Annotated in this window: 204 protein-coding genes, 2 tRNA genes and 2 pseudogenes (1 of these 208 running past the window's edge); 104 read left to right on the forward strand and 104 right to left on the reverse strand. The window is 63.5% G+C overall.

Annotation, left to right across the window (positions count from 1 at the left end):
* Positions 1–20: 20 nt before the first annotated feature.
* Together EP237_RS04185 and EP237_RS04190 are read right to left on the reverse strand one after the other, a co-directional pair.
* A protein-coding gene (locus tag EP237_RS04185; RefSeq protein WP_420812503.1) for an IS5 family transposase occupies positions 21–745 on the reverse strand; the annotation gives its coding sequence in 2 pieces (ribosomal slippage) (positions 21–451 and positions 451–745; 726 coding nt in all).
* A 133-nt stretch (positions 746–878) separates the two neighbouring features.
* The gene (locus EP237_RS04190) at positions 879–1,781 is read right to left on the reverse strand and encodes a LysR family transcriptional regulator (protein ID WP_164744614.1); all 903 of its coding nucleotides are present in this window, start codon (positions 1,779–1,781) and stop codon (positions 879–881) included.
* Positions 1,782–1,878: 97 nt separating this feature from the next.
* Here EP237_RS04190 and EP237_RS04195 point away from each other — a divergent pair, with 97 nt between their 5' ends.
* The 3 genes from EP237_RS04195 (at position 1,879) to EP237_RS04205 (ending at position 3,883) form a co-directional block, all read left to right on the forward strand.
* Positions 1,879–2,433, forward strand: coding sequence for a carboxymuconolactone decarboxylase family protein (locus EP237_RS04195; protein ID WP_127558442.1), 555 nt, complete (start codon positions 1,879–1,881; stop codon positions 2,431–2,433).
* Positions 2,434–2,515: 82 nt separating this feature from the next.
* Positions 2,516–2,980: a nuclear transport factor 2 family protein gene (locus EP237_RS04200; protein WP_127558444.1), complete on the forward strand. Its 465-nt coding sequence runs from the start codon at positions 2,516–2,518 to the stop codon at positions 2,978–2,980.
* A gap of 18 nt (positions 2,981–2,998) precedes the next feature.
* A complete protein-coding gene (locus EP237_RS04205; protein WP_127558446.1) occupies positions 2,999–3,883 on the forward strand; it encodes a pyridoxamine 5'-phosphate oxidase family protein in 885 nt (294 codons plus the stop codon).
* Between the two features lie 902 nt (positions 3,884–4,785).
* On the opposite strand, the gene EP237_RS04210 is transcribed toward EP237_RS04205, so the two are convergent.
* A tRNA-Ser gene (locus EP237_RS04210) sits at positions 4,786–4,875 on the reverse strand.
* Between the two features lie 179 nt (positions 4,876–5,054).
* Between EP237_RS04210 and EP237_RS04215 the strand changes: the two genes are divergently transcribed.
* The 10 genes and pseudogenes from EP237_RS04215 (at position 5,055) to EP237_RS04260 (ending at position 14,616) form a co-directional block, all read left to right on the forward strand.
* Entirely contained in the window at positions 5,055–5,894 is an 840-nt protein-coding gene (locus EP237_RS04215) for a DUF2059 domain-containing protein (RefSeq protein ID WP_127558448.1), read from the forward strand.
* Positions 5,895–5,969: 75 nt separating this feature from the next.
* Entirely contained in the window at positions 5,970–6,824 is an 855-nt protein-coding gene (locus EP237_RS04220) for a DUF2059 domain-containing protein (protein WP_127558450.1), read from the forward strand.
* Between the two features lie 203 nt (positions 6,825–7,027).
* Positions 7,028–7,663: a 50S ribosomal protein L21 gene (locus tag EP237_RS04225; RefSeq protein ID WP_127558889.1), complete on the forward strand. Its 636-nt coding sequence runs from the start codon at positions 7,028–7,030 to the stop codon at positions 7,661–7,663.
* 12 nt (positions 7,664–7,675) lie between these two features.
* Positions 7,676–7,945 carry a 50S ribosomal protein L27 gene (gene rpmA / locus EP237_RS04230; RefSeq protein ID WP_127558452.1) on the forward strand — a complete coding sequence of 90 codons (270 nt, stop codon included), beginning with the start codon at positions 7,676–7,678 and terminating at the stop codon, positions 7,943–7,945.
* Between the two features lie 162 nt (positions 7,946–8,107).
* The gene (locus EP237_RS04235; protein WP_127558454.1) at positions 8,108–8,647 is read left to right on the forward strand and encodes a GNAT family N-acetyltransferase; all 540 of its coding nucleotides are present in this window, start codon (positions 8,108–8,110) and stop codon (positions 8,645–8,647) included.
* Positions 8,648–8,733: 86 nt separating this feature from the next.
* Positions 8,734–9,771, forward strand: a complete 1,038-nt coding sequence (gene obgE, locus EP237_RS04240; protein ID WP_127558456.1) for a GTPase ObgE — start codon at positions 8,734–8,736, stop codon at positions 9,769–9,771.
* Positions 9,759–10,871, forward strand: a complete 1,113-nt coding sequence (gene proB / locus EP237_RS04245; protein ID WP_127558458.1) for a glutamate 5-kinase — start codon at positions 9,759–9,761, stop codon at positions 10,869–10,871. Before obgE ends, proB begins: the two co-directional genes overlap by 13 nt.
* Before the next feature lie 43 nt (positions 10,872–10,914).
* Positions 10,915–12,189 (forward strand): annotated as a pseudogene (locus tag EP237_RS04250) (glutamate-5-semialdehyde dehydrogenase); the annotation flags it as partial.
* Between the two features lie 116 nt (positions 12,190–12,305).
* Positions 12,306–13,502 carry a trans-sulfuration enzyme family protein gene (locus tag EP237_RS04255; RefSeq protein ID WP_127558462.1) on the forward strand — a complete coding sequence of 399 codons (1,197 nt, stop codon included), beginning with the start codon at positions 12,306–12,308 and terminating at the stop codon, positions 13,500–13,502.
* 70 nt (positions 13,503–13,572) lie between these two features.
* Positions 13,573–14,616, forward strand: a complete 1,044-nt coding sequence (locus tag EP237_RS04260; protein WP_127558464.1) for an ATP-binding protein — start codon at positions 13,573–13,575, stop codon at positions 14,614–14,616.
* Here the strand turns inward: EP237_RS04260 and arsB are convergent, their stop codons facing one another.
* Positions 14,617–15,624, reverse strand: coding sequence for an ACR3 family arsenite efflux transporter (gene arsB / locus EP237_RS04265; RefSeq protein WP_127558891.1), 1,008 nt, complete (start codon positions 15,622–15,624; stop codon positions 14,617–14,619).
* 353 nt (positions 15,625–15,977) lie between these two features.
* Between arsB and EP237_RS04270 the strand changes: the two genes are divergently transcribed.
* The 7 genes from EP237_RS04270 to EP237_RS04300 all read left to right on the forward strand — a co-directional run bounded on the left by EP237_RS04270 (position 15,978) and on the right by EP237_RS04300 (position 23,320).
* Positions 15,978–17,021, forward strand: a complete 1,044-nt coding sequence (locus EP237_RS04270; RefSeq protein WP_127558466.1) for a substrate-binding domain-containing protein — start codon at positions 15,978–15,980, stop codon at positions 17,019–17,021.
* 78 nt (positions 17,022–17,099) lie between these two features.
* Complete coding sequence (gene pstC, locus EP237_RS04275) at positions 17,100–18,560, forward strand: phosphate ABC transporter permease subunit PstC (protein WP_127558468.1); 1,461 nt, start codon at positions 17,100–17,102, stop codon at positions 18,558–18,560.
* Entirely contained in the window at positions 18,557–19,897 is a 1,341-nt protein-coding gene (pstA, locus tag EP237_RS04280; protein WP_127558470.1) for a phosphate ABC transporter permease PstA, read from the forward strand. Before pstC ends, pstA begins: the two co-directional genes overlap by 4 nt.
* Before the next feature lie 16 nt (positions 19,898–19,913).
* Positions 19,914–20,711 carry a phosphate ABC transporter ATP-binding protein PstB gene (gene pstB, locus EP237_RS04285; protein WP_127558472.1) on the forward strand — a complete coding sequence of 266 codons (798 nt, stop codon included), beginning with the start codon at positions 19,914–19,916 and terminating at the stop codon, positions 20,709–20,711.
* 17 nt (positions 20,712–20,728) lie between these two features.
* Complete coding sequence (gene phoU / locus EP237_RS04290; RefSeq protein ID WP_127558474.1) at positions 20,729–21,448, forward strand: phosphate signaling complex protein PhoU; 720 nt, start codon at positions 20,729–20,731, stop codon at positions 21,446–21,448.
* 3 nt (positions 21,449–21,451) lie between these two features.
* Positions 21,452–22,141 (forward strand): phosphate regulon transcriptional regulator PhoB, encoded by a 690-nt coding sequence (phoB, locus tag EP237_RS04295; protein WP_127558476.1) that lies wholly within the window; start codon positions 21,452–21,454, stop codon positions 22,139–22,141.
* 417 nt (positions 22,142–22,558) lie between these two features.
* The gene (locus tag EP237_RS04300) at positions 22,559–23,320 is read left to right on the forward strand and encodes a LuxR family transcriptional regulator (protein WP_127558478.1); all 762 of its coding nucleotides are present in this window, start codon (positions 22,559–22,561) and stop codon (positions 23,318–23,320) included.
* Positions 23,321–23,643: 323 nt separating this feature from the next.
* On the opposite strand, the gene tsf is transcribed toward EP237_RS04300, so the two are convergent.
* The 6 genes from tsf to EP237_RS04330 all read right to left on the reverse strand — a co-directional run bounded on the left by tsf (position 23,644) and on the right by EP237_RS04330 (position 30,129).
* The gene (gene tsf, locus EP237_RS04305; protein WP_127558480.1) at positions 23,644–24,519 is read right to left on the reverse strand and encodes a translation elongation factor Ts; all 876 of its coding nucleotides are present in this window, start codon (positions 24,517–24,519) and stop codon (positions 23,644–23,646) included.
* Between the two features lie 75 nt (positions 24,520–24,594).
* The gene (rpsB, locus tag EP237_RS04310) at positions 24,595–25,380 is read right to left on the reverse strand and encodes a 30S ribosomal protein S2 (protein ID WP_127558482.1); all 786 of its coding nucleotides are present in this window, start codon (positions 25,378–25,380) and stop codon (positions 24,595–24,597) included.
* Between the two features lie 190 nt (positions 25,381–25,570).
* A complete protein-coding gene (locus EP237_RS04315) occupies positions 25,571–26,359 on the reverse strand; it encodes a DUF502 domain-containing protein (RefSeq protein ID WP_127558484.1) in 789 nt (262 codons plus the stop codon).
* A gap of 74 nt (positions 26,360–26,433) precedes the next feature.
* Positions 26,434–27,351, reverse strand: a complete 918-nt coding sequence (locus EP237_RS04320) for a pseudouridine-5'-phosphate glycosidase (protein WP_127558486.1) — start codon at positions 27,349–27,351, stop codon at positions 26,434–26,436.
* Between the two features lie 4 nt (positions 27,352–27,355).
* Positions 27,356–28,237: a PfkB family carbohydrate kinase gene (locus tag EP237_RS04325; protein WP_127558488.1), complete on the reverse strand. Its 882-nt coding sequence runs from the start codon at positions 28,235–28,237 to the stop codon at positions 27,356–27,358.
* A gap of 125 nt (positions 28,238–28,362) precedes the next feature.
* Entirely contained in the window at positions 28,363–30,129 is a 1,767-nt protein-coding gene (locus tag EP237_RS04330; protein ID WP_240661490.1) for an extracellular solute-binding protein, read from the reverse strand.
* Positions 30,130–30,449: 320 nt separating this feature from the next.
* Between EP237_RS04330 and EP237_RS04335 the strand changes: the two genes are divergently transcribed.
* The gene (locus EP237_RS04335; RefSeq protein WP_127558492.1) at positions 30,450–31,235 is read left to right on the forward strand and encodes a 3-hydroxybutyrate dehydrogenase; all 786 of its coding nucleotides are present in this window, start codon (positions 30,450–30,452) and stop codon (positions 31,233–31,235) included.
* Positions 31,236–31,346: 111 nt separating this feature from the next.
* A complete protein-coding gene (locus tag EP237_RS04340; RefSeq protein ID WP_127558494.1) occupies positions 31,347–32,378 on the forward strand; it encodes a patatin-like phospholipase family protein in 1,032 nt (343 codons plus the stop codon).
* A gap of 123 nt (positions 32,379–32,501) precedes the next feature.
* On the opposite strand, the gene EP237_RS04345 is transcribed toward EP237_RS04340, so the two are convergent.
* Complete coding sequence (locus tag EP237_RS04345; protein ID WP_127558497.1) at positions 32,502–33,125, reverse strand: helix-turn-helix domain-containing protein; 624 nt, start codon at positions 33,123–33,125, stop codon at positions 32,502–32,504.
* Between the two features lie 64 nt (positions 33,126–33,189).
* Here EP237_RS04345 and EP237_RS04350 point away from each other — a divergent pair, with 64 nt between their 5' ends.
* From EP237_RS04350 to EP237_RS04365, 4 genes are read left to right on the forward strand one after another with little or no spacing between them, the layout of a single operon-like run.
* Positions 33,190–34,671, forward strand: coding sequence for a class I adenylate-forming enzyme family protein (locus tag EP237_RS04350; RefSeq protein ID WP_127558499.1), 1,482 nt, complete (start codon positions 33,190–33,192; stop codon positions 34,669–34,671).
* A complete protein-coding gene (locus tag EP237_RS04355; RefSeq protein ID WP_127558501.1) occupies positions 34,668–35,312 on the forward strand; it encodes a DsbA family oxidoreductase in 645 nt (214 codons plus the stop codon). Before EP237_RS04350 ends, EP237_RS04355 begins: the two co-directional genes overlap by 4 nt.
* Positions 35,309–35,866 carry a methyltransferase family protein gene (locus EP237_RS04360; protein ID WP_127558503.1) on the forward strand — a complete coding sequence of 186 codons (558 nt, stop codon included), beginning with the start codon at positions 35,309–35,311 and terminating at the stop codon, positions 35,864–35,866. Before EP237_RS04355 ends, EP237_RS04360 begins: the two co-directional genes overlap by 4 nt.
* On the forward strand, positions 35,863–37,074 hold the full coding sequence (locus EP237_RS04365; protein ID WP_127558505.1) for a multidrug effflux MFS transporter: 1,212 nt from the start codon (positions 35,863–35,865) through the stop codon (positions 37,072–37,074). Before EP237_RS04360 ends, EP237_RS04365 begins: the two co-directional genes overlap by 4 nt.
* Here the strand turns inward: EP237_RS04365 and mfd are convergent.
* Together mfd and EP237_RS04375 are read right to left on the reverse strand one after the other, a co-directional pair.
* Positions 37,071–40,520 (reverse strand): transcription-repair coupling factor, encoded by a 3,450-nt coding sequence (gene mfd, locus EP237_RS04370; RefSeq protein ID WP_127558507.1) that lies wholly within the window; start codon positions 40,518–40,520, stop codon positions 37,071–37,073. The genes EP237_RS04365 and mfd overlap by 4 nt on opposite strands.
* A gap of 20 nt (positions 40,521–40,540) precedes the next feature.
* Positions 40,541–41,062: a component of SufBCD complex gene (locus EP237_RS04375; protein WP_127558509.1), complete on the reverse strand. Its 522-nt coding sequence runs from the start codon at positions 41,060–41,062 to the stop codon at positions 40,541–40,543.
* Positions 41,063–41,190: 128 nt separating this feature from the next.
* Here EP237_RS04375 and hemB point away from each other — a divergent pair, with 128 nt between their 5' ends.
* A complete protein-coding gene (hemB, locus tag EP237_RS04380) occupies positions 41,191–42,189 on the forward strand; it encodes a porphobilinogen synthase (RefSeq protein WP_127558511.1) in 999 nt (332 codons plus the stop codon).
* Between the two features lie 83 nt (positions 42,190–42,272).
* Here the strand turns inward: hemB and EP237_RS23050 are convergent, their stop codons facing one another.
* The gene (locus tag EP237_RS23050) at positions 42,273–42,431 is read right to left on the reverse strand and encodes a hypothetical protein (protein WP_164744615.1); all 159 of its coding nucleotides are present in this window, start codon (positions 42,429–42,431) and stop codon (positions 42,273–42,275) included.
* A 117-nt stretch (positions 42,432–42,548) separates the two neighbouring features.
* On the reverse strand, positions 42,549–42,866 hold the full coding sequence (locus tag EP237_RS04385; RefSeq protein ID WP_127558513.1) for a TraR/DksA family transcriptional regulator: 318 nt from the start codon (positions 42,864–42,866) through the stop codon (positions 42,549–42,551).
* A gap of 193 nt (positions 42,867–43,059) precedes the next feature.
* Here EP237_RS04385 and EP237_RS04390 point away from each other — a divergent pair, with 193 nt between their 5' ends.
* The 4 genes from EP237_RS04390 to EP237_RS04405 all read left to right on the forward strand — a co-directional run bounded on the left by EP237_RS04390 (position 43,060) and on the right by EP237_RS04405 (position 47,756).
* Positions 43,060–43,491 (forward strand): protein tyrosine phosphatase family protein, encoded by a 432-nt coding sequence (locus EP237_RS04390; protein WP_127558515.1) that lies wholly within the window; start codon positions 43,060–43,062, stop codon positions 43,489–43,491.
* A gap of 94 nt (positions 43,492–43,585) precedes the next feature.
* Positions 43,586–44,497 carry a lysophospholipid acyltransferase family protein gene (locus EP237_RS04395; RefSeq protein WP_127558517.1) on the forward strand — a complete coding sequence of 304 codons (912 nt, stop codon included), beginning with the start codon at positions 43,586–43,588 and terminating at the stop codon, positions 44,495–44,497.
* Positions 44,498–44,617: 120 nt separating this feature from the next.
* Complete coding sequence (locus EP237_RS04400; RefSeq protein ID WP_127558520.1) at positions 44,618–45,175, forward strand: lipid-binding SYLF domain-containing protein; 558 nt, start codon at positions 44,618–44,620, stop codon at positions 45,173–45,175.
* A gap of 118 nt (positions 45,176–45,293) precedes the next feature.
* Positions 45,294–47,756, forward strand: a complete 2,463-nt coding sequence (locus EP237_RS04405) for a penicillin acylase family protein (protein ID WP_127558522.1) — start codon at positions 45,294–45,296, stop codon at positions 47,754–47,756.
* A gap of 46 nt (positions 47,757–47,802) precedes the next feature.
* On the opposite strand, the gene EP237_RS04410 is transcribed toward EP237_RS04405, so the two are convergent.
* A complete protein-coding gene (locus tag EP237_RS04410) occupies positions 47,803–49,023 on the reverse strand; it encodes a DVUA0089 family protein (protein WP_127558524.1) in 1,221 nt (406 codons plus the stop codon).
* Positions 49,024–49,176: 153 nt separating this feature from the next.
* Between EP237_RS04410 and EP237_RS04415 the strand changes: the two genes are divergently transcribed.
* Entirely contained in the window at positions 49,177–50,346 is a 1,170-nt protein-coding gene (locus EP237_RS04415; RefSeq protein ID WP_127558526.1) for a cytochrome P450, read from the forward strand.
* 304 nt (positions 50,347–50,650) lie between these two features.
* Here EP237_RS04415 and uvrA read toward each other — a convergent pair whose 3' ends face one another.
* Entirely contained in the window at positions 50,651–53,509 is a 2,859-nt protein-coding gene (gene uvrA, locus EP237_RS04420) for an excinuclease ABC subunit UvrA (RefSeq protein ID WP_127558528.1), read from the reverse strand.
* A 254-nt stretch (positions 53,510–53,763) separates the two neighbouring features.
* Between uvrA and EP237_RS04425 the strand changes: the two genes are divergently transcribed.
* The 3 genes and pseudogenes from EP237_RS04425 to EP237_RS23900 all read left to right on the forward strand — a co-directional run bounded on the left by EP237_RS04425 (position 53,764) and on the right by EP237_RS23900 (position 57,877).
* On the forward strand, positions 53,764–54,126 hold the full coding sequence (locus EP237_RS04425) for a rhodanese-like domain-containing protein (RefSeq protein WP_127558531.1): 363 nt from the start codon (positions 53,764–53,766) through the stop codon (positions 54,124–54,126).
* 84 nt (positions 54,127–54,210) lie between these two features.
* A pseudogene (locus EP237_RS23895) lies at positions 54,211–54,615 on the forward strand (vWA domain-containing protein); the annotation flags it as partial.
* Positions 54,616–56,482: 1,867 nt separating this feature from the next.
* Positions 56,483–57,877, forward strand: coding sequence for a hypothetical protein (locus EP237_RS23900; protein ID WP_476703632.1), 1,395 nt, complete (start codon positions 56,483–56,485; stop codon positions 57,875–57,877).
* A 75-nt stretch (positions 57,878–57,952) separates the two neighbouring features.
* Here EP237_RS23900 and lpdA read toward each other — a convergent pair whose 3' ends face one another.
* The 5 genes from lpdA to EP237_RS04455 all read right to left on the reverse strand — a co-directional run bounded on the left by lpdA (position 57,953) and on the right by EP237_RS04455 (position 65,827).
* Positions 57,953–59,347, reverse strand: coding sequence for a dihydrolipoyl dehydrogenase (lpdA, locus tag EP237_RS04435; protein WP_127558535.1), 1,395 nt, complete (start codon positions 59,345–59,347; stop codon positions 57,953–57,955).
* Positions 59,348–59,482: 135 nt separating this feature from the next.
* Positions 59,483–60,073, reverse strand: a complete 591-nt coding sequence (locus EP237_RS04440) for a DUF924 family protein (RefSeq protein WP_127558537.1) — start codon at positions 60,071–60,073, stop codon at positions 59,483–59,485.
* 38 nt (positions 60,074–60,111) lie between these two features.
* Positions 60,112–61,413, reverse strand: a complete 1,302-nt coding sequence (locus EP237_RS04445) for an MFS transporter (protein ID WP_127558539.1) — start codon at positions 61,411–61,413, stop codon at positions 60,112–60,114.
* Positions 61,414–61,502: 89 nt separating this feature from the next.
* Positions 61,503–62,567 carry a tRNA preQ1(34) S-adenosylmethionine ribosyltransferase-isomerase QueA gene (gene queA / locus EP237_RS04450; RefSeq protein WP_127558541.1) on the reverse strand — a complete coding sequence of 355 codons (1,065 nt, stop codon included), beginning with the start codon at positions 62,565–62,567 and terminating at the stop codon, positions 61,503–61,505.
* Positions 62,564–65,827 carry an AsmA-like C-terminal region-containing protein gene (locus EP237_RS04455; protein WP_127558543.1) on the reverse strand — a complete coding sequence of 1,088 codons (3,264 nt, stop codon included), beginning with the start codon at positions 65,825–65,827 and terminating at the stop codon, positions 62,564–62,566. The genes queA and EP237_RS04455 overlap by 4 nt, the downstream gene beginning before the upstream one ends.
* A gap of 120 nt (positions 65,828–65,947) precedes the next feature.
* Between EP237_RS04455 and EP237_RS04460 the strand changes: the two genes are divergently transcribed.
* The 4 genes from EP237_RS04460 (at position 65,948) to EP237_RS04475 (ending at position 69,291) form a co-directional block, all read left to right on the forward strand.
* A complete protein-coding gene (locus EP237_RS04460) occupies positions 65,948–66,409 on the forward strand; it encodes a peroxiredoxin (protein WP_127558545.1) in 462 nt (153 codons plus the stop codon).
* Positions 66,410–66,429: 20 nt separating this feature from the next.
* The gene (locus tag EP237_RS04465) at positions 66,430–67,245 is read left to right on the forward strand and encodes a ferritin-like domain-containing protein (RefSeq protein WP_127558893.1); all 816 of its coding nucleotides are present in this window, start codon (positions 66,430–66,432) and stop codon (positions 67,243–67,245) included.
* A 179-nt stretch (positions 67,246–67,424) separates the two neighbouring features.
* The gene (locus EP237_RS04470) at positions 67,425–68,765 is read left to right on the forward strand and encodes a M23 family metallopeptidase (RefSeq protein WP_127558895.1); all 1,341 of its coding nucleotides are present in this window, start codon (positions 67,425–67,427) and stop codon (positions 68,763–68,765) included.
* Positions 68,755–69,291 carry a bactofilin family protein gene (locus tag EP237_RS04475; RefSeq protein ID WP_127558547.1) on the forward strand — a complete coding sequence of 179 codons (537 nt, stop codon included), beginning with the start codon at positions 68,755–68,757 and terminating at the stop codon, positions 69,289–69,291. The genes EP237_RS04470 and EP237_RS04475 overlap by 11 nt, the downstream gene beginning before the upstream one ends.
* A gap of 65 nt (positions 69,292–69,356) precedes the next feature.
* Here the strand turns inward: EP237_RS04475 and EP237_RS04480 are convergent, their stop codons facing one another.
* The 4 genes from EP237_RS04480 to EP237_RS04495 form a co-directional block, all read right to left on the reverse strand.
* Complete coding sequence (locus EP237_RS04480) at positions 69,357–70,148, reverse strand: DUF2189 domain-containing protein (RefSeq protein ID WP_127558548.1); 792 nt, start codon at positions 70,146–70,148, stop codon at positions 69,357–69,359.
* Positions 70,149–70,222: 74 nt separating this feature from the next.
* Positions 70,223–70,882 carry a hypothetical protein gene (locus tag EP237_RS04485; protein ID WP_127558550.1) on the reverse strand — a complete coding sequence of 220 codons (660 nt, stop codon included), beginning with the start codon at positions 70,880–70,882 and terminating at the stop codon, positions 70,223–70,225.
* Between the two features lie 158 nt (positions 70,883–71,040).
* Positions 71,041–72,168 (reverse strand): peptide chain release factor 2, encoded by a 1,128-nt coding sequence (prfB, locus tag EP237_RS04490; RefSeq protein WP_127558552.1) that lies wholly within the window; start codon positions 72,166–72,168, stop codon positions 71,041–71,043.
* Positions 72,169–72,254: 86 nt separating this feature from the next.
* Entirely contained in the window at positions 72,255–74,870 is a 2,616-nt protein-coding gene (locus EP237_RS04495) for a penicillin-binding protein 1A (protein ID WP_127558554.1), read from the reverse strand.
* Between the two features lie 131 nt (positions 74,871–75,001).
* Between EP237_RS04495 and EP237_RS04500 the strand changes: the two genes are divergently transcribed.
* Positions 75,002–75,607, forward strand: a complete 606-nt coding sequence (locus tag EP237_RS04500) for a class I SAM-dependent methyltransferase (RefSeq protein WP_127558556.1) — start codon at positions 75,002–75,004, stop codon at positions 75,605–75,607.
* Here the strand turns inward: EP237_RS04500 and EP237_RS04505 are convergent.
* Positions 75,583–76,005 (reverse strand): PaaI family thioesterase, encoded by a 423-nt coding sequence (locus EP237_RS04505; protein ID WP_127558558.1) that lies wholly within the window; start codon positions 76,003–76,005, stop codon positions 75,583–75,585. The genes EP237_RS04500 and EP237_RS04505 overlap by 25 nt on opposite strands.
* A 65-nt stretch (positions 76,006–76,070) precedes the next feature.
* Between EP237_RS04505 and EP237_RS04510 the strand changes: the two genes are divergently transcribed.
* The gene (locus EP237_RS04510) at positions 76,071–76,880 is read left to right on the forward strand and encodes an enoyl-CoA hydratase (protein WP_127558560.1); all 810 of its coding nucleotides are present in this window, start codon (positions 76,071–76,073) and stop codon (positions 76,878–76,880) included.
* A gap of 1 nt (position 76,881) precedes the next feature.
* Here the strand turns inward: EP237_RS04510 and EP237_RS04515 are convergent, their stop codons facing one another.
* From EP237_RS04515 to EP237_RS04530, 4 genes are all read right to left on the reverse strand, one after another.
* A complete protein-coding gene (locus EP237_RS04515; protein WP_164744617.1) occupies positions 76,882–78,072 on the reverse strand; it encodes an MFS transporter in 1,191 nt (396 codons plus the stop codon).
* 1 nt (position 78,073) lies between these two features.
* A complete protein-coding gene (locus EP237_RS04520) occupies positions 78,074–79,546 on the reverse strand; it encodes a carboxypeptidase M32 (protein WP_127558564.1) in 1,473 nt (490 codons plus the stop codon).
* Position 79,547: 1 nt separating this feature from the next.
* Complete coding sequence (gene ctaA / locus EP237_RS04525; protein ID WP_127558566.1) at positions 79,548–80,681, reverse strand: heme A synthase; 1,134 nt, start codon at positions 80,679–80,681, stop codon at positions 79,548–79,550.
* Positions 80,682–80,762: 81 nt separating this feature from the next.
* Positions 80,763–81,506 carry an RNA methyltransferase gene (locus EP237_RS04530; protein ID WP_127558568.1) on the reverse strand — a complete coding sequence of 248 codons (744 nt, stop codon included), beginning with the start codon at positions 81,504–81,506 and terminating at the stop codon, positions 80,763–80,765.
* Between the two features lie 101 nt (positions 81,507–81,607).
* Between EP237_RS04530 and EP237_RS04535 the strand changes: the two genes are divergently transcribed.
* The gene (locus tag EP237_RS04535) at positions 81,608–82,234 is read left to right on the forward strand and encodes a thiamine phosphate synthase (RefSeq protein WP_127558570.1); all 627 of its coding nucleotides are present in this window, start codon (positions 81,608–81,610) and stop codon (positions 82,232–82,234) included.
* Here the strand turns inward: EP237_RS04535 and olsA are convergent.
* From olsA to EP237_RS04550, 3 genes are all read right to left on the reverse strand, one after another.
* On the reverse strand, positions 82,215–83,039 hold the full coding sequence (gene olsA / locus EP237_RS04540) for a lyso-ornithine lipid O-acyltransferase (protein WP_420812504.1): 825 nt from the start codon (positions 83,037–83,039) through the stop codon (positions 82,215–82,217). The two genes, EP237_RS04535 and olsA, sit on opposite strands and share 20 nt — an antisense overlap.
* Complete coding sequence (gene olsB, locus EP237_RS04545) at positions 83,036–83,806, reverse strand: L-ornithine N(alpha)-acyltransferase (RefSeq protein ID WP_127558572.1); 771 nt, start codon at positions 83,804–83,806, stop codon at positions 83,036–83,038. Before olsB ends, olsA begins: the two co-directional genes overlap by 4 nt.
* 140 nt (positions 83,807–83,946) lie before the next feature.
* Positions 83,947–84,126: a DUF3553 domain-containing protein gene (locus tag EP237_RS04550; protein ID WP_071689985.1), complete on the reverse strand. Its 180-nt coding sequence runs from the start codon at positions 84,124–84,126 to the stop codon at positions 83,947–83,949.
* A gap of 120 nt (positions 84,127–84,246) precedes the next feature.
* Between EP237_RS04550 and EP237_RS04555 the strand changes: the two genes are divergently transcribed.
* A complete protein-coding gene (locus EP237_RS04555) occupies positions 84,247–84,774 on the forward strand; it encodes a histidine phosphotransferase family protein (protein WP_164744618.1) in 528 nt (175 codons plus the stop codon).
* On the opposite strand, the gene EP237_RS04560 is transcribed toward EP237_RS04555, so the two are convergent.
* From EP237_RS04560 to EP237_RS04570, 3 genes are read right to left on the reverse strand one after another with little or no spacing between them, the layout of a single operon-like run.
* On the reverse strand, positions 84,771–85,292 hold the full coding sequence (locus EP237_RS04560; protein ID WP_127558576.1) for a gamma carbonic anhydrase family protein: 522 nt from the start codon (positions 85,290–85,292) through the stop codon (positions 84,771–84,773). The two genes, EP237_RS04555 and EP237_RS04560, sit on opposite strands and share 4 nt — an antisense overlap.
* Complete coding sequence (gmk, locus tag EP237_RS04565; protein WP_127558578.1) at positions 85,289–85,942, reverse strand: guanylate kinase; 654 nt, start codon at positions 85,940–85,942, stop codon at positions 85,289–85,291. The genes EP237_RS04560 and gmk overlap by 4 nt, the downstream gene beginning before the upstream one ends.
* A gap of 2 nt (positions 85,943–85,944) precedes the next feature.
* Entirely contained in the window at positions 85,945–86,823 is an 879-nt protein-coding gene (locus EP237_RS04570) for a YicC/YloC family endoribonuclease (RefSeq protein WP_127558580.1), read from the reverse strand.
* A gap of 156 nt (positions 86,824–86,979) precedes the next feature.
* On the opposite strand from EP237_RS04570, the gene EP237_RS04575 reads away from it, so the two are divergent.
* Complete coding sequence (locus EP237_RS04575; RefSeq protein WP_127558582.1) at positions 86,980–87,633, forward strand: PAS domain-containing protein; 654 nt, start codon at positions 86,980–86,982, stop codon at positions 87,631–87,633.
* Positions 87,634–87,748: 115 nt separating this feature from the next.
* On the opposite strand, the gene EP237_RS04580 is transcribed toward EP237_RS04575, so the two are convergent.
* The gene (locus tag EP237_RS04580) at positions 87,749–89,119 is read right to left on the reverse strand and encodes a class II 3-deoxy-7-phosphoheptulonate synthase (RefSeq protein WP_127558584.1); all 1,371 of its coding nucleotides are present in this window, start codon (positions 89,117–89,119) and stop codon (positions 87,749–87,751) included.
* A gap of 158 nt (positions 89,120–89,277) precedes the next feature.
* Between EP237_RS04580 and EP237_RS04585 the strand changes: the two genes are divergently transcribed.
* Complete coding sequence (locus EP237_RS04585) at positions 89,278–90,267, forward strand: GlxA family transcriptional regulator (RefSeq protein ID WP_240661492.1); 990 nt, start codon at positions 89,278–89,280, stop codon at positions 90,265–90,267.
* 4 nt (positions 90,268–90,271) lie between these two features.
* Here EP237_RS04585 and EP237_RS04590 read toward each other — a convergent pair whose 3' ends face one another.
* A complete protein-coding gene (locus tag EP237_RS04590) occupies positions 90,272–90,538 on the reverse strand; it encodes a hypothetical protein (protein WP_127558588.1) in 267 nt (88 codons plus the stop codon).
* Positions 90,535–93,333 (reverse strand): bifunctional [glutamine synthetase] adenylyltransferase/[glutamine synthetase]-adenylyl-L-tyrosine phosphorylase, encoded by a 2,799-nt coding sequence (locus tag EP237_RS04595; protein ID WP_127558590.1) that lies wholly within the window; start codon positions 93,331–93,333, stop codon positions 90,535–90,537. Before EP237_RS04595 ends, EP237_RS04590 begins: the two co-directional genes overlap by 4 nt.
* 92 nt (positions 93,334–93,425) lie before the next feature.
* Between EP237_RS04595 and EP237_RS04600 the strand changes: the two genes are divergently transcribed.
* Positions 93,426–93,896 (forward strand): YbaK/EbsC family protein, encoded by a 471-nt coding sequence (locus EP237_RS04600; RefSeq protein ID WP_127558592.1) that lies wholly within the window; start codon positions 93,426–93,428, stop codon positions 93,894–93,896.
* On the opposite strand, the gene lpxB is transcribed toward EP237_RS04600, so the two are convergent.
* From lpxB to pyrH, 13 genes are all read right to left on the reverse strand, one after another.
* Positions 93,893–95,056 (reverse strand): lipid-A-disaccharide synthase, encoded by a 1,164-nt coding sequence (gene lpxB, locus EP237_RS04605; protein WP_127558899.1) that lies wholly within the window; start codon positions 95,054–95,056, stop codon positions 93,893–93,895. The genes EP237_RS04600 and lpxB overlap by 4 nt on opposite strands.
* 2 nt (positions 95,057–95,058) lie before the next feature.
* Positions 95,059–95,841, reverse strand: a complete 783-nt coding sequence (locus EP237_RS04610; RefSeq protein ID WP_127558594.1) for an LpxI family protein — start codon at positions 95,839–95,841, stop codon at positions 95,059–95,061.
* Positions 95,842–95,846: 5 nt separating this feature from the next.
* On the reverse strand, positions 95,847–96,647 hold the full coding sequence (lpxA, locus tag EP237_RS04615; protein WP_127558596.1) for an acyl-ACP--UDP-N-acetylglucosamine O-acyltransferase: 801 nt from the start codon (positions 96,645–96,647) through the stop codon (positions 95,847–95,849).
* 11 nt (positions 96,648–96,658) lie between these two features.
* Positions 96,659–97,123: a 3-hydroxyacyl-ACP dehydratase FabZ gene (fabZ, locus tag EP237_RS04620; RefSeq protein ID WP_127558598.1), complete on the reverse strand. Its 465-nt coding sequence runs from the start codon at positions 97,121–97,123 to the stop codon at positions 96,659–96,661.
* Between the two features lie 68 nt (positions 97,124–97,191).
* Complete coding sequence (locus EP237_RS04625; RefSeq protein WP_127558600.1) at positions 97,192–97,767, reverse strand: OmpH/Skp family outer membrane protein; 576 nt, start codon at positions 97,765–97,767, stop codon at positions 97,192–97,194.
* A 9-nt stretch (positions 97,768–97,776) separates the two neighbouring features.
* Positions 97,777–100,026 carry an outer membrane protein assembly factor BamA gene (gene bamA, locus EP237_RS04630; RefSeq protein ID WP_240661494.1) on the reverse strand — a complete coding sequence of 750 codons (2,250 nt, stop codon included), beginning with the start codon at positions 100,024–100,026 and terminating at the stop codon, positions 97,777–97,779.
* Positions 100,027–100,297: 271 nt separating this feature from the next.
* Positions 100,298–100,423, reverse strand: coding sequence for a hypothetical protein (locus tag EP237_RS23685; protein WP_276316983.1), 126 nt, complete (start codon positions 100,421–100,423; stop codon positions 100,298–100,300).
* Between the two features lie 157 nt (positions 100,424–100,580).
* Positions 100,581–101,912, reverse strand: a complete 1,332-nt coding sequence (gene rseP / locus EP237_RS04635; RefSeq protein ID WP_127558604.1) for an RIP metalloprotease RseP — start codon at positions 101,910–101,912, stop codon at positions 100,581–100,583.
* Positions 101,909–103,093 carry a 1-deoxy-D-xylulose-5-phosphate reductoisomerase gene (dxr, locus tag EP237_RS04640; protein ID WP_127558606.1) on the reverse strand — a complete coding sequence of 395 codons (1,185 nt, stop codon included), beginning with the start codon at positions 103,091–103,093 and terminating at the stop codon, positions 101,909–101,911. Before dxr ends, rseP begins: the two co-directional genes overlap by 4 nt.
* A complete protein-coding gene (locus tag EP237_RS04645) occupies positions 103,090–103,911 on the reverse strand; it encodes a phosphatidate cytidylyltransferase (protein WP_127558608.1) in 822 nt (273 codons plus the stop codon). Before EP237_RS04645 ends, dxr begins: the two co-directional genes overlap by 4 nt.
* Positions 103,908–104,633, reverse strand: coding sequence for an isoprenyl transferase (locus EP237_RS04650; RefSeq protein ID WP_127558610.1), 726 nt, complete (start codon positions 104,631–104,633; stop codon positions 103,908–103,910). The genes EP237_RS04645 and EP237_RS04650 overlap by 4 nt, the downstream gene beginning before the upstream one ends.
* A gap of 32 nt (positions 104,634–104,665) precedes the next feature.
* Positions 104,666–105,232 carry a ribosome recycling factor gene (gene frr / locus EP237_RS04655; RefSeq protein ID WP_127558612.1) on the reverse strand — a complete coding sequence of 189 codons (567 nt, stop codon included), beginning with the start codon at positions 105,230–105,232 and terminating at the stop codon, positions 104,666–104,668.
* Between the two features lie 48 nt (positions 105,233–105,280).
* Positions 105,281–106,009, reverse strand: a complete 729-nt coding sequence (gene pyrH, locus EP237_RS04660) for a UMP kinase (protein ID WP_127558614.1) — start codon at positions 106,007–106,009, stop codon at positions 105,281–105,283.
* Positions 106,010–106,201: 192 nt separating this feature from the next.
* Here pyrH and miaA point away from each other — a divergent pair, with 192 nt between their 5' ends.
* The 6 genes from miaA (at position 106,202) to EP237_RS04690 (ending at position 114,632) form a co-directional block, all read left to right on the forward strand.
* Complete coding sequence (gene miaA, locus EP237_RS04665; protein ID WP_420812505.1) at positions 106,202–107,044, forward strand: tRNA (adenosine(37)-N6)-dimethylallyltransferase MiaA; 843 nt, start codon at positions 106,202–106,204, stop codon at positions 107,042–107,044.
* A 69-nt stretch (positions 107,045–107,113) separates the two neighbouring features.
* Entirely contained in the window at positions 107,114–107,920 is an 807-nt protein-coding gene (locus EP237_RS04670; protein WP_127558618.1) for an AraC family transcriptional regulator, read from the forward strand.
* Positions 107,921–108,146: 226 nt separating this feature from the next.
* Positions 108,147–109,787 (forward strand): ABC transporter substrate-binding protein, encoded by a 1,641-nt coding sequence (locus EP237_RS04675; protein WP_127558620.1) that lies wholly within the window; start codon positions 108,147–108,149, stop codon positions 109,785–109,787.
* A gap of 142 nt (positions 109,788–109,929) precedes the next feature.
* Positions 109,930–111,015: an ABC transporter permease gene (locus tag EP237_RS04680; RefSeq protein WP_127558622.1), complete on the forward strand. Its 1,086-nt coding sequence runs from the start codon at positions 109,930–109,932 to the stop codon at positions 111,013–111,015.
* 13 nt (positions 111,016–111,028) lie between these two features.
* Positions 111,029–112,546 carry an ABC transporter permease gene (locus tag EP237_RS04685; RefSeq protein WP_127558624.1) on the forward strand — a complete coding sequence of 506 codons (1,518 nt, stop codon included), beginning with the start codon at positions 111,029–111,031 and terminating at the stop codon, positions 112,544–112,546.
* A 4-nt stretch (positions 112,547–112,550) separates the two neighbouring features.
* A complete protein-coding gene (locus EP237_RS04690; RefSeq protein ID WP_127558626.1) occupies positions 112,551–114,632 on the forward strand; it encodes a dipeptide ABC transporter ATP-binding protein in 2,082 nt (693 codons plus the stop codon).
* 320 nt (positions 114,633–114,952) lie between these two features.
* On the opposite strand, the gene EP237_RS04695 is transcribed toward EP237_RS04690, so the two are convergent.
* The 6 genes from EP237_RS04695 to pdxH all read right to left on the reverse strand — a co-directional run bounded on the left by EP237_RS04695 (position 114,953) and on the right by pdxH (position 122,138).
* Positions 114,953–118,654, reverse strand: a complete 3,702-nt coding sequence (locus tag EP237_RS04695; protein WP_127558628.1) for a vitamin B12-dependent ribonucleotide reductase — start codon at positions 118,652–118,654, stop codon at positions 114,953–114,955.
* Positions 118,655–119,174: 520 nt separating this feature from the next.
* Positions 119,175–120,152: a glycosyltransferase gene (locus tag EP237_RS04700; protein ID WP_127558630.1), complete on the reverse strand. Its 978-nt coding sequence runs from the start codon at positions 120,150–120,152 to the stop codon at positions 119,175–119,177.
* A gap of 86 nt (positions 120,153–120,238) precedes the next feature.
* Positions 120,239–120,315: transfer RNA gene (locus tag EP237_RS04705), tRNA-Pro, on the reverse strand.
* 45 nt (positions 120,316–120,360) lie between these two features.
* A complete protein-coding gene (locus EP237_RS04710; protein ID WP_127558632.1) occupies positions 120,361–120,825 on the reverse strand; it encodes a DUF192 domain-containing protein in 465 nt (154 codons plus the stop codon).
* A gap of 1 nt (position 120,826) precedes the next feature.
* Positions 120,827–121,345 carry a cold-shock protein gene (locus EP237_RS04715; RefSeq protein ID WP_127558901.1) on the reverse strand — a complete coding sequence of 173 codons (519 nt, stop codon included), beginning with the start codon at positions 121,343–121,345 and terminating at the stop codon, positions 120,827–120,829.
* 187 nt (positions 121,346–121,532) lie between these two features.
* Complete coding sequence (gene pdxH / locus EP237_RS04720) at positions 121,533–122,138, reverse strand: pyridoxamine 5'-phosphate oxidase (protein ID WP_127558634.1); 606 nt, start codon at positions 122,136–122,138, stop codon at positions 121,533–121,535.
* A 145-nt stretch (positions 122,139–122,283) separates the two neighbouring features.
* On the opposite strand from pdxH, the gene fabI reads away from it, so the two are divergent.
* Together fabI and gpt are read left to right on the forward strand one after the other, a co-directional pair.
* A complete protein-coding gene (gene fabI / locus EP237_RS04725; protein ID WP_071689963.1) occupies positions 122,284–123,096 on the forward strand; it encodes an enoyl-ACP reductase FabI in 813 nt (270 codons plus the stop codon).
* Positions 123,097–123,099: 3 nt separating this feature from the next.
* Positions 123,100–123,609, forward strand: coding sequence for a xanthine phosphoribosyltransferase (gene gpt / locus EP237_RS04730; protein ID WP_127558636.1), 510 nt, complete (start codon positions 123,100–123,102; stop codon positions 123,607–123,609).
* Between the two features lie 87 nt (positions 123,610–123,696).
* Here gpt and aroB read toward each other — a convergent pair whose 3' ends face one another.
* Positions 123,697–124,815 carry a 3-dehydroquinate synthase gene (gene aroB, locus EP237_RS04735; protein ID WP_127558639.1) on the reverse strand — a complete coding sequence of 373 codons (1,119 nt, stop codon included), beginning with the start codon at positions 124,813–124,815 and terminating at the stop codon, positions 123,697–123,699.
* Entirely contained in the window at positions 124,812–125,378 is a 567-nt protein-coding gene (locus tag EP237_RS04740) for a shikimate kinase (RefSeq protein WP_127558641.1), read from the reverse strand. Before EP237_RS04740 ends, aroB begins: the two co-directional genes overlap by 4 nt.
* 103 nt (positions 125,379–125,481) lie before the next feature.
* Here EP237_RS04740 and EP237_RS23055 point away from each other — a divergent pair, with 103 nt between their 5' ends.
* From EP237_RS23055 to EP237_RS04760, 5 genes are all read left to right on the forward strand, one after another.
* Entirely contained in the window at positions 125,482–125,619 is a 138-nt protein-coding gene (locus EP237_RS23055) for a hypothetical protein (RefSeq protein WP_158514318.1), read from the forward strand.
* The gene (locus EP237_RS04745; protein WP_127558643.1) at positions 125,609–127,114 is read left to right on the forward strand and encodes a hypothetical protein; all 1,506 of its coding nucleotides are present in this window, start codon (positions 125,609–125,611) and stop codon (positions 127,112–127,114) included. Before EP237_RS23055 ends, EP237_RS04745 begins: the two co-directional genes overlap by 11 nt.
* The gene (locus EP237_RS04750; RefSeq protein WP_127558645.1) at positions 127,111–128,037 is read left to right on the forward strand and encodes a site-specific tyrosine recombinase XerD; all 927 of its coding nucleotides are present in this window, start codon (positions 127,111–127,113) and stop codon (positions 128,035–128,037) included. Before EP237_RS04745 ends, EP237_RS04750 begins: the two co-directional genes overlap by 4 nt.
* Before the next feature lie 71 nt (positions 128,038–128,108).
* On the forward strand, positions 128,109–129,683 hold the full coding sequence (locus tag EP237_RS04755; protein WP_127558647.1) for a GMC oxidoreductase: 1,575 nt from the start codon (positions 128,109–128,111) through the stop codon (positions 129,681–129,683).
* Entirely contained in the window at positions 129,680–130,441 is a 762-nt protein-coding gene (locus EP237_RS04760; RefSeq protein ID WP_127558649.1) for an SDR family NAD(P)-dependent oxidoreductase, read from the forward strand. Before EP237_RS04755 ends, EP237_RS04760 begins: the two co-directional genes overlap by 4 nt.
* Here EP237_RS04760 and EP237_RS04765 read toward each other — a convergent pair.
* Entirely contained in the window at positions 130,438–131,184 is a 747-nt protein-coding gene (locus tag EP237_RS04765; protein ID WP_127558651.1) for a WecB/TagA/CpsF family glycosyltransferase, read from the reverse strand. The genes EP237_RS04760 and EP237_RS04765 overlap by 4 nt on opposite strands.
* 126 nt (positions 131,185–131,310) lie before the next feature.
* Here EP237_RS04765 and EP237_RS04770 point away from each other — a divergent pair, with 126 nt between their 5' ends.
* The 6 genes from EP237_RS04770 (at position 131,311) to EP237_RS04795 (ending at position 138,694) form a co-directional block, all read left to right on the forward strand.
* The gene (locus tag EP237_RS04770; protein WP_127558653.1) at positions 131,311–132,459 is read left to right on the forward strand and encodes a Gfo/Idh/MocA family protein; all 1,149 of its coding nucleotides are present in this window, start codon (positions 131,311–131,313) and stop codon (positions 132,457–132,459) included.
* Entirely contained in the window at positions 132,447–133,394 is a 948-nt protein-coding gene (locus EP237_RS04775) for an NAD-dependent epimerase/dehydratase family protein (protein ID WP_127558655.1), read from the forward strand. The genes EP237_RS04770 and EP237_RS04775 overlap by 13 nt, the downstream gene beginning before the upstream one ends.
* Entirely contained in the window at positions 133,391–134,623 is a 1,233-nt protein-coding gene (locus tag EP237_RS04780) for a glycosyltransferase family 4 protein (RefSeq protein WP_127558657.1), read from the forward strand. The genes EP237_RS04775 and EP237_RS04780 overlap by 4 nt, the downstream gene beginning before the upstream one ends.
* Positions 134,620–135,591 carry a glycosyltransferase family 2 protein gene (locus EP237_RS04785; protein WP_127558659.1) on the forward strand — a complete coding sequence of 324 codons (972 nt, stop codon included), beginning with the start codon at positions 134,620–134,622 and terminating at the stop codon, positions 135,589–135,591. Before EP237_RS04780 ends, EP237_RS04785 begins: the two co-directional genes overlap by 4 nt.
* Before the next feature lie 12 nt (positions 135,592–135,603).
* The gene (locus EP237_RS04790) at positions 135,604–137,685 is read left to right on the forward strand and encodes an NAD-dependent epimerase/dehydratase family protein (RefSeq protein ID WP_127558661.1); all 2,082 of its coding nucleotides are present in this window, start codon (positions 135,604–135,606) and stop codon (positions 137,683–137,685) included.
* Between the two features lie 91 nt (positions 137,686–137,776).
* Complete coding sequence (locus EP237_RS04795) at positions 137,777–138,694, forward strand: CpsD/CapB family tyrosine-protein kinase (protein WP_127558663.1); 918 nt, start codon at positions 137,777–137,779, stop codon at positions 138,692–138,694.
* Here the strand turns inward: EP237_RS04795 and EP237_RS04800 are convergent, their stop codons facing one another.
* The 5 genes from EP237_RS04800 to EP237_RS04820 form a co-directional block, all read right to left on the reverse strand.
* The gene (locus EP237_RS04800) at positions 138,695–140,044 is read right to left on the reverse strand and encodes a Wzz/FepE/Etk N-terminal domain-containing protein (RefSeq protein WP_127558665.1); all 1,350 of its coding nucleotides are present in this window, start codon (positions 140,042–140,044) and stop codon (positions 138,695–138,697) included.
* 154 nt (positions 140,045–140,198) lie between these two features.
* Positions 140,199–140,930, reverse strand: a complete 732-nt coding sequence (locus EP237_RS04805; protein ID WP_127558667.1) for a 4'-phosphopantetheinyl transferase family protein — start codon at positions 140,928–140,930, stop codon at positions 140,199–140,201.
* A gap of 3 nt (positions 140,931–140,933) precedes the next feature.
* A complete protein-coding gene (locus EP237_RS04810; RefSeq protein WP_127558669.1) occupies positions 140,934–145,493 on the reverse strand; it encodes a MupA/Atu3671 family FMN-dependent luciferase-like monooxygenase in 4,560 nt (1,519 codons plus the stop codon).
* Positions 145,494–145,496: 3 nt separating this feature from the next.
* A complete protein-coding gene (locus tag EP237_RS04815) occupies positions 145,497–146,495 on the reverse strand; it encodes a glycosyltransferase family 2 protein (protein ID WP_127558671.1) in 999 nt (332 codons plus the stop codon).
* Complete coding sequence (locus EP237_RS04820; RefSeq protein ID WP_127558673.1) at positions 146,482–152,835, reverse strand: type I polyketide synthase; 6,354 nt, start codon at positions 152,833–152,835, stop codon at positions 146,482–146,484. The genes EP237_RS04815 and EP237_RS04820 overlap by 14 nt, the downstream gene beginning before the upstream one ends.
* 222 nt (positions 152,836–153,057) lie before the next feature.
* On the opposite strand from EP237_RS04820, the gene EP237_RS04825 reads away from it, so the two are divergent.
* The 7 genes from EP237_RS04825 (at position 153,058) to EP237_RS04855 (ending at position 157,950) form a co-directional block, all read left to right on the forward strand.
* Entirely contained in the window at positions 153,058–153,540 is a 483-nt protein-coding gene (locus EP237_RS04825) for an SspB family protein (protein WP_127558675.1), read from the forward strand.
* Positions 153,541–153,635: 95 nt separating this feature from the next.
* Positions 153,636–154,196 (forward strand): class I SAM-dependent methyltransferase, encoded by a 561-nt coding sequence (locus EP237_RS04830; RefSeq protein ID WP_127558677.1) that lies wholly within the window; start codon positions 153,636–153,638, stop codon positions 154,194–154,196.
* Positions 154,197–154,329: 133 nt separating this feature from the next.
* Positions 154,330–155,025 carry an SDR family NAD(P)-dependent oxidoreductase gene (locus EP237_RS04835; RefSeq protein ID WP_127558679.1) on the forward strand — a complete coding sequence of 232 codons (696 nt, stop codon included), beginning with the start codon at positions 154,330–154,332 and terminating at the stop codon, positions 155,023–155,025.
* 107 nt (positions 155,026–155,132) lie between these two features.
* The gene (gene fumC / locus EP237_RS04840; protein WP_127558681.1) at positions 155,133–156,527 is read left to right on the forward strand and encodes a class II fumarate hydratase; all 1,395 of its coding nucleotides are present in this window, start codon (positions 155,133–155,135) and stop codon (positions 156,525–156,527) included.
* Positions 156,527–156,715 (forward strand): DUF4169 family protein, encoded by a 189-nt coding sequence (locus tag EP237_RS04845; RefSeq protein ID WP_127558683.1) that lies wholly within the window; start codon positions 156,527–156,529, stop codon positions 156,713–156,715. The genes fumC and EP237_RS04845 overlap by 1 nt, the downstream gene beginning before the upstream one ends.
* A gap of 59 nt (positions 156,716–156,774) precedes the next feature.
* Positions 156,775–157,701, forward strand: a complete 927-nt coding sequence (locus EP237_RS04850; RefSeq protein ID WP_127558685.1) for a Hint domain-containing protein — start codon at positions 156,775–156,777, stop codon at positions 157,699–157,701.
* Between the two features lie 27 nt (positions 157,702–157,728).
* Complete coding sequence (locus EP237_RS04855; protein ID WP_127558687.1) at positions 157,729–157,950, forward strand: ribbon-helix-helix domain-containing protein; 222 nt, start codon at positions 157,729–157,731, stop codon at positions 157,948–157,950.
* Between the two features lie 3 nt (positions 157,951–157,953).
* On the opposite strand, the gene EP237_RS04860 is transcribed toward EP237_RS04855, so the two are convergent.
* The 5 genes from EP237_RS04860 to trkA form a co-directional block, all read right to left on the reverse strand.
* Positions 157,954–158,682: a class I SAM-dependent methyltransferase gene (locus EP237_RS04860; RefSeq protein WP_127558689.1), complete on the reverse strand. Its 729-nt coding sequence runs from the start codon at positions 158,680–158,682 to the stop codon at positions 157,954–157,956.
* Between the two features lie 56 nt (positions 158,683–158,738).
* A complete protein-coding gene (gene hflX / locus EP237_RS04865) occupies positions 158,739–160,040 on the reverse strand; it encodes a GTPase HflX (RefSeq protein WP_127558691.1) in 1,302 nt (433 codons plus the stop codon).
* The gene (hfq, locus tag EP237_RS04870) at positions 160,037–160,270 is read right to left on the reverse strand and encodes an RNA chaperone Hfq (RefSeq protein ID WP_071689997.1); all 234 of its coding nucleotides are present in this window, start codon (positions 160,268–160,270) and stop codon (positions 160,037–160,039) included. Before hfq ends, hflX begins: the two co-directional genes overlap by 4 nt.
* 145 nt (positions 160,271–160,415) lie before the next feature.
* A complete protein-coding gene (locus tag EP237_RS04875; RefSeq protein WP_240661496.1) occupies positions 160,416–161,909 on the reverse strand; it encodes a TrkH family potassium uptake protein in 1,494 nt (497 codons plus the stop codon).
* Between the two features lie 24 nt (positions 161,910–161,933).
* Positions 161,934–163,310, reverse strand: coding sequence for a Trk system potassium transporter TrkA (trkA, locus tag EP237_RS04880; protein WP_127558903.1), 1,377 nt, complete (start codon positions 163,308–163,310; stop codon positions 161,934–161,936).
* 122 nt (positions 163,311–163,432) lie between these two features.
* On the opposite strand from trkA, the gene EP237_RS04885 reads away from it, so the two are divergent.
* On the forward strand, positions 163,433–163,918 hold the full coding sequence (locus EP237_RS04885) for a hypothetical protein (protein ID WP_127558695.1): 486 nt from the start codon (positions 163,433–163,435) through the stop codon (positions 163,916–163,918).
* A gap of 4 nt (positions 163,919–163,922) precedes the next feature.
* On the opposite strand, the gene ntrX is transcribed toward EP237_RS04885, so the two are convergent.
* The 5 genes from ntrX to dusB all read right to left on the reverse strand — a co-directional run bounded on the left by ntrX (position 163,923) and on the right by dusB (position 171,128).
* Positions 163,923–165,326 (reverse strand): nitrogen assimilation response regulator NtrX, encoded by a 1,404-nt coding sequence (ntrX, locus tag EP237_RS04890; RefSeq protein ID WP_127558697.1) that lies wholly within the window; start codon positions 165,324–165,326, stop codon positions 163,923–163,925.
* Positions 165,323–167,539, reverse strand: coding sequence for a sensor histidine kinase NtrY-like (locus EP237_RS04895; RefSeq protein ID WP_127558699.1), 2,217 nt, complete (start codon positions 167,537–167,539; stop codon positions 165,323–165,325). The genes ntrX and EP237_RS04895 overlap by 4 nt, the downstream gene beginning before the upstream one ends.
* 138 nt (positions 167,540–167,677) lie before the next feature.
* Positions 167,678–169,054, reverse strand: coding sequence for a response regulator (locus EP237_RS04900; protein ID WP_127558701.1), 1,377 nt, complete (start codon positions 169,052–169,054; stop codon positions 167,678–167,680).
* An 11-nt stretch (positions 169,055–169,065) separates the two neighbouring features.
* Positions 169,066–170,148: a two-component system sensor histidine kinase NtrB gene (locus EP237_RS04905; protein ID WP_127558703.1), complete on the reverse strand. Its 1,083-nt coding sequence runs from the start codon at positions 170,146–170,148 to the stop codon at positions 169,066–169,068.
* The gene (dusB, locus tag EP237_RS04910) at positions 170,145–171,128 is read right to left on the reverse strand and encodes a tRNA dihydrouridine synthase DusB (RefSeq protein WP_240661499.1); all 984 of its coding nucleotides are present in this window, start codon (positions 171,126–171,128) and stop codon (positions 170,145–170,147) included. The genes EP237_RS04905 and dusB overlap by 4 nt, the downstream gene beginning before the upstream one ends.
* Before the next feature lie 169 nt (positions 171,129–171,297).
* On the opposite strand from dusB, the gene EP237_RS04915 reads away from it, so the two are divergent.
* The 4 genes from EP237_RS04915 (at position 171,298) to EP237_RS04930 (ending at position 174,796) form a co-directional block, all read left to right on the forward strand.
* Positions 171,298–172,473 (forward strand): bifunctional 2-C-methyl-D-erythritol 4-phosphate cytidylyltransferase/2-C-methyl-D-erythritol 2,4-cyclodiphosphate synthase, encoded by a 1,176-nt coding sequence (locus EP237_RS04915; protein ID WP_127558707.1) that lies wholly within the window; start codon positions 171,298–171,300, stop codon positions 172,471–172,473.
* Positions 172,470–172,961 carry a phosphatidylglycerophosphatase A family protein gene (locus EP237_RS04920; RefSeq protein ID WP_127558709.1) on the forward strand — a complete coding sequence of 164 codons (492 nt, stop codon included), beginning with the start codon at positions 172,470–172,472 and terminating at the stop codon, positions 172,959–172,961. Before EP237_RS04915 ends, EP237_RS04920 begins: the two co-directional genes overlap by 4 nt.
* Positions 172,961–173,485, forward strand: coding sequence for a CinA family protein (locus EP237_RS04925; RefSeq protein WP_127558711.1), 525 nt, complete (start codon positions 172,961–172,963; stop codon positions 173,483–173,485). The genes EP237_RS04920 and EP237_RS04925 overlap by 1 nt, the downstream gene beginning before the upstream one ends.
* A 114-nt stretch (positions 173,486–173,599) precedes the next feature.
* Positions 173,600–174,796: an ammonium transporter gene (locus EP237_RS04930; protein WP_127558713.1), complete on the forward strand. Its 1,197-nt coding sequence runs from the start codon at positions 173,600–173,602 to the stop codon at positions 174,794–174,796.
* On the opposite strand, the gene EP237_RS04935 is transcribed toward EP237_RS04930, so the two are convergent.
* From EP237_RS04935 to EP237_RS04950, 4 genes are read right to left on the reverse strand one after another with little or no spacing between them, the layout of a single operon-like run.
* Complete coding sequence (locus EP237_RS04935; RefSeq protein WP_127558715.1) at positions 174,778–176,109, reverse strand: MmgE/PrpD family protein; 1,332 nt, start codon at positions 176,107–176,109, stop codon at positions 174,778–174,780. The two genes, EP237_RS04930 and EP237_RS04935, sit on opposite strands and share 19 nt — an antisense overlap.
* A 60-nt stretch (positions 176,110–176,169) precedes the next feature.
* Positions 176,170–177,237 carry an NAD(P)H-dependent flavin oxidoreductase gene (locus EP237_RS04940; RefSeq protein ID WP_127558717.1) on the reverse strand — a complete coding sequence of 356 codons (1,068 nt, stop codon included), beginning with the start codon at positions 177,235–177,237 and terminating at the stop codon, positions 176,170–176,172.
* Positions 177,238–177,270: 33 nt separating this feature from the next.
* Positions 177,271–177,765: an NYN domain-containing protein gene (locus EP237_RS04945; RefSeq protein ID WP_240661501.1), complete on the reverse strand. Its 495-nt coding sequence runs from the start codon at positions 177,763–177,765 to the stop codon at positions 177,271–177,273.
* A 30-nt stretch (positions 177,766–177,795) separates the two neighbouring features.
* The gene (locus EP237_RS04950) at positions 177,796–178,248 is read right to left on the reverse strand and encodes a type II toxin-antitoxin system RatA family toxin (protein ID WP_127558719.1); all 453 of its coding nucleotides are present in this window, start codon (positions 178,246–178,248) and stop codon (positions 177,796–177,798) included.
* 95 nt (positions 178,249–178,343) lie between these two features.
* Here EP237_RS04950 and hpt point away from each other — a divergent pair, with 95 nt between their 5' ends.
* The 3 genes from hpt (at position 178,344) to EP237_RS04965 (ending at position 180,499) form a co-directional block, all read left to right on the forward strand.
* On the forward strand, positions 178,344–178,886 hold the full coding sequence (gene hpt / locus EP237_RS04955) for a hypoxanthine phosphoribosyltransferase (protein WP_127558721.1): 543 nt from the start codon (positions 178,344–178,346) through the stop codon (positions 178,884–178,886).
* A gap of 176 nt (positions 178,887–179,062) precedes the next feature.
* On the forward strand, positions 179,063–179,548 hold the full coding sequence (locus tag EP237_RS04960; protein WP_127558723.1) for a c-type cytochrome: 486 nt from the start codon (positions 179,063–179,065) through the stop codon (positions 179,546–179,548).
* A 60-nt stretch (positions 179,549–179,608) separates the two neighbouring features.
* Positions 179,609–180,499, forward strand: coding sequence for a c-type cytochrome (locus tag EP237_RS04965; protein ID WP_127558725.1), 891 nt, complete (start codon positions 179,609–179,611; stop codon positions 180,497–180,499).
* Here the strand turns inward: EP237_RS04965 and EP237_RS04970 are convergent.
* From EP237_RS04970 to EP237_RS04980, 3 genes are all read right to left on the reverse strand, one after another.
* The gene (locus tag EP237_RS04970) at positions 180,491–181,834 is read right to left on the reverse strand and encodes an SEL1-like repeat protein (protein WP_127558727.1); all 1,344 of its coding nucleotides are present in this window, start codon (positions 181,832–181,834) and stop codon (positions 180,491–180,493) included. The two genes, EP237_RS04965 and EP237_RS04970, sit on opposite strands and share 9 nt — an antisense overlap.
* 41 nt (positions 181,835–181,875) lie before the next feature.
* Positions 181,876–183,243 carry a tetratricopeptide repeat protein gene (locus EP237_RS04975; protein WP_127558729.1) on the reverse strand — a complete coding sequence of 456 codons (1,368 nt, stop codon included), beginning with the start codon at positions 183,241–183,243 and terminating at the stop codon, positions 181,876–181,878.
* Between the two features lie 66 nt (positions 183,244–183,309).
* The gene (locus EP237_RS04980; RefSeq protein ID WP_127558731.1) at positions 183,310–184,578 is read right to left on the reverse strand and encodes a tetratricopeptide repeat protein; all 1,269 of its coding nucleotides are present in this window, start codon (positions 184,576–184,578) and stop codon (positions 183,310–183,312) included.
* A gap of 145 nt (positions 184,579–184,723) precedes the next feature.
* Here EP237_RS04980 and EP237_RS04985 point away from each other — a divergent pair, with 145 nt between their 5' ends.
* Positions 184,724–185,224 (forward strand): hypothetical protein, encoded by a 501-nt coding sequence (locus tag EP237_RS04985; RefSeq protein WP_127558733.1) that lies wholly within the window; start codon positions 184,724–184,726, stop codon positions 185,222–185,224.
* Positions 185,225–185,279: 55 nt separating this feature from the next.
* Here the strand turns inward: EP237_RS04985 and lipA are convergent, their stop codons facing one another.
* Positions 185,280–186,233 (reverse strand): lipoyl synthase, encoded by a 954-nt coding sequence (lipA, locus tag EP237_RS04990; RefSeq protein WP_127558735.1) that lies wholly within the window; start codon positions 186,231–186,233, stop codon positions 185,280–185,282.
* Positions 186,234–186,401: 168 nt separating this feature from the next.
* On the opposite strand from lipA, the gene EP237_RS04995 reads away from it, so the two are divergent.
* Positions 186,402–187,133, forward strand: a complete 732-nt coding sequence (locus tag EP237_RS04995) for a VIT1/CCC1 transporter family protein (protein ID WP_127558737.1) — start codon at positions 186,402–186,404, stop codon at positions 187,131–187,133.
* Between the two features lie 59 nt (positions 187,134–187,192).
* Positions 187,193–188,560, forward strand: coding sequence for a M20/M25/M40 family metallo-hydrolase (locus EP237_RS05000; protein ID WP_240661503.1), 1,368 nt, complete (start codon positions 187,193–187,195; stop codon positions 188,558–188,560).
* Between the two features lie 3 nt (positions 188,561–188,563).
* Here EP237_RS05000 and EP237_RS05005 read toward each other — a convergent pair whose 3' ends face one another.
* Positions 188,564–188,959 carry a hypothetical protein gene (locus EP237_RS05005; protein ID WP_127558739.1) on the reverse strand — a complete coding sequence of 132 codons (396 nt, stop codon included), beginning with the start codon at positions 188,957–188,959 and terminating at the stop codon, positions 188,564–188,566.
* 202 nt (positions 188,960–189,161) lie between these two features.
* Here EP237_RS05005 and EP237_RS05010 point away from each other — a divergent pair, with 202 nt between their 5' ends.
* Positions 189,162–189,857, forward strand: a complete 696-nt coding sequence (locus EP237_RS05010) for a hypothetical protein (protein ID WP_127558741.1) — start codon at positions 189,162–189,164, stop codon at positions 189,855–189,857.
* 132 nt (positions 189,858–189,989) lie between these two features.
* Positions 189,990–192,416 carry a GcvT family protein gene (locus tag EP237_RS05015; RefSeq protein WP_127558742.1) on the forward strand — a complete coding sequence of 809 codons (2,427 nt, stop codon included), beginning with the start codon at positions 189,990–189,992 and terminating at the stop codon, positions 192,414–192,416.
* A 16-nt stretch (positions 192,417–192,432) separates the two neighbouring features.
* Here EP237_RS05015 and EP237_RS05020 read toward each other — a convergent pair whose 3' ends face one another.
* The 6 genes from EP237_RS05020 to speB form a co-directional block, all read right to left on the reverse strand.
* On the reverse strand, positions 192,433–192,960 hold the full coding sequence (locus tag EP237_RS05020; RefSeq protein WP_127558744.1) for a holin family protein: 528 nt from the start codon (positions 192,958–192,960) through the stop codon (positions 192,433–192,435).
* Positions 192,951–193,562, reverse strand: coding sequence for a holin-associated N-acetylmuramidase (locus EP237_RS05025; RefSeq protein WP_127558746.1), 612 nt, complete (start codon positions 193,560–193,562; stop codon positions 192,951–192,953). The genes EP237_RS05020 and EP237_RS05025 overlap by 10 nt, the downstream gene beginning before the upstream one ends.
* Positions 193,563–193,801: 239 nt before the next feature.
* Entirely contained in the window at positions 193,802–194,272 is a 471-nt protein-coding gene (gene ccmE / locus EP237_RS05030) for a cytochrome c maturation protein CcmE (protein WP_127558748.1), read from the reverse strand.
* 80 nt (positions 194,273–194,352) lie between these two features.
* Positions 194,353–195,165 (reverse strand): glutamate racemase, encoded by an 813-nt coding sequence (locus EP237_RS05035; protein ID WP_127558750.1) that lies wholly within the window; start codon positions 195,163–195,165, stop codon positions 194,353–194,355.
* Complete coding sequence (locus tag EP237_RS05040; protein ID WP_127558752.1) at positions 195,146–196,060, reverse strand: lysophospholipid acyltransferase family protein; 915 nt, start codon at positions 196,058–196,060, stop codon at positions 195,146–195,148. The genes EP237_RS05035 and EP237_RS05040 overlap by 20 nt, the downstream gene beginning before the upstream one ends.
* 78 nt (positions 196,061–196,138) lie before the next feature.
* Positions 196,139–197,110, reverse strand: coding sequence for an agmatinase (gene speB / locus EP237_RS05045; RefSeq protein WP_127558754.1), 972 nt, complete (start codon positions 197,108–197,110; stop codon positions 196,139–196,141).
* A gap of 128 nt (positions 197,111–197,238) precedes the next feature.
* Here speB and EP237_RS05050 point away from each other — a divergent pair, with 128 nt between their 5' ends.
* A complete protein-coding gene (locus tag EP237_RS05050; RefSeq protein WP_164744619.1) occupies positions 197,239–197,742 on the forward strand; it encodes a flavin reductase family protein in 504 nt (167 codons plus the stop codon).
* Positions 197,743–197,748: 6 nt separating this feature from the next.
* Here EP237_RS05050 and EP237_RS05055 read toward each other — a convergent pair whose 3' ends face one another.
* The gene (locus EP237_RS05055) at positions 197,749–198,912 is read right to left on the reverse strand and encodes a M20 aminoacylase family protein (RefSeq protein ID WP_127558758.1); all 1,164 of its coding nucleotides are present in this window, start codon (positions 198,910–198,912) and stop codon (positions 197,749–197,751) included.
* Positions 198,913–198,979: 67 nt separating this feature from the next.
* Here EP237_RS05055 and mazG point away from each other — a divergent pair, with 67 nt between their 5' ends.
* Positions 198,980–199,789, forward strand: a complete 810-nt coding sequence (gene mazG, locus EP237_RS05060; protein WP_127558760.1) for a nucleoside triphosphate pyrophosphohydrolase — start codon at positions 198,980–198,982, stop codon at positions 199,787–199,789.
* A 249-nt stretch (positions 199,790–200,038) separates the two neighbouring features.
* Here mazG and EP237_RS05065 read toward each other — a convergent pair whose 3' ends face one another.
* On the reverse strand, positions 200,039–200,485 hold the full coding sequence (locus tag EP237_RS05065) for a YaiI/YqxD family protein (protein ID WP_127558762.1): 447 nt from the start codon (positions 200,483–200,485) through the stop codon (positions 200,039–200,041).
* Positions 200,482–201,240: an HpcH/HpaI aldolase family protein gene (locus EP237_RS05070; protein ID WP_127558764.1), complete on the reverse strand. Its 759-nt coding sequence runs from the start codon at positions 201,238–201,240 to the stop codon at positions 200,482–200,484. Before EP237_RS05070 ends, EP237_RS05065 begins: the two co-directional genes overlap by 4 nt.
* Positions 201,241–201,447: 207 nt before the next feature.
* On the opposite strand from EP237_RS05070, the gene EP237_RS05075 reads away from it, so the two are divergent.
* The 9 genes from EP237_RS05075 to EP237_RS05115 all read left to right on the forward strand — a co-directional run bounded on the left by EP237_RS05075 (position 201,448) and on the right by EP237_RS05115 (position 208,217).
* Positions 201,448–202,632: an ABC transporter substrate-binding protein gene (locus EP237_RS05075; protein ID WP_127558766.1), complete on the forward strand. Its 1,185-nt coding sequence runs from the start codon at positions 201,448–201,450 to the stop codon at positions 202,630–202,632.
* 84 nt (positions 202,633–202,716) lie between these two features.
* Entirely contained in the window at positions 202,717–203,499 is a 783-nt protein-coding gene (locus EP237_RS05080) for an ABC transporter ATP-binding protein (RefSeq protein WP_127558768.1), read from the forward strand.
* A complete protein-coding gene (locus EP237_RS05085) occupies positions 203,496–204,326 on the forward strand; it encodes an ABC transporter ATP-binding protein (RefSeq protein WP_127558770.1) in 831 nt (276 codons plus the stop codon). Before EP237_RS05080 ends, EP237_RS05085 begins: the two co-directional genes overlap by 4 nt.
* Before the next feature lie 2 nt (positions 204,327–204,328).
* Positions 204,329–204,730, forward strand: coding sequence for a hypothetical protein (locus tag EP237_RS05090; RefSeq protein ID WP_127558772.1), 402 nt, complete (start codon positions 204,329–204,331; stop codon positions 204,728–204,730).
* A complete protein-coding gene (locus tag EP237_RS05095) occupies positions 204,727–205,110 on the forward strand; it encodes a hypothetical protein (protein WP_127558774.1) in 384 nt (127 codons plus the stop codon). Before EP237_RS05090 ends, EP237_RS05095 begins: the two co-directional genes overlap by 4 nt.
* Entirely contained in the window at positions 205,111–205,539 is a 429-nt protein-coding gene (locus EP237_RS05100; protein ID WP_127558776.1) for a hypothetical protein, read from the forward strand. It begins immediately after the preceding gene.
* On the forward strand, positions 205,536–205,901 hold the full coding sequence (locus EP237_RS05105) for a hypothetical protein (protein ID WP_127558778.1): 366 nt from the start codon (positions 205,536–205,538) through the stop codon (positions 205,899–205,901). The genes EP237_RS05100 and EP237_RS05105 overlap by 4 nt, the downstream gene beginning before the upstream one ends.
* Before the next feature lies 1 nt (position 205,902).
* Entirely contained in the window at positions 205,903–206,913 is a 1,011-nt protein-coding gene (locus EP237_RS05110; RefSeq protein WP_127558780.1) for a branched-chain amino acid ABC transporter permease, read from the forward strand.
* A complete protein-coding gene (locus tag EP237_RS05115; RefSeq protein ID WP_127558782.1) occupies positions 206,910–208,217 on the forward strand; it encodes a branched-chain amino acid ABC transporter permease in 1,308 nt (435 codons plus the stop codon). Before EP237_RS05110 ends, EP237_RS05115 begins: the two co-directional genes overlap by 4 nt.
* A 69-nt stretch (positions 208,218–208,286) precedes the next feature.
* On the opposite strand, the gene EP237_RS05120 is transcribed toward EP237_RS05115, so the two are convergent.
* The 5 genes from EP237_RS05120 to EP237_RS05140 all read right to left on the reverse strand — a co-directional run bounded on the left by EP237_RS05120 (position 208,287) and on the right by EP237_RS05140 (position 213,303).
* Positions 208,287–209,069: a hypothetical protein gene (locus EP237_RS05120; protein ID WP_127558784.1), complete on the reverse strand. Its 783-nt coding sequence runs from the start codon at positions 209,067–209,069 to the stop codon at positions 208,287–208,289.
* On the reverse strand, positions 209,066–209,890 hold the full coding sequence (locus tag EP237_RS05125; protein ID WP_127558786.1) for a sulfite exporter TauE/SafE family protein: 825 nt from the start codon (positions 209,888–209,890) through the stop codon (positions 209,066–209,068). Before EP237_RS05125 ends, EP237_RS05120 begins: the two co-directional genes overlap by 4 nt.
* 61 nt (positions 209,891–209,951) lie before the next feature.
* Positions 209,952–210,950, reverse strand: coding sequence for a tRNA dihydrouridine(20/20a) synthase DusA (gene dusA, locus EP237_RS05130; protein WP_127558788.1), 999 nt, complete (start codon positions 210,948–210,950; stop codon positions 209,952–209,954).
* A 503-nt stretch (positions 210,951–211,453) separates the two neighbouring features.
* The gene (locus EP237_RS05135) at positions 211,454–211,918 is read right to left on the reverse strand and encodes a glyoxalase superfamily protein (protein ID WP_127558790.1); all 465 of its coding nucleotides are present in this window, start codon (positions 211,916–211,918) and stop codon (positions 211,454–211,456) included.
* Positions 211,915–213,303, reverse strand: a complete 1,389-nt coding sequence (locus tag EP237_RS05140; RefSeq protein WP_127558792.1) for an MATE family efflux transporter — start codon at positions 213,301–213,303, stop codon at positions 211,915–211,917. The genes EP237_RS05135 and EP237_RS05140 overlap by 4 nt, the downstream gene beginning before the upstream one ends.
* A 416-nt stretch (positions 213,304–213,719) precedes the next feature.
* On the opposite strand from EP237_RS05140, the gene EP237_RS05145 reads away from it, so the two are divergent.
* The 5 genes from EP237_RS05145 to EP237_RS05165 all read left to right on the forward strand — a co-directional run bounded on the left by EP237_RS05145 (position 213,720) and on the right by EP237_RS05165 (position 222,861).
* Positions 213,720–214,229, forward strand: coding sequence for a GNAT family N-acetyltransferase (locus EP237_RS05145; protein WP_127558794.1), 510 nt, complete (start codon positions 213,720–213,722; stop codon positions 214,227–214,229).
* Between the two features lie 948 nt (positions 214,230–215,177).
* Positions 215,178–217,433 carry a hypothetical protein gene (locus EP237_RS05150; protein ID WP_127558796.1) on the forward strand — a complete coding sequence of 752 codons (2,256 nt, stop codon included), beginning with the start codon at positions 215,178–215,180 and terminating at the stop codon, positions 217,431–217,433.
* 28 nt (positions 217,434–217,461) lie between these two features.
* Entirely contained in the window at positions 217,462–218,424 is a 963-nt protein-coding gene (locus EP237_RS05155) for a hypothetical protein (protein ID WP_127558798.1), read from the forward strand.
* Positions 218,421–219,296 (forward strand): prenyltransferase/squalene oxidase repeat-containing protein, encoded by an 876-nt coding sequence (locus tag EP237_RS05160; RefSeq protein WP_127558800.1) that lies wholly within the window; start codon positions 218,421–218,423, stop codon positions 219,294–219,296. The genes EP237_RS05155 and EP237_RS05160 overlap by 4 nt, the downstream gene beginning before the upstream one ends.
* Complete coding sequence (locus tag EP237_RS05165) at positions 219,268–222,861, forward strand: PLL family lectin (protein WP_127558802.1); 3,594 nt, start codon at positions 219,268–219,270, stop codon at positions 222,859–222,861. Before EP237_RS05160 ends, EP237_RS05165 begins: the two co-directional genes overlap by 29 nt.
* Positions 222,862–223,027: 166 nt before the next feature.
* On the opposite strand, the gene EP237_RS05170 is transcribed toward EP237_RS05165, so the two are convergent.
* Both EP237_RS05170 and EP237_RS05175 read right to left on the reverse strand, forming a co-directional pair.
* Positions 223,028–224,143 (reverse strand): DUF418 domain-containing protein, encoded by a 1,116-nt coding sequence (locus EP237_RS05170; protein ID WP_127558804.1) that lies wholly within the window; start codon positions 224,141–224,143, stop codon positions 223,028–223,030.
* Positions 224,140–224,685: a TetR/AcrR family transcriptional regulator gene (locus EP237_RS05175; protein ID WP_164744620.1), complete on the reverse strand. Its 546-nt coding sequence runs from the start codon at positions 224,683–224,685 to the stop codon at positions 224,140–224,142. Before EP237_RS05175 ends, EP237_RS05170 begins: the two co-directional genes overlap by 4 nt.
* A 150-nt stretch (positions 224,686–224,835) precedes the next feature.
* Here EP237_RS05175 and EP237_RS05180 point away from each other — a divergent pair, with 150 nt between their 5' ends.
* The 3 genes from EP237_RS05180 (at position 224,836) to EP237_RS05190 (ending at position 226,253) form a co-directional block, all read left to right on the forward strand.
* On the forward strand, positions 224,836–225,135 hold the full coding sequence (locus EP237_RS05180; RefSeq protein WP_127558808.1) for a hypothetical protein: 300 nt from the start codon (positions 224,836–224,838) through the stop codon (positions 225,133–225,135).
* A gap of 34 nt (positions 225,136–225,169) precedes the next feature.
* The gene (locus EP237_RS05185; RefSeq protein ID WP_164744621.1) at positions 225,170–225,643 is read left to right on the forward strand and encodes an ester cyclase; all 474 of its coding nucleotides are present in this window, start codon (positions 225,170–225,172) and stop codon (positions 225,641–225,643) included.
* A 76-nt stretch (positions 225,644–225,719) separates the two neighbouring features.
* Positions 225,720–226,253: a hypothetical protein gene (locus EP237_RS05190; RefSeq protein WP_127558812.1), complete on the forward strand. Its 534-nt coding sequence runs from the start codon at positions 225,720–225,722 to the stop codon at positions 226,251–226,253.
* A 305-nt stretch (positions 226,254–226,558) separates the two neighbouring features.
* On the opposite strand, the gene EP237_RS05195 is transcribed toward EP237_RS05190, so the two are convergent.
* A complete protein-coding gene (locus EP237_RS05195) occupies positions 226,559–227,989 on the reverse strand; it encodes a C69 family dipeptidase (protein ID WP_127558814.1) in 1,431 nt (476 codons plus the stop codon).
* On the reverse strand, positions 227,986–228,653 hold the 3' portion of the coding sequence (locus EP237_RS23445) for an amidohydrolase (RefSeq protein ID WP_240661505.1). 73 nt of this gene lie beyond the right edge of the window; the window shows 668 of its 741 coding nt (coding positions 74–741); its start codon lies off the right edge, out of view; the stop codon is at positions 227,986–227,988. The genes EP237_RS05195 and EP237_RS23445 overlap by 4 nt, the downstream gene beginning before the upstream one ends.

The following is a 228,653-nucleotide window of genomic DNA, read 5'->3' on the forward strand; positions in this document are numbered from 1 at the left end:
GCAGGCCCCGTTACAGCATCTCATACCCAATAGATGACGGTTGCAGCGAGTGCGATGGCTGAGAGGAAGACCTTCGGGCATCTGTCGTAGCGGGTTGCCATACGCCGCCAATCCTTGAGCCTTCCGAACATGATCTCGATCCGGTTGCGCCGCTTGTATCGGCGCTTGTCGTACTTGACGGTTTTCTTGCGCTGTTTTCGGCCGGGGATACATGCGCGTATCCCTTTGTCTTTCAACGCTTCTCTGAACCAATCGGCATCATATCGGCGGTCCCCCAACAGCCATTCCACCTTTGGCAAACTGCTCACCAAAGCGCGGGCGCCGATGTAATCGCTGACCTGTCCTGCAGTGACGAACAGATTGAGACGACGTCCCTGGCTGTCACAGATCGCGTGGAGCTTGGTGTTCATTCCTCCCTTGGTGCGTCCAATCAGGCGTCCACGCCCCCCATTTTCACGCCTATGCTGGTCGCTGTTCGGTGGGCCTTGAGATAGGTTGCATCGATCATCACGGTTTTCTGTTCGCCGTGCTCGGCTGCCAGTCCGGCCATCATCCGGGCGAAGATGCCCTTGTCGCTCCACCGCTTCCAACGGTTATAGAGAGTCTTGTGTGGGCCATAGGCCGCAGGTGCGTCGCGCCACCTCAACCCATTGCGATTAATGAAGATAATCCCACTCAAAACGCGCCTGTCATCAACGCGTGGCTTGCCGTGAGACTTGGGGAAGAAGGGCTCAAGACGCGCCATCTGCGCATCCGTAAGCTAGAAAAGATCAGACATGGTCACCGCTCGTTTTCGAACCGTGAATTACGACCCCCCACGGAAATCAATAGGTCCTGACCCTAATCGTTCAACACGGTTTCATCTTATGAATCGAGGATCAGGCCATACTGGTTACAATCCTCGGCGCTGCAAAGTCGAGGAATGCGCGGAGCTTCTGGGGGATCAAGACGCGCGGTTCATAGAGAAGGTGAACCGGCCAGGGAATTGGTTCGAATTCCTTTAAAATTGGAACGAGCCTCCCGGCCTTGATTGCTTCGGTGGCCTGGTATGACAGAACGCGCGTGAACCCTAAGCCGTCGACCGCGGCATCAATCGCCGCTTCGGCGGTATTCACGATCAGGCGCGATCGGATTGGCATGACTTTCTGCGGCCACTCCGATCCGAACTGCCAGTTCGATGGCGACATTAGGCTCTCGAAGGTGATTGCGTCCATCTGCGCGAGGTCGTCGGGGCCCTCGGGTGTTTTGTGGTTCGCGAGGTATGAGGGGCTGGCGCAGATGATCTGGCGCACCTCGCCCACTTTGCTTGCGATGAACATACTGTCTGAAAGCGGGCCGATGCGCACAGCTAGATCAAGATGTTCTTCGTTCAGGTTGACCGGGCGGTCCGTGAGCTCCAGCCGTATGTCGACTTCTGGGAAGGCCCTGAGGAAGGCAGTCACCACGGGCAGCACGTGCAACCGGCCAAAGACGATGGGTGCGGTCATCGTCAGCGTTCCACGCGGCGTGGTAAATTCACCGCGGGCGTTGAGTTCTGCTTCTGCAACCTCCTCGATAATCCTGCGGCAGGCCGCGATATAGGCCTGACCGGTATCAGTAAGCGTCAGCCCTCGAGGGGAGCGTAGCAAAAGCTCGGCCCCAATGTTGTTCTCAAGTTCGGATATTCGGCGGCTGACCGTGGCGATCGGCATCGACAGCGCTCGAGCTCCGGCGGTCAGGCTGCCTTCGTCTACGACGCGCACGAATATGGACATGGTCTCTAAGCGGTCGGTCACGTTCATTCCATTTTTTGAGAACTTCTATCTCAATAATACAATCTACTCCCGCTTAGTAGAAGGCTCTAAATCTGCCTCACACAGCAAGCAGAGGAGCTTTCAAATGTCTCGCATCACCTATCCCACCAGCATCGAAACCGCGCCCGAGGCTTCGCAGCCGCTATTGCAAGCCGTCGAGAAACAATTGGGCACCGTCCCCAATCTGTTCCGTCTCGTCAGTGTCAGTCCTGCTGCGCTGGAGGGGTATCTTGGTCTCTCCGGTGCTCTCAGCAAAGGTCGGCTGCCCGCAGCGACTCGCGAACGAGTGGCCCTGGCCGTAGCGCAGGCGAATGGCTGCAACTATTGCCTTTCGGCCCATACCTATCTCGGTAAGAACCTCGCCAAGCTCAATGACGCCGAAATCGCAGCCAACCGGGCTGGTCGTTCGAACGACGTCAAGGCGGATTCCGCTGTGCGCTTCGCAGTCAAGATCGTCAACGCGCGTGGCCGAGTCGCCAACGAGGAGCTTAAGGCGATCCGCGATGCCGGATATGACGACGGTCAGGTCATCGAGATTGTGCAGCATGTCGCCCTGAACATCTGGACCAACTACCTCAACGAACTCGCACAGACCGAGGTCGACTTCCCCATGGTCGATGCCGGCGCACACGCCGCATGACCCCGGCGCGGCGGTCGGGCCTTGTCCCCCTTGCCCGGCCGCCCGCCTCGTATTCTTTCCACTTGCCGAATAGGATGCAGCGATGAGCCGTCCCCCACTTCCCCCGTTCACCGAAGACAGCGCCAAGAAGAAGGTCCGTCTGGCCGAGGACGGCTGGAACTCCCGTGATCCAGCCAAAGTGGCGCTGGCCTATACGTCCGACAGCCGCTGGCGGAACCGCGTCGAGTTCCCGGTTGGGCGCGCAGAGATTGAGGCTTTCCTGGCCCGCAAGTGGGCGCGTGAGATGGAGTATCGGCTGATTAAAGAACTCTGGGCTTTCGCGGGTAATCGGATCGCAGTGAGGTATGCCTATGAATATCGTGATGATAGCGGGCAATGGTTCCGGGCCTATGGCAACGAGAACTGGGAATTTGCTGAAGACGGTCTGATGGCGCACCGTCACGCCAGCATAAACGAGCGTCCGATCTGCGAGGAGGATCGCAGGTTTCACTGGCCACTGGGCCGACGGCCTGACGATCACCCGAGCCTCTCCGATCTGGGATTTTGATCCGTGAACAAAAGTCGAGTGACCGAACCCAACCACACATTTCACGCCGGTGAACGCGCCGTGCAGGAGCGTGCTGGTGTACCGGCAGAGTGGCGGCAACGCGCTGCCCGTGCCATCCGGGCGGAGCTGTCCGCACGCCACCAGGACTTTTTTGAGAACCTGCCGGTGTTCTTTGTTGGCCTGCAGGATATGCTGGGCCGACCGTGGGCCACGATCTGTCCGCTACCAACGGGGGCACAGGCGACGCGCACCCGGCTTACGGCCAACACCCGACCAGTGCTCGCCAAGCCGCTCGACCTGGATCTGCGGCCGGGCAGCAAGGCGGCAGTGCTCGGACTGGACTTCGCGACTCGGCGGCGCAACCGTATGAATGGCGAAGTCGCTGCAGCCTCAGAGGATTTACTGTCAATCGCCGTCGAGCAGAGCTTTGGCAACTGCCCGAAATACATTCGGACGCGCGATGTCCGCCCGCCCGCCAAACCATCGACGCCCACCGAAGGCTCGCGTGTAGCAATCAGTGATGTAGCAGTGCGGCGGATCATCTCTTCAGCGGATACGTTCTTCATCGCGACCCTTACGAAGGACGGGGCGGACGTTTCCCATCGAGGAGGGATGCCCGGCGCTCTGCACCAGAATGTGGACGGCTCACTTTCCTTTCCGGATTATGCCGGAAATCAGTATTTCAACACGCTTGGCAACATTGAGGTTTCTAGCCGCGCCGGGCTGTTCATTCCGGACTTTGCCAGTGGTGAGGCAATCCTGCTCACGGGCAAGGCCGGAATCGATTGGTCTCCAGCCCGAGCTGCAGAGTTCGAAGGGGCCGAGCGCGTCGTGGACATCCACCCAGAAGATGTCTGGTACGCCCGGCATGCGTTGCCGCGCGGCGTCTTCACGGAGGAATGAGAGGAAGGGTGGCGATCTGCCTCAGTTGCTCCGCCGCTCAAAACCTGGGGCTGCAGGATCTCGATGTGTGACCCAACGCGTTTCTCGCTACTGTCTGAGGTGACAGACACAAACGGCCGGTCCGGTGGTCCGCATCGTGGCATGTTGCGGGCGGACGATCAGCGGCGAGGGGCCGCCCACGTCGCCGCGATCCGGGCTCGGCAACAAGATGCTGAAGTCGCTCCGATGTCGGCAGTGAACCCAAACCGTACATTGGATTCCATCAGTGGAGCACAGCAGTTCTTTGAGAGCGCCAGTTGCACCTGAATTGACAAAAATCAATGCTCGCCCATGCCTTATTGCGAGTTCCTTGTGATGAAACAGCAGACATTCAGTAACTCATTCACAACGATATTGCCGCAGAGCAGAGACAAGCTCACGGGGGCTGGAAACCGATCCTGTTCCCTTACCCAGCGCCAAACTGTTTGTCGCGATACGCAATACCTTTGCGCTACGACAAGTCAGAAAAAAAATCTCTCCGCTTGAGGATCAGCGTGGAGCTGGTTTGCGGCAGATGCCCTAGGCGGCTCTAAGGAAGCCTGCACACGCCCTTCGGACTTGGCTGAAGTGGGAGCGTCAGAGGCGAAGCTGAAGAAATCGGGTGTATCTTTGGAGCGTTTAGACGACATTCGAAAGCCCACTGGTTGGGCAAATCGAAGGCCTCTTGCACTTCACGATTTGCAGATCAGCTCTTAACGGCGAGCCAGCAGATGACAGCCTGAGGCGCGACGTGACAAAGATTTTCATGACGCGAAAAGATGCTCAACCCAGTTTCAAGCACCTGAACTTTGTGGGGCCACATGTGGGGCTGCAATCTAGTGAAGAAAAATATCTTCACATTATCAATATTTTATGTGGATTTATGGCGGAGAGACAGGGATTCGAACCCTGGGTGGACTTGCGCCCACAACGGTTTTCGAGACCGCCCCGTTCGACCACTCCGGCACCTCTCCGCGCTTTATCAGGGGTCGTGAAGCGGGCATTTAGACGGTCCTTTCCGGGCGTGCAAGGGGGGAAGTGTCGGTTTCCCGCCGATCAAGCGGATTTGTCCGGGGCATGGCTGGAAATCCCGCGCGGCGCGCCCCATTGTTCTGAACAGGACCATTACGGGTTTCCAGCGAAAGGACCGTTCATGCTGCGTGCGATTTGCCTCTCTGTCTCTCTTGTCGTCGGTGCCGGGCCGGCTCTTGCCCAAAGCCCTGTTGCCCTGCGGGAGACGACGCTGGCCATGCTGGATGCGATCGGGATGGAGCAGAGCATCAACATCATGGTGCAGGCAGGGGTGCGCGACGGGCGCGGGCTGGAGGATGACCTGTTCCCCGGGCGCGGTGGCGCGGCATGGGGCAACGTCGTGGACCGGCTCTATGCCCATGACACGCTGCGCGGATTTTTCTACGAGGGTTTTCCCGAAGATCGGCTGTCCGAAGATCGGGCGGCAGAGATTACCGCGTTTTTCTCCTCCGACCTTGGTGAACGGATTGTCGAAGGCGAACTGACCGCGTGGGAAGCCATTACCGATCAGGCCGTGGAAGACGCGGCGAACGAGGTCTATTTCCAGCAGCTTGCAGAGGCCAATCCCCGGCTTGAGCTGTTGGAACGGTTCACCGAGGTCAACGGGTTCGTCGATTTCAACGTCATGGGGGCGCTGAACGCCAATTTTGCCTTCCTGCGCGGTATGTCCGATGGCGGCGCCTATGAACGTCCGATCCCCGAGGACATGATCTTGACGCAGGTCTGGCAGGGCGAGCCGGAGATCCGCGAAGACACGATCCTGTGGCTCTATTCCTTCCAGTTGATGGCCTATGCCGATCTGAGTGATGAAGAGCTTGAAGCCTATATCGCGTTCTCGGAATCCGATGCCGGGCAGCTTTACAACTCGACCGTGTTCGCAGGCTATGACGCGGTGTTTTCCGAGATGAGCTATCGTCTGGGGAACGCGGCTGCGGTGTTCATGACGGGCGAGCCGACCTGACAGGTGGCCTCCGGGCCCGCTTTGCTTTAGACTTTGAGTCATTCCAGACGGATCAGATTTCTAAAGGAGGTGGGTATGTTTGCCCGGATTGCAATCTGCGCTTTGCTGTGCCTGTCCGTGCCTGTCCACGCGCAGGATCAAGACCCTGAGGCCGAACAGGTCGATGCGTTGTTCGACGCGGCCGGGTTCGATGCGAACCTTGCCAATCTTCGAGGGGCCGCATTGGCAGAGTGGCAGGGGACCCAGGACGATTTCTATCCAGAGGCGGTCCCCGCGGCCTGGACAGACGCCATGGAGGCAGCCACTGATCCGGCGCAGATCGCCGCCGATTTCCGGCGCGGCTTCCTGACCGTGGCGTTTTCCCCGGCGGAGATGGAGACCGCGATTGCGGCGCTCGAAACACCTTTCGGGCAACGGTTGACCGAGATTGGCCAGACGATCTCGACCCGCCTGGCCGAAGCCGAGAACCTGCAAGGGGCGTTTGCCGGGGCAGAGCTGACCAATGATCCGCGGGTCATTGCTGCGGACAGGGTTCTGGAGCTGCGGGGCTCCGTCGCGACGCATTTCGCCTTTCTGCGGGCTTCGGAACAGGCCTATTATCTTGGCCTCAACGGTGACCCCCTGGATCAGGTCGATCGTCCGGCGTCGGTTGCGGAAGACCTGAGCGCCTATATGGCCGACTGGGAAAGCTATTTCGAGGACATCCACGATGATGTGACCCTGTCCTATCGGCAGATGTTCTTTCTGGTGACAGATGGCTTCACAAGCGATGAAGTGGATGAATGGGTGACGCGGGCCGAACAGCCCTGGGCACAGGCTTTCGAGGACGCATTTCAGGCCGGATATCGTGAAGCCTACAGGCAGAGCATGTACCGTCTGGGGCAGGCGGTTGCCGCCGGTCATGCCCCGGCAGAGGATGACGGCGGATAAGCCTTAAACTCGGCCTTTGTCGCTTGACTTCGCGACGCACCTCAGGCATCAGCAGGCCTCATTCGCCGCCCATGACGACTCGGGCGGCGCTTGCTATTTACAACCGATGTCCCCAAGCGGGGCACGCTGTCCGAGGCGCGACACCGGTCGCACCAACACCCGAGTAGGGGGCCACAGGGCGCGGGAGAAAAAGGAAGATGCCTATGTTTGCGGTCCTCAAGACCGGTGGCAAGCAGTACAAGGTTCAGTCCGGTGACGTTCTGCGCGTCGAAAAACTGGCTGCCGATGCTGGCGAAACCATCCAATTCAACGACGTTCTCATGCTCGGTGGCGACAGCACCGTTCTGGGCGCGCCGACCGTTGCCGGTGCTGCCGTTCAGGCCACCGTCATCGACCAGATCAAGGGCGAAAAGCTCATCCACTTCGTCAAGCGTCGCCGTAAGCACGGCTCGAAGCGGACCAAGGGTCACCGCCAGCAGCTGACGCTCGTGCGGATCACCGACATTCTCGCCTCCGGCGCGGATGCAACCGGTGTGAAAGCCGCTGTGGGCGCAGGCTCGGTCTCGACCGCAGCAGACGCCGCCCCCGCCGCCAAGCCCGCCAAGAAGGCCGAAGCCGCCCCCGCAGCAGCAGCTGCCGGCGCTGACGACCTCAAGCAGCTGTCCGGTGTCGGCCCCGCGCTGGAAAAGAAACTGCACGAAGCAGGCGTGACCACCTTCGCACAGATCGCCGCGTGGAACGCTGACGACATCGCCGCCATGGACGAAAAGCTTTCGTTCAAGGGCCGTATCGAACGCGAAGGCTGGGTCGAACAGGCTCAAGCCAAACTCGCAGAATAAGGAGAGACACCCATGGCACATAAAAAAGCAGGCGGTAGCTCCCGTAACGGCCGCGACTCCGCTGGTCGCCGTCTCGGCATCAAGAAGTTCGGTGGCGAAGCCGTCATCCCCGGCAACATCATTGCGCGCCAGCGCGGCACCAAATGGTGGCCGGGCGCGGGTGTCGGCATGGGCAAGGATCACACCATCTTTGCAACCGTCGACGGCGCCGTGAAGTTTCACAAGGGGCTGAAGGGCCGCACCTTCATTTCCGTACTGCCGGAGGCGGAAGCCGCCGAGTAACGCCGGACCTTTTGCAAGATTAAAAGGGGGATCGGCATCAAGGCCGGTCCCCCTTTCACTTTTCGGGGCTATGGCCTTGAGGTGCCCGACCGAAGGCCCCAACTGAAAGGGGCAGGTGGCGGGCCCGACCCCGAAAAGACCACTGTTCTGAGGAGGAGCAGAATGAAACAGGAGACGATCGTTCAACAGACCGCCGTCGAGACACCCCGCTTTGTGCTGCGGCCCTTGCGCACCTCGGACGCGGGTTTGCTGGAATTCTACGCATCCGATCGGCGCGTGGCAGAGATGACCACGACCATACCGCATCCGCTGCCCCCCGGCGCGGCTGAGGCCTTCGTGGCCAAGGCGCAGCGCGATGACCGGCGTGAACATGTCTGGGCCATGGATTCCTCGGAACAGGGCGGGGCGGAACTGATGGGGGTGATCTCTCTGGAACAGATGGATCGCAATCAGTCCGAGATCGGATACTGGGTCGCGCCAACCATGTGGGGAACCGGGCTTGCCTCCGAGGCGGTCAAAGCGCTTGTCGCGGCGAACCCGCTGATGAACGACACGATCTTTGCCAGCGTGTTTCAGGACAACCCCGGATCGGCCCGCGTGCTGACCAACGCCAAATTCGCCTATCTGGGCGATGCCGAGGCGTTTTCGGTCGCACGTAACGCCAAGGTGCCAACCTGGACGTATTTGCGCAAACTGAGCTGAGGGCGCGTGTGCCGGGGCTTGAGCCCCGGCCCGGTTCCCTCTAATCCCTCTGACCATGCGGGACGACCCCGCGGGGAACCGAACACATGAAATTCCTCGATCTAGCCAAGGTTTACATCCGCTCGGGCGCGGGCGGAAACGGCTGCGTCTCCTTTCGGCGTGAAAAATTCATCGAATATGGTGGCCCGGATGGCGGCGATGGCGGCCGGGGCGGCAACGTGGTGGTGGAAACCGTCGACGGGCTGAACACGCTGATCGACTTCCGCTATCAGCAGCATTTCTTCGCCAAGAACGGCCAGCCGGGCATGGGCAACCAGCGCACCGGCAAGGACGGCGATGACATCATCCTGCGGGTTCCCGTCGGCACCGAGGTGCTGGAAGAGGATGAGGACACCGTCATAGCGGACCTCACCGAACTCGGTCAGCGCGTGGTGCTGGCCAAGGGCGGCAATGGCGGCTTCGGCAACCTGCATTTCAAAAGCTCCACCAACCAGGCGCCGCGTCGGGCAAATTCCGGCCAGCCGGCGATCGAACGCACCATCTGGCTGCGGCTGAAGCTGATCGCGGATGTGGGCCTGTTGGGTTTGCCCAATGCGGGCAAGTCGACCTTCCTCGCCGCGACCTCCAACGCGCGGCCCAAGATTGCCGACTATCCCTTCACCACGCTGCATCCCAATCTGGGCGTTGTTGGCGTGGACGGGGTGGAGTTTGTCGTCGCAGACATTCCCGGCCTCATCGAAGGTGCGCATGAGGGCAGGGGGCTGGGTGACCTCTTCCTGGGTCACGTGGAACGCTGCGCGGTGCTGCTGCATCTGGTCGATGGCACCTCTGAGGACGTGATCGAGGATTACCAGACCATCATCCACGAGGTCGAACAATACGGGGCCGGTCTGGCCGACAAGCCGCGCATCACGGTGCTGAACAAGATCGACGCGCTGGATGAAGAAGAGCTTGCCGAGAAGAAAGCCGCGCTGGAGGCTGTCGCAGGCCCGGTCATGACCATGTCGGGCGTGGCACAGATGGGTGTGACCGATGTACTGCGCGCGCTGCGTGGCAAGATCGACGCCAAGCGCCTGCGCGAGAAGAAGGGTGCGGAGGAGGCACCCGACGCATGGCAGCCGTAAACCTGTCGGACGCCCGGCGTCTGGTGGTCAAGATCGGCTCGGCGCTGTTGGTGGACAAGGATAGCGGCGCGCTGCGTACCGATTGGCTGCATTCGCTGGCCGCGGACGTTGCTCGGATCAAGGCGCGAGGCGTCGATGTGGTGCTGGTCTCATCCGGCTCTATTGCGCTTGGACGCTCCGTTCTGGGTCTGGGGCAGGGGGTTCTGGCGCTGGAACAGGCGCAGGCAGCCGCTGCCGTGGGCCAGATCCGACTCGCGCGCGCCTATGAAGAGGCGATGGCCCCGCACGGCATCGCCACCGCCCAGATCCTCGTCACGCTGGAAGACAGTGCCGACCGCAGACGGTATCTCAATACCCGCAACACCATGGCCACGCTGCTTGGCCTCGGCGTGCTGCCGATTGTGAATGAAAACGACACCATCGCCACCGACGAGATCCGCTACGGAGACAATGACCGGCTGGCTGCCAATATGGCCGCCATGGTCGCCGCCGATCAGCTGGTGCTTCTGTCCGACGTCGATGGCTTCTATTCCGGCAATCCCAAGGATGACGCCTCTGCCACGCGCTATGACGTGATCGCTGCAATCACGCCCGAGATCGAGGCGATGGCCGGGGACGCCGGATCGGGCCTGTCCAAGGGCGGCATGAAGACCAAACTGATGGCTGCGCGCACCGCGACCGCTGCAGGCTGCGCCATGGCGATCACAGAAGGTTCGGTCCTCAACCCTTTGACCGCGTTGGAAAATGGTGCCAATGCAACCTGGTTCACCGCGACCCAGGACCCGCAGACCGCCCGCAAGCACTGGATTGCCGCGATGAAGCCCAAGGGGGCTGTCCGGCTCGACGCGGGCGCGGTTGCAGCGCTTGGCCGGGGCAAGTCCCTGCTGCCCGCCGGGGTGACGAAGGTCTCGGGCCAGTTCCTGCGTGGCGATCCCGTGGCTGTGGAAGGCCCCGATGGGGCGCGGCTCGGCCTCGGCCTGATCCGCTATACATCCGAAGAAGCCACCGCCATCGCCGGGCACCGGTCGGATGAGATCGAGCCAATTCTGGGCTATCCGGGTCGCGCGGCGCTGATCCATCGCGATGACATGGCGCTATAACTTTTGTTCTTGATAAGAATACTCGAAATCCAACCCCTCAACGGAGGCTGACATGACAGACCAGTCCAACATCCCCGCCCTCATGGCCGAGATGGGCACGCGCGCGAAAGCGGCTGCTGCGGAGCTGGCCTTCGCCCCAGCCGAGCAGAAGGCAGAGGCGCTGAATGCTGCCGCCGATGCCGTGTGGGCGCGCCGGGCCGAGATCATCGCGGCCAACGAAAAGGACATGGCATTCGGGCGCGACAAGGGGCTGTCATCAGCCATGCTCGACCGGCTGATGCTGGACGAGGCGCGGATCGAGGGGATCGTGGCGGGCCTGCGCGCCGTTGCAGCGCAGAACGACCCCGTGGGCGCGGTGATTTCCGAATGGGACAGGCCCTCTGGCCTGCATATCCAACGAGTGCGCACGCCGCTTGGCGTCATCGGCGTGATCTATGAAAGCCGCCCCAATGTGACAGCGGATGCAGGCGCGCTCTGCCTCAAGTCGGGCAATGCGGTGATCCTGCGTGGGGGCTCGGAAAGTTTCCACAGCTCCGGCCTTCTGACGGAGTGCCTGAAGGACGGGCTGCGCGTGGCAGGGCTCCCTGAAGACGCGGTGCAACTGGTCCCGACGCGCGACCGGGCCGCCGTCAAGGAACTGCTGACTATGACCGACACGGTGGATGTAATCGTGCCGCGCGGCGGCAAGGGGCTGGTGGGACTGGTGCAACGAGAGGCGCGGGTGCCGGTCTTTGCCCATCTCGAAGGCATCTGCCACGTCTATATCGACAAATCCGCGGATCCGGTGAAGGCGCTGAACGTCGTGCTGAACGCCAAGACCCGCCGCACCGGGATCTGCGGTGCGGCGGAATGCCTGCTGATCCACCGCGAGGTGCTGGACACGATCGGACAGGGCGTTGTGCGCGCGCTTCTGGATGCGGGTGTCGAGGTGCGTGGGGACGAAGCCCTGCAAGCCATTGATGGGGTGACGCCAGCACGCGACGATGATTACGGCAGGGAATTCCTCGACATGATCATTGCGGCGAAGGTGGTGGATGACATCGACGCGGCCATTGCCCATATCCGGCGCTACGGGTCGAGCCACACGGAAAGCATCCTGACTGAGGATGACGAGGCCGCCGCGCGCTTCTTCCAGCGGCTCGACAGTGCGATCCTGATGCGCAATGCCTCGACCCAGTTCGCCGATGGCGGTGAATTCGGCATGGGCGGTGAGATCGGGATTGCCACCGGCAAGATGCATGCACGCGGGCCGGTGGGGGCGGAACAGCTGACCTCGTTCAAATACCTTGTCACGGGCGACGGCACGACTCGTGCGTAAGGTATGCTGACCTATTTGCACACGGACTTGTCGGGCCCGACCACAGTGCCGGGCTTGACCTTTCCTATGGAGTGAATTTAGGTCAGCCTTGCTTCCAGACCATGAAAGGCCACCCCATGACCGACGGATCCAACCTGCCCAAGACGCTCGTGCGCCGCATGCCGCTGGAGCCCGGCGTCAGCCGCCCGGTGGTGACGCCGATCCAGCCCTCGGTGGTCTATTCCTCGGAAAGCCCCGACCAGTTGGAAGGGCAATATGAGGGCAAGGAACACGGCTACACCTACAGCCGCGAGGGCCATCCAAACGCCGATCTGCTGGCCGCCAAGATCGACATGCTGGAAGGCGGGCAGGGGGGCATCATCTGTGCCTCGGGCATGGCGGCTGTCGGCACCGCGCTAATGGGGCTGCTCAGCCAGGGCGATCACGTGATCGGGGGCGATCAGCTTTATGGCCGGTCGCTGCGCATGATGACACAGGACCTGCCGCGTTTCGGGATTGCCACGACGCTGGTCGATACCGGAGATGTCGCGGCCGTCGCCGCCGCGATCCGGCCGGAAACGAAGATGATCCTGGTCGAGGTCATGGCCAACCCCACACTTGTCATCGCGGATATGGAGGGCATCGCCGCGCTCTGCCGCGACAAGGGCATCCTGCTGGCGGTCGACAACACCTTCACCACGCCGACGGCCTACCGGCCCTATGACCACGGCGCCGATATCGTTATCCACTCCGTCACCAAACTGCTTGCCGGACATGCTGATGTGACGCTTGGCTATGTGTCCGCGAACGACCCGGAACTGACGGAAAAGATGAAGGTTTTCTGGATCACCATGGGCGCGACGCCCTCGCCGCATGATTGCTGGCTTGCTGAACGGGGCATTTACACCTTCGATTTGCGCTACGAGAAATCGCAGGACAATGCCGCGCTGCTGGCCGACTACCTTACCACCCTGCCGGGTGTGAAACGCGTTGTCTATCCGGGCCGAAACGACCACCCAGACCACGCCCGCGCCGCGCATCTGCTGAACCGCCAGTTCGGCAATATGGTCAGCTTCGAGATCGAGGGCGGCCGCGCCGCCGCCAATGCCATGATCCGCGCCATGCCCGACATGGCCTTTGCCCCCACGCTTGGCGATGTGGGCACGACTGTCAGCCACTCGGCGACGTCATCCCACCGGCTGGTGCCTGTTGCGGACCGCGAAGCCATCGGTATCACGGAGGGCTTCTTCCGGGTGTCCGTCGGGATCGAGGATATCGAGATTCTGAAAGCCGATTTCGCGGCGGGCTGCGCGGCGGCGGCTGCGGCGGGCTGACACCGCGCCTGTTGTCGAATCGGGTCGGCAAGCGCTAGGCGGGCCTTGATTCCTTCGGAAGGTTTTGAACATGGCCCGCAACACGCTGTCCGCAGCCCTGAACGCCGTGCCCGACCCGATGCTGTTCATCGGCACCGGCGGCATGATCGAGCTGAGCAATCCGGCTGGCGAAGCTCTGTTCGGCGTCTGGATCAAGGGGCGCAGCTATGTCACCGCCCTGCGCCAACCCGCCTTGCTGGGGGAAATCGACCTCGTTCTTCGCGGCAATCGCCCGTCAGAGACCCGCTACATCAAGTCCGACCAGACCGGGGAAACCCAGTTTCGGGTGATGATCTCTCCGATTGCGGAAACGGATGCCGGACAGGCCGGGGTGATTTTGCATTTCACCGATATCACCCATCTGCGTGAGGCCGAGGAGATGCGCCGCGACTTCGTGGCCAATGTAAGCCACGAACTGCGCTCGCCATTGACGGCTGTCCTGGGATTCGTCGAAACCCTGCGTGGCCCGGCCCGAAACGACGCCGAGGCCCGCGACAGGTTTCTGGCCATCATGGAGCAGCAGGCCCTGCGGATGAACCGGCTGGTGGGGGATCTGCTGTCGCTGTCTCGGGTAGAGGCGGAGGAACGGGTGCGCCCCTCGGATGACGTGGATCTGCGCGACGTCGTGTCGGGCGTGTTGACCACGCTGCGCCCGCAGGCCGAGGATCAGGGCAGCGCGTTGGACCTTGTCTCGGCGCCGGGTGACTACCGGATTCGCGGCGACCGGGACCAGCTGACGCAGGTTTTCACCAACCTTGCCGAGAACGCCCTGAAATACGGGGGCAAGGGGCGACCCGTCACCGTACGGATGGAAACCGGCGAGGGCAGGGGGTCCATGCGCGGGCCAGTGGTGCGCGCCGAGGTGATCGACCGAGGCGATGGCATCGACCCGCTGCACCTGCCGCGCCTGACGGAACGGTTCTACCGCATCGATTCACACCGCAGTCGCGAGATGGGCGGCACCGGACTGGGTCTGGCCATTGTCAAACATATCGTCAACCGCCATCGCGGCCGGCTGCGGATTGTCAGCGAGAAGGGCAAAGGCAGCACGTTTACGGTCGTGCTGCCCCGGTAATCAGCCGAACCGGTTGCGCGTGCGGTTTGCGAAGGCGACCAGCGACAACATCACCGGAACCTCCACCAGCACGCCCACCACCGTGGCCAGCGCCGCACCCGATTGTAGGCCGAACAGGCTGATCGCCACCGCCACGGCCAGTTCGAAGAAATTCGACGTGCCGATCATGGCGCAAGGGGCGGCGACCCGGTGCGGGACTTTCATGATATACGCCGCGCCATATGCCAGCGCGAAGATGCCATAGCTTTGCAACAGGATCGGCACCGCAATCAGCGCAATGATCAGCGGCCGGTCGAGGATCGTCTGGCCCTGAAGGGCAAACAGGATCACCACGGTCACGATCAACCCCACGACCGACCATGGTTTGGCTTGCTCCTTGAACAGCTCGATTGCAGCTGGAGATCCGAGCCGTGCGCGAGTGATCAGTCCTGCGGCCAAAGGCAGTACGACATAAAGCACCACGGACAGCAGCAGCGTCTGCCACGGCACGACGATATCGGTGACGCCGAGCAGGAAGGCGACGATGGGGGCGAAGGCGAAGACCATGATCACGTCATTCACGCTGACCTGCACCAGCGTGTAGGTCTCGTCGCCCTTGGTCAGTTGCGACCAGACGAAGACCATGGCCGTACAGGGCGCCGCGCCAAGCAGGATCAGCCCGGCGATATATTGGCTGGCGTCCTCGGGGTCGATCCAGGGGGCGAAGATGGTTTCGAAAAACAGCACGGCGAGGGCGGCCATGGTGAAGGGCTTGATCAGCCAGTTGACGGCGAGGGTGATCAGCAGCCCCGTGGGCTGGCGCGCGACATCCTTCAACGAGGCAGGGTCAACGCCCACCATCATCGGATAGACCATTGCCCAGATCAGCACCGCAACCACGAGGTTGACCGAAGCGATTTCGGCAATCGACACCGCGAAGATCAGCGAGGGCGCGACGATCCCCAACAGAATGCCGCCCACCATGGCCAGGGCCACCCAGACCGTCAGATAGCGTTCGAAATTGCCCATGCTGCTGCCCGCCCCTGTTTCAGCCTCGCCGGTGGTTCTGACCGTGATGAAACGGGATTGCAAGGGAATCGATTCTCGCGCCCCGTCGAATCGATCAAGGCCCCGACATCTCGGTTCGGATTCGCCCGATAGAAATGCATCGTGACAGGGAAGATTATGGAAAGGGCTGTCCGGGTACTTTGGCTAAACATCTGTAATCATTTGCTATCAGGAGTCATCCCGGTCTGGACGGACCGGCACTGTCATAAAACCGTTACGTAACTGTCACAAAAGCATAGCGCCCCACCGATAGACGGCCCCTGAGAGCGCGACAGACCGCGTTCCGACAGGAAAACCAAACGGAGAAATCCACCATGTCTTTCGCAAAGCTGACCGTGTCCGCAATCGCGCTGGCCGCCGTGTCCGCCACCGCCGCCGCTGCCCAGGGCCGCGACAACGTCCAGATCGCCGGGTCCTCGACCGTTCTGCCTTACGCTACCATCGTCGCCGAAGCCTTCGGCGAAAACTTCGACTTCCCGACCCCGGTCGTTGAATCCGGCGGCTCCTCCACCGGACTGCGCCGTTTCTGTGAAGGCGTCGGCGAAAACACCACCGACATCGCGAACGCCTCGCGCTCGATCCGCCCCTCCGAGATCGAAACCTGTGCCGCCAACGGCGTGACCGACATCATCGAAGTCCGCATCGGCTATGACGGCATCGTCTTCGCCTCCGACATCAACGGCAACTCCTTCGAGTTCACCCCCGCCGACTGGTATCTGGCGCTGGCCGCCGAACTGCCCGTCGATGGCGCCATGGTTGCCAACCCGAACACCAACTGGAGCCAGGTGCGCGACGGTCTCGCCGATCAGGAAATCGCCGCGTTCATCCCCGGCACCCGTCACGGCACCCGCGAAGTCTTTGACGAGCGCGTGATCCTGCAGGGCTGTGAAGACACCGGCGCCATGGAAGCCATCATGGAAATCAACGGCGGCGACGAAGACGCAGCCGAAGAGGCCTGCATGGCGATCCGCGGCGACGGCGTGTCTGTCGACATCGACGGCGACTACACCGAAACCCTGGCCCGTATCTCCGCCAACCCCGAAGGGATCGGCGTATTCGGTCTGAGCTTCTACCAGAACAACACCTCTGTTCTGCAGGTTGCCACCATGAACGGCATCGTTCCCTCGACCGAGACCATCGCATCGGGCGAATACCCGGTGTCGCGCCCGCTGTATTTCTACATCAAGGCCGCCCATCTGGACGTGATCCCGGGCCTGCAGGAATACGCGGATTTCTTCGTCTCTGACGACATTGCCGGCCCCTGGGGTCCGCTTGCGGCCTATGGCCTCGTGTCCGACCCGGAACTGGCCGAGACACAGCGCATCGTGGCCGAGCGCGTGACCATGGGCGACATGTAATCGCCTGACCCATCGGCGGGGCGGCCCTGGTCATCGGGCCGCCCCGTTTTCTGACTGAACGGATCTGAAAGACCCGATATGCCCCTGATCTGGATCATCCTGGCCGTTCTGGCGCTTGGCGCCGCTGGCTACGTTCTGGGCCGCAAGCGCGCGGTCAGCAGTGCAGGCGGCGATATCCGCATCTTGCATTCCCTGCCAAATTACTACGGCATGAACGTCTTCCTGTCCGCTGTTGTGCCCGCGCTGCTGGTGCTGGTGGTCTGGCTTCTGGTACAACCAGCGGTCATCCAGCGGCAAGTGACGCAGTTGATCCCGGACAATGAAGTGATGAATTCAGGCGAACTCAGCCTGATCATGTCTGATGTCCGGCGCGTAGCCGACGGTCTGGATAGCGCGGTTGAGCAGGGGGCGTTGACCCGCGAAGAAGCGCGGATGATCCGCACCGAATTCACCAATATCCGCGACACGCTTGCCAGCATCGGCGTGGCCCTCGGGGACGATGTGAATGCCGATGTTCTGAATGCTGCGCAGCGCTACCGCTCGCTACAGAACACCGGAAACACCGTCATGGCGGCGGCTGTTCTGATCCTTGCCGCGCTCGGCCTTGGCTATGCCTATAGCCGCACCCACAAGGATTTTCGCGCCCGCAACACGGTGGAACGCGCGGTTCTGGCGATCCTGATCCTGGCCTCGACCATCGCCATCCTGACCACGGTCGGCATCGTGCTGTCGATGGTGCTGGAGACGCGGGATTTCTTCCACCTCTATCCGGCGCGCGAGTTCTTCTTCGGGACCGAGTGGATCCCGTCCTTTGAAGGCGGCTCTCACCTTGGCCTGTTGCCGCTGCTCTGGGGCACGCTTTACATTACCTTCATCGCGCTTTTGGTGGCGGTGCCCGTGGGGCTGTTCTCGGCCATCTACCTGGCAGAATATGCGGGCCGCAGGATGCGCGGCATGGCCAAGCCGATGATCGAGGTGCTCGCAGGCATCCCCACCATCGTCTACGGTCTCTTCGCGCTGATCACCGTGGGCCCGATGCTGCGCGACTATTTCGCCGAGCCGCTCGGGTTTGGCACCTCGTCGTCCTCGGTGATGACGGCGGGGATCGTCATGGGCATCATGCTGATCCCGTTCGTGTCGTCGCTGTCTGACGATATCATTAACGCGGTGCCGCAATCCTTGCGCGATGGCAGCTACGGCCTTGGCGCGACCCAATCGGAAACCGTCAAACAGGTGATCCTGCCTGCCGCACTGCCCGGTATCGTGGGCGCCATCCTGCTGGCTGCCAGCCGCGCCATCGGCGAGACCATGATCGTGGTGATGGGGGCAGGGGCGGCGGCGACGCTCAGCCTTAACCCGTTCGAGGCGATGACCACCGTGACCGTGAAAATCGTGGGCCAGCTGACGGGTGACACCGACTTTTCCAGCCCCGAGGCCCTTGTGGCCTTTGCCCTTGGCCTGACGCTCTTCGCCATCACGCTCGGGCTTAATATTCTCGCCCTCTATATCGTGCGCAAATACCGGGAACAGTACGAATGACCGACGCCTCCGCACCCGTGCCGCCGAAAAGCTCGCTCTACGCGACGTCGGATCATGTCAAGCGCCGCAACAGAACCGAAGCCCGCTTTCGGGCCTATGGGTTCGCGGCCATTGCCATTGGCATTCTGGCGCTGATCCTGCTGGTGATCTCGATTGTCAGCAATGGCGCCAGCGCCTTTCGCCAGACCTACATCACCATCCCCGTGGAACTGACCGAAGCGCGGCTTGACCCGGCGGGCAACCGCGATCCGGCTGAAATGGCACGCGTGACAACCTTCGGCTACGCGCCGCTGCTGGCGCAGGCGCTGCAACAGCATCTGCAAGGGCAGGGGATCTCGATGGAGGGCGTCACGCCCCGCGACCTGATGGCGATGATCAGCCAGGAAGCGCCCGCACAGGTGCGTGCCCTCGTGCTCGCCAACCCCGAGATCGTGGGCCAGACCGTGACGATGGAAATGCTGGCCGGGGGCCGGATCGACGGCTATTTCAAGGGCCGCGTGACGCTGGAAACCGCCGAACGCGACAGCAATGTCAGCCCCGCGCAACTGTTGCTCGCGGATCGTATGGTCGAGGCGGGGATGATCGAAACCCGCTTCAACTGGGCCTTCATCACCGGCCCTGATGCCTCCGACCAACGACCAGAGGCTGCCGGGCTTGGCATCGCGATCCTTGGCTCTTTCTACATGATGATCGTTGTGCTGGTGCTGGCGCTGCCGATTGGCGTGGCCGCCTCGATCTACCTGGAGGAATTCGCGCCGCAAAACCGGTTCACCGACGCGATCGAGGTCAATATCTCGAACCTTGCCGCGGTGCCGTCGATCGTCTTCGGCATCCTTGGTCTGGCGATCTTCATCAACTTCGCCGGTCTGCCCCAATCGGCCCCTATCGTGGGCGGTCTGGTGCTGACGCTGATGACCCTGCCCACGATCATCATAGCAACGCGGGCGAGCCTTCGCGCCGTGCCGCCGTCGATCCGTGATGCGGCGCTTGGCCTTGGGGCGTCAAAGATGCAATCTGTGTTCCATCACGTCTTGCCGCTGGCTGCGCCCGGCATTCTGACGGGCACCATCATCGGGCTTGCGCAGGCGCTTGGCGAAACCGCGCCGCTCCTCTTGATCGGTATGGTGGCCTTCGTCCGCGAATTCCCGGATGCGCCGCCGGAAGGCTTCTTCGACCCGACATCGGCGCTGCCGGTGCAGGTCTATAACTGGACACAGCGTTCGGACCCGGCTTTTGTGGAACGGGCCTCGGGGGCGACAATCGTGCTGCTGGTGTTCCTGCTTTTCATGAATGCGATGGCCGTGATCCTGCGCCGCCGCTTTGAACGCCGCTGGTAGGCCGGGGATGGATGACATGAACGATATGAGAATGGTGGAGCGCGCCGTGGATGACAAAGACCTGAAAATCACGGCAAAGGGCGTGGACGTGTTCTACGGCGACACCCATGCCATCAAGGGCGTGGATGTGGAAATCCTCGACAAGACCGTGACAGCCTTCATCGGGCCCTCGGGCTGCGGGAAATCGACCTTCCTGCGTTGCCTGAACCGGATGAACGACACGATCGACATCTGCCGGGTCACCGGCCAGATCCTGCTGGACAGCGAGGATATCTATCATCAGAAGGTCGATCCGGTGCAGTTGCGCGCCAAGGTGGGCATGGTGTTCCAGAAGCCCAACCCCTTCCCGAAGTCGATCTATGACAACGTAGCCTATGGGCCGCGCATTCACGGGTTGGCTCGCAACAAGGCGGAACTGGATGAGATCGTCGAGACCTCCTTGCGCCGTGCGGCGCTTTGGGAGGAAGCCAAGGACAGGCTCGACCAGCCCGGCACTGGCCTGTCCGGCGGCCAGCAGCAGCGGCTGTGCATCGCGCGGGCCGTGGCCACCAGCCCCGAGGTACTGCTGATGGACGAACCTTGTTCGGCGCTCGATCCGATTGCAACCGCACAGGTCGAGGAGCTGATCGACGAGCTGCGCGCACGGTTTTCCGTGGTGATCGTGACCCATTCGATGCAGCAGGCGGCGCGCGTCAGCCAGAAGACCGCCTTCTTCCATCTCGGGGAGCTGGTCGAGTTCGGCGAAACGAGCCAGATATTCACCAACCCCAAAGACCCGCGCACCGAATCCTATATCACCGGACGTATCGGTTGAGGAAAGAGCTGTAAGTCATGGAAAATAAATCACATATCGTTGCGTCCTTTGATCGGGACCTGGAGGCGATCCAGGCGCTGATCATGAAAATGGGCGGGTTGGTCGAAGAGGCCATCGTCGATGCCACCACGGCTCTGGAAACCCGCGATGAAGACTTGGCCCTGAAGGTGCGCAAGGGCGACCGGGCCATCGACGAGATGGAAGAGCGACTGAACGAAGAGGCCGCACTGGTGCTTGCCCTGCGTCAGCCAACGGCGGGCGATCTGCGCACGGTTCTGACCGTGTTCCGTCTGGCCGCCAGCCTTGAACGGATTGGCGACTACGCCAAGAACATGGCCAAGCGGGCAGGGGTCATCATGCAAATGCAGCAGATCGACGGCTCCGGTGCCGGTCTTCGCCGCATGGCGCGTCAGGTCGAACTGATGCTGAAGGACGCGCTCGACGCCTATATCCAGCGCGACCCGGACCTGGCCGCCGATGTGCGCGAGCGGGATCTGGAAGTGGACCAGATGTATTCGGCGCTGTTCCGCGAATACCTGACCTTCATGATGGAAGATCCACGCAACATCACCGCCTGCATGCACCTGCATTTCATGGCCAAGAACATCGAACGGATGGGCGACCACGTGACCACCATCGCTGAGCAGGTGATCTACCTTGTGACCGGCGAATACCCGGATGATGAACGGGAAAAGGGCGACCGATCCTCGCATGATCTGGGTGTTGAGGAGGACTGAGCGATGGCTGGCGAGCCCCTGGTTCTGATTGTCGAGGACGAGCCCGCGCAACGCGAAGTGCTCGCCTATAACATCCGCGCCGAGGGCTATGCCGTCATGGCCGCGGGGGCAGGGGACGAGGCGCTGGTCATGGCGCGTGAAACCCCGCCTGACGTGATCGTGCTGGATTGGATGCTGCCCAATGTCTCTGGCATCGAGGTGTGTCGGCAACTCAAGGCCTCTGATGAGACGCGCAAGATTCCGGTGATCATGCTATCCGCGCGCTCGGAAGAGGTGGACCGGGTGCGCGGTCTGGAAACCGGGGCGGATGACTACGTGGTCAAACCTTATTCCGTGGCTGAATTGCTGGCCCGGCTGCGCACGCAGCTGCGCCGCACGCGACCGGCCTCTGTAGGCGAGCATCTGACCTTCGAGGATATCCTGCTGGATATGGAAGAACATCGCGTTTACCGCGCGGGTCAGCAGGTGACGCTTGGCCCGACGGAGTTCCGACTGTTGACAGCCTTCATGGAACGTCCAGGCCGTGTCTGGAGCCGCGAACAGTTGCTCGACCGGGTCTGGGGCAGAGACATCTATGTCGATAGTCGGACGGTTGATGTGCATGTGGGCCGTTTGCGCAAGGCGCTGAAAGCCGCAAACGGCGAGGGTGACCCGATACGGACGGTTCGCGGTGCAGGCTATGCGCTTGGCTAAGCAATTGGTGATGGGGTTCCAGTCGACATTTCAAGCCAATTCATTTGGCCAGTAATCATGATTATGTTAACTTTATACGCTGATACACAACCAACCCTGAGCCACCAAAGATAGAAGAAACTAAATTTAAACAATGCCTTGCGCTGAACTGTTCAACAAGCAGTTCAGCCATGATCAAGCCTCTGCGTGATCAAAATCCCCTGCCTGCCGCAGGAACCCGTGATGACTTCAGTCGCAAGATCTCCGCAACATCCTGATTTTGCGTAAAATTGTGCCTCGACAGCTTGGAAGCGCCGCGCTTATCTTGATAGAGATTTCGGGGATTATGATGAAACGCGACTCTTTACGCTGTCCATTGCTGGACATGTCGAAGCAAGACCAAAGACGAAACCACCATTTCAGATGTGGTGATCCGGCATGAAGCGCCTTCAGCCCTATCTGAAGGCGCGCTCTGTCGAGGAATTGTGGGAATACCACACCGAACAGATGGGCGCCTATGGCTTCGATCGTCTCATCTATGCCTATACATGTTTTCAGTCTGCAAAGTCGCTCAGCAATCCCGAGGATGCGCTGATCCTGACAAACTACCCTTCTGACTATATCGAAGCCTATATCGGCCACGGCCTGTATCGGGCTGCTCCGATGATGAAATGGGCGTCTCGCAATGTCGGGTCCATTAGCTGGCGGCATATGTGGGATGATTTCGACGACAGCTCGAACGGACCTGAACGACGGGAACTGATGGCGTTGAACAAGCGGTTCGGAATAACCGCAGGTTATACGATGTCATTCCCCATGGCGATCAAGCGTTCAGCTGCCGGTATTGGGTTGGTGGCCCGCAGCGGCCTGAGCCAGCAAGACGTGGATGAGCTGTGGCGGGACAAGGGTGAAGAGCTGGAGATCATCAACCAGGTGGCTCATCTGGCGATCACCCAGCTTCCCGCAACGGGTCAGAGCCGTGTTCTGACACCGCGCCAATCCGAGGTGCTGGAGCTGGTGGCCGATGGCAAATCGGTGCGTGACATTGCGCTGCTGCTCGGCCGCAAGGCCGCGACGGTGGACAAGCATCTGCGTGGCGCGCGGGAATCGCTTGGCGTTGAAACGACAGCGCAGGCGGTGCGCAAAGCCTCGGTCCTGAACCAGATTTTCATTGTCGATCCGAGCGCTCAAACATCGTGATCGGCAGTATTTGGCCAAAAGGTAAAGGATTCCCTACTTTTCCGGGGCCTGACTTTGCGTCAAGTTAATCCTGTTCCGTGAGTGATGGCTGAGATTTCTTCGGTCAGGAGCATCGGACCGTCAGGAACATTTCCGGCCTGACGGTCCAATATCTGGGATAAGGGGGTCTAGTTCCGAATTCCCGGCCTGCTGCTGTCCATCCCCAAATCGGCAGCGTGGTGCAAAAGAAAAGCGGTGCTGCCAATGTCCCCGGCAGCACCGCTTTTTTTGTAGAGCAGGTGGCAGGGGCGCCTCCCAACACCCCTGCCCCTCTTCCAAGGGCCTTAGCCCTGGGCAGCCTTCGCAACCTCGGCTGCGAAGTCTTCTTCCTTCTTCTCGATGCCTTCGCCCACTTCGATACGGACGAATCCGGTCACGGTTGCACCGGCCTCGGCCGCTGCGGCACCGACAGTCAGATCGGGGTTGATGACGAACGCCTGGTTCAGCAGGGTCGACTCGGCCACGAATTTCTTCATGCGGCCTTCGATCATCTTCTCGATCACCTGCTCCGGCTTGCCGGATTCACGGGCGATTTCGATCTGGATCTGACGTTCCTTTTCGACAACGGCCGGGTCCATGTCGGCTTCGTTCAGGGCAGCGGGATTGACAGCCGCGATATGCATCGCGATCTGCTTGCCAAGCGCTTCGTCCCCGCCGGTCATCGCGACCAGAACGCCGATCTTGCCCATGCCGGGGGCAGCTGCGTTGTGGACATAGGTCACAACAGTGTCGCCTTCCAGGCGCGCCATGCGGCGCAGGGTCATGTTTTCGCCGATGGTGGCGATCTTGTCGGTCAGCGTCTCGCCGACGGTCTTGCCACCCAGATCGGCCGCAGTCAGCCCTTCGATATCGGCCACACCAGTTGCGGCACTGGCGATATCACCAACCATTTTCTGGAACTCGGCGTTCTTGCCGACGAAATCGGTTTCCGAGTTCACTTCGACCGCGACGCCAACGCCACCGTCAACAGCGACGGCCACCAGGCCCTCGGCGGCGATACGGCCGGATTTCTTGGCGGCTTTCGCCAGGCCCTTGGTGCGCAGCCAGTCAACGGCGGCGTCGAAATCGCCATTGGTTTCGACAAGTGCCTTCTTGGCGTCCATCATGCCTGCGGCGGTGGCTTCGCGCAGCTCTTTGACCATTGCAGCGGTAATTGCCATCGGTCTGCTCCTTTTTTCGGGATATGGGGTGGACCGGCCCATAGCCGGTCCATGTATCAGATGCGTGACGGCCGATCAGCCTTCAGCGGCTTCCTCGGCGGGGGCATCGGCAGCGATGGCCTCTTCGATGTTGCCCTCTTCCAGTGCGCCCAGGTCAACGCCTGCGCCTTCCATCTGGGCGGTCATGCCGTCCAGGGCCGCGCGGGAGACCAGATCGCAATAGAGCGAGATGGCGCGGGCCGCGTCGTCATTGCCGGGGATGATGTAGTCCACACCATCGGGCGAGCAGTTGGTATCGACCACGGCCACAACCGGGATGCCCAGCTTCTTGGCTTCGAGGATTGCCAGATCTTCTTTCTTGACGTCGATGACGAAGATCAGGTCGGGCAGGCCGCCCATTTCACGGATGCCGCCAAGCGACGCCTGCAGCTTCGCCTGATCGCGTTCCATGCCAAGACGTTCTTTCTTGGTCAGGCCTTCCAGACCGTTTTCCATCGCCTCGTCGATCTGCTTCAGACGAGAGATCGAGTTCGACACGGTTTTCCAGTTGGTCAGCGTGCCGCCGAGCCAGCGGTGGTTCATGTAGTACTGCGCGCAACGCTCTGCCGCTTCTGCGACGGGCTTTTGTGCCTGACGCTTGGTGCCGACGAACAGGATGCTGCCGCCCTTGGCGACGGTTTCGCGCACGACCTGCAGCGCCTGGTCCAGCATCGGGACGGTCTGGGTCAGGTCGAGAATGTGGATGCCATTGCGCTCGCCATAGATGAACTCGCCCATGCGGGGGTTCCAGCGTTGCGTCTGGTGGCCAAAGTGAACGCCAGCTTCAAGCAGCTGACGCATGGAGAAATCAGGAAGCGCCATGTCCTAGTATCCTTTTCCGGTTTGCGCCTTGGCAGAGGTTTAGGGACTGAACCCAACCGGTGGACCGTTCAGGGATGTCTCCCCCGAGGGCCCGCCTCTGCCTGTGAAGTAAGCGCGCCAGTAAGGCAGTGTTGAAGGGAATGCAACCCCCCTGCCCCATCTGACCGCGAAATCGGGGCAAGAAGGTGCGTCAGGCGTCTTCGGTGCGGCGATCGGGGTCCGCTTCGGGTGCAGTCGGCCGGTCCAGCAGGGTGGCAGCCGTGCCTTCGATCTCCACACCCTCGGCCTCGTCTGGCACCCGGTCACCATCCTTGTCGCCGGTGCTCGGGTAAACCAGCCCCGCCGAGATCACCAGTTTCGCCGCATCCTCAACCGACATCTTCAGGATCTGCACATCTTCCTTCGGAACGAACAGCAGAAAACCCGAGGTCGGGTTTGGCGTGGTCGGCAGGAAGACCGAGATCATGTGCTTGTCATGGCTGTCCGCAATCTCGCCCTTCGCATCGGTCGAGATGAAGGCGATCGCCCAGATCCCCTTGCGCGGATATTCCACCAGACAGGCCTTGTCGAAAGATCCCTTGGACTGCGCCAGTACGGTTTCGGTGATCTGCTTCAGGCCCGAATAGAGCGACCGAACACCGGGAATCGACAGCACAACGCTTTCCGAAGTGCGGATCAGCGACCGCCCGATCAGCCCCTTGGCGATCCAGCCCACGATGATCGTGAACAGCAGGAACATGCCGACGCCGATACCGCGAATATCGACGTCGATGTTGAAATAGTTGCGGATCCAGAGCGCCGGATTATAGGCGTCCGGCAGGAACGGCAGCACCCAAGAATCGATCCAGCCGATGATCGACCAGATCAGCCATGCTGTCAGTCCAATGGGAGCAATCACCACGAGGCCGGTCAGAAAACTGGCCTGGAGCGAGGATATCCAGCCGCGTCGTGGCGGCGGTGGCGGTTCGGGCAATTCCATTCTTGCCGGTCGTCCCTGTTAAACTCTCTACCCTGTTACTAAGGGCGCGTTTCACGCCAAACAAGAGAGTGTCTTCAATCCTGCGCGACCATGGCGCAGGCAATTGCCGCTGCAAGGCGGGCATTGTTCAGAACAAGGGCGATATTGGCCGTGAGCGACCGTCCTTCGGTCAGTTCGAAAATCCGCTGCAACAGGAACGGAGTCACCGATTTCCCCGCAATTCCACGTTCATCGGCCTCGGCCTGGGCCTGCGCGATGATCGGGGCGAGGGTTTCGGCAGCGATCTCGGCCTCTGGCGGGATCGGGTTGGCCACCAGCTGCCCGCCGGGAAGGCCAAGCCGCGCGCGCATGGCAGCGCTCGCCGCGATGGTCTCTGCGCTGTCCAGCCGCAGCGGCGCGGCAAGGCCCGAGGCGCGCGACCAGAAGGCCGGGAAATCGTCCTGCCCGTAAGCAATGACCGGCACGCCTTGGGTTTCCAAAACCTCAAGCGTCTTGGGGATATCGAGGATGGCCTTGGCCCCGGCGGCCACAACCGTCACCGGGGTTTGCGCCAGTTCCATCAGGTCGGCGGAGATGTCGAAACTGTCTTCCGCTCCCTTGTGAACGCCGCCGATCCCGCCCGTGGCAAAGACCCCGATCCCAGCCAGATGCGCCGCGATCATCGTTGCGGCCACGGTGGTCGCCCCGGTCCGGCCCGTCGCCAGAGCCACCGCCAGATCGGCGCGGCTGAGCTTCATCACGTTTTCAGCCTGCGCCAGCGCCTCCAGCTGCGCATCCGTCAGCCCCACATGCAGACGCCCCGCAAGGATCGCGATGGTCGCAGGCACGGCCCCGGCGGCACGTACCTCGTCCTCGACCTGGCGGGCGGTCTCCAGGTTCTGCGGGTAGGGCATGCCATGGGTGATGATGGTGCTTTCCAGCGCTACGACAGGGGCATTGGAGGCCAGAGCCTCGGCAACGTCAGGCGACAGGGTCAGGAAGTCAGGGGTCATGGTATTATCCGGCGACATAGGTGGCGGCGGTCTCTAGCGCGTGGGCGAGGGCAGCCTCGGGCGCGTCACCGCGAATTTCAGCGGCGATATGGGCCGCCATGAACGTGTCCCCTGCCCCGGTGATCCGGCGCGGGGTGATTTGCGGTGGCGCTAGCGAGAGGGTTCTATCAGGCGTCGCATCCACGGCCAGCCTGCCGCCATCGGTGACCAAAACCCGGCGTGCGCCAGCGGCCAGCAGGGCCTCGGCCCCGGTTTCAGCGCATTGAGTGTCGGCCTCTGCGATCAGCCCGGCCTCTTCCGCATTCACATAGATCGTGGCGCCGGGATGGGACAGGAACGGCCTCAGCCGCTCGGCCTTGCCGGGCGAAGCCGGAGCGAGCCGCAGATCGGCATGGGCAAAAAGCGGGCTCTGCGCAATCCGGGTCAAAAGCTCCAGCGTCAGGTTCCCGTCAATCGCCATCGGCCCCACCCACGGCGCATCGGCAGAGGCCAGCCTTCCGTTTTCCAGCGGCTCCAGAATCCGTGCGCCTGCGGTTTCCAGCGAATGCGCATCGGCGAGCGCCGCCAACAGCGTCCCCTGCGCCTCGATCGCCATGTATTGATCGGTCGGCAGATCGTGATCGACCAGCACATGGTCTACCTCGATCCCCATCCGCGCGCATTCCACCAGCAGCGCGGTGCCCGCCGCATCATCGCCCACGACACTCAGCAGCGAGGGCCGCAGCCCCTGCCCCACACAGGTCATGGCGATATTCAGCGCCACCCCGCCGGGCAGACGGGTGATGCGACCGGGCTTGTCGTTTCCGGCCGCCATGGGCAGATCGGTGCGTCCGATGATGTCCCACAGGACGGACCCGATGCACAGAATGTCAGGGCGTTCTCTCATCCCCGCTCCTTAGGCAAGCCAGCCCGCGCCGTCCATGCCTTTCATCTTGGTTAAAATACCTCGGGGGGTCCGGGGGGCAGCGCCCCCCGGCCGGTCGACGCGGGCCACAGCCGCGGCGAAACCGCTCACTCCGCTTCGTACCACCAGACATCGGGCTGGAACCCAAGCCAGTCGCCATAGATCGGCAGGGTCTCGGGGAAATGCAGCTCCCGCACATGGGCGATGCGGCTGACCGGCGAGTACCAGATCGGGATCACATAGCGGCCCGATGTCAGCACCCGGTCGAGCGCCCGCACGGCGGCGCGATAATTGTCCTGACTTTCGGCTGTCAGCATCTCATCCACCATCGCCTCGATGGCCGGGTTGCAGACCCCCATCAGGTTGCGGCTGCCCTCCACATCGACCATGTCGCAGCCCCAATAGAGGTACTGCTCGTTGCCGGGCGACAGCGACACGCCGCGCGCGAACCAGGTCATGTCGAAATCATAGGCGTCCGTCCGCTCGCGATATTGCGCGCTGTCGATGGTCGTTACCGTCGGCGTGATCCCGAGACGAGAGAGCGATTCCACATAGATATTGATGATCGCCTGATTCTCAGCCGATCCCTGGCTCAGCACGATCTCGAAGGTGAAGGGCGTTCCGTCGGGGCCGGTCATGACACCTTCCTGCACCGAATAGCCTGCCTCCTCCATCAGCCCCATGGCGGCGCGGATGCCCGCCCGGTTGGCCTCGCGCCCGTCGGATACGGGGAAGTCGTAGCCCTCCAGCGCGCCGGGAAGCAGGTCATCCGCGAAGGGTTCCAGCAGCTCCAGCACCCGGCCCTCTGCCGCGCCGGGTTCCATCCCGAGGATCGAATTGGAGAAGTAAGAGGTGATGCGCGGTGCCAGCCCGCCATTCTGGGTCTGGTTGATGAATTCGTAGTTAAAGGCCTGAATCATTGCCTCGCGCACCCGCCAATCCTCGAATTGCGGGGACCGGGTGTTCATCACGAAGCCCCACATCCCCGTGGGCCGTTCATGCGGCACCTCGGACAGCACCACCTCGCCCGACTGCACACGCGGGAAATCGTAGTTGGTTTCCCAATCGGCGGCGTTGGTTTCGCGGATCGTGGTGATCTCGCCAGCGACGAAGGCCTCCCACATGGCGGTGCCGTCCCCGAAGAATTCCAGCCGGATCTCATCAATCACATTGGTGCCCCGTCGGAACGGCAGGTCAGCGCCCCAGTAATCGGGGTTGCGGCGCAGGGACACGAACCGCCCGGCCTCGAAATCGTCGATGACATATGGCGCGCTGGAGATCGGGATCGCGTCGATCCCGCTTTCGGTGAAATCACGCCCCTCCCATTGTGCCGCCTGCAAGATGGGTCGCATCCCCATGATCAGCGCCAGCTCCCGGTCGGGTTCGCTAAAGGTGATGCGCACGCCACGCTCGCCCACGGCCTCGATGCTGCTCACCCGGTTCCACGCGTTCAGGTAGCGCGGATGGCCCTCGGTGCCTAGCGTCTCATAGGACCAGATCACATCGGCCACGGTCACCGGGCTGCCGTCAGAGAATCGGGCCTCGGGACGCAGCTGAAACTCGACCCAGGTCCCGCCCTCGCCAACCTCGACCGATTCGGCCAAGAGGCCGTAAAGCGTGAAGGGTTCATCCCAGCTTCGCCCCATGAGGCTTTCATAGGCCAGAAAGCGCAGCTGCCACGGCGTCGATCCGGCGCGGATATGCGGGTTGAGACTGTCGAAGCTGCCGACCTCACCGGTGACGATCCGGCCACCGGTTGGCGCATCGGGGTTGGCATAGGGAAGATGCGCAAAATCTGGGGGCAGCGCAGGCTCACCATACATAGCGATGCCATAGGACGGCTCCGCCGCAGCCCCGCCCGAAAGAATCGCCATGACGCCAAAAACGCCTGCAATCTGTCTGAAACAATTCCTGCTCATCTGTAAACAATCCCCTTGATGCCTTGTTTGCTTGTTCAGGACGCTACTCTCCCCTGAATTTGGTTTCAAACTTTTCGGTTGGACTCTGAGCAAGTGATTGCTTATAAAGGATGCACTGCTCGATAGGTTTCTTGCCTGTATGAAACCTGCCTCAATAACTTAACGCCGGCTTCGTGCCGGCGTTTTTTTTGGTCAGGCTGCGCGGCTTTTGCCTCTGTCCATACTGCACGTGCAGCATTACGGTGCTGGCAAATCGTATAGGACAGGAGCCTCCGATGGCCATCACCACTTCGCTTGCCGGAAAAACCGCTGTCATCACCGGTTCCAACTCAGGGATAGGTTTGGGAATCGCCCGTGAACTGGCCCGCGCCGGGGCGGATGTCGTTCTCAACTCCTTCACCGATCGGGACGAGGATCACGCATTGGCGGCAGAGATCGCCGCGGAACGCGGCGTCACGGTCCGCTACATCAAGGCGGACATGTCCAAGGGGGATGAGTGCCGCGCGCTGATCGAACAGGCCGGGGCCTGCGATATCCTGATCAACAATGCGGGCATCCAGCATGTCGAAGCCATCGACAAGTTCCCGGTCGAAAAATGGGATGCGATCATCGCGATCAATCTCAGCTCTGCCTTCCACACCACCGCCGCCGCCCTGCCGATGATGCGCGCCGCCGGATGGGGACGGGTGATCAATATCGCCTCGGCCCATGGCCTGACCGCGAGCCCCTACAAATCCGCCTATATCGCGGCGAAGCACGGCATTGTCGGGCTGACCAAGACCACCGCGCTGGAAACGGCGGAAGAGCCGATCACGGCCAACGCGATCTGCCCCGGCTATGTGCTGACCCCGCTCGTTGAGGCGCAGATCCCAGACCAGATGAAGGCCCATAACATGGACCGCGACACAGTGGTGCGAGAGGTTATGCTGCTGCGCCAGCCCTCGCGTGAATTCGCCACCGTCGAACAGATGGGCGGCACAGCTGCCTTCCTCTGCTCCGACGCGGCGGCCCAGATCACCGGCACGACGATTAGCGTCGATGGCGGCTGGACGGCGCTATGATCCACCCGCGTTAGCCCCACATTAAGGTTAACGCAGCGCCCTGCCCCTTCTTCTTGGCTCAAATACTCCCGCCGGAGGCGTCCCGCCCATGCCACAAGAACAGCCCTGCGAATGACAGCAAAACGCATCAACCTCGCCCTTCAGGGCGGTGGCGCGCATGGGGCGTTCACCTGGGGCGTGCTCGACCGGTTGTTGCAGGAGCCCTCGATCGAGATCGCGGCCATGTCCGGCACCTCTGCCGGGGCGCTCAATGGCGCGGCGGTCAAGGCGGGGCTCAGTCAGGGCAGCCGCGATCTGGCGCGCGAGAACCTCGTCTGGCTGTGGGAGCAGATGGGGGCGATCACGGATGAGCGGTTCAATGCCTGGCTCGGGGCCATTTCCCCGCTGGCAATCAGCCACTGGATCGAGACCTCGCTGCCCTTCGCCATCGGTGACGCGGTCAGCCGCATGGTCAGCCCCTATAGCTATGGGCCGTTTTTCGGCAATCCGCTGACACCGATTGTCGACAAGTTTCACTACGAACATATCTGCTGCGCCGAGGGGCCCGATTTCTTCGTCTGCGCCACCAATGTCCGGACCGGCAAGATCCGTGTTTTCGGTGGGGATGAGATCGGGACATCCCCGCTTCTGGCCTCCGCCTGTTTGCCAACCCTGTTCAAGGCCGTGGAAATCGACGATCCGAAAACCGGCGCGCGAGAGGCCTATTGGGACGGCGGCTATACCGGCAACCCGGCGCTGTTTCCCCTGTTTGAACCGCATCTGCCCGACGACATCCTCATCGTGAATATCAACCCGCTGATCCGCCATGATGTCCCGACCAGTGCGCGGGCAATCCAGAACCGGGTGAACGAGGTCAGCTTCAATGCGTCTCTGCTCAGCGAATTGCGCGCCATCCGCTTCGTTCAGCGCCTGCTGACAGAGGGCGCGCTGAATCCCGGCAGCATGAAAAACGTTCTGGTCCACATGATCTCGGATGACGCGCTGATGCGGCAGCTTTCGGTTGCCACCAAGGTCGTGCCGGTTCCGCAGGTGCTGCACCAACTGTTCGAGGCCGGGGTTGCGGCCTGCGATGCCTTTCTCGCCAAGCATGGGGACCGCATCGGGCAGGAGAGCAGTGCCGATCTTGCGGCGATGTTCGACTGACACCCAACCCGATGCGCGGATGATCAGCGTTGGAGCGAGGGGCCAGCCCCTCGCGCTCCCCGAGGTATTTTTGCCAAGCTGAAAGGGGCGCCGACAATTTTAGCTAAATGCCAGGGGAAACGGTTATCCCAGGCAGGTCACCCAGAGGATCGTCGCGTCCTCGGCACTGACCGAGATCACGTTATGCCCCATGGTGGCGTCGTAATAGGCGCTGTCGCCCCTACGCATGTTCACCGGGGCGTAGAATTCCGTGATCAGCTGGATCTCTCCGGTCAGGACATAGAGGAATTCCTCGCCCTCGTGGCGCACCCACCCGTCAAACTCCTCGAAGCTGCGGGCACGGATGCGGGCGCGGTAGGGCAGCATGGCCTTCTGGGTCAGCTGCGGGGCCAGCATCTCGTGTTCATAGGTGGCGGTCGGGTGCGGCTCGCCCGCGCCGGTCTGGGTCACGGCGAGGCGGCCGTTGACCTTCGGGTTGACCGTGGGGGTGAAGAGCTGCGGCACCGAGATATCCAGCCCGTCGGCCAGCTTTTTCAGCGCGTCATAGGTGGGCGACATCTGGCCGTTTTCGATCTTGGACAGTGTCGAGCGCGCCAGCCCGGCCTTCTGGGCGGCCTGTTCCAACGTCCATTCCCGCTGCTTGCGCAGCTCGCGCACCCGAATGGCGAGGTCCACCGGTTGCGAGCGATCCTGCGTGCCGCTTTCGCGGGCGAGGCGTATGAGGCTCGGTTCGTCAGAAAAATCCATGTCCGCGATGTAGCCCGCCGCTCGGGGTCTTGCAACTGTCCCGCACCTTGCCTACGCCGGTTTCATGCCTCTGCCCGATCCCTGCCCTGCCTCGTTCAACCTTGCAGCCCATGTGCTGGCCCAGGCCCCGCGCCTGCCGGACAAGATCGCGTTGGCGGTGCTGTCGCCCACCCGGTCGGACCGCTGGAGTTATGCACGACTGGAGGACCGGGTGTTGCGCACCGCCAGCGGTTTGCTGGCGCAGGGGCTGGTTCCCGGTGACCGGGTGCTGCTGCGCCTCGGGAACCGGCCTGATTTCCCGGTGGCGTATCTCGCGGCGATTGCTGTGGGGCTGGTGCCGGTGCCGACCTCCGCCCAACTGACCGGGCCGGAAATCAGCCGCCTCGCGCCCGAGATCGCCCCGAAGCTGATCCTCGCCCATGACGGCATCGCCCTGCCCGATCCGCTGCCCTGCCCGGTGGTGACGGATCTGGAGGCTCTGGCCGCGCATGACCGCGCCACTTATCAGATGGGTGACCCCGAGCGTCTGGCCTATCTGGTCTATACCTCCGGCACATCCGGCCGCCCCCGCGCCGTCGCCCATGCGCATCGGGCCATCTGGGCGCGGCGGATGATGCATCAGGGCTGGTACGGGCTGCGCGAAAGTGATCGGCTGCTGCATGCGGGCGCCTTCAACTGGACCTTCACGCTCGGCACCGGGCTGCTGGATCCGTGGTCCGTGGGGGCGACCGCGTTGATCCCGGCTGAAGGCACCGATCCCGGCGCGCTGCCCCTGCTGCTGAAACGCCATGACGCGACGATCTTCGCCGCCGCCCCCGGTGTCTATCGCCGGATGCTGCGCGGACCCGTGCCGCCAATGCCGAAACTGCGCCATGGGCTGAGCGCCGGGGAAAAGCTGCCCGAACCGATCCGCGAGGCCTGGGCCGGGGCGACGGGCACCACGATCCATGAGGCGCTCGGCATGTCGGAATGCTCCACATTCATTTCCGGCTGTCCCGAGAGGCCTGCGCCGTCCCACACACTCGGCTTTGCGCAGGCAGGACGGCAAATCGCGATCCTGGATCCTGACGGGCACCCGCTGCCTCAGGGTGAGACCGGCCAGCTTGCCATCCATCGCAGCGATCCCGGCCTGATGCTGGGATATCTTGGCGATGACTGCTTCGACCTGCCCCTGAGAGGCGATTGGTTTGTCACCGGCGATTTGGTGCATGAGGACGCGGATGGGTCGCTCGTCTATCACGGCCGTTCTGACGACATGCTGAATGCCGGTGGCTTCCGCGTCTCCCCGCAGGAGATCGAGCGCGCCTTTGCGCCCCTTGTCGAGGATTGCGCGGCCGTTTCGGTGGAAATCCGCGAGGAGACGCATATCGTCTGTCTGGCGCATGTAAGCGATCGCGAAGAGCCCAACCTGCGTCAGCACGCGGAAACCTGCCTTGCACGCTACAAGCAACCACGGCTCTATGCCCGCTTCGACGCGCTGCCGCGTGGCGCAAACGGAAAACTCAACCGCAAGGCGCTGGCCGCCGCCATCAGGGACATGCAATGATCAAGCTCGACATCCTTTCCGATCCGATCTGCCCTTGGTGCTACATCGGAAAGGCCTATCTGGATCGCGCGCTGGAGGCGGCTGGCGACCATCCCTTCGCCATCGAATGGCACCCGTTCCAGCTGAACCCCGAGATGCCGACGGAAGGCATGGATCGGCGCGCCTATCTGGAGGCCAAGTTCGGCGGCAAGGAGGGTGCGGTGCGCGCCTATGCGCCGGTGGTGGAACATGCGGAAACAGCGGGTCTGAAGCTCAATTTTGAAGGCATCGCGCGCACGCCCAATACGCTCAACGCGCATCGCCTGATCCACTGGGCGGGGATTGAGCAGCGCCAGACGCCGGTCGTCTCGGCGCTGTTTAAGGCCTATTTCGTCGATGGTCGCGATATCGGTGACAGCGACACGTTGGCCGAGATCGCAGGCGCATCCGGGCTCGACGCTGCGATGGTCGCGACCCTGCTGGCGGGCGAGTCAGACGCTGACGATATCCGCGCCCGCGACGCCCATGCCCGTGAACGGGGCGTGACGGGTGTGCCCACTTTCGTTGTCGCCAACCAGCACGTGCTGACCGGCGCGCAACCGCCCGAGCTGTGGGGCAAGGTAATCGAGGATATCCGGGGCCTCATGAAAGAGGCTGAATGAGCGCGGGGCTGATCCTCGGGCTTTCTGCAAGCGTGATCTGGGCGGCGATCCTGGTCCTTTCGGATCGCAGGCCGGGCCACGGCCCTTGGCCCCCCCGCAAGGGCAACCTCTTGACGGCGATCTGGGCCTGGGGGCTGACCACGCTGATCTATGTGGGTCTGGTGCAGACCTTGGGTCAGACCCCGGTGCTGCCCGATCTCCTCAGATGGGGTCTCGGCCTGCCCATGGCCGTCGCTGGCAGTCTGCTTCATACCTGGGCCACGGCGGCGCTCGGGTTGAAGGGCACCAGCGGATGGGATGTGGGCCTGGCCACCAAGGGCCCCTATGCGCTCTGCCGGCATCCGCAATATCTGGGGCAGATCGTCAGCATCGCGGGGCTGTCGCTGATCATCGGCTCGCCCGAGGCGCTGATCCTCGGGGTTGCCGCATCGCTCATGCTGGGATACGGATCAGGGGTCGAGGACCGCGCCATTCAATCGCGCGACCCAGACCTCTTCGCGGCTCATTCCGCCAATACCCCGTTCCTTTTGCCGAAATTTTCGAGCCGCACATGACCGATTCCAGCTTCCGCCGCCTGTCTCAGGGCGAGTTCATTGCCCTGATGGGCATGATGTTCGCGACCATTGCCTTTTCCATCGACTCGATGCTGCCCGCCCTGCCCGAGATCGCGGAAGAGCTGACGCCGGACGCCACTAACCTCGCACAGCTTGTTCTGACCTCCTTCGTTTTCGGGATGGGGGCGGGAACGCTGGTCACCGGGCCGCTCTCGGACGCGTTTGGCCGCAAGGCGATCATCTATTGGGGCGCGGGGCTCTATGTGATTGGCGCTGTCATGGCCTATTTCGCCCCGACGCTGGAGCTGGTGCTGGCCGCCCGCGCGATCCAGGGGCTTGGGGCGGCTGGCCCGCGCATCGCCTCGATGGCGCTTGTCCGCGACCTCTACTCGGGCCGCCAGATGGCGCGGATCATGTCCTTCGCCATGCTCGTCTTCATGATCTTCCCTGCCGTGGCCCCGATGATCGGCGCGGGCATCATCGCGCTGGCGGGTTGGCGGTCGATCTTCCTGGCCTTTGTGCTGTTCTCGGCGGTTTCCACCGCCTGGATCGGCATTCGTCAGCCGGAAACCCTGCCGGTCGAGAAGCGTCGGCCTCTTCAGGCCGCCATGCTATGGGCCGGGATGAAAGAGGTTCTGAGCCACCATCAGGTGATGCTCTCGACCCTGATCCAGATCATGATCTTCGGCATCCTTTTCGCCACGATCAGTTCCGTGCAGCAGGTCTTTGACATCACCTATGACAGGGGCGGCAATTTCCATTTCTGGTTCGCTGGCATCGCGGTTTTCGCGGCCCTGCCACCGCTGGTGAATGCGTCCCTTGTGGTCAAGCTTGGCATGCGGCCGCTGATCCGGCGGGCGCTGATGGGGCAGATCGCGGTCTCGGCTGTGGCCGGGCTGGTGTTCCTTGCCATGGGCACAGACGCGCCCTGGACCTTCTGGGTCTTCCTCGTCTGGACGGCAGGACAATTCGCCGCCACCGGCTTTACCATCGGCAACCTGAACGCCCTGGCGCTGGAGCCCATGGGCCATATCGCGGGCATGACATCTTCGGTCATGGGGGCCGTGGCGACCGTGGGGGGCGCGGTGATCGGGGCCGTCATCGGCCAGCTGTTCAACGGCACGCCCACACCCCTGGTCCTGTCGGTTCTTCTGGTCGCAGGGGCAAGCCTTGTCATCGCGACCAGATTGCCGCGTGAGGGGCGTTAACCCTTCTTCGCCGCAATGACCTTCTCGGCCAGATCGCGGGCAATGGCGAAGGCCCCCTTGATCTTGTCGCTGTCCTTCGTCCAGTCGCGCCGCACCACGATCTTGGTATCGCGCACCTTGGCCAGCCCGTTCTGCGCCTGAACGAATTCCACCAGCCCGGCGGGGTTGGCGAATTTGTCATTGTGGAACTGGATCGTCGCGCCCTTCGGCCCGCCATCGAGCTTGGCAATCCCCGCCCGCTTGCACATCGCCTTGATGCGCACCACCAGCAGCAGCGTGTTGACCTCCTTGGGCAGCTTGCCGAACCGGTCGATCAGCTCCGCCGCAAAGCCCTCCAGCTCCACCTTCGTGTGCAGTTGGCTCAGCCGCCGGTAAAGCCCGAGCCGCACGTCCAGATCGGGCACATAGTCAGCCGGGATCAGAACGGGCACGCCCAGATTGATCTGCGGTGCCCAGGTGCCATCGTCATCGGTCAGCGCCTTCATATTGCCCGACCGGATCTTGGCAATCGCCTCTTCCAGCATGGACTGGTAGAGCTCAAACCCCACCTCCTTCACATGGCCCGACTGCTCCTCGCCCACGATGTTGCCCGCGCCGCGAATGTCGAGGTCCTGGCTGGCGATGGTGAAGCCCGCGCCAAGACTGTCGAGGCTGCCCAGAACCCGCAGCCGTTTCTCCGCCGCGGGGGTCAGCTTGGCACGCGGTTTCGTGGTCAGATAGGCATAGGCGCGGGTCTTGGCGCGGCCCACCCGGCCCCGGATCTGGTAGAGCTGCGCGAGTCCATACATATCGGCCCGGTGAATCACCATCGTGTTGGCGGTCGGGATGTCGATGCCGCTTTCGATGATGGTGGTGGCAAGCAACACGTCATATTTACCATCGTAAAACGCCACCATTCGGTCATCGAGCTCGCCCGCCGCCATCTGGCCATGGGCCACGACGAAGGTCACCTCTGGCACCTGTGTGCGCAGGAACTCCTCGATCTCGGGCAAGTCCTCGATGCGCGGCACCACGTAGAAGCTCTGCCCGCCCCGGTAATGTTCGCGCAAGAGCGCCTCGCGGATGGTGACCGCGTCGAATTCGGAAACGTAAGTGCGGATCGCCAGCCGGTCGACCGGGGGTGTGCCGATGAGGCTGAGGTCGCGCACGCCAGAAAGCGACATCTGCAATGTGCGCGGGATGGGTGTGGCGGACAGTGTCAGGACGTGCACTTCCGAGCGCATCTCCTTCAGCCGTTCCTTGTGGCCGACGCCAAAGCGCTGTTCCTCGTCGATGATCAGAAGGCCGAGGTTCTGGAACCGGATATTCTTGGCCAAGAGCGCATGGGTGCCGATGCAGATATCGACGCTGCCATCCGCCAGTCCCTTGCGGGTGTCCGTCGCCTGCTTTGCGGGAACAAAGCGCGACAACTGCCTGACATTGATGGGAAATCCACGGAATCGGTCGGCAAAGGTCTTGGCGTGCTGGCGGGCCAGCAGGGTAGTCGGCGCGATCAGGGCCACCTGCATACCGCTGGCCGCCGCGACGAAGGCCGCGCGCATGGCAACCTCGGTCTTGCCGAAGCCCACATCGCCCACGACCAAACGGTCCATGGGCCGGCCGCGTTCCAGATCCTCGATCACATCACCGATGGCCGACAGCTGATCATCGGTTTCCTCATAGGGGAAGCGCGCGCAAAAGGCCTCCCACATGTCGCCCGGCGGTTCCATCACCGGGGCGTGGCGCAATTCACGTTCTGCGGCGATGCGGATCAGCTTGTCGGCGATCTGGCGGATGCGTTCCTTGAGCTTGGCCTTCTTGGCCTGCCACGCCCCGCCGCCGAGCTTGTCGAGCAGCCCTTCCTCATGGCCATAGCGGCTGAGAAGTTCAATGTTTTCAACAGGAAGGAACAGCCTGTCACCACCTGCATATTCCAGCGCGATGCATTCATGGGGGGCACCCATGGCGGTGACGGTCTCCAGCCCTTTGTAGCGCCCGACGCCATGATCGACATGCACGACCAGATCGCCGGGGCTGAGGCTCTGCGCCTCGGTCAGGTAGTTTTCCGCCCGCTTGGTCTTGCGCTTGGGTCGGATCAACCGGTCTCCCAACACGTCCTGTTCGGAAATCACCGTCAGCCCGTCGCCGGTGAAGCCCTGTTCCAGCGGCCAGACCGCAAGGTTGACGGCCCCCTTCTTCAACCCGGCCAACCCGTTGGAGATCTCGGTCAGGTCGGTGATGTCCTGATCTTCCAGCAACCCGCGCAGCCGTTCCCGCGCGCCCTCGGACCAGGAGGCCATGACAATCGCATTCCGCTTGGATTCCGCGCGAATGTGATCGGCCAAAGCACCGAATAGACTGATATTTTCTTGCTGTCGTTCCGGCGCGAAACTGCGCCCGATGCGCCCGCCCGCATCAACCACCCCGGGCCCCGAGGCTTGTGGCAGCGGCGAAAACTGAATCACGCGATGACCTGCGACGGCCTTCTCCCAGGCCGCGTCATCGAGATACAGCAGCTCCGGTGGGCAGGGTTTGTAGACCGTGTCCAAACGGCCCTTCTGGGTCATGGCAGTCTTGCGGGTATCGTATTGATCTTCAATCGTTTCCCAACGGGCCAACCGTTGCGGCGTTGTCTGATCGTCCAGCGAGATCGTGGCATCCGGCAGGTAGTCGAACAAGGTCTCCAACCGCTCGTGGAAGAAGGGCAGCCAATGTTCCACGCCCTGATGCTTGCGGCCCGCGCTGATGGCTTCATACAAAGGGTCTTCGCCGCCACCCGCGCCAAACTCCACCCGGTAATTCTGTCGGAACCGGGCAATCGCGGCCTCATCGAGGATGACCTCGGACACCGGCGCAAACTCGATCCGCGTCAGTTTTTCCGTGGTGCGTTGCGTGGCCGGATCGAACCGCCGCGCGCCATCCAGCACGTCGCCAAAGAGATCAAGCCGCACGGGCATATCTTCTCCCGGTGGCCAGACGTCGATGATCCCGCCCCGGATCGCGTAATCTCCGGGTTCCATCACCGTTGGAGATTGCGAAAACCCCATACGAACCAGAAAGTTACGAAGGTCATCTTCATTCAGGCGATAGTCAACTTCCGCCACGAAGGCAGAGCTTTTCAGCAAGGCGCGCGGCGGCACGTATTGGGTCGCGGAACTGAGCGTTGTCAGGACGATGAAGCGGCCGTCCAGCCCCGCTGCCAATGTTGCCAAAGTCGCCATCCGTGTGGCCGAGATGTCGGCATTGGGTGACACCCGGTCGAAAGGCAGGCAATCCCAGCCCGGAAAGCGCAGGACCGGCACGGAGGGATCGAAGAAGTCCAGCGCCGTGGCCATTGCCGCCAGGCGCTTGTCATCGCGCGCCACATGCAGGACAGGACCCTCCCCGGCGGACAATTCCCGTAGCAGCCGGGTTGCATCGAACCCCTCGGGAACGCCGCCCATGAGGACATGGTTTTTCTTATCCATGAGGGGTTTATCCCGCGAAGTTAAAGTCCAAGTGCGCCGTAGTGCAGATTGGTCCACATGCCCCAGAAGGCCGTGATGAAGATCGACACCATGCCGATCATCTGCACCATCATCCGGTGCGTGCGCAAGCGTCGGCCCAGATCCTCGAACCCGGTGTCGCGCAGCTTGTGGGCCGTGCGCACGTTCAGGGCGGCAACGCCCGTCATCGGCGCCAGCAGCAGGAAGACAGCCTGGCAGAACTCCACCCCATAGCCCCACCCCAGAACCGCAAGCCCGGTGATCAGGAAGGCAAGAAATCCGATGGCGAACACGCCCGACAGCTCCACCATCGCGAGGATGCGGTTCACATTGACCTCAGCCAGAACCCGCATGTCGTGGATCGAGCGTTCATGGCCCCGGCGCGCGCGGGTCACCATGTCGAAGGGCACGCCGACGATCCAGTGGCTGGCCGTGGACCACAGGGCCGCCAGAGCGATCCAATACCACAGGTTCGAGAACGACCTGAGGTCGATCACTTCCGTTGCAAGTTCGAGAAAGTCCAAGGCCGCTCTGCCAATCACATCACAATTTCGGGGCACATTAGTCGCGCGTCGCGCGGGTTTCCAGCCCTTGAGAAAACTGCGCGAACATGCCACCCCATTTTGCAACACATGATGGCGAGGATGACCCCATGCGCAACAATCAGGCCCCTTTTCCCAAGACCCGGTTCCGCCGCACCCGTGCCAGCGCCTCTGTCCGCGCGCTTGTGCGGGAAAACAGCCTGTCGGTCGATGACCTGATCTGGCCGGTTTTCGTGCGCGAGGGCGAGAGCATCGAGGAACCGGTGTCGTCGATGCCCGGCGTGCATCGCTTTTCCATCAACTGCCTCGTCAAAGCGGCGCAGGAGGCCTACGACCTGGGCATTCCCGCGATCTGCATCTTTCCCTACACGGATCCGTCGCTGAAGACCGAGCTGTGCGAGATTGCCTGGGACCCGGACAATATCTCGAACCGGGCGATCCGCGCGATCAAGGACGCGGTGCCGGATCTGGCGATCATGACCGATATCGCGCTCGATCCCTACAACGCCAATGGCCATGACGGGATCGTGCGGGATGGGATCATCGTCAATGACGAAACCGTTGAGGCGCTTGTGAAAATGGCGCTCGCGCAGGCGCGCGCCGGGGCCGATATTCTGGGACCGTCCGACATGATGGACGGGCGCATCGGGGCGATGCGCGATGCGCTGGAATCCGAGGGATTCGGCAATGTCTCGATCATGTCCTATGCCGCCAAATTTGCCAGCGCCTTCTATGGTCCGTTCCGCGACGCCGTGGGGGCCTCTGGCGCATTGAAGGGCGACAAGAACACCTATCAGATCGACCCTGCGAACCGGAACGAAGCCCTTCGCTGCGTCGAACGCGACCTGTCCGAAGGCGCGGATATGGTCATGGTCAAACCGGGCCTGCCCTATCTGGATCTCTGCCGCGATGTGAAGGACGCCTTCGGCGCGCCCACCTTCGCCTATCAGGTGTCCGGCGAATACGCGATGGTCGAGGCCGCGGCGGCGAATGGCTGGATCGACGGTGACCGGGTCATGATGGAAAGCCTGATGAGCTTCCGCCGCGCCGGGTGCGACGGGGTGCTGACCTATTTCGCACCGCGGGTGGCGCGCATCTTGAACGGCTGACACAAAAAACCGCCCTGCCGGATCATCGGCAGGGCGGTTTCTTCCGAGGCGCGCGTGGTCGAGGGAACGCCCACGCCGCCGGATCAGACCGGCATGTCGTTGAACAGGTCGTCGTCTTCCTCGTCCACGGCCTGATCGGGTTTCCAGCGCGGTGCGGGACGGGGCGTGTCGGTCTGGACAGCGGCGGGATCGACCTTGTCCTGGCCCTTCGTCTGCTCTGCCTTGGGGCTGTCTTTGGTCATTCTGCGGTCCTCCATGAAAAATCACATTCCGGGTGGGTGATTTGCGGGCCGGACCCGAAGGCCCGACCCCGCCGGACCGGCCAGTTGTCCCCACCCTTGGCCGATCCCTGCGTCATGTCAGGTGGCGCATTTGCGGCAGAAGGGCGTGCAAGGCAGCACCTCCAGCCGATCCTCCGAGATCGCATCACCACATTTGACGCAGTATCCGTATTCGCCCGCATCCATCCGTTCGAGCGCAGCCTTGATCATGCGAATCTCCTGCTGGCCGGACACACCCATGCCTTCCAGCACCTCGTCGCCTTCACGTTCAACCGCCGCCTCTTCCCAATCACGGGTGTTGTGGCTTTCCAGCTCGTCCTCGATTTCATGGAGCTTCACGTCCAGGGCATCGAGGCGCTTCATCATGCTTTCGCGGCGTTTTGCGAGGTCGATCATCTCCCAGTCCTCCTCGGAGCTGTTCTGTCATTTCGCCATGTTCCGGCGTCTGGACAGGAGCTTATCGCGCGGTGGCCCCCCTCACTTTGACCGAGATCAACGGACCGGCGAATTCGCGGCGCTTTCGGCTTTTCATTCATCCCGCCGCACGGCAGGTTGGGCTGCATCATGGACCAGATGGAAGAGACCGAAGATGGACCTGCGCCCGCTTTCTGATGATCACTCTGTTGCCGGTCAGCTCGATCCGGCGGACATGGCCGCACTTGCGGCGCAAGGCGTGACCACGGTGATCTGCAATCGCCCCGACATGGAAGTGCCCCCAAGCCATCAGGCCGCCACCATGCAGGAGGCCGCAGAGGCCGCGGGGCTCGACTTCATCTTCAACCCGGTAAACGGGGCGGCGATGACGATGGACAATGTCGAAGAACAGGCCGAGGCCATCGACAGCGCGCAAGGTCCGGTCGTGGCCTATTGCGCCTCGGGCATGCGATCGGCGGTCATGTGGGCCTTTGCACAGGCGGGACGGATGCCAACCGATGACATTATCGCCGCGGGCGAGGCCGCGGGCTATCAACTGGCGGGCATGCGCGGCCAGATCGACGCGCTGGCCGCCCGCGCGGGCTGAGACCCCTGCCCGCTTGAGATCATCCCGCGCCCTGTCTATGTGTGGTCGCCGGTGGCCCGTGAATGGGTCGTCCTGCTAGGAATTGCTGCCCTCCATGGCTGTAGAAGACAAGCAAAGCCGCACCTTGGGTGACTGGATCGTGGACCGCATCGCGCGGGCCGTGATTGCCGTGCTGTTGCTGCTGCCGCACCGGGTGCGTGTTGCCACCATGGGCTGGATCGCCCGCAATCTCGTCGGGCCGCTGACCGGCTATACCCGGCGCGCCCGGAAGAACCTTGCCTATATATGGCCCGACATGTCCGAGTCCGAGCGTCGCCGGATCGCCCGTTCCGTTCTGGACAATGCGGGCCGGGTGATCATCGAGAACTATGCCACCGCAGATCAACTGGCCCGCGCCGCCACCTGGACCACGCATGGGCCGGGGCTGGACCCGGCGCAAAAGGCCCTGGCAGAAGGCCGGCCCATCCTGTTCGTGTCCGGGCATTTCGGAAACTACCAGGCCGCCCGCGCCGCGATGAATGTGCGGGGCTACAATCTTGGCGGGCTCTACAGGCCGCTCAACAACGGCTATTTCAACGATCACTATGTCCGCACGGTCGAGGCGGTCGGTGGACCCGCCTTTGCCCGCGGGCGCCGGGGGCTGGCCAATTTCATGCGCCATGTGAAAGAGGGCGGACATGGGGCGCTGCTGATCGACCAGTATTTTGCCGATGGCGTTGTGGTGGATTTCCTTGGAAAACCTGCCCCGACGGCGCAGTCGGTCGGTGATATTGCGTTGAAGTTCAATGCTCTGGTCATCCCGATCTATGCACGTCGCCTTGAGAACGGCATTGATTTCGACGTGCTGCTGGAAGCACCCGTGCCGCATAGCGATGCCAAAACCATGACGCAGGCCCTGATGGACAGCCTCGGCGCCCAGGTCCGCGAACGGCCCGGTCAGTGGTTCTGGGTGCATCGCCGCTGGAAACCGGACCGTCAGGCCGCCCGCGCCGCTGCGGGGCTGTGATCGGCGAAAACCTGCGCTTTCCGGCGCTATTGGCGTGACACAAGGCGAAAACATGCGTATTTTGCGCATCAAGGGCGAAAAAGCCCAATATCCTGAGGACAGACACAGGCGGTAGAGACTATGAGCACCCTTAACAGACGCAGTTTGATCATGGGGGCGGCCAGCGTTCCGCTTCTTTCGGCGTGCGGCAACGGGCTTGGCAGTGATGCCAGCGCCCGGATCGACGCCCGCGTCGACAGCGCCATCGACTTCATGTACGCCAATATCCCCGGCACCCGGAACCTGATGAGCGACGCCGAAGGCGTGCTGATCATTCCGCTGATCACGGAAGCCGGGTTCGGCATCGGTGGCGGGTACGGTCGCGGGGCGCTGCGGATCAACGGCGCGACGGTCGATTACTTCTCGTCCGCTTCCGCAACTTTCGGCCTGCAGATCGGCGCGCAGCAATATGCCCATGCCCTGTTCTTCATGACCGAGGAAGCGTTGCGCGATTTCCGCTATTCCTCCGGTTGGGCCGTGGGCGGCGATGTGCGCTACGCGGTCAGCACATCGGGCGGCAATATCGGCACCGATACCAATGCGCTGCTCAGCCCGGTCGTGGCCATCATCTTCGGTCAGGCGGGCCTGATTGCAGGCGCGACGCTGGAAGGTCAGCGCTACACGCGTATCATTCCCTGATGGAAACAGAGTTTTGATCGGTTGGGGCGGTCCTTGCGGCCGCCTCTTTTGTTGCAATCGCCGCGCAGGTCGCTAGGGTGCGGACGCTTGACGACCTGCCCCAAGAGACGAGACCTGAATGGCCCCCTTCCTGCGCTGGATGATCCGGATCGTAACCGCGGCCCTTGTGCTGACGGTTGTGACCCTGTTCGTAAGCTGGTGGATCTTCTCGCGCTCGATCCCGGACTATGACGCGAACTGGCGGGTTTCGGGGCTGAACGCTCCGGTCTCGATCGTGCGCACCAACGCGAATGTGCCCCATATCTTTGGCGAGACCGATCACGATGTCTTCTACGGGCTCGGCTTCGCCCATGCGCAGGATCGGCTGTGGCAGATGCTGATGATGCGCCGCACCGCGCAGGGCCGCCTGTCGGAGCTGTTTGGTGAGCGGACTCTCAGGCTGGATGAACTGATGCGCCGGCTCGACCTCTACGGCCATGCCAGTCGGTCGGTCGATGCGCAGGATGCCGAAACGCTGGCGATGCTTCAGGCCTATGCGGACGGGGTGAACGCCTGGCTTGGGCAGGTCGCGGATCAGGCGCTTGGCCGGGGCGCGCCGGAACTGCTGTTGTTCTCGCCAGAGATTGCGCCCTGGAGGCCCGCCGATTCCATCGCGGTCGTAAACATGATGGCGCTGCAACTGGCGGGCCACCATGAAACCGAGGTGCTGCGCGCGCGCACCTCGCTGATGCTGAACGATCCTGCGCGACTGGCCGATATCCTGCCCGACCCGCCCGGCGCGCCGGTGGCGGAACTGCCGGAATATGCGGCGCTGTTCCCAGACATGCCGCGCTATGTGGCCAGCGACACGGCGCCCCGCGACCCGCTCTTTCCCAATATGGGGCCGGGTCTGGCGGGCGCCTCAAATGCCTGGGCCGCCGCGCCCTCCCGCTCTGCCACCGGGGCGGCACTGCTGGCCAATGACCCGCATCTGGGACTGACCGCTCCAACGATCTGGTATCTGGCCCGGCTGGAGCTGACCACCGGCGGCGTGATCGGCGGCACCGTGCCCGGCATGCCCATTGTGCTGGCCGGTCGTGGAGAGGAGATCGGCTGGGGCCTGACATCGTCCTACATGGATGACATCGACCTCTTTATAGAAGAACTGAACCCCGACAACCGCGAGGAATACCGCACGCCCGATGGGTGGGCAGAATTTGAAACCCGCCGCACGATCATCGAAGTGGCCGACAGCACGCCGGTGACCATCACCCTGCGCTGGACGGAGAATGGCCCGGTCATCCCCGGCCATCACTGGAACTTCGACACGATCACCCCGCCTGGTCACGTGCTGTCCATGGCCTGGACCGCCTTCACGGATGAAAACACCTCGCTGCGCACCGGGCTGGAACTGATGCGCGCACGGACCATCGAAGAGGCGCAGGCCGCGGGGCAGTATTTCGTGGCACCCTCGCAGAACCTGACCATCGCCACGCGCGACCGGATCGCGATGCAGGTCATCGGCCATATGCCCTGGCGGCTGGTCGAAAGCGAAACGCAGGGCCGCATCCCCTCGCGCGGATGGGTGGCGGAGGAACGCTGGCAGGGCGTCACGCAGTATTTCGCCAACCCCCATTTCGAGGACCCCGAAGGCGGCATCCTTGGCAACACCAACAACCGGATGATCGACCGGGAATACCCGCTGCATGTCAGCCATTCCTGGGGCGACACGCAGCGCATCCGCCGGTGGGAACACCTGATGCAATCGCGGCAGGTCCACACGCGCGACAGCTTCATCGAGGCGCAGCTCGACACCGTGTCCCAGACCGCGCGCACCCTGCTGCCGCTGGTGGGACGTGAGCTGTGGTTCACCGGACAGGCTGCCCCCGCAGGCACACCGGAGGCAAGGCGCGGCGAAGCGCTCGATCTGCTGGCTGCCTGGAACGGTGAGATGAACGAACATCTGCCGGAACCGCTGATCTACGCCGCCTGGATGCGTGCCCTGCAACAGCGGCTGGTGCAGGATGAGCTGGGGCTGCTGGCGTCCGAATTCCAGCGGCTGGAGCCGATTTTCATCGAGCGGGTCTATCGCGATATCGACGGCGCGTCGGACTGGTGTGACGTGCAGCCCTCCACCATCGAGGAAACCTGCACCGATATCGCCCGCCTGGCGCTGGACGACGCGCTGCAATACCTGACCGAGCAATATGGCGGCAATATCTCGTCCTGGAGATGGGGCGACGCCCATGAGGCGGTGCATGAACATCAGGTGCTTGGGGGCACATCGCTCTTTGGATGGGCGGTGAATATTCGCCAGTCCACCTCTGGCGGCGATAACACGCTCAATCGGGGTCGCACCACGGCAGAGCTGCCCACGCCCTTCCGCAACGTCCATGCGGCGGGCTATCGCGGGGTCTATGATTTCGCCGATCCCGACAGCTCGGTCTTCATCACCGCGACAGGTCAGTCGGGCCATCCGCTCAGCCGGTATTACGACAACCTGGGAGAGCTGTGGCGGCGCGGCGAGTACATCCCCATGTCGCTGGACCCGGAGCTTGCCGCCGCAGGCAATATCGGAATTACCACCCTGAGCCCGAGATAAGAAAACCGCCCCGAAGGGCGGCTTTCCTCTTAGCTTGAGACCGGGGTCAGCGCGCCGGCACGTAGCGCTCGATCGCCACCCGGATCGCCCCGTTCTGCCGGTGATACTGCATCACCGCCAGCATATAGGTCCCTGGCGCCACCCGCGCGGCAATCTGGGAATCGAGGGAGTTGTTGGCGTCATCGTTGAAGGCCAGTTCGCGCCCCACCCCGTCGAAGAGCGCGATCATCGGGTCCGACATGCCGATGCCAACCGCGTCGATCAGCACCAGCCCGCCCTCGGGCACGTTGAAGCTGAGCCAGCGGGCATCGGCCCCGACCGTGCCGTCATTGATCAGCATCGTCGACAGATCGCCAAGCTGCACCACCGGGAAGGCGCTGCCATCGGGCGGCGGGCTGGCTTCGCCGTTGACGTAAAGGTCATGCATCATGTTGGCCTCTGAATAGACCTGAACAGACACCTCGACCGGCAGATCGGGATTGTTCAGCGCCCGCATGCCGATGCAATAGCTGCCGGCGGGCAGCGGCTCGGGGAAATCCACGCGGGCGTTAAGGCTGTTGTAATCGTCATTCTCATCCAGCAGCAGGCCCTGCGCGTCGTAGATATAGATATAGGGATCAGCGCTCTGGTTCTCGGCGCGGATCGACACGGGCGTGGGGGAGGACAGGGTGAAGCGGTAATAGGGCGCGCCGTTCACGGTGTTGGTGGCCCGTGCCTCCTGCCCCGCGATCTGGTCGATCGGACCATTGCCAAGTGGGGTGGCAGGCGTTCCTGCTGTGCAGGCCTGGATGTTCGACCCGCCCGACCCCATGGTCAGGGCAGCGTGGTCGACCAACCCCACCCGAATATCGGCCTGGATCGGCCCGCCGCCATAGCTACGCGTGGCCAGGCAATAGGTGCCGGGGGAAAGCGTCAGTTCCCCTCGCGAGGCGAAATTGCCGCCGCTGTCATCATCCGTCAGCACCATGGTGCCCGCCTGATCGTATAGCTCGATCACCGGATCGCCGCCAAACTGGCCCCGTGCTTCGACCCGGACGGGCATGGGCTGCGAGACGGTGAAGTTCGACACATGGTAGCTGCCGGGCGGCACCGCGCCCACCAGATCGAACGGGGCTGCGGCGGTGGCGATATCGGATGTGGCCGCAGTGCTGCCCACCCATTGACCCGCGGGAACGGCCGCGCCGCAGGCGGCCTCTTGCGCGGCGGCGGGCATGGTCATCAGGGTTATCAACGCGCCCGCCAGGGCCGTGCCAGTCTTGTACGTCATGGAAAATCCTCCTCAAACCGGGTCCGGGTCAGGACCCCTTGTCGCTCAGCTTATCCCAGAGCCGCCCTCATGCCAGCCCCGATTTCGCGCGGCTTGCAGCGGGTCGGGATTGGGGACAGAGTGGCGCTTCGAGACAGACAAGGACAAGACCCCGTGCAGCGCCTCAGCCAATCCCCCACAGATCCAAGCTTCGTGCAGAACCCATATCCGTTCTATGCCCGCACCCGCGCGGCCGGGCCGCTGATCTGGTGGGAGGAGTATGGGATGCCCTGCGCCACGACCCATGAGGCGGTGAACGCGGTGCTGCGGGATCGTCGGTTCGGGCGCGAACAGCCCGAGGAGTTTCGCAGGCCCATCCCGGAACACCTGAAACCCTTCTACGCGGTCGAGGCGCATTCCATGCTGGAACTGGAGCCGCCGCGCCATTCGCGCCTGCGGTCGCTGGTTCTGCGCGCCTTCACCTCGCGCCGGATTGCCGGGTTGAAGGACGGGATCGAGAGCCTGTGCCACGAGCTGATCGACACCTTTCCGGACGGCGAATTCGACCTGCTCGACGCCTTCGCCCGCCCGCTTCCGGTCACCGTGATTGCCCGGCTTCTGGGGGTTCCCGAGGAGATGGGGCCGAAATTATTGAATTGGTCCAATGACATGGTGAAAATGTACATGGCGGGGCGGAGCCGCGAAGATGAAGACGCCGCCGTAGCCGCGACGGAAGGCTTCGTGGATTTCATGCGCGGCTATGTGGATCAGCGGCGCAAGGACCCGCGCGATGACCTGATCACCAGTCTGATCGCGGCGGAGGAGGATGGCGAGCGGCTGAGCACGGACGAGCTGATCACCACCTGCATCCTGCTGCTGAACGCGGGCCATGAGGCGACGGTGCATACGCTTGGCAATGGCGTGAAAGCGATGCTGGAAAACGGCGTAGTGACGGAGGGGAATGCCGAGGCGCTGGTCGAGGAGATCATGCGCTATGATCCGCCGCTGCATATGTTCACCCGCTATGCCTATGAAGAGATTGAATTTTGCGGCCATGTCTTTCAGCGCGGCGATGAGATCGGGCTGCTGCTTGGATCGGTCGGACATGATGAGCATGTGAATGACACGCCCGAGCTTTTCGATCCCTCACGCGCCGCGGCCACCCATCTGGCCTTTGGCGCCGGGCTGCATTTTTGCGTCGGCGCGCCGCTGGCCCGGATGGAGTTGCAGATTGCGCTGCCGATCCTCTTTGAGCGGTGTCCGGGGATGCGGCTGGCGGGGGTGCCGCGCTATGCGGATATCTATCATTTCCACGGGCTGGAGCGGTTGATGGTGACGCGCTGAGAGCGATGTCGCCGCGCCTGCGGCGCGTCGATCCGGGCGCCCTGACGGGCGCAAATCGGGGCGGTGCCGGGCGTGCACCCCCCGTACACCCCCTGTACACCCCCCGTGCATACGAAAGGGCGGTTTCGCCGCCTGCCGGCGTCGACCGGGGAGCGGCCCTCCTCAACCCCCGGCTGACGCCGGAGGCCTCGTCAGGCCGCGTTGCCACGAGATTGTGGAGACGGATGGTGTGCCAGATCGGATGGCCGGTCTGGTGGTGACGTCAGGATGCCTCCGGCGGGAGTATTTGGGCAAAGAAGAAGGGCTATTCGGCAGCGAGAGTCCGGCCCTGGAGCATCGGCTTGAGATAGTGGCCCGTATGGCTGGCAGCGACCTCGGCCACCTCTTCGGGCGTGCCTTCGGCAACCACGGTGCCACCGCCATCGCCGCCCTCGGGGCCGATGTCGATGATCCAGTCCGCCGTTTTCACCACGTCGAGATTGTGCTCGATCACAACTACCGTATTGCCTTGGTCCACGAGTTCATGGAGCACTTCGAGGAGTTTCTTGACGTCTTCGAAATGCAGGCCCGTGGTGGGCTCATCAAGGATGTAGAGCGTACGGCCGGTGGAACGTTTGCTAAGCTCTTTCGAGAGTTTCACTCGCTGCGCCTCGCCGCCCGAGAGGGTCGTCGCCTGCTGGCCGACCTTGATGTAGTCGAGCCCGACGCGGGAGAGCGCCTGCATCCGGTCGCGGATCGCGGGGACGGCCTTGAACGTGTCGCGCGCGTCCTCGACCGTCATGTCGAGCACGTCGGCAATCGACTTGCCCTTCCACTTGATTTCCAGCGTTTCGCGGTTGTAGCGCGCGCCCTTGCAGGTTTCGCAGGTGACATAGACATCGGGCAGGAAATGCATTTCGATCTTGATGACGCCATCGCCCTGGCAGGCCTCGCAACGCCCGCCCTTGACGTTGAAGCTGAAGCGGCCCGGCTTGTAGCCGCGCGCCTGTGCCTCGGGGAGCCCCGCGAACCAGTCACGAATGGGCGTGAAGGCCCCGGTATAGGTGGCGGGGTTACTGCGCGGGGTGCGGCCGATCGGGCGCTGGTCGATGTCGATCACCTTGTCGAGATGTTCGAGGCCCTTGACGGTTTCGCAGGGCGCGGGTGTCTGGCGGGCGCCGTTCAGTTTCATCGAGGCGGTCTTGAAGAGCGTCTCGATGGTGAGCGTCGACTTGCCGCCGCCCGAAACGCCGGTCACGCAGACGAATTTGCCAAGCGGGAAGTCAACGGTGACGTCTTGCAGGTTGTTGCCCGAGGCCTTGACCACACGGACGGATTTGCCATTGCCTTTGCGGCGTTCCGCAGGGATGCCGATTTCGCGGGCACCGGAGAGATACTGGCCGGTCAGCGAGGCGGGATCGGCGGCAATCTCTGCCGGGGTGCCTTTCGACACCACCCTGCCCCCGTGCACACCCGCGCCGGGGCCGATGTCGAAGACGTAATCGGCCTCTCGGATCGCTTCCTCGTCATGTTCCACGACGATCACCGTATTGCCCTGATCGCGCAGATTCTTGAGCGTGGTCAGGAGCCGGTCATTGTCGCGCTGATGAAGGCCGATGGAGGGCTCATCCAGCACATAGAGCACACCAGTGAGGCCAGAGCCGATCTGGGAGGCGAGCCGGATGCGTTGGCTTTCGCCGCCCGAGAGCGTGCCCGCGTTGCGGCTAAGCGTCAGGTATTCGAGGCCGACATTGTTGAGGAAGCCGAGTCGCTCGCGGATTTCCTTCAGGATCGCGCGGGCGATTTCGTTTTTCTGGTTCGTCAGGCTTTCTGGCACCGTGGCGCACCACTGGGCGGCTTCCTTGATGGACATCTGCACGACCTGGCCGACATGAAGACCCGCGATCTTGACCGCTAGCGCCTCTTCCCGCAGACGGTAGCCGCCACAGGCGCCGCAGGGGCGGTTGTTCTGGTAGCGTTCGAATTCTTCGCGGATCCAGGCGCTGTCGGTTTCGCGGTAGCGCCGTTCCATGTTGGGAATGACGCCCTCAAACGTCCGCGTGACCTGATAGACGCGGCCGCCATCGTCGTAGCGGAAGGGAATCTCCTCCTCGCCCGAGCCGCGCAGGAAGACCTGCTGCACATTGGCGGGCAGTTTCTTCCACGGGGTCGCGGGGTCGAAGCCGTAATGGTTGGCGATGGCCTCGATGGTTTGCAGGAAATAGGGCGATTTGCCCTTGCGCCAGGGGGCGAGTGCGCCGTCTTCCAGCGTCAGGGTCTGGTCGGGCACGACGAGCCGTTCGTCGAAGAAAAGCTCCACGCCCAGGCCATCGCAGGAGGGGCAGGCGCCGAAGGGGGCGTTGAAGGAGAAGAGGCGCGGCTCGATCTCGGGGATGGTGAAGCCACTGACGGGACAGGCGAATTTTTCGGAGAAGGTGAATCGTTCGGGGTCGCCCTCGCGGGGCGCGGTTTCGAGGATCGCGATGCCGTCGGCGAGGTCGAGCGCGGTGCGGAGCGAGTCCGCCAGCCGGGTTTCCAGCCCCTCGCGGACCACGATCCGGTCCACGACCACGTCGATGTCATGGCGGAATTTCTTGTCGAGCGTGGGCGGTTCATCGAGTTCATAGAACTCGCCATCCACCTTTACCCGCTGGAACCCCTGTTTGCGCAGGTCGAGCATTTCCTTGCGGTATTCGCCCTTGCGGTCGCGCACGATGGGAGCCAGCAGGTAGCCGCGCGTGCCCTCCTCCATCGCCATGACCCGGTCGACCATGTCCTGCACCTGCTGCGCCTCGATCGGCAGGCCGGTGGCGGGGCTGTAAGGCGTGCCGACGCGGGCGAAGAGCAGACGCATATAGTCGTAGATCTCCGTCACCGTGCCGACGGTGGAGCGGGGGTTCTTCGAGGTGGTCTTCTGTTCGATGGAGATCGCGGGGGAAAGGCCGCTGATATGGTCCACATCCGGCTTTTCCATCATGTCGAGGAACTGGCGGGCATAGGCCGAGAGCGACTCCACGTAGCGGCGCTGGCCTTCGGCGTAGATCGTATCAAACGCCAGCGAGGACTTGCCGGAGCCGGACAGGCCGGTAATCACCACAAGCTCATCGCGCGGGATATCCACGTCGATATTCTTGAGGTTATGCTCGCGCGCGCCGCGCACTTCGATCTTCTTCTGCTCGGCCATGCCTGCCCCCGGGGATATCCTGGTTAAGAGATAGTTGAGCGCGGGTGAGTCTCCAACTAAAAACTGAGAACATTATGTGAACCTTATCCACAGGCCCCTACGTTCTGAGCGTAATGCGACGCCGTTATGCCGCTGTCTTGGTCACATCTGCGTGATTTCGCCGACAGGCAAGGCGATTGCGGAGATCAGCCTTGATAAATTCGGAGAACGCCTTTAATTGACAATGACAACATTAAAGCCTTTGAGGGTATGCCATGTTCGGCTTCTTCCAATCCAACGGACCCAGTCTCGCCTATGACCCGCAGCAAGCGGTCAGCGACTCGAGCGCAGGTCGCATCACCATTGTCGATATTCGTGAACCGGCAGAGGTGAAAGCGACCGGAAAAGCAAGGGGTGCGCTGCATGTGCCGCTTGCCGCCCTGCGCATGAAGGCCGACCCGGCCAGCCCCGAGCAACTGCCGGAATTCCGGGCGGGCAAACCCGTCGTCCTATATTGCGCCTCTGGCAGCCGGTCGCAGATGGCGGCGCGGATGCTGCGGCAGATGGGGCTGGAAGAGGTCTATAACCTTGGCGGTCTGGTCCATTGGCAGATGGCGGGTGGCAGCGTCGGGCGCTAAGACCCGCAACTGACCACTTGGCGGAAGACGCATTTTTCGCGTAGCATGAGGGTATTGTTTTACCTTCATGTTTCGGGATGCCCCATGCGCACGCTTCTCACTGCCCTGCTGCTGTCGTTCCTCTCCGTTCTGCCTGTGACCGCGCAGAGCAACAACAATCCGGCCACGATCCTTGTCCTCGATGCCTCCAATTCGATGTGGGGGCAGATCGACGGGGTGAACAAGATCGTCATCGCGCGAGAGGTGATTACCGACCTCCTGACCCAGATCCCGGACAATATGGAACTGGGGCTGACCATGTATGGCCATAACCGGCGCGGGGATTGCACCGACATTGAAACCATGGTGCCGCCGGGGCTGAACAACCGCGAGGAAATTGCGCGGATCGTCAATTCGGTGAACCCGAGGGGGCGCACGCCCCTGTCGGATGCGGTGATCCAGGCGGCGGAAGAGCTGCGCTATACCGAGAACGCAGCGACGGTTATCCTCGTGTCAGACGGGCGCGAGACCTGTGATGCCGATCCTTGCGCCGTGGGACGTGCTCTGGAAGAGGCGGGGATCGACTTTACCGCCCATGTGATCGGCTTCGACGTGGATGAGCCCGAGGGCATTGCCGAGCTGCAATGCCTGGCGGAAAACACCGGCGGGCAGTTTCTGACCGCATCGAATGCGGAGGAACTGGCGCTGGCGCTGACCCAGGTCACGACCGCCCCCGCCCCGCCGCCGATGACAAATGTCACCCTGCGCGCCGTCGTGGTGCCAGGCCAGACCGCGCCCGTGTCGCCGCTGGTCTGGGAGATCTTCGACGAGGCCGGGGCCGTGGTCTATGACCGCCATGAAGCTCCCGGCCTGCAGACCGATCTGGAACCGGGCACCTATCAGGTCTGGCTGACCCGCGTGGCGACCGGCACCCAGCATGGCGGGCCGATCACCGTGACCCTGCCCGGCCCGCAGGAATTTGTCTTTGAACTGCCGGAACTGGTGCCAGAGGCCAGCCTGACCGCCCCGGAAGAGGCCGTCATCGGCACATCGGTCCCCGTAAGCTGGACCGGCCCCGGCGCGGCGGAGGACTTTATTCTGCTGGCCACCTCGGACCGGGCGCAAAGCTTCGTTCAGGTCTTCCCGCGCGATGGCAATCCGCTGATGGTGACGCTGCCCGATCAGCCGGGCGACTACCTGCTGCAATATGTGCATCCGGCGATGAACCGGGTGCTGGTAGAACGCACGATCCGCGCCCTGCCCCTGCCTGCCACGCTGGAGGCCCCGCTGAGCGCGGTCGCCGGATCGACGATCGAGGTGATATGGGATGGACCGGGCGGCGAGACGGACGTGATCACTGCCGTGACGCCCTCGAACGACATCACGCAGACGCGCGCGTCGGTCTCTGACGGCAATCCCCTGCCCTTGCGGGTGCCCTCGCAGGCCGGGGAGTACGAGCTGCGCTATATCGACGGAACGACTGGACGGATCCTGGCCACGCGGATGCTGAGCGTGACGCCCGCCAGCGCCACGCTGGAGGCGCCCGACTCCGTCGAGATCGGCAGCACGCTTGCCGTGGGCTGGACCGGTCCGGGCTATGAACCGGATCAGATCGTGATCGCCGTGCCGGGTGAGGACACGACCCTTGGCCGCGCCTTCGTGCGTGAGGGCAATCCGGTCAGCCTTCAGGCCCCAGCTGAACCCGGTCAGTATGAACTGCGCTACCTGATGCAGGTCGATGAAGAGGTGATCGGCACCCGGATGATCGAGGTCACCGATATCGTCGCGACTTTGGAGGCCCCGGCCACCGCTGTTGCGGGATCGACCGTGCAGGTGCATTGGACCGGGCCGGATTATCAGAACGATTTCATTGGCATCGGGCCGCTGGAGGACGCGGATGGCTATTCCAACTACGCCTACACGCGCGATGGCAGCCCCGCCGCTCTGGTGATGCCGACGGAACCCGGTGAGTACGAGATCCGCTATTTCTTGAACCAGAACCGCCGGGTCATTGCCCGCCATGCCATTACCGTGACCGATGTTGTGGCAACGCTGGAGGCCCCGGCCACTGCCGTTGCGGGCTCGACCGTGCAGGTGCATTGGACCGGGCCGGATTACCGCAACGATTTCATCGGCATCGGTGTGCCGGACGACCCGGACGGCTATTCCAACTACCGCTATACGCGCGACGGCAACCCTGCGGCTCTGGTCATGCCGACGGACCCCGGGGATTACGAAATCCGCTATTTCGTCAACCAGGACAGGACGGTCATTGCCCGCCANCCGCAACGATTTCATCGGCATCGGTGTGCCGGACGACCCGGACGGCTATTCCAACTACCGCTATACGCGCGACGGCAACCCTGCGGCTCTGGTCATGCCGACGGACCCCGGGGATTACGAAATCCGCTATTTCGTCAACCAGGACAGGACGGTCATTGCCCGCCACGCGATCACCGTGACCGATGTTGCGGCAACCCTGGAGGCCCCGGCCATGGCTGAGGCAGGGTCAACCGTTCAGGTCAGCTGGACCGGGCCGGATTACCGCAATGATTTCATCGGAATCGGTGTGCCGGACGACCCGGATGGCTATTCCAACTACCGTTACACGCGCGATGGCAGCCCCGCCGCGCTGGTCATGCCGACGGAACCGGGGGATTACGAGATCCGCTATTTCGTCAATCAGGACAGGACGGTCATTGCCCGCCGCCCCATCACCGTGACCGCGATCGGGGCCACGCTGCAAGCGCCGGACAGCGCCGAGGCGGGCGCGACGGTTCTGGTCACATGGCAAGGCCCGGACTATCGGAATGATTTCATCGGTGTCGGCCGGATGGACGAGCCCGACCGCTATGAAAACTATGCCTATACCCGCGATGGCAGCCCGTCCCGGCTGGTGATGCCCACGGAACCCGGTGACTACGAGATCCGCTATTTCGTCAATCAGGATCGCACCGTGATCGCCCGTCACCCGATTTCCGTGACCGCGGTAACAGCGCGGATCGAGGCGCCCGACAGCGCCACCGCAGGTGACACGATCAACGTGACCTGGGAAGGCCCGGACTACCGCAACGACTTCATCGGGATCGGCACGCTGGACGACCCGGACGGGTATGAAAACTACGCCTATACCCGAGACGGCAGCCCGGCCCGGCTGGAAATGCCGGTCGCCCCCGGTCGCTACGAGATCCGCTATTACGTCAATCAGGATCGCACGGTCATCGCCCGGCGCGAGATCGAGGTCACGGCTCTGTCTGTGACCGTCACCGCGCCCGAAACCGCCAGAGTGGGGGAAACCATCCTGGTCCCTTGGGACGGTCCCGATTACCGCAATGACTTCATCGCCGCGGCCGTGCCGTCGGATGATGGCTATGAAACCTATGCCTATACCCGTGATGGCAGCCCGTCGCGTTTGCAGATGCCAAGCGAACCGGGCAGCTACGAGATCCGCTATTACGTGAACCAGAATCGCAGCATTCAGGCGCGGGTGCCGATCACGGTGACCGATCTGGAGGTGGTGCTGGAAACCGCCAGCAGCGGCCTTGCAGGCGGGTCCATCATGGTCAGCCATAACGGGCCGGATTACCGCAATGACTTCATCGCCATCGCGCGCGTCGGCGAGAGCGGGCACGAGGAATACAGCTACACGAGAAATGGCAACCCGGTGCGGCTGGACCTTCCCGATGAGCCGGGAGACTACGAAATCCGCTACGTGATGAATCAGGATCGTCGGACGCTGGCCGCGGTTCCCTTCACGGTGACGGCGGAATAAGGCCGCATATCAGTAGAAAAAAGCCCCCAGGAGCGTTCCGCTTCCGGGGGCTTTTCAGTTGCGATGACGCGCGGATCACATATGGATGACGCGCCCATAGGCGTCGAGGCTGGCCTCGTGCATCATCTCGCTGAGCGTGGGATGCGGGAAGACGGTCTCGAACAGATCTTCCTCGGTGGTTTCCAGCTTCTGGCCGATGACATAGCCTTGGATCAGTTCCGTCACTTCGGCCCCGATCATGTGCGCGCCCAGAAGCTCGCCAGTCTTTTCATCGAAGATGGTCTTGATCAGACCCTCCGGTTCGCCAAGCGCGATGGCCTTGCCGTTGCCAATGAAGGGGAAGCGGCCGACCTTGACCTTATACCCCGCCTCTTTCGCCTTGGCCTCGGTCAGGCCGACGCTGGCCACCTGCGGGTGGCAATAGGTGCAGCCGGCGATGGAATTGGGCTTGATCGGGTGGGGATGCTTGCCGGCGATCAGTTCCGCCACCATCACGCCCTCATGGCTGGCCTTGTGGGCAAGCCAGGGGGCCCCGGCGATGTCGCCGATGGCATAAAGCGCGTCGACGCCGGTGCGGCAGTATTCATCGGTCACCACATGGGTGCGGTCGATCTTGACGCCGAGCGCCTCCAGCCCCAGCCCCTCCACATTGCCGACGATGCCCACGGCGGAGATCACGGTGTCGAAGTCGTGCTTTTCGACCTTGCCGCCGATCTCGATATGGGCGGTGACCTTGTCTGCGGCGCGGTCCAATTTCTTGACCATCGCCTTTTGCAGGATCTTCATCCCCTGCTTTTCAAAGGCTTTCTTGGCGAATTTCGAGATTTCCTCGTCTTCCACCGGCAGCACCCGGTCCATGACCTCGACCACGGTCGTGTCGGCGCCGAGCGTGTTGTAGAAGCTGGCGAATTCGATGCCGATGGCGCCCGATCCGATGACCAGCAGCTTTTTCGGCATATGCGGCGGTTGCAGCGCGGCCTTGTAGGTCCAGACGCGCTTGCCGTCAGCCTCCAGCCCCGGCAATTCGCGGGCGCGCGCGCCGGTGGCGAGGACGATGTTCTTGGCGGTGAGCTCTTCGGTGCCCTTGTCGGTTTCGACCTTCACCTTGCCCTTGCCGGGGATGGTGGCCGAGCCCATGATCACGGTCACCTTGTTCTTCTTCATCAGGTGGCCGATGCCGGACGACAGTTGCTTGGCCACCCCGCGGGAGCGTTTGACGACGGCGTCGAGGTCATAGCCGATATTGTCTGCCTTGAGGCCGAATTCCTTGGCCCGTTCCATCAGGTGGAAGACCTCGGAAGAGCGCAGAAGCGCCTTGGTGGGGATACAGCCCCAGTTCAGGCAGATGCCGCCCATATGCTCGCGTTCGACGATGCAGACCTTCTGGCCAAGCTGCGCGGCGCGGATCGCCGCCACATAGCCGCCGGGGCCTGCCCCGATTACAACTGTATCAAAAGACTGAGCCGCCACTGTATCCACTCCTCCGGTCGAAATTTGTTTAACGTTAAACCATTGATGCGCGCGAAACAAGCCCCGCAGAGCAGAGCCGCCTTGCGCGCAACGCAGATCTACCGCGCCGGGCGAGTTGTATGTTTAATGATTAAACTATTTACAAAGCGCGGCGGCACGGGCCTCTTCCACCACCTTGCCATATCCGCCGTTTTCAAGGAAATCCTTTTCCGCGTCCGAGCTTGTCCGCCCGAGCGCTTCGTTGCGATAGGGAAACCGGCCAAAGCGGCGAATGATCTCGCGATGTGCGATGGCATGGGGCAGCTTGTCTTCCCGCTGATCCGGCATTTTCTGACAGGACAGGCGCACGGAGTGGTCCTGATCGGTCAGAGCCTCGGAATGCATGAAGGGCAGGTAGAAAAACTGCCTTGTGTTCTGGTCGAACCGTTCGTCCCACCGTTGCTTGAGCGCGTAGCACGCCGCCGCCTTGGCCTTGCTGTCGGTGGAAAAGGCCTTGGCCTGCCCCCGGAACATGTTGCGCGGGAACTGGTCCAGCACGATGATCAGCGCCAGCGCCTTGCGCGGGTGGCTGGTCCAGTGACTGAGCTTGCCGGCCTCTGCCTCTTCCCAGAGCGGCAGGAACCTGTCGCGGATTTCGGCGTCGAACGCGTCGTCGCTCATGTACCATTTGTCCGGTCCGGCCTCTTCCAGCCAGAATGTCAGGACATCCTCAAATCGGTCTGTCATGGCAGTGCACTCCTTCCTTCTGCCTCAAAACCCCGGGCCTATGTGCCCGTGGGCCTCTCCTCCCTTGTGTCGCCGTCCTCGGCCATTTCTTCCGAGGCTTCGGCATAAAGTTCCTGCGCGGTTTCCACGGCGACCATGGATGCGGTCGGCATGATCGGCGTGTAGGGCACCGCGTCGTAGTCTTCGGCCTCGGCCGCATAGGCCGACTGGCGCCGTGTCATCCGCCAGCCGCTATAGACGGCCATGATGGCGAGGGTGATCGCAAGGAACAACCAGAAACCCCTGGGCCCGGTCATCCCCATCAGCCAGCCGACGGCGGGCGGACCGGCGATGGCGCCAAGCCCGTTGATGAAGATCAGCCCGCCGGATGCGGCGGCCATGTCCTGAATCTCCAGATAATCGTTGGTGTAGGCGATCAGCAGCGCATACATGGGCTGCGCCAGCCCGCCGGTCAGCAGCGCCGATAGCAGCACCGCCTCGAATGTGCTTTCAAACAGGAACCCGATCAGCGCGGAAAAGGCCCCGGCCAGCGCCACGAAGAAGATCAGAACCCGGCGGTCCATCTTGTCCGACAGCCAGCCGATCGGATACTGGAAGACGATGCCGCCGATGAAGAAGGCCGACACCATCATCGAGATCTCGCGCACGCTCATGCCCGCCTGAGTCGCATAAACGGCGGACATGCCGAACTGCGCCGAGAAGACGAAGCCCATCAGGATCATGCCGACAAAGCCGAGCGGCGAATTGCGGTAGAGCTGCCCAAGGCTCATCGGGCGCGTGGTCTCGAAGGCGGGCGTGGGGGCCACCGCCAGCAGGATCGGCGCGAAGGACAGCGAGACCAGCACCGAGGGAATGATGAACAGAACGAAGCCCGAGGGATCGCCGAAGTTCAGCAACCCCTGCCCCAGCACCAGCCCGACCATCTGCACCATCATATAGGCCGACAGCGCCTGCCCGCGCGTTTCATTGGTGGCGGAGTTGTTGAGCCAGCTTTCGGCGGTGACATAGACGCCCGACAGCGAAAAGCCGATGATCACCCGCAGAACCATCCACGCGTAAGCATCTGTCAGGACCGGATAGAGGATCAGCGCCGCCGAAATGAAAGACCCGAGTGCCGCGAAGACCCGCACATGGCCCACACGGCGGATCATGTAGGGGGCCAGCCGCGATCCGCCAAGGAAGCCGAGGAAATAGGCAGAGGCGATCAGCGACAGCTGGTAGGTGGTAAAGCCTTCGATCCCCCCGCGCACACCCATCAGAGAGCCCTGCAGAGAGTTGCCAACCTGCAAGAGCATCAACCCGAGAAGAATGGCCCACGCACTTGCGATGACCTGTTTCATGGCGCTGCTCCACCGCTCGTCGTTCTGTCGTGTATGACAGTGCTGGATGCGCCAACACCGCCAGAAAGCGACGTTATCCGGTCAGGCTATCAACCTTTTGCGGCATTTTCCGGGAAAAGTAGCGACGCATCCCCATAAGAGAAGAATCGGTACTTTTCAGCAACGGCATGGGCGTAGACATCTTTTACAAGATCAAACCCCATCAGCGCCGAGACCAGCATCAGCAATGTGGACTTTGGCAGATGGAAATTGGTCATCAGCCCGTCGGTGATTTTCCAGCGGTAGCCGGGGTAGATGAAGATGTCGGTATCGCCCTGCCAGGGCTGCATGGTGCCATCCTCGGTAGCGGCGGTCTCAATGAGGCGCAGCGCGGTGGTGCCCACGGGGATGATGCGCCCGCCAGCGGCGCGGGTTGCGTTGATCTCGGTGGCGGCCCGGTCTGTCACTTCGCCCCATTCGGCGTGCATCCTGTGGGTGGTGACATCCTCGACCGTCACCGGCAGGAAGGTGCCCGCGCCCACATGCAAGGTGACGAAGGTGAACTGAATGCCCCTGGCCTTCAGCGCCTCGATCAGCGCCTCGTCGAAATGAAGTGAGGCTGTGGGGGCCGCGACGGCACCCTGATTGCGGGCCCAGATCGTCTGATAGTCTTGCTTGTCCTGCGCATCGGCAGGGCGTTTGGCGGCGATATAGGGCGGCAAGGGCATCGCGCCTGCCTCGTTCAACGCCGCGTCGAAATCGGTGCCCGACAGGTTGAAACGCAGGCGCAGGCCGCCCTCCAGCGCCACCACCTCGGCCGACAGATCATCGCTGAAATTCACCATCTCGCCGAGCGCCAGCTTGCGCAGGGGCTTGGCCAGTGCCGACCAGCTGCCATCGGCCTGCGGTTCCAGAAGCGTGACCTCGATCTTGGCAGATACGAGCCCTTGCTGGCTGTCGCGCCAGCGCTGCCCGAACAGTCGCGCCGGGATCACCTTGGTGTCGTTCAGGATCAGCCGATCCCCGTCGCGCAGCAGGTCTGGCAGATCCGAGACGCGAAGATCTTGCATAAGATTGCCTGCGACATGCAGCAGCCGCGCCGAGGATCGGGGCTTGGCGGGGCGGGTCGCGATCAGCCCCTCGGGCAGGTCGAAATCGAAATCGTCGAGGGTCATTCAGCGGGCTCCGGTGGCGGGCGGCGAAAGATTTCCCGGAAGATGCCGGGGGTGAGCACCGAAAGCGGGTTGACCGACACGCTGCTGTCCTCGGGCGTGCCCGTCAGGCGGTAGGTGAAGCCGAACAACCCCTCGCGGCGCGGGCTGAATAACCCGCCCACGAGTCCGTTGACCATATATAAAGGCGACACGACACCCTCGAAATCATAGTAGCGCGCACGCAAATCATAGGTGCCGTCCAGAGACAGCCCCATCGACGGGCCGAGCGCCGTACCCTCCTGGATCGCAAGCGCGTCCGGCGACAGGGTGAAGGCCGCGCGCACCTCGCCCAGGCCGATGCCTTCGCCGGTCACCATCTGTTCCAGAAGTCCCACGACGGAAATGGCAGAGAGCAGTTCGGCAAAGGCGGGCGCGTGGCGCAAGCGGGGGTTGTCGATGGTCAGTAGGCCGGAATAGTTGCCCTCTCCCGCGCGCGGCCGCAGGATCAGGTCCATCGCGCCGCCATAGGCGTTCTGATAAATGCCCGCCGCGCGCAGCACCGCGCCACCATCGTCAGAGCGCAGGCGCAGGGCGGTGCCGTTTGCCTCGCTCAGCACAGTGCCGCTGACCGGCACCGCGCCCCCCATCAACCCGCGAAAATCGCCGCTCACCGGGGTGCCTGACAATTCCGTGCGCAGATTGGTCAGGAAGATGCTGTCGGTGATCTCCAGCCGGTCGAGCAGGATATTGAGCGGCAGGGCCTGTCCGGTTCCCGCACCACCCGAGGGCAGGCCGCGCAGGTCCACCGTGCCGCCCGTGACATTGATCTGCGGCGTGCGCCCCGCGCCCCGGGAGACCAGCGCGCCGCTGATGTCGAGCCAGTCGGACAGCGACAGGCGGGTGATTTCCAGCCGCTCGAACTGCTGTTCATCGCTGATCTGCACGGACCCCGCCAGCGTCAACCCGTTGCCCGCAATCTCCAGTCTCGGAACATCCGGCGCGTCGCCCAGGATCAGATCGGCCTCCAACCGGCCGGTGCTGCCTGTGGGCAGGGACCAACCGAGCGACGGGACGCTCAGCGCCAACCCGGCCAGATCGGAGCTGACGGACAGGCGCGGCGGTTCACCCCGGTCAAGCGCGAGGTCGAACCGCGCCTCGCCCTGCCCGCGCAGCATGCCGTCCGGCAGGATCACCCCGAACTCCGTCAGGGCCTCCGGCGTCAGGGTCGCGGTGCCGCGCACGGTGCTGGCCGGGGTGCTGTCTGGCCCAAGCGCCCGACGCCAGGTGGCATTGGCGTGCAGCCCGTCCAACCGGGCAGGCCCACCAATGGCGAGGGTGTCATTGTCGGCGGTGATGTTCAGCGCGGCGGCCCGCAATTCCCGTCCGGGCACGAACTGGTCGGAGCGGACATTGCGCAGGGTGCCACCGATCTGGAACGTCACATCCTGCGGCATGATCCGCGGCCGCATCTCCATGGCCAGTGACACGTCCAGATCGGCCCGACCGCTGGCGACCATACCGGGATCATAGGGAAACTGATCGAGCAGGTTGAAGGGATCGGCCCCGATCAGTGTCAGGACCGACGAAATCGGCCCGCCGATCTGCAGATCGAAACTGGCCGGAGAATAGGCAACGCGGGTGTCGTCGATGCGCATCAGACTGCCCGCGAGATCCAGCCGCCCGCCATTGGGTGCGGTGACATGGCCCTCATGCAGCGCCAAGGACAGGACGTTGCGCGAAATATCCATATAGCCGCGTCCCTGCTGGATCGGGGCCATGTCGCGTATGGCGCGGACCTCGGCCCCTTCGAAATCGAAGGTCAGACCGAATTGCGGGTCGGTTTCCGGTGCGATGCGCAGCGCGGCGTGGATATTTCCCAGACTGCCGGAAATGACATTCTCGGTCAGCCACTCGCGAGTATTGGGGATTTGCGCCACCGGCCAGAGCGGCACCACCCGCTGCGCGTCGAGCTGGGGGATCTCGGCATCCAGTCGAACCGCCAGCCCCGCCTCCTGCGCCGCGACGCGGCCACGCGCGGTCAGGTGCAGCCCCTCGTCAAAGAGCACCGCCTGCCCAAAATCCATGGCAACGAAGGGAAACAGCTGCAACCGCATGTCGAGCGCGCCACCCGCAAAGCTGACGGGTGCCTCGAACAGGCCCGGCGGATCGGCGGTGATCTGGCTGAGCTGCAGCTGAGACACATAGACCGGTCCATCCAGCAGCGTGGCATGACCGGTGATCCGGGCCGATAGTGCCGGGGCGTCGACTGTGAATTCCTCGATCCACATGCGGGCGTCGCCGGCATTATAGTCGAAGGACAGGTTCAGGCTGTTCAGGGGCAAGGGATCGACAGCCCCGCCGGGGGACACATGGCCCGCACCGACCGCCAGCGTTCCCGACAGGGTGCCGACCGAGGCGTCATCGAACAGAACCGTGGACAGCCGCCCGGACATCGGGGCCTCGACCAGGGTCAGCCAAGTCAGCGCGTCCGAGACGCGGGCGATATCGGCGCTTTGCAGATTGCTGAACGCGCCGGTGAATTCGGTCTCTCCCAGTTCGGCGCGACGGGTGAAGGTCAGCTCGATCGCACCGCCATCGCTGCCGTCCAGTTGCCCGGCCACCGACAGGACCAGCGCCTCGCCTTCGGGCACAAGGGCAAGGGTGGCGCCGGTGATCCGCGTGGTGTCGCCGCTGCGCATGTCGTCGATCACCAGCGTGATGTCTTCCCCGACCACCCTGATCAGCCGGGAAAACACCGTCTGCTGAAACATCCGGTCAATGCCCGCAAGGGTCTGGGACAGGTCGCGGGCCTCGCTTGTTTCCGCCCCGGTGAAGGCAAGATCGAAGCTGCCATCCTCGTCGCGCCGGATGCGCAGTCCCGCCCCCCCGACCGAAACCTGGCGTGGACGCAGCTCGCCGCGCAGGGCGGCAGCGCGGTCCAGTTCCACCTGTAGCACCGGGAAGACAACGCGCGGGCGATCCCCGTCGCTGAGCTGCATTTCGGTGAAGCGGATTCGCGGCTGCAAGGTGCCGCGTGACAGCGACAGGCCAATCTCGCCCACGGTGATCTGCCCGCCGGGCATAGAGGCATCCAGCGCCGCTTCGATCCTAGCGCGCGACCATTCGGGCAACGGCACTGCGCGTCCATTCGGCGGAAAGGCCAGAAACAGGATACCGGCCGCCAGAAGCAGGACCAGCAGCGCCAGTCCACGCAGGATCCAGCGCAGCGGGCCTCGTCGCCTGAGGCGGCGCGGCTCTGGGTCTGGGCCGGTGTCTGACATGAGTTCTGCGCGCTCGATCTGCCGGAGGATTTCGGTCGGTTTCAGGGTTTATCTTCGCCGGATTTATCCTAGCTTGCAAACCGCCGATAGCAGATTCCCGCCGATAGCAAGGAGCATCCCATGATCGAAGCAGGCCAGACCGCCCCGGATTTCACCCTTCCCCGCGATGGCGGGGCCGATGTCACCCTGTCTTCGCTGAAGGGCGGCCCGGTCGTGCTGTATTTCTATCCGCGTGACGACACGCCCGGCTGCACCACGGAAGCCAATGACTTCACCGCCATGCTGCCCGACTTCACCGCCGCCGGGGCCACGGTGATCGGCGTGTCCAAGGACACTGTCGCCAAGCACGAGAAATTCATCGCCAAGCATGATCTGGGCGTGATCCTGGTCTCGGATGCCGAGGGGGACCTGTGCGAGACCTATGGCACCTGGGTCGAAAAGAACATGTATGGCAAGAAGAGCATGGGCATCCAGCGCTCGACAGTGCTGATTGATGCTGAGGGCGTCGTGGTCCGCGTCTGGCCCAAGGTGAAGGTCACGGGCCATGCGGCCGAGGTGCTGGAGGCGGTGAAGGCGCTGTGACCTCCCTGTCGCTGACCGAAATGGCGACGGCGGTTCTGGAAACCGCCGATGCGCGGGACAAGACCGATCTCAGCCGTCGTTACGCGGCCCGTTGGTTTGCCGCCCGCAGGGGCGAGGCGCCCGAGATCGAGATTGGCAGCGCCACGCCGCCCCTGCGCCCTTCCCGACCCGAAAGGCCCGCCCTGCTCGACCCGCGCGACGTGCCCCGCCGCCGCCCCGGCAGCCCCGAGGGGCGCAAGGCGCTGCTGCATGCGGTCGCCCATATCGAGCTGAATGCCGTCGACCTGCATTGGGACATCATCGCGCGGTTCGGGGGACGGGTGAAAATGCCGATTGGCTTCTTTGACGACTGGGTGAAATCGGCAGATGAGGAGTCGAAGCATTTCCAACTGGTCAGTGCCTGCCTGGAAACCATGGGCAGCCATTATGGCGACCTTGCCGCCCATGCGGGCATGTGGCGCGCGGCGGAAGACACGGCAGAGGATATCATGGGCCGGCTTGCCGTTGTGCCCATGGTGCTGGAAGCGCGCGGACTGGACGTGACGCCGGGCATGATCGAGGTCTTCCGCAAGGCAGGAGATGACGCGGCCCGGCAGGCCGTCGAGGCGTTGGAAGTCATCTATGCGGAAGAGGTCCACCATGTGGCCTACGGGTCCAAGTGGTTCCACTTCCTCTGCGGCCGTGCCGATATCGACCCGAAGGACGAATTTCACCGGCTTGTGAAAACCTATTTCCACGGGGCATTGAAACCCCCGTTCAACGAGGAAAAACGCGCCGAGGCCGGTTTGCCACCCGATTTCTACTGGCCCCTGTCGGAAACGGGGTCGGTAAACTGACCCGGTGGAATGCGCGAAATCTCGCCAACATTTCGGCGAAAAAGCCCGTTTATCCACAGGTAGGCAGAAAAAGGTTTGAGCAAAGCCCGGCTTTCCCCTAATCCCTGTCTTACCGGTGTGGCGATTGTGGGGACAGGACGGCACATCCGGCAATGACAAGGGTAATGGGGCACAGCGACGTGAAGACACGCCTGACCGACCGTTTCAACGGCGCGCTCGAACGGTATTTGCCGGAACAGCGGCTTTTCCTGAAATCAGACCAGGGCATGCGCTATGTGCGTCTGCGGCCTGCCACTCAGGCGATCATGCTGACGGGGAGCTCGCTTTTCGTTGGCTGGACGGTGATCGTCACGGCCATCTTCCTGATCGATTCCATCAGCGCGGGCGGAGTCCGCGAACAGGCAGAGCGTGCGCAGGTTGCCTATGAACAGCGCCTCAATGCCATGTCCCTCGAACGCGATGCGCGCGCGTCGGAAGCGCAGGCCAGCCAGGAACGGTTCTCGGTCGCCATGGGCGAGGTCTCGGCGATGCAGTCACGGCTGCTGGCATCCGAGGAACGCCGCCGCGAGCTGGAAACCGCGGTCGAGGTGATCCAGACCACGCTGCGCCGGGTCATGACGGAACGCGACGAAGCCCGCGCACAGACCGCCGCCCTGCTGGCCGAGATCGAGGCCGAAAACGGCTCGGTCCAGACCGCCGCCGGTCGGCAGCGGGAACTGGAACGGACGCTGGAATACCTGACCATGGCGCTTGCCCGCGCCGCCGATCAGCGCGACGACGCGGTCGAGATCGCGGAAGATGCCGAAGCGGAAATCGACGAGCTTGAATTCACCCAGGCCCTCGCCGATGAACGTAACGAGCGGATTTTCGCGCAGCTTGAAGACGCTGTGGAAATGTCGATGGCGCCGCTTGACCGGATGTTCTCGGCCGCGGGTCTGTCGACCGAGGATCTGGTGAACCAGATGCGCGCCAGCTATGACGGCCAGGGTGGGCCGCTGATGCCGATCACCATGTCGACGCGCGGCGAAGACCCGGATTCCGCCTCGCTGCGCGCCAACGAGGTTCTGGCACAGCTCGACAACCTCAACCTTCACCGTATGGTCGCGGAAAGATTGCCTTTTTCCCGGCCCGTCTTTGCGAGCTACCGGCTGAGCTCTCCCTTTGGCTACCGGCGGGATCCCTTCAATGGCGGCAGCCGTCTGCATTCCGGCGTCGACATGGCCGGCCCCACCGGCACCCCGATTCACGCCACCGGCGACGGCGTTGTCAGCTTCGCCGGACGGCAGAGCGGCTATGGCAATATCATCGTCATCCAGCATGCCTTCGGGTTCGAGACCCGCTATGCCCATTTGTCGCGCATCCGCGTCACCGAGGGCCAAAGGGTCTCGCGCGGGGATCGCATAGGTGATATGGGAAGCACCGGACGGTCGACGGGGCCCCATCTCCACTATGAGGTTCGCACCGGTGATACGCCCCGAAACCCCATGAACTACATCACGGCAGGTAGAGATGTTTTCTAAGTCAAAAATCAATGAACCCGGTCCCAAACAGGCTGGCGCCGCTGATAGCAAACCCGAAACCGGGGCGGATGCCCCCAAGGCAGGATCCTCGGACAAAAGCTCAATGCCCCTTACCTCGAACAAGCCCAAACCGCCCGCATCCTTGCTCAGCTCTGACCTGACGATCACCGGCAATCTGCGCACCACTGGTGACATCCAGGTGGAAGGCACCGTGCATGGCGATATCCGCGCGCATCTGCTGACGGTTGGCGAAGGCGCCACCATCGAGGGCGAGATCGTTGCCGACGACATTGTCGTGACGGGCCGCGTCGTGGGCCGTGTCCGTGGCCTGAAAGTGCGCCTGACCGCGACCGCGAAGGTCGAGGGCGACATCATCCACAAGACCATCGCCATCGAAAGCGGCGCGCATTTCGAAGGCTCTGTTCAGCGTCAGGAAGACCCGCTGTCCAATGGCGGCGCCAAGCGCCCTGCCCCGGCCTCGGCGGCGCCCAAGCCCGCCGCCAGCAACGGCACGGCAGAAGCCTGATCCTTTCCGGCTAACGACAGTTCATGGCGGCCCCGATCTTTCGGGGCCGTTTTCGTATAAGCGTCTCAGCCGTGATCCAAGGCCCGGCGGTAGATGTGCCAGCTGGCATGGCCCAGAACCGGCAGCGCGATGAACAGGCCCAATAGGGCCGGGATCATCGCCGCGAAGGTCAGCACCGAAATGGTCAGACCCCAGGCGATCATGACCTTGGGATTGCGTTTGACGACCGCGATCGAGGTCAGCATGGCGGTGACGAAATCCAGTTCCTTGTCCAGCAGCAGCGGCAGCGAAATCGCGGTCAGGCAGAACAGCACAAAGGCGAACGCCGCCCCGAATGCGGTGCCGACCAGCAGCATCACCAGACCCTCGGGTTGCAGAAGATAGGCGTAGCTGGAGCTGACATTCATCAGAACCGACGGCCCCATGAACAGCGCGAACAGCATATGCGCGAAGAAGGACCAGAACAGGAAATAGACGATGATCACCCAGGACATCAGCGGCAATTGCCGCAGGCGCTGACGCCAGACGACGCCGAAGATGTCATTGCGGCGGAAATCGGTCTCGCGCTGTTCCAGCCGGCGCGACACCTCGTAGAGCCCCACGGCCAGAAACGGCGCGATCAGCGGAAAGCCCACGGTGATGGGCAGCGACAGCCAGATCTGTTCCGTCACGAAGAAAAGAATATAGAGCAGCCAGCCGCCGATCACGTAGATATGGGCAAAGAAGAGCCCCATCATCGGCTTGCGGCGAAAATCCTGCCACCCGGCTTTCAAGGCATAGGCGATATCGCCCATTTCCATATCCCGGACCTCCGGCACTTTCGAGGCGGCGGGCAAGGCCTGGCTAATGTCACTCATCACGAAATCCTCCCTCGCCAAAATGCTACGGGAGGATGCTTGACCATGCCAAGGGAAATCTGATCTCTCCGGCTCTACTCCGTTGCCGGGAAGGGCGCGCCGCTGCGAACCAGTGCCAGGGCCGGGCCGACCGCGTCCATGCCCCCGTAACTTTCAAGCCAGCCCAGAACCTCGCAGGCCGCCATCGGGTAGAGGGTGGCAAACTCCTCCCCTGCCCGGCGCCGCCAGTCGCGGGCAAGCTCCGGCAGGCTACCATCGGACGATATCAGGCATCCAAGCGTGCCGTCTTCGGCCTCTGTCAGATAGCGCATGTCGCGTGACAGGATGACCGCCAGACCTTCGTCAAACCAGGCTGGCAGGGCATTCTGCATCTGCGCCCAGGGGCCGATTCTGCGGTGAATCGCGATATGGGCCAGTTCATGGCTGAGGATTTCGACATTTCGTCCCGGCGGACTGACGAGGATGAACACCGCCCCAAAGGCACGCGCCCAGGCCCCCCGCCCGTCAAGGCGGGCATCGCATTGGGCGCTGTGACAGATCAGGATGTCAGGTTCGGCCTGCAAGGGCCCAAGGACGGTCTCGACCCGGGCCTGTGCCGCGCCGATCATGTCCAGCATGCGCGATGTTTCGGCTTCGGACGCGTCTCGTTCCAGATAGACAGAGGGGGCGATCCGCTCAAACCCATAGCAGGCCGGGCAAAGCCATGCCGCTGCGGGCGGCAGGAACAGCGTCATCCCCAAAAGGATCAGCCCGAAAGATACAGATGAAATCAGAAGGAGACGGCGGAAAAACCGGGACATGACTCAGCCAATGATCAAAGCACCAGACACGAGAATAGGGTACCTGGGCCACCCATCACAAGGAGGGTGCGTCAACCCCTGGCCTTGATCGCTCAGTCCTCGGCCTGCGCCTGTGCGCGGGTCTTGCCAGATACGTCCATGGCCAGCACGCTCGCCATCAGCCCGTCGAGATCGCCGTCCAGAACGCCTTGCGTGTCTGAGGTTTCAAACCCCGTACGCAGGTCCTTCACCATCTGGTAGGGTTGCAGAACATAGGAGCGGATCTGGTTGCCCCAGCCCGCATCGCCCTTGTTCTCATGCGCCTCGTTGATGGCGGCGTTGCGGCGGTCCAGCTCCTGCTGGTAGAGCCGCGATTTCAGCGCCTTCATGGCGATGTCGCGGTTCTGGTGCTGCGATTTCTCGGAACTGGTCACGACGATGCCCGTGGGAATGTGGGTGATCCGCACCGCCGAGTCCGTGGTGTTGACGTGCTGACCGCCCGCGCCGGAGGACCGGTAGGTGTCGATGCGAATGTCAGAGGGGTTCACCTCGATCTCGATATTGTCGTCAACGACCGGGTAAACCCAGACCGAGCTGAAGGAGGTGTGCCGCCGCGCGGCGCTGTCATAGGGCGAAATCCGCACCAGACGATGCACGCCCGATTCCGATTTCAGCCAGCCATAGGCGTTGTGGCCGGAGATCTTGTAGGTCGCGGATTTGATGCCCGCCTCTTCGCCCGCACTCTCGGATTGCAACTCGACGTCATAGCCCTTCTTCTCGGCCCAACGGACATACATCCGCGCCAGAATGGACGCCCAGTCACAGCTTTCAGTGCCGCCCGCGCCGGAGTTGATTTCGAGGAAGGTGTCGTTGCTGTCCGCCTCGCCATCCAGCAGCGCCTCCAGCTCCTTCGCGGCGGCGGTCTTGACCAGATCGGCAAGCGCGGCCTCGGCCTCGGCGATCACCTCCTGATCGTCCTCCATTTCGCCAAGCTCGATCAGTTCGACATTGTCGTTCAGCCCGGTCTCGATGGCCTTGTAGGTCCCCATCTTGTCGACCAGCAACTGGCGGTCGCGCATCAGCTTCTGCGCCTTTTCCGGGTCGTTCCACAGGTCCGGGTCCTCGACGCGCGCGTTGAATTCCTCCAACCGGTGGGGGGCCGTTTCAAGGTCCATCCGCTGGCCCAGAAGGGTCAGGGATTTGCGGATTTTCTCGATATGGCTTTGGGTTTCGGCCCGCATGGTCTGCTCGCTCGGCTCAGGAATAGGTTGTCACAGGGATGTAGACCAGCCCCCGCGCCGCTGCAAGCGGGCAAGGGCCGGGTTGGTCAGTAGAGCCCGCCGGAGGTCAGTTCACCGAAGCCCGTGCCAAGCGGCACCCGCGCGGTTCCGCCGGTCGAGGTTTCCACGGTGCTGTCCGTCGGGGGCAGCGGATCGCCATCCACGATTTCGCCGCCGCCGGTGCCCGGTTCCTGTCCGCGAATGAACATGGGCAGGTTCGATCCCATGCCGAAACCGCCATCGACAATGGACAGCATGCCGAAGAAAGGTTCTTCCCCGTCGCGGAAATATTCCATCACCACATCGGGGCCGGAGGCGCCGGATTCCAGCCGCTGGCCGGAATAGCGGTCGATCGGATAGAAATGCCCCCCCGGCGGCACTTCGAATTCTCCGCCACCATATTCGGCAATCGCCTCGCGCATGAACTGCGCAAAGACCGGCCCACACATTCCACCGCCCGAGGCACCACGACCAAGGCTGCGAGGCGTGTCGAAACCGATATAGCAGCCCGCAACAATAGTGTTGGAGAAACCGACGAACCACACGTCGCGCGCATCGTTGGTGGTGCCGGTCTTGCCAGCCAGCGGCACACCGAGCCCGGCATTGCCAACGCTGCCCGCCGCCGTGCCGCGCTGGACCACACCGCGCATCATCGAGGTGATCTGATAAGCGGTGATCGCGTCGATCACCCGTTCGCGGTTCGAGACGATCCGGGGCGCACGACCGTCCTGCAATTCGCTCAGCAGGCAGTCCTGACAGATGCGCTGATCATGGCGGTAGACGGTTGCGCCGAAGCGGTCCTGAACCCGGTCAACCAGCGTGGGTTCCACCCGCTCACCGCCATTGGCGAACATCGCATAGGCTGCGACAACACGATAAAGCGTGGTTTCCTGCGAGCCGAGCGAGTTGGCCAGATAGGGTTGCAATTCATCATAGACGCCAAAGCGTTCCGCGTAGCGGGCGACTGTTTCCATCCCCACATCCTGCGCCAGACGCACGGTCATCAAGTTGCGCGAGCGTTCGATCCCGGTGCGCAGCGGTGCAGGCCCGTAGAATTCGTTGGAGGCATTGGTGGGTCGCCAGATCCCCTCGCCCGTGTCGACCTCGATCGGGGCGTCAATGACGATGGTGTTGGGGCTGTAGCCGGTGTCCAAAGCCGAGGCGTAGACAAAGGGTTTGAAGACCGAGCCCGGCTGGCGCGTGGCCTGCGTGGCGCGGTTGAAGCTGGAATACTGGTAGGAAAATCCGCCCTGCATTGCCAGCACCCGACCCGTATTCACATCCATCGCCATGAACCCGCCCTGCACCTCGGGAATCTGGCGCAGGGTCCAGCGGATGAAACTGCCGTCACTGTCACTGGTCATGGCGCGCACATGGATCACGTCGCCCACATCCAGCAGATCGCCCGCATTGCGCGCGGTATCGCCCCGGTTGCCATCGGCATCCACGGGTCGCGCCCAGGTCACATCCTCTGGCGGGATCCAGTGGCCGTCCTCGTCATCCTCGATGCCTTCGATACCGATGCGAGCATGGGTGTTGCCCACTTCCAGCACCACGGCGGCATGCCAGCCGTCGACATCGCGGGGGAAGGTGACCTCTGCCAGCAATTCGCGCCAGCCCTCGTCGCCCGCCTCGGCCAGCGCCTCGGGGTCGATCGTGGCCAGCGGCTCGCGCCACAGGCCCCGGTCGCGATCATAGCGTTCCAGCGCCCGGCGCAAGGCCTGCGCGGCGGCATCTTGCAGGCTTTCGTCCATCGTGGCGCGCACGGTATAGCCGCCCGACAGGAAGCCCTCGGTTCCGAAATCGCGGCTCAACTGGCGGCGGATTTCATCGGAGAAATAATCGCGCGAGGGGAGTTGCGCCCGGAACGGCTCGATATGCCCACCCTGCACGGTTTCCAGCGGTGCGGCCTGCGCGGCTTCCATCTCTTCCATCGAGAGATAGCCGTTTTCATACATCTCCCGCAGCACGTAGTTGCGGCGGCTGATGGCGCGTTCATAGTTGCGCACCGGATGCAGCGCTGTGCCGCCCGATTGCGGCAGCGCCGCCAGATAGGCGGCCTGTTCGGGGCGCAGATCGACAAGGTCGGAGTTGAAATAGGTCTGGGCCGCAGCCGCCACGCCGAAGGAGCGCTGACCAAGCTCAATCTCGTTGAGATAAAGCTCCATGATCCGTTCCTTGGACAGCGTCTGTTCGATCCGCGCGGCCAGGATGATCTCTCGGATCTTGCGCTCGATCCGGCGGGACCCGTCGAGAAGGAAGTTCTTCACCACCTGCTGCGTGATCGTCGACGCGCCGCGCACATCCTGCCCGCGAGACCGGATCGCCTCGACCACGGCGGCGCCAATGGCGCGCGGGTCATAGCCGGAATGTTCAAAGAAATTGCGGTCCTCGGCGCTGACGAAGGCATGCACGACGACCGGCGGAATCTCATCATAGGAGGCATAGATCCGGCGTTCGGCGGCAAATTCATCCATGATCTCGCCATCGCGGTTGTAGATCCGGCTGATCGTGGCGGGCGCGTATTGCTGCAAAGTCTGGTAATCGGGCAGGTCGCGGGTGAAGGAAAAGATCACCCCGCCGGCAATCAACGCGCCCATCACGAGCCCGTTGGTCAGGAAGCTGAATATGCCCCCGAAAAAGGAAAAAATGAATCGGATCATGCCCGCGACTCCTGTGGCGCAATTGCCTTATAGGCCGCGCTGCAAGGGGGGTCAAAAGCAACGCCGCGAAAGCGGCGGGAATTCGCGCCCAAAAGGGTTTTCGCGGGATCAGGGATCGCGCAGGATGGGCTATGGACTTCAACGATATCCTTCCCGCCTATGACCGGGTGGCCGATCACTGGGTCGCCACGCGCAACCGGACGCTGTTCGAGCGTGGGGCGCTGTCGGCCGCCCTGGATGGCCAGACCGGTGCAGCGGTTCTGGATCTCGGCTGCGGTGCGGGGCTGCCGATTGCCCGCTGGTTCACGGATCAGGGCTGTGCCGTGACGGGTGTGGATGGGTCAAAGCGCATGCTGGACCATTTCCGGGGCAATCTTCCCGACGCAAGAGCGGTTCTCGCCGATATGCGCGGACTGTCACTGGGCCAGCGATTTGACGTGATAGTCGCGTGGGACAGTTTCTTTCACCTGTCGCGCAAGGCTCAATGCGCCATGTTTCCAGTCTTCAAGGCCCACGCCGCCCCCGGCGCGCGGCTGGTGCTGACCACAGGGCCAAGGGACAGCGAAGCCATGGGTCAGGTCGGGGAGGAGCCGGTGATCCATGCCAGCCTGTCGCCGGATGCCTATCGCGCACTCTTCGCCGCGCATGGGTTCGAGGTGCTGTGGTTCCGCCCGGACGATGCGGAATTCCACGGCCATTCCGTCTGGCTGGCTCAGCGGTCGGGGGGAATCGCATAGGTCATCGAGGCGCGCGCCACCGGGGCCTCCATGCCGTCGGACCGGATCAGGCAATCGCCCACGGCCAGTGTCTTGCCCAGTTTCAGCAAGCGGCAATCGCACAGAAGGTCGGTCGCAGCGGCGGGTTTGCGCATGAAATCCATCGAGATATTCGTGGTGACCGCCAGTCCCTTGGGACCGACCATCGCCAGCACAGCCAGATAGATCGAGACATCGGCCAGCGCGAACATCGACGGGCCGGACACGGTGCCGCCGGGCCGCAGGTGCCGCTCATCGACCTTGAGCCGCACGAGGATGCCCATCTCTCTCACCTCTTCAATGGTGAAGTCGTCTGCGACTTGCGCGAATTCCGTCTGCAGGAACGTTGACAGCGCGGATTTGTCCATGGCCAGTGCCATTGCCCCTCCTCCCTCTTTCGGCCTAGCATTCAGCGTCTTGGATGCAATTGGCAAGGGAGGGCCAGATGTCGGACGCTACGTCACAGGATATTCTTATCCGCGAGGACCTTGGCCCCATCACTCGGCTGACGCTGAACATGCCCGGCGCGCTGAATGCGCTGTCGGATGCGATGCTGGCGCGGCTGAAAGAGGAATTCACCGATCTGATGGGATCGGACACGCAGCGCGTTGTGGTCTTGCGCGGGGTCGGCAAGGCGTTTTGCGCAGGCCATGACCTGAAGGAGATGCGCGCCAAGCGGCAGGCCCCCGACAAGGGCGCGGCGGCGTTTGGCGATCTGTTCAACCGCTGTGGAGAGATCATGCAGATGATCCCGCGTCTTCCTCAGCCCGTGATTGCGCAGGTTCACGGCATTGCCACGGCGGCGGGCTGTCAGTTGGTGGCGTCCTGCGACATGGCGATTGCCGCAGATGACACCCGCTTCGGGGTGAACGGAGTCAATATCGGGTTGTTCTGCTCCACGCCGATGGTGGCCCTATCCCGCAATATCCCGCGCAAACAGGCGATGGAGATGCTGACCACCGGCCGGTTCATCAGCGCCGACCGGGCCGAGGCGCTCGGGCTGATCAACCGCTCCGTTCATGCCGACCGGCTGGAGGATGAGGTGATGGAAATGGCGCAGACCGTGGCCGACAAGCTCGGCAGCGCGGTCAGGATCGGCAAGCGGGCGTTTTACGACCAGATCCAGATGAACCTCGCCCAGGCCTATGACTATACCGGCGCGGTGATGGTGGAAAACATGCTCGATGACGACACCGCCGAGGGCATCGACGCGTTCATTGAAAAGCGGGCGCCTGACTGGACCCAGCCGGGGTAGATCAGCCGATCCTGCGCAACAGAACGGCCAGCATGCCCAGGCTGGCCGCAAGTACCAGCAGCGACAGGAAAAGCAGCCCCGCCACACCGAACCCGTCCAGCATGACCGCGCCCAGAACCGGGGCCAGCGCGCCCGCCAACAGGGCCGGGATCTGGATCGTGCCCGCAATCGCTCCGTAGCCCGCCGGTCCCATGGCTTCCGCGATCAGCACCGGACGCAGGATGGTCATGACCCCGATTGCGCCGCCCTGAATGGCGGTAAAGGCGAAGATCAGCCAGGGCTGCACCCCCGCCAGAAACAGTGCCAGCGTGCCCGCGACCATGGCCAGAAAGGTGATGCGAGTGGCTGCCGCCGTGCCGATCCGCGCCTCATATCGCATCAGGACCAGTCGTCCGGCCACCTGAGCGGGTCCAACGGTCGAGGCCGCGAACACCGCCAGCGGCTGGTTCGCGCCCTGTGCCACAAAGATCGGCACCGCGTAGTTGATCAGCATCCAGTGATTGAGCGAGACAAGCGACAGGACGACGGCCAGTACCCAGAAACTGACCGATCTCAACGCCCGGCCCAAGGCGCCCTTGTCGGTCTCCCTCGTATCCGGCGCGCCCTCCACCCGGCGCAGCATCCGGCCCGCGATGGCGAAGAGTGGCACCAGGCCGAATGCCATTACCGCCGCCGCAACCCAGACCGCCCCACGCCAGCCGATCGAGGCGCTGAGCGTCGCGCCCGCCGGAAAGGCAAGCGTCGAGGCGAAGCCCGCGACCAGCGTGACGCGAACGATTGCAGCCCTCGCATGCGGTCCAAGGCGGCGAATGAGAAAGGCGAAGCAGGTTTCATAGAGCGTGACGGATTGGGCCAGCCCGATCAGGGCCCATGCGGCGAGATACGCTGTCGGGGTCTGGCTCAGTGCCAGCGCCACAAGCGCCCCGGCCCCGATCAGCGCGCCCGCCACCATCGCCTCGGGCCCTTTCCCCAGATCCACCAGCCGTCCCGCAAAGGGGGCCAGCACTGCGGCAATCACGATGGACAGGAAAGGCCCCGTGGCCAGCACGGCCCGGTCCCAGCCAAGATCGGCCTCCCAACTCAGGATGAGGGCTGCGAAAATGTAGTAGAGGCAGGCGTAGCTCAGCGTCTGGCCGATGGCCAGCATCCAGACCGCCGGGCCGCGTGCGGCCTGATCTGGCCGCAGGTCCATGTCAGACCCCGTAGATCGCGCCGAACTTGGCGTCGAGATAGTCGAGAAGCGGCGCTTCGCTGACCGGCGCTCGGGCGGCCCGTTCCACCACCTCGCGCGGCTCGTAAAGCCCGCCATGGGTTTGCATGTTCTGCGCCATCCAGCCGGTTGCGCCGCTCAGGTCGCCCTCGGCCATCTGCGCATCCACATCCGGGAGATCGTTGCGCAGGGTCTTGAACAGGCAGCCCGCATAGACATTGCCAAGCGTGTAGGTCGGGAAATAGCCGAAGAGCCCCACCGACCAATGCACGTCCTGCAGCATGCCGTTCGAGGGCTTGTCGACCGCCACACCGAAATCGGCGGCAAAGCGGTCATTCCAGGCGGCTTCAAGATCGGCCACTTGCAGGTCACCGGTGATCAACGCCCGCTCCAGATCGAAGCGCAGCAGGATATGCAGGTTGTAGTGCACCTCGTCGGCCTCGGTGCGGATATAGCCCGACTGAACGCGGTTCACAGCGGCGTGGAAGGCATCGGCATCAGGAACATTCAGGGGGCCGAACGCCTCGGTCATCTTGCCGTAAAGCCAGCCTGTGAAGGCACGGCTGCGGCCCATCTGGTTCTCGTAAGAGCGGCTCTGGCTTTCATGCACGCCCATGGACACACCACCGCCAAGCGCACTGAACAAATAGGCGTCGTCGATATTCAGCTCATAGCAGGCATGGCCGACCTCGTGGATGGTGGAATAGAGACAGCCGAAGGGCTCCGCCTCATCCACCCGCGTGGTGATCCGCACATCCCGGCCAGAGCCGGAGCTGAACGGATGCACCGCCTTGTCGATGCGGCCATGGGTCAAGTCATAGCCGAAGGCCTGCGCCAGTTCGGCGGACAACGCCAGTTGCGCGGCTTCCGGGAAATGCCCCTTCAGCGGTTTGGGGTCATAGCCCGAGGACAGGATACGCCCGCGCAGATCGACCAGCCGGGGGCGCATACGGGAAAAGAGCGCCTCCAGCTCGGCGCCGGTGATCCCCGGTTCATAATCCTGCAAGAGCGCGTCATAGGGGTCGGCATCACCGGCGATGGCGGCGGCTTCCTCACGCCGCAGACGCAGGATTTCGGCCAGCGTCGGCAGGAAGGCCGCCACGTCTTCAGTCGCCCGCGCCTCGGCCCAGATGCCCTGCGCGCGCGACGTGGCCCGAGCCAGCGCCTTGGCCAGATCGGCGGGCACCTTGGTGGCGCGGTCGTATTCCCGGCGGATCAGACGCAGGTTGGCGCGCGCCACGTCATCGGAGGCCTCCGCCCCGGCCAGCCAGTCGCCCACACGCGGATCGGTGCGGCGGGCATGCAGGACGCTTTCCATCGCCGCCATTTCCTCGGACCGCTGATCAGCGGCCCCGCGCGGCATCATGGTTTCCTGATCCCAGCCAAGCCGGCCCATGACCTCGGCCAGGGCCTGCGTGTCTTTCTGGTAGGCGATCAGATCGTCATAGGCGGACATGTCAGGCCCCTCTCACGGATTGGGCATGGGGATGCATCGCGGTAAAGCGCGCGCGGAGAATGAGAACGATGGTCACGACCGCACCCAACTGGTGCAGAAGCGCCAGCGCCAAGGGCGAGGAATGCATGACCGTGACGATCCCAAGCGTGGCCTGAACGAAGATCATCCCCGCCGCCACCTGCGCTGCGCCTTTGACGCTGCGGTTGGCGGATTTGCGGGCGGCCATGAGGATGCCGATCGCCATCAGCACCAGCACATAGCCAACGATCCGGTGGATGAACTGCACGGTGCCCGCGTTTTCGAAGAAGTTCCGCCAGAGGGGCTCGATCTGCCACATGTCGGGCGGGGTAAAGCCCCCGGACATGAGCGGCCAGTCGGGGAACATGCGGCCCGCGTCGATCCCGGCGACGAGCGCCCCAAGGAGGATCTGGATAAATGACAGGTGCAACAGCCCCGTCACCATCCCCTTGATCTTGCGGTCCATGTTGCGGCGGGCCTGCATCAGCTCCGCCTCGTCGCGCATGAGGCGCAGCACATACCAGGCAATGAGCGCGAGGATCAGGAAGGCCAGCCCCAGATGCGTCGCCAGCCGGTAGGAGGCCACGTCGAGCATCCCCTCCTGCAGCCCGGAATGGACCATCCACCAGCCAATGGCCCCCTGAGCGCCGCCAAGCGCGCCCAGAAGCAGGAAGCGTCCAGTCCATCCTGTTGGCATCCGTTTCGTCAGCAGCATGAAGGCAAAGCCGAGCGCCCAGACAAGTCCGATGGTCCGGCCAAGTTGCCGGTGACCCCATTCCCACCAATAGATGTACTGGAACTCGGCGAGGCTCATGCCCGCGTTTTGCAACCGGTATTCATCGGTCTGCTGATAAGCCTCGAACTCGGATTGCCAATCGGCCTCGTTCAGGGGCGGCACCGCGCCCGAGATCGGAGCCCATTCGGTGATCGACAGGCCGGAATCGGTCAGCCGGGTCAGCCCGCCCACGGCGATCATCGCCACCACCATCGCGAAGAGCACCATCAGCCAGATCCGCGCGAATCCACGCCCCCTGCCCCGGCCCGCCGTCAAAGCGCCCGGCGTCGCGGCGGGTTTCTGGGTTTCTGTGACCTCTTCGAAGATACTGCGTCCGCTCATGCCTCGGGCTCCCATTTCCGTCCCGACAGACCTAGCCCCGCCCCACGGGAGGATCAAGCGCCACGGCAATGCGTCGCGGGGTCAGCCGCGCTCCTTCCAGCGCACCATCTGGCGCAGGACGCCGTGCAGGGTCTGCACATCCGCGCGCGTGAGCGGCAGGCGCGACCACATGTTGCGCAGGTTCAGGCGCATGCTTTCCGCCTTGGCCTCGGGGAAGAAGAACCCGGCATCAGTCAAGCGTTCCTCGAAATGGTCGCCGAGCTTCTCAACCTCCAGACCGCTTGCGAATTCCGTTCCGGCCAGTTCCATCACTTCGGCCACGATCTCTTCCGTCGCCCGCCGCCATTCATAGGCGGTCAGCAACACGCATTGGCCAAGGTTGAGCGAGGCGAAATCGGGGTTCACCGGCACCGAGATGATGGCGTTGGCCAGCACGATATCCTCATTCTCCAGCCCCGCCCGTTCGGGACCGAACAGCACGCCCACCTTGCCGCCCTCCGCATGGATCGCGCGGGCCTGTTCCATCGCGCGTTCGGGTGTCACGATAGGTTTCGTCAGCCCCCGTTGCCGGGCCGTGGTCGCGAACACATAAGTGCAGTCGCGCAGCGCCTCCTGCGTGGTTTGAAACAGCCCCGCATTATCCAGCAGCCGCCCGGCCCCGCTGGCCAGCGCCACGGCGCGTTCATTTGGCCAGCCATCTCGCGGGGCAATCACCCGCATATGATCCAGCCCGAAATTCCACATCGCCCGCGCGGCGGCGCCGATGTTTTCACCCATCTGCGGGCGCACAAGGATGAAGGCGGGTTGGGGATGCTTGCTGTCCATGGGCTGCCGCATAAAACCGGGGGCCGCGCGATGCAAGCGCCCCATTGTTCCCGGCGCGGCGACCGGCTATCACCGCGCCAGCCAAGACGAAGGACAGACCCATGCCCCAGGACGCCCCCGAGCAGCCGCAGATCTACCTGATCACGCCGCCCGCCTTCGAAATCGACGCCTTCGCGCCGAAGCTTGCCGCCGTGCTGGACGGGATGGAAATTGCCTGCCTGCGGCTGGCCCATGCCTCCTCCGATGCCGACGACGTGGCCCGCGCCGCCGATGCGTTGCGCGTCATTGCTCATGAGCGGGACGTGCCCATTGTGATCGAGAAACATCTGGGCATGGTCGAACGGCTCGGCCTTGACGGCGTCCACCTGACCGATGCGGCCCGGTCCGTTCGCAAGGCGCGCAAGGAATTGGGCACCGATCCCATCGTCGGGGCCTTTTGCGGCGCCTCCACCCATGAAGGCATGACCGCGGGCGAAGTGGGCGCTGACTACATCGCCTTCGGTCCCGTTGGCGACAGCCCGCTTGGGGACGGCACCCGCGCCGAGCACGACCTTTTCGCCTGGTGGTCGCAGATGATCGAGCTGCCGGTGGTGGCGGAAGGTGCGCTGACCGTAGATCTGGTGGCGCAACTGGCCCCGGTTACGGATTTCTTCGCCATCGGGCAGGAGATCTGGAAAGCGGAGGATCCGCTGGCCGCGCTGAAGACCCTTATCGCCCCGCTTCGGTGAAGCCCTGCCGGACGGTCGCTTCGCAGGCTGCCGCCAGGGATTTGCGATCGGGGAAGTCCGAGACTCTCAGCGGCGGGTGGTAGATCACGTCGACGCGGCCCTGCCGCCGGACGGCCAGCACCTTCAGCAGCCCGTAGCCAAAGCCCATATCGCCCCACCATCCGTAGAACCTCGGGTCTTCGCCCTCGGGCGCATGATAGCGCAGGGTGATGGGCTGAACGGTCAGGAAATCTCGCAAGGCTTCGGTGGTGAAGGCCGCGAAAAGGGTCGTCTTGAAGGGGAGAACCCGTTGGCCGTCGGTGCTGGTGCCTTCGGGGAAAAACAACAGGTGGTGGCCTGCCCGCAGACGGTCCTCGAACACGTCCTGCTGACGCCGGGCCTCGCGCCGGTCGCGGCGGATGAACACCGTGCCCGTGCCCCGCGCCAGCCAGCCGATGCCGGGCCAGCCCTGCACCTCGGCCTTGGCAACGAAGTAGATGCGTTTGGACGCGTTCAGTACGAAAATGTCGAGCCAGCTGGAATGATTGGCCACATAGGCCCCACGTTGCGGGCTTGGAACACCGCTCACATTCCGCTTCAACCCCATCACCCAACAGGTTGAAATACATACGAATTGTGTGATCCATGGGGTAATGGGGCGGCGATAGCCCCAGATCCATTTCTCCGGCACCCGCAGGATTAGAAGCAGGGGAAAACAGAGCAGAAGCAGCAGGATAACCGGCACGCCCCTTCGACAGACCCTCAGCCACCCGGCAAGGGTAACGGGGCTGTCCAATGGCATCTCGCCATCATCCCAGACCGTCACCGTCGCGCCCCCTTGGCATAGAGGCCGAACTGCTTCTGCGACACGCGTTTCACATCCATCAACAGACAGATATCGGTGGTGTTGAAGGGCCGGTCTATATAGGCCCCCTCGCCCACGAACCCGCCCATCTTGAGATAGCCTTTGATCAGCGCAGGCATCGCGCGGGCGGCGGCGACCCGGTCCAGGTCCGCTTCTGCAATCAGGTCCATGCGCTGAAAATTGTCCTCACGCGCGCGAACGCGGATATCAGCAGGCGCAAGGTAGCGGTGATGCAGCAAGGACAAGGGCGCGGCAAAGGCAGCGGCATCGATTCCGTGGAAGGACGCGACGCCGAACATCAGGTCGATCCCATGATCCTCCACATAGGCCGCGAGCCCGTTCCACAGATGCAGCATCGCCGTGCCGCCGCGATACTCGGCGTGGACGCAGGACCGCCCCAGTTCCAGCAGCTTGAGCGGGCCCTGTTTCAGAACCGTCAGGTCATATTCATCGTCGCAATAGAACTGCCCTGCGGCGGCGGCCTGATCTTCTCGCATCAATCGGTAGACGCCGACGCATTGATTGCCCTGCCGCGACCGATCCAGCAGCATCAGATGGTCGAAGAACGGATCGAACCTGTCCGCCTCTAGCCCGTTTGCGTGATCCACCAGGTCGCCATCGCCGCCCAATTCCCGGATGAACACCTCGTAGCGCAGGGCCTGTGCCAGCCTCAGATCGGCCTCGCCTCGGGCCAGTCGCAGTTCAAGCTGGGTGTCGTCAATCACCATGGGCCGCCCGTCAAGAAACCTGCGCGCGAGGTAAGCGATTGGCCGGGGCAATGCAACCTCGTCGGGTTCGAAGCCCCGACCCGTTAGGAAACTGTTAACCGCACGCGGGCTAGCGTTGCCGGGCAGACGATCCGAGGAGATCAGAACTCGATGACAAGGCCCACCCGTTCGCCATTGATCACCACCTTTCCGGCATTCTCGAAATTGACCGTGATCCGGCCCGCGATATTCGATTGCACCTGTCCCAGCCCCCAATCGGGTTGGCCGGGGTGGCGCACCAGCATACCCGGCTCCAGCATCGCGTTGAGATCATTGACCATTTCAGGGGGCCTTTCGTGATGGATGATCGCCATGATTTCCCCGTGCCGGATCTTGCCGAACTGGTTGGATCGCGGCTTTGCCATGACCTTGTAAACCCGCTGTCAGCGATTTCAAACGGAATGGAGCTGATCAGCCTGTCCGGAGCCCCGCGCACACCGGAGCTGGAGCTGATCGGATCGGCCATCGACGACGCCATGGCGCGCATCCGCTTCTTCCGCGTGGCCTTCGGCGCGGCGCGGACAGGCGAAACCCTGTCGGAACGCGAATTGCGCGAGATATTGACCGCGATCTATGGTGGCGGTCGTCTGTCGGTGGAGTGGCAGGTGGTGGGAGAGCTGCCCCGGCAGGACGCGAAGCTGGCTTTCCTGCTGCTCAACTGCGCCGAGACAGCTCTTCCGCTTGGGGGCGTGTTGACGGTCCGGTATTCCGGCGAGGAATGGGACATCTCGGGCGAGGGTCGCAAGCTGACCATCGACGCGGAGATCTGGCAGGTTCTGGATCAGCCGATGTCGTCTGACTTGTCACCGCCGCCCTCTCGCGTCCAATTCGCCCTGCTGGCCAAGGAAGCCGCAGTCAGTGGACGGCGCGCCCGGCTATCACTGTCCCCGGATATGCTGCAATTCACGCTGAGCCTAACCCGGGCCTAGCCCAAGGCGACCAGTCCCGCCCGGAAGCGGCGCATATTCTGCCGGTAATGCTCGGCCGAGGCCAGAAGTCCGGCCTGTGCCGCCTCATCAAGCTGCCGCACCACCTTGCCCGGCGCGCCCATGACCAGAGAGAAATCGGGGATCACCTTGTTTTCCGTGATAAGCGCACCGGCCCCAATCAGGCAGCCCTTGCCGATCTTTGCCCCGTTCAGAACCGTCGCCCCCATGCCGATCAGGCTGCCATCCCCGATGGTGCAACCGTGCAGCATGGCCTTGTGGCCGATGGTGCAATTTGCCCCGATCTGCAACGGACAGCCGGGGTCGGTATGCATGACGGTGTTTTCCTGCACGTTCGATCCCGCACCAATACGGATTTCCTCGTTGTCACCGCGCAGGGTGCAGCCGAACCAGACCGAAGCGCCTTCCTCCAGAACCACGCGGCCGATCACATTGGCATCGGGGGCGATCCAGGTCTCGTCCGCAATCTCGGGTGCGATGCCGTCGAGGGCGTAAATCACTGTTCATCCTCCTGAAATTCGGACTGCAGCCCGCGCACGAAACCCACCAGCCCCGGCTGTTGCGGCTGGCGCAGTCGCTCGGCGCTGACGATGGTTTTCAGCCGCTCGAAGGTCACGTCCAGATCGTCGTTGACCAGCACGTAATCATAGCCATCCCAATGGCTGATCTCGTCCCAGCTTTTCTGCATCCGCTTCTGGATCACCTCGGGCGCGTCCTGCCCCCGGCTGACCAGACGGCGGCGCAGTTCCGCGATAGAGGGCGGCAGCACGAAAATCGACAGCACATGGTCGCGCAGGGCACTGGTCTTGATCTGCTGCGCGCCCTGCCAGTCGATGTCGAACAGCACGTCGCAGCCGCTGTCGATGGCCTCTTTCACCGGGGCCATGGGCGAGCCGTAGAAATTGCCGAACACATGGGCATGTTCCAGCATCGCGCCATTTCGGACCATGTCCTTGAAGGCGCTTTCGCTGAGAAAATGATAGTCTGTGCCATCCACCTCGCCCGGTCGCGCCGCGCGTGTCGTGGCAGAGACGGAGAAGCTCAGGGACGGGTCCCACTCCATCAGCCGCTTCGCCAGCGTCGATTTTCCCGCGCCGGAGGGCGACGACAGGATGATGAGAAGGCCGCGGCGGTTGTCGGTCTGGGGCATGGTCACTCCACGTTCTGAACCTGCTCGCGCATCTGATCAATCGCGACCTTGAGGTCAAGGCCGGTCTGGGTCAGCGCGGCATCGCTGGATTTGGAACAGAGCGTATTGGCCTCGCGGTTAAACTCCTGCATCAGGAAATCGAAACGCCGCCCGACCGGGCCGTCAGCCGTCAGCAGGGCCTTTGCAGCGGGGATATGGGCGGTTGCCAGCCGATCGATCTCTTCGGTCACATCCGATTTGACCGCCTGAAGGGCGAGTTCCTGCGCCAGCCGGTCGGGGTCCATCCCGTCAGCGGTGTTGAGGATCTTCCGCAAATTTTCCGCCAACCGGTCCGCTGCCGTGCCTTTACGGGCTTCGGCCTGCGCGGCGGCCTGCGTGACCAAGGGGACCATTGCGTCGATCTGGTCGCTCAATGTCTGTCGCAGTGCAGCCCCTTCTTCGGCGCGCGAGGCCAGAAAGGCTGCCAGCAGCTCGTCGAACTCCGCCAGCAGGGTTTCGTCCGGGGGAAAACTCTCCTCCGCCGCGCCGCTGGCCAGAACACCGGGAAGGGTCAGGATGCGAGCGGGATCGATGGGGCCGACGGGCAGGCCCTGCGCCTCGACTCTGCGCTGCACATGGGCCAGAGCCGACAGAGAGGCCAGCAAAGCCGCCTCGTCGATGGATGTCCCCGCGCCGCCGTCTTCCTTGCTGATCCGCAAATTCAGCGTCACCGATCCGCGCGCGATGGCTTTCTTCAAACGCTCCCGCAGCACGATATCGAGCCGCCCCAGCCGATCCGGCAATCTGAGCCGCATATCCAGCCCCCGGCCATTGACGCTGCGCAATTCCCAACTGCGCAGAACGCCATCGGTGGCCACATCGCGGGCGGCATATCCTGTCATCGAATTAACCACTTAAGCTTTTCCCCCCTGCTCGTCGCATTGTTCGGATGTTATTAAGGGTTGGGTAAGGATCTCCGGTTCAGCGTTAACACAAGTCAGGGTGCGACGCCAACGCCGGGCAGGGTCGTTTCGGGGGAGAGAGTGCAGGAGTGCAAGATGGAAACCTGTTCGGATCAGCCGCGAAACGTGGTGCCGCTTTGGCGCCGCAAGGATCAGAAGATGGGATCGGTTGTCAGCACCGTCATGACCCATTGGACCAGCCTGCGGGGCAATGGCGGCATTCCCCGGCGGGCCGATCTGGACCCGCAGACGCTGGCCCCGGCATTGCCCAATGCCTTCCTCCTGGAATGCCCGCGCCCTGATGCGGTGCGGTTTCGGCTGGCCGGGCAGCATCTGCATCACACGATGGGGATGGATGTCAGGGGGATGCCCCTAAGGGCGTTCTTCGAAATCCCGGACCGCAAGCGATTGATGGAAAAGGTCTCTCAGGTCTTTTCCGACCCTGCTGTTCTGGATCTGGAGCTTGTTTCCGACGCGCAGGGCCGGGCGGTGCTGGAAGGCCGGATGTGCCTGATGCCGCTCACTGGACCGGAGGGGCAGATCAACCGCGCGCTCGGAGTGCTGGTCACTGACGGGCTGGTCGGCCTCCCGCCACGCCGCTTCCGCATCCGTCATCTGAGCCTGACACGTCTGGCCGGCCGCACCGACAGCACTGACGCGACCGCGAGCCGACCCGTCCAATGTGCCGGGCCAGCCAGTCCGTTTCAGGAACGACCGGCATTGCGGCTGGTCCAGGGTGGATTGAGCTGAGCCCAAACCAGGTTCGTTAACCTCGATCCGAGCCAGCTCCAGGTGACATGGTTAACGACAACGCCCCGGAACCGATCAGGCTCCGGGGCGTTTCAGTTCAGGCGTTAACCTTTTCTCAACCCGCCGCTGCGGCTGCCTTGCGGCCATCGCGGCTCAGTTCCTCGGCGACAAGGAAGGCCAGTTCCAGCGATTGCGAGGCGTTGAGACGCGGATCGCAGGCGGTGTGGTAGCGGTCGGACAGATCCTCATCCGTCACGGCCCGCACACCGCCGGTGCATTCGGTCACGTCCTTGCCGGTCATCTCGAAATGCACGCCGCCCGGAACGGTGCCCTCGGCGCGGTGGATCGCGAAGAATTCCTGCACCTCGCGCAGCACCGAATCGAAGGGCCGGGTCTTGTAGCCGGAGGCCGCCTTGATCGTGTTGCCGTGCATCGGGTCGCAGGACCAGACCACATTCGCACCCTCGGCCTGTACCGTCTTGATCAGGCGTGGCAGGTGATCGCCCACATTGCCCGCGCCGAACCGCGCAATCAGCGTCAGGCGACCGGCCTCGTTCTTGGGGTTCAATTTGGCCATCAGAACCTTGAGGTCATCCTCGGTCGTGGTCGGGCCGCATTTCAGGCCAATGGGGTTCTGCACGCCGCTCGCAAATTCCACATGTGCGCCGTCGGGCTGACGGGTGCGATCGCCGATCCAGATCATGTGACCCGACCCCGCGACCGGCAGGCCAGAGGTCGAATCGATCCGGCACAGCGCCTCTTCATATTCCAGCAGCAGCGCCTCGTGGCTGGTGTAGAAATCCACGGTGCCAAGCTCATGCGCGGTTTCCGAGTTCAGACCGGCGGCGGTCATGAAGTCGAGCGCGTCGGAGATCCGGTTGGCCATGTCGCGGTAGCGGTCCGCGTCATCGGCATCGGTGAAGCCGAGCGTCCAGCTGTGCACCCGGTGGATATCGGCAAAACCGCCCTGGCTGAAGGCGCGCAACAGGTTCAGAGTGGCCGCGGCCTGAGTGTAGGCCTGCAGCATCTTCTGCGGGTTCGGCAGACGGGCCGCCTCGGAGAAGTCCAGCTCGTTGATGATGTCACCACGGTAGGAGGGCAGTTCCACCCCATCCTTAACCTCGGTCGGGGCCGACCGGGGCTTGGCGAACTGGCCTGCCATGCGGCCGACCTTGACCACGGGCACCTTGGCGCCGAAGGTCAGAACCACGGCCATCTGCAACATCACCTTATAGGTGTCGCGGATGGAATCGGCGGAAAACTCGGCAAAGCTTTCGGCGCAGTCGCCGCCTTGCAGCAGGAACGCCTCGCCGCGCGACACGGCGGCCAACTGGCTGCGCAGCTTGCGCGCCTCGCCGGCAAAGACAAGCGGCGGATAGCTGGCAAGCTGAGCCTCAACCGCTGCCAATGCTTCCGCATCGGGATAGTCGGGCATCTGAATCCGCGGCTTCGCGCGCCAATCCGATTTCGTCCATGCCTGTGCCATTACGCAACTCCTGTCAGTGTCAGACCTTGCTTATAGGGCGGAGAAAAGCGGGGGCCAATGCGAAATTCATCCCCTCGGGGGATTGCGAAACGCAAAAAATGGTGGTTTCGCTAGAAAAAGCGGCAAAACCAATCCGGCCGCAAAGGAGAAATAGCGCAATGGTCACTCTGCTTCATGGCGTCCCCCGCCAACCCCGGCGCTTTATCTTCGTACTGCTCGATCAATTTACCCTGCTCAGCTTCGCCGGTGCGGTCGATACGTTGCGGATCGCCAACCGTCTTGGGGGGGCTGACCTGTACAAGATCCTCTATGCGGGCGAAGACGGTGAAGAAGCGCAATGCAGTTCCTACGCGCGGATCAAGCTGCATATGAATTTCGAAGAGCTCAACCGCGAGGACACGATTGTCATCTGCGGCGGCATCGACGTGCAGAAGGCCACCACCAAGAAGCTGATCAACTGGCTGCGCCGCGAGGCCCGGCGCGGGGTGACCATCGCGGCGCTTTGCACCGGCGCCTATGCCATGGGCAAGGCCGGGCTGCTCGATGGCAAGCGCGCGACGATCCACTGGGAAAACCAGGACAGCTTTTCCGAGGAATTCGAAGAGGTGAAGCTGACCAAATCGGTCTTCGTGATTGATGGCAACCGGATGACCACGGCGGGCGGGACGGCCTCGATCGACCTTATGCTGACGATCGTGGCCAATGACCATGGCGAGGAACTGGCCAGTCAGATCGCCGATCAGCAGATCTACACCTCAATCCGCACCGATCAGGATTCGCAGCGCCTGTCCATCCCGACCCGGATCGGCGTGCGGCATCCGAAGCTGAGCCAGGTCATACGGATGATGGAACAGAACCTGGAAGAACCGATCAGCCCGTCAACCCTTGCCCACGAGGTCGGCATGTCGACGCGGCAGCTGGAACGGCTGTTCCGCCGGTATCTGAACCGCAGCCCCAAGCGCTACTACATGGAACTGCGGCTGCAAAAAGCGCGCAACCTGCTGATGCAGACGGATATGAGCGTGATCAACGTGGCGCTGTCCTGCGGCTTTGCCTCGCCTTCGCATTTTTCCAAATGCTACCGGGCGCATTACGACACCACCCCCTACCGCGAACGCGGGGCGCAATCGACGCGGGTGAAGGACTGATCCCTCAGCCCTGCCCGACCCGTCCGGCACGCCCGCCCCTGCGTTTTGCAGCGGGGGGATTGGCCAATCCCTGTTCGAGGACTGCCGTCATCGGATGATCCGACGCATCGGACCGGTAGCGGTCCAGCAGCGCCCGGATATGCGGCAGCGGGTCGGGGTCCGTCAGGCTCAGCGCCCAATCCATGAAGATTGAGCGGCATTCGCCATCGGTGATTCCCTCGATCCGATAGGCCTCCCGGATCAGGTTCTTGGGGTCGCTTGCATCTTTCATCGGGCTTCCTCCCTGCGTGGCGGCTGTGCCAGCGCCTGGTTGATGATAGCCTCACATTCGGTGCGCAGGCTCTCGGCTTTCGCGGCCAATTCGGCGCTGTCTGCGACACCGGCTTCACGGGCGATGAAGCTGCGCCCACCCGATCCGATCTCGTCCAGATCCAGACGCCGATCTGTCAAGAGCCGGGTCGCATGATTCAGGCGGCCATAGAGGTGATGGGCCGCGGCAAGGGTGCGGGCGTCATCCGCACTGATCCAGCCGATGGACACACCGGCCTCCAACTGACCCTCCACGTCACGCGCGGGCACTCCGGCGATCAGCGCGGCGGTTTCGGCCAAAAGCTCCACATCCTTCATTCGTCCGGGGCCTTCCTTCGCATCCAGCCCCTCACCCACCCGGCCCGCCGCTGCCAGCCGGTCGCGCATGTCCTGCGCGTCCGCAACGACCTTCACCGGATCGCAGGGTGTGGTGAGAACCTCCATTCGGATCGCCTCGATATCGGCGCAGAGACTGGCATCCCCGGCGACGGGCCGCGCGCGGGTCAGGGCCAGGTGTTCCCAGGTCCAGGCCTCGGTCATCTGGTAGTGTCGGAAACCTTCCAGCGCCGTTGCCACCGGCCCCTGACGACCTGAGGGGCGCAGCCGCATATCCACGTCATAGAGCTTACCCTCACCGGTTGGCGCGGTCAGGGCGGTGATCAGCGTCTTCGTCGCCTTGGCAAACCAGCCGCGCGGGTCCAGCGGGCGGCGGCCATCGGTAAACTCGACCCCGCCGGGATCGTAGATGACTAAAAGGTCGAGGTCAGACCCCGCCGTCAGCCGCCCCGCCCCAAGGCTGCCCATGGCCACAACCGCGCCACCGCGCCCCGGTGCGGGACCATGACGGCGCGCGACCTCGTCACAGACGCGCGGCCAGAGCGCCCGCAGGATCACCTGCGCCAGCATGGAATATTCAGCGCCCGCTTCCTCGGCATGGATCAGCCCCCGAAGATGATGCACGCCAACCCGGAAATGCCATTCCTTGAGCCAGCGGCGGGCGGTGTTCAGAACCCCTTCGTAGTCCTGCCCTTCAAGCTGCGCCTCCAGATGCGCAGAGAGGTCGTCCCGATCTGGCCAGCCCGCAAAGAAATCCCCGCCGATCACCGCGTCCAGCACCCCGGAATTGCGCGACAGGTAGCGCGACAGGCCCGGCGCGGTGCCGCAGATATCGACGATGAGATCAACGAGCGGCGGATTGGCCTCGAACAGCGAGAAAAGCTGCACCCCGGCGGGCAGGCCCTTGAGAAAGCCATCAAAGTTGCCAAGCGCCTCTTCAGGGCGTGGGGTGGCGGCGAACCGCGCCAGAAGATCGGGTTTGAGCCGCGCAAAAATCGCCTGACCGCGGGCAGAGCGGAGCGCAGGATAGCCGGGCCAGCGCGCGACGATCTCTTCGGCGGTTTCCGACAGGTCGGGCAAATCCGTTTCTGTCTTCTCAGGCTTGAAGAACGGTTCGCACAACCGGTCGACCTCGGCCAGCCTGTCGCGCAACTCTGTGCGAAAGGCTGCTGTATCGCCCTCGCCACAGAACCGCGCCAGCCGCTCGATCCCTTCATCCGAGTTTGGCAGCAGATGCGTCTGCGCGTCATTGACCATCTGCACGCGGTGTTCGATTTCCCGATGCAGCCGGTAATGCCGGGTCAGCCGGTCGCGCACATCACCGTCGATCCAGCCCTTCTCGGCCAAAGCTGCCAGCGCTGGAACCGTGCCGCGGCAGCGCAGATCCGGGTCGCGCCCGCCTGAGACGATCTGCCGGGTCTGGGCGAAGAACTCGATCTCTCGGATGCCGCCCGCACCGAGCTTCATGTTGTGGCCTTCCAGCGTGATCGGCCCGTGCAACCCCTTGTGACGGCGGATCTTCTCGCGCATCTCGTGGGTGTCCTGAATGGCGGCGAAATCCAGATGCTTGCGCCAAACGAAGGGGGTGAGGGTGTTCAGAAACCGCTCCCCCGCCGCGATATCGCCCGCACATGGCCGCGCCTTGATATAGGCCGCGCGTTCCCAGTTGCGGCCCTCGGCCTCGTAGTAGCGTTCGGCGGCGGCCATCGAGATACACACCGGCGTGACCGAGGCATCCGGGCGCAAGCGCAGATCGGTGCGGAAGACATAGCCATCGCGGGTCACATCGGCGAGGGCCGCGGTCATGCGGCGGGTCACCTTGATGAAGCTCGCCCGCGCCTCCATCTCGTCGCCCGGCTCGAACCGGGTTTCGTCGAACAGCACGATGAGGTCTATGTCAGAGGAATAATTCAGCTCGCCCGCGCCCATCTTGCCCATGGCCAGCGCCACCATACCCGCGCCGGTTTCCGCGTCTTCCTCGGTCATGCCGGGGATCTTGCCGCGCTTGGCCTCCGCCGCCACCAATCGGCGGATCGCAACATCGACGGCGGCATCTGCGAAATCGGTCAGCAGGCCGGTCACCTGTTCCAGCGGCCAAACACCCCCCAGATCGGCCAGTGCTGCATAGAGCGCCACGCGGCGTTTCAGGCGCCGCAGTTCGGGTGCAAGGTCGCTCAGGGCAACCGCGCCTGTCTCCAGCAGGAGCCCCCGGCGCACCTCGTCAGGGTCTTGCATCAGCGCCCCGGCCAGCCAGTCCTTTTCCTTGCCAATGAGGCTGAGCAGGTAAGGGCTGCACCCGCCGGTGCCCTCGATCAGCGGGCGCAGTTCCGGGGCCAGATCGGGCAGATGCGCCAGCGCGTCGGCACCACGATCGGGGTCGAAGGGAATGGGATGGCGGGTCAGGCGGGATACAAAGCTCATGGCTTCCGTGATGGCGGGCGGCTTCGGTTTCGTCAATTGCTTGCACGTCGCAGGGGGACCGGGCAACAAGGGGGCGGCACAGGAGAAACAGGATGAGCAAAAGCCTCAAGCGCGTGGCCAGGGCCTTGGAAGAGGCCGGGCTGGCGGCAGATGTGATGGAAATGGATGGCAGCACGCGGACGGCTGCGGAAGCGGCGGATCAGGCGGGATGCGAGATCGACCAGATCTGCAAATCGGTCATCTTCCGGGGCGAAGACAGCGGCGCGGCCCTGTTGTTCATCACCGCGGGCGGCAATCAGGTGGATGCAGCCAAGGCCGGGGCCCTTGCGGGTGAACCGCTCGGCAAGGCCGATGCCGCGCTCATTCGCGCGCAGACCGGGTTCGCCATTGGGGGCGTTTCGCCTGTGGGGCACCTGAACCCGATCCGGGCCTGGTTCGATCCGCGCCTCTCTGCCTTTGACAAGGTCTATGCGGCGGCGGGCACCCCGCGCCATATCGTGCCGATCGCACCAGAGGACCTGCTGCGCCTGACAGGGGCGGTCCCTGCCGATTTCACCGCCTAGAGATGCGCCAGAACGGACCGGGCCGCGCGCAGGCCCGGTGCCTCGCCCCCTGCCCCGATCCGATCCATGGTCAGGGCCATCGCCTCGATCTGCGCCGCGCGTGTGTCTGTATCGGTCAGCAGCTTTTCCAGCGCCGGAACGATCAGGTCGGGGCGGCAGTCCGGTGACAGGAAGTCGGGCACATGGCGGGTGTCGGACACCAGATTGACCAGCGTCACCGTGTCGATCAGCGCCGCGCGCTTCATCAGGAAGAACGACAACCGGTTCATGTCATAGGCCACGACCATCGGCGTCGCATTGGCGGCCAGTTCCAGCGATACGGTGCCGGATGCCGCAAGCGCCACGTCAGCGGCGCGAAAGGCCGCGCGCTTGTCAGTGGCGTAGCTGACTGGGGCCTCGCTCGGGTCCAGCAGGATCGGCCTGACCGACCAGCTTTCAAGGGCATCCCGCAAGGCCGGGGCCACATGGGCCACCGTCGGCACTACGGCCTGCAACCCCGGCACACGCGCCGAAAGCTGCGCCAGAACCTCGCCAAAAACCGGGGCCAGCCGCGCCACTTCGCTGCGCCGCGATCCGGGCAGCATCAGCAGCAAGGGCGCGTCAGCGGCGATGTCATAACGGGCGCGGAAGGCGGCGGCCTCGGCCTCGCTCGCCACCGGCTCATTCACCACCGGATGGCCAACGAAATCGCAGGTCATGCCTGCGGCCTCCATATAGGGCGGCTCGAAGGGCAGCAGCGCCAGCACGTGATCCACATGGCGCGCCATCTTGGCCGCGCGACCAGGACGCCACGCCCAGACAGACGGCGCAACATAATGCATGGTACGGATATGCGGTGCGGTTTCTCGGACCTGTCTGGCCACGCGAAGGCAGAAATCGGGGCTGTCGATGGTGATCAGCGCATCGGGGTTCAGCGCCACGACCGCCTCTGCCGCCTGTCGTTTCAACGCGAAGAGGTGACGCAATTTCGGCAGCACCTCGGCAATGCCCATGACCGCCAGTTCCTCCATCGGAAACAGGCTATCGAGCCCCTCGGCCTGCATCAGCGGCCCGCCGACCCCGTGAAAGATTACATCCGGGTGAAGCTCCTTGACCCCCTGCATCAGCGCGGCCCCAAGCCTGTCGCCGGACGACTCTCCCGCAATCAGGAAGAGCGTCAGGGTCATGGCGCGGCCCAAAGTGCGATGCCGGATGCCTCGCAGGCCGTTTCCACCGCATCGCGATCCAGGATCAGCACCGATCCGGCGGCGATCTCTATCCCGGACAGCCCGGCCTCCGCGGCCTTCATCACGGTCGCGGGGCCGATAACGGGCGTGTCCATGCGCAGATCCTGCCCCGGCTTCGGCCGCTTGACCAGAACCCCGCGCGAACCGGGCAAGGACATGCCGACGAAGCGCAGCATGGCATCGGTGCCTTGCAGCGTTTCGATGCCGATGACCTGGCCCTTTGCGGCAACCGCGCCCTGCCCCACATCGAGCGGTCCGAGCGCATCCAGCACGGACCGGGCCCGCGCGGCATCGCGCAGTTGCGCGTTCGATGCGTCGCCGCTGATTGGGCCTTCCGCCGCCACAAGATCGGGGCGCAATTCGAGCGCCCCCACGACGCGAAACCCCTGTTCCTCGAAGATTGCTGCAATGGTGCGCAGAAGCGTATCGTCCCCCTGCGCCATCGCCCCGGCGACGCGCGGCATCAGTGCCATGGTTTCCGCGTCCATCAGGGACGGATCGAACGCCGGGCGGCTGAGCGCCCCGGCAAAGGCCAGTTCCTCGACGCCTGCGGCGCGCAGATCCGCGAACAGCGCCCCGAACTGTTCGAACCGCGCAGGGATGTCGGGCGCGTCCAGCGGATCGCTCTCCGCACCCTCCAACCGCACGACATGGGCAGGCCCTGCCTGTAGCAAAAGCCCCGGAAGCACACCCGATCCTGCGATGATTGCCCGCGCCACGCCGATTACCTCGGCGTCAGGAAAGACCGGTCGGTCTGACCCATGATGAAGTCGACGATCTGGGTGACATGGGGCGAGTCCGGGTTGTCTTCGGACAGCCGCCGGGCACGATCCATAAAGGTGCCCTCGCCCTGCGCCAGTTGCTGAAAGGCCGCGCGCAGCGCGGTGATCTCGGCCCTGTCGACGCCGCGGCGTTTGAGGCCAACAAGGTTCAGCCCGTCCAGTTCCCCGCGCGGGCCCTGCACCAAGCCATGGGGGATCACGTCATTCGTCACCATGGACAGCGCGCCGATGATGGCGCCCTTGCCGATGCGCACCCATTGGTGAATGCCACAGAGCCCGCCGATGATCACGTCATCCTCGATCACGCAATGACCCGCGACGGCGGCGGAATTCACCACGATCACCCGGTCGCCCACCTGCGCGTCATGGGCGATATGGCAGCCCGCCATGAACAAGCCGTCATCCCCGATCCGCGTGACGCCGCCACCGCCCTCGGTGCCGCAATTCATCGTCACATGTTCACGGATGCGGTTGCGTTGGCCGATGATCAGCCGGGTATTCTCGCCCTTGAATTTCAGATCCTGCGGGATCTCTCCGATGACCGCGAAGGAAAAGACAGTGGTCTCATCCCCGATCTCGGTCTGGCCGGTCACGACGACATGGGGTTTCAGCACCACGCCACGCCCCAGAACGGCTTGCGAGCCCACCACGCAGAACGGGCCGATCTGACAATCGGGCCCGATTGTGGCACCCGGTTCGATCACGGCCGAGCTGTGAATCTCGGCACTGGCATCAATGGCCATGGGGCGCTCTCCTAGGCGGGAAGATCCATCATCGCGGTAAACTCGGCCTCACAGGCCAGTTCGCCCTCAACCTCGGCGCGGCCCGCGAATTTCCAGACCTTGCCGCCGGGCTTGCCGCGAATGACCGAGACATGCAGTTCCAGCACGTCGCCGGGCCCCACTTTGCGGCGAAATTTCACCCCGTCGATGCCCATGAAATAGACCAGCATGTTCTTGTCCGCCAGATCCGCAGACACACCGACCATGATCGCCGCGGCCTGCGCCATCGCTTCGATGATCGTCACACCAGGCATGATCGGCACACCGGGAAAATGGCCCTGAAAATGCGGCTCGTTCATGGTCACGTTCTTGATGCCCACGGCGCTTTTGAACGGAACGATATCGCGCACCTTGTCCACCAGAAGGAACGGGTAGCGATGCGGGATGATCCGCTGGATCAGGTCGATATCGGCGGTGGTGGGCGTGTCGGCCGTCATGGGGCTGCGATCCTTCTTGTTTACCTGCCTTGGTGGTAGCAATTCGGGCCGGGGCCGACAAGCAGCGCTTACGGGGCGTTCGAGATGACCTGGTCGAGGATCGGCTCTTCTCCGCCATCGCCAAGCTCGGCATTGACGCGTTGCAGCGCCATTTCCGTGACATCACCGCCTTCGGCCACATAGATGACCACGCGCGAGTCGAGAACGGCCGCCGCGCCGATATCGTTGAGCAGACCGCTCAGAATGGGGGTGATCAGTTCGAAAAAAAGCTGCTCTGCTCCGTCGGCCTGAGCCCTGAGGCGGCGCAGACGTTCCGCCTGCACCGCGCGGATTTCCTCGGCTCTCCTGTCGAAATCCTCGGCCAGCGGGCGGAATTCCTCGGCACTCATGGTGGCGCGCTGTTCGGTCAGGGATTGCTCTTCTTCCAGAAGCGCCGTTTCCAGTTCACGGTTCTGGCGCGACAGGGCGCTTGAGGCCTCTGCCAGTTCCTCCTGGACGCGCTGCCCAAAGAGGGACTCCGAGAACAGCCGTTCCTGGTTGAGAATGACGATCGGCGGCCCGTCGATCCTGCCAATGGACAGCGGCTGAGCGAAAACTGGCCCGGAAAGGGCCAGCATCGCAAGACTTATCAGGATCAGGCGCATGGCCTGCCGTCAGAACCGTGCTTCGACGGTAAAGTCAAAGCTGCGGGTCCGGTCGTATTCCTGCGCGTCCAGCACATGGCTGAAGTTGAAGCGCAACGGTCCGATCTGGGTGTCCCAGAAGATCGAGACCCCGACCGTCTGACGGATATGCATGTCGTCATCGACCACGCCACCAAGGGTATTGTCGAGCCCCCAGACAGAGCCGATATCGTAGTACAGACCGCCCGTGATGCCGTATTCCTCGGGCAGGCCAATCGGGAAGGCCGTCTCGAAACGGGCAGCGAAGTAGTAGTTGCCGCCCAATGCATCCGCCGCAGTTCCGGCATCGGTCAGGTCACGCGGACCAACCCCATTGCCCTCGAACCCGCGCAACTGACGCGAATTCAGACCAAAGCGGTCGATCCGGCGGCTGTTGCCGGACAGCATGTTCAGCGCGCCGCCTTCTAGAGTGGCCCGCAGCGACACCTCTTCGCGCATGATCGTGGTTTCCGCCACCATCGCAGCCGTTGTGCGGATATATTCGTTATCCCCGCCAAGCCCGGCAAAGTCCTGTCCGAAGCTGAAGCTGAAGCCGGCATTCGGGTTCAGGCCGGTGCCAAGTGTGCTGTAGCTGTAGGTATAGCCCACGGAGGATGTCAGGCGAGAGCCTTCCTCGGCCTGAAGGATCGCCGATGAGGTCAGCGGCACATCGAAAATGCCATCATCGGAGATCCGGTAGTTCAACGCCAAGCGGCTGTTTTCGGTCAGCGGGAAGGACACCGAGGGGCTGAAGCCGACGCTGCGCGTGTTGTAGCTCGCGTTCTGTTGGCTGGTGGTCGTGTAATACGCGGCCAGGCCAAGCCGCAGATCGCGGCCTAGGAAAGCCGGTTCCGTGAAGGAGAAGTTGAAGCTCCGGGAACCCTCGGACGTATCGAACCCGAAGCGCAGCGCCTGACCACGGCCGAGGAAATTGCTCTCAGAGAAGTTGACGGCCAGGCCGACACCGGTATCGGTCGCGAAGTTCACGCCAAATCCGAGCGATCCGGTCGGTTGTTCAACAACATCCACGTCGAGGATCACCTGATCGGGGGTCGAACCCGGGCGGCTTTGCACCGTCGCATCCGAGAAGAATCCGAGGGCACGGATGCGCTCTGCGCTTTGGCGGATCTCGCGCGGGTCGAGCGGGTCGCCCTCTGCACTGCGGAACTGACGGCGAATCACCCGGTCGAGCGTGGTGGCGTTGCCTTCAATGTCGATGCGCTCGACGAAAACGCGGTCGCCGCGGGTGATGACGAACTCGATATCGAGGGTCAGGTCGGCATCATTGCGGGTCACGCGCGGTTCCACCCGGATAAACCGCAGCCCCATGCTGGAGGCGAGATTTTCCATCCGCGTGATCGTGTTGTCGACCAGTCGGGGCGAATAGGTCACCCCCGGGCGCACGGCGATCGTTTCCTGGAAGGGCTGTGCATCCACGTCGGCAATCTCGCTGACGGTGGTGATCTCGCCGAACGAGAAGCTTTGTCCTTCACGGATGTTGAAGGTGATGAAATAGGCGTTGCGTTCGCGCGCCAGTTCCGACGTGACGCTTTGAACGGTGAAGTCGATATAGCCCCGCTCGCGGTAGAAATCGGTCAGCAATTGCTGGTCGAAGGCCACGCGGTCGGCCACGAAAGTGTCAGACCCGATCAGCTGCCGGAATATACCGGCCTGGGTGCTTTCCATGACCCGGCGCAGACGCCGGTCGCTGAAGTCACGGTTGCCGACGAAGGTAATGCGCTCGGTTTCCACGACGCGGCCCTCGGTCACTTCGAAGACCAGATCGACGCGGTTCTCATCACGGCGGATGATGACAGGGGTCACGGTGGCGGTCAGGCGACCCTGCAACCGATAGGCTTCGGTGATGGACGCGGCATCCTGTTCCGCCTGCGAGGGCGAATAGACGCGGCGTGGCTGCGAAGTGACAACCGTCATCAGCATATCGTCTTCGAGCCGGCGGTTGCCCTCGATATTGATGCGGTTGATCGTCGGGTATTCCTGCACGATGGCCACCAGAAGCGAGCCGCGCGGATCAAGTTCCGCGCTTTCGAACAGGCCCGAGTTCTGCAGGCGCTGATAGGCATCGTTCAGCTGCGCGGCAGAGATCGTCTGCCCTGCCGGAATGTCGAGAAAGGCAAGGATCGTGGCAGGATCGACACGATCATTTCCCTCTACGGCGAAAGACGTGAACCGGTAGGTCTGTGCATGGGCGCTGCCCGGCACCAGAATCAGCCCTGCCATCAGTACCGCAAGAACGGCAGCAAAATGCCTGAATCTACCGGAAAATCCCGTTTTCACATCCATCGAATCCGCCCCGCCAAGTATCTAAGCTCCTGAAAGCTCTATCGCGCGCGGGTAGGCTTGTCAAAACGCGTTAACCCACGGTGTAGGAGTAATTTCCGACCGTGGCACAAGATATACATAATTCCGGGTGGAATCACCAAACCGGCAGCCAGTCAGGATGCCGGTTTACAGGTGTTCGGCAGGGCCAAAGCCCCGGAAGCGTGACAAATCAGAGGGAGACCAGCCAACCGGCCACGGTCAGTGCGCCGACAATCATCACCGGCACAAGGAAGCGGTCGATATTGACTTCCACAAAGAAGCTGAAGCTGCGGTAGCTTTCGTTGATCATTCTCATTGGTCTCGCCTCGGTCTGCTTCTTGGGGCGCAAGGCCCCTTGCAGATATGAGACTCGCGCTCAAATTGGGCGCGAATGCGGCACCGCCTTGACGCTTTTGCGAATTGTTAAGCTTTGGCAGTCATCTACCTGCGACAGCCTGTCCCGCCCTGCCCGCTTACGGGCAGAACAGGTCATTTGTCAGGGCAAACAGCATCAGCGACAGGATCAGCGTCAGCCCCACCGTCATGAAGATGCGCATCGCCTTGTCCGAGGGCGGGCGTCCGGCAATGGCCTCGAAGGCGTGAAACAGCAGATGGCCGCCATCCAGCACCGGGATCGGGAACAGGTTCAGCAGGCCAACGGCGGTGGACAGCACCGCCACGAACCAGAAGAAGCTTTCCAGCCCCTGACTGGCCGCCGCGCCGGATGTTTCGGCGATGCCGATCGGACCCTGCAGGTTGCAGCTGGAAATCGCGCCGGTGATCATGTGCCACAGACCCGACAGCGAGGTCTGGATCACGTTCACGACCGTGGCAGCGCCGCCGGTGATGGCCGGGCCAAGGCCCACGCGGGTGATCTCGGGATCGAAGAACAGCCCGCCGGTGACGCCGATCAGCCAGCGGGTCTCGAAGCCGCCCTCGGGCGATGGCAGGTCCATGCGGCGCGGGGCAAGGGTGATGTCGATCATCTCGCCATCGCGCCAGACCTCCAGCGCCAGTTCCGCACCTTGCGACGCTTCAACGGCGGTGCGCAGCTCTTCGAACGCATGGACCGGCGCGCCGTTGATGGTGCGGATCACGTCGCCGCGTTCCAGCCCGGCATCCATAGCGGCAGACCGTGGGGTGACACTGTCGACCACGGGAATCAGCGGGAAATTGGCCTCGAGGCTCAGATCGGAGCCATTGCGCTCAATCTCGTAGGTCAGGGTTTCCGCGGGCGGCAGCGTGCGACCGAGCTCGAATACATCGGCCAGGGTATCCACCGGCTCCCCCTCAATGGCGGTGATCAGATCGCCCTGCTGTAACAGCTGCATCTCGGCAGGCATCGGGCGCAGATCGCCGACCAGCGGATCCTCAGACGCCTGCCCCGACAGCATCATCACGCCCGCAAAGATCAGGATCGACAGGATGAAATTGAACACAGGCCCCGCCGCCACGGTCGCCGCCCGCGCCCACAAAGGCGCGCCATGCATCGACCGGCGGCGTTCCTCGGCATCCAGCGCATCGACTGCCGCCGCATCCTTGCCCGAGGCCGCATCCGCATCGCCCAGAAACTTCACGTAGCCTCCGAAGGGCAGCGCCGCGACCTGCCACTTTGTGCCGTGCCGGTCGACCCGAGAAAACAGCACCGGCCCGAAGCCGAGCGAGAACACTTCCGCATGAATGCCCGACCAGCGCCCCACGATGTAGTGGCCATATTCATGAATCGCGACGATGATCGACAACGCCGCCACGAAGGCCAGAAGGGTAAAGGCAAAGCCACCGAAGGTGGGGATTAGGTCGGTCACGCGGTCTGCTCCTGTCTGCTGTTGGCCAGGTCTTCTGCCCGTACCCTCGTCAGATGGTCGGTTTGCAGCACTGTCTCAAGGCTGTCCATGGCATCGGTAAGGCGAATTTCGCGCGACATCGCGTCAAGTGTCGCCTCGACCAGCCCCGCCATGTCGGTAAAGCGCAGGCGCCCGGCGATGAAATGATCGAGCGCCACCTCTTTCGCGGCGTTGAACACGGCCCCTGCCCCGCCGCCCGTCGCCATCACCTGCCGCGCCAGTGTCAGCGCTGGAAAGCGGGCCTCGTCGGCGCGGCGGAATTCCAGCGTGGCAAGCTTGGCGAGGTCGATCCGCTCCACCGGCAGCTCGCGCCGTTCGGGCCAGTGCAAAGCATAGCCGATGGCATGGCGCATATCGGGCGCACCCAGATGGGCCATCAGGGCCCCGTCCGAGAAGCCCACCAGAGCATGCACGATGCTTTGCGGATGGATGACGGTGTCGATCTTCTCGGGCGCGATGCCGAAGAACTCCCGCGTCTCGATCAGCTCCAGCGCCTTGTTGAACATGGAGGCCGAGTCGATGGTGATCCGCTGGCCCATATCCCAGTTGGGATGCGCGCAGGCATCCGCGACGGTGGCTTGGGCCAGCCGTTCCAAAGGCCAGTCGCGCAACGCGCCGCCCGATGCGGTGATGATAACCCGCTCAACCGCGGCCATATCCTCGCCCACCAACGCCTGAAACACGGCGGAATGTTCGCTGTCCACGGGCAGGATGCGCGCGCCATGGGCGCGGGCCTCGGCCATTAAAAGCGGCCCGGCAGTCACAAGGCTTTCCTTGTTGGCCAGCGCCAGCGTGCGCCCATGGCGCAGCGCGTGAAAGCCGGGGGCAAGCCCCGCCGCGCCGACAATCGCGGACATGGTCCAGTCGGCGGGCCGGTCGGAGGCCTCAATGAGCGCCTCGGCCCCGGCGGCCACGGCAATGCCGGTTCCAGACAGCGCCTCTCGCAGCGCAGTCAGGCAGTCGTCGAAACAGGTCACGGCAATCTCGGCGTTGAACTCCCGCGCGTCGGCAGCCAGCTGCGCCACATTGCGCCCGCCGGTCAGCGCCACGACGCGATACGCCCCCCGGTCGCGCCGGATAAGGTCAAGCGTGCTTTGCCCGATCGACCCGGTGGCCCCGAAGATGCTAACCAACCGGCTCACATCAACAGGCCCCCGACCGTGGCCATGGCCAGCGTCGCAACCGCGCCCGCGCCGGTCATGCCGTCGAACCGGTCCAGCACGCCACCGTGACCGGGAATGAGGTTCGAGGCATCCTTGACCCCCACATGCCGCTTGATCGCGCTTTCCACCACATCGCCCATCTGCGAGGCGAGCGACAAAAGCGGCGCGATAACCAGCACCATCACCGGTTCAAACCCCAGAAGGCTCCATGCCACCGCCGCCGAGGCAATCCAGCCCGCAATGGTGCCCGACCATGTCTTCTTGGGGCTGACCTGCGGCCAGAATTTCGGCCCGCCAATGATGCGGCCTGCAAAATAGCCTGCAATATCAGTGGCCACCACGACGCCCACAAGGAAGGCCACGAAGATCAGCCCATACATGACGCGCAGATAGAACATGCCGGCCACGGCGAAGAGGAAGAACATGCCGTAAAGGACAAAGATCCAGCGGTTTTGCGGTGTGACCGTCTGCACCCCGCCCCAGATGGCGAGGCCCAGAAAGGGCACGATCCAAGGGGTCAGGAAGATGGAGTCGAGAAACCCCTCGCCCGTCGCGAAGGTAAAGATCTGCGCGACACAGGTGGCCAGCACAGCCGTCGCCGCCAACCCGCCCGCGCGGATCGGGGTCTCTCCGCCAAGCAGGCGATGCAACTCCCAGATGCCGAAGCCGCCAAGCGCCACCAGCCCGAGAAGCAGCGGATAGCTGCCCACATAGATCAGGCCGAAACCGACAGCCGCCAGCACCACGCCAGAGACCACGCGCGGGCCCAGATCGCCCCATTTGCCGGCAGCACTCATGCCTTCACCGCACCGAAACGGCGGTCACGCTGGCCGTAGCGGGCCAGAACCTTGGCGAATTCCTCGGACGAGAAATCGGGCCAGAGCGTGTCGATGAATTCATATTCCGCATAGGCCGACTGCCAGAGCAGGAAGTTGGAAATCCGCGCCTCGCCCGAGGTGCGGATCACCAGATCGGGGTCAGGCAGATAGCAGGTATCGAGGTAGCGCGGCAGGGTTTCGCCATCCACGTCTTCGGGTTTCAGCTTGCCCGATGCCACATCCTGCGCCAGCCGCTTTGTGGCGCGCGCCACCTCGTCCCGGCCGCCATAGTTCAGCGCAATGGTCAGGTTCACCCCGGTGTTTTCGGCGGTCAGCAGTTCCAGATTGTCCATCATGTCCTGCAGGCGCGGCTCCAGCCGGACCCGGTCGCCGATGAAGCGAACGCGCACGTTCTTCTGGTGCAGCTCTTGCGCCTTGTTGGTGATGAAGCGCTTGAACAGGCGCATCAGCCCCGCCACCTCGGTCTGGGTGCGTTTCCAGTTCTCGGTCGAAAAGGCAAATATCGTCAGGTACTTGACGCCCATGGGGGTGCAGGCCTCGACGATTTCCTGCACGCGACGGGCCCCGGCATGGTGGCCCACCAGACGCGGGCGCCCGCGCTGCTTGGCCCACCGTCCATTGCCATCCATGATGATCGCCACATGGCGCGGGGTGTTGCTTGACTGGTCCTTCGGGGCCATCGGCCTTCCCCACCGGGCGATCACACAGGTCCTCAGACCTGCATGATCTCTTCCTGTTTCGTCGCCAGAAAGGCGTCAACCTTGGCGATATGGGCGTCGGTGAGATCCTGCACTTCGCTTTCCCAAAGCTTCTGGTCGTCCTCGGACATGCCGTCGGCCTTGGCCTTCTTGATCTGATCCATGCCATCGCGGCGCACATTGCGGATCGCAACGCGGGCATGTTCCGCATAGTGCCCCGCGACCTTGGTCAGTTCGCGGCGGCGTTCCTCGTTCAGTTCCGGGATCGGCAACATGATGATGGTGCCGTTCATCTGCGGATTGATGCCAAGCCCGCTTTCGCGAATGGCTTTTTCAACCTTGTTCACCATCGACTTGTCCCAGACATTGATGGTGACCATCCGCGGTTCGGGCACGTTCACCGTACCCACCTGATTGATGGGGGTCATCTGGCCATAGGCCTCGACCTGCACCGGCTCCAGCATCGAGGCCGAGGCCCGGCCCGTGCGCAGCGATGCGAATTCCGTTCTAAGGGACGCCAGCGCGCCATCCATCCGGCGGCTCAGATCGTCCAGATCAATCTCGATATCGTCCTCGGACATGCCCGTTACTCCGTCAGGTCTTGATCGTTTCAGTGGGTTCTACCCCGTTCACAGCACCTTTGTATAGGTGCCTTCCCCGGCAAGGATACCTTTGAAACCGCCGGGCTCGTCCAGGCTGAACACGATGATCGGCATGTCATTCTCGCGCGCGAGTGCAATGGCAGAGGCATCCATGACGCCGAGATGCTGCGCCAGCACGTCGTCATAGGAAATCGTGTCATAGCGCGTGGCGTCGTCGTACTTGACCGGGTCCTTGTCATAGACCCCGTCCACTTTGGTTCCCTTGAAGATCGCCTGGCAGTTCATTTCATTGGCGCGCAGCGTCGCGGCGGTATCCGTCGTGAAATAGGGGTTTCCGGTGCCGGCGGCGAAGATCACCACGCGCTTCTTTTCCAGGTGGCGCACGGCGCGGCGGCGGATATAGGGCTCGCAGACCTGATCCATCGGAATGGCACTGATCACGCGGGTATGGATGCCGAGTTTCTCCAGCGCGCCCTGCATGGCCAGCGCGTTCATGACCGTGGCCAGCATCCCCATGTAGTCGGCGGTCGCCCGTTCCATCCCCTGCGCGCTGCCCTGAAGGCCGCGGAAGATGTTGCCGCCGCCGATCACCATGCAGATCTCGACGCCCATGGAATGCACCGACTGCACTTCCTTGGCGATGCGCTCCACGGTCGGGGGATGCAGCCCATACCCCTGATCGCCCATCAGCGCCTCTCCCGAAATCTTCAGCATGACGCGGGAATAGGCGGGTGCGTGCGCGGTGTCGGAGGGCATGGAGAGTCCTTGAATATGTGTGATATGGCTGGCGCGGAAGGCGCGCCCATTCTGGGTTGCTTTGCGACCGGGCGCAACATGGCCTAAATAGCGGCTGTGTTCAACGGGCAATCAGACCTGTTGCGAAACGGTGAACAGACTTCAGGAACGGTCCATAGGCCATTGATTAATATAAATACACTCTCTGCGGAGTTGCCGATTCTGATTGCCGGGCCAACCGCATCGGGAAAAACCGCGCTGGCCCTGGAAATCGCAGGGCGGCAGGGCGGCCGGATCATCAATGCCGATGCGTTGCAGGTCTATGATGGCTGGCGTGTTCTGACCGCACGCCCGTCGCCGGAAGAAGAGGCCGCCGCACCCCATGCGCTCTTCGGTCACGTGCCGTTCGACGCGGAGTATTCCACCGGGCACTGGCTGCGCGATGTACTGCCATTTCTGTCCGGTGGCGACCGCCCGATCATCGTGGGCGGAACGGGCTTGTATTTTGCGGCACTGACAGAAGGCCTGGCCGAAATTCCCGCCACCCCGCCAGAGATCCGGGCCGAGGCGGACCGGCTGGACGCCCTCGACATGCTGGCCGATCTGGACCGCGAAGACCCGCTGATTGCGGACCGGATCGACCGGCAGAACCGGATGCGGGTGCAACGCGCCTGGGAGGTCTTGCGCGCCACGGGGCGGCCGCTATCCGGCTGGCAGGCCGATACGCCCGCGCCCGCCCTGCCCCTTGCCGCTGCGCAGCCCCTGCTGCTGACCGCAGACCGCGATTGGCTGGCGGAACGAATCGAGCGGCGCTTCGACCTGATGCTGGCAGGCGGTGCGTTGGATGAGGCCCGCGCGCTTGAACCGGTCTGGCACCGGGCGGCAGGGGCCGCGAAAGCTATCGGCGGGCCCGAACTGATTGCCGTCATCCGGGGGGAGATGTCCCTGCAGGAAGCCCGCGAGGCCGCCATCATCGGCAGCCGCCAATACGCCAAGCGGCAGCGCACTTGGTTCCGCGCCCGGATGGGCAACTGGCAGGCGATCCCCCTGCCCTGACCCGAGCCAAAAGCGATTTCGCCACGAGGTCACTTTCCTTGCTGCGCGTCTGCGCCTAGGCTCCGCGCCATGACACAGGTGTATCGCGTCACATCGCTGGCCAAACTGCGCAGCGCTGCCCCTTGGCGGCATGCGACCCTGCATTCTCATCCGCGACCGCAGCTTTTCTGGTTCACGCGCGGCCAGGGCCGGTTTTCCATCGGGGCGGTGACGCGGGGCTACGGGCCCAATACGGCGGTCTATGTTCCGGCCTCGACGATACTGTCGCTGGAGATTTCCGGCCAGGTCCAGGGCGAGCTTCTGGAACTGCCGCTGGACCCGACACTGAACCTGCCGACGGTTCCGTTCCACATCCGGGTGACGAGCGTCGAGGCGCAGTCTCAGTTTTCAGGCTATCTGGACAAGATCGAGCAAGAAATCGCGGCCCATGCGGCCGCACGGGACGAAGCCCTGCGCGCCTATGGGTTGCTGGTGTCGGTCTGGATCGCCCGTCAGTTGACCATCCATGACGGCAGCATCCTGCGCGACCGGACACACGTCTTGGCTGAAAAATACGCAGCCCTCGTCGAACGCGGGTTTCGCAGTGGCAAAGGGGTCGCGGACTACGCGGAACAGCTCGGGGTGACGCCGACGCATCTGTCCCGCATCTGCCGCGATGCCTCGGGCCGCCCGGCCTTGGCCATCCTGCAGGAACGCATCGTTCACGAAGCCTGCAAGATGTTGGTTGATTCCGACATGGCCGCCCGCGACATCGCCTCGGAACTCGGGTTTTCGTCCGCCGCCTATTTCACGCGCGCCTTCTCGAAACTGACCGGGCGTACCCCGTCGGAGTTCCGAAAGCTTCCCCCGGCTCAGCAGATTCTCGTGAGCGGCTGACCCGTTGCCATCTCGGCAATGCTGCGAGTGCATGTGGCTTGTCGCAAGCATATGTCGCATTTCAACATTCATCATGTCGCAAAATGACAAAAAAAGTCGTGGCCTGACCATTGACGGGTGGCAGGGAAAGGTGCGGTAATGATCGCTGTAACTCATCTTCGGGATCGGCTGCTCTCCGGCCTGAAGACGGGCAAAGAACATAAGAGTGTGTCACAGGGAGACGACAATGACGCAACAATCCACCTCATTCCTTAAAACGCATCCCGCAGCGGAAATGTATGCGGAGGAATACAAGAAAGGCCAGTTGAGCCGCCGCGAATTCCTGACCCGTGCTTCCGCGCTCGGTGTCGGAACCGTTGCTGCCTACTCGATGATCGGCCTGTCGCCGGCGGCCGCCGACGGCCATATGGCGGCGCCTTCCATGGGCGGCACCCTGCGCATCCAGCAGACCGTGCGCCCGGGCAAGGACCCGCGTTCCTACGACTGGTCGGAACTGGGCAACATGTCCCGCGGCCTGACCGAATACCTCGTGGAATACAACCGCGACGGGTCGTTCACCGGCCGCCTGCTGGAAAGCTGGGAAGCCAACGCAGACGCCACCCAGTACACCCTGCATGTGCGTCAGGGCGTGACCTGGAACAACGGCGATGCATTCGACGCTGAAGACGTTGCCGCGAACTTCCGCGGCTGGTGCGACAGCTCGGTCGAAGGCAACTCCATGGCGTCCCGTATGGGCGGTCTGGTCGATCCCGACACCGGCGTGGCGCGCGAAGGCGGCATTGTCGTCGTTGACAGCCACACCGTTCAGCTCAACCTGCCCTCCGGCGATATCTCGATCATCGCAGGCGTGGCGGACTACCCCTCTGCCGTTCAGCACCGCGACCTCATTGGTCAGGACCCGCTGGTTCACGGCGTGGGCACCGGCGCTTACATGCTGGAAAGCCACGAAGTGGGCGTGGGCGCTGTCTGGGTGAAGAACCCCAACCACACCTATTGGGGCAACGCCTATCTCGACCGCGTCGAGTTCGTTGACCTCGGCTCTGACCCGGCAGCCTGGCTGTCCGGCGCGGAAGCCGAAGAATTCGACATGACCTACGAGACCACCGGTGACTTCATCGACATCTTCCAGGCCATTGGCTGGGAAACCTCGGAAGCCACCACCGCGGCGACCCTGTGTATCCGCATGAACCAGAACAACCCGCCCTATGACAACGTGATGGTGCGTCAGGCGGTGAACATGGCCGTTGACCGGTCCGTGGTTCTGGAACTGGGCTATGCCGGGCGTGGCACGCTGGCGGAACACCACCATGTCTGCCCGATCCACCCGGAATACGCCGACATTGGTGAACCGACCCACGATCCAGAAGCAGCCTATGCTCTGCTGCAGGAATCGGGCCATGCCGACCACGTGTTCGAGATCGTGTCGCTTGACGGTGGTTTTGAGCGTGATTCGACCGATGCCCTCGCCGCGCAGCTGCGTGATGCTGGCTTCAACGTCGACCGCCGCGTGATCCCGGGCTCGACCTTCTGGAATGACTGGGCAACCTACCCGTTCTCCTCCACCACCTGGAACCACCGCGAACTGGGGGTCATGGTGCTGAACCTGGCCTATCGCTCCGGCGTGCCGTGGAACGAGACCGCCTACGCCAACCCGACCTTCGATGACCTGCTGACCCAGGCCAGCGGTATCCCGGACGCAGATGCGCGCCGCGAGATCATGGCCCAGATCCAGCAGATCATGCAGGACGACGCGGTTGTGAACCAGTCCTACTGGCGCTCGCTCTATCGCAGCTACGTGCCGGGCCTGGTCAATGCAGACATGCATCCCAAGTTCGAGATCAACATCCACCACATCGGTTGGGCGTGATGTAATCCTTGGGGCGGCGATTCAGATCGCCGCCCTTTTTACCTGCTGATACGGGGGTGGTCAGCGCGACCATGTCCGTTCCCAACGGTTCACCAAGAAACCGGCCAATCCGCCTCAGGCGGCACTAGCGACAGGGAAACCCATGGGACTCTTCATTCTACGCCGGCTCGGCGTCATGATCCTGACCGCGCTTTGCCTCACATTCGTGGTCTTCTTCCTCACCAATCTCGGCCCCAACCTCGAAAAGCTTGCCAAGACGCAAGGCAACGCCCGCATGACGGACGCAGAGGTTGTGCAGTGGCTCGACAATCGCGGCTACAGCCGCCCGCTGCTGGTGCGCTATGGCGAATGGCTTGGCGTGGCGCCGGGCTGGACGCGCGTGGCCCCTGACGGGACCGAGACCGGGCGCTGTGTCGATCCGGGAAGCACGATCGCCGAATCGCCGACCTTCTGCGGCGTGTTCCAGGGCGACCTTGGCTATTCCACCGTGTCCGCCGACGAGGTGTCCAACGTGGTGGGTGGCCGATTGGCGCTGACCGGCTGGCTGATGCTGCTGGCGTTCTCGGTCATGGTGCCCGCCGCGCTTATCGTCGGGATCATGGCAGGGATGCGCGAGGGCAGTCGGCTTGACCGAAGCCTGTCGACCTTCTCCATCGCCTCGACCGCGACGCCGGAATATGTGTCGGGCGTGATCTTCATCATCCTGTTCGCCTCCTCCACGTCGGGCCTGTCACCGTGGTTGGCGGCAAACGGATGGATCGACGGACGAACGCTGTTCCTCGGGTCCGCGCGGTCAGCAATGACCGACATCACCTTCTGGAATTTCACCCTGCCGGTGATCACCATCGCGCTTTACGGCATGGGCTATATCGCCCGGATGACCCGCGCCTCGATGGCCGAGGTCATGACGGCGCAATATATCCGCACCGCGCGCCTCAAGGGTGTCAGCTTCCGCAATATCGTGCTGAAGCACGCGCTTCGGAACGCGCTGATCGCGCCCTTCACCGTCATCATGTTGCAGATCCCATGGCTGCTGACCGGTGTTGTGATCGTCGAGACGCTGTTCAACTACAATGGCTTTGGCTGGACGCTGGTTGAAGCGGCGGGGAACAATGACATCGAAATGCTGCTGACCTGCTCGGTCGTGGCTGTCTTCGTGGTTCTGCTGACGCAGCTGATTTCCGATATCGGCTATGTCTACCTGAACCCGCGTATCCGCATCTCTTGAGGAGGACCGAGCAATGGAACCACTGAACTGGACCGGGTCACTCGGGACCTTCCTGAACCCGCTGATGCTGTGGGCCGTCTATGCCTTCATCGCAGCCTTCCTGGCCAATATGGCCATGTCGATCATCGGGATGCGTCAAGCCGACCCGATCGTGAACCCTGATCACACGATCAGCTACAAGCTGGGACCGGTGGATTATGCCCTGCTGGTGATGAAATACGCGGTCTTCGTGTTTCTGGGCGCCATCGCCGTCCACATCGTGGCGGGCATCCTGCAACCCAGCCACGAGGCGCGTGGCATCATCGGCGGGCTTGGCGCGCGCTTCCTGCCTGTCTGGATCGCGTTGATTGCCTCCTTCGTTCTGTCGATCCGCTTCAAGCGGCGGCTTGGGCTTTATGGCAAGCTGTTCGACAACCTGATCGGCATGATCGGGTTCGGGTTGGCGATGTTCTGGCTGTTCACGGCCATCTTCGCCCCGATGATCGCCACCCATGGCGCCATCGACCAGGTCGCATCCATGCGGAACGCGGTTCCGGGATCCGCCGTGGCGGGCGGGGATGAGGGGCTGTTCGCCTACTACCTGCTCGGCGGTGATAACCTCGGCCGCGACGTGTTCAGCCGGATGATCTTCGGCGCCCGCGAGGTGTTGACCATCGCGCCGGCGGCCACGCTCTTCGCCTTCATGGTGGGCATCACCCTTGGACTGCCTGCGGGCTATATGGGTGGTCGCTTTGACACGCTGATCACCTTCGTGGCCAATCTCGTGCTGGCCTTCCCGGTGATCCTGCTGTTCTACCTGCTGGTGACGCCCGAGATCGTCGAGGCCGGAGTGCCGGTCTACATGGCGGCGGTGTTGTTCATCCTGCCGGTGATCTTCCTGTGGGTGCTTTTGTATTCCCGCTATCGGTCGCAACCGCACATCATCAAATGGGTGGCGATTCCGATCACTCTGCTGCTGCTGCTTCTCTATCTTGGCACGGTGTTCCGCTTCGACCCGTTTGTCTGGCTGGCGACCTCGTTCATTGGCTACCTCAACCAGGGCAACCCGGTGTCTGAATGGATGATGACGACGCGCGACAGCTATGAACCGCTGATCGGCATCCCGATCGACGGCAACCTGCTGATTGTCTTCGTGTCGGTGGTCTTCGTGAACAGCCCCACGGTGTTCCGTATCGTTCGCGGCCTCGTGCTGGACATCAAGACACGGGACTATGTGGCGGCGGCCCAGACAAGGGGCGAGGGTCCGTGGTACATCATGCTTTGGGAAATCCTGCCCAATGCGCGGGGACCGCTGATTGTCGATTTCTGTCTGCGGATCGGCTACACCACCATCCTTCTGGGAACCCTGGGCTTCTTCGGCCTTGGCGTTGACCCGGAAAGCGCCAACTGGGGCTCCACCATCAATGAGGGCCGGGCGCTTCTGCGGCTCTACCCACATCCGCCCCTGCCCCCGGCGCTGGCACTGATGACGCTGGTGCTTGGCCTTAACCTGCTGGCCGACGGCCTGCGTGAAGAAAGCCTGAAGGACTGATCCCATGACCGATGCATATGACGGACCGATCCTTGAAATCGAAAACCTCTCCATCAGCTTCTTCACGCGCCTGCGCGAGATCCCGGCGGTGATGGATTTCTCCTGCACGGTGATGCCGGGCGAGGCCATGGGCCTCGTGGGCGAATCCGGCTGCGGGAAATCCACCGTGGCGCTCGGGGTCATGCAGGACCTTGGCGTGAACGGGCGCATCGTGGGCGGCTCGATCAAGTTCAAGGGCAAGAACCTGAACGAGATGTCGATGCAGGAACTTGCCAAGATCCGCGGCAAGGAAATCGCGATGATCTATCAGGAACCGATGGCCTCGCTCAATCCGGCGATGAAGATCGGCAAGCAGCTGATGGAAGTGCCCATGATCCACGAGGGCGTTTCCAAGGAGGAGGCCTACAAGCGCGCCTTGGAAGTGGTCACCGATGTGCGCCTGCCGGACCCGGAACGCATGCTGGATGCCTATCCGCACCAGCTGTCCGGCGGTCAGCAGCAGCGCATCGTCATCGCTCTGGCGCTGATGGCGAACCCGTCGCTTCTGATCCTCGATGAACCCACCACCGCGCTCGATGTGACGGTGGAGGCCGCGGTGGTCGAGATCGTCAAGGAACTGGGCAAGAAATACGGCACCTCGATGCTGTTCATCTCGCACAATCTTGGCCTGATCCTCGAAACCTGCGACCGGCTGTGCGTGATGTATTCGGGCGAGGCGGTGGAAACCGGGTCCATCAAGGACGTGTTCGACAAGATGCGCCACCCCTATACGCAGGCACTGTTCCGCTCGATCCCGTTGCCCGGGGCCGACAAGAACAGCCGTCCCCTGTTGGCAATTCCGGGCAATTTCCCCCTGCCCCATGAACGCCCGCCGGGCTGCAACTTCGGCCCTCGCTGCGACTATTTCGAGGGCGGTCGATGTGACGCCGGGGATATCCGCATGGATGGCATCGACGGCGATGACCGGCACGAGTCCCGCTGCCTGAAGTTCCGCGAGATCGACTGGAACGCACCAATTGCCGCGCCGATCAAGACCGCGAAGGCCGAGATCGGCGAGGTGGTGCTGAAGGTCGACAACCTCAAGAAATATTACGAGGTCGCGGCCAGTGCGCTGTTCAGTCATGGCGAGAAAAAGGTGGTCAAGGCCAACGAAACCCTCAGCTTCGAGGCCCGCGAATCCGAGACGCTGGCCATCGTCGGTGAATCCGGCTGCGGCAAGTCCACCCTCGCCAAGGTGCTGATGGGGCTGGAGACGGCCACCGACGGCCATGTGGTGCTCGACAACAAGGGCATCGAGGCGGTGCCGATCGAGGAACGCGATACCAAGACGGTGTCGTCCATTCAGATGGTGTTCCAGAACCCGTTCGACACGCTGAACCCGTCGATGACCGTGGGCCGACAGATCATCCGGGCGCTGGAGATCTTCAAGATCGGTAAGAACGAGGCCGAGCGGCGTCAGCGGATGCTGGAACTGCTGGATCTCGTGAAACTGCCCCGCGCCTTTGCCGACCGGATGCCCCGGCAGCTCTCGGGCGGGCAGAAACAGCGCGTCGGGATTGCGCGTGCCTTCGCAGGCGACGCCCGGATCGTGGTGGCGGACGAGCCTGTCTCGGCTCTCGACGTCTCGGTGCAGGCGGCCGTGACGGACCTGTTGATGGAGATCCAGCGGGAGCAGAAGACGACGCTCCTCTTTATCAGTCACGACCTGTCCATCGTCCGCTACCTGTCGGATCGGGTGATGGTGATGTATCTGGGTCATGTGGTGGAAATCGGCTCGACCGACCAGGTCTTCAGCCCGCCCTACCACCCCTATACCGAGGCGCTTCTGTCGGCGGTTCCGATTGCCGATACCTCGGTCGAGAAGGAACATATCGTTCTGGAAGGTGATATCCCGTCGGCCATGAACCCGCCATCCGGCTGCCCGTTCCAGACCCGGTGCCGCTGGAAGAAGGACGTGCCCGGCGGGCTGTGTGAACGGGATGTGCCGCCGATGAAGAAGCTGGCGGATGGGCATCAGATCAAATGCCATCTCGCGGACGACATCCTGGCGCGGATGCGGCCGGTCATCAAGATCGCGGCTGAATAGGCCACGACCGAGCATGGTGAAACAAGAGACCCCCGGTTCGTCCGGGGGTTTTTCATGTCTTCCCTGAGCGTATGCGCACAGGTCTTTGGTTCAAAACGAAAAAAGGGGGCCCGAAGGCCCCCTGTAGTCTCGCTGTTCAGGCTCACTATTTATACCGCCCGGAGTTTTCTGCCTGCGGCCTGAACCGCGTCAGGGGCGAGCGCACCCGCCCCGTGTTTCAGAACCCGCGCCGGGGCAATTGGCGCAAGTCCCGATCTTGTTGCGCGGGAAAACTCTTCGAAGAGTTTTCAGGAAGGCCCTTCGAAGGGCCTTCCCCGCGCTTAGCTGCACCCGCTGGTCGCCCCGCAGGTGTTGCACTTCATGCAGGTGCCGTTGCGCACCAGCGTGTAGTTTCCGCAATCGCCGCAGGCCTCGCCCTCGTAGCCCTGCATCTTGGCCTTGGTGCGCGCGTCCATTCCGACGGTGCCAGAGGCCACGGCGGTGGTCGTCGTGGAGCTGACCGCGACGGTGTTGCGGGCCACTTCCGGCACCAGCGTTTCCAGCGTCGCCACCGGATCGCCCGCGCCGTTCAGCGCCGTGATCGCCCCGGCCCCGCCTTGCAGAACCACCAGTTCCTGCGGCACCCGCTTGCGCAGATAGCCGGTCGAGGAGATCTGGCGCAGCACGTCAATGGGCGAGGAGGCGCGGCTGTCCGGCACTTCCTCGAAATTGCGCACGCCCTCTTCCTGGCCACGGCCGAGACTGTCGAAGGTGGCGCCTTCCGGCTTCACATGCGCCAGATCGGTGCGGTCCAGATAGCTGACCGCCAGTTCGCGGAAGATATAGTCGAGGATCGAGGTGGCGTTCTTGATCGAGTCATTACCCTGCACCATGCCCGCCGGTTCGAACTTGGTGAAGGTGAAGGCGTCGACGAATTCCTCCAGCGGCACGCCGTATTGCAGGCCCACGGAGACAGCGATGGCGAAGTTGTTCATCATCGCGCGGAAGCCCGCGCCTTCCTTGTGCATGTCGATGAAGATTTCCCCGAGGGACCCATCGGCATATTCGCCTGTCCGCAGATAGACCTTGTGCCCCCCCACAACCGCCTTTTGCGTATAGCCCTTGCGCCGCTCCGGCATCTTCTCGCGGTGGCTGCGGATGATCTCCTTGACCACGACCTTTTCGATGATCTTCTCGGCCAGCACCTGCGCCTTTTCGGCGGGAGTGCCGGTTTCGAGCGTTTCAGCCGCCTCGTCATCATCTTCGACCAGAGCAGCAGCGAGCGGCTGGCTGAGTTTCGACCCGTCGCGATAGAGCGCATTGGCCTTCACGCCGAGCGACCAGCTGAGCTCGTATGCCTTCTGGCAATCCTCGATGGTCGCATCATTGGGCATGTTGATCGTCTTGGAGATCGCGCCCGAGATGAAGCTTTGCGCCGCCGCCATCATGGTGATGTGGCTGTTGACGCTGAGGAAGCGCTTGCCCTTCTTGCCGCACGGATTCGCGCAATCGAAGATATGGTAATGCTCTTCCTTCAGATGCGGCGCCCCTTCCAGAGTCATCGTCCCGCAGACATGATCGTTCGCGGCTTCGATATCCTTCCGGGCAAAGCCGAAATGGCGCAGCATGTCGAAGGTCGGGTCATTCAGTTTCGCCGCCGGGATGCCGAGCACCTTGGTGCAGAACTCTTCCCCAAGCGTCCACTGGTTGAACACGAAGCGGATGTCGAAGGCCGAGGGCAGCGCCGCTTCCACCTTCTCGATCTCTGCATCGCTGAAGCCATGGCCGCGCAGCGTGGTGTGGTTGATGATGGGCGCATTGCCCAAGGTGCCATGACCGACCGCGTGCGAGGTGATTTCCTCAATCTGTGCAGTGGTATAGCCGAGCTTTTCGAGCGCCGCAGGCACCGACTGGTTGATGATCTTGAAGTAACCGCCACCGGCCAGCTTCTTGAACTTCACCAGGGCGAAATCGGGCTCGATCCCGGTCGTGTCGCAATCCATCACCAGACCGATGGTGCCCGTGGGGGCGATGACCGACACCTGCGCATTGCGGTAGCCGTACTTCTCACCTAGCGCCAGCGCCTCGTCCCAGGTCTGTTCAGCGAGGGCAATCAGCGTCTGATCGGGGCAACTGGCGTGATCCAGCGGGACCGGCTTCACCGCCAGATCCTCGTAGCCATCCGTCGCACCTTGGGCTGCGCGGCGGTGGTTGCGGATCACGCGCAGCATATGCGCGCGGTTGCGCTCAAAGCCCGAGAACGGCCCCAGCTCGCCTGCGATCTCGGCGGAGGTCGCGTAGGCCACACCGGTCATGATCGCGGTCAGCGCGCCGCCCATGGCCCGGCCTTCGTCCGAGTCGTAGCCAAGGCCCATGTTCATCAGCAGGCCGCCGATATTGGCATAGCCAAGGCCGAGCGTGCGGAAATCGTAGCTGAGCTGCGCAATCTCCTTGGACGGGAACTGCGCCATCATCACCGAGATTTCCAGCGTCAGCGTCCACAGCCGCGTGGCATGCATGTAGGCTTCCGCATCGAACTTGCCGTCTGTGTAGAAGGTCAGCAGGTTCATCGACGCGAGGTTGCAGGCCGTGTCGTCGAGGAACATGTACTCGGAACAGGGGTTTGACCCCCGGATCGCGCCATCTTCCGGGCAGGTATGCCAGGCGTTCACGGTGTCGTGGAACTGGATGCCCGGATCGGCGCAGGCCCAGGCCGCGTGGCCGATCGTATCCCACAGCTCGCGCGCCTTCACTGTCTTGGAGACCTTGCCGTTGGTGCGGTTGATCAGATCCCAATCGCTGTCCTCTTCGACAGCTTTCAGGAACGCATCGGTTACCCGGATCGAGTTGTTGGAGTTCTGGCCAGAGACCGAGTTATAGGCCTCGGAGTCCCAGTCCGTGTCATAGGTCGGGAACTCGATGCTGGTGTGCCCCTGCTTCGCGTAGTCCAGAACCCGCTTGATATAGGTCTCAGGGATCGCCATTTTCTTGGCGTCCCGAATTGCACTTTTCAGACTTTCGTTCTTTGCGGGATCAACCGCGTCCTCTGCCAGCCCGTCCCACGCTGCAATCGCCGCGAAAATCGCGTTCAGCATCTTCTCGTGCATCTTGGACCCGGCGACGATGGAGGCAACCTTCTGCTCCTCCAGCACCTTCCAGTTGATGAATTCCTCGATATCGGGGTGGTCCGCATCGACGATCACCATCTTGGCCGCGCGCCGGGTGGTGCCGCCGGACTTGATCGCGCCCGCTGCCCGGTCACCGATTTTCAGGAAACCCATGAGGCCAGAGGATTTGCCGCCGCCAGACAGTGCCTCTCCCTCGGCGCGGAGAGACGAGAAATTGGTGCCGGTGCCGGAGCCGTATTTGAACAGGCGCGCCTCACGCACCCACAGGTCCATGATGCCGCCTTCGTTTACCAGATCATCGCTGACCGACTGGATGAAGCAGGCATGCGGCTGCGGATGTTCGTAGGACGAGGTGGATTTCGTCAGCTTGCCGGTCTTGTGATCCACATAGTGGTGACCCTGCGCGGGGCCGTCGATTCCATAGGCCCAATGCAGGCCGGTGTTGAACCATTGCGGGCTGTTAGGCGCTGCCATCTGACGCGCCAGCATCAGCTGCATTTCGTCGAAATAGGCGCGGGCGTCATCCTCGGTGGTGAAGTAGCCCCCTTTCCAGCCCCAGTAGCACCAGGCGCCCGCCAGACGGCGGAACACTTGCTTGGCCGAGCTTTCGCCACCGAAACGCTGATCTTCCGGCAGATCCGCCAGCGCGACCTCATCGGGCACGTGACGCCACAGGAACGAGGGCACGCCCTTTTCCTTGACCGGTTTCAGGATCGCGGCGACCCCAGCCTTGCGGAAATACTTCTGGGCCAGCACGTCTGACGCAACCTGGCTCCAGCCGACGGGCACTTCAACACCGTCCAGCTTGAACACGGTGGTGCCGTCAGGATTGCGAATCTCGGAAGATGTCAGGCTGAATTCCAGGTCCGCATACGTATCCTGGTCCGCCTTGGTGAAACGGCGTTCGATCTTCATGGTCTGCCTCTTGTCCCTATGCGTGCGCGGCGTGCCAGCGTGTCCCCGCTCTTGCCGTCTTGATTCCCTTCATGTCGGGCAGCGTGTCGACGCGCCGTGGTCCCCCAGAACCCGGTTACGGCCGCCAAGCCGTTCTGTCTTAGATGTGAAGACCATCTGCCCCTTGGTGCCTGCGGCCACTACATTTAGTGCTGCCCCGCTCGACAGCTACAAACTGACGTATCCACGCATAGGGCGTCAACGGATTTTTTTTACTTTCGTGTTACAAATATCCCTTGCATTGAAGGCAATCCACAGCCCCGCCTGTGACCATCCGATTCACGCGTATCCTTTCGGACAGGTTTTCCGCTGAAAGCAGCGGCAGTTACGCGGTGAAGGGAAAGTGCCGCCTTGGATCGCGTTAGGAAACACTAATTGTGGGGGTGTCAAATCGGCCACATCTACATCTGGTGGCGGACGTGATTCCCGACAGCGTCGCTGGCTGCAGTGTCACGGTTTCTGCGAATCTCGGAGCGTCCCGCTACAGCCGCCCGAGTGACGCCGCAAGCCACAAGGCCGCCTGCCCGGCGCGGCCCTGTCGATAGATGCCCAATTCCCGAAAGCTGCGCAGGCGGGACACCATATCTTGTGTTCGGATACTCTTGAACCGATCCAACAGCGCGCGGTTCTCTGGCGTCAGGCGATGTGCGGACACCGACAACGCGCGGGCATTGCAGGCGGTCCAGGCAGCCAGATCGCCTGATGTGACCATCCTGAACCTCTTCAGCGCCGCACGCGTTCCAAGGTTGGTGCCGAAGAGGTTGTCGCCATGCTGCCGGTAAAGCACTGTGGGCTGCTCGCTGCGGATGACCTGCCCGCCGGCGCCGCTGATCAACTGGTAAAGCCACCAGTCATGGGTCACCGGCAGGCAATCCGCCGCCAGTGCCTCTGTTGCAGCCGCGCGGGCCAGATCCACCCCGGCCCGGTTCAGCAGCATTGTGTTCCCACCGGCGATGCTTTGCACCAGCGCATTGCGAAATCCGGCCGGACGGGAAAACCGAGGGGACTGGCGGCGATTGCTCAGATCCTCGTTGACGATCCAGGTGGCGCTGCCAAAGAGCGCCGGCACCTCCCGCGGTATTCCCGAAAGTGCCTCTTGCCCCCGTTCAAGCCGATCGGGCAACCAGACATCGTCCTGATCGGACAGGGCCGCCCAAGCAGTGCCCTCGGCCAGTCCCGCCAGCAGCGACAGAAAATTCGCCGCAACACCCCGGCCCGGTCCGGCGATCAGGGCTACGGATCGTCCCTCTTCGTGTTGCGCGCGGGCAAAATCCGTCACCATCCGCGGCCCCGTATCCTGCGAGCCATCGTCGCTGACGGTCAGGTCCCAATCCGGTACGGTCTGATCGGCGAAACTGGTCAACTGGTCATCCAGAAAAGCAGCGCCGTCGAACAGCCCCATGAGAATCGCGGTGCGGCCCGTCCCGCCATCCGTGTTCCTGATCTTGCGGGTTTCCATCACATCACCAGCCGTTCAAACGTCACCGCACCTACCTGCCCGCAGGGATCAGCCGGTGCAAGTCTCGTGCCGCATTGTGTGGAAAATGGTCGGGGAGGCGAGATTCGAACTCACGGCCTTCTGTACCCAAAACAGACGCGCTACCAGGCTGCGCTACACCCCGACTGGCGCTTCCTCTACCGCGCTCTGCGCGAGGATGGAAGCCCGATTATTCGCAAGGCCACACCGCAAGGGTCTGATCAACGCCGGGATGGCGCATTTCAGAGCCGACGGTGATGCCAAGGGTCTCTGTCATGCCACCGTTCACCTCAAGGACATACTGGATGTCATTGCCGCCGGGAATCGGCGTGCGATCCAGCGGCACGGCGTTCTGATGGATGTGCTGAACGGTGCCGGTGTCATCCATGAAGACCATGTCGAGCGGAATGAGCGTGTTTTCCATCCAGAAGCTGACCCGTTGCGGCCGTTCATAGATGAACAACATCCCGGCGGCGGAGGCCATGTGGTCGCGATGCATCAGGCCAATGCTGCGCTCTTCGGGAGTATCGGCGATCTCGACCCGGAACCGGGCGGTGCCCCAATCGCCGCGCAGCTCCAGCCGTCCTTCGCTGCATGCCGCCGCTGCGGCCCCTGCTATGAAACTTGCCGCAATCGCCAGATGCAAGACGCGCATCCTAGTCCTCCTGAACGTAATCCCACGGGCGCACTTCCCCGGCCATCTGACCGCGCGGCCCCTGCACCACCCGCAACACCACAGCTTCGCCGGGTTGCAGATCGGCAAGGCCAAAGCGGCGCAGAACCTCGATATGCACGAACACATCGGCAGGATGCCCGAAGACATTGGCAAAGCCAAAGCCTTTTGCCTTGTCGAACCATTTGACGCGGGCCGGCACGAAGGGCGTGCCCTCCGGGATCTCGATCATCATGCCAGAGGCGTCCGGGGCTTCCTCAGGATCGGGCGGGTCAATGGACAGGATTTCCTGCGCCTGAATCCCGCGTTCGGTTTCCTGGACGACAACGGAAATGCGGGAATGATCCGCCACTGAACCTTGCCCGAAATTGCGCAAGACATTGGCATGTAACAGAATATCTGGGCCACCTTCATCAGAGATGATGAAACCGAATCCCTTTGCATTGTCGAACCATTTGACCGTTCCGGCCACAACAGGCGCAGCCTGTCGCTCGTCTTCCATCATGACGCCCCAACCTCAGATCGTGCAACTAGTCTTATTGTCCCTGTAAACTAACCTGACGGTTAGTCTGGTCAGGTGCAAGGATAATAAATACTTGATTATCAATGCGTTAATCGATGCGCATCAAATAACCCACAGATTCTGTTAACCTTTGTTAACCATCACAGACCCTGCAAGGGGCAAGACTTCAGGGGTTCAAGCGGGTGATCTCCCAACCCGACGAGACATCCGGCCGTTGCCAGCGAAACCGGTCATGCAACCGGAAGGCGCCATCGGCCCAGAATTCGATCTCCAACGGGGTGATCCGATAGCCCCCCCAGAACGGCGGACGTTCGGGGTTTGGGCCGTGCTGCGCGGTGATTCTGGCAACTTCGGCCATCAGCGCCCCCCGAGACGCGAGTGGCCGCGACTGCTGCGACGCCCAGGCCCCGAGCCGGCTTTTGAGAGACCGGGACTTGTAATAAGCATCCGCCTGCGGCCCTTCCTCCTTGCTGACAAGACCGCGCACACGGATCTGCCGACGCAGGCTTTTCCAATGCATCACGAAGCCCGCCTTGCCTGCCTGGTCGATCTCTTGCGCCTTGGCGGACTCGTAATTGGTGTAGAAGACAAAAGCCCCGGCCTCGATCTCCTTCAGCAACACCATTCGGGCATTGGGCAACCCGTTGGCATCGACGGTTGCCAGGGCGATGGCGTTCGGGTCGTTGGGTTCGGTCTGCTCCGCCTCTGCCAGCCAGGCTCGCGCGATGGCGAAGGGATCGTCGCCCGCAAATAGTCCGCTTCTGTCGCTCATGGCACTCTCCGCCTCAAAGGGTTGCCGCCACGCTACCTGCGGACCTGATCCGCCGCAAGGCGATGCGCCTGCCGTCTTGATGCAGGCGCGACTATGCCCTAAAGGGTTGCCGATACGCGCAAAGAGCCGCCAAAGGGGAGCTGACATGGGTTTGATGACGGGCAAGCGGGGTCTCATCATGGGGCTCGCCAATGACAAATCCATCGCTTGGGGCATTGCAAAGGCCTGCGCCGATCAGGGCGCCGAACTGGCCTTCTCCTATCAGGGGGAACAATTGCTCAAGCGGGTGTCACCCTTGGCAGCCCAGATCGGCTGCGACACGATGCTGGAATGCGACGTGACGGATGAGGCCTCGATGGATGCGCTCTTCGCCGCGCTGGAGGCCAAATGGGGCAAACTCGACTTCGTGGTCCACGCCATCGGCTTTTCCGACAAATCGGAATTGCGCGGCCGCTATGTGGACACGAGCGCGGGCAATTTCGCCATGACCATGAATATCTCGGTCTATTCCTTCACCTCGGTATGCCGACGCGCCGCGGCGATCATGCCCGATGGCGGGTCGCTGCTGACGCTGACCTATTACGGCGCCGAACAGGTGATGCCGCATTACAACGTGATGGGCGTGGCCAAGGCGGCGCTGGAAGCATCCGTGAAATACATCGCTGAGGATCTGGGCAAGGATGGCATCCGCTGCAATGCGATTTCCGCGGGCCCGATCAAGACGCTGGCGGCCTCCGGCATCGGCGATTTCCGCTACATCATGAAGTGGAACGAGCTGAACTCGCCACTTCGCCGCAACGTGACGCAAGAAGAGGTCGGCAAGGCCGCGCTCTACCTGCTCTCCGATCTCGGATCCGGCACGACCGGCGAGAACCTGCATGTGGATGCGGGTTATCACGTGGTCGGTATGAAGGCGATCGACGCGCCCGACATGACCCTTGAGAAGAAGGAGGGCTGAGCGATGACCGGTGCACAGCTGCCCCATGAAAAGGGCTTCCACATCTCCTGGGACCAGATCCACCGCGATTCCCGGGCTTTGGCCTGGCGGCTCGACAAGCGCGGCCCCGGCGAGGACGGCGCCTGGCGCGCAGTCGTGGCCATCACCCGTGGCGGCATGGCGCCCGCGATGATCATCGCGCGGGAGCTGGACATCCGCACGGTCGATACAATTTCAATCAAATCCTACAATCACCAGACCCAGTCCGAACCGGTCGTGCTGAGCAAACCGGACTCCGATCTTATGGGGGATGGCGAAGGCGTGCTGGTCATCGACGACCTGGTCGACAGCGGCAAGACGCTGGAAGTGGTCCGCGCCATGTATCCGAAGGCGCATTTCGCGACGGTCTATGCCAAGCCCAAGGGCGAACCGATGGTGGACACCTTCATCACCGGGGTCAGCCAGGACACCTGGATTTTCTTCCCCTGGGATATGGCCCTGCAATACGTGGAACCCTATCGCGGCACCGACTGAAGAATTTTCGGGAAAATTCTTCGACTTAGACTGAAAAAATCTTCCAGAAGATTTTTCGGCTGCTGAAAACCTTTCTGGAAAGGTTTTCTATGCGTGTGCCATCAACGCCTCTGACAGCAGCTCGCGCACCACATCCCTGGGGACATCTGCCGTCACGAAGGCCTCGCCGATCCGCCGTGCGAGGATGAAGCGCAACTGACCGTCCACAACCTTTTTGTCCTGTCCCATCAGCTCCAGCAGCGTCTCCGCATCCGGCAGATCGCCGGGAATATCTGCCAGATCCTTCTTCATCCCCATGGCCGCGAGATGCTCCCGCACACGGCTCGGCTCTTCCTGACTGACCAGCCCAAGCCGATAGGACAGCTCATAGGCCAGCGCACAACCGATCGCCACGCCTTCACCATGCAGCAGCCGGTCGGAATACCCCGTGGCAGCCTCCAGCGCGTGGCAGAACGTGTGGCCGAGATTGAGCAGCGCCCGGTCCCCCTGCTCTGTCTCGTCCCGCTCTACGATATCGGCCTTCATCTGGACCGAACGGCGCACGGCCTCCAACCGCAGATCGTCATCTCCCGCAGCCATCGCGGGGCCATTCCGTTCCAACCATTCGAAGAACCCGGCATCCCCGAGCAGCCCGTATTTCTGAACCTCGCCATAGCCCGCCAGGAAATCGCGTGGGGTCAGGGTGCCCAGAACCGAGATATCGGCCAGCACCAGCGAGGGCTGGTGAAAGGCGCCGATCAGGTTCTTGCCATGGACCGAATTGATCCCCGTCTTGCCACCCACGGAACTGTCCACCTGCGCCAGCAGGCTCGTCGGGATCTGCACGAAGCAAACCCCGCGCCGCAGCACGGCGGCGGCAAAGCCCGCAAGATCGCCGATCACACCGCCCCCGAAGGCCACCACGATATCCTTGCGCTCGACCCGTTCCGACAGCAGCCATTCCACCGTGCGGGTGAATTCGGGCCAGCCTTTGGTGGCCTCTCCGGGGGGCAGCACCAGCGCCTCCATCCCGATGCCCTCAGCGGACAACCCCGCGCGCAAAGCCTCCAGATGCAGGCCCGCGACACGCTCCTCTGTGACCACAAACACACGCGGGCGGTTCAGCAATGGCGCAATCTCGGCCCCCGCGCGGGCCAGCAGGCCCGGCCCGATGCGGACATCATAGGCCCGGGCGCCCAGAGGCACGTGAACGGTGGCAAGGGTCATGTCCGGGTCTCCACAATGCCGGCCCGGGTCAGCGTATCCATGACCGCGGCGGTGGTCTGGTCGATGGACCAGTCGGCCCGTGTTTCGACGGTGAATTCGGCTTGTTCATAGGCCGGGGTGCGCGCCTCCAGCAACTGGGCCAATGTCGCACGGGGATTCGCGGTGCGCAGGAGCGGACGAGTGCTCTTGTGTTTCACCCGCGTCCAGAGCAGGTCGATATCGGCCTTCAACCAGACCACGGCGGCCCGTTCGGCCATATAGGCGCGGTTTTCCGGCGACAGCCACGCGCCGCCCCCGGTCGACAGAACGCAAGGCGGCCCGTCCAGCAGTCGCGCAATCACCTGGCTTTCCTTGTCGCGGAAGAACGGCTCTCCATAGCGGTCGAAAATCTCGGCGATCGTCAGCTTCGAGGCGGCCTCGATCTCGGCATCCGAATCCTCGAAAGGCACGGCGAGTTGCGCAGACAGGGCCTTGCCGATGGCAGTCTTTCCGGCCCCCATCATGCCCACCAGCACCACCGTCCGTGTCAGATGCGCCCGAATATCTGGCGTGGTTTCGCCCATCTTCAAAAAAATCGTCCCCCTACTGGCGAAATTCCCTCGCAAGTGGCTTATAATGAAAAGATAGCGGCGGCAAACGCCGAAAATACCGGCAGGCTGGGGTCTCATGATTGGGCGCATTTTCAAGGTTTTCTTTTTTCTCGCGCTGCTCGGGGTGATCGGGCTCGTGGGCTATGCCTATTCCGGGTTGATGCAGCCTCAGACACGCGAAATCACGCGGCCGGTGGATCTGGATGTGGACTAGGGCGGCGCTGATCACGGCGGTACTGGCAGGCCCGGTTGCCGCACAGGAGGCGGTGGAGCAAACCGCCCCGCCGGAATGGCTGTCGGAAACGCTTCTCAGCCCGCATGGCAACATCGCCACCTCCGCGACACCGGCGGAAATCACGGTCATGCCGATTGGCGCGGTCAACCTCGACGCGGTCGGGCTGCTCTCTCCGAATCAGACCGGACTGCCCGCCGACCTCTGGGCCGGGTCTGAGTCCGCGACCCTGGCCAACCTCTTCCGCGCTCAGACCGATCTGGCGCTGCCCTCGATCCAGCGCTTCACCACCATGCTGGCCCTGGCCGAGTTGAACCCGCCCCCCGACAGCACGGCCGAGGCAGAGCTGTTTCTCGCCCGTCTCGACATGCTGCTGTCACGGGGCGCAATCGACGCCGCCCGCGCGATGATGGAGCGTGCGGGCCCAAGCGCGCCGCAGGTCTTTCGTCGCTGGTTCGACGTGACCCTGCTGACCGATCAGCCCGATCGCGCCTGCGCCACCATGCGCGCCAACCCCGATATCGCTCCCTCCTTCCCGGCGCGCATTTTCTGCCTGGCCCGCAATGGCGACTGGTCTGCCGCGGCGCTGACCCTTGGCACCGGCGAAGCGCTCGGCTTCATCGACGCGGCAGAAGGGGAGCTTATTGCCCGTTTCCTCGACCCGGAGCTCTTTGAAGGCGAGCCTCCCCTGCCGCTCGACCTCGCGCCCTCGCCCCTGCACTACGTGATGCGGGTGGCAATCGGGGAACGCCCCGGTGCCGATCAACTCCCCCTGCCCTTCGCCCATGCGGATATGGCCGATGTGGCGGGCTGGCGGGCGCAGCTCGATGCCGCTGAACGGCTGGCCCGGGCGGGGGCGATCACCCCCGATCAATGGCAGCTGATCGCCACCAGCCGCGTGCCCTCGGCCTCTGGCGGGGTTTGGGACCGGATCGACGCCTTGCAGGAATTCGACGTGGCCCTGCTGGCGCAAGATCCCGCCTCGGTGGCCGAACGGCTGCCCGAGGCCTGGGCCGCCATGCAGGAGGCGCATCTGGAAGTGCCCTTTGCAGAGCTTTATGCCCAGAGGCTGCTGCGCCTGCCGCTGACCGACGACAGCGCCATGTTGGCGCGCCGGGTGGCCCTGCTGTCCGGGGATTACGAAAGCGTGGCGCAAATGGCCGTGCCGCAATCGCCCGGCGAACGGTTTCTCTTCGCGGTGGCCCGTGGCCAATCTGCGCCGCCTGCCCCCGCCGGCTCCCTTCCTCGGCTGATCGCCGACGTCTTTTCCTCAAACGAAGTACCGGAGCGCTATGCCCGGATGGTGGCAGAAGAGCGCATCGGAGAAGCGCTGCTGCGCGCCTCGCTGGTGCTTGGCGACGGGTCGGGCGACCTCGACGACATGCAGGACGCCCTGTCACTGTTCCGCGCCCTGGGATTGGAAACCGTGGCGCGGCGCACAGCGCTGGAATTGCTGATCCTGGAACGTCGGGGATGACCGCCGCCTGGATTTCGCCGTTTCTGGAAGCGCAGGCCGCTGAGCTGAACGCAGCCGAGAACACCCTGCTGGCCTATGGGCGCGACCTGAGAGATGCCTGCGACTGGCTGGCCGCACGCGGGATTGGCTTTGACACTGCCACGCGGGCCGATCTGGAGGCCTATCTGATCGCGCTCGATGCAGAAGGACTGGCCCGATCCACCCGCGCAAGGCGGTTGTCGTCGATCAAGCAGATCTATCGGTTTGCCTATGAGGACGGGTTGCGGACCGACAACCCGGCGCTTCAGATCAAGGGACCGGGGCGCGACAAGGCACTGCCAAAGACCCTGACGATGGAAGAAGTCGATCGCCTGCTTGCCGCCGCCGAAACCCATGGCCGCAGCGCGGGCGACCGGCTGCGCAACACCTGCCTGATGCAGCTGCTCTACGCCACCGGCATGCGGGTCAGCGAACTTGTGGGCCTGCCCGTTTCCGCCGCACGTGGCGATCCGCAAGTGTTGCTGATCCGGGGCAAGGGCGGCAAGGAACGCATGGTGCCGCTGTCCCCCCCCGCGCGCGCGGCGCTGGCGGCGTGGCTGGTGCATCGAGACGAGGCAGAGGATCTGGCGCGCATTGAAAAAGGCACGGCGCCTTCCCGCTTCCTCTTCCCCTCCCATGGCAAGGCCGGGCACCTGACCCGCGTCAGGTTTTTCACGCTTATCAAGGAGTTGGCCGTGACAGGTGGGGTATCCCCCGAAACCGTCACCCCCCATACCCTGCGCCATGCTTTCGCAACCCACCTGTTGCAGAACGGTGCCGATCTGCGGTCCATCCAGACGCTGCTTGGCCATGCAGATATCGCCACGACCGAGATCTATACCCATGTGCTGGATGAACGGCTGAAGGCGCTGGTACTGGAAAAACACCCCTTGGCAAAATCCTGATTTCTCACGGGTTTCGCCCCGAACAGGCCGTATTCCCGGATTAGACCTGCGCGGAACGACAAAGGGCAGAGATGCAGGCACAGCTTTCCGATATCCGGGACACCCACTGGGACGCGATCGTGATTGGCACGGGCGTTGGCGGCGGCGTGGCCGGGCGCGCGCTGGCAGAGGCCGGGATGAAGGTGCTGTTCCTCGAAAAGGGCCGTGCCGGTTTCCGGTCCGAAGAAACCGCGATTGATCTTGTCATGGGCGATCCGGTCGCGCGAGCGATCCGGGGCTTCTGGCCGGACCCGATCACAGCCGATCTGGACGGTCGGCGGCAGGAATTGCTTCCCCCCCTCGGCTGTGGGGTCGGCGGATCCTCGGTCTTCTATGCCGCAACGCTGGAACGCCCCGAACCGCATGATCTGGACGACCTGCCGGACCGTCCCCACCCAACCGGCGGCTGGCCAGTGGGGTTCGCGGCCATGCGGCCATGGTTCGACGCCGCCCAAACCATGTTCCACATTCATGGGGAGCCTGACCCGCTGTCCTCCGTGCCAAGCCCCGCCGTTGCCGCGCCCCACCCGGCTGCCCCGGGCGATGCGATGATCATGGACCGGCTGCGCGGCAATGGCCTGCACCCCTACCGGTTGCACACGGCGGTGAAGCGGCTGGACGGGTGCCGTGACTGCCTTGGCCACAAATGTCCGCGCGCCTGCAAGATGGATGGGCGCTCTGCCGGTGTCGAACCGGCCCTTGCCACCGGGAATGCCGCGTTGCTGACGGGCTGCGAGGTGACGCGTCTGACCCGGAACGATGATCATTCGGTCAGTGTCGAAATGTGCTCGAATGGCATGTCTGAAACCCTGTCTGCTCGCCATGTCGTCCTGGCCGCTGGCGCCTTGACCTCTCCCCGGCTTCTGTTGGCGTCACACAGCGAGCGGGACCCGACGGGCATCGGCAACGGCGCCGGTCTGGTCGGGCGTAACCTCATGTTCCACCTGAATGAAATCTTTGCGCTCTGGCCCGGTAAATCTGCGGGGTTCGCAGGGCCATCCAAATCCGTGGGCTTCCGCGATCTCTATTTTGCCAGGGGGCAGCGGCTTGGAATGGTGCAGGCCATGGGCATCGACGTGGGCTATGGCGAGATCGTGCATCACCTGCGCGGGCGCGTTGCCCGCAGTTGGCTGCGGCGGGTACCCGGCGCGATGGATTTCACCCGCATTCCGGCGGCAATCGGGGCCAAGGTTATGGGAACCGCCAAGGTCTTCGTTGGGTTGCTGGAGGATTTGCCCTATGCCGAAAATCGTGTGGTTCTAGATGCAGGTAATCCCGGCAGGATCACGCTGGAATACCGGGTGTCGAAGGAGCTCCTGGCGCGGCGCAAACTGTTTCGGCGACTGATCCGAACCTCCTTCAAAGGCACCCGCACCGCCTTTCTGACGCATGAGCCGGAACCGAATTTTGGCCATCCCTGCGGGACGTTACGGATGGGCGTTGATACTGGTGAATCGGTGGTGAACGCCGAGTGCCGCGTGCATGATGTGCCAAATCTCTGGGTCGTGGACGCCTCGGTCTTCCCGACCTCCATGGGCGTGAACCCGAGCCTGACCATCGCCGCGAATGCGTTGCGCGTGGCCGACAGGATAAAGGACAGCAAATGACCGATCTGACCCAAGGCATTGCAGTGGTGACCGGGGCTGGCGGCGGACTTGGCCAGGCGCTGGCGGTGGAACTGTCGCAGTCCATGACCGTAGTCGGCCTTGGCCGTGACGCGACCGCATTGGAGGACACCGCGCAACTGTCCTCTGAGGGCAGGTTTCACGGCATCGAAGCGGATGTTTCCAACTTTAACTCCACCTCGCAGGCATTTGATAAAGCTCGGTTACATGGATCCATCACGCTTCTGATCAACAACGCGGCACAATACCCGCGCCGGGACTTCACCGAGGAAACGGCGGAAAGCTTCATGGAAGTTGTCGCCACCAATCTGGGCGGCACGGTGACCTGCACCCGCGCGGCGCTGGCCGACATGCTGGACACCGGCTTTGGCCGCATAATGAATGTGGCCACCTTCGCCGACATCGCGCCGCTGCCTGCCTCCTCGGCCTATTCCGTCTCGAAGGGGGCCGCGCGCATCTTCACCCGTGCGCTGATTGCCGATATCTGCGACCGTTTCCCCGGCATCGTGGTCAATGACTGGATGCCGGGCATGTTGGCTACACGCATGGGCATCTCCGACGGCCTGCCTCCTGAGAAGGCCGCGAAATGGGGGGCGCAACTGGCGCTCTGGCATGATCCCAGCCTGACCGGCACCACATGGGAGATGGACCGCGAGATACCACCGCCACGATCCCTCAAACGCCGCATTGCCGACCGGGTGCTGATGAAACCCCACGTTGCCGCCCGCAGACTGGATTAACGCATCCGCCAGGAGCGCCACAGATGCCCCGGCAGGTCGCGAAACGCCGCGCCATAGCGCGCTGCCATCCGGCGCGGGCTGCCAAGCAACCGCCAAAGCCATTCCAGCGCCAACCGCCGCACCCAGGCAGGTGCACGGGTCTGCTGGCCCGACAAGAAGTCCAGCCCCGCGCCGATGGAGGCAAAGCCGATCTCCGGTGCGATCAGCCGCCCGCGCGCGGCGAGTATTTCCTGCTTGGGCGCGCCAAGGGCCAGAAAACACAGGCGAACCCCCGCCGCGCTCAACCCGCGCAAGATCTCATCCGCTGCCGGGCCCGCAGGATCGAACCCCATCGGCGGGGCCACCTTTGCCACGACCCGTAGGCCCGGCACCTGCGCCTCCAAGGCCTCAGCCGCCCCGGCGAGGCTCTCATCCGTGCTGCCCACCAGACCGAGCGGCATATCCATCTCGGCGGCGACCCGGCAGATTGGAAGGATCATGTCCGACCCCGGCAACAGCGCCACCGGCTGGCCCGCAAGGCGCGAACACCAGACGATCGGATTGCCATCGGCCGTCACCAGATCCTGCGCATCATAGGCGGCACGAAACGGCCCCGGATGGCGCAGCTTGGTCAGGTGATCCAAGTTCAGCGTCGCCAGAGCAAAGCCCTCACCCGCCGCAAACCGGGTGCGCAGAGCACGCTCCAGCGCGGACCAGCCGTCGATAGTGACGGTCACGTCGTGATCACCTGCCCGGAATTTCATCGCTGTCCCCTGCTTTCGCGCCACACTGCCCCAATCGCCGCTTGCACAAAAGAGCACCCGGCAGGACAAACTGTTGCCATGCTTTTGGGGTTAAACGGGCGCCAAGACAATAAAAAGAGCAGGCACATGACCCAGACCCGACCGGCCAACGGCACCGCGCCGCAGGGCACGCATCGCGTGGCGCTGATCGGGTGTGGCTTTGTGGCCGATCTCTATATGCGCTCCTTCGCCAAGCACCCGGAGGTGCAGATTGTGGCCGTTCATGACCGTGATCCGCAGCGTCTCGCGGCGTTTTGCGCGCATTGGTCCCTGCCTGCCTGTGACAGCCTCGACGCGGCTTTCGAAACCACGCCGGACCTGATCCTGAACCTCACCAATCCGTCCTCACACGCCGATATCACTCGCGCTTGCCTCAGCGCCGGGCACCATGTCTTTAGCGAAAAGCCCATGGTGCTTGATATGGACGACGCCCGTTCGTTGCATGACCTGGCCCGCGACAAGGGCCTGCAACTGGGCAGCGCGCCGTCCTCTGTTCTGGGCGAGGCTGCGCAGACACTGGCCAAGGCGCTGCGCGACGGGGTCGCGGGCACGCCCCGGCTGATCTATGCGGAACTGGATGACGGGTTTATCCCGCAAGCCCCGGTGGAGGGTTGGGTGAGTGCCTCCGGCGCGCCCTGGCCCTTCGCCGACGAATTCCACACCGGCTGCACATTGGAACATGCGGGCTATTACCTCAGCTGGCTGATTGCCTGCTTCGGGGCGGTGGACAAGGTCGTGACCGCCACTGCCGAGATCCTTCCCGACAAGCGCGGCGTGACCGGCTGCGCCCCGGATCTTTCCGTTGCCACCCTGCATTTCGCGCAAGGCCCTGTGGCCCGGCTGACCTGTTCCATCACCGCCCCCCATGACCACCGCCTGCGAGTTGTGGGTGACAAGGGCGTTCTGGAACTGGATCAGGCCTGGGACAATGCCGCGCCGGTCCGGTTCCGCAAACGGCTGCGCATCCGGCGGCGTCTGATGGAAAGCCCGGTCGCGAAACGCCTGCGCCTGCGCGGGGCGACCCATCCGAAGGTGACCCGTGAAGGGGCCGCCGCGATGAATTTCGCACTCGGCCCCGTGGAAATGCTGAAGGCGATTGCCGCTGGCCGCCCCTCGCGCATTGCCGGCGGTTACGCACTGCACCTGACCGAGGTGACGCTGGCCTGCCAGACCGAGGGCGTGCACCGGATGACCACGCGCTGCGACAGGATGGAGCCGATGCCATGGGCGCGCTGAGGGTCTTCATCACTGGATCGGGCAGCTATGTGGGCCGGGCCGTTGCGGATTACGCCATGCGCGCAGGGTATGAGGTGGTTCTGCATTCGCGCTACGGGCACCGGGGCAACTGGCCAGACGTGCCGGAGGTCTTTCCGGTCGAAGGCCCGCTCGATGGCCCGGATATGCCGGGGCTGCTGACAGGCTGCGCGGCGCTGATCCATGTGGCGGGGCGGATGAGCGGGACCGAGGACGAGTTTCGCAAGGATGTGGTGGAGGACAGCGCCGCCCTGATGCGCGCAGCGGCCAAGGCCGGGGTGCCGCGCGTGGTGCTGGCCGGGTCCGTTTCTGTCTATGGCGCGGGCGAGCCCGGCGAGGTGATCACCGAAGACAGCCCGTTGGAGCCGCGCCCCGACCTGCGCGACGCCTATATGCGCGCCAAGCTTGCACAAGAAAAGGTGATGCGAACCGAAGCTGACATGTCCGGGATCGGCTTGAGCATCCTCAGGCTCGGGGCGATCTGGGGGCCGGGTCGTTTGTGGACTGCACATTTCGGACCCACCAAGGGCCCGGTCCTGATCCGCATCGGGCGTGACGGACAAGTGCCGCTCTGCGAGATCGACCGCGCGGGCGAGGCCTTGGTGTCTGCCGTGACGGCTGCGCCCTGCACCGTCAATGTGCTGGATGACGATCTGCCCGACCGGGTGCGGTTTCTCAATGCGCTGTCGGTCTCGGGCTGGCCGCGTGTGATCCTGCCGGTTCACTGGCGACTGTTCGACCGGATTGCCGGGGATAACCCAAAGCGCCCCGGACTTCTGCGCCGACCAACGCTGCGCGCCCGCATGATGCCCATGGGTTGGGACGGCAGCCGCGCTGTCGCGGCGTTAAAGCTTCCCCCACAGCATGAATTCGAGGCACTGATGGCTGCCAATCTGATCGCGGGGGTGGGCCCATGAAAATCGCCTACCTGACCGGGGAATACCCGCGCGCCACCGACACCTTCATTCAGCGCGAAGTCGCGGCACTGCGCGCGGAAGGGCTCGATGTGCTGACCTGTTCCGTCCGCCGCACCGGCGACGAACATCTGGTGGGCGAGGAACAGCGGCAGGAGGCCGCGCGCACCTTCCACGTCCTGCCCGCCGTGGCGAACCCGTTGACCATGGCGCGGGCCGAACTGGCGATGCTGCCCCGGCTCGGGCGCTATTTTCGGGCGCTGGCGCTGGCCTGGCGGACCGCCCCCAAGGGGATCAAAGGTCGGCTCTACAACCTGATCTATTTCACCGAGGCCGTCGTTCTGGCCCATCACCTGCGCAAGAATGGCGTCCAGCATCTGCACAACCACATCGCCAAGTCGAGCTGCACCGTGGCGATGCTGGCTTCGGAACTGTCGGGCATTCCCTACAGTTTCACCCTACACGGCCCCGACATCTTCTTTGCCCCCGATCACTGGCGGCTGGATGAAAAGATCGCCCGCGCCCGCTTTGTCGCCTGTATCAGCGAATTCTGCCGGTCTCAGGCGATGTTCTTTTCGGATCAGGCTCACTGGGGCAAGCTCAAGATCGTCCATTGCGGGGTGGAGCCAGACCGCTACGTGACAGGCGAGCGCGATGGCAAAAAGCTCTTGTTCGTGGGCCGTTTGGCGGCGGTCAAGGGCGTGCCAGTGCTGTTGGAGGCGCTGGCCGAGGCGCGCCGCACACGGCCCGATCTGACACTGACCCTTGTGGGTGATGGCCCGGACCGCGCCGCGCTGGAAACGCAAGCCAGTGATTTGGACCTTGCCGGGGCCGTCACATTCGCGGGCTACAGATCCCAATCAGACGTAGCCGAATTGCTGGCCCGCCATGACGCGCTGATCCTACCCAGTTTCGCCGAGGGCGTTCCTGTGGTGCTGATGGAGGCCATGGCCGCGAAAATGCCGGTGATCGCGACGGCGGTCGGCGGCGTCTCGGAACTGGTGGAAGATGGGACAAACGGCTATCTCGTCGCGCCGGGGGACGGGGCGGCACTGCGCGCCGCGATCCTTCGCGTGATGGAGGACTGCGCCCTGCGTCAGCGCATGGGCGACGCTGGACGCGCCAAGGTCGAAGCGCATTTCACCGCCACGACCGAGGCCGCGCGCCTGGCGCGCCTGATCCGCTCTGGCCCCGACCTGCCCCCCGAAAAACGGCCAGAGGTAACCCCATGAACGCAGCCATCGCCATCATCCTGATTGGTCGCAACGAAGGCGACCGGCTGAAACGCGCGCTCGACAGCGTTGTCGGGCTGGTGGACCAGATCGTCTATGTCGACAGCGGGTCCACCGATGACAGCGTCTCCTATGCGCAGTCGAAGGGCGTTCAGGTGGTGGAACTGGACATGTCCGTCCCTTTCACCGCCGCCCGCGCCCGCAATGCGGGTGTTGACGCTCTGCGCGACGAGGGCCTGCCGGAGTTTCTGCAATTCATCGACGGGGATTGCGCCCTGATGCGCGACTGGCTGTCGATCGCCCTGTCCGTCATGCGGGCCGATACCGGGCTTGGCGTCGTCACCGGCTGGCGGCGCGAGATTCATCCCGATGCCAGCATCTACAACGCCATGTGCGATCATGAATGGTATCGCCCCGCTGGCCCAATCGTGGCCTGTGGGGGCGATATGCTGGTGCGCTCGGAGGCGTTTGAGGCGGCGGGCGGCTTCAACCCTGACGTGATCGCCGCCGAGGATGACGAATTCTGCCTGAGGGTGCGCATGGCGGGCTATCGGCTCATGCGCATTCCCCGTGACATGACCGCCCATGACGCCGATATGCACCGGTTTTCGCAATGGTGGAAACGGTCGGTCAGGAATGGCCATGGCTTTGCGCAACTGGGCGCGCTGCACGGATCGCATCTGAGCCGGGAACGCGCGCGGGTCTATGTGTTCGGCCTGATGCTGCCCGCCGTGGCGCTGGCCGGGCTGGTGACAAACACTTGGGTTCTGGTCGGCGTCCTGGCGCTTTATGCCGGGTCTTATGCCAGTGCGCTGCGGGGGCTTCTGCGGGATGGGATCGCGCCGGGGGTGGCCTGGCGCTTTGCGGGATTCCTGACGCTGTCCAAGATCCCCAATCTGGTCGGCATGGCCACTTTCGCGTTACGCCGCCTGCGTGGCAGGTCGATGCAAATCATTGAATACAAGTAAGGAAACAGGATCTTGAGCGCATCTCCCCCTATTCGGATCGGCCTCATTGGCGCGGGCTATATCGCCAGCTGGCATGCCGACGCGCTGAAGGCGACGCCGGGCGTGCAGATCACCGCTATTTGCGACCGCAGCCGGGGTGCCGCAGAAGGATTGGCAGCAGCTCATGGCGCGCAGGTCTTTACCTCGGTGGCCGACCTGATCGCTGCCCGTGCCTGCGACGCAGTCCACATCCTGACGCCGCCGAACCTGCATCACGATCTGGCAGTGGAATGCCTGGAAGGCGGGTTGGATGTGCTGGTGGAGAAACCGGTGGCGCTCTCTGCCGCGGAAACCCGCTCGATTGCCGAGACCGCCGCCCGCACCGGCAAGCGGTTTTCCCCCGGCCACAACTTCCTCGGACTGCCCCGGTACGAGAGGCTGAAGGCGATGGTTGCGGACGGACATCTTGGCCGTATCGCGGAGGCACGGATCAACTGGTGCCTGCCTTTGGCACCCCTTCGCTCTGGCCCCTACGGGCTGTGGCTGCTGCGCGAGCCGAAGAACCTGTTGCTGGAGCTTGGGGCGCATCCGTTTTCCTTCGCGGTCGATCTCTTCGGACCGCTCGACATCCTGTCGGCCGTCACCGGCCAGCCTGTAACCCTGCCCGGCGGCGGCACCCGCGACCAGAGCTGGCGTATTCTGGCACGCGCGGGCGATGTGGATGTGACGCTGACGCTCTCCATGGTTGAAACCATCGACGACCGGACGGTTGCCTTGCGCGGATCCTCCGGCATGGCGCATCTCGACTATGCCGCCGACACGCTGGTCACGACGCGCGACAACACCGCCGATCTGGTGGTGAACCCCCTGCTGAGGCAACTGGGCGCGGCCAAGGAAAACCTGCGCGAGGGGCTGAGAAACGCTGCGATCCAGACCGCATCCTTGAACCGTCGCAGCCCCTATGGGCAAAGCTTTCAGGGCATGAACCGGGCTATCTATAGCGGTGAGGCTGACCCGCGCTTTTCCCCCGAGGCGGCCATCACCGTCATGCAGGCCATCGACGACACGCTGGCCCTGATCCCGGCACAGCCTTCCCCCGCCATCGTCACCGGCAGCCCGCGCCCCGGTGTCATGGTCATCGGCGGCACCGGCTATATCGGGCGCAACCTGACACGCGCCCTGGTGGCCGAGGGCCATGACGTAAGGGTTCTGTCGCGCGGCGCGCATGGGCCTTTTGCGGATATCGCCGATCACGTGGAAACCTGCCCGGTCTCGCTGACCGACAAACCCGCGATCACGGCGGCGATGGAGGGCATCCACACCGTCTACAACCTTGCGAAATCCATGGACGACACATGGGAGGACGCGCTGAAAAACGATGTGGGCACCGCCGTTCGGATCGGGGAAGCGGCACTGCAGGCGGGCGTGTCGCGGCTGATCTATACGGGCACGATTGCGTCCTACGACATGTCCGACCCTGATGGGATGATCACCGAAGCCACCGGGTTTGGCGATATCGAGGCGCGCAATCTTTATGCACGGTCCAAGGCGGAATGCGAGCGTCGGCTGATGCGGATGCACCGGCAGGATGGGCTGCCGCTGGTCATCGCGCGCCCCGGCATCGTGGTGGGCGGCGACGGACCCTTACAGCATTGGGGGATCGGACGCTGGCACGGCGCGGGCGCGGTCAAGCTCTGGGGCAACGGGCGCAATATCCTGCCTTTCGTCCTGGCCGATGACCTGTCGGACGGGCTGATCGCGATGATGGACCGCGATGACGCGCTCGGCCGCAGTTTCAACCTGACGGGCGAGCATCTGCTGACCGGCCGCGACTATTTCGACGCGATCCATGACCGGCTTGGCGCCCGAATGCGGGTCAGTTCCGGCAACCTGACGGCGATGTGGATGGCGGACGGGGTCAAATACGCGCTGAAACGCTATGCGCTTGGCCGCCGGAATGCGGTGCGCCCCTCGCTTGCCGACTGGAAATCGCGGGCGCATCTGGCGCGGTTCGACAACAGCCTGCCCAAGCGCGTGCTTGGCTGGCAGCCGGAGGCGGACCGCGACAGGTTCCTGACACGCGCAATGAATGCAAAGGCGCTGTTCGGGATCTGAACCTGCAGTATCAAAGGGCTTAATTGTGCCAAACTTGCCCTATATAACCATAAGCGCCGGGGAACCGGCCAAGAACAGGACCTGAGTGAGAATGAGCAGCAACCGCCCGAATACCGGCCCCGATGACGGGCTGAGCGACAGCGACCGGCGCCGCCGGGCGTTGGAACGGCGGCTGCGCGAGGCCCTGACCGCCGACCGTCCGATGGAGCAGGACAATGAGGCGGATGACACCGCACCCGAGGCCCCTGCCCCTACGCCACCTGCCCGCTCAAACGGCAGCGATATATGGGACCGCCTGCCGCGTATTCCCGTAGAACCGGCCCGCCTTGACCGCAACCTTGTGATCACCGCCAATCGCCACGACCCGGCGCACGGGGCCTTTGACGTGCTGCGCACCCGGATCGTGCAGGCGATGCGCGATCACGGCTGGACGCGGATCGGCATCACCTCGCCCAATCCCGGGAACGGCAAGAGCTTTACCGCCATCAACCTGGCGATCAGCCTGTCACGCCTATCGGATCTGCGCACCGCGCTGATCGACATGGACCTGCGCCGCCCCGGTCTGGCCCGCATCCTCGGGCTGCGCGACATGCCGGCCACGGCGGATTTCCTGCGCGGTGAGATCGACACTGCGACCTACCTGTCAACCTTCGCGCCCAATATGCTGAACATCGGTGACAAGCTGGCGCTTGGCGTCAACGGGCGGACCGATCCCTATGCTGCGGAATTGTTGCAAAACCCGACGACGACCGAGGTCTTGACCCGCATGCAGGAGGAACTCGGCGCTGACCTGATCCTCTACGATCTGCCCCCCGCCCTTGCCATGGATGACGTGCTGGCCTTCCGTCAGCATATCGACTGCGTTCTGCTTGTCGTAGGTGGCGGCGAAACCCGCGCGCGCGATGTGCGCGAGGTGCAGCGCCGTCTCGGGGAGGACTTGCCGATCCTGGGGGTGGTGATGAACAAGGCCGAGCTCGATGAAGAGCCCGGCTATGGCTATGGCGGCTGATCAGTCGCGCGTCGTGCGCCGCATGACGACCGCCAGTTCCTGACCCTGCGCCTGAGGCAAACGGTCCGCGATCGCGCGCCACCAGCCACGCACCCGCCCGACCACACCGACCACCGCGGCAGTCAGCAGCCCAATCCAAAGCACGCGGCCCCGACGCACCTTGCGCTGGCTGCGCAGATTGGGGATCACGACAACCGGTTGCACGCCAAGCTCGCGCTCGAACTGACGGGCGCTGCGCAGACGTCCATCAAGGATCTCCAGCAGAAGTGCCGCAGCGGCTGCAAGGAACACCACCAGCATGCCCCCTGCCATGGCCAGTTTCTTGCGGCTGGTCGACACCGGAAACTCCGGCGGAATGGCGGTTTCCAGAACTTCGAAACGCTCCGCCTGATTGCGTGTTTCCAGAAGCTGGTTCATCGCCGCCTGTGCCCGACGTTCAGTGATCACGCTCAATTCGCCCTGAAGCTGTTCCAGCTGGCGATCGAAAACATGGGTCTGGCGTTCCACCTCCGGGGCGGTGAGCAGAACCGCCTCGACCTCGGCAATCGCGTCATTCACAAGCTGCAAACGCTGGTTGAGCAATTCCTGCTGCCGCAACCGGGCCTCGGCCAGCAACCGCCCGCTTTCGCTTTCCAGCTCGATGATCTGTTCCTCGATATTGATCCGGCTTTCCTCCAGCCGGGACAATTGGGTGCGCTGCGAGGCAATGGCAGCGGGCAGAGCTGCCGAATTGGCCTGACGGAACTCGGAATAGGCGAATTCCAACTCCTCGATTTCAGCAGTCAGGCGCGCCTCTTCGGCTTCAAGAAATTCCAGCGTGCGCGCGGTCCGGCCCGAGGTCCGTTCCTGCGCTTCTTCGAGCACCCGATCGAGGAAACGATTGGCGATGGCTGCCGCGATATCCGGGTCGGACAGGCGCACCGTGATCACCAGCCCAGAGGGCTGCACATCAGGGCGCCAGGCCTGTTCGGGGTCGATTAGTTCGATGATCTGAACAGACTGGCGCACCAGCGCGACGCGTTCGGTGATCGACGGAATGCCCGAGAAGATGCCGAACTCGTCCAGAACCGTCATGATGTGATCGCGCGACATCAGCTGCTGTTCGATCAGCTCCAACTCGCTATTGGGGTTGAGCGTGCTGCCTGCGGCCCCGCCACCCGTCTGGCTGGTCAGCCGTTCCACAACCTGCGCCGCTTCGATCTGCACGACCGCCGTCGCCTCGTAGACCCGAGGCTGGCTGAGCGCGTAGAGCACCACGGATGGCAACCCCACGGCCAGAATCAGCAAGACCACCCAGATGCGGCGAAGCAGGATGCGCGGGATATCCCAGATTGATGTGATCGGACCCATAGGGGGCAGTCCTTTCGGTTCGATTTGTCAGGTGCCGGATGGCAGGCTAGCTATCGCTCCCGGGCAACCGGGCTTTGCAATTGAGGCGGCAACCGCCCCCGCGTTGCCATATCCTCGCCCCATTCTAGGTGATTTTTCGTCAAATTTCCAAGGACTAGGCAGTCTCGGTCTGGAAACACTGCATTTCCAAATCGGCGCTCCGCGCCACATTCCCGCCATATTCCATTGACAGCGGCAACGCCATGAGTGTGCAGATCAGCCCGTCACGGCAGAATAGCTGCCCTTCCAGTCGACGGCCCGCGCGATGCGGGCCAAAAGCGATGCGCAGCGTGGCGGTAAAGCGGTTGCGGGCAAGATCCGGGGCGATGTCCATCGCGTCGAATCCCACGATCCGGCGAGACAGCGGATACAGCGCCTTGTAGGTCGCTTCCTTGGCCGAAAAGATCATCTGCGCGTAGCCGCCTTGCAGGGGTTTTTGCTGATCTGACAGCCAGTTACGATCATTGTCAGTCAAGATGGTCGACCACAGATCCTCGGCAAGCGGGTCCAGCGCTGCAAGATCCAGACCAAGCCCGGACAGCGAGGACCGGCGCGCAACAACCGCGATGCAGCGCCCTTCGTGATGGGTGATGGACCCGACAACGCCATTGGGCCAGACCGGCGCGCGGTCGGTCCCCATGGGGATCGCATAGGGAACCATGCCGATCACGCGAAGCGCATGACGCGCGGCGGCGCGGCCAGCGGCGAATTCAGCCTGTCGGGCCGGGGTCGCACGGGCCATGGCGCGGGATTCTCCGGGCCAGAAATCATGGGCCTCCCCGGCATGGGCCTCCCCATAGCCAAGCTTTCCGCCACGCCAGCCGCTTTCAATGAGATCACGAAACATGGCTTATCCCCTTCCCGCCCGGGCCGCGCGCATCTGGCGGCGGCGCGACATGGCCTCGGCGCGATTGATCGCGCGCTCGGGCGCCGTGGTGGTGGGCGGCGTTTCAGGCTCTGGCGCGTCGCCACGGGTCAGCCGGTCGACCTCACCCGCCAATGCGGACAGAAGCGGGAAGCGGAAGATGTCGGTGATGGAGAGCCGCTCGGCGCCAAGCTCGGCCTTGATCTCGCGATGCGCCTGCACCGCCAGCAGCGAATGCCCGCCAAGGTCGAAGAAATGATCCTGCGGGCCGATGCCCTCGACACCGAGGATCTTCGTCCAGATCGCGGCGATGCGCCCGGCCGTGCTGGCCTGGGCCGTGATCGGCGTCACGTTCGACGGCGCGGCTGCGCGAGCACGCGGCGCGGGCAGCGCCTTGCGGTCGATCTTCTTGTTCGGCGTAAGCGGGAAGGCGTCGAGCCGGACAAAATGCGCGGGCACCATATGGGCAGGCAGCTCCGCCGCCAGATGCGCGCGGATCGCCGCCGGATCGACCGGCGCGGTTTCCAGGTAATAGGCCGCAAGCTGCACGTTGCCCGGCGTATCCTCGCGCGGGATCACCACGGATTGGCGCACGCCGGGAACCGCGTCGATCTGCGTTTCGATCTCTCCCATCTCGATCCGGTAGCCGCGCAGCTTGATCTGGTGATCGGCCCGGCCAAGGAAATCGAGCCCGCCATCGGCGCGCCAGCGCACAAGATCGCCGGTGCGGTAGACGCGGTTGCCGGGCTTGAACGGATCGTCAAGGAAGCGTTCCGCCGTCAGGTCGGACCGCTGCCAGTAGCCGCGCGCCACGCCCTCGCCGCCGATATAAAGCTCGCCCGGCACGCCAATGGGCACCGGCTGCATCGCCTCGTCCAGCACATAGACCTGCGTGTTGGCAATCGGCGTGCCGACGCCGGTGATCCCCTCGCCGCCTGTGGCGGTCTGGGTCGTCGACCAGATCGTGGTTTCGGTCGGCCCATACATGTTCTCGATATGGGCATCCGTCGCGGCCTGAAGCTCCGCCACCAACGATCCAGGCAGCGCTTCACCGCCCACCATCAGGTGTTTCACACGGGCCAGCGCCATGCGCGCCTCGTCATTGCCCACCAGCATCCGCGCCATGGAGGGCGTGCATTGCAGATGCGTGACACCATGACGGATGATCTGCGCGGCGATGGAGAAATCGTCCGCGGCCAGCGCATCGCCCTGGTTGGCGCGTTTCAGCACCTCGGCAATCGGGCGCAGACCATCCAGCACCTTCTGCCGTTCGATCCCGTAGTCGATCAAGCAGGCAATCTCATCGACCCCGATGCGCTTGAGCTGTTCGACCCGATCCAGCGCGTCCTCGACCGTGCCAAAGAGGCCCGAGTCGTTGAAATACCGCTCGAAGGCGAAATCGAGGATCGCCTCCAGCTCCTCTTCCGACAGGATCCCAAGGTCGAGCTGCATCGGGTTCGACACGCCCTTGGGCTTCTTGAAGGCCGGGAAGGCCCAGGCAAATTGCTTGATGAGACCCGCCGCCGAGCGCAGGTAATCCTTCATCGGGCCACGGGCGACCTCGCGCGCCTGATCCCGGTCACTGGCCAGGTAGGAATGCAGCATCAGGGTAACCGTGTGATCCGCCGGATCGCGGCCCGCGTCGCGCAGCGCCTGATGGTAGAGCTTGATCTTGTCGCCCACCTCGTCAATCGACTGCCCCAACAGGTGTGTCAGAACATTGGCGCCAATCTCTCCGGCCTCGCTCCAGGTGTCGGGGTTGCCCGCCGTGGTCACCCAGATCGGCAGTTCCTTCGACACCGGGCGCGGTTGGGTCAGCACCTTGTGCTCGGTCCCGTCGGCCATGGGGAAGGCCACTTCCTCACCGCGCCAGAGCGCGCGCAGGGTGTTGATGGCCTCAAACATCGCGGGCTTGTTCTGGGGCGGCGTGTTTTCGGGGCGCAGCACGAAATCATGCGGCTGCCATCCGCTGGCGATGCCAAGCGCCGCGCGCCCGTTCGTCAGGTTGTCGATCACCGCCCATTCCTCGGCGATACGGGCGGGATGATGCAGCGGCGCCACGACAGAGCCCGAGCGCACGCCGATATTCTTCGTCACCGCAGCCACGGCGGCCCCGGTCACTGACGGGTTCGGATAAGGCCCGCCGAACGCATGGAAATGGCGTTCCGGCGTCCAGACCGCGCAGAACCCGTTCTGATCGGCGAATTTCGCGCCTTCCAGCAGCATCGTATATTTGTCGCGGCCAACGCCGTCGTCATTGCCCCAGTAGAACAGGCTGAACTCCATCCCCCGGCCGGTCTGGCCAATGCGGCCATTGCTGACGAGAGTGCGGTTCTCGTCGCCGGAAATGACAACCGTGAAGCCGCGCGCGAGGGTCCAGAAGAGCTCCAGCACCGAGATGTCGAAGGACAGGCTGGTCACGACCAGCCAGACGCCGCCCGTCTCGTGGTCGATCCGCCCGTCCATGCCGGTGAAGAAATTCGACACATTGCGATGTTCGATCATCACACCCTTGGGGCGGCCCGTGGAGCCCGAGGTATAGATCAGGTAGGCCAGATCAGAGGGAGTCACCCCGCTGTCGGGGTTGGTCTCCGGCGCGGCGGCGATGCGCGGATCACGGTCGATCTCCAGTACTTGCGCCTGATGCGGAGGCAGATGCGGGGTCAGCGCGGCCTCGGTCAGGATCACCTTGGCGCCGCTGTCCTCGACATAAAGCGCCACCCGATCCGCCGGGTAATCGGGGTCGAGCGGCACATAGGCCCCGCCCGCCTTGTGGATGGCGATGGCCCCGATCAGCAGATCGGCAGAGCGACGGACATGCAGCCCCACCAGATCGCCACGCCGCACCCCCATCCCGGCAAGTGCATGGGCGACGCGGTTGGCGCGGGCGTTAAGCGCGGCATAGGTCAGGCGCGCGCCTTCGAAGATTAGCGCCGTGGCATCGGGGGTCTTGGCCGCCTGCGCCTCGAACATCTGGTGGATGCAGCGGGCGCGGTCGTAGTCCGCGTCCGTTGCGTTCCAGTCATGGATCAGCTTCTGCCGCTCGCAGTCGGGCACGATGGACAGCTCCACCACCGGCGTGGCGGGATCGGCCTGCAACACATGCTGCAACCGCGCGGCGATGAGGTCGAGTTCTTGGGCCGTGACGCGGGCGGCATCTGCGGTGAGCGTCCGGCCATCCTCGGACAAGCAAAGCGCTGCGCCGGGCACGTCGCCGATGGCAAAATCGGGGATGGAGAGCCCGGAGAGGCCCGGGATGCGCGCGGGCAGATCAGCGGCGAAGCGTCCCTTGGCGCGGGCGGCCTCCATCCGTTCGGCAAAGCGCGCCTCGGCCTCTGCCACCGTGCCCTCGGGGTCGATCGCAACCGGCACCCAGGGCGACAGGAAACCGGGGCATGTGACCGGCAGCCCGAGCGCGAGGTCCACGGCCCCGCCCTCGCCCTTGCGCAGGGCAAGCAGCGCGAACCGGGCCAGGGCCTGCGCAGCAGAGAGCCCGTTGGGCCGCGTGACCTCGCGAGTCGCCAGTCCCTCTCCCGCACCGGGATGGAAGGTGAAGGTCGCGGGCTGCATATTGTCGAGCCGCTTGCGCCAGAAGCCTTCCGCCGGGGCGGCGGCGGCGATGGCGGCGCTGATCGCGGCGCGGTCCTGTGTCATCGGCAAGCGGGTGCCAGCGGCAAGGTGATCGGCAAGGATCACGGGCGCCCCGTCGACGGAGCGCATCCCTCCCAGCCTCACGGCCCCGCCCGGAACGGCCACGGTCGCAGTGCCGCCGGTGACCTCCAGAACCTCGCCGGGCGCGCCCGTGCCTTCGGCAGGCTCCGCGCTGCCGACCAGCAGAATCTCGCGGCCGGTGTCGAGCTTCGGGCAGGCCAGAGGGTTCCAGTATCCGCCATGATCGAGTGCATGAACAATGGCCGTGATCTCATTGGTTGATTTGGAAAAATCCAGAAGGGCCGCCGCCTCTGGCCGCGCATCGCGGGCAAAGTAGCTGCGGCGCGACAGGTCCTGCGGGGTGCCCTCGGCGCGCCCCTCGGCCAGCGCCGCGATCACCTCTCCGAAACTGTCCAGCGCGGCGGCATAGCACTTGGTGTTGAGCGTGAGTGCGGTTTCCCCCGGCGCGATTGCGATCTGGCGCTGCGCGAGGATATTGCCCTCGTCCACGCCGCCCGCGATCCGGTGCCAGGTGATGCCATGGGTGGTTTCCCCGTTCAGCAGCGCCCAGACCGGGGCGTTGAGCCCGGCATAGGTCGGCAGCGGCCCGTCGTGGAAGTTGACCGCGCCTTTCGTGGCCATGGAGAGCACGTCGGCTGGAATGATATCGAGGTTCGCGATGGATAAGATCCATTCGAATTCAAACCCCTGCAGCCGGTCCTTCAACCCGCTTCCCGGTGCGATCAGCGTCACGCCCTCCGCCTCGGCCCAGGCCCGGAAGTCGGGGCAGCGCGTGACCACGGCGCGGATCGGGTGGCCTGCACCCGCCAGCATTTTCGCGCAGTTCAGTGCCAGCGTGTCATGGCCGATGACAATCGAGGAAAACAGGGACATGGATCAACCTCCGGTCAAGCGGGCGGCGTGGTCGCCACCGCGAGTGGCCCCGGTTCGGGGCGCTGAAAACTCGTGTGAAATCAGGCTGCGCAGGAAGCGCGGCGGATCGGCGGGCTTGCGGCCCGTCAGCAGGCAGCGCAGCCGGTGCAGGACCCCGCCCGCAACATGGGCCAGCGTGGCCAGGCGCGCATAGGCGCGGCCATGGGTCTTTTCGAAATAGTGGCGGCGCGAGTCGAACCAGTAGCCCGGAACCTCCTGCCATTCCTTCATGCCGGTCGAAACCGATCCGATATGCGTGACGGAGCTTTCCCGAACAAAATCCGTTGGATACCCGGCATTCTTCGCGCGTCGGCAGAGGTCGGTTTCTTCGAAGTAAAGGAAGAAGCGCTCATCAAAGAGTCCGATCTCCTCCAGCACCTCCATCCGCATCATGAGGCTCGCGCCCGCCAGCCAGTCGACCCGTGCGGTCTGCTCCGGGATCGGCACCGGTACCGCACGGTTGCGCAGCCAGCGGCTGACCGGGCCGAGGCGCACCGCGCCTTCGAATTCGCTCGCAATGGTGGGAAAGCGAAAGGTGGTCAGATGCGGATCACCCTCTGGACCGTGGATGTAGCTGCCAGCAAAACCCGTCGCGGGATGTGTCTGCAAATGATCCAGAAGGGCGCGGATCGCACCCGTGTCGGGGAAAGCGTCGGAGTTCAGGATATAGACGTAGTCCGGGCGGCTGCCATCCGTGAACCCTGCGCGGATGCCCACGTTGTTGCCCGCGCCGAAGCCGCCGTTGCGGCCTGCGTCGATCACGCGGGTGCGGGGCCAGGCGCGGTCTTCGACCACGCGGGTCATCGTCTCGAAGGATCCATCGCGGGAATCGTTGTCGACGATCACCAGCTCACCGCTGATGCCCTCCATCTCCCGCAGCGCGGTTTCGGCCGCGCGCAGGGTCATGTCGGCGGTGCGCCAGTTCAGCACCAAGCAAAGCAGTTTCGGGTCACTCGGCGGCATGGCTGCCCTCCCAGGCCTGAGCCACCAGCCGCGCACGGTCGGCGGACTCGATCACCTTGCCCATCCGCGCGGCCAGCACCCGCACATTGGGCTCCAGCACCATGGAATCGTGGTCGCCCGGAACCTCGAACACCTGCAACTGCGGCGCCCATTCGGTCCAGTCGTTGTCGTGGGTCACATAGGCGCGTTCGGAATTGACCAACCTCCCGTCGCCCACCTGCCATTTACCCACCAGCGGCGGACGGAACAGCGTCAGCGGCCCGTGCCATGGTTGCAGATGATAACCTGCAACCGAGTCGAGGAAGGCTGCCTCGATCGCGGCATTGTGGAAAACGGGGCTCTCGCCCGCATCGTCCTGCTTCTGACGGCGCTTTGCGAATTCCCACCGGATGCGACGGGCGAGCCATGTGAACGGATAGGCAAAACCGCCCGCTTTCAGCTCCTGCAGTTGGATGGCAATCCGGTCGGCGCGCGTCAGTTCCCGGCGTTGCGGCAAGGGCGTGTCGAGCATGATGAGCGCGGCCACCTCCTCGCCCGCTTCTGTCAACTGCTGCGCGATTTCATAGGCGGTGATGCCGCCGCCCGAGAACCCGCCGAGCATGTAGGGCCCCTGCGGCTGTACCTGCCGGATCTCGGCGATGTAGTCGCGCGCGGCTTCCTTGACGGAGCGGTGCGGCTCATCCTCTCCGAACAGTCCCTTGGCCTGCATCCCATAGAAAGGCCGGTCGTGGCCCAGAAGATGCGCGAGATGGCGCAGGTTCAGCACGTTGCCGAACATGCCCGCGACGAGGAAGAAGGGCGTTTTCGGCCCGCCCTCGCCTTGATGCATCGGCACGAGATGCGTGAAGCGGCGCGTCGGTTCCTCGCGTTTCGGGGCGTCCTCGCCCGCCTCCGTGCTGATCCCCTGCGCGGCGACCAGCCCGGCGATCTTGCGGATCGTCGGCGCCTCGAAGAGCACGGAAATGGGGAAGTCCACGGCCCAGGTCTTCCTGACCATGGCGAAGAGCCGCACGGCGATGAGGGAATGCCCGCCGAGATCGAAGAAACTGTCCTCGGCGCCCACCTGGGCCACGCCCAGAAGGTCGCGCCAGAATCCGGCAAGCGTTTCCTCGATGGGGCCCTCGGGCTCGACGAAGTCGCTATCAAGCTCGGGCCGTTCAAACCCTTGGCTCGCCTGCGCCTCCTCGGTCTCGGTTCCCGCCTGCGCGATCAGCGCGTCGAGGTCGAGCGAGGAAATCAGTACCTGCGGCAGAGGGCTCGCCAGCGCCTTCAGGAAGGCCTCTGCCCCCTCTTCGGGGCGGATGCCCTGCGCGATGTTGTGGCGCAGCCGTTCCTCCGCGGGCGACAGCGGGCGCGGGCCCTCCGCCTCGGCCAGTTTCGCAGGCGCGGCGGCGAAGGCGATGTTGCCCACAAGGCGGCGGATGGTGAAGCCCTCGATGTCCACGCAGATTGTGCCATCGGGGGCCGCAAGCGTGATGTCGAAGCTTGCGGTCTGGTCCGAGGCGCGGTTGTCACCGGCGTTGCGGACGTAAGACACGATGTCGGACGGCAGTGCTTTGAACACCTTCACCGAGGCGTAGTTCACCGGCACCCACAGCGCATCGGGGCGGTAGCCCTCGATCAGCTGCATCGCCCATCCGGTGGCAAGGTCCACCATCCCTGGCGGCAGGCGCCAGCGGGGATCGTGGCTGTCGAGCGCAAGACTCGCCAGCCCCTCGCCCTGCCCCAGACGGGTTTCGCGCAGCACGCGCCAGCCGGGGCCGAAGCGCAGATGCGCCTCCTGCGGGGAGGTCAGGCTCTGGCCCGGTTCAGCGCGGGTCAGCTCACCCATTCGGGCCTCCAGCGCCGGGATATCCAGCGGCACGGGCGGGTCCATCGGCAGAAGGCGGATGTCGGCCTCGGCATTCACGTCCCACCCCGCGCCCTCGGGCGCGCTTTCGACGCGCAAACCATAGCCCTGATCGCTGCGCGGCAGGGTCAGGCGGATGCGGGTGGTCTGGCCGTCTTCGGTGCGCAAGGGGCGCAGGAACCACAGGTCGCGGATCTCGAACGGCCGGTCCTCGCCCTGCCCTTCCAGCGCCTCAGCCACCAGTTCAAGATAGCCTGTGCCGGGCAGCAGAGCGTCGCCTGCTTTCGTACGGTGCTGGTCCAGCACCCACCGGCTTTCGGGGCGCCACTGGGCCTCGAACCGGCGGATTCCATCGGCATCGAACCCTGCGGTATCGAGCAGGGGCAGCGTCACGGGCACCGGCGCGGGCGGTTCCGCCTGACGGGCCTGCATCGCCTCGGCGGCCATGCCCACGCCCGACCAGATACCCCAGTCGATCGCCAGAACCCGCGTCTTGCCACCGCTGCGCGATTTGGCGACGGCGTTGAGGTAGTCGTTTGCGGCCACGTAATCCACCTGCCCCGCAGGCGCGGTGGCGGTGGAGCTGGAGGAGAAGAGCACCATCCAGTCAAGCGTGCCATCGGGGAAGAGCGTATCGAGCACCTGCGTGCCGTGGATCTTCGGCGTAAAGACCTCCTCGATACTGGTGGGCGATTTCGCCAGAATGGGCGCATCGTCGATGACGCCCGCCGCGTGGATCACGCCATTGATAGGGCCGAACGTCGCCTCAGCCTCTGCCACGGCGGCGCGCATGTCCTCGACATTGGAGACATCGGCAGCCAGAGGCAGAACCGCGCCCCCGGCGGCCTCCAGCCGTTCCACCGCGCGGATGCGGGCGGCGGTGCCGTCCGTGGGCGCGGCGTTTTTCAGCAGCGTCTGCCAGCGGTCGCGCGGCGGCAGGCCGGTGCGCGAGACAAGCACGATCTTCGCCTTGTGGCGGCGGATCAGCTCCTCCGCCACGCTGGTGCCGATGCCGCCATAGCCGCCGGTCAGCAGCACGGTTGCACCTTCACGGATATCGAGCGTATCCGCCTCGGGCAGGGCCACCCGCTTCCACCCCTGTTCAAACCGCTTGCCCGCGCGGATCGCGGCGACACGGCTATCGGGGTCGGACAGCAGTTCCTCCAGCACCGGCGCGGCGTCGGGCCGGTCGACGTCCAGAACGGCCACCGAGACACCGGGGAACTCGCGCGGGATCACGCGTGCCGGCCCCATGATGGTGGCTTTCGACGGGTAGGGCAGCGGTTCGCTGCGGACCTGCGCGGCGCCGTTCGTGACCACGTCGATATGAAGCGGCCCCTGCCCTTCATCGGCCCAGGCCTGCGCGAGGTAGAAGAGCGACCAGAACCCCTGTTCCTGCATCCGGTGGAAGAAGCTCGACCCCGGGCGGTGCTGTTCGCCTTGGGTCAGCAGCCACAGATGCGCGATCCGGGTGGGCAAGCTGCCATCCTCAGCCAGCGCGCGCAGCAGCTGGTCATAGCCCTCGCGCCCCCGTTCCGGCGGCAGGACGAAGCCCGATTTCGTGCGCGCGAAGGCGTCGCCGGGGGTGACCAGCGTCACGGGATGGCCTGCGGCGCGCAGCCGGTCGGCCAGTGTGTCGGCAACCCCTGTTTCATCCGCGAAGATGAGCCAGCTGTTCCGCGCGGCGTCCGACAGATCGCCCGCAAGATCCACCTCGCAGGGCGCATAGGTGGGCCGCCAGACAGGTTTCCAGCCCCACTCAGCGGGATCATCCTCGCGCATCAGCCAGTCGGTCGCTTGTTCCGCCTGCGGTTCGGCGCGCTCGATGAAATAAGGGCTCTTCTGGAAGGCATAGGTCGGCAGAACCACGCGGTTCCGGCGCGCCTCACCCCAATACTGGCCCCAGTCGAAGCTGCCGCCCACGGCCCAGATACGGCCAAGCGTGGCGAGGAAATAGGCGTCATCGGCCGTGGCGACGTCGGGGTGACGCAAGCTGTTGATCACCTGGTTGGCGTCGATCTTCGGATGCTGACCGGCGAGCGAGGTCAGCGCCTTGCCGGGGCCGACTTCGAGGTAGACGCGCGACGGAGTCTCCGCGAGGGTCGAGAGGCCATCGGCAAAGCGCACCGCGCCGCGCAGGTGGCTGACCCAGTAGTCGGGGCTTTGCGCCTCGGCATCGGTCAGGATCTGGCCGGTGCGGTTGGAAATCACCGGGATCTGCGGGGTGTGCAACTCGATCGACCGCAGGTAGTCCCCGAAACGGTCCAGAACCGGGTCGAGCAGCCGTGAATGCGCCGCAATGTTGATCGCGATGCGCTGGCAATGGATGTCCTCGGCCTCTAGCCGCTCCGCCAGCCGGTCAAGCGCCGCGTCAGCGCCGGAGGCGACGGTCAGCTCGGGACCGTTTACCACGGCAAGATCGAGATCGTCCCCCAGATAGGGGGCCAGTGCCTCAGGCGACAGAGCCACCGACAGCATCCCGCCGGGTTCAACCGAATCCATCAACTGCCCGCGCAGGTGAACAAGGCCGATGCAATCCTCGAACGACATCACCCCCGCCAGACAAGCGGCGGTGTTTTCGCCCATGGAATGGCCGATCAGCGCCTTGGGCTCTACCCCCCAGCTCATCCACAGCTGCGCCAGCGCATATTCCACGATCATGATCAGCGGCAGTTGAACGGAGGGTGTTTTCAGCCGCTCATTCGCGGCGTCCTCGTTGCCCGGTTCCGGCAGCCACAGCGCGCGGATGTCGAAATCGAGCTTGGGTTCCAGCACCGACAGCCCGCGATCCATCCAGTCAGCAAAGACCGGCTCGGTCTCATAAAGGTCGCGCGCCATGCCCGCATATTGCGCACCCCCGCCGGGGAACATGAAGGTGATCTCGGGGGTGTCGCTGACGACCGTATGCGTGAACACCCGGCGCGGATCGTTTTCGAGCAAGGCCTCGGCGGCCTCCTCGGGCGTTTCGGCCACGACGACACGGCGCCGTTCGAAGGCTTTGCGGCCCTCCTTCAGCGTCCAGGCCACGTCGGCAAGGTCCTCTTCCGGGTTGGCCTCCAGATGCGCGGCCAGACGTTCCGCATTGCCCTCCAGCGCGGATTTCCCGCGCGCCGAGAGGCACAGCAGCTGGAAGGGGAAATCGGACTGGTCCGAGGCCGCGCGCTTGGGCGCTTCCTCCAGAACCACATGGGCGTTGGTACCGCCCACCCCGAGCGAATTGACCCCCGCCCGCGCCGGGTGGTCGGTTCGGGGCCAGTCGGTCAAACGGTCGTTCACCAGAAACGGCGAGCCCTCGAAGCCAATCGCCGGATTGGGCTGCTCATAGCCCAGAGAGGGCGGGATCTGCTTGTGATGCAGCGCGAGCGAGGCCTTGATCAGGCTCGCCACCCCCGCCGCCGTATCCAGATGCCCGATGTTGGTCTTGACGGACCCAATCCGGCAGGTGCCGACGGCGTTTGTGGTCCGTCGGAAGGCGTCGGTCAGCGCCGCCACCTCAATGGGATCGCCAAGATAGGTGCCGGTGCCGTGGCATTCGACATAATCGACAGTATCGGCGCGCACGCCCGCCAGCGCCTGCGCCTCGGCAATCGCCTCGGCCTGCCCGCCGACGGAGGGCGCCAGATAGCCCGCCTTGTCGGCGCCATCATTGTTCACCGCCGAGCCCTTGATTATGGCCCAAATGTGATCGCCATCGGCAATGGCATCGGCCGCCCGGCGCAGCACCACGCAGCCCGCACCGGAGCCGAAGACCGTTCCTTGCGCGCGATGATCGAAGGCGTGGCAATGACCGTCGGGCGACAGGATCTCGCCCTCCTTGAAGAGGTAGCCGCGCGCATGGGGCAGCTCGATCGTCACGCCCCCCGCCAGCGCCATGTCGCATTCCCCCATCAGGAGCGCCTGGCAGGCATAGTGGGTGGCGACGAGCGAGGTGGAACAGGCCGTCTGCATGTTGATCGAGGGGCCGTGCAGGTCGAAGATGTGGCTCACCCGCGTGGCCATGAAATCCTTGTCATTCCCGGTATGGCGCAGCAGGAACATGCCGGTCTGATCCACCAGATCGCGGTTGGAACAGACGTTGAAATAGAAATAGCTGCCCATGCCGCAGCCCGCGTAAACCCCTATGTTTCCATCGAAATTATCGGGGACATGACCGGCCTGTTCCATCGCTTCCCAGGCCACTTCCAGAAAGTGGCGATGCTGCGGATCCATGATCGCGGCCTCTTTGGGCGATAGCCCGAAGAAGTCGGCGTCGAACCGTTCGAACCCGTCCAGAACGGCGGCGGCTGGCACGTAGTCGGGCCGGTCGATCAGATGCGGCGCCTCGCCCGCGGCCAGCAACTCCTCTCGGCTGAGCCGCCGGATGGATTCGATCCCGTCACGCAGGTTGCGCCAATAGGCCTGCACATCCTCCGCCCCGGGAAGATGCGCGGCCATCCCAACGATGGCGATATCGTTTTCCCCTATGGCGGGGGTCGTGTCTGCTCGGGTCATGACAGCTTTTATCCAGCTTTTTTCGCATGTTGATTGAGCGTCAGACTGCCCCCCTATCTTGGTGATTTTAGGGCAAAGGCGCGGATCGGTCGTGAAAATTCGCAGCTGCCCGCATGTTGGGCTACCAGATTGCGGCAGACTTCCCCGCCGCTTGCGTGTTCCGCATCTTTTCATCGGCCCCGAATCTTCTATGGTGGAGCCAACTGGACCGGGATGCTGTGGATGACTGACGAACCTTCCGAAACGATTGCCTATGGCCGCCTGATGCACCGCGCCATGCGGAGCCTGATACAATCCGTTCTGGAAGGCGTGGCGGAAACCGGCCTGCCGGGAGAGCATCACTTCTTCATCACCTTCGACACGCGCCACCCCGATGTGGACATCGCCCCCTGGCTTCATGATCGCTATCCGGGCGAAATGACCATCGTGATCCAGCACTGGTTCGACGATCTCAGCGTCGATGATGACGGCTTCCGGGTAACGCTGAATTTCGGCGACAACCCAGAGCCCTTGCGCATTCCCTTTGATTCCATCCTGACCTTCGTCGACCCCTCGGTGGAGTTCGGCCTGCGGTTCGAGACCCAGGTCGAGGACGATCCCGACGATGAACCGCCCGGCGATGATGAGGCAGAGGACGAGGCGGAGCACGAACCGCATCACGATGCCGAAGTCGTGCGGCTGGATACGTTCCGCAAGAACCACTGACGCCATGACGCTTTGATGACGCAGGCGCTTGTCCCTTGCGTGGGACGGCGGGGCGTGGCTTATGACGCGGGAAAGCATTTCCTTGAAGGTGTTCCATGTCCGACGATCTTGGTCTGTTCCTTGCGCAGCTTCTGAAGAAACCCCATCAGGTGGTGGCGCTGGCGCCCTCGTCCCGTGCCCTTTCGGCGGAAATGGCGGCGACGCTGGATCCTGCGGGTGGTCCGGTGATCGAACTGGGTGCTGGTACCGGGCGGATCACGCAGGCGATCATCGACCGGGGGATTCCGGTCGAGAACATCCATTCGATCGAGATGAACCCTGTGTTCTGCGACCGGCTGCGCGCGGATTTTCCGGGGCTGAATGTCTACCAGATGTCGGCGGGCGATGTGGGCGATCTGCCCGTAGAGGGCGCGCAGGCGGTGGTGTCTGGCCTGCCGCTGCTGTCGATGCCCTATGATCTGCAATCCGCGATCCTGAGCGGCACGTTCAAGCAGGTCGGACCGACCGGCACCTATATTCAGTTCACCTACGGCCCGAAACCGCCCGTCAAGGCCGAGATCCGCGCCGCCATGGGCCTGACATGGACCACCAGCCGCAAGATCTGGGGCAACCTGCCCCCCGCGCGTGTCTACCGTTTTGCTTGCCCGACCGTGTGATCCGGGCGGTGGAAAGCCCTTGCAAGGGCTTTGAAAGGATCTTCGAAGATCCTTCCCCGCGCCTGATGACGGGTCATTGCTCCCCTCGCAGGATGCGCCTAGCCTCGGGCAAAGCAACCGGGAGCACATTGTGATGACCAAGACCGTTCTGATCACCGGCGGCGCACGCGGCATTGGCAAGGCGATTGCGGGTGATTTTGCACAAGACCACGACGTTGCAATCACCTGGCTGTCCACGCAACCCGAGGATCTGCCGGACAGCATCCTCACCCTACAAAGCGATCTGACGGAGCCGGGCGCGGCGGACGAAGTGGTTGCGCAGATCGTCAAGCGGTTTGGACGGCTCGATGTGATCGTCAACAATGCCGGGCAGGTCGCATCCTCGCCGGTCGATGCGCATGACGCCCCTGCCCTGCGCACCATCCTCGACGTGAACCTGCTGGCGCCTGACGCGCTCCTGACCGCTGCCCTGCCGCATCTGGACCCCGGCGCAGCCATCGTGAACATCTCTTCGGTCAACGCGGTGTTGCCCCCCATGGGCGCGGCGATCTACGGGGCCAGCAAGGCCGCGCTCAACCTGTGGACCCGAGGCATGGCGAAAGAGCTCGGCCCGCGTGGCATCCGGGTCAATGCGGTGGCCCCCGGGGCGGTCAACATCCTGGAGGACCCCCGCCCCGATGATCTGACCGAGCTGTTCGTGAAAGAAACGGCACTCGGTCACCTCGCCCGCCCCGAGGATATTGCCGCAGCGGTTCGGTTCCTTGCCAGCGATGCGGCGGCGTCTATCACCGGCGAAGTCCTGACGGTTTCGGGGGGCTATCGGCTCTGAGAACCATGGCCTGCGGCTGTTTGCGCCAACATCGCGCGGCGATGATTGCCCCCGTGTCGCTTGCGCCTTATAGCCTGTCGCAACCCATTCGCAGGAGGCCACAAGAGATGACCGCAACCCGCACCGAAACCGACAGCTTCGGACCGCTCGAAGTTCCCACCGACAAGTATTGGGGCGCGCAGACGCAGCGGTCCATCATGAACTTCCCTATCGGTTGGGAAAAGCAGCCCGTTGCCATCGTGCGCGCCCTTGGCGTCATCAAGAAGGCCTGCGCGATGGAGAACAAATCCACCGGCAAGCTCGACGCCAAACTGGCCGACGCGATCATTCAGGCAGCGGGCGAAGTGATCGAGGGCAAGTTCGACGACAACTTCCCGCTCGTGGTCTGGCAGACCGGGTCGGGCACCCAGTCCAACATGAATTCCAACGAGGTCATCGCCAACCGCGCCATCGAGATCCTCGGCGGCGTCATCGGCTCGAAGGACCCCGTCCACCCCAATGACCATTGCAACATGGGGCAATCCTCGAACGACACCTTCCCGACCGCGATGCATATCGCCACCGCGATGAGCGTGCGGGATGTTCTGCTGCCGGGCCTGAGCAAGCTGCTGGCCGGGCTCGAACAGAAATCCGAGGAATTCAAGGACATCATCAAGATCGGCCGCACGCATACGCAGGATGCGACGCCGCTGACCTTGGGACAAGAATTTTCAGGCTACGCCCACCAGATCCGGCAGGGCATCGCGCGCGTGAACGCTTGCCTGCCCGGCATCTACGAGCTTGCGCAGGGCGGCACCGCCGTGGGCACCGGGCTCAACACGCAAGTGGGCTGGGACAGCGCCGTTGCGGGCCACATGGCCGAGATCACCGGTCTGCCCTTCGTGACCGCGCCCAACAAGTTCGAGGCGCTGGCCGCCCATGACGCGATGGTCTTCATGTCGGGCGCCTTGGCCACCGTCGCGGGCAGCTGCTACAAGATCGCCAACGACATCCGCCTTCTGGGCTCCGGCCCCCGCTCGGGCCTTGGTGAACTGATCCTGCCGGAAAATGAACCGGGCAGCTCGATCATGCCGGGCAAGGTGAACCCGACGCAGGCCGAAGCACTGACCCAGGTCGCGGCCCATGTGATGGGCAATGACGCCGCGATCAAGTTCGCGGGCAGCCAGGGGCATTTCGAGCTCAACGTCTACAACCCGATGATGGCCTATAACCTGCTGCAATCGATCCAGCTGCTTGGCGACGCCGCCGACAGCTTCACCGAGCGCATGTTGCTTGGCATCGAGGCCAATGGCCCGCGTATCCAGAAGCTGATGCAGGAAAGCCTGATGCTGGTGACGGCGCTGGCGCCCACCATCGGCTATGACAATGCCACCAAGGTCGCCAAGACCGCGCACAAGAATGGCACGACCCTGAAGGAAGAGGCCATCGCGCTTGGCTTCGTGGACGAGGAAACCTTCGACCGCGTGGTGCGGCCCGAACAGATGATCGGCCCCAAGGCGTAATGGCAGAGCCGGTCAACCTGAACCGGTTCCGGAAGGAAAAGGCGCGGGCCGAACGCAAGGCCCGTGCCGACGAAAATGCCGTGAAATACGGGCGGACGAAGGCGGAGAAATCGCTGGACACCGCCCGACGCGACAAGGCCCGTCGCGATTTGGACGCGCATCGCAGCGAAGACGACGCGGAGGCGTAAACCCTTTCTCAAGCCCTTTATCCGACAGTCCCCCCAATGCCGCGCTTGGGGGATTCGCGATGCCGACATACGAAATGACGGCCTATAAATGGGCCGGGTTCACGCAATACTCGGATTCGGTCGACTTCACCGTCACCGATGATGACGATCAGCTCGATTGGTACGGGCAGGACACCGGCAGCGCCGAAATGGTCTCGATTGACGGTGTCGGCCATTCGATTCAGTGGTCCGGCACGATCGAAACGCGCTTCGTCGACAGTGACGGGCAGGCCCATACCGAAGACATCGTCTACAGCTATACATCGGACGGCTACTTTCTGATCCCGCAGGCTGACTCGGCCTTTGACGAGGGCAGCACGATCAGGTGTTTTGCGGGCGGATGGTCAGATACCGACGGCATAGACTACGAGGAGGTTGTCTGCTTCACCCCCGATTGCCGCATCGACACGCCTCGTGGGCCGGTTCCCGTCGCGGCTTTGCGCCCCGGTGACATGCTGCTGACCGCCGATAATGGTCCGCAACCCCTGCGCTGGATCGGGCGCAGCGATATTCCGGGGCTGAAACGGGTGGCAGGTGATCTGCACCCCATCCTGATCCGCAAGGATGCCTTCGGGCCCGGACGCCCGGCCCGCGATATCCGCGTCTCGCCGCAGCACCGGTTTTGCCTTGGCGATGCGGCACTGCTGTTCCATGACGAGGAGATGCTGGCGCCCGCCAAGGGCCTGGTGGATGGCTCCCGCGTGGTCGTGGATCGCTCGGCCCGGCCCGTCAGCTATGTGCATCTTTTACTCGACCGGCATGAACTGCTGTTCTGCGACGGGGTGCAGACCGAAAGCTTTCAACCCTCGTTCCGCACAATGGCGATGATGGACCCCCGCACCCGGTCAGACCTTGCGCAGGCCATTGGCGACCGGATGGCGCACTATACCGCCGTGCGCCCGGCCCTGCGCCCATGGGAGGCGCCGCTGCTGCAAAGGGTTTCCTGACCCGTCGATATCGTGCCAGATACGGCCATGCCCTCGCGCCCCGTCAAACGTTCGCTTACCCTGCACGGTCACCGCACCAGCGTTTCGCTGGAGGAGCCGTTCTGGCAGGAATTCCGCCGCATCGCAGAGACGCGCGGCCTGTCCATCAATGAACTGGCTGCGATTGTGGACGCCGATCGGGGCATGGAAAGCGGTCTGGCCTCGGCCATTCGGGTCTTTGTGCTGGAAGAGGTTCAGCGCCGCCCCTGACGCCTACCGCCCATCCTTGTTCGCAAAGACAGAGGTGCGGTTGCGCACGGTCAACGCCTTGCGGGACGGCTCGACTTTCCCGTTCCGGATAGCCAGCGAGGTCGGCGGTTGCTGCTTGTCCAGCTTCTCGCACACGACAATGCTGTCATAGAACCGCACGCTGTTCAGCTGTCGCGCCATTTCATCGAAGGGAAACAGCGCGTCCTGATCGGTGTACCAGGAATGCATCCGGTCGATCAGGCGTTTGCTGTACTCGATAAAGCTCGCCTCGTTCCGGTAGCCGCCGCCGAAGCCCGGCCAATAGGAGCTGTGGCAATCCTCCACCATGTAGACGCCCCGGTCGGCCAGATGCGGCCATAGCGCCTCGAAAGAGGCGATCTGGTGCGGGCACAGATGGCTGCCATCATCCAGAATAACGTCGAAGGGGCCGTACTTGTCCGCAAGCGATGCCAGAAACTCCGGGTCGCCCTGACTGCCGATCTCCACATGGGTGCCTTCGATTTCATGGGCTTTGCAGTCGGGGTCTATGTCGATGAAAACGAGGGTCGATCCCGGCGCAAAGAACTCTTTCCACATCGGCAGCGACCCGCCCCGGAACACGCCGATTTCCATGAACCTCACCGGCCTGGCGCGAAAGCGGGTCAGTTCCCGCTCATAGACCTCGAAATAATGCGCCCATTTCGTCAGCAGCTTGTCGCCAGAGCGCGGAATGTAGTCTGAAAAGAACCCCATGGTCCGGTCCCCTGTTCTTCCGGCTCAGCGCAGACGACCCGCCCGAGCATCACGGCCTAACTGCGCGGCAGCGCATGAAAGGCCTTTTTCTGCCGTGCGGTCCACAACACGTCGAACCGATAGCCCTGTTCACCCTGGCTTTCGGCTTCGACGACGCCCTCTTCGAACAGCCAGGCCCGCGCGCGCCCTGCGGAATAGGGCAGTTCCACCACCGAGGAAAACCGTGGCGGCGCAAGATGGGTGGTCACCGCCTCCAGAAACGCCTCCAGCCCGGCCCCGGTCAGGGCCGAAAGGGCGACAACGTCCTCTCGCCGGGCGGCGGCGGCGCGCAACTCCTCCTGACGCTCCGCGGGCAGCAGGTCGATCTTGTTCCAGATCTCGATCATCGGGGTGTTCTGGTCGACCCCCAGATCGGACAGGATCGCGGCCACGTCAGCGGCCTGTTCCTCGGTTCCCGCATGGGCCACATCGCGCACATGCAAGACCAGATCGGCATCCAGCACCTCTTCCAGCGTGGCACGGAAGGCGGCCACAAGCTGAGTCGGCAGGTCCGAGATGAAGCCAACGGTGTCCGACAGGATGATTTCGGTGCCGTCGGGCAATTCCACGGCGCGCATCGTCGGGTCGAGCGTGGCGAACAGCATGTCCTTGGCCAGCACCTCCGCCCCGGTCAACCGGTTGAACAGGGTGGATTTTCCCGCATTGGTATAGCCAACAAGCGCAACCACCGGATACGGCACCTTCTTGCGCGATGCCCGGTGCAGTGCTCGGGTTTTCACCACTTTCCCAAGCTGACGCTTGATCCGGGTCACCGCTTCGTCAATGGCACGACGGTCGGCCTCGATCTGGGTTTCACCGGGGCCGCCCACGAACCCCAGTCCGCCGCGCTGGCGTTCAAGGTGGGTCCAGGCCCGGACCAGTCGGGTCCGCTGATAGGACAGCGCCGCCAGTTCAACCTGCAAGACGCCTTCCCTTGTGCGAGCGCGATCCGCGAAGATTTCAAGGATCAGCCCGGTCCGGTCCAGCAGCTTGACCCCCCATTCCTTTTCAAGGTTTCTCTGCTGAACAGGGGTCACATGGCCGTCGACCAATACAAGCTCGGCCTCGGATGCGTGGATCTTCTCCTTCAGTTCGGCAATCTTGCCGGTGCCGAACAAAAGGCCCGGCTGCGCCTTGGGAAGGCGCACGACCTCGGCATCGACGACCTCCAGATCCGGCAACGCAGCGGCAAGGGCCACGGCCTCTTGCAGCGCGGGCCCTGCGTCACGGCGGTCGCGATCCGATTTGATATCGGGATGCAGGACAATGGCGCGAGTCGGGCCGGACTTGCCGGTCCCGTGCAGGTCAGGTGCGCTCACTCTTCCCCGTCATAGAGGTTGATGGGCTGCGCCGGCATCACGGTGGAAATCGCGTGCTTGTAGACAAGCTGCGATTGGCCGTCGCGGCGCAACAGGACGCAAAAATTGTCAAACCAGGTGATAACGCCTTGCAGCTTGACGCCATTGATCAAAAAAACCGTTACCGGAACCTTTGTCTTGCGAACATGATTCAGGAACGCATCCTGCAGATTCTGCTTGCTTTCGGCCATCGGGAACCTTGCCTTATTCTTTGTTACCGTCCCTTATTGCGGAACGCGATGAAAACCTGTCCCTCAGTATGTGCATGTTTTTCGCGGATTTCCACCCCGATTCCCGCAACTTGGCCTCGGAATGCTGCAAAGGCAGCAATTCGGCCTAGATTCGCCAGAAACCGGGATTGAAAAGGGCGATCAACGCCAGCGTTTCAAGCCGTCCGAGGATCATCGCCCCCATCAGCACCATTTTCGCAGGGTCGCTCAGGGCCGCATAGACGATCGGGTGTTCCCCACCGAAAGCGGCCAAGGGGCCGGTGGTCGACAGGGCCGCGGCCGCCAGCACGAAGGAATCTTCGAAATCGAGCCCGGTCATCGACAGCGCCAGCATGATTGCGGCGGTCGACAGGATGAACAGCATGAAGAACACCCAGGCGATATAGGCGCCCTCACGCCGGATGCGCCGCCCCATGCGCCCGCCCGCGGCCACCGAGTGGGGATGGCTGAGCTTGCCCAACTCACGCGCGCCGTGCTTGTAGAGAGCATAGACCCGGATCAGCTTGATGCCGCCCGCCGTGGTCGCGGCCCCGCCCCCCATCAGCGCCAGCCCGACGAGCAACAGCCCCGGCGTCGGCAGGCCGGACCAGCCCCGCGCTTCGGCCCAGTAGTCGGAGACGAATCCGGTCGTGGTCACGAAAGAGGTGATTGTGAACAGACTTCCCCAAAGGGCTGTCAGGGCAGAGCGCCCCTCGACCGCGGCCTCGATCTCCAGCGCACCGATCCAGTGGCGCAGAAAGAACAGGCCGGTCAGCGCAAACACCACATAGGCGGCCAGACGCAATTCGCGGTCGTGAAACAGGATGCGCGGGGTTTCGGGGGTGACGCGATCGGCAAAACTGTGCCGGGTCAGCGCAAAGATGAAGAAACAGAAGATCACCAGTTCCGACACGAAGCCGCCGGGTTGGGCATTCAGGGAGCCTTCGGGCGAAATGCCAGAGGTGGACATCACCGCCATGGCATGGGCCAGCGCCGTCAGATCGCGTTCCCCCGCAAGCACCTGCAGCAACCACAGCAGCGATGTCAGCCCGGCATAGGTCGGGGCCAGAAACAGCACCGCCCGCCGCAGGCGGACCGCCGGCGCGGCGGCCTGCATCTGCGCGCCGCTGGACACCACCTGCCGCCCCTGCGATTCCGACGACACCTCGAACCCGCCAAGGTTCAGCGGGGCCATCACCGCCATGGCCGTGACCCAGACCAGCAGCCCGCCAAGCCAGCCCACAAGCGCCCGCCACAGATGTTCCCCATCCCCGAGCCGGGCCGGATCGAACAGCGTCGCACCGGTGGTGGTCAGGCAGGACAGCATCTCGAAATAGGCATTGAAATACCGCGTGTTTCCAATGGCGTCTGCCAGGGGAACCGCAAGAATCGCTGGCAGTAGCAGATAGGCCAGGGCCAGCCCCGCCAAGTGACTTCGCGCGCTGGTCACCGGCTTCAGCCCTTGCGTGGCAAAGCCCAGAACCACGGTCAGGATGAAAAACAGCAGCGCCGAGTAGAAGAAACTGCGCCCGGTGCGAAAGTCTTCCTCGATCATCGCGACGGCTGCGGGCACCAGCATGGCCAGTGCACAGATCCCGACCAGCAGGACCAGCAGCGGCATTCTGGAAAGATACTGCCCCATGGCTCAGAAGAAATCGACCGAGACGCGCAGCAGGGCCTCGACCGCGGGCACATCCTTGGACAGCGCAAAGATCGCCACCGTGTCGCCCTCCTCGATCCGGGTGGACCCGGTCGGCCGGATCACCTTGTCACGCTTGCGGATCGCGCCGATCAGCGCGCCTTCGGGGATGTCGATATCGCGCAGTTCGCGGCCTGCAATGGGCGAGGTGGACAGAACCTGCGCCTCGATCACCTCTGCCTCGGCATCGCCGATGGAATAGACCCCGCGCACCCGGCCCTGCCGGATATGGCGCAGGATGGAGCTGACCGTGGTGGCGCGCGGGTTCACATAGGCGTCAATCCCGAGCGCATCCATCATCTGAACCATGGTCGGGTCGTTCACCAGCGCAATCGCCATGCCCGCCCCCGCCGCCTTGGCGCGGACCGAGGCCAGCAGGTTGGTCTTGTCGTCATCGGACACGCAGAGCACCGCATCGGCGCGTTCCACCCCGGCCTCGCGCAGGATATCGATATCCAGCCCGTCGCCATGCAGCACGATGGTACGGCTCAGCGCGTCGGCAGCGCGTTCGGCCTGATCGCGGCTTTTCTCGATCACGCGGGCGCGGATACGGGTGGAGGATTTCTCCAGCTCCTGCGCCACCGCAAGACCGACATTTCCTCCGCCGATAATCACAACCCGTTCCTGCCGGTGCACGGGCTTGCCGAAAATCTCCAGCGTGCGGGCGGCGTCATTGTCATGGGTGAAGACGTAGATCTCATCGCCCGCGAACAGCTGGTCGCCCGGGTCGGGCGCAAACAGCGTCCCGCCGCGCCGCACGCCGACGACGATCGCGCGCAGGGTAGAGAAGAGCTCGGACAGCTGTTTGAGAGGCGTGTTCACGACCGGGCAATCGTCATCCAGCCGGATGCCCATCAACAGCGCTTCGCCGCCCAGGAAATATTCCGTGTCGAAGGTCGAAGGCGAGGCGAGCCTGCGCAGTGCCGCCTTGGCGACCTCGCGTTCCGGGCTGATCACCACGTCAACGGGCAGATGTTCGCGCCGGTAAAGGTCGGAATAGACGGCGGTCAGATAGCTTTGCGCCCGCAGACGGGCGATCTTGCGCGGCACGGCAAAGATCGAATGGGCCACCTGGCAGGTGACCATGTTGACCTCGTCGGAAAAGGTGGCCGCGATGATCATATCCGCGTCCCGCGCGCCCGCCTTGTCCAGCACATCGGGATAGGACGCGAAGCCGGTGATACCTTGGACATCCAGAGTATCCGTCGCCCGGCGCACCAGTTCGGTGTTGTTGTCCACCACGGTGACGTCGTTGTTTTCGCCGGAAAGGTGACGGGCGATCTGCCAGCCAACCTGACCTGCCCCGCAAATGATGATCTTCATCGGCCCTTGCCCGTCCTCGTCTGACCGGCCACCGGGCCGGGTCTTCTGCATGGCAGAGACGCAGGCAGCCGTCAATTGGCAGCCACTTTAGAGGGCTTGCAGCGCAGACGCGGAATCGGGCTATGATCGAGCATTCCATGACCAAATCAGAGGCCGCCATGATCCGCCCCATTGCAGTCGCCCTTTCCCTTCTGACGCTCTCCGCCTGCCAGGTGTCCGAGTATTATGCCGAAGGCCAGTCCATCGCCGCCCGCGACCGCGACATCGCCATCTGCGAGGCCGAGGCGCTGACCACCTATCCGCCGCGGATCGTCACGCGCTTTACCCCGCGCATCTTTCACCCCGGTCAGACGACCTGCGACGCGGCCGGAAATTGCGTGACCAGCGCCGGCTATTGGGAAGGCGGGCAGCCCTATTCAGAGGATCTGAACGAGGATCTGAGGGCGCGGGCCATCACCGGATGCATGGGCGGGCGCGGCTATGCGCGGGTCAGCCTGCCGATCTGTCCATCGGACCAGCCCGTGCGCGCCTCGACCATCATGGCACCGCTGACCAATGACACCTGCGTCATCCGAAGCGGCGGCGCGTCGATGATCGTGAACCCCTGAGGGATCACTCCTCGCCGTCGCCCACCTGCGCCACACGGGCCCCGGCGCGGTTCGTGGTCACCACGCCAAGCGATTTCAACTTGCGGTGCAGCGCGCTGCGTTCCATGCCGACGAAATTCGCCGTGCGGCTGATATTGCCGCCAAAGCGATTGATCTGCGCCATCAGGTAATGCCGTTCAAAGAGTTCGCGCGCCTCGCGCAGGGGCAGCGTGGTCAGGCCCGGTGACAGCGCGATCTGTTCATCCTCGCTGGCAACAGCCCCCTGCCCCGGAAGGTCGCGCGCCTCGATCGGGCCGGTGCCGTCACCAAGGATCAGCACCCGTTCGATCATGTTGCGCAATTCCCGGATGTTTCCGGGCCAGCGCATGGTTTGCAGCATCGCCTCGGCATCCTGCCCGAGATCGCGCAGCGGCAGACCCTGTTCGCGGTTGAACCTCTCGATGAAATGGCGGGCCAGGTCGGGAATGTCTTCGCGCCGCTCCTCAAGACTTGGCACGTCTATCGGCACCACATTCAGCCGGTGATACAGTTCTTCGCGGAAATTCCCGGCGGCGATTTCCGCCTTCAGGTCGCGCGTGGTCGAGGACATGACCCGCAGATCCACCCGCACCTTGGACGTACCGCCGACGCGGGTAAAGCTCTGGTCCACCAGCACCCGCAGGATCTTGGACTGGGTGCCAGACGGCATATCGGCGACCTCGTCAAAGAAGATCACCCCGCCGTGGGCCTGTTCCAGCAGCCCCTGTTCCACCCCGCGTTCGGGGCTTTCGCGGCCAAACAGAACCTCTTCCATATGCTCCGGCGACACCGAGGCGGAACTGACCGTCACGAACGGGGCATTGGCCCGGTCGGAATGGGCGTGAATGTAGCGGGCAGAGATTTCCTTGCCCGACCCCGGCCCGCCGGTCAGCATCACCCGGCCGTTGGATCTGGTAACCTTGTCGAGCTGCGATTTCAGCGTCTTGAAGGCCGCGCCCGCCCCGACCATCTCGTCCGACCGGCCATCCTGACGGCGAAGCGCCGAGTTTTCCCGGCGCAGGCGGCTGACTTCCATGGCGCGGCGGATCACCACCAGAAGCTGGTCGATATTGAAGGGCTTCTCGATGAAGTCGAACGCGCCCTGCTTGATTGCCGCGACAGCAATCTCGATATTGCCGTGACCCGAGATGATCACAACCGGCACATCGGGGTTGTCACGCTTGACATGGGACAGGATGTCGATCCCGTCCATATTGCTGTCCTTGAGCCAGATATCGAGGATCATCATCCCCGGCGGCTCCTTGTTCAGCTCGGCCATGCATTCGTCAGAATTCGACGCCATGCGGGTCGTGAAGCCCTCATCCTGCAAGATGTCACAGATCAGCTCTCGGATATCGCGCTCGTCGTCGACAACCAGAATATCGCTCATATCGCTTCTCCTCCCTCTGCGGGCAAACGCGGCAGGATGATCCGTGCCATCGCCCCCGGATGCGCGCCCTCTTGGAATGGCTCCGCATCCAGCAGGTCCAGTGACCCGCCATGTTCTTCAATGATCTTCTTGACGATCGGCAGGCCCAGACCGGTACCCTTTTCCCGGGTCGTCACGTAAGGTTCGAAGAGCCGCGCCCGGTCGGGCGGCAGGCCGATGCCGTTGTCGCTGATGGTGATTTCGACCGTCTCCGGCTGCAACGTCATCACCACGCGAATTTCCGGCTCATGCCCCTCTGGCGCGCCTTTTTCCTGCAACGATTCAATGGCTTCCCCGCCGTTCTTGATCAGGTTCGTCAGCGCCTGTCCGATCATCGTGGCGTCGAGATCGGCCAGAACCGGCCCCTCGGGAATATCCGTCACGAAGCGCGTTCCGGGCTGGCCCGCCTTTTGCAGCAGAACCGCATCAGACAACAGCCGCGACATGTCCTCCGGCTGGCGTTCGGGTTCCGGCATCCGCGCGAACTTGGAGAATTCATCGACGATCCGGCGCAGGTCGTTGGTCTGGCGCACGATCACATCGGTCAGTTGTCCCAACTGCTCCGCATCGGCCTCATCCAGCAGCTTGCTGAACTTGCGCCGCACCCGCTCGGCGCTCAGCTGGATGGGGGTCAGCGGGTTCTTGATCTCATGCGCAATGCGGCGCGCAACGTCGCCCCAGGCCGCCATCCGCTGTGCGCTGACAAGGTCGGTCACATCGTCGAAGGCCACCACATAGCCTTCCAGATCGCCGGTCTCATCCATCCGCACCGACATGCGCACCAGCAGGCTTTCCAGCTTGCCCCGCCGCGTGACCTTGATTTCTTCCTGCACCACCGGGGCGGCCCGGTCGCGCAGCCGTGCAAACAGGGCCTCGTATTCCGGAACGGCTACCGCAAGGCTGATTCCAAGGTCGCGCTGTTCCACGAGGTCCAGCAGACGAATGGCAGAGCGGTTCATGAAATCGACCCGGCCATCGGCGTCGAGCCCGATGACCCCCGAAGTCACCGAGGAGAGGACGGAATCGAACTGGCGGCGGCGTTCCTCGGTCCGGTCATGCTGGTCGATCAACGCTTCGCGCTGGCCTTTCAACTGCCGGGTCATCTGGTTGAACAGACGTCCCAGCATGGCGATCTCGTCATCGCCCGGCTCTTCCAGCACCCGCACGTCCAGATCCCCCACACCGACCCGCTGCGCGGCACCCGCCAGCCGACCGACCGGGCGGGCCAGCCGTTCGGCAAACCACAGCCCCAGCCAGATCGCGGCAAGGATCAGGATGACGGCGAAGCCCAGGTAGATCAGGCCGAACTGGAACAGGAACTGCCCCCTCTCGCTTTCCAGCTGGCGATACAGACCCACGGTCGCCTGCGTTTCATCCAGCAGCGCGATGATCTGCCCGTCCACTTCTCGGCTGACATAGAGATAGCGGTCGGCAAAGGCGGTCAGGCGGACAAGGGCACGGAATTCATTGGTTGTCCGATCCTCGATCAGGATGACATCGCCCTCCGCGGCAGCGGTCAGATCCTCGTCGGACGGGCGTTCATAATCAAACAGATAGCTGCGTTCACCCCGTGCGCGGATTTCACCGCCACCGTCGATGACGAAGGCCTCTCTCAGCCCGCGCTGAATCGCCCCCTGCCCCTGACTGAGCAACTGGCGCAGGTCGCCATCGGCCAGAAACGGCGTGGCGCGGCGGTTGAGGTTCAGGAAGGCGGCCAGCGCCACCGCATCCTCGCTCAGGTCGTCGCGGTGTTCCTGCTGATAAGCATGCGCAGCCTCCACCGAATGGCCAAGCGCATTGCGGACCCGGTCGGAAAACCAGCCCTCCAGCCCCATATTCACGGTGATCGTCGCAAAGATCGCCACCGCCACCGTGGGCAACAATGCCAGCAGCACGAAGACGCCCGTCAGCCGAAGGTGCAGCCGCGACCCGGCCGATTGTGCGCGGCGCGCGGCGATCATCTTGGCCACGCGATAGAGCACCAGTGCCGCCACGACCAGCGTGTAGACAAGGTCCGCGAGCAGCACCAGACGCAGCGACGGAGAGGCGACCACCTGCCCGAGCGGCCCCATGACAAGGAAGGTCGCAACCGCCAGAACTGGGCCGAGCAGAACCAGCGCAAATGTGCCGATGGTGCGCAGACGGCGCTGCTGGCGCAGGGCCAGCAACCGCATCAGTGGGGAATCCGCATCACTCTGCGCAGGGGTACTCACCCGGAAAAGCCTCTTATGTTGGGCAGACGATCCGCCCGACCGCAAAATCTGGTAGCACAATTCCCGCCGTTACATGCGGGCAACGCTACTGTTGCGGTTTTACATCAACTTCCGGCGGCGAGTCACGCGAATATCAAGGTCGGTGATCTTCTTACGCAACGTATTTCGATTGATGCCAAGCAGATCGGCGCATTTCGCCTGGTTTCCGCCGGTGGCATCCAGCGCGATCTCAATGAGCGGCATTTCCACTTCCCGCAGGATACGGGTGTAGAGCCCCGGCGGCGGCAGGACCCCGCCATGAAGGTCGAAATAGCGCTTGAGATGCTTGGCGACCGAGGCCGACAGCTTTTCGCCATCCCCTGACCCGATCAACGGCTCGATTTCGGGCTGGTTGCCAAGAACCGCCTCGACCTCGGGCTTGCCGATGACCTCGACCGGGCTGGTCACGCTCAATCGACGCACGGTGTTTTCCAACTGTCGCACATTGCCCGGCCAGCTATAGGCGCGGATCATTTCCATCGCGCCGGGCGACATCCGGCGGGCGGGCAGACCGTCGCGTTCGGAGCGGGCCAGGAAATGCTCGGCCAGCAGCGGAATGTCATCCACTCGTTCGCGCAGCGCCGGCACCGCGAGGGTGACACCGGACAGGCGGTAGAACAGGTCCTGCCGGAAGGCGCCTGCCTCCATCCGTTCGGTCAGGTCCTTCTGGCTCGTGGCCATGATACGCGGCGCACCATCGCCGAACCCGTCCAGCATCCGCACGATCCGGCCCTGGGAGGCATCGTCGAAATCCCCGATCTCATCGAACAGGAGCGATCCATCACGCACCCGGTTCAACACCTGCTGCGGACCGTCCGGGGCATCCAGATCAGAGGCTGTGACGGTCACGAACGGCAGCGTGCGCCGGTCGGAAAAGTCGTGGATCGCGCGGGCGATCAGGCTTTTTCCGGTGCCGCTTTCCCCGGTCACCAGAACCGGCAGATCGGCATTCATCACCCGCGCCACCAGCCGGTAAAGCGCCTGCATCGCCGCCGTTCGCCCGACCAGCGGCAGGTCTTCCTGCGGGGCCTCGCTGCTGGTCACGTTCGACGCACGGGTCGCAGGCGCGCGGCGCTTCTGTTCCAGCGCGCGGGCGGATCGCTTCATCAGGTCTGGCAGGTCGAAGGGCTTGGGCAGGTAGTCATAGGCATCCGCCTCGGTCGCCTGAATGGCCGTCATGATCGTGTTCTGGGCCGAGATCACGATGACCGGCAGGCCGGGGCGCTTTTCGCTGATCTTGGGCAGCATTTCCAACCCGTTCCCGTCAGGCATCATCACGTCCGAGATCACCAGATCGCCCTTGCCCTCATCCACCCATCTCATCAGCGTCACCAGCGAGGAGGTGGCATGAACCTTGCAGCCCGCCCGCGTCAGGGCCTGTGTCAGAACAGTGCGGATCGTGCGGTCATCATCGGCGACAAGTACGGTGCCATCCATTTGGGTCGTCCTTAGCGGTCAGTCGATTTGGCCGGTCGCGAGGGCGCAACCGGAAGGGAAATGCGGAACACGGTGCGGCCGGGCACGGAATCCACCGCGATCCAGCCGTCATGTTCCGCGATGATCTTGGATACCAGCGCCAGCCCCAGCCCGGTGCCGTTCTCGCGCCCTGACACGAAGGGGTCGAAGATATGGGCGGCGATTTCCGGCTTGATGCCGGGGCCGTCGTCGCTGATTTCCACATGCAGGGGCACCGCGCCGCGCGTGCCATCGGCCCGGCGCACCCGCAGGCCCGGTTCATAGAAGCTGCGCAGGCGGATGGTGCCGCCCTGCTGGCCCGCCTCGGCGGCGTTCTTCAGAAGGTTCAGGAACACCTGCTGCAACTGGTCGGGGTCCGCCATGGTCATGGGCAGCGACGGGTCATAGTCATCCTCGATCCGCATATGCGCCGCAAAGCCCACGGCGGCGGATTTCCGGGCCCGGTCCAGAATGTCGTGGATATTCGCGGGTTTGACGGCAGGCGGGCGGACATTGCCGAACTCCTCCACCTGGTCGAGCAGCTTCACGATGCGCCGGGTTTCGGCAACGATCAGGTCGGTCAGTTCCAGATCCTCGCCCGTGACCGACATGGAAATCAGCTGCGCCGCCCCGGTGATGCCCGCCAGCGGGTTCTTGATCTCATGGGCCAGCATCTCGGCCATGCCGATGGCGGATTTGGCCGCGGATTTGGAGGTCAGCGCCCGGTGCAGCTTGCCTGCCAGTGCCCGGCTTTCCAGCAGCACCAGCACATGGTCGCCCTGTTCCGCCAAGGGCGCAATCTGCACGTCGCAGCTTTCGGGCTTGCGGCTGCCCGTGCCCACGTCGACCGCATTGACGAAGAGCGGCGCACGTCCCGAGCGGACCCGCGCGAAGGCCTCTTCCAGCGGCGCATCGACAAAGATCTTGTCCCAGACCGGGCTGCCCGTCAGAGACCGGGAAGAGGCATTGAGGAACAGCTCTCCCGCCGGGTTCACATCGGCGATGCGGTCCTCGCCGTCGATGATCACCGCCGGAATCGGCAGCGCGGTCCAGAGCGTTGCGGTCAGGTCGATCATGCCGCCATCTCCTCTGTTTCCGTCAGCATCCGGGGGATCAGCCGGACCACGCGGTCCGGGTCGCTGGCGGTCAGCACCTCGCGACGCAGGGCCTTGCTGGTGCCCGCCTCATCCATGTACCAGCCCAGATGTTTCCGCGCGACGCGGGTGCCAAGGGACGCACCATAGAAGGACAGCATCGCCTCGTAGTGACCGGCGATCATGTCGCTGAGCGCATCGCCCTCAGGGATTTCGGGCGCCGCGGCACCAAAGAGATCATGGGCGATCTGCTGCAATTGCCAGGGCCGTCCCTGCGCGCCGCGCCCGACCATGACGCCATCGGCCCCGGACAGACGCAGGGCGTCCCCCGCCGTGTCGCTGTCTATGATGTCGCCATTGGCAATGACGGGGATCGACACGGCCTCTGTCACGGCACGGATCGCGGCCCAATCGGCCGCGCCCTTGTAGAACTGGCAGCGGGTGCGCCCGTGGATGGTGATCATGTGGATACCGGCGGCCTCTGCCCGCCGCGCAAGATCGGGCGCGTTCAACAGGTCATCGTCCCAGCCCAATCGCGTTTTCAGCGTGACGGGAACCGAAACCGCGCCCACGACCGCCTCGATCAGCGTCAGCGCGTGGTCGAGGTCTTTCATCAGGGCCGAGCCGGAATAACCGCTGACCACCTTCTTGGCGGGACAGCCCATGTTGATGTCGATGATCCGCGCACCCTGCCCTTCGGCAAGCTTTGCAGCCTCGGCCATCCAATGCGCCTCGCGCCCCGCCAGTTGCACGGCGGTATTCTCCAGCCCGAAGCCAAGTTCTGCCCGCGCGCGCACGCTGGCCTTGGCCTCGACCATTTCCTGGCTGGCCACCATTTCCGACACCACAAGACCCGCGCCGAAGCCTGACACCAGGTTGCGGAACGGCAGATCGGTGATTCCGGCCAGTGGCGCCAGAAAGACCGGGGGATCGAGGGGCTTTTCTGCCAGCAAAATGGCCAATTGCTTAATCCTTGAGCAGTCACCCCTCGATGTAGGGGGTTTCCCCGGTGGTTGCAAAAGTTTCGCGGCGGAAAACAGGGGCGACGCAAGCATTGCCTAAATTTTGGGCGCTTGGGGCGGGAAATTCAGCGACATTGTGCCAGCCGCGCTTTCGCCCTATCAGAACGCCATGACCAAGGACGCCCCGATCCCCCAAGCCCCCCGCGTCGCCGCGCTAGTCGTCGCGGCAGGCCGTGGCCTGCGGGCTGGTGGCGATATTCCCAAGCAATATCAACAGCTCAAGGGTGAGGCTGTTCTGACGCGGACCCTCAAGGCTTTGGTCTCGCATCCGCTGATCCGCGACCTTGTCGTCGTCCATCATCCTGACGACTCGGCCCTGCTGTCCAACGCGCTGGCGCCGCTTGATCAATCGGTCATCACAACGGTCGGCGGTGCGACGCGCGATGCCTCGGTCCGCGCGGGGCTGTCCGCTGTGCCAGGCGGGGTGGACTATGTGCTGATCCACGACGCCGCCCGGCCCTTGCTCGGCCCTGAGGTGATCGACGGCGTCATTGCCGCACTCGCCACCCACCCCGGTGCGGCGCCCGGCCTGCCGGTGGTCGATGCGCTGTGGCAGGGCGACAGCACCGTTCAGGCCATTCGCGCCCGCGACGGGCTCTATCGCGCGCAGACCCCGCAGGGCTTTCACCTCGCCGCCATCCGCGCGGCCCATGCCGCCCATCCCGGCGGCGCTGCCGATGACGTGGAGGTCGCGCTGGCCCATGGGCTGGACATTGCGATAACCCCCGGCGATGAAAGCAACCTAAAACTCACTCAAGCGCAGGATTTCGCCCGCGTAGAACGTCTGCTGGAGAGCCAATCCATGATCGACATCCGCACCGGCAACGGCTTTGACGTGCATCGGTTCTGCCCGGGCGATCATATCTGGCTGTGCGGCGTGAAAATCCCGCACACGCGCGGGCTTCAGGGCCATTCCGATGCCGATGTCGGCCTGCACACCGTCACCGACGCGATTTACGGTGCGCTGGCCGAAGGCGATATCGGCACCCATTTCCCCCCCTCCGATCCGCAATGGAAGGGTGCTGAAAGCCATATCTTCCTGACCCATGCCGTTGATCTGGCTTCTGAAAAAGGCTTCGCGATCAGCAATGCCGACCTGACCTTCCTGTGCGAACGGCCCAAGATCGGCCCCCATGCCGTAGCCATGCGCGCCCGGCTGGCAGAGCTGTTGCGCATCGACCCTACCCGCGTGTCCGTCAAGGCGACCACCACCGAACAGCTCGGCTTTACCGGCCGCGAGGAAGGCATCGCCGCCATGGCCACCGTAACCTTGGTGAAATCATGAACCGACTTATCGCAACCGTCTTCTATGTGGGTCTTCTGCGCCCCGCCCCCGGCACCTGGGGCAGCCTTGCCGCCATCCCGCTGGCCTATCTTCTGCACCAGCTTGGCGGCTTTGTCGCGCTTGCGGCGGGCACGCTGATCGTGGCCGTTGCCGGCTGGTGGGTCACCAATGAAGTGACGCGGGACAGCGCCGACAAGGACCCGTCAGAGATCGTGATCGACGAGGTTCTGGGCATGTTCATCGCGCTTTGGCCGGTGTCCTACGGCGCGATGATGGCGGGGGCGGATTTCTTCGCGCTCTGGCCCGGCGTGCTGACCGCGTTCCTTGCCTTTCGGCTGTTCGATATCTGGAAGCCCGGCCCCGTGGGCCTTGCCGACCGTCGTGGCGATGCGCTTGGCGTCATGCTGGATGATGCCATCGCGGGCGGGCTGGCGATGATGGTGGTCGCGGTTCTGGCAGTACTGGCGCATCTTCCGGGGCGGATGTGATGCTGGCCCGGACCCTACTGGAGGAAGCACGCGCGGGCCATCACGTTATCGCCACGGCGGAAAGCTGCACCGGCGGGCTGGTCGCGGGCGCGATCACCAGCGTGGCGGGATCGTCGGATATCTTCGACCGGGCCTTCGTGACCTATACGAACCGCGCCAAGGTGCAGATGCTGGGCGTCAGCCCCGATACGCTACGCGAACATGGCGCGGTGTCCGAACATGTGGCGCAAGAAATGGCGGCGGGGGCTTTCGCGAACTCACAAGCCACAATCGCCGTTTCGGTCACCGGCATCGCAGGCCCCGGCGGGTCAGAACACAAGCCGGAGGGCCGGGTCTGTTTCGGCCTGGCCTGGGAACATGGACTGCGCACGGAAACCATCGATTTCGGCGCGCTTGGGCGCGATCAGGTCCGCGCGGCGGCCGTGGATCATGCCCTGGGAATGATCCTGACAAGCATCAGACAAGACACGCACGACTCTGAGGCAAACCGCCGTGGAAACGCACAAGATTTACGCAGTTTCTGAATTGCCCCCTGTTTGATCGCTTCAAACGCCCCTTGCCTCTTTATTTATCTGTCCGCCTTCCGCTTTTCGGCGCTCAACCGCTGAAAAAACATGCATGCGAAGGGACAAACCACCATGAACGGAGCAGATACAGCATGGATCATCGTCGCCACGGCGCTGGTTCTTTTCATGACCTTGCCGGGGCTGGCGCTTTTCTATGGGGGCCTTGTGCGCGCGCGCAACGTGCTGAGCGTCTTCATGCATTGCTATGCGATCGCCTGTTTGATGAGCATCCTGTGGCTGGCGCTTGGCTATTCCATCGCCTTCGGGGGCTCGGGCAATGCCTTATGGGGCGGGCTTGACCGGGTCTTTCTGAACGGGGTCACCGCTGACAGCCTGTCGGGCACCTTGCCAGAGGTGCTGTTCTTCGCCTTCCAGATGACCTTCGCCATCATCACCCCCGCGCTGATCGTGGGCGCCTATGTGGAACGGGTGGGCTTCGGCTTCGTTCTGCTCTTCTCGGCGCTGTGGATGTTGCTGTGCTATGCGCCCGTGGTGCACTGGGTCTGGGGCGGCGGGCTGCTGGCGGGCAATGAGGACGCAGGGCTTGCGCCGCTCTTCGGCACGGCGGTGCGCGATTTCGCGGGCGGGATCGTGGTGCATGAAACCGCCGGGATCGCCGCGCTGATGATCGCCTTCTTCCTCGGCCCGCGTCGTCACAGCACGACGCCCCCGCACAATCCCGGCTACGTGATGATCGGCGCCGCGATGCTGTGGGTGGGCTGGTTCGGCTTCAACGGCGGCTCGCAACTCGCTGCCGACGGGGGCGCGGCCATGGCCCTGACCGTGACGCATATCTCTGCCGCCACCGCCTCGCTCAGCTGGGGCCTGTGGGAGAAGATCAAATACGGCAAGGTCAGCCTTGTGGGCGTCGTGACCGGCACCATCGCGGGTCTGGCCTCGATCACCCCGGCCTCTGGCTTCGTCGGGCCGCTGCCTGCGCTGATCATCGGCGCCGTTGCCGGTATCCTGTGTCAGGAGGCGGTGAACTTCATTCGCAACAAGGTCAAGATCGACGACACGCTCGATGTCTTCGCCGTGCATGGGGTGGGCGGCATCTTCGGCACGATCATGATCGCGGTCTTCGTGCCGGGGGCCTGGGCGGCGCAGCTTGGCTCGCTGGTCGTGGTGGGGGTCTACACGGTCGTGGTGACGCTGGTGCTGATCTACGTGGTCAAGGCCATCACCCCCCTGCGCGTCGATGCGGAGACCGAGACCAACGGGCTCGACCTTACGGTTCACGGCGAACGCGCTTACGACATGTCGAGCTGACCGGACCTACAGAAAGCCTGCAACGCCGCGCCGAGCTCTTCCGGTGCGGCGTTTTCCGTTATGAGGCTGTCCAGACGGGCCACCGCCTGCGCCCCGAGCAGCGCCTCGGCCTTGGCCCGGACCTTGGCCGCGCGGGTGGAGAGCGGCAGCGGGGTCAGCAGGTCATGGCTGGCGTCGCGCGTCTCGCCGTTCAGCGTCAGACTGACACGGGCGGCGGTCTCGGGCAGGGTCTCGTCCGGGGTGACGCGCACCCGGCGGCGAAGAGCGCCCACCTGCTGATCGCGCGCCAGCGCATCGGTGAATGTGTCGAGCCGCGCGGTGTCGTACCCGAGCGCCGCCAGTGCCATCACCTGCGCGTAGGAGAACTTCGCCTCCAGCCCGGTGGCGGGGGCGGAGATGTTGCACACGGTCAGCCAGCGGGGGTGAGTGGTCACCTCGATCTCGGAGATCCCCTCCGGCTCAACAGGCAGCAGCTCCGCAACCGCCTCCAACGCCGCATGCAGCCCGTGGCAACAGGCGTGGAACTTGTGGCTGACCGCCTCGAACAGCCAGTCCACGCCCAGGCCGTCCAGCGCCGACATATCCCCGGACCCGTGATGGGTGGGGCCAAACCCCTGCGCATCCTCCAGTCCGGCCCGGCGCGGATCGAATCCCTTCGACACCAGAAGCGCCGCCTCCACCCCGTTTGCCGCCGCGATCCCGGCGTTGAAGGGCTTGCCCATGGTCCCGAACTGCGATTTCAGACCCGAGGCGCGGGTGCCCAGAAGGCCGATCACATCGGCAAGCTGCGCGGCCGAGAGCCGCAGCAAGCGCCCCGCCGCCAGCCCGGCCCCGAACGCGCCCGCCGTGGCGGTCTGGTGAAACCCCGCCTCGTAATGCCCGCGCCCCAGCCAGACGCCCACGCGCACCGAGGCCTCGACACCGACCAGAGCCGCCTCCTGCACAGCCGCGCCCGTTGCCCCCACCCGTTCTCCCATGGCCAGCGCCGCCGGGATGACGGCAACCGAGGGGTGGCCGATATGAGCGAAATGGGTGTCGTCATAGTCGAGCGCATGCGAAAGCGTGCCATTGACCAGCGCCGCCATGCGGGAGGGAACGCGCTGGTCCAGCCCGAGCGCATGGGCCTGCGGGGTGCCGCCCTCCTCCTCTGCCAGCGCGCGCAGAACCTGCGCCACCGGCTCTTGCCGCCCGGCGATTGCCACGGCGCACCAGTCGAGAAGGGACAGCCGCAGAACCGCGCGCGCGGTGTCCGCCCCCGCGAGAGGGGCCGCCGCGAAGGAAGCCAGGGCATCGGTGAAGGGGGTCTTTGTCATGGGGGCTCCGCCGTTTTCGCGGCAGAGTAGCAGGGGCGCCCGCAAGGTAAAGCGCCCGCGTCAGACCCGCGCCAAGGCGGACTCGGTTTCCGCCACCAGCCGGGCGACCACCTGCGACGTGGTTTCAGCCCGCACCAGCCCCGCCCCCTGCCCCGACCACAGCGCCACCGCATCGGGCAGACCCGCCCTGGCAGAGGCCGCGCGGATCGGCCCCGTCGCCGCGTTCATCAGCGGGAAGTCGGGCCAGTCCGCATGCGCCGCCATCTCGCGCGAGAAGTCGTTTGTGATCCCGCGCGCCAGCCGCCCGGAATAGGCGCGCGTGGCCATGGTGTCGTCGCCCGTCGCGGCGACGACCGCCTGCTTGTGCACCTCGGGGCTTGCGCATTCGGGCGTGGCGAGAAAGGCCGTGCCCACCTGCACGCCCGACGCCCCCAGCATCAGCGCCGCCGCCACGCCGCGCCCGTCGGCAATGCCGCCCGCCGCGATGACCGGCACGCTGACCGCATCTACCACGCGCGGCACCAGCGCCAGGGTCCCGGTCAGGTCCGCCCCCCTGCGCGGCAGGAACCAGCCGTTATGGCCCCCCGCCTCCGCGCCTTGAGCGATGATTGCATCGGCGCCGTGATCCTCCAGCCAACGCGCCTCTTCCGCCGAGGTGGCCGAGGACAGGATCAGGATGCCCGCCGCTTTCAGCCGCTCCACCAAAGACGCCTCCGGCAGGCCGAAATGGAAGGAGGCCACCGTTGGTCCGCAGGCAATCACCGCCTCGCAAAGGGCCTCGTCGAAGACGGGGATCGTGTCGGCGGGGGCCTGCGACGCGCCCGTGCCCAAACGCGCATGCCAGGGCGCCAGCCGGGCCGCGACCTCGGCATTCAGCGCCTCATCAGGCACGGGCCGGTCGTGAACGAAGAAATTCACGTTGAGGCTGCGGTTGGTCCCGGCCTGCGCCGCGCGCAGCTCCGCTGTCATCGCCTCGGCCCGCAGCATCGCGCAGCCGAGCGAGCCGAGCGCCCCCGCATTGGCAGCAGCCGCCGCCATGGCGGGCGTCGTCGCGCCCGCCATCGGGGCCTGGATGATCGGATAGTCGAGCTGCAAGAGCTGCGTCAGGGGCGTGGTTGGCCAGATCATGTGAAAAAGTCTAAGCCAAGCCCCGCGTCCCGCCTAGCCCCCAACAGGATCGAGGTCGAGCCAGAGCCGCCCGCGCCGGTAGCCGCCCCGCGCAAGGTGGCCGGGGGTGGCAATCTCCGGGAACCGGTCCTGCCAGTCACGGTATCGGTCATTGGTCAGGATCCGTGCACCCAGATCGCGGGCGGCCTGCAGGATGACCTCATCCGCGACAGTGCCTTTGTGCACGACGATCACCCGGTTCTCTGGCAGGCGAAAGAGCTGTGCAAAATCCCGGTCATCCAGATAGCGCCCCGCCAGCCCATAGCCCGCACTGGCATCGAACATGATGCCGGGGTGATAGCCCAGTTCAGTCACCTTCCGCAGCACGTCCTGCACGGTCGCGACCTGGGGCGTGTTATCTCGCCAATACATGATGTTGGAGCCATCGAGGATGACATGATGCGCGGGTTTGCGCGGCCCCCGGCGACGCCAGATCAGGAAAGCAAGGACAAGGGCGAGACCCCCGACAAGGGGCAGAATGAAATCCAAAACCACTACTCCAACCAGTTTGGCGCGCGTTCAGGCTGCGCCGTAAAGCACCTTCGCGCGGTCCTCGAAGGCCTGCACGATCCGCGTCATCGCCTCGTGAAAGAAGAGCCCCGCCGCCCCTTGCAAGAGCTTGCTCTTGAATTCGAAATCCACGTCAAAGCTGACCTCGCACCCGCCCCCTTCCGCATCGCGGAACCGCCAGTGAGAGATCAGATGCTTGAACGGCCCCTCGATATATTCGGTGTCGATCTCGCTCATCTCCGGGCGCAGGGTCACGCGGGACCCGAACCGTTCGCGGAACATCTTGAAGCCCACAACCAGATCGGCCAGCATCACCTCGCCGCCCTCAACCGGCGTCACCGAACGCACCCGCGCGCCCATGATCCACGGGATGAACTGCGGATAGCGCGCCACATCGGCCACCAGATCATACATCTGGGCTGCGCTATATGGCAGCAGACGGGTCTCGGCGTGGCTTGGCATACGTCTTTTCCGGTTTCCTCGGGTGTGCCCCATGTCCTAAAGTTCCTGCGGGAATTCAAGGGACAGGGGCGGTTTTGCCGCCTGAAAGGGGCGATATGGCGCAGAAACCTTACGTAGTGGACAAGATGATCTCGGCCAAGGCCATCGCGGCGCGGATCGAGGAATTGGCGCGCGAGATCGAACGCGCCTTCGCGGGCACCGACAAGCTGGTGGTCGTGGGGCTGTTGCGCGGCAGCTTCGTCTTTATCGCCGATCTGGTGCGCGAACTGAACCTGCCCGTGGAGGTCGATTTCCTCGAAACCTCCTCCTATGGCAGCGGCATGGAAAGCAGCCGCGAGGTGCGTATCCTCAAGGACATCCGGGGCGAGATCGAGGGCCGCGACGTGCTGGTGGTGGAGGATATCGTCGATACCGGCCACACGCTCAACCACGTGCTGCACCTGCTGGAAAGCCGCCACCCCAAGCGGTTGGAAACCATCGCGCTTCTGGACAAACCCTCGCGCCGCGAGGTGGACGTGAAAGCCACCTGGACCGGCTTCGAAATCCCCGATGAATTCGTGGTGGGCTACGGCATCGACTACGCCCAGAACAACCGCAACCTCGGCCATATCGGCAAGGTGCGGTTTACGGAGGAGTGAGGGGGCAGCAGATCACCTCTACTCCCGACAGTGCAATCACGCACATGGCAACTCTGCATTTTCGCACAGACCCTGTGCGGATCACACCCGCGTGAGGCGGGGGTGAGCCTATTGCGTGAACGCTCCCGATACCGCGATGCTACGTCGCACCGCACGTATTCATCAGGGAGCCCCCCATGCGTATCTTTTCCAAATCTCTTCTCGCCGCCGCAGCGCTGACGCTGCCGCTCGCTGCCACGGTTCAAGGCGCGGGCCATGGCGACAATCCATATGCCAGCCATATCGCGGCCCGTCAGGGCTACATGCAGATCCTCTCGTTCAACATCGGCGTGCTTGGCGGCATGGCCCGCGGCAATATCGACTATGATGCCGAGGCCGCGCAGACCGCCGCCAACAACCTTGCCGCCATGGCCGGGGTCGACGGCCGCGCCTTCTGGCCGGAAGGGTCCGACAATTTCGCCCTGGAAGACGCCACCCGCGCCCTGCCCGCGATCTGGACTGATATGGCCGGCTTTGGCGAGGCCTGGATGGCCTATGGCGCGGCTGCAAACGGCATGGCCGATGCGGCCGGTAACGGGCTGGAGGCGCTGCAAGCTGCCATCGGCCCGCTTGGCGGATCCTGTGGCGGCTGCCACCGGAACTTCCGTCAGTCCGACGATTGAGCTAATCTCGGGACGGCATCGCAATTCCGCCTTGCCGTCCCGATCAAAGGCCATTTTCCCATGCGATTTCTTCGGTTTCTCGTCATTCTCGTCATTCTGGGCGCCGCTGCTGGCTGGTATCTGACCGCGCCTGCACCGCTGGCCGCATCGGATATTCCCGAGCGCGACGGTGATGCAGAACATGGAGAGCTGATCTTCTGGGCCGCAGGCTGCGCGTCCTGCCATACCGCTGAGGACGCAGAGGGCGACGCGCGTCTTGTCCTATCGGGGGGGCGCGCCTTCCCGTCGGATTTCGGCACGTTCTACGCTCCCAATATCTCGATGGACCCCGATCACGGCATTGGCGGCTGGTCCGAGGCGGAATTCCTGTCCGCCGTCATGCGCGGGGTCAGCCCCGAGGGGCAGCATTATTACCCCGCCTTCCCCTATACCACTTATGCGCGGGCCGGGGTGACGGATCTGCAGGATCTCTGGGCCTTCATGCAGACCCTGCCCGCGGACGCCACGCCGTCGCGCGAGCATGATGTGGGCTTTCCCTTCTCGATCCGACGGTCGCTTGGCGGCTGGAAGCTGCTCTTTGCCTCCGATGACTGGGTGATCGAGGGCGATGACCTGTCGCCGGAGGTGATGCGCGGGCGTTACCTGGTGGAATCGCTTGGCCATTGCGGCGAATGCCACACGCCGCGCAATGCGCTTGGCGGGCTGGACTATGCCAATTGGCTGGCGGGCGCGCCGAACCCCTCTGGCGAGGGGCGCATTCCGAATATCACGCCCGCCGCGCTGAACTGGTCGGCCTCTGACATCGCCAATTACCTGCGCGACGGGTTCACGCCCGAGTTTGACAGCGCGGGCGGCGAAATGGTCGAGGTGATCCTGAACATGGCCCACCTGCCCGACGCCGACCGCGCGGCCATTGCCGCCTATCTTCAGGCGCTTCCCGCCTCAGAGTGAGCCCATCATCGCCCGCGCCTCGGCCTGCTGCGCCGGGCTGAGCGCCCGCGACAGCCGATTGCAACGACGGCTGTATTGCACCTGCCGGTCCTCGTTCGAGGTGATCTCGACCGCGCGCAGGCAAAGGGCCAGGCCGCGCACCGGATCGCGGCCAGGATGGGCCGGATCAGAGATGACCTCGCCGAGGTTCACGTAGGCCAGCGAGTCATTCTCCTCCAGACCGCGCTGAAACATCTCGCCCGCGCGCAGCAGATCCCGGGCACCGCCCACACCGTTGCGCAGCATCAGGCCGAGATCGCCAAAGGCCAGTTCGGCCCCGCGTTCGGCGGCCAGTTCCATCAACCGGCGGGCTTCGATTTCATCGGAATAGCCCAGATCCCCGTGCCAATACATGACCGCCAGTTCATAGGTCGCATCCGCATCCCCCTGATCGGAGGCGAGCTGATAGTAGTGTCGGGCCATGTCAGGGTCAGCCTCAACCCCGCGCCCGCCTTCATACATCGAGCCCAGGTTGTAATAGCCGGTCGTGCTGCCCTGTTCTGCCGCCTGTTGGAAATAGGCCACCGCGCGGTCGTGATCGACAGGAAGGCCGCCTTCGCCATTGTCATAGTAATACCCCAGCCAGTTCGCGCCATAGGAGCTGCCCCGCTCGGCAGCCTCTTCATAGAGCGCCACCGCCTGTGGCTGATCGACCGGCCCGCCTTCGCCTTCACGCAGCATGTCGGCGAGATTTTCCAGCGCCCAGAGGGGGCCGTCATTGTCATGAGCCAGCGCATAGAAGCGTCGCGCCTCGGCCTGGTTTTCCTCCACCCCTTCGCCATGGGCATACATCCAGCCCACATTCGCGGTGCCATCCACATAGCCCGCCTCATGGGCCCGGCGGAAATACTCCATCGCGCGGCGGGAATCCGGGGTGCCGAAATGGCCTTCAAAATAGGACACGCCAAGATTGTTATAGACCCCGGCATAGCCCATCTCCTCGGCCCGCAGCATCAGCGGAATGGCCAGATCGGGACGCGGATCCTGCCCGGACCAGCCGTCGAGATAGTGATCGGCCAGATTGTTCAGCGCCTGTGGCAGATCCTGATCGGCGGCGGCCTGATAATAGCTGACCGCCCGGAACCCGTCCGCAGGCACGCCGAGCCCGTTCTCGTAGAGAATGCCCATCATGTTCAGCGCCACCGCGTCGCCGGAATTGGCCAGCGGGCGGGAGATTTCCAGCGCCAGCGCGTAGTTGCCCGCGCGATAGGCCTCCACGGCGTCATCGGCGGTCTGTGCATACAATGGGGTCGCGAGGCAAAGCAGCGCGGCGACGGAGATGGCTTTGAAGTTCATATGGGCTCTCCTTTTCGAAATAAGGTTTCGTGAGGAACGGGTCAGCTGCCTGAAAGCAAGGCATCTGTCCTTTCTGTGATGGCCGCACGCTCTGCCGCGCTCAGGTCGTCGGGCAGGGTACCACAGCTTTCCTGATACTCGGCGGTGCGGTCGGGTTCGATCTCGCGCGCGATGGCAAAGGCGCACCAGGCATAGCCCTCGACCCGGTCGGCCCCGTCATAGTCGGGGTTGAGATAGACCGTCGCCGCGCCCCAGGCCGCGAAGGGATAATCCATGCGGGCGGCCTGCTGGTATAGCGCCAGCGCATCGGCAAAATCCACTGGCCCGCCAAGCCCGGCTTCATGCATGTAGCCCAGATCATTCGTTGGCCCCGGCAAGCCCAGATCGGCCAGAATCTGCAACAGGCGGCGGGCCTCTGCATGGTCCTGCGCGACGCCCGCACCATCCCAGTACATATAGGCCAGATCCGACAGCGCCTCGATGTTCCCGCGCTCATAGGCAAGGTGATAGAGCGCCACCGCCCGGTCGATATCATCCGGCACCGACGGGTCACCATCGGACAGAAGATAGGCTAGGTTGGAAGGCGCCCAGTCATGGCCGAGGGCCGTCCCCTGTTCATAGGCCTCTGCGGCCGCTGCCGGATCGGGGGCCATCCCCGCCGCGCCATTGAGCAGCAAGATACCCAGATCGTTCCCCGCCCCGGCATAGCCAAGCGTGATGGCCTGCCGGTAAGTTTCAATCGCCCCGGGAATGTCCTGCGGGCCGCCCCGGCCAAGCTCCATCATATAGGCCAGATTGCGGGTGCCCTGCCCGTTTCCAAGCTCTGCCGCCTGTTCAAAGAGAAGCCGCGCCTGCGTGTCGTCCTGCGCGACCCCGAACCCCTGGGCATAGAGCGCCCCCATATTGCTATAGGCCCCCGCCGAGCCCCCATCCATGGCCTGCCGGTAATAGGCCGCGGCGGCATCGTAATCCGGGCTGCCAAGGACGCCTTCCTCGGACATGGCGCCAAGGGTGTTGAGAGCCTCGGCATTGCCTGCCTCTGCGGCGGCGTCTGCCAGCTCCCATGCGCGGGTCAGGTCGCGAGGGACGCCATTCACACCCTTATACAAGATCCAGGCCAGGTTTGCCTGAGCAATCGCATATTCCTGGGCAACGGCGGCCTCGTAATAGTCCAGCCCAAGCTGCAGGTCCTGTTCCACCCCTTGGCCGTGGAAATAAAGCACCCCGAGGATATTCAGGGCCGCAGGATCGCCCGCCTCGGCCATCGGTTCCGACAATTGGCGTGCGGTGTCATAATCGCCGCCCCTGAAGGCGGCGCGGGCATCATCCAGCCAATCGGCATGGGCCGACAGGGGCGCGAGAAACAGACAGACGGCAACAGCAGACAGACCGGCGCGAAGATGAACCATGGCAAAAACCTCCCTTAAATGCGGGAATGCTACCGCAACATGGCAAAATCGCAAAATGCTTTGCGGTCAGTGGCTCAGATGCGCCGGCGCGTCGATATGGGGGCGGCGCAGGGTGAGAAGGCGCAGCGCCTCGTCCGCCCGACCCTGTTGGATCTGCGCGTTCATTAGGGCAAATTCGAGGATATCACGCTGTGCCCGGCTGCCGCCCACCCGTTCCGACTGCGCCACGACGGGGATCAGCCGCGCCTCGGCCACGGCCCAATCCTCGGCAGCAATCGCCCGGAACGCCTCGGCGCAGGCGGGCACCATGTCACCAATTGGCCCTTTGGCGTCCGATATAAGCCGGTCGAGCGCCTCACCATTGCCGCTCATGGCATGAATCACCGCCGCATGAACATCGACGAATCCCATTCCGGGGGTCGGGAAAGAGGCCAGCGCATACTCCCCAAGCGCCTGCCAGCGGGCCTGCCCGATCTCCACCCCGGCCAGTGACGCCCGATAGTAGAGCGCTGCCAGATCGGTGACGACATTGATCGCGGGGCTTAGGCTGACGCCCGGGGCCAGGTCTTCATCCACCGCCCGCCACATGCGCGCCTCGTCGCCCGTCGCCATCGCCCACAACGCCACATGCCAGGTATTGTGGCAATGCATCAGGCCCGTGCGGTCGTAGCCCTGCATCCAGTCGCCCAGAAACCGCAGCCCGTCCGCCGTTTCCCCGACCTCATAGTAGAGATGCGCGCGGATATGGGCGGCATGGGCGCTGTCAGGATTGCGCGCAAGCGCCAAGTCGATCTGCATCTCGGCCTGCTTGAACTGCCCGATTTCCAGATGCGCAAAAGCCATCTGGGCGGGAAACCACCAGTCGCCCTCGTAATGGGGGGCCAGGAAATCGGCCACCGCCAGATGTTCCGCCTCGCGGCCCACGCGGCCGGAAAAACCGATCAGGCTGAAGACCCCAAGAACGGTCTGCGCCACCAGCGCATCACGGGGATACTCGCGAATATGGGCCCGGATCAGCGCATAGCCTTGCCCCGCGCGCCCTTCGATCAGATGCCCGAAGATCTCCAGTTGAGCGGCCTCTCTCGGGGTCAGTACCCGGTCGCAGCCCCTTGCCGCCGCCAGGGCCGCCTTTGCCTGGCTCATATGGCCGAAGGTTTGGAAGTTCCGGGCCAGCGCCACATGGGCGGGGGCAAACTCCGGGTCGGCCTGCGTGGCCTCTAGCAGGGCTTCCTCCACCCCTGCCATCCCGGCAAGGTAGAGATCGACGCCGCGCTGATAGGCATCCGCGGCCCGCTCCGATCCTGTGGAAATCTGCAGCCCATAGCGGTCTGTCATCACATCGCGGCGCATCAATTTCCCCCGTTTCCCAAGGTCCAGGGCTCCGGCGCAGGCCAGAATAATCCCCGGCAGCGCCACAGGGTTGCCCCCATTTCCACAACTTTGGAGGGTATGTCTTTGTCATGCAAGCAGTTGTGCCGCAATGAACGGCAAAATGGAGAACCAGGAAATGCAACAAAAGCAGAACTTCTTTTTGGACGAATCCGGCGCCGTGACCGTCGATTGGGTCGTCCTGACCGCCGGGCTGGTTGGCCTTGGGCTGGCCACCATGGCCGTGGTCAGCGCCGGGGTCGAGGATCTCAGCGGTGACATGCGCGGCCAGATGGAAAGCCAGACGATCTCGACCAGCTTCGCCAGTGCGGCAAGCGGCGGCGGCACCTGGTCCTGGTCGGGTCGGACCGCCCAAGATTACCACGCGGTCGGGGCGGCAGCCGCCCCCGGCAACAATGGCGCAACCTATTACTGGGCGCAGCAGGAGGCGATTGGCGACATGCCGGAAGGCTACAATTTCGACGACCCCATGCATGATCCGGCCACCGGTCTGGTCGTCTATACCAGCAACGATGGCACGACTTACGCCTCGGGTGGTGAAACCTGGGCAATCGACGAATATCCTGGCACGCCGGTCTATTGGGGCGCCTGATCCCTCACTTGCAGTCGAAAAAGAAAACCCCGGCCTTGCGCCGGGGTTGTTCGTCTCAGGCCTGTCCCAGCTTCCGCAGCCGCGCTGCGCGCAGCCGGGCGAAATCGTCGCCCGCGTGGTAACTTGACCGCGTCAGCGGCGTGGCCGAGACCATCAGGAAGCCCTTGTTATAGGCAGCCTTCTCATAGGCCTTGAATTCCTCGGGCGTCACGAACCGGTCTACCGCATGGTGTTTCGGTGTCGGTTGCAGGTACTGACCGATGGTCAGGAAGTCGATATCGGCAGCGCGCATGTCTTCCATGACCTGGATGACCGACTGCTTGTCCTCGCCGAGCCCCACCATGATGCCCGATTTGGTGAACATGGTCGGATCCAGTTCCTTCACCCGCTGCAAGAGCCGCAGGGAATGGAAATAGCGGGCACCGGGGCGCACCTCGGGATAAAGCCCCGGCACGGTTTCGAGATTGTGGTTGAACACATCCGGTTTCGCGGCCACCACGACCTCCAGCGCCTCGGGGGCGCAGCGGATGAAGTCGGGCGTCAGGATTTCAATGGTCGTGTCCGGGCTGCGATGGCGGATTGCGCGGATGGTCTGGGCGAAATGCTCGGCCCCGCCATCCTCGATATCATCGCGGTCGACCGAGGTGATCACCACATGGTTCAGCCCCAGTTTCTGCACGGCATCCGCGACGCGGCCCGGCTCGAACACGTCGAGATCCTCCGGCGGCTTGCCGGTGGCGATGTTGCAGAAGGTGCAGGCGCGGGTGCAGACCTCGCCCATGATCATCATCGTGGCGTGGCCCTGGCTCCAGCATTCGCCGGCATTGGGGCAGCCCGCCTCTTCGCAGACCGTCACCAGCTTGTGCTCTCGCATGATCTTGTGGGTTTTCTTGTAGCCCTCACCCACAGGTGCCTTGACCCGGATCCACGCCGGTTTCTTCGGCTGCGGGTTGTCCGGGCGGCGCGCCTTTTCGGGGTGGCGCTGTTCGGGAATCTTCAGATCACGCATGCGAGGGCTCCTCCAATTGCGCCATGTTTAACGCTGAACCATCCAAAAGTAACCCCGCCTCACGCGGGAACCGGCTATGCAGCCCTGCGGTTCCTTGGCGCAGCCGCGCCGGTTGTCAGGCCCTGTGCGCAGGTCCAGACTGACCCGACCGGACAGGAGACAATCGGTATGGCCATCAACTGGGCGCAGCACCGCACGCAGGATCATCATATCACCCGCGCGCAGGAGTTTCTCAAGCAAATAGTCTATGGCGGCAATGACGGCATCGTCACCACCTTCGCCATCGTGGCGGGCTTTGCGGGGGCCTCTGCCGAAAACACCGCCCAGATCGGGGCACTGGCGGTGCTGGTCTTCGGTCTTGCCAACCTGTTTGCGGACGGGGTGTCGATGGGGCTTGGGGAATTTCTGTCGGGCCGGTCGCAACGCGATCTCTATCATGCGCGGCGGGCAATGGAATTGCAGGAGCTGTCCACCGATCCCGATCGAGAACGGCTGGAGCTGCAACAGATGCTGCGCGAACGCGGGCTGCCGGGGGGGGATGCCGATCGGGTCGCGGATATCCTGATGCGCAACCATGATTTCGCCGCCGACCTGATGATGGCCTATGAATTCGAGATGACCGACCCGCGCAGCACCAATCCCGCGGGCGACGGGATGTCCACCTTCATGGCGTTCATCACGCTCGGCTCTATCCCGTTGCTGCCCTATATCGCGGGTCTGGACCCGGCCCGCGCCTTCCCCATATCCGTCGCGGCGACATTCCTCGCGCTGTTCGGGCTCGGGGTTCTGCGCTGGCGCGTAACAGGCGAGGCGGCATTGCGCTGCATAGGCGAAACGGTGATTGTCGGCGGTGTCTGCGCTTTGGTGGCCTTCCTGGTCGGCGTGCTGGTCGGCGGCTAGATGCTTGCAAAACCGGGCAAAACCGGCAGGCTGTCGGTCACTCCGAAAAAGGATGCCCCATGACCGCCCGTGACCAGATGACAACCCGCGCCGCCGCGCCGGACACGCTTCGCCGTTTTGTCGAGGACCTGACCGCCCTGGTGGCCTTCCCGACCGAACCCGGCGGCGTTGATGCCCATACCGCCTGCCTGAAGCATATCGCCGGGCTGATGGCCGGCCATGGGTTTGTGGCCCGCTGGATCGAGGGCGACCATCCGCCCGCGATGGTCCTGTCGCGCCATGAAGGCGACGGGTTGCCGACGATCCTCGGCTATGGCCATGCCGATACCGTTCCGGGGATGGAGGGGCGCTGGCAACAGGGTCTGACCCCATGGAGCCTGACCGAACGGGACGGCAAGCTCTACGGGCGCGGGGTGGCCGACAACAAAGGACAACTGCTGGTCAACCTGACGGCGCTTCGATTGGTGCTGGAGCAACAAGGCGCGCTCGGCTTCAACTGTCACATGCTGGTGGAAATGGGCGAAGAGGTCGGCTCGCCGGGGCTGGATGCGATCTGCGCGGGGCTGAAGGACGACCTGAACGCCGATCTGGTGCTGGCCTCTGACGGGCCGCGCCTGTCTCAGGATCAACCGACCGTGTTTCTTGGCGCGCGCGGGGCCGTGACGGTGAAACTGTCGATCCATCACCGCGAGGCCGGTCGCCATTCCGGCAATTTCGGCGGGCTTCTGCGCAATCCCGGCACCGAGATGGCCCATGCCATTGCCTGCATCATCGGCCCGAACGGCGAATGCCTCGTCCCCGGCTGGACGCCGGAGAAAGTGCCGGACGCCACCCGCGCGATCCTGACGGGCATCACCCCCGCAGGCGGAGAGATTGACCCCGGTTGGGGCACCCCCGGCCTGACGCCCGCCGAACGGGTCTTTGCGTGGTCAGCGGTCGAGGTGCTGGCCTTCACCTGCGGCACGCCAGAACGGCCCGTCAATGCCATCCCGCCAGAGGCGCAGGCCCATATCCAGCTGCGTCATGTAACCGGGCTGGACCCCGAGGCGATCCTGCCCGCCCTGCGCGCGCATCTGGATGCGGCCGGGTTCGACTACGTTCAGATCGAGGAACCCGACGCCCGCTTCCCCGCCTCGGCCACGCCACCAGATCACCCTTTCGCCCGGTTCGTAGTACAGTCCATTGCCCGCACTACCGGGACCGATCCGGTGCTGCTGCCCTCGCTTGGCGGATCACTTCCCAACCACGTCTTCACCGAAACGCTCGGCCTTCCCGCAGTCTGGGTGCCGCACAGCTACCCCGGATGCAGCCAGCACGCCCCGGACGAACATCTGCCCAAGGCGATGATCCCCGGTGCGATTGCCCTGATGGTGGGACTTTACCATGATATCGGCGCTGCCGGTCGGTCCGGCCTGGGGCTGGCGTGATCCCTACTGGATCGTCGCGCTCCAACTGCCGGAACCGAAGCAACTGGCTGACCCGCGACCGCTATAGGGAATGCCGTTCGTGGTGTCGCGCGGATACCAGGTGCCGCTCAGAGTGCATCCAGCAAGGCTGCCTGACAGGTCACCGACCCAAAGGGATGTGCCGACCATGTTGATCGAAGCCGTACCTTCCCATCGTTCCACCGTGTTCCAGATGTAGTAGTTCCACAGGCTGTCGCCCTCGCAGGTTCGGCGGCGCAATTCAAATCCGTAGATCCCGCTTGGCAGGTCGATGCGGCCTTGCCAGTTCACGCCGCGATTGTCGCAATTGAGCGCTGCCGCCGGTCCTGCAATGACCAGTGATGCAGCAATGAAAAGAGCAAGATGCAATAGGCGCAACATGTCTTCCCCCTTCGATTAGAAATGTAAAACTCCCTCGTTCCTGACCGCCATCCTAGCACGAGTTGGTGCGATGGCTCAAATCCGGGCCGGGCAGACAGGACGGAGCGTGGAATTCGCAATTGAAGGGGATTTGGTGTAAAATCCAGCAAACAAGAGGGACAAAGCCGGTCCATTGGACCATTCCAACGGGAAAGGATCCCCGATGCTACGCCTTGCCTGCACCGCCGCTCTTGTCTTCAGCCTCCTTGCGACGGCAGCCTCTGCCGATTGGTTTCGCGTGAGAGTCCGAACCGAAACGAACGGCCCCGTCGTCGGCGCGACGGTCTGCCCGGTCGTGCTGGAGTCCCCGCGTGCGGCACTGCCCGCGACAGGGCTGATCAACGGTGCAAGGCAATTGACGAACCAACAGGGTTTCGCAAGTTTCGAAGAACCGCGAGAGCGTTGGACGAACCTGTTCTTCGAGGGCCGCATCCGCTTTCTGGTCTTTGCAGACGGCTATTGCCCGGCGGCATGTGACGTCGATTTCTATTGGAGCCATCAGGAGTCCACCCCGCGCAGCGGGCCAGAGGACTACAGCTGCAATCTCAACATGCAATGGGCCGAGCCGGGAGGCTATAGCTGCCGCCACGGACGCACCAATACGACCAACCTGATGAATCTCTCGAACAGTTTCATTGACGAGAACGGAGAATACACGGTCATCGCGGATATCGACGGAGAGTTGCAACGCCATTTCGGTGCGCCGCGGGTGGGGTATGAGCGATGCCCAAGACGCCATGAGCCTGTTGTGCCGGTCGTGCCGGAACTCGTCCCCACGAATCCGGTTGTCACGCAGCCCAGAATACCGACATCGCCAATTGATCCGAACGTCGCCGAACCGGTTCTGCCGCGCCAGTAGCGCCATTGCGCGACACGGCGGGTTGTCACTTCCCGCCAAAACTCCCGGCCCCTTTGTCGGAAACCCGCGATCCAAGCCCGCAGTGGCGGGCTAGGCTGTCGTGAGAACAGGACTGCGAAACAGGAGATTTTCATGCAGACCCAGGCACGTGTTGTGGTGATCGGCGGCGGCGTCGTCGGTTGCTCGGTGCTCTATCATCTGGCCAAGGCGGGCTGGACCGACAGCCTGCTGCTGGAACGGTCCGAGCTCACCTCGGGCTCCACCTGGCACGCGGCGGGGGGCTGTCACACGATCAACGGCGATCCCAATGTCGCCAAGCTGCAGAAATACACGATCGAGCTCTACCGGGAGATCGAGGAACTCTCGGGCCAGTCCACCGGCTTTCACATGACCGGCGGCGTGATGCTCGCCTCCACCCCCGAACGGTTCGACTGGCTGAAATCCACCATGGCCAAGGGCCGCTATCAGGACATCCAGTCCCGCGTGATCACCCCGGAAGAAGCGCATGAGCTGATGCCGCTGCTTGACCCGGCGCAATTCGTGGGCGGGCTGGAAACCGTGGTGGATGGCCACCTCGACCCCTCCGGCGTGACCTGGGCCTATGCGAAATCGGCGAAGAAACTGGGCGCGTCCTACGAACAGCATTGCAAGGTCGAAGAGATCCTGCGCGCCCGCGACGGCGGCTGGATCGTCAAGACCAACAAGGGCGACGTGGCTTGTGACCATGTGGTGAACGCGGGCGGCCTCTGGGCGCGTGAAGTGGGCCGCATGGTGGGGTTGGAGCTGCCGGTTCTGGCGATGGAGCACATGTACCTGATCACCGAGGACATGCCGGAAGTCGCTGAAATCAATGAAAAGACCGGCAAGGAAGTGATCCACGCGGTCGATTTCGACGGCGAGCTCTACCTGCGTCAGGAACGCGGCGGCATGCTGATGGGCACCTATGAGAAAGCCTGCGTGCCGTGGTCCACACGGGAAACCCCGTGGGAGTTCGGACACGAGCTGCTGCAACCCGATATCGACCGGATCGCGCCGTCGCTGGAGGTGGGGTTCGAGCATTTCCCCGCCTTCGCCAATGCTGGCATCAAGCAGATCATCAACGGCCCCTTCACCTTCGCCCCCGATGGCAACCCGCTGATCGGCCCCATTCGCGGCCTGCCCGGCATGTGGTCGGCCTGCGGAGTCATGGCGGGCTTCAGCCAGGGCGGCGGCGTGGGCCTCGCGCTGGCCAACTGGATCACCCAAGGCGATCCCGGCTTCGATGTCTGGGCCATGGATATCGCCCGCTACGGCGATTGGGCGACGATGAGCTACACCAACCCCAAGGTGCAGGAAAACTACTCCCGCCGCTTCTCGATCAAGTTCCCCAACGAGGAATTGCAGGCCGCCCGTCCCTACAAGACCACACCGATCTATGACCGCATGCTGTCGCTTGGCGCGCAGATGGGGGATTCGTGGGGGCTGGAAGCGCCGCTGTGGTTCTCGCCCGACGGCACCAAGGACGAATTCAGCTGGCGCCGGTCCACCGATTTCAGCCATGTGAAGGAAGAAGTCCGGGCCTGCCGCGAAGACGTGGGCGTGATGGAAATCTCGGGCTTTTCGAAGTTCTACGTCCGGGGCGCAGGGGCCACGGCCTTCCTCGACAAGGTGCTCGCCTGCAAGCTGCCCAAGCCGGGCCGCATGACGCTGGCCCCGATGCTGAAGGACAACGGCAAGCTGCAAGGCGACCTGACCGTCGCCTGCCTGTCGGACACGGAGTATTATCTAGCCGGTTCCGGCATGGCCGAGGTCTTCTATGCCCGCTGGTTCGAAAAGCACATGCCCGAAGACGGGTCGGTGTCGCTGGAAGTCGTGGGCCTTGGCATGGTCGGCCTCTCCATCGCAGGCCCCAAATCACGGGAGCTGTTGCAGAGACTGACCCCTGCGGATGTGTCCAACGACGCCTTCCGCTTCATGGATATAAAGCGCATGGATGTGGGCTTTGCCCCCTGTCTTGTCGGCCGGGTCAGCTTCACCGGCGATCTGGGATACGAGATCTGGATGAAGCCCGAATACCAGCGCCATGTCTTCGACCGGCTGCTTGCGGAGGGCAAGGATCTGGGGCTGAAACCCTTCGGCCTTCGCGCGCTAAACGCCATGCGGCTGGAAAAGAACTTCGGCGGTTGGGCGCGCGAATTCCGCCCCGTCTACGGGCCTTTGGAGGCAGGTCTCGACCGCTTCATCGCCTACGGAAAAGACGCTGATTTCATTGGGAAAGCTGCAGCCATGGCGGAGCGGGACAGCGGCGGCAAGCTCCGCCTGCGCGCCTTCACCGTGGCCGCAATCGATGCCGATGTGATCGGGGATGAACCGATCTGGCACGACGGCGAAGTTGTGGGTTGGGTCACCTCCGGCGGCTATGCCCATAACGCGAGCCAGTCCGTCGCCATGGGCTATGTCGCGAAAGAGGTTGCCGACAGCGAAGGCCCGTGGGCTATTGAGCTGTTGGGGGAAAAACTGGACGCAAAGCCGCAACACGCACCGCTCTTCGACGCCAATTTCGAACGCATGCGTGGCTGATACGGTCAGGGCGGGGTCAATCCCCGCCCTCTTCGCTGTCCCGTTGCTCGCGGAACCAGCGTTCAAGCGCCGGGTTGGGGTCTGCCGCCGTTTCGGTTGCATCCTCCGCCAGATCCCGGGGTCGCATCCGGGGCAGCCTGCCGCCATTGGGCGTGCGGAAATAGTGCATTTCGCGCGCGCCGAAATAGAAGCTGACGATGGCACCCAACAGCCACCAAAGCGGTTCCGGCACCTCGTTCAACCCCACCATCCGTGCGGCAAAGGCCTCCGGATCGACCATGGCAAAAACAAAGAGCCCGATGGTCCCAAGCGCCAGAAAAGGCCTTGGCATCCGGTTGATGCCGTTGATCACCCGGTCAAACAGCCCGCTGCGCCCGTATTGAAACTCGTCCCCATGGGCGTCGAGTGCCGCGCGATGCGCCTCCGCCGACAGTTCCATCGCTCGGGTCTCATTGGCATGAAAGATCTCGGCCACATCGCTGACCGCCTCTCCGGCGGCAGCAATCGTCTGCGGCCCGCCCAGAATGCGCTGCATCAATCCCATGCCGCCACCCGTGCGCGATGTTCAGCCTCCGTCAGGTGATATTCAGGCGAAATGAATTCCTCCGCCCGCCGGATCCAGCCGCCCTTGCCACCATCTCGCCGCGTGGCATAGCGGCGAGAGGCCGGACGGCGATCCCCGATGGCATAGTAGAAATTGCGCCGGGCAATCCCATAGGCATCCACCATCTGCCGTCCCGCGCTGTCATATGCGGCAGTCGCCGCAGCAATGGTTTGCGGCCCGATCACGCCGTCGACGGCGATCTCCAGCCCCATATCCCGCAGCAAGCGCTGCAAGATACGCACCGCATTGGTCCCCGCATTGACCTGCATGTCGAAGACCGTTGGCTGCAACGCCTCCGGCAGCCGGTCGAGTCGCGGAGCGAAATAGTAGTGTTCGATGAAGATCTCGACCGCCCGTTCCCTCGGCAGCGCCCGCACATCGGCCTCGTCCACATCCCCGTCGCCATCCAGGTCCAGCCCCAGGCGGCGCATGGTGTGGATCGTCACCCCGTAATTCGTGGCCCCCCCGGGGTCGTTGGGGTCATTCACATATCCTCCCTCTCGATCGACGATTTCAGACGCAATCTGGCGAACCGACAGCATGGTTCAGCCCTCCCATGCTCAAGGTTCAAGATACCCCTCACCCAATCACAGAAGCCTTAAGATTTCTCTAATCCCCCTTCATCTTGGCAAAAATACCTAGGGAGCTCGAGGGCAGAGCCCTCGATCCCACATATAAAACAGATACTTGCAGAAATTACGTCACGCACCCTCGCCACGCATCCGCGGCAGCGCGCTTTGACGAAGGCTCCCGAAGGGGGCTTGAGGAGAAGCGCCCGCCGTCAATAGCTCGGCGCCGGTTCCTCATCTTCCGTGTGCCGGTAAACCCCTTGCGCTTCCAGCGCGTCGATCACCTCGGCGGGCATATAGGTCTCGTCATGGCGGGCCAGAAGCTCGGTCGCCAGAAAGACACCATCCTCATAGGTGCCGGTGGCGACCGTCCCCTGCCCTTCTCCGAACAGGTCCGGCGGGGCATCGTTGCCGACATAACGCACCGGGATATCGGCGCCACCGTCGGTCACGGTGAAGGTGAAATCCAGCCCCTCGTCCTGCACCAGCGTGCCCTCCAGAACCAGCCCGCCAATGCGGAAGATTTCATCTGGCGGCGGCGGGGTTTCTGCCACTTCACTCGGGGTGCGGAAGAAATTGATCCCGTCGCGCAGCCCGTAGCCAATCAGCCCCGCTGACACGGCAAGCGCCATCATCGCGACGATGATCACCTGGATCCGGCGTTGTTTCTTCAATCCGCGCATGGTTCTCCTCCACGTCCATCCGGTTCACAGATAGGCAAGGTCCAGCCCCGCGTCGAGGGGCAGCCCCTTGACAGGTTGCCTCAGGCTTTCACGAATTCGATCTTGCGGCGCAGGAACTGGATCGCCTTGTTCGACACCCGCGCCGGATCGCCGGTCGTCAGGAAGGCGGCTTCAGTCCCATCCCCCAGCTTGTCGGGATGGCGGGTCAGATAGTCGGCAAGGCTTTCTGCTACAAGATTGGCCTGGCTGTAGACCGCAACCCCCTCCCCAAGCGCATCCTGAAAGACGTCTTCCATCAGCGGGTAATGGGTGCAGCCCAATATCGCCGCCTCGGGCTTCGGCATCCGCCGCTGCAGCGCCTCCACATGGCTGCGGACAAGCGCTTCGGCCAGAATCATGTCGCCATCCTCGATCGCATCGACCACGCCGCCGCAGGGTTGTGCCTCCACATCGACACCGATGGCGCGGAAGGCCAGTTCACGCTGGAACGCGCGGCTGCTGACCGTCGCGGGCGTCGCGAACAGCGCCACATGTTTCACGGCCACTTCGCGCGGCGGGGAATTGTCGCCCCATTGGCGTTCGGTCAGCGCCTCTATCAGCGGCACGAACACGCCCAGAACCCGTTTGTCCGCTGGAACCCAGGCCTCCTGCATCCGGCGCAGGGCTGCGGCGCTTGCGGTGTTGCAGGCCAGAATCACCAGATCGCAGCCCGCATCGAACAGGCGCTGCACGCCCGCTGTCGTCAGCTCATACACGTCATCGGCGTCGCGCACCCCATAGGGGGCATGGGCGTTGTCGCCGTAATAGACAAAGGGCACGTCCGGCAGGCGTTTGGCAACGGCATCCAGCACCGTCAACCCGCCCAAGCCGCTGTCAAAGATCCCGACCGCCATTTCGCTTGTGCTTTTCCTCGAATTCGAACCCGATTTCCTTCGGGTTGATGGGTGTTGGCGACAATTCGTAGGTCGATTGCCGCAGGAAGTCCATCATCGCCCGCGTATCACCCGCGAAACGGTCCAGCTCCGCCCGTGGGATCGGTTCGCCGATGACCACGCGCACCGGTGCATTCACCCGTTTGCGGAATTCCTTGATCAGAAGCCCCATGCGCAGGGTGTTGTGCAGATGGCTGGCCAGTTGGAACAGACGGCTGGTGTGGCCGTCGAAGAAGATCGGCACCACACTGGCCTCTGATTTGGTGATCATCCGCGCGGTGAAGCCACGCCAGTAAGGGTCCATGGGCCGCCCGAAGGGCTTATGCGCCGTTGACACCGTGCCACCCGGAAAAATCCCGATCGCCCCACCTTCAGACAGGTAGCGCAGCGCGGTCTTGCGGGTCTGGATATTCAGCGCCACCGCCTCTTTCGTCTCGTCGAAGGAAATCGGCAAGATGACCTTGTCCAGATCCTCGGCCTTGCGAAAGATCCGATGCGCCAGAATGCGGAAATCCCCGCGCGCGACCGACAGGATATGCCCCAGCATCAGCCCGTCGAGAATGCCATAGGGATGGTTCGCGATGGCGATGACCGGCCCCTCTCGCGGGATATTGTCCAGACTGCCGCCCACAACCTCCAGCGTCAGCCCGTAGCGATCCACCATCACCTGCCAGAAATCGCGGCCCGCCGCGACCTCGGTCTCATAGCCATGGGCCTGTTTGATCAGCTTCAGCCGCCCGGTGGTGTTCTCCATCGCGCGGATCATGACCCGGCCGCCCTTGGTCCGGGCCGAATGCGCGTAAGAGATCTCGCGCGCGATCTGCCTGTCTTGTTTGGAATGTCGCTTGCGTGCCATGGTCCTGATACACACCGCTGCCGTTGCTTTTGGATACGCCCCTTGGGCGATTCCCGCTAGCGAAAGCACGTCACAGTTTCATGACATCCCGCGCCGCGCCCATCCCCAGAGGCACAAAAGCTCCATCGCCACATGCGCCCCCGCCACGGCGGTGATCTGGGCCGTGTCGAAGGGCGGAGACACCTCCACCACATCGCCCCCCACTAGGTTGATCCCGGCAATGTCGCGCAGGATGATCGCCGCCTGTGCCGAGGTCAGCCCGCCCCAGACCGGCGTACCGGTGCCCGGCGCATAGGCCGGATCGAGGCAGTCGATATCGAAGCTGAGATAGACCGGCGCATCGCCCACGATCTCCTTGATCCGCGCGGCGATGGCTTGCGGGCCCTGTTCGTGGACTGCCCGCGCATCGAGGATCTCGATGCCCAGATTATCCTCCACCACCGTGCGGATGCCCACATGAACGGAGCGGCTGACATCCACCAACCCCTCCTTCACCGCCTTATAGGCAAAGGTCCCGTGATCGACGCGGGCGGGGTCATCATCAGGCCAGGTGTCGGTATGGGCATCAAACTGCAACAGGGCCACGGCCCCGTGTTTCTTCACATGGGCGCGCAGCAACGGCAGGGTGATCGAGTGATCGCCCCCAAGCGTCACCATTGCCGCGCCTTGGTTCAGGATATCGTCGGCATGGGCCTCCAGCACGCCCGGAAACGCGCCCGGATTGGCATAGTCGAAGGCCAGATCGCCATAATCGGCAATCGCCAGATCGCTCATCGGGTCATATCCACCCCAGCCATAGGGCGGATCGTAGACCTGCAGCGCGCTCGCCTCGCGGATGGCGCGGGGGCCAAGCCGGGTGCCGGGCCGGTTCGTCACTGCCTGATCGAAAGGAACCCCCGTCACCGCCACATCGACGCCGGTCAGGTCCTTGGTATAGCGCCGCCTGAGGAAGCTCACCGCACCGCCAAACGTGTTCTCGAAGGCGCGGCCCTTCAGCTCGGCCCGCGTGAATGCCCCGTCGATATCCTTCTTCGCGTCTTCCAGCGCCATAGCCGGCCCTTTCCCGTTTTGCATCCAGCCCCATGCAAATCCTCTCCGGCGGAAAAAGGCAATGCCGCCTTGCATCCAACCGTCCCGCGCTACATCAAGGGATCAGTCCCGCCGACAGGAGCCCAGACATGCCCGACAGCCCGCTTCGACAGCAGTTTCTCGAAGGCATGAGCCGCGCCGCAGCCTCGGTCAGCGTGGTCACCACCGACGGGCCTGCGGGTCGCCACGGGATTACCGTCAGCGCCATGACCTCGGTCAGCGCCGATGGCGAGGCCCCCACCATGCTGGTCTGCCTGAATGCGGCGTCATCCGCGCTGCCGCCGCTGCTGGCCAACGGCTGCTTCTGCATCAATGTGCTTCGGATCGACCAGCAGGCGATTTCCGATACGTTCTCGGGCCGCCTTGCCGCACCCGATGGCGACCGGTTCAACGCCGCGCCCTTCACCCCCGGACCCACGGGCGCGCCGATGATGGACACGGCCCTTGTCAGCTTCGATTGCCAATTGGTGTCGGCCGAGAAAATCGGCACCCATCACATCTGCATCGGCGCGGTGCGTGAAGTGCGTGTGGCCCCCGATGGATCGCCGCTACTGTACGGGATGCGCAGCTATCTGAGGGCTGAAAAGCACTGAGACCGGTCAGCCGAGCGGCTGCGCCTTTTCCACCAGCCGTGCGAAAAAACTCGCCCCGTAAGGTGCGGCCTCGTCGTTGAAATTGAAGCGCGGATGGTGCAGCCCTGCGGCCTCCCCCTGCCCAAGGAACAGGTAAGCGCCGGGCCGCTCTTCCAGCATGTAGCTGAAATCCTCGGCCCCCATCTCGCGCCACTGGGCGCCGTCGACGGCGTCCTTGCCCGCGATCTCCTCGGCCACGCCCACGGCAAACTCCGTCTTCGCCGGATCGTTCACCGTCGCCGGGTAGCTGCGCTTGTAGTCGAGCTTCGCTTCCACCCCGAAGCTCGCCCCCTGCCCGGCCACGATCTCGCCCATGCGCGCCTCCACCATGTTCCGCACATCCGGGTCGAAGCTGCGCACCGTGCCGCCCAGATAGGCGGTGTCGGGGATGATGTTTTCCGCCGTGCCGGTGTGGATCATGGTGACCGACACCACCAGATCCTGCAGCGCGTAGTGGTTGCGCGCCACGATGCTTTGCAGCGCCTGCGCGATGTGGACGGCGGCAATCACCGGATCGACGCAGTCATGCGGATAGGCCCCGTGCCCGCCCTTGCCCTTGATATGCACGTCGAAGCTGTCGACGGCAGCCATGATTGGCCCGGGCGTGGTCTGGAAATGGCCCACGGGCAGCGCTGGCGTGGTGTGGATCGCGTAGACCTCATTGATCCCGAAGCGCGCCATGATCCCCTCGCGGCACATGATATCCGCCCCGCCGCCATCTTCCTCGGCAGGCTGGAAGATCAGCGCCACGCGCCCCCGGAAGTTGCGGGTTTCGCTGAGATATTTCGCGGCCCCCAGAAGCATCGTGGTATGCCCATCGTGGCCGCAGGCATGCATCACGCCCTTGTTTTCAGACGCATAATCGAGCCCCGTCTCCTCCTCGATCGGCAGCGCATCCATGTCGGCGCGCAGCCCGATGGTCGGCCCGTCCCCCTGCCCCTCGATGATCGCCACCACCCCCGATTCGGCGATGCCCGTGTGGATCTCGGTGATCCCGAATTCCCTCAGCCGCTCGACCACGAAGGCGGCGGTCTCGTGGCAGGCGAATCCAAGTTCCGGATGGGCGTGCAGATGGCGGCGCCAGGCGGTCATCTCGTCTGCGAATCCGGCGATGCGATTGAGGACGGGCATGGGTGGACTCTCCGGGGCTCATGGGTGTTATTCGGGGTCACCCTGACCGAAAACCGGAGGCCCGGCAATGGATGACGCGCTGATCAACGACCCCAAGGGCGGCATGCCCCGTCTGCTGGAGATCATGCGGCGGTTACGCGATCCGGAGACCGGCTGTCCCTGGGATATCGAGCAGGATTTCGCCACCATCGCGCCTTACACGATCGAAGAGGCCTATGAGGTCGCAGACGCCATCGAGCGCGAGGCCTGGGACGAGTTGAAAGGCGAGTTGGGCGACCTTCTGTTCCAATCTGTCTTTCACGCGCAAATGGCTGAAGAGAAAGGGTTATTTTCCTTTCAGGAGGTGGCCGACACGATGTCGGACAAGATGGTTGCCCGCCATCCACATGTGTTTGGCGACCAGTCGCGGGAGAAATCGGCGGAGCAGCAGACGCAGGATTGGGAAACGATCAAGGCCGCAGAACGGGCGGCGAAGGCGCGGGGCGGTGTGCTGGATGATGTGGCCATCGGACTGCCGGCCCTGATGCGCGCGGAAAAGCTGCAAAAGCGTGCCGCGCGGGTGGGGTTCGACTGGCCGAATATCGGGCAAGTGGTTGACAAGATTGCAGAAGAAGCGCGCGAACTGGCGGAGGCACGGGAGGCACTGCCGCAGGAGAAGATTGCCGAGGAAATGGGCGATCTGCTCTTTGTCATGGCCAATCTGGCGCGGCATCTGAAGGTCGATCCGGAGACCGCCCTGCGCGATGCAAACGCAAAATTCGTGCGGCGCTTTCACTTCATCGAACGGGAGCTGGAGGCGCGGGGGAAGCAGCCCTCGGAGAGCGATCTGGAGGAGATGGACGGTCTGTGGAACGCGGCGAAGGCGGCGGGGCTTTAGGGCCAAAACGACCCGTCGCCATGCGTGCACCCCCCGTACACCCCCTGTACACCCCCCGTGCAGACCAAACCCCTATTTCCGGGGTAACCTGATCGGGCGTGAAACCTTGCCACTTGCGCGGGGAAGAGGTTTCGAAACCTCTTTGAAAGGGCCTTCGAAGGCCCTTCCCCCGCGCGTGAGGAGAGCGGTGCGCACTGGGCCGGACGGGACGCGTATGTCTGGGGGAAGGACTCGGACCACGAAGACGACTCAGGTCTTGAGACGTCTCAGCGTGGTTTCCATCGCATCGAGGAAGCGGCTGCGGTCAGTCTTTGAGAACGGCTTCTGACCGCCGATCCCCTGACCATCGAGACCGGCGCGCAGGTCGGCCATAATGGCGCGGGTGGCGATCTGGCTGCCGATGCTGTCCATGGTGAAGGCGCGGCCTTTGGGGTCCATCACCTCGGCCCCGGCCTTGAGGCAGCGTTCGGCCAGCAGGATATCGGCGGTGATCACCAGATGGCCGGGGCCAGCCGTTTCAGCGATCGCATCGTCGGCGGCATCGAACCCGTCCGAGACGGTGAACTGCTTGATCAGCGGATGATCCGGCAGGCGCAGGCCCTGATTGGCGATGAAGACGATCACCTCGCCATGGCGAAGCGCCACGCGAATGGCCTCCTGCTTGACCGGACAGGCATCGGCGTCGACGAGGATCATTCCGCGGCCAGCGCCCGGAGCGCATCGGCGAGCAGCGTCGCCTCGCTGCCGAGCCCAAGGAAATTGACACCGCGCGCCACCGCGTCGGCCCGCGCCTGAGTCGAGCCAAGGATAATGCCCGCGGCCTTGCCTACGGCGCGAATGCGCGGGATGGCGTCTGCGATGGCCGCCTGCACATCGGGGTGGCCGGGATCGTCGCGGTGGCCCATGTCGGCGGCCAGATCAGCGGGGCCGATGAAGATCCCGTCGACCCCGTCGACAGCGGCAATCCGGTCGAGATCGGCCAGCGCGGCGCGGCTTTCGGCCTGAACCAGAATGCAGATCTCGTCATTGGCATTGGTGGTGTAGTCGGCAATGGCGTTGAAGCCGGTCGCGCGGGCCACGAGCGCGCCCTGCCCGCGCACGCCCTGAGGCGGGTAGCGGCAGGCGCGGACCACGGCTTCGGCCTCCTCGGCGCTGTCAATCATGGGCACCAGCAGCGTCTGCACCCCCAGATCGAGCGCCTGTTTGATCACCCAGTCCTCGGCCACCGGCACCCGGACCACGGCCTGCGCGGGGGTTGCGGCAAGCGCCATGAGCTGCGCGCGGATCACGGTCGGATCCCATGGACCATGCTCTCCGTCTATGAGGCACCAGTCGAAACCGCTATTGCCCGCAAGTTCCGCCACCAGCGGCGATCCGAGATTCAGCCAGATGCCCTTGCAGAGCCGACCGGCGGCGAGTTCCGATTTCAGGCTGTTACGTGGGGCGGGCATTGGGGCCTCTTGCGTTGGTCCGTTTGGCTGTTCGACGCGAACCTGTAGGAAAGCCACCCGATTTGAAAGCCGATTTCAGCCGGTTTGCCTTTTCTGACAGAAAAAATCGGTTGGCAGGCTGAAAGGGTCCATTTCGGCCCTTTTCAATTCGCGGAACCCGACATAACCTGCCGTCACAAGAATAATTTGTCCAATAGGGAGACAATCATGAAGAAGCTTCTGCTGGCCTCTGCGGCCACCGCAGTTCTTGCTGGTGCGGCTGCTGCCGACGAAATCAGCATCGGTGTTATCCTCGGCTTCACCGGCCCCATCGAATCGCTGACCCCCAACATGGCGGCTGGCGCGGAACTGGCGATGGCCGAAGTGAACGCCGCGGGCGGCATCATGGATGGCAGCACCTTCGTTTCGGTGCGTGCGGACTCCACCTGTATCGACTCTGCTGCCGCGCAGGCCGCCGCCGAACGTCTGATCACCGCCGATGGCGTGTCGGGCATCGTGGGCGCCGACTGTTCCGGTGTGACCACCTCGATCCTGTCGAACGTGGCCCTGCCCAATGGCATGGTGATGATTTCGCCCTCCGCCACCTCCCCGGCGCTGTCTGCCGTGGAAGATAACGGGCTGTTCTTCCGCACCGCCCCCTCTGACGCGCGTCAGGGTGTGGTGATGGCACAGGTGCTGATGGATCGCGGCATCGACGAGGTCGCCGTGACCTATACCAACAACGACTATGGCCTGGGCCTGGCGGACAGCTTCGCCGCTGCCTTTGCCGAAGCCGGTGGCACCGTGACGCTTGTGGCGGCGCATGAAGATGGCCGTGCGGACTATGCCGCTGAAGTCGGCTCGCTGGCGTCCGCCGGCGGGGCCGCTCTGGTCGTGGCGGGTTATGTGGACCAGGGTGGGTCCGGCATCATCCAGGCGGCGCTCGATTCCGGCGCGTTTGACACCTTCGTCTTCCCCGACGGGATGGTCAGCCAGGCGCTGGTCGACAATTTCGGGTCCGACATCGATGGGTCGTTCGGTCAGCATCCGGGCACCGATTCCGATGGCGCGGCGATCTTCCAGGGCATGGCCTCCGAGGCTGGCTTTGACGGCACCTCGCCCTTTGCCGCGGAATCCTATGATGCGGCTGCGCTGATGATGATGGCGATGGCGGCGGCAGGCTCTTCTGCGCCTGGCGACTATGCCGGTCACATCATGGATATCGCCAATGCACCGGGTGAAGTCATCCAGCCGGGCGAACTGGCCCGCGCGCTGGAAATCATCGCCGCTGGCGGCGACGTGGACTATGAAGGCGCCACTGCGGTGGAGCTGATCGGCCCCGGTGAATCGGCAGGCAACTACCGCGAGATCGAGATCCAGGGCGGTGAGATCGTCACCGCACAGTATCGCTGATCCGATCGCGATTGCATGACACAGGACAGCCCGGTCATCGCCGGGCTGTTCGTTTAAGACATTGGGGAAAGTGAGCCTTCACGCATGATCACCGTTCATGACCTGCACAAGCATTTCGGCGGCTTCCATGCCGTGGATGGCGCCAGCCTGTCCATCGCACCGGGCTCGATCACCGGGCTGATTGGCCCCAATGGCGCAGGGAAGACCACGCTCTTCAACGTGATCGCGGGGGTTCTTGCGCCCACATCGGGGCGGGTGGAGATGGATGGTGAGGATATCACTGGCCTCGCCCCACATGAGCTCTTTCACAAGGGGCTCTTGCGCACCTTCCAGATCGCGCATGAATTCAGCTCGATGACATGCCGGGAAAACCTGATGATGGTGCCGGGCGGGCAGTCGGGCGAGAGCCTGTGGAACACCTGGTTCGGCCGCAAGCGGATTGCCGACGAGGAACGCGCGCTGCGGGCCAAGGCCGACGAAGTGCTTGAATTCCTGACGATTTCCCATATCGCCGACCTGCGGGCGGGCGAAGTTTCCGGCGGGCAGAAGAAGCTGCTGGAATTGGGCCGCACGATGATGGTCGATGCCAAGATCGTCTTTCTGGACGAGGTCGGCGCGGGCGTGAACCGGACGCTGCTTTACACCATCGCGGACGCCATCAAGCGGCTGAACACCGAACGCGGCTATACTTTCGTCGTGATCGAACACGACATGGATTTCATCGACAAGATCTGTGACCCGGTCATCTGTATGGCCGAGGGCAAGGTTCTGGCGGAAGGGACGCTCGATGAAATCAAGGCCAATGAACAGGTGATCGAGGCTTACCTGGGCACGGGTCTGAAGAATAAGGACAAGGTGGAGGCATGACCGGAAACCCCTATCAGGACGATCGCGGCAACAAGGACCGCTCGATTGGCAACCCCGACGGGATCGGCACCATGACCCCGGCGGAGGGGCTTGGCTCCAGGACCGCGCCTGCCGCAGGGCAGCCGTTCCTCATCGGTGAGAAGATGACCGGCGGCTATGGCAAGGGCGCGGATATTCTGCACGACTGCACCATTGCCGTCGAAAAAGGTGAGATCGCCGTCATAGTCGGCCCCAACGGGGCAGGCAAATCGACCGGGATGAAGGCTGTCTTCGGGATGCTGAACCTGCGCCAAGGCCGGGTGGTGCTGGATGGCGAGGATATCACCAAGCTGACACCGCAGGCCCGCGTGGCCAAGGGGATGGGCTTCGTGCCCCAGACCTCGAACATCTTCACCTCGATGACGGTCGAGGAAAACCTTGAAATGGGCGCCTTCATCCGCACCGACGATTATCGGGGCACCATGGAGCAGGTCTATGAGCTGTTCCCGATCCTGAAGGAAAAGCGTCTGCAACCGGCGGGCGAGCTTTCCGGCGGTCAGCGTCAGCAGGTCGCTGTGGGCCGGGCGCTGATGACGAAGCCAAAGCTTCTGATGCTGGATGAACCGACGGCGGGCGTGTCCCCCATCGTCATGGACGAACTTTTCGACCGGATTATCGAGGTCGCGCGCACCGGGATTTCCATTCTGATGGTGGAACAAAACGCCCGGCAAGCGCTTGAAATTGCAGATAAAGGCTATGTGCTCGTGCAGGGCCGGAACGCTTATACAGATACCGGCAAGGCGCTTTTGGCCGACCCGGAGGTTCGCAAGTCTTTCCTAGGAGGTTGATTATGAAACACATTCTGACAACGGCCGCTCTGGCCACCCTGATGGCCGCCCCGGCCATGGCGCAGGACCGCACCTATGAGTGCACGATGAACGAGGCCTGCCGACAGAATGGCGGCGGCTGCGTGGCGGAAAACATCCCCTACAACTTCACGCTCAACGCCACCACCGGCGTGGGCGAGATGGAGCAGCGCGAGGGCAATTTCTTCGACGGCACCGTCTATGAAAGCGATGGTGCGATGCATTTCTTCTTTGCCAATTCGGCCGGTGTCGAACTGGGCACCATCACCGATGCGGGCCGGATCATCTATACCGGCAACATGGCGCTTGGCGACAGTCTGATCCATTACCGGCTGAACGGCACCTGCACCGAAACCACCGCCAGCGCGGGTGGCGACGGCAAGTGACACGGGTCGGGGGCATCATCGGGGGGCTGGCGCTGGCAACGGCGCTGCCCGTCGCCGCAGCGGCGCAGACGGGCAGTTATTACTGCCTGTTCAGCACGCGCTGTGACACCGAGGACTGCACCCCCGACACCTTCACGGTCGAGATTGCCCTGGCCGATCATGGCAACGGGCTGTGGCTGATCTATGAAGGGCGGCACCGTTCGGTCGACGATGCCACGCCCTCTGACACGCCGATGGCGATGTTCATCTCGCCCGGCTACGAGGACAACCTGACGCTGACGATCTACCCCACTGGCGAGGCGCTGCATGTCTACCAAGACTATCAGCCCGGCCAGGGCCCGCGTCAGCAGACCGCTTACGGACAATGTGAGGTTCAATAGATGACGTTCCGCCCGGGCCTTGCCGCCCTGATTTTCCTGATCCCCCTGCCCGCCACGGCGCAGCATGTCGCCATCGAGCGCGTCTGCAACATGGCGGTGATCTGCATCGAATCGAACCCGTGCCAGGACTGGGGGCAGGAAATCAGCATCACCGAGCAGGAGGACGGCAGTTGGCGGGTTCTGTGGGAGGAAGATCTGCCCTCCAACTATGAACTGGCCGCCGATATCCTCGCACCGGAAGGATCGCTGGAACCCACCCGCCTGCGCAGCCTGATCTTCGCCAATCACGAAACGCAGGCGGTGCAGATGGTCAGCATCGCCGATAGCGGCCATGTGGTCGTGACCCTGCACCAGCCGCAGGCGCGGCCCCGGTCCGTCACCGGCTTTGGCCTGTGCGAAGATGTGGACAGCGCGGAGGCGGATGAGTGAGGCAACTGCCGCTCATAGCCCTGTGCCTTCTGGCGCCCCCTGCCATGGCCGAGACCGGCTATAGCTGTGTCTTTACCGTGGCCTGCGAGGCTGCGGGCGGCTGTGAACCCGCTGCGATCGAAATCGAAATCGGGATGGGCGAAGACGGCATCCTGGCCTTTCTGGAGACCGATGCCGCCCCCCTGCCCGCCCTGAGCCTGTCGGACGCGGACAGCTTTCCGTTTACAATCGCCACCACCGCGCCCGGCGCGGAGAGCGACCTGATCACCATCCATGCCGATGGCACTGCCCTGCGCAGTCGGCACCCGGCCAATCCCGGCAGCCTCGCCATCACCTATTTCGGCATCTGCGAGGAGACATGACTTGGACTTCCTGAACGCCATTGTCGTCCTGGCCAATTTCGTCATCGTACCAGCCACCGCCTATGGCGCGCAGCTGGCGCTTGGCGCGCTTGGCGTGACGCTTATCTACGGGATCCTTCGGTTCTCGAACTTCGCCCATGGCGATACGATGGCCTTCGGGGCCATGGTGACTATCCTCGTGACATGGGCGCTGCAGGCGGCGGGCATCACGCTCGGGCCATTGCCCACGGCGCTGCTGGCCCTGCCCATTGGCATCGCAGCGACGGCCCTGTTGCTGATCGGGACCGACAAGGTGGTCTACAAGTTCTACCGGCAGCAGAAGGCCAAGCCGGTGATCTATGTGATTGCCTCGCTCGGGGTCATGTTCATCATGAACGGGCTGGTGCGCTTCATCATCGGCGTCGATGACCAGCGATTTGCCGATGGCGAGCGGTTCATCATTTCAGCCCGGACCTTCCGAGAGATGACCGGGCTGGACGAGGGGCTTGCCATTCGCACCAGTCAGGGGATCACGCTGGTGGTCGCGCTGATCTGCGTGGTGGCGCTGTTCTGGTTCCTGGGCAAGACCCGCACCGGCAAATCCATGCGCGCCTTTTCCGACAACGAGGATCTGGCGCTGCTGTCGGGCATCAACCCCGAAAAGGTGGTGCTGGTCACATGGATCATCGTCGCCGCTCTGGCGACCACGGCGGGGGTGCTTTACGGGCTCGACAAGAGCTTCAAGCCCTTCACCTATTTCCAGCTGCTGCTGCCCATCTTCGCCTCGGCCATCGTCGGCGGGCTGGGCAACCCGCTTGGCGCGATTGCGGGCGGCTTCCTGATTGCCTTTTCCGAGATCACCGTGACCTATGCCTTCCGCCGGGTGGTCAACCACCTGCTGCCGGAGGAATGGGGACCTGAGGGGCTGCTGCAATTGCTGTCCACCGACTACAAATTCGCCGTCAGCTTCGCGATCCTTCTGATCGTGCTGCTGTTCAAGCCCACGGGTCTCTTCAGGGGGAAATCGGTATGACGCAGATCAACACCAAGAACCTGATGCTGTTCGGCCTGGTGGCGCTGCTGTTCATCGTCACCGGCTTCATGCAGTCGTGGAACACCACGCTGACGATCCTCAACATGGGGCTGATTTCGGCCATCATGGCGCTTGGGGTGAATATGCAATGGGGCTACGCGGGGCTGTTCAACGTCGGTATCCTCGGCTTCACGGCGCTTGGCGGGCTGGCGGCGGTGCTGGTGTCCATGCCCCCGGTGCCAGAGGCCTGGGCGGCGGGCGGGCCGCGCATCCTGCTGGCGCTGGCTGCCGGGGCCGGGTCGATCGTTGCCGCCGTCATGATCTACAAGAAGATGCCAGCGGGGCTGTTGCGCGTCGTGGTGATGCTGGCGGTTCTGATCGCGGGCTTCATGCTGTACCGCGCCATTTTCGACCCGGCGCGTGACGCCATCGAGGCGGTCGATCCGGCGCTGACCGGCTATCTGGGCGGGCTTGGCCTGCCGGTGATCCTGGCCTGGCCCGTGGGCGGACTGTTCGCGGCGGGCGCGGCCTGGATCGTTGGAAAGACCGCGCTTGGGTTGCGCTCGGATTACCTGGCGATTGCGACGCTCGGGATTGCGGAGATCATCCTGGCGGTCCTGAAGAACGAGGACTGGCTGGGGCGCGGCGTGAAGAACGTGACCGGCCTGCCCCGGCCGGTGCCCTACGAGGTCGAATTGCAGGCTGCCGATTGGTTCCTGTCGCTGACGGAGCGCTTCGGGGCCGATCCGGTGACCGCGTCATCCGTGGTGGTGAAGCTGAGCTATGCGGGGCTGTTTGCCGCCGTGCTGCTGCTGCTGATCTGGATGTCGGAAATGGCGCTGAAATCGCCCTGGGGACGGATGATGCGCGCGATCCGCGACAATGAAGTGTCGTCCGAGGCCATGGGCAAGGATGTGACCAAGCGGCATCTGCAGATCTTCATTCTGGGCTCCGCCGTCTGCGGCGTGGCGGGTGCAATGATGACCACGCTGGATGGACAGCTGGTGCCCGGAACCTACAATCCGCTGCGCTTCACCTTCCTGATCTGGGTGATGGTGATCGTCGGCGGGTCGGGCAACAACTGGGGTGCGGTTCTGGGCGGCTTCCTGATCTGGTGGCTGTGGATCATGGTGGAACCGATCGGGCTGTGGATGATGCAGACGATCACCATGGGCATGGCCGAGGATAGCGGGCTGCGTCAGCACCTGATCGACTCGGCGGCGCATATGCGGCTTCTGACCATGGGTCTGTTCCTGCTGCTGATGCTGCGCTTCAACCCGAGAGGTCTGATTCCCGAACGCTGAGGCCGGGCGGTGGAAGGGCCTTCGAGGGCCCTTTCAAGGCGCTTCGAAGCGCCTTCCCCGCGCCTGTGGTCAGGGCAGATTCAGCCAATCGGGCACACCGCCCGGCAGATGCGGACGGAAATAGACGATGGCGCGGCCCTCTGCCGGGGACTTGGACGCCTCGGCCCAGGGCGCGACCCCGTGCAGGACCAGCCGGTGCAGCAGTGTCGCCTCTCCCGGCCGAGCGGGAAGCTCCACCCGCGCGCAGGTCTCGAACACCTCACGCCGCGCGGCGTGATAGGCCTGGGTCAGGTCCACGTCTGGCCACTCCGCCTCTGGATGTGCCTCAAGAGCCGTGCCAATCCGGGCGCGCATGATCTCGTGGCTGCCTTCCCAGACCACCAGCGGAGACGCCCCTGCCCCGCAGTCAGTCACTGGCAGGCCGAGGATCCATGCATGGGGCTCCTTCAGCATCCGGCAGCGGTCCGGCCCCACCGGCAACAGCCCGTCCAGATGCGCCGCATCGCGGGTCCTGCGATAGCGGTGATTGGCGTCGCTTTCGCCTGCATCCTGCCGCGGGTAGCCGGGATAGGTGACAGAAACCTGCCCCTTGTCCAAAGGCAATGGCCCGGACACGGCCTCTGCCGCGCTGAGCGCCGCGCCACCGAGAGGCCCTCCCCCGGCCACGGCCCCCTTGCCGTCATTGTCCAGAACGTTGACCCCGGCAAACCACGTACCGCCATGGCGCAGCCAGTTGGCCCGATGGCCCGGATCGCGGGCAGTTTCCAGTGCGGCAGGCCCCGCGGTGTCCAGCCAGTCGAGCACCTCCGGGTCCGGCCCGAAGACCTGATATCCGGCGGTCAGCCAGCTCAAAACCCGAGCGCCTTTCGCAGCATGTTCACCGCCATGATAATGATGAACACCGCAAAGACCCGCTTCAGCGGCTTGGGGTCCATCGCATGGGCCAGTTTTACCCCCCAGGGCGTGGTGATCATCGTCATCGCCACGATCACCACGAAGGCAATCAGGTTGACCTGACCGACCGTGTAGGGCGGACGCCCCTCGGTGCCGCCTCCGACGAAGAGGAATCCGAGGACGGAGGGCACCGCGATGATCACGCCGAAGCCCGCCGCCGTCGCCACCGCCCGGTGAATCGGTCGGCCATAGAGCGTCATCAGCGGCACACCGAAACTGCCCCCGCCGATCCCCATCAGGACCGACAGGAAGCCAAGCGCAGGCGAGACCACGGCCCTTGCCGCCCCGCCCGGCATCTCGTCGCCAAGCCGCCAATCGGGTTTGCCGAACGCCAGGTAGAGCCCCACGCAAAGCCCCAGAACCCCGAAGATGCCCATCAGCACCTCGTTCCTGAGACCGGACGCCGCCGCGACCCCAAGCGCCGCGCCGATGGCGATCCCCGGACCCCAGCTTTTCAGGATCTCCCAATCCACGGCGCCCTTGCGATTATGGGCCAGAACCGAGCGCACCGAGGTTACCACGATGGTCGCCAGCGAGGTCGCCAGACAGATCTGCATCAGCTCCGGCGTGTCATAGCCGAGCGAGGAGAAGGCGAAGAAGAAGGCCGGAACAAGAACGATGCCGCCACCCACGCCGAGCAGCCCCGCCACGATGCCCGCGAAGCCCCCGATGAGCAGGATCAGTCCCAGAAGCGGCAAGTATTGGGTGAAATCGGCCATGGCGTGTCCTCTCGCGGTTCGGCGCGACTTAAGCAGAGCGGAACGGGAATGGAAAGCGGGCTCAGGCGGCGAACTGGCTGACGGCGTCGAGCGCGGCTCGGACCACCTCCGGCCCCGCCCCGTCGCGATGCGCCCGTTCCGACAGGATGCGCTTCCAGTGGCGGGCACCGGGACGGCCTGCAAAGAGCCCCAGCATATGCCGGGTGATCTGGTTGAGCCGCCCGCCCGCTGCCAGATGCGCCTCGATATAGGGCAGCATCTCTTCCGCGACCTGATGGGCGGTCTTGGGCAATGTGCGGGCGCCAAAAATCCGCTGATCGGCCTCAAGCAGCATATCGGCCGGCGTGTGATAGGCGGCGCGGCCGATCATGACCCCGTCCATCCCGGCAGCCAGATGTGCCTCAGCCTCGTCCAGCGTGGTGACGCCGCCATTGATCGACAGGTGCAGATGCGGGAACTCCGCCTTCATCCGGTGCACCAGCGGATAATCGAGCGGCGGGATATCGCGGTTTTCCTTGGGGCTGAGCCCCTGCAACCAGGCCTTTCGCGCGTGGATCGTGAAGCGGGTGACACCGGCCTCGGACACGACGCGCAGGAAGTCCGGCAGCACCTGCTCCGGCACCTGTTCATCCACCCCGATCCGGCATTTCACCGTGACCTCCACCGGGCTGGCCGCGATCATCGCCGCCACGCAATCGGCCACCAGCGCGGGCTGTTCCATGAGAATGGCCCCGAAGCTGCCGGACTGCACCCGGTCCGAGGGACAGCCGACATTCAGGTTGACCTCGTCATAGCCGTAATCGCCTGCGATCCGCGTGGCCTCGGCCAGTTGCGCCGGATCAGATCCGCCAAGCTGCACCGCGACGGGATGTTCCGGCGCGCTGAACCCCAACAACCGCTCCCGGTCCCCATGGATCACCGCAGGGGCCGTGACCATCTCGGTATAGAGCAGCGCGTGGGACGACATCAGCCGGTGGAAATACCGGCAATGGCGATCCGTCCAGTCCATCATCGGCGCGACGGATAATTTCGCTGCCTCGATGGCGGCTTTGCTGGGCATTCTGGGTTCTCCCATGATCCACGATCCGGTTTTCGGGACCATCTCGCACACATACTGCACAGGAATTGGAGCAGTCCAGCCCCCCGAGAGCAAAGACATGCGAACGTCGGTGATTGGGTGAGAACGTGATTGGAGTGGCCTGCCTTATCGCAAGGCCGTGTTGAGAAAAGGCATCCACGCGCGGGCAACAGCATGCTTCAAGCTGAAATCTGCACTGAAAACCAGCTTGCCGCGAGACACGATGAGCGACGGCGAGTAGTTTCTATTTGAATAGATCATCCATGCGACCCGCGCCCCGACTGGCCGGAAGCCTGCCTCTGAGCCGCTGGGACGAACAGGCGCCGCACTGTCTGGGTCAGATCGCGCAGGAACAAGAGCCTGTAAGGAGGAGAGAGGGACCAATAAGGCCTGCGTCCCGGTCCGCCCGGACCGGGATAAGCGCCAACAGGACAAGCGCGATCCTGCCGACCATCGCCGACATCGCCGCGAGCCAGAAGATCGGATCATGATCCATCGGATGTTCCTTCGGTGCCGGGATGGACGAGATCGAGCGCGACATGCGGGGTGCCGTCCGAGGTCCGCTCCTTAGAATGGCCCTCTGGGCCGACCTCGACCCGGATCCGCTTGCGCAGATTCGAAAAGCTGTCGAAGCGCACCACGTCGACGGCCTTGTCGAGATCGAGCACCAGCCGGAACCATCCGGGCCGAAACTGGTCCGCCGCCAGCACCGTCGCTGTGAAGGGCTGCGACAGGTAGCGCCCGGTCACCCGCCCTCCGGCCGTCCAGCCCTGCGGGGGCCGGTCGCGCATCTGCGCATGAAAGGCGTTCCAGTCGCGGAAGCCATGTTGCTGTGCGACCCGCTCCAGCGCCTGCGCGTGGCTGATCGCCTCGCCCTGGTCGGCGAGTGTCACACGTAACAGCTTCGCCGCCTGCTTTGCCCGTGCAACCGTGGGAAGATCTCGTGTCATGCCCTCACCTCACGCGCCACGGTGAAGAGACCCCAACGCAGGGACTGCGCCCGTGCGGCTTGCGCCAGGACGAGGCCCGTCAGCACGATGAGAAGGACTTCCGCGGCCGGCGCGGCAAGCCAGATGCCAGGCTCTCCCGCTGACCCCGCCAATGCAAAGGTCAACGGCATGGCGAAGAGATAGGGTTTGGAAAGCCCGAGGATCGCCGCGCGGCCTGCATCGCCGATCGCCTGGAAATGCATGGCGATCATCATGAGCGGACCGGCCACGAAGAAGCCCGCCGAGATCACCGGCAGGATGCGCGCAACCTCAGCCACGACGACCGCATCAGAGACGAAGGCCGATCCGATCGGGGCGGCGAAGACGGTCATGGCGATCTGAACCGTGAGGCAATAGCCGAAGGAGGCAAGCACGGCCGTCCGCAGGCTGGCATCGCTTCGCCGAAGTGCGCCCGCGCCGTAATTGTTGCCCGTGATTGTCTGCATTGCATGCGCGAGCCCCAGAAGCGGCAGAAAGGCAAATGTGATCAGCCGCGTGATGATGCCATAGGCTGACACGGTCGCGTGGTAGTCGGGCGCGTCCACCCATTGCAGGGCTGCGATGATCGACCCCGATCCCAATGCGAGGCCGAGGTAGTTTAGGCTTTGCGGAGCGCCGAGCGCCAGGATGCGTCCCCAGCCCCCGAACGGCGAATGGTGCCACAGCGCAGAGGGCCGCAGCCGTGTATCGCCGAAGACCCGGAAGCCAAGGATGATGGCAAGCGCCAGTGCCTGCGCCAATGCGGTCCCGTAGGCCGAGCCCGCCACACCCATGTCCAGGAGGCCGATCAGCACATAGTTGAACGCCATGTTGCTGAGCGAGACGAGCAGGCTCATCGCCGCCATGAACAGTACCCGCCCTTCATTGCGCAGGGCGTCGGAATTGACCGAAAGGACGAAGATCAAGGGGGCGGCAAAGACTGTAATCCGCAAATAGACCATGCCCATCTGGGCCAGATCCTCCGATCCGCCAGCGGCCAGCAGGGCAACAGGCCGTGCAAAGGCGAGGAACAGCGCGATCAGGATCAGGCCGATGAAAACGGCGAGGGCATGCGCCGCGGAAAAGGTGGCGCGTGCCTCATTCATGCGCCGGGCGCCGAGTTGACGGGCAAGGAGACTCGACATGCCAGACGACACCAGCGTCGCCAGCGCCACGATCAGCATGTAGAGCGGGAACATCAGCGTGACGGCGGCCAGGGCCTGCGGTCCCGCGAAATGGCCGAGGAATAGCGCGTCGACCACGGCAAGAGCGCCGTTCATACCCATGACGAAGATGATGGGAAGCGCGGTGCGCACATAGATAGGGGCGAGCGGCCCCTCGAGAAACGAATTGGTATGAGACGACATGATCCCGTGTTCCTTCCGGCTCAGGTCGCGCAAGAACTGGACGGGGCCCGCATTTCCATCCGCGCGACAGGTGCCGAGGATGACGAAGATCGTGTCTGCTACAGAACTTCACCATGACGATTGTCGGCGGGCGGCAGGCGTCTGTTGCCTGACGGCGCTCTAGATGGACCATCGCGCCCTGTCAAGCGGAACGGTTTGCCCACGACATGACGAAGCGCCTTGAGCGGACGGGCACAGCCCTACTGTGCAGCGGGATCATAGGAGGTTCCGGGTCGGCAATGTCGCGGGCCATGCACTGGTGGCCTCCCCTGCCCGCATCGTCCAACGCGGCACAGAGGTTGGCGCGGAAGTCGCCGAGAAGCCGCACGATGAGATCGGGCTGATTTACACGTCGGCCAAGATCTGCTTCACGGGACATGGAAGTCCGCTATCAGGCACTCCTGGAGGCCGTCTTGAAGAATGAAATCGCGTTCATTCGGTTGTCAAAAATCGAGCTGACCGAAATTGCAAATCACATGTCCGACCCAAGATTGGCGGAGCATATGCCGTTGTTGACCCCTGGCTGGGATAAGGAAATGGCGGCGACCTTCGTCGCCATGAAGGAAGCCTTCTGGGAGCGGGACGGGCTCGGGCATTGGGCGTTTCTGGCGGACGGGCGTTACGTCGGCTGGGGCGGCTTTCAAAAGGAAGGAGACGAATGGGATTTTGGACTGGTGCTGCGGCCGGACGCTTTCGGCCTCGGGAGGCGCATTGCGTCGAAGGCCATTGATTTCGCCATTGCAAACAAGCGTATCCCATATGTGACGTTTCTTCTGCCGCCCTCTCGCAGAAATCTCGGGGCGCTCAAAAGACTTGGTGCACGGAAGGTCGGCGAGATCGAATATGACGGGGCCAGGTTTCTGAAATATCGCCTCGATACTGAATGACGGCTCCTCTCATACAGCCAAACTGCATGACGCATTCAATAAAGGTGGGTTTCCACACGAAGTCCGAGCCTTGCGCAGTTTCAAACGGCCATTCTGCGAAACCGGATAGCGATCTTTGATGACGAACAGATGACCAGTGCGCGCGGATTGAATTTCTCACGACGCGGCACGAAATAACGCGACCGAATCACGAAGATGTGCTGCGGAGAACCCTCTTCTACCTATTGATAGTTAAAGGTAATCGTCACCATCCCTCATCAGAGCGGCAGGCGACCACACCAAGGATTCGCGCATGGCATATACGTCGCCTGCCTCGCGCAAACACAGGAAATCGGCGGTTGTTGGGAGGGTCAGGCCCCGGATTAAACTCAATTCAGTCGAAGTTCACCGCTGGATGATGTGCATCTTCGATGAGAATCAGAAACCTGAAACTGGCGCAGCATTCAGCGAATGACCCGAACGTCTTCGAACGAAATATGACCTGAAAGGCATATTTCAACGTCACAATAGCGTGACAGGTTCATGGCGAACTTGTCCCGTATAAATTCCCCCATCTCAACGAATGAATCGCAGCGGATTCATGACCGATCAGACAGCACAATGTCCAGCAAATACACAAGAAACCATATCAAGCTCGGATGTAATTGTTGGCATTATCCATTAAATTATGATTCTCCCATAATTAGCAGATCAACCAAGTTTCGACAAGGGGAATTCTATGGAATTATGGAGAACATATTTGTTGCAATATTTTAGCCCCATTGGATTATGTATTCCAAATAGAAAATGCCATCTGATTCTAATTTCAAGCTTTTGAAAGGCACGGTCATGTTCGATATCACTACTGCGCGCGAAGTTGTGTATGGGGATGGGCAAGTTACCTATGCATACCAAGACCATGATGATCCGAACACTTGGTATCTTGTGCCCTCACCTCGAATTCGGACCATGGGCGGAGATCCGGTTTTTTCTGTCATTGAATATACCGAAAACGGCGGTGGCGTTTCTGGTGCCTGCACCTTCGAGGCGGATCTTGTGCAGCCGGAGGCGGCAAAGGCAGCGCTGGAGGCGGAGCTTGGAAAAACCGTGACCTGGGGCGGGTTCACCTGGGTCGGCGGGAACGCCTATTTTCACTTTCTGCGTGACGGTGCGCCAGAGATTCTGGTTGCGGAGCCATCGCTTTATGGAACCAACGTGGTGTCTTTTCAGGTAGAACTGGAAACGGCAGAGCAGTTGAACGAGTTCAAGACGGCGCTCTCTCAAGGCGGTGGCAATTCCCCGTTCAGCATCGAATATGACATGCAGGTCCTGACCAAACTGCTCGGGGCCAAGGCGACTGTTTCGTATAATTCCCAGGCGGCAATCACCTACGAGGAAAGGTATCGCACGGAGAAAGACACCTGGGGTCGGCAAAAGCGGGTTCTGGAAGAGGTCAAGCAGGTCCTGCAACAGTCGGGCGCCGGCGATGTGCATGTCGAGATCGGCGCAGGCGGAACCCCCGAACTCGAGCAGCGCGTCCGGGACTGGGCGTGGACCACGCTGGAAGATCAGGTCGCAAGCACGGTCGCCGCAGCCGCAACCATGGCGACAGCGCCGGGGAACAACCCGGTGTCGGCGACGACCTCGTTTACAAAAAGCTATACTGAGGACACCGTCGTTGACTGGTCGACGCCTGTGTCCAGCGCGGTGCCGGTCTTCACCTCGGAAACGTGGGAGGACAAGGTTCTGCAAAAGGTCGACAATCGCAAATTGTCGGTCATCTTCTCGCTGGTCGGCCAATTGACGTCTTCGGAAACCGGGCTGGCGATTGCGGAACGGGTGACTGTCACGGTCGATTACCCGACACGGCAGACCGACAACACGTTTGAACTCATTCCCGCCGATGGCGACAAGTCGACATTGATCTATGAGGCGCCGGGCGAATTCACGCCAACCGGCGAGTTCGTTCCGGACTTCAAGTTCAGCTTCGTGATCCGTTATTCCGATGGCACGGAATACACCTCGGCGCAGATCAGCACGAGAGATACGGTGGTAAACATTGCCCCGAGCGACTTTGGAACCCGGCAGGTCACCTTTGTCGGTCAGGGCGTGCCGTTTGGCGATGGTCAGAAAGATGTGGATCGTGTTGTCATCGACCTCTTCTTTACGCCGCCCTTTGGCCAGACCGCCATCGTGCAAACAAAGGATCTGACGGCGAATGGCGATGCCGATGGCGATCCGGTTCAGTTCAACAGCTACTACAAACAGCCGATCGGCGGTACGTATCACTACACGCTTCGCTATATGATGAATGACGGGTCGGTCATCAGTTCTGGCACGCCGATCACAATCAGTTCGGCACCGGAAAACACCAATTCCGGTAATGCCGATATTGTCTATGTGATCGACCCGGCCAATTTCACCACTCAGTTCAACCTGCGCGTATTCAACGTAAGCAACGCCCCGAGCGTTCTGCTGGCCGACATTTCCGCCCAGTATTTCGATCAGGCAAACAGTCCGGGCCGCGCGTTGTTCCATAATGCCTGGCCCAACTGGGAACCGGGCACGTCGCCTGCGATAGTCTCTGCCGATCCCTGGACATTCGCGGCGGTGGACAATACCAATTCGGCGTATTTCAAGCTGGCCGGGAATATCTATTTCAGCGACGGCACGGAGGTGAATCTCGGCACCAGTTACCAGCAGCCAAGCGGCAATCGCACCTTCCTCATCCGCACCGACAGTCAGCCCTATGGCGTTCGGATCATCACCAGCGAAATCGACTGGGATCAAGTGGCCGGTGTCAATCTGACCTTCTTCCGTCTGGAAGGGACCGGAGCGGAAGATCTGGCCGGCAAGCCGCCTGCCTTCTTCGCGATGCCACGGGTAAGCATGACCACGGAGCAACTGGCCATTGCAGAGGGCTCTCAGGCCGACCTCTACGCCTATTCCCTGATGAAGGCGACCGATGGCCAGCCGGTGGACGATCTCGACCGTTTCTACGCGCTCAAGCGGCCCCATGATCAGCCCAATGTGGAATTCTACTATACGGCCGAATACATCATGGCCGCAGATTCCGAACGCCGCTGGCTCAAGGATCAACATGTCGAGGGTGTGCTGACCGTAACCCTGCCCAATGTGCCGCCGGCAGGCAGCAACGAACCGGGTTTTGTGCGCCACACTGTCGACGCCGATACGCTGAAGGCCCTCGAAAAAGAGGATGGCTGAGAAGGGCCCGTCAGGGGCGGATCTGGCCATGCCCACTCTCGCACCAGAAAAGGCCCGCACACCGGATTGCGATCATCACGCCGCAATCCGGCAACTGGCCAGCGCAGCGCAGGCGCTGATGGGTCCACGGCCGGAGGTCGGCGCAGCCGCGCAAAGTCGGCTCACTCCGTCGGGACACCCGGCCGAGCTGGCTTTTCTGTGGCCCGATGCGGACTACAGGATTTCGCTCGATCCGTGTCCGGGTGCGTCGCCGGAAACGCGCTTGGCCCTTTGCGCGCGCGCCGTGGCCCCTGCCCTGTCTTCGGCGCAATTGGCCACTTTGGCGAAGATATCCGAGTGGCAGCAGACCTATGATGCGCGCTTCGGCGCGTGGTTGGGTCTTCGCCTGCGCCGGGGGGGCGTGGCGCACAAGCTCTACCTCGACATACCCGAGCACGCCCCATGGGCCGCGTGGGAAGCGGAGCTTGCGGGAACGCCGCAGATCCGATCGTCGCGGGGCGCGGTTGCGACCATGGTCGGTCTGGACCCGCTGACCGGCGGGACAGAAGTCTATTTCAGCGCGGGCAGGCTCCATCCTGCTGACCTCCCCGCGCTGGCCCGCCGCATCGGCATCGACCTGTCTGACACGGTTGTGCCAACGCTTGTTCAGGATCTGACCCAACGCAGTGTGCGCTTTGCTCTGCCATCCTTTGACATGGGTTTCAGCAATGCCTTTGCTGACGATGGCTCTGGCACGGCCTTCACCTGGTATTCGACGAGCGTCGGTTTGCTTGGCCCCGACGACAGGGCGCGCGCGGCGCTGTTATCTGCCGGTGCCACGCGCGGATGGGACATGTCCGTCTACCGCGATCTGACATCGGGCCAACTGCCCCGCCATGTGCTGATCGGCGCTGCACAGGCGGGTCAGCGACCGCCCACAGTCACAGCGACACTCGCCACCACGCCAGAGGCATTGCTGCTTTGGTCGGCTGACGCGGGAGGCCGGGAATGAAGATCTCGCAGCTGATGGACCAGCTAGTTTCGATGCAGACGCCCTCTGGTGCCTTCCCCTCGACCGTGGACACGCTCGACGGACGGCAGGTGGATGAAACCTGTTTTGTCACGGCAAGCGTCGTCCTGCTGTTGACGGAAATGTACCAGCTGAGCGACGCAAACCCATGCCTTCTGCGGGCCATCGAGCGGGGCGTGACCTTTATCGAGCGCTGTGCCGACCCCGATCTTGCGGGAGCGTTCCGTTTCTACCCGAAGGACGCCGAAACATACCAGATTCGGAGAGACCTGCCGCCCGATGCCGACGATACGGCACTGGCCTGGATGGCTTTGATCAGCTCCGGTGCCAGACCGCAATCGCAAGCCGCGGCGGTCCTCACACCGCTGTTCGAGGAGGTTCGGGTCAAGGCGCGGACAAGGGGCGACGCGCCTTGGGTTCGCGCCGGGGTCTATCGAACCTGGCTTGATGCGTCCCTGGCGATCAACCCGGCAGATCTTTGCGTCAACGCCAATATTCTTGCCTGTCGCGCGATGGCGGGGTTGCCTGCCGACCCGGCGCTTTTCGAAACGTTGTCATCCGCGATGCAGCGGTGGCAGGTCTCGCCAGCAAGCTTGCGGATGCTTGCACCCTATTACGCACATCTCGATGAGATCGGCTTTGCCATGGCCCGGGCCGAGCGGGTCGGTGCAGTCGGCGGGTCATCCTGGTCGCCACCGCCGCAGGCCCAATCCGAAGATCAACCCCTTTATTGCAACAGCCACGGCCGCCCGTTCTGGAGAGCACCGGCCCTGCACCGCGCGCGTCACTTGCAGCGTGCCCTCATTCAATCCAAGGAGATAGCCAATGCCCCGGATGCCGCAATCTGTTCTTGAGGCCGCTGCCACCGATGACACACCGGTCGCCCGCGCAAGCACCAAGTATATGGAAATGTTCCAGCCGACACGCCCGGCGCTTGGCGGCACGGATATCAAGACCTTTCCGAATGCCGCTGGCTCGTTGGATCTCTACACGGTCGGGACCGACAATCAGATCTACCGCCTGCGCCAGGGCGAGGGCAGTCTTGCCCCCTACGAGCAGAAGAATCTGGCCATCACCGGGCGCCAGATCTTTGCCTATACCAATGACGGCGTCTCATCGAACACGCCCAACCTGATGACCCTCGGCGCCAACGGGCAGCTGCATCTTGCAACCTTCCGATCCCAGACTGACACCTATTTCCAGAGAGAGACCAAGCCAGCCGACGCGACCGAAACAATTCGGCAGTTCACCGGGGCCAGAGGCTTGACGGGCAACATCTATTTCAATGTCATCCTTGAAGACAACAGCACCCGTCCCGGCATTCTGGCAAACAACTTTTACCTGCCGGGCGAAGACAGTTGGGCCGGGCCTGTCTGGGTCGCGCATGAGGATGCGAACGGGGATCCTGTGCGTGCAAAATCGGTCGTCAGCACCGCGAACAACCCTATCCAGTCAGCCCTGTTTGCCATCGGGGAGGATGATGACCCTCTCTATGCGAAAAGCAGCGACCGGACGGCCAAGCTTGTCTCGCTCGGAACCTACAAGGTCTCGCATTTGTCGGTGGTCACCGATGCGTCGGGTCAGAACAATTCCGACCGGCTGAACGTCTTCGCCATCGAGCGCGACACGGGCAGATTGCTGTTCAAGAAAGAGAAGAAGTACCAGACCGGATCGACGACCCAATGGGACGATTGGATAGTTGTCGATCCCGGTCAGGAGGTGCGTCTGACCAGCATCTTTGCCGCTCAGCAATATGACAACCTGCTTCAGGTGTTCGGGATCGGTGATGATGGCCGCCTGTACTGGACCGGCCAACTGCCGGGAGAAGGCCGCAATGCCACAGCTGAATGGCAACCGATCCTGGCGCTCGGAAACGAGATTCCGTCCAATCCGGCGGATTCCGCCTCGATCTTCGCCGTTGGCCGCGACAGCAACCGCTATAGCGAGGCCTTCACGGTATCGGCCGCAGGCAACGTCACGCGGTTCTGGCAGTCACCCACCACGCAACAATGGTTCCAGCAGCATATCGAGTTGGAACGCACCGATGATGACATGACCCAGGTTCCGACCCATTCGCTGGAATTGACCGTGTTGGACGGATCGGGCCTGCCCCTGCCAAACGCACAGATCGGGATCAAGGCCTCGTCGCTTGTGACGCTGTTTGTGAACGGTCTGTCCTACCGGGCCAGCCAGGCGGATTGGGTCAGCATAAAGGCCGGTCCCGATGGCAAGGTGATTGTTCAGCAGCAGGCCAATGCGCTTGCGGCGGCGACGCTCTATATCGAGACCCCGCAGACGACACCGGGCTCTCCGATCGTGGTGCAGCCAAACCTGCAACTCCAGGAAAAGCTGACCGGATTGACGGTCGACGAAATCAAGGATGCGAAGGATGCCGAGGGCAATTTCCTGCTGCCCGCAGAATACCGCACGGATGAATATGCCGCCAATCTCCAGGCCATAACCCAGGCCTCGATGAGCATTGCCGATGCGGATGAAAACGGCAGCGGCAAGGTCAACTACCACTTTGCTTCCCTCCGCGCGGCAGGCCGGGGCTTTCGTCCGGCGCTGAACCTTGCCGCGTTGGAGGGACAGACATGGGCAATCGACTTCACCAGCGGATTCCCGACCTACGAGGTTATGACAGCCGACAGCCTTGCCGAATGGAAGTCCGGCCGGCGGGCGGACATGGCCGCTGCCGGGCTTGGTGACGGGTGGCTCAAATCTGCCTGGGGCACCTTCTGGAACGGCATCAAGGAAGGGGCGGAATGGATCGTCGACGGGATCAAGAAGATCGTCGTGGAGGTGGTTGACGGCATCGGACGGGTCTTGTTCCACATCGGTGAGAAGGTGTTCGAAGCGGTGATCGAGTTCGCCCAACAGGCGTTCGATTTTGTGCAGGGCATCTGGAACTGGCTGAAGGTCAAGCTCGATGAGCTTTACCAATGGCTCGCCTTCCTGTTCGACCTGCCCGATATCGTGCGCACGGCAGAGGCCATTCGCCATTCCATCGACGTGACGCTGGCCTTTACCGTCGACGGGGTGGAGTCCGTCAAACAGACCATCCTGGCGGGCATCGACACGATGAAGGACAGTCTGAAGGACACGATCGACAGTTTCGTGGACGATCTCAATGAAAAGGGAGATCCCAGCTATCGAACGGCGGCGGACGAGAATGAGCTGAGCGATGAAGACAGCCACCAAATGGAGCATAACCCCTTCATCAACACCTATACGGAAAACTACGAAAACGCGCAGGAGCAAGGCCAGAGTGTTGTCAGCATGGCCTCGTCCACGGCATTGTCCAGCTCGCTCGACAGCCTGGTCGAAATGCTGTCGAACCTTGCGGACAACTTCCAGTTCGGTGATGGCAAGGAAGCCTTTGACGAGGCGGTGAACTACTTCACCGCAATCGGAGACGACCCGGCCAACGCGATGAACCTGCTGCTCTCGGGTGTGGTGAAGGTGATGGAGAGTGTGGCCCTCTTCGCGCTCGACTTCGCCCGCGGGGTCATTGCGACACTGATGGATCTGATTGCCGAGGTCATCCAGTCCTTCCGCGACTTCCTGTTCAATGAGTGGGAAATCCCGATCTTTTCGCAGCTTTACAAGTTCTTCACCGGCAAGAAGCTGGGTATCCGGCTGATCGACATCCCGGCCTATATCATCGCGGTGCCGACGACGCTGATCTACAAGCTGGCGACCGGCAAGGCCCCGTTCCCCGATCAGGCCGCGCTGGACGACTACAGGGCCTATTACACGGTCGACTGGCTCAAGGCCCAGTCCGGCATCGGGACACCATCTGCCGAGGTCAGGATCGACGCATCCGCCGAGGTCTGGATCAGGGGGATCTCGCTCAGCATCTATTCTGCGGGCATGTACGGGCGCATGATTGTCGACCCGATTACCGCCACGGCCAGCGCGCTCAACACGCCCATCAAGCAGCTCAGCTATGCCAGCATCGTCTTGCGCTACATCACCACGGCGGCAACCACGCCCTGGCTGCTCAATGTGAATATGGGGGCCCCGACCTGTGGGGCAGGCACCAAGGGGTTTTCCGCCAATATCTGGTTCTCTCAGCTGGTCTTCGGACCAACCCGGGGTCTGTTGATTGCCTATGCCATGCCCGCCAGCGCCGGAAAGGCCAAGGTCTACACGGCAGAGGTCACGGTTTCTGTCTGGGGGGCCGTAAACGCAACAATGGTCATCTGGAACTACGTCGCGACGGATTCCGCGGACAGGAATCCTGAAAACCTGATGCGGTCGCTGTTCAACATCGTCCCGGGCCAGCTTTGCCGCTTCCTTGCCACGCCCGATATGCAAGAGCCGCTCTACGGGATCCCAATTCTGGTCGAAGTGCTTCTGATCGAGGTCGGCTATGGCAGCTCTGTCGCGGTGGCGGTCAACCAGATCGGCACTTAGCGACCTGTGATTTCGCTGAAACCGGGGCCGCCCACTGGCCCCGGCGCGGCGGGCACGTGGACGGGGTCCGCGACCCGACAGCAGGGCGTTCGTCTGGATCCGGTCATCCTCGACATCGGGATCCGTAAACGTCGCTGGATGTCGTGACGCGTGTGAAAGACAGAACTCAATCCCGCGCTCGCGCGTAGGTGATCCGTCGCAGACCCCATTCAAAGGGCCCGAGCGCGAAGCGGGTCCGCCAGATCGACAGCGCGACGATCAGGAACACCGTCACCGCAAGCGCGATGGCAACGGCGGTGATCCGGTCAACAGAGCCCCAAAGGCCAAGCCCATATCCCGAGAAGATCGTCGATAGGACAATGGACTGGCCGAGATAGATGCTCAGGCTCGATCCGCCTGCGGCAAGTGCCGTTGCCATGATCGGCCCCGGCGGGCGCGATACCGCAGCGATCAGGCCGAGATAGCCGAGCGTTGCTATCGGTGCGGCAGCGATTGTCAGCGCCACACCTGTCGCTGGCGATCCCCATTGCCAGATCGCAGCGCCCATAAGCCCGAGGACCACCCCAGGCCCGAGGCACCAGCGCCGCGCGCCCCGCCAGAGCGGGTGGCCGGCGTCGTCGATCATGCCGGATTTCACCGCCGCCAGCCCGAGGCAGAACCAGCCAAGCGCCGCGCTGCCCTGGATCACCAGAAAGAACGGCATGATGAAGGCGAAGCCCAGACCACGGAACAGGACGGCCTCCAGAAATCCGCCTTGCGTCAGGATCGCGCGTTCCATCGCGACGATGTCAGGCGGGGTCTGCGGCGTGGCCAGCAGCAGCGGTGGCGCAATGACGGCTTGCAGGACCAGCAGCGCAGCACCCACGCGCACCAGCCGGCGCACCGGCCAATCCCGGAACAGGTAAAGAACGGAGCCGGTCACAGCATAGATCGTCAGGATGTCGCCGGGAAAGAACAGGCAGCCATGAGCAATACCAAGGATCAGGAGCCCGATCATGCGGTTGCGGTAAATGCGCCAGAAGGCCAGCCCCCGCCGCGCTGCCGAGCGCATCAGGAACCCCAGACCGACTCCGAACATGAAGGAGAAAAGCCCATAGGTCTTGAGCAGCGCCAGCCCGTTCACCAGCCACAGGGTGATGGCGTCCAGTGCCGACTCGCCACTCGGGTCGGCGAAGCTGCCGAGCGCCGAGAACGCGATATACTGTACATTGACCACGACGATGCCGAACAGCGCCACGAGGCGCAGATAGTCGGGCATCAGGGCGCGCGTCGATCCGGTCATTGTCGCGTGAACACCGACAGCGCCAGCGTCAGCATCTCGCGGATGCGGGCCGGGTCCTCGCCTGAGGCACGTTGAGTGATCGCAAGGGCGATCTGCTCGCCCAGATACGTCGCCCCCGCCTCCACCGACAGCCCGCCGGGCCAGTTCCCGGCATCGCGGGCGCCTTGCAGGACCGCCGCATAGGCCGCCTGTGCCATCGCGTCGATTTCCTCCACCCGTGCGCGCGTCTCGGGCCCGAGCCGGTGCTTGCCCGCGCGCATCTTGTAGAACAGGCAACCGGTTTCCATGCGAGGATCGGCACTCGCGAAGTCGATCAGGGCGTCGAGCGTGTCCTGCAAACCCTCTCCGTTCTGCAGGATCGCGAACACGACCGAGAGGACCCGATCTGCATAGCTGTCGAGAACGGCGCGCGTCAGCCCGTCCTCACTTCCGAAAGCGCGGTAGAGCGACGGTTTGGCGATGCCCGCCATCTGACAGATCGCATTGATCGACACATCGGCCGGGTCGGTTCGCCAATAGGCGTCCATGGCGACGTCACGCACGGTGTCGGCATTCATCGTCCGTGGCCGGCCGCGCACAGGTTTCGGGTTATCATCATTCATTTTGTTACCAGTCAGTATTTTATACCTTGACGAAGCATCTCGGATATTCGTACCAGTTGGTAACAACGCGCACAAGCAGGAGAGTGGCTCATGCCAGGGTCGGCAAGAACGAGTGTCATCACAGGGGCCACCAGCAGCGTCGGTGACGCAGCGGTTTGCGCCTGTGCTGATCGCGGCGACCGGGTCTGGCGCACGGCGAAGAAGGCCGAGCTGGAGGCATACTCCCCCCGAACCACCATCGCCGGGCGGATATCGGTGCCTTTCTTCGATATCGACCTGTCGCTGGTCGAGCCCGGACCGTTCCTGTCAAACCTGCGCGCCAAAGCAAGGCCGCCCTCGCGTGAGGATGTAGTCGCGTCCCATGGCGCGCTCGGCGGTGCCGACGCCTGACCAACTCCCCCCGAAGCTGAAAGGACCAAGACCCATGAAACAGACCTTATCCGCCACAGCCATCGCCATCACCACGCTGATCACCCCGGCATTTGCCGATGACATCGACACGGTGCGCGCCTTCTATGCCGACATCCTCACAGACCCGGCCGGAACGACGGAAGAACGGTATTACGAGATCTTCTCGCCCGAGATCGTCTCGATCCCGACCCCGCCGGGTGGCGAAGGCGCGCAAGGCATGCTCAACACGATTGCCTTTCTGGGGCAGGTCGTGCCGGACCTGGACTGGGCGCCGCAGGAAATCATCGACCTCGGCGATGGACGCTTTGTGGTCCGCAGCCTGTTCCGCGGCACGCCGGTCGGCCCGTTCTTCGGCGTCGACCCCGCCACCGGCAGAAGCTTCGAGGCCATGTCCATCGACATCGTGACCGTCGAGGACGGGCATATCACGCATGTCTATCACCTCGAAGACTGGACCGGAGCCGTCGCGCAGCTGACCGCAGAGTAAGGGACGCAGGCCCGGCCGCGTTGGTCGCGGTCGGGCGCTTTCCGTCCCGTTCCCCAATCTGGAAGGACGATCCTGAATGTCGATGTCCCTTGCCTCCACGCTCGGCCTGCTCCTGTGCCTTGCGCCCGCGCTGGTCCACGCTGTGGAAATCGTCCGCCCCCTGTGGGCGCGTTGGGTCGTGAACTGGGTGCTGCCGTTCTTTGGCCCCAGCATTCCGCGCCCCGCCATTGCGCTGACCCATGACGACCAGATCGCCATGCTGGACGCGGCTCTCGACGCCGCGCCACGCGACAAGGCCCCCGCCGGTGCCGACTACATCTTCTTGCTGCTGTTCGAACAACGCCAGGGCGCGCTTGCCTTCATCGCCGTTGCGACCGGCGTCATCTACGGGCTGACGCTGCCCCTGACCGATCGCCATGCCCTGCATCTGGTCTTCGGCGTCATGGCGGCCCTTTTCGCGCTGGTCAATGCAAACCACGCAGGTCTGCCGCTTCTCGGCCATCACCCTCGGATCACCCGGAACGGGCGACATGTGGGCATCGTTTTCGCAGCTTTCTGGGCGGTCGTGGCGGTTCTGAACTTTGTCGGGTTTACAGCGGCTGCCGTCTGACCGAGGCGCGAGCGATCGGCGGCGAGGCTAGGTCATTCGGTCGGGTCGAGGGCGGATCGAGCGCACAAAGAGGCATCGAAAGCGGACTGCCGAGATTTGGGCCGTTCTGAAGAAAGCTGAAAGGTCCCTCTGACCCGCCTGCGTTTCCCTCGTCCGTGCCTCGGATCGCGTCGCGGACGCGTTCCCGGCCTTGCCGGCAGCGGGTCATCCGGCGGGGACCCATGGTCACACCCTAGCCAACGTGGTTTCGGTGGTCTTCTCTCCTGATCGGTCTCAAGGAACGGTCATCAGAGGCCGAAACAAGCCTACCAAAGCTGCCGGAAGCCCTTCGGAAACTCCGCCAAGTCCGGGGCCACGAGCACGGATGCCTGAGCGGACAGCCCGCTGGCGAGGTCGCGCACAAGGCCGAGCGCGGAGGTCAACTCGGCGTTGGAGAAAGCCGACAGAACCGCGACCGCTTCAGCCTTGTGTCCCGAGCGAATGGCCGCCTCTGCCACGCGAAGATGTGCATCGGTCAGATCCGACAGCCGCGCTTCGCGTGTGGAAAACGCCGCGTGCACCGGGGCAAGGGTCTGCTCCCCCAGCAATTGCATCAGGTACATCAGGCGTTTGCTGTCCTGAAACGCCCCAACCGTGGTTTCATTGACCTGCGGCACGAGTGACACCGTATCGCCGCCCTCGCTGACCGCCTTGCGCATGTCCTGAAACCGATGGGATTCGCCAGTGGTCAGATAGCGGTGCATCCCATATTCAGGCGGCACCGAGTCTTGCCCCAGAAACACCGGCGAAAAGGGCGCGGCCAGCGCGCCACAGGCTGCATGCCACATCATCTGAAGGGCCGGATCAGGGCTGCGAACCAGTGGAACGACCTGTCCGTAACCCGCCGTATCGCCGGTCAGTTTCTCGGTGCGCACCGCCCAGATCATGTCTTCCAGCCCGATCTTTTCCGGCCGCGCGGCACGGGCCTGCATCTCGGCCTCGATCCATTGGATGCCGTCCCAACGGCCCTTGCCGTCACCATAGATGGCATTGGCATCGAACGGCCCTGACTCGTACCAGCCCTTATCTTGTGCGAAGCTGACGAAGTTCGGGGACCACAGGAAATCGGGGTGATCCGGGTCATGCACCGGCACCTCCAGCACATATCCGGGGCGCGAGGCGCGGATGCTGTCCGGGCCAAGTCGTTCAGCCACCCAAAGCCCCTGCCCGCCCGCGAACTGGATCATCACCCAGGCTTCATCCGCATCGGCAAAGAGATGGGAGTTGCCGCCATAGCTCGCCTCGCCAGGCTCCGCGATCAGGCTGGCGCACAGATCTACCGCGTCCCGGGCACTCGTGGCCCGTTCCAATACCGCGCGGGCCAGATCACTGTAGTTGAACCCCCGCTGGTCCTTCGGCGTCATCTCTCGCAACTCGGGCCGCGAGGTCGACCAGACATCGCGCACGGCAACGCCGGCCTCGTTCACGCCGCCATTGGTGATCGGCGCGGGAACGCCAAGGTAATAGGAATAGCTGACCCGCATATGGCGCAGCGTATGCGCGACCTGCGGCACGGTGATCCGCTGTCCGGGCATGTCGGCCTCGGGGCCGACGCCCACTTCGATCACCGCCCCCTCCGGGTGGTCCGCAGCGGGCAGGATTTCCAACCAGTGCGAGGACGGCTCATCACCATATCCGGCCAGCCAGGCATGACCGGTGCGGCTGTGGGTCCTGCCAACATAGATTGCGTAGCTCATGCCGGTTCACCGACCCTCTTTATGTTTCGAGCGTAGACCTGCCGACCATGCCGCCAGGTTTCGCTGACCTTGATCGTATCGATGGTTTCAGGCCGCGTCAGCGGATTGTCGTCGAGGATCGCCAGATCCGCAAGCTTGCCGGGTTCCAGCGATCCGCGTTCCGCCTCCCGGAAGACCTGCCATGCGGCGTCGATCGTATGCGCCCGCAAGGCCGATAGCGGCGAGAGGCACTGATCCGGGCCAAGCACGCGCCCGCTTTGGGTGCGGCGTGTGACGGTCGTCTGGATCAGCTGCAATGGCCGCGTCGGCGTGACCGAGGCGTCGTTGTGGATGGTGAAGCGCAGTCCTTCAGCCTCGGCCCATCCTGTGGGCGAGATATCTTGCGCGCGGTCGGGACCGAGGATCTCGTCATGGTGCAGATCGCCCCAATACCAGATATGGGCCGGAAAAAAGCTGATGGTCACCCCCAGATCGACGCAGCGCCTTACCTGGTCGCGGCGCATGACCTGCCCATGAATGATCGTGTGTCGATGGTCGTCGCGCGGGTGGTGTTCCTGCGCACCTTCAACCGCGTCGAGGAACATGTCCGACGCCGCGTCACCGTTGCAATGACAATGGATCTGGAACCCGAGGCGATGCAGTTTCCGGACCTCTGAAAACAGGG

The organism is Nioella ostreopsis (assembly GCF_004000255.1).
Lineage (GTDB): Bacteria > Pseudomonadota > Alphaproteobacteria > Rhodobacterales > Rhodobacteraceae > Nioella > Nioella ostreopsis.

Excerpts from the sequence above, each read along its gene's own strand:
- EP237_RS04965 (WP_127558725.1), top strand. The coding sequence starts at position 179,609 with ATGCGATTTCTTCGGTTTCTCGTCATTCTCGTCATTCTGGGCGCCGCT.
- EP237_RS04675 (WP_127558620.1), top strand. The coding sequence starts at position 108,147 with ATGACGCAACAATCCACCTCATTCCTTAAAACGCATCCCGCAGCGGAA.
- mazG (WP_127558760.1), top strand. The coding sequence starts at position 198,980 with ATGGATGACGCGCTGATCAACGACCCCAAGGGCGGCATGCCCCGTCTG.
- phoB (WP_127558476.1), top strand. The coding sequence starts at position 21,452 with ATGGCTGGCGAGCCCCTGGTTCTGATTGTCGAGGACGAGCCCGCGCAA.
- EP237_RS04855 (WP_127558687.1), top strand. The coding sequence starts at position 157,729 with ATGCCCTCGCGCCCCGTCAAACGTTCGCTTACCCTGCACGGTCACCGC.
- EP237_RS04680 (WP_127558622.1), top strand. The coding sequence starts at position 109,930 with ATGGGACTCTTCATTCTACGCCGGCTCGGCGTCATGATCCTGACCGCG.
- EP237_RS05165 (WP_127558802.1), top strand. The coding sequence starts at position 219,268 with ATGCCCCGGATGCCGCAATCTGTTCTTGAGGCCGCTGCCACCGATGAC.
- fabI (WP_071689963.1), top strand. The coding sequence starts at position 122,284 with ATGGGTTTGATGACGGGCAAGCGGGGTCTCATCATGGGGCTCGCCAAT.
- EP237_RS04535 (WP_127558570.1), top strand. The coding sequence starts at position 81,608 with ATGCCCCAGGACGCCCCCGAGCAGCCGCAGATCTACCTGATCACGCCG.
- EP237_RS05015 (WP_127558742.1), top strand. The coding sequence starts at position 189,990 with ATGCAGACCCAGGCACGTGTTGTGGTGATCGGCGGCGGCGTCGTCGGT.
- EP237_RS04980 (WP_127558731.1), bottom strand. The coding sequence starts at position 184,578 with ATGACAGACCGCTATGGGCTGCAGATTTCCACAGGATCGGAGCGGGCC.
- phoU (WP_127558474.1), top strand. The coding sequence starts at position 20,729 with ATGGAAAATAAATCACATATCGTTGCGTCCTTTGATCGGGACCTGGAG.
- arsB (WP_127558891.1), bottom strand. The coding sequence starts at position 15,624 with ATGGGCAATTTCGAACGCTATCTGACGGTCTGGGTGGCCCTGGCCATG.
- pyrH (WP_127558614.1), bottom strand. The coding sequence starts at position 106,009 with ATGCCCTCCGACACCGCGCACGCACCCGCCTATTCCCGCGTCATGCTG.
- EP237_RS04235 (WP_127558454.1), top strand. The coding sequence starts at position 8,108 with ATGAAACAGGAGACGATCGTTCAACAGACCGCCGTCGAGACACCCCGC.
- uvrA (WP_127558528.1), bottom strand. The coding sequence starts at position 53,509 with ATGGCCGAGCAGAAGAAGATCGAAGTGCGCGGCGCGCGCGAGCATAAC.
- EP237_RS04770 (WP_127558653.1), top strand. The coding sequence starts at position 131,311 with ATGACCCAGACCCGACCGGCCAACGGCACCGCGCCGCAGGGCACGCAT.
- EP237_RS04960 (WP_127558723.1), top strand. The coding sequence starts at position 179,063 with ATGCGTATCTTTTCCAAATCTCTTCTCGCCGCCGCAGCGCTGACGCTG.
- EP237_RS04895 (WP_127558699.1), bottom strand. The coding sequence starts at position 167,539 with ATGCGGTTGCTGGCCCTGCGCCAGCAGCGCCGTCTGCGCACCATCGGC.
- EP237_RS04550 (WP_071689985.1), bottom strand. The coding sequence starts at position 84,126 with ATGGTCAATGATCTCAACGCGATGCTGGAGCCGGGTATGCTGGTGCGC.
- EP237_RS04845 (WP_127558683.1), top strand. The coding sequence starts at position 156,527 with ATGGCAGAGCCGGTCAACCTGAACCGGTTCCGGAAGGAAAAGGCGCGG.
- EP237_RS04555 (WP_164744618.1), top strand. The coding sequence starts at position 84,247 with ATGGAGCTGATCAGCCTGTCCGGAGCCCCGCGCACACCGGAGCTGGAG.
- EP237_RS04925 (WP_127558711.1), top strand. The coding sequence starts at position 172,961 with ATGCTGGCCCGGACCCTACTGGAGGAAGCACGCGCGGGCCATCACGTT.
- EP237_RS04365 (WP_127558505.1), top strand. The coding sequence starts at position 35,863 with ATGACCGATTCCAGCTTCCGCCGCCTGTCTCAGGGCGAGTTCATTGCC.
- hpt (WP_127558721.1), top strand. The coding sequence starts at position 178,344 with ATGGCGCAGAAACCTTACGTAGTGGACAAGATGATCTCGGCCAAGGCC.
- EP237_RS04805 (WP_127558667.1), bottom strand. The coding sequence starts at position 140,930 with ATGTTTCGTGATCTCATTGAAAGCGGCTGGCGTGGCGGAAAGCTTGGC.
- EP237_RS04645 (WP_127558608.1), bottom strand. The coding sequence starts at position 103,911 with ATGAGTGCTGCCGGCAAATGGGGCGATCTGGGCCCGCGCGTGGTCTCT.
- gmk (WP_127558578.1), bottom strand. The coding sequence starts at position 85,942 with ATGCCCCAGACCGACAACCGCCGCGGCCTTCTCATCATCCTGTCGTCG.
- hemB (WP_127558511.1), top strand. The coding sequence starts at position 41,191 with ATGCGCAACAATCAGGCCCCTTTTCCCAAGACCCGGTTCCGCCGCACC.
- EP237_RS23685 (WP_276316983.1), bottom strand. The coding sequence starts at position 100,423 with ATGAGAATGATCAACGAAAGCTACCGCAGCTTCAGCTTCTTTGTGGAA.
- EP237_RS05070 (WP_127558764.1), bottom strand. The coding sequence starts at position 201,240 with ATGCCCGCCCCACGTAACAGCCTGAAATCGGAACTCGCCGCCGGTCGG.
- lpxA (WP_127558596.1), bottom strand. The coding sequence starts at position 96,647 with ATGGCCATTGATGCCAGTGCCGAGATTCACAGCTCGGCCGTGATCGAA.
- EP237_RS04385 (WP_127558513.1), bottom strand. The coding sequence starts at position 42,866 with ATGATCGACCTCGCAAAACGCCGCGAAAGCATGATGAAGCGCCTCGAT.
- EP237_RS04220 (WP_127558450.1), top strand. The coding sequence starts at position 5,970 with ATGTTTGCCCGGATTGCAATCTGCGCTTTGCTGTGCCTGTCCGTGCCT.
- EP237_RS04530 (WP_127558568.1), bottom strand. The coding sequence starts at position 81,506 with ATGGACAGCAAGCATCCCCAACCCGCCTTCATCCTTGTGCGCCCGCAG.
- tsf (WP_127558480.1), bottom strand. The coding sequence starts at position 24,519 with ATGGCAATTACCGCTGCAATGGTCAAAGAGCTGCGCGAAGCCACCGCC.
- EP237_RS04475 (WP_127558547.1), top strand. The coding sequence starts at position 68,755 with ATGTTTTCTAAGTCAAAAATCAATGAACCCGGTCCCAAACAGGCTGGC.
- EP237_RS05020 (WP_127558744.1), bottom strand. The coding sequence starts at position 192,960 with ATGGGATTGATGCAGCGCATTCTGGGCGGGCCGCAGACGATTGCTGCC.
- EP237_RS04595 (WP_127558590.1), bottom strand. The coding sequence starts at position 93,333 with ATGAGCTTTGTATCCCGCCTGACCCGCCATCCCATTCCCTTCGACCCC.
- EP237_RS04445 (WP_127558539.1), bottom strand. The coding sequence starts at position 61,413 with ATGAAACAGGTCATCGCAAGTGCGTGGGCCATTCTTCTCGGGTTGATG.
- EP237_RS04340 (WP_127558494.1), top strand. The coding sequence starts at position 31,347 with ATGACAGCAAAACGCATCAACCTCGCCCTTCAGGGCGGTGGCGCGCAT.
- EP237_RS04760 (WP_127558649.1), top strand. The coding sequence starts at position 129,680 with ATGACCGATCTGACCCAAGGCATTGCAGTGGTGACCGGGGCTGGCGGC.
- EP237_RS05185 (WP_164744621.1), top strand. The coding sequence starts at position 225,170 with ATGAAACAGACCTTATCCGCCACAGCCATCGCCATCACCACGCTGATC.
- lipA (WP_127558735.1), bottom strand. The coding sequence starts at position 186,233 with ATGCGTGATCTGAAGATTCCCGAACAGCGCCACCCCGAAAAGGCGCGC.
- aroB (WP_127558639.1), bottom strand. The coding sequence starts at position 124,815 with ATGACCCTTGCCACCGTTCACGTGCCTCTGGGCGCCCGGGCCTATGAT.
- ntrX (WP_127558697.1), bottom strand. The coding sequence starts at position 165,326 with ATGAGCGATATTCTGGTTGTCGACGACGAGCGCGATATCCGAGAGCTG.
- EP237_RS04580 (WP_127558584.1), bottom strand. The coding sequence starts at position 89,119 with ATGGCACAGGCATGGACGAAATCGGATTGGCGCGCGAAGCCGCGGATT.
- EP237_RS04480 (WP_127558548.1), bottom strand. The coding sequence starts at position 70,148 with ATGAGTGACATTAGCCAGGCCTTGCCCGCCGCCTCGAAAGTGCCGGAG.
- EP237_RS04225 (WP_127558889.1), top strand. The coding sequence starts at position 7,028 with ATGTTTGCGGTCCTCAAGACCGGTGGCAAGCAGTACAAGGTTCAGTCC.
- EP237_RS05160 (WP_127558800.1), top strand. The coding sequence starts at position 218,421 with ATGAAGATCTCGCAGCTGATGGACCAGCTAGTTTCGATGCAGACGCCC.
- EP237_RS04500 (WP_127558556.1), top strand. The coding sequence starts at position 75,002 with ATGGACTTCAACGATATCCTTCCCGCCTATGACCGGGTGGCCGATCAC.
- EP237_RS05180 (WP_127558808.1), top strand. The coding sequence starts at position 224,836 with ATGCCAGGGTCGGCAAGAACGAGTGTCATCACAGGGGCCACCAGCAGC.
- EP237_RS04690 (WP_127558626.1), top strand. The coding sequence starts at position 112,551 with ATGACCGATGCATATGACGGACCGATCCTTGAAATCGAAAACCTCTCC.
- EP237_RS04815 (WP_127558671.1), bottom strand. The coding sequence starts at position 146,495 with ATGCCGCCGAGTGACCCGAAACTGCTTTGCTTGGTGCTGAACTGGCGC.
- queA (WP_127558541.1), bottom strand. The coding sequence starts at position 62,567 with ATGACCCTCGACGATTTCGATTTCGACCTGCCCGAGGGGCTGATCGCG.
- EP237_RS05135 (WP_127558790.1), bottom strand. The coding sequence starts at position 211,918 with ATGACACGAGATCTTCCCACGGTTGCACGGGCAAAGCAGGCGGCGAAG.
- EP237_RS04495 (WP_127558554.1), bottom strand. The coding sequence starts at position 74,870 with ATGATCCGATTCATTTTTTCCTTTTTCGGGGGCATATTCAGCTTCCTG.
- ctaA (WP_127558566.1), bottom strand. The coding sequence starts at position 80,681 with ATGAGCGGACGCAGTATCTTCGAAGAGGTCACAGAAACCCAGAAACCC.
- EP237_RS04345 (WP_127558497.1), bottom strand. The coding sequence starts at position 33,125 with ATGGATTTTTCTGACGAACCGAGCCTCATACGCCTCGCCCGCGAAAGC.
- EP237_RS04920 (WP_127558709.1), top strand. The coding sequence starts at position 172,470 with ATGAACCGACTTATCGCAACCGTCTTCTATGTGGGTCTTCTGCGCCCC.
- EP237_RS04875 (WP_240661496.1), bottom strand. The coding sequence starts at position 161,909 with ATGCCGCTGCTGGTCCTGCTGGTCGGGATCTGTGCACTGGCCATGCTG.
- mfd (WP_127558507.1), bottom strand. The coding sequence starts at position 40,520 with ATGGATAAGAAAAACCATGTCCTCATGGGCGGCGTTCCCGAGGGGTTC.
- EP237_RS04335 (WP_127558492.1), top strand. The coding sequence starts at position 30,450 with ATGGCCATCACCACTTCGCTTGCCGGAAAAACCGCTGTCATCACCGGT.
- EP237_RS05005 (WP_127558739.1), bottom strand. The coding sequence starts at position 188,959 with ATGTTGCGCCTATTGCATCTTGCTCTTTTCATTGCTGCATCACTGGTC.
- EP237_RS05050 (WP_164744619.1), top strand. The coding sequence starts at position 197,239 with ATGCCCGACAGCCCGCTTCGACAGCAGTTTCTCGAAGGCATGAGCCGC.
- EP237_RS05145 (WP_127558794.1), top strand. The coding sequence starts at position 213,720 with ATGGAAGTCCGCTATCAGGCACTCCTGGAGGCCGTCTTGAAGAATGAA.
- fumC (WP_127558681.1), top strand. The coding sequence starts at position 155,133 with ATGACCGCAACCCGCACCGAAACCGACAGCTTCGGACCGCTCGAAGTT.
- EP237_RS04570 (WP_127558580.1), bottom strand. The coding sequence starts at position 86,823 with ATGACAGGATATGCCGCCCGCGATGTGGCCACCGATGGCGTTCTGCGC.
- EP237_RS05115 (WP_127558782.1), top strand. The coding sequence starts at position 206,910 with ATGACGCAGATCAACACCAAGAACCTGATGCTGTTCGGCCTGGTGGCG.
- EP237_RS04575 (WP_127558582.1), top strand. The coding sequence starts at position 86,980 with ATGGAAACCTGTTCGGATCAGCCGCGAAACGTGGTGCCGCTTTGGCGC.
- EP237_RS04740 (WP_127558641.1), bottom strand. The coding sequence starts at position 125,378 with ATGGGCGAAACCACGCCAGATATTCGGGCGCATCTGACACGGACGGTG.
- EP237_RS04315 (WP_127558484.1), bottom strand. The coding sequence starts at position 26,359 with ATGGAATTGCCCGAACCGCCACCGCCGCCACGACGCGGCTGGATATCC.
- EP237_RS04505 (WP_127558558.1), bottom strand. The coding sequence starts at position 76,005 with ATGGCACTGGCCATGGACAAATCCGCGCTGTCAACGTTCCTGCAGACG.
- EP237_RS04930 (WP_127558713.1), top strand. The coding sequence starts at position 173,600 with ATGAACGGAGCAGATACAGCATGGATCATCGTCGCCACGGCGCTGGTT.
- EP237_RS05040 (WP_127558752.1), bottom strand. The coding sequence starts at position 196,060 with ATGGCACGCAAGCGACATTCCAAACAAGACAGGCAGATCGCGCGCGAG.
- EP237_RS04325 (WP_127558488.1), bottom strand. The coding sequence starts at position 28,237 with ATGAGAGAACGCCCTGACATTCTGTGCATCGGGTCCGTCCTGTGGGAC.
- EP237_RS04995 (WP_127558737.1), top strand. The coding sequence starts at position 186,402 with ATGGCCATCAACTGGGCGCAGCACCGCACGCAGGATCATCATATCACC.
- EP237_RS05125 (WP_127558786.1), bottom strand. The coding sequence starts at position 209,890 with ATGGCCGATTTCACCCAATACTTGCCGCTTCTGGGACTGATCCTGCTC.
- EP237_RS04425 (WP_127558531.1), top strand. The coding sequence starts at position 53,764 with ATGTTCGGCTTCTTCCAATCCAACGGACCCAGTCTCGCCTATGACCCG.
- EP237_RS04460 (WP_127558545.1), top strand. The coding sequence starts at position 65,948 with ATGATCGAAGCAGGCCAGACCGCCCCGGATTTCACCCTTCCCCGCGAT.
- EP237_RS04950 (WP_127558719.1), bottom strand. The coding sequence starts at position 178,248 with ATGCCAAGCCACGCCGAGACCCGTCTGCTGCCATATAGCGCAGCCCAG.
- olsB (WP_127558572.1), bottom strand. The coding sequence starts at position 83,806 with ATGGTGATTGACGACACCCAGCTTGAACTGCGACTGGCCCGAGGCGAG.
- EP237_RS04355 (WP_127558501.1), top strand. The coding sequence starts at position 34,668 with ATGATCAAGCTCGACATCCTTTCCGATCCGATCTGCCCTTGGTGCTAC.
- EP237_RS04650 (WP_127558610.1), bottom strand. The coding sequence starts at position 104,633 with ATGGCCCCGAAGGACCAGTCAAGCAACACCCCGCGCCATGTGGCGATC.
- EP237_RS05080 (WP_127558768.1), top strand. The coding sequence starts at position 202,717 with ATGATCACCGTTCATGACCTGCACAAGCATTTCGGCGGCTTCCATGCC.
- fabZ (WP_127558598.1), bottom strand. The coding sequence starts at position 97,123 with ATGACGGCCGACACGCCCACCACCGCCGATATCGACCTGATCCAGCGG.
- EP237_RS04885 (WP_127558695.1), top strand. The coding sequence starts at position 163,433 with ATGATCGAGCATTCCATGACCAAATCAGAGGCCGCCATGATCCGCCCC.
- EP237_RS05170 (WP_127558804.1), bottom strand. The coding sequence starts at position 224,143 with ATGACCGGATCGACGCGCGCCCTGATGCCCGACTATCTGCGCCTCGTG.
- EP237_RS04700 (WP_127558630.1), bottom strand. The coding sequence starts at position 120,152 with ATGGAAACCCGCAAGATCAGGAACACGGATGGCGGGACGGGCCGCACC.
- EP237_RS04190 (WP_164744614.1), bottom strand. The coding sequence starts at position 1,781 with ATGAACGTGACCGACCGCTTAGAGACCATGTCCATATTCGTGCGCGTC.
- EP237_RS04515 (WP_164744617.1), bottom strand. The coding sequence starts at position 78,072 with ATGGACCTGCGGCCAGATCAGGCCGCACGCGGCCCGGCGGTCTGGATG.
- EP237_RS04330 (WP_240661490.1), bottom strand. The coding sequence starts at position 30,129 with ATGGCGATTCTTTCGGGCGGGGCTGCGGCGGAGCCGTCCTATGGCATC.
- EP237_RS05100 (WP_127558776.1), top strand. The coding sequence starts at position 205,111 with ATGACGTTCCGCCCGGGCCTTGCCGCCCTGATTTTCCTGATCCCCCTG.
- EP237_RS04975 (WP_127558729.1), bottom strand. The coding sequence starts at position 183,243 with ATGGTTCATCTTCGCGCCGGTCTGTCTGCTGTTGCCGTCTGTCTGTTT.
- EP237_RS04260 (WP_127558464.1), top strand. The coding sequence starts at position 13,573 with ATGGCCCGCAACACGCTGTCCGCAGCCCTGAACGCCGTGCCCGACCCG.
- EP237_RS04750 (WP_127558645.1), top strand. The coding sequence starts at position 127,111 with ATGACCGCCGCCTGGATTTCGCCGTTTCTGGAAGCGCAGGCCGCTGAG.
- rpmA (WP_127558452.1), top strand. The coding sequence starts at position 7,676 with ATGGCACATAAAAAAGCAGGCGGTAGCTCCCGTAACGGCCGCGACTCC.
- EP237_RS23050 (WP_164744615.1), bottom strand. The coding sequence starts at position 42,431 with ATGACCAAAGACAGCCCCAAGGCAGAGCAGACGAAGGGCCAGGACAAG.
- EP237_RS04255 (WP_127558462.1), top strand. The coding sequence starts at position 12,306 with ATGACCGACGGATCCAACCTGCCCAAGACGCTCGTGCGCCGCATGCCG.
- prfB (WP_127558552.1), bottom strand. The coding sequence starts at position 72,168 with ATGCGGGCCGAAACCCAAAGCCATATCGAGAAAATCCGCAAATCCCTG.
- EP237_RS04410 (WP_127558524.1), bottom strand. The coding sequence starts at position 49,023 with ATGACGTACAAGACTGGCACGGCCCTGGCGGGCGCGTTGATAACCCTG.
- EP237_RS04830 (WP_127558677.1), top strand. The coding sequence starts at position 153,636 with ATGTCCGACGATCTTGGTCTGTTCCTTGCGCAGCTTCTGAAGAAACCC.
- proB (WP_127558458.1), top strand. The coding sequence starts at position 9,759 with ATGGCAGCCGTAAACCTGTCGGACGCCCGGCGTCTGGTGGTCAAGATC.
- EP237_RS04440 (WP_127558537.1), bottom strand. The coding sequence starts at position 60,073 with ATGACAGACCGATTTGAGGATGTCCTGACATTCTGGCTGGAAGAGGCC.
- rpsB (WP_127558482.1), bottom strand. The coding sequence starts at position 25,380 with ATGGCGCTTCCTGATTTCTCCATGCGTCAGCTGCTTGAAGCTGGCGTT.
- EP237_RS04985 (WP_127558733.1), top strand. The coding sequence starts at position 184,724 with ATGAACGGCAAAATGGAGAACCAGGAAATGCAACAAAAGCAGAACTTC.
- EP237_RS05190 (WP_127558812.1), top strand. The coding sequence starts at position 225,720 with ATGTCGATGTCCCTTGCCTCCACGCTCGGCCTGCTCCTGTGCCTTGCG.
- EP237_RS04795 (WP_127558663.1), top strand. The coding sequence starts at position 137,777 with ATGAGCAGCAACCGCCCGAATACCGGCCCCGATGACGGGCTGAGCGAC.
- EP237_RS04455 (WP_127558543.1), bottom strand. The coding sequence starts at position 65,827 with ATGTCAGACACCGGCCCAGACCCAGAGCCGCGCCGCCTCAGGCGACGA.
- EP237_RS04390 (WP_127558515.1), top strand. The coding sequence starts at position 43,060 with ATGGACCTGCGCCCGCTTTCTGATGATCACTCTGTTGCCGGTCAGCTC.
- speB (WP_127558754.1), bottom strand. The coding sequence starts at position 197,110 with ATGGCGCTGGAAGACGCGAAGAAGGATATCGACGGGGCATTCACGCGG.
- EP237_RS04970 (WP_127558727.1), bottom strand. The coding sequence starts at position 181,834 with ATGAACTTCAAAGCCATCTCCGTCGCCGCGCTGCTTTGCCTCGCGACC.
- hfq (WP_071689997.1), bottom strand. The coding sequence starts at position 160,270 with ATGGCCGAAAGCAAGCAGAATCTGCAGGATGCGTTCCTGAATCATGTT.
- EP237_RS04360 (WP_127558503.1), top strand. The coding sequence starts at position 35,309 with ATGAGCGCGGGGCTGATCCTCGGGCTTTCTGCAAGCGTGATCTGGGCG.
- EP237_RS04780 (WP_127558657.1), top strand. The coding sequence starts at position 133,391 with ATGAAAATCGCCTACCTGACCGGGGAATACCCGCGCGCCACCGACACC.
- EP237_RS04520 (WP_127558564.1), bottom strand. The coding sequence starts at position 79,546 with ATGTCCGCCTATGACGATCTGATCGCCTACCAGAAAGACACGCAGGCC.
- EP237_RS04755 (WP_127558647.1), top strand. The coding sequence starts at position 128,109 with ATGCAGGCACAGCTTTCCGATATCCGGGACACCCACTGGGACGCGATC.
- EP237_RS04695 (WP_127558628.1), bottom strand. The coding sequence starts at position 118,654 with ATGAAGATCGAACGCCGTTTCACCAAGGCGGACCAGGATACGTATGCG.
- EP237_RS23900 (WP_476703632.1), top strand. The coding sequence starts at position 56,483 with ATGCCGACGGACCCCGGGGATTACGAAATCCGCTATTTCGTCAACCAG.
- EP237_RS04775 (WP_127558655.1), top strand. The coding sequence starts at position 132,447 with ATGGGCGCGCTGAGGGTCTTCATCACTGGATCGGGCAGCTATGTGGGC.
- obgE (WP_127558456.1), top strand. The coding sequence starts at position 8,734 with ATGAAATTCCTCGATCTAGCCAAGGTTTACATCCGCTCGGGCGCGGGC.
- pstC (WP_127558468.1), top strand. The coding sequence starts at position 17,100 with ATGCCCCTGATCTGGATCATCCTGGCCGTTCTGGCGCTTGGCGCCGCT.
- EP237_RS04860 (WP_127558689.1), bottom strand. The coding sequence starts at position 158,682 with ATGGGGTTCTTTTCAGACTACATTCCGCGCTCTGGCGACAAGCTGCTG.
- EP237_RS04585 (WP_240661492.1), top strand. The coding sequence starts at position 89,278 with ATGGTCACTCTGCTTCATGGCGTCCCCCGCCAACCCCGGCGCTTTATC.
- EP237_RS04825 (WP_127558675.1), top strand. The coding sequence starts at position 153,058 with ATGACTGACGAACCTTCCGAAACGATTGCCTATGGCCGCCTGATGCAC.
- trkA (WP_127558903.1), bottom strand. The coding sequence starts at position 163,310 with ATGAAGATCATCATTTGCGGGGCAGGTCAGGTTGGCTGGCAGATCGCC.
- EP237_RS04685 (WP_127558624.1), top strand. The coding sequence starts at position 111,029 with ATGGAACCACTGAACTGGACCGGGTCACTCGGGACCTTCCTGAACCCG.
- EP237_RS05195 (WP_127558814.1), bottom strand. The coding sequence starts at position 227,989 with ATGAGCTACGCAATCTATGTTGGCAGGACCCACAGCCGCACCGGTCAT.
- EP237_RS04745 (WP_127558643.1), top strand. The coding sequence starts at position 125,609 with ATGTGGACTAGGGCGGCGCTGATCACGGCGGTACTGGCAGGCCCGGTT.
- EP237_RS04195 (WP_127558442.1), top strand. The coding sequence starts at position 1,879 with ATGTCTCGCATCACCTATCCCACCAGCATCGAAACCGCGCCCGAGGCT.
- EP237_RS05155 (WP_127558798.1), top strand. The coding sequence starts at position 217,462 with ATGCCCACTCTCGCACCAGAAAAGGCCCGCACACCGGATTGCGATCAT.
- EP237_RS04405 (WP_127558522.1), top strand. The coding sequence starts at position 45,294 with ATGGCCCCCTTCCTGCGCTGGATGATCCGGATCGTAACCGCGGCCCTT.
- EP237_RS04905 (WP_127558703.1), bottom strand. The coding sequence starts at position 170,148 with ATGATCGACCTGACCGCAACGCTCTGGACCGCGCTGCCGATTCCGGCG.
- EP237_RS05000 (WP_240661503.1), top strand. The coding sequence starts at position 187,193 with ATGACCGCCCGTGACCAGATGACAACCCGCGCCGCCGCGCCGGACACG.
- EP237_RS04710 (WP_127558632.1), bottom strand. The coding sequence starts at position 120,825 with ATGCGCGTCTTGCATCTGGCGATTGCGGCAAGTTTCATAGCAGGGGCC.
- EP237_RS04850 (WP_127558685.1), top strand. The coding sequence starts at position 156,775 with ATGCCGACATACGAAATGACGGCCTATAAATGGGCCGGGTTCACGCAA.
- EP237_RS04820 (WP_127558673.1), bottom strand. The coding sequence starts at position 152,835 with ATGACCCGAGCAGACACGACCCCCGCCATAGGGGAAAACGATATCGCC.
- EP237_RS04590 (WP_127558588.1), bottom strand. The coding sequence starts at position 90,538 with ATGAAAGATGCAAGCGACCCCAAGAACCTGATCCGGGAGGCCTATCGG.
- EP237_RS23055 (WP_158514318.1), top strand. The coding sequence starts at position 125,482 with ATGATTGGGCGCATTTTCAAGGTTTTCTTTTTTCTCGCGCTGCTCGGG.
- bamA (WP_240661494.1), bottom strand. The coding sequence starts at position 100,026 with ATGGCAGGGCTGATTCTGGTGCCGGGCAGCGCCCATGCACAGACCTAC.
- EP237_RS04320 (WP_127558486.1), bottom strand. The coding sequence starts at position 27,351 with ATGACCCCTGACTTCCTGACCCTGTCGCCTGACGTTGCCGAGGCTCTG.
- EP237_RS04215 (WP_127558448.1), top strand. The coding sequence starts at position 5,055 with ATGCTGCGTGCGATTTGCCTCTCTGTCTCTCTTGTCGTCGGTGCCGGG.
- EP237_RS04485 (WP_127558550.1), bottom strand. The coding sequence starts at position 70,882 with ATGACGCTGTTCCTGCCGCCCGCAGCGGCATGGCTTTGCCCGGCCTGC.
- EP237_RS05065 (WP_127558762.1), bottom strand. The coding sequence starts at position 200,485 with ATGATCCTCGTCGACGCCGATGCCTGTCCGGTCAAGCAGGAGGCCATT.
- EP237_RS04400 (WP_127558520.1), top strand. The coding sequence starts at position 44,618 with ATGAGCACCCTTAACAGACGCAGTTTGATCATGGGGGCGGCCAGCGTT.
- dusA (WP_127558788.1), bottom strand. The coding sequence starts at position 210,950 with ATGCCCAGCAAAGCCGCCATCGAGGCAGCGAAATTATCCGTCGCGCCG.
- EP237_RS04765 (WP_127558651.1), bottom strand. The coding sequence starts at position 131,184 with ATGAAATTCCGGGCAGGTGATCACGACGTGACCGTCACTATCGACGGC.
- EP237_RS04835 (WP_127558679.1), top strand. The coding sequence starts at position 154,330 with ATGACCAAGACCGTTCTGATCACCGGCGGCGCACGCGGCATTGGCAAG.
- EP237_RS04940 (WP_127558717.1), bottom strand. The coding sequence starts at position 177,237 with ATGATCTGGCCAACCACGCCCCTGACGCAGCTCTTGCAGCTCGACTAT.
- EP237_RS04600 (WP_127558592.1), top strand. The coding sequence starts at position 93,426 with ATGAGCAAAAGCCTCAAGCGCGTGGCCAGGGCCTTGGAAGAGGCCGGG.
- EP237_RS04510 (WP_127558560.1), top strand. The coding sequence starts at position 76,071 with ATGTCGGACGCTACGTCACAGGATATTCTTATCCGCGAGGACCTTGGC.
- EP237_RS05140 (WP_127558792.1), bottom strand. The coding sequence starts at position 213,303 with ATGTCGTCTCATACCAATTCGTTTCTCGAGGGGCCGCTCGCCCCTATC.
- EP237_RS04300 (WP_127558478.1), top strand. The coding sequence starts at position 22,559 with ATGAAGCGCCTTCAGCCCTATCTGAAGGCGCGCTCTGTCGAGGAATTG.
- EP237_RS05035 (WP_127558750.1), bottom strand. The coding sequence starts at position 195,165 with ATGGCGGTCGGGATCTTTGACAGCGGCTTGGGCGGGTTGACGGTGCTG.
- EP237_RS04270 (WP_127558466.1), top strand. The coding sequence starts at position 15,978 with ATGTCTTTCGCAAAGCTGACCGTGTCCGCAATCGCGCTGGCCGCCGTG.
- EP237_RS05150 (WP_127558796.1), top strand. The coding sequence starts at position 215,178 with ATGGGCGGAGATCCGGTTTTTTCTGTCATTGAATATACCGAAAACGGC.
- EP237_RS05025 (WP_127558746.1), bottom strand. The coding sequence starts at position 193,562 with ATGCTGTCGGTTCGCCAGATTGCGTCTGAAATCGTCGATCGAGAGGGA.
- EP237_RS04625 (WP_127558600.1), bottom strand. The coding sequence starts at position 97,767 with ATGCGCCTGATCCTGATAAGTCTTGCGATGCTGGCCCTTTCCGGGCCA.
- ccmE (WP_127558748.1), bottom strand. The coding sequence starts at position 194,272 with ATGCGCGGATTGAAGAAACAACGCCGGATCCAGGTGATCATCGTCGCG.
- EP237_RS04900 (WP_127558701.1), bottom strand. The coding sequence starts at position 169,054 with ATGGATGGCACCGTACTTGTCGCCGATGATGACCGCACGATCCGCACT.
- EP237_RS05055 (WP_127558758.1), bottom strand. The coding sequence starts at position 198,912 with ATGCCCGTCCTCAATCGCATCGCCGGATTCGCAGACGAGATGACCGCC.
- pstB (WP_127558472.1), top strand. The coding sequence starts at position 19,914 with ATGAACGATATGAGAATGGTGGAGCGCGCCGTGGATGACAAAGACCTG.
- EP237_RS04785 (WP_127558659.1), top strand. The coding sequence starts at position 134,620 with ATGAACGCAGCCATCGCCATCATCCTGATTGGTCGCAACGAAGGCGAC.
- EP237_RS04715 (WP_127558901.1), bottom strand. The coding sequence starts at position 121,345 with ATGGAAGACGAGCGACAGGCTGCGCCTGTTGTGGCCGGAACGGTCAAA.
- EP237_RS05010 (WP_127558741.1), top strand. The coding sequence starts at position 189,162 with ATGCTACGCCTTGCCTGCACCGCCGCTCTTGTCTTCAGCCTCCTTGCG.
- EP237_RS05075 (WP_127558766.1), top strand. The coding sequence starts at position 201,448 with ATGAAGAAGCTTCTGCTGGCCTCTGCGGCCACCGCAGTTCTTGCTGGT.
- EP237_RS04200 (WP_127558444.1), top strand. The coding sequence starts at position 2,516 with ATGAGCCGTCCCCCACTTCCCCCGTTCACCGAAGACAGCGCCAAGAAG.
- frr (WP_127558612.1), bottom strand. The coding sequence starts at position 105,232 with ATGTCCGAGGACGATATCGAGATTGATCTGGACGATCTGAGCCGCCGG.
- EP237_RS04350 (WP_127558499.1), top strand. The coding sequence starts at position 33,190 with ATGCCTCTGCCCGATCCCTGCCCTGCCTCGTTCAACCTTGCAGCCCAT.
- EP237_RS04810 (WP_127558669.1), bottom strand. The coding sequence starts at position 145,493 with ATGTCCCTGTTTTCCTCGATTGTCATCGGCCATGACACGCTGGCACTG.
- EP237_RS04465 (WP_127558893.1), top strand. The coding sequence starts at position 66,430 with ATGGCGACGGCGGTTCTGGAAACCGCCGATGCGCGGGACAAGACCGAT.
- EP237_RS04670 (WP_127558618.1), top strand. The coding sequence starts at position 107,114 with ATGACACAGGTGTATCGCGTCACATCGCTGGCCAAACTGCGCAGCGCT.
- EP237_RS04935 (WP_127558715.1), bottom strand. The coding sequence starts at position 176,109 with ATGACAAAGACCCCCTTCACCGATGCCCTGGCTTCCTTCGCGGCGGCC.
- EP237_RS04915 (WP_127558707.1), top strand. The coding sequence starts at position 171,298 with ATGACCAAGGACGCCCCGATCCCCCAAGCCCCCCGCGTCGCCGCGCTA.
- gpt (WP_127558636.1), top strand. The coding sequence starts at position 123,100 with ATGACCGGTGCACAGCTGCCCCATGAAAAGGGCTTCCACATCTCCTGG.
- EP237_RS04800 (WP_127558665.1), bottom strand. The coding sequence starts at position 140,044 with ATGGGTCCGATCACATCAATCTGGGATATCCCGCGCATCCTGCTTCGC.
- pdxH (WP_127558634.1), bottom strand. The coding sequence starts at position 122,138 with ATGAGCGACAGAAGCGGACTATTTGCGGGCGACGATCCCTTCGCCATC.
- EP237_RS05090 (WP_127558772.1), top strand. The coding sequence starts at position 204,329 with ATGAAACACATTCTGACAACGGCCGCTCTGGCCACCCTGATGGCCGCC.
- pstA (WP_127558470.1), top strand. The coding sequence starts at position 18,557 with ATGACCGACGCCTCCGCACCCGTGCCGCCGAAAAGCTCGCTCTACGCG.
- EP237_RS05085 (WP_127558770.1), top strand. The coding sequence starts at position 203,496 with ATGACCGGAAACCCCTATCAGGACGATCGCGGCAACAAGGACCGCTCG.
- EP237_RS04395 (WP_127558517.1), top strand. The coding sequence starts at position 43,586 with ATGGCTGTAGAAGACAAGCAAAGCCGCACCTTGGGTGACTGGATCGTG.